Genomic DNA, 230686 nt, shown 5'->3' with positions numbered 1-230686 from the left:
GCGTCGCGATCGTGCTGAAGCGCTACGCGATCGAGATCAACGGCTGGGTCCGCGACCTCGGCCTGTCCGACGTCCTGGGCAACCCGTGGCTGCGCACGACCAGCCCGGAGCAGCTGAAGACCGACGGCGTCGGCGACTTCATCACCAGCACGATCGGCGCGTACCTGCTGCCGACGCTGTCGATCATGGCGATCAGCTTCGCCGCGTACAGCCGGTTCCAGCGCGCCTCGATGCTCGAGGTGATGAACTCGGACTACGTGCGCACCGCGCGGGCCAAGGGCCTCGGCAACGGCCGGGTCATCTTCCGGCACGCGTTCCGCAACGCCCTGATCCCCGTGTCGACGCTGTTCTCGGTCAACTTCGGCTCGGTGCTCGCCGGCGCGATCATCACCGAGACGGTGTTCAACTGGCACGGTATGGGCACATTGCTGGTGGAAGCCGTCACGAAGAACGACACTCAGGTGATGATGGGTTGGCTCGTGGTGATCGCCAGCAGTGTCATCGTCGCCAACCTGATCGCCGACCTGATGTACGGCATCCTGGACCCGAGGATTCGCGTTGGCTGACTTGAACTCTCTTCTCGCGAGCGAAACCGCTGCCGCCGAAGGCACGCTGCCCCCGGACGCGCTGCCGGAACCGCGCAGCCAGGGCAAGCTGGTCCTGCGCAAGTTCCTGCACCACAAGCTGGCGATGGCGTCGACGGCCGTGCTGCTCCTGATCGTGCTGGTCAGCATCCTGATGCCGATCTTCTGGAAGCACGGCTACCAGGACAGCTCGTTCCCGTCGTTCGCCAAGCCCAACGCCGACTTCCCGCTCGGGACGACGCAGGTCGGCAAGGACATGGTGTCGCAGGTGCTGCGCGGCACGCAGTACTCGCTGCTGATCGCGCTCACGGTGTCGATCCTGGCCACCGTGATCGGCGTCGTGTTCGGCGCGGTCGCCGGCTACCTGCGCGGGTTTTCCGACTCGGCGATCTCCCGGGTGACGGACCTGTTCCTGATCATTCCGCAGATCGCCGCGGCGGCCATCCTCGCCAAGGTGTTCGGCGGTGGTTCCTGGTACATCGTCGCGCTGGTGCTGGCGGCGTTCGGCTGGATGCAGATCGCCCGGATCACCCGCGCCGAGGCGATGTCGCTGTCCCAGCGCGAGTTCGTCGACGCGGCTCGCGCCTCGGGCGCCGGAACGTTCCGGATCATCTTCAAGCACCTGGTGCCGAACATGGTCGGCAGCATCACGGTCAACGCGACCCTCGCGGTCGCGCAGGCCGTGCTGGCGGAAGCCGCGCTGTCGTTCATCGGCCTGGGTGTCCAGCTGCCGGACACCTCGCTCGGCCGCGTCATCCTGGAGAACTACGCCCAGCTGCAGACGCGGCCGGCGCTGTTCTTCGGGCCGTTCGTCGTGCTCGTGCTGATTTCACTGACGATCAACTTCATCGGTGACGGTCTTCGCGACGCCTTCGACCCGCGCCAGCGGAGAATGAAGGCCTGAACGCGCGACGCGGGGGTGACCGGTTCCGGTCGCCCCCGCGTCCGTTTTCCGCGCGGATCGCCGGACCTGGGGGTTTCGGATGAATCTCGTGCTTTACGTGCTGCGCAGGCTGGTCATCTCGATCCCGGTCCTGCTGGTGGGCACGTTCCTGTGCTTCGTCATGGTGGCCAACACCGGTGACCCGCTCGGCGAGATCCGCAGCAAACCGGGGATCAGCGCCGCGGCGATCGCCGAGACCGAGCACAAGCTCGGGCTGGACCAGAGCGTCGTCGCCCGCTACTTCAGCTGGCTGGGCCACTTCCTGACCGGCGACTGGGGCATCTCGATCGCCCAGGGCAACGCGTTCGCCCCGGTCCAGCCGAAGGTGATGGCGGCGTTCCGGGTGACGCTGGAGCTGGTGCTGACGGCGTCGGTGCTCGCGCTGTTCTTCGGTGTCCTGGTGGGCGTCCTGGCGGCGGTCAAGCAGTACTCGATCTGGGACTACCTGGCGACGACGCTGGCGTTCCTGATGTTCTCGATGCCCATCTTCTGCGTCGCGATCGTCCTCAAGGGCTACGCGATCCGCGCGAACATCTGGGTCCGCGACCTGGGCCTGTCCGACGTCCTCGGCGACCCCTGGCTGCGCACGACGAGCCCGGAAAGCCTCTCGGCGACCGGAGTGGGCGACGCGCTCGCGAAGTACGTCGGCGCGTTCCTGCTCCCGACGCTGTCGATCATGGCGATCACGTTCGCCGCGTACAGCCGTTTCCAGCGGGCGTCGATGCTGGAGGTCCTGAACGCGGACTACGTGCGTACCGCGCGCGCCAAGGGCGTCTCGAACAGCCGCGTGATCTGGCGCCACGCGTTCCGCAACGCCCTGATCCCGGTGATGACGCTGTTTTCGGTCAACTTCGGCGCCACGGTGACGGGCGCGATCATCACGGAGACGGTGTTCAACTGGCACGGCATGGGCACGCTGCTGGTGGAAGCGGTCAACAAGAACGACCCCCAGGTCCTGATGGGCTGGCTGGTGGTGATCGCGGCGAGCGTGGTGCTCGCCAACCTGGTCGCGGACCTGCTATACGGCATCCTCGACCCCCGCATCCGCGTCGGCTGATGCCCGCCTGATCACGCGTGATGCCCGCCGGATCACGCGTAAGACCCCTCCAGACACGCCGAAGGGCCCGCACCACCCGGGTGCGGGCCCTTCGGCGTGCGTACGTCAGTCGGCCACCGGGGCCAGCCTGCCGGCCTCCCAGGCCGCGCGGCGCTCGGCCTGCAGGATCGGGTCCGCGACCGGGGCCGCCGACAGCAGGCGCTTCGTGTACTCCTGCTGCGGCGAGTGCAGCACCTGGTCACGCGTGCCGACCTCGACCAGCTTGCCGTGCTGCATCACCGCGACGCGGTCGGCGAGCAGGTCGACCACCGCCAGGTCGTGGCTGATGAACAGGCAGGCGAACTGCAGCGACTGCTGCAGGTCCAGGAACAGGTCCAGCACGCGCGCCTGCACCGACACGTCCAGCGCCGAGGTCGGCTCGTCCGCGATGAGCAGCGCCGGGTCGAGCGACAGGGCCCGGGCGATCGCGACGCGCTGGCGCTGGCCGCCCGAGAGCTCGTGCGGGTAGCGGTTCATGTAGTGCCCGCCCAGCTCGACCTTGTCGAGCAGCGACCGCACCCGCGCCGACAGCTCCTTGCCGGAGAGCACCTTGTGCAGCACCATCGGCTCGGCGATCGACTCGCCGATCGTCATCTTCGGGTCCAGCGTCGACGCCGGGTCCTGGAACACGATCGAGAAGAACCGGCGAAGCGGGCGGAGCTCCTTCGCCGACATCTTCGTGATGTCCTTGCCCGCGATCGCGATCGTGCCCTCGGTCGCGCGCAGCAGGCCGACCGCGCAGCGGCCGACCGTCGACTTGCCGGAGCCCGACTCGCCCACCAGGCCGACGATCTCGCCCTTGGCGATGGTCAGCGAGACGTCGTCGACCGCGCGGTTCTTGGCCTGACCGCGGCGACCAGGGTACTCGAGTACGAGGTTCTTGATCTCCAGGGCCGGCGCGGCCTCTTCGATCACGGCCTCCAGTTCGGCGTCGGCCAGCCGGATCTCCTCGGCGATCTTGGCCGCCTCGGTGCTGTCGGACGCGATGCCGGCGTCGTCGAGCAGGCGGCGGCCCTCGGGACGCTGCCCGAGCACCGGCACCGCGGCGAGCAGCCGCCGGGTGTAGTCCTCCTTCGGTGACGCGAACAGCTCGCGCACCGGCGCCTCTTCGACGATCTCGCCCTGGTACATCACGATCACGCGGTCGGCCATGTCGGCGACGACGCCCATGTCGTGGGTGATCAGCACGATCGCGGTGTCGAGGGTGTCGCGCAGCTTGCGCAGCAGGCCCAGGATCTCGGCCTGGACCGTGACGTCGAGCGCCGTGGTCGGCTCGTCGGCGATGATGACCTTCGGGTCGCACGCGATCGCCATGGCGATGACGACGCGCTGGCGGAGGCCGCCCGAGAGCTGGTGCGGGTACTGCTTGAACCGCTGATCCGGGTTCGGGATGCCGACCATGTCGAGCAGCTCGACCGCGCGCTTGTCCGCGGCGTCCTTGGCGATGTCGAGGTGGGACCGCAGGGCCTCGCGCAGCTGCCAGCCGACCGTGTAGACCGGGTTCAGCGCCGTCATCGGCTCCTGGAAGATCATCGCGACCTGGTTGCCGCGGATCTTCTGCATGTCCTTCTCTTTGAGATCCGCCAGGTTGCGCTCGCCGAGGCGCAGCTCGCCGGCGATCCGGCTGGTCTTGGGCAGCAGGCCCAGCACCGACATCGACGTGACGGACTTGCCGGAGCCGGACTCCCCGACCACGGCGACGATCTCGCCGGGCTGCACGTCGAAACCGATGCCCTTGACGGCGTCCACGACGCCGTCCTCGGTCTGGAACGACACGCTGAGGTCGGAAATGGACAGGACCGATCCAGACACGCCGGCGACGTCCGCCGAAGTTGCTTCAGTGCTCACCAAGATGCCCTTCGTGGGGGTACAGACGGTCACGACGCGGCGGTCGCGACTCGCGCGAGGATAACCGAGGGTGTCCCCGACGAAGGTCGGAGCACGGGAATTACGCTCAACCCGTGATCTCCCCGGTATCGCGAAGGCTGCTGTTCGTCCACGCCCATCCCGACGACGAAAGCATCACCACCGGCGCCTCGATCGCACGATACGCCGCCGAAGGTGCCGACGTGACCGTGGTGACCTGCACGCTGGGTGAGGAGGGCGAGGTGATGGCCGGCCTGGGGGAGCTGGAAGGGCTGCGTGCCCACGCCGCCGACCAGCTGGGCGGGTACCGCGTCACCGAGCTGGCGGCCGCGTGCGCCGCGCTGGGGGTGTCACGGCATCGTTACCTGGGCGGCCTTGGCCGCTGGCGCGACTCGGGGATGGCGGGCACGCCGTCGGCGTCGCACCCGCGGGCGTTCACCGGGGGCTCCGCCGGCGAGCAGGCGGCGCAGCTGGCGGAGATCCTGGCCGAGGTCGAGCCCCAGGTCGTCGTCACCTACGACGCCTTCGGCGGCTACGGCCACCCCGATCACATCCGGGCCCATGACATCACGATGGCGGCGGCGTCGCGGGCCCGTTCGGTGCAGCGGGTCTTCCACACGGTCGCGCCCCGGAACGCGGTGCGGGCCGGACTGGCCGCATTGCGGGCCGGCGACCCGGTGTTCGCCGTCCCGGAAGACGACCAGCTGCCCACGACACCCGACGAAGAGATCACGACGGTCCTCGACGTCGCCGCGTACGTGCCCGCGAAGCTGGCGGCGCTGCGCGCGCACGCGACCCAGCTGGCCGTCGTCGACGGCGACGTCCCGTACTTCGCGCTGACGAACGAGATCGCCCAGCCGATCCTCGCGCAGGACTGCTTCGTGCTCGCCCACGGCCCGGCCGAAGGCGCCGGGCACGACCTGTTCGGCGGGCTGTGACCGTGGACGAGCGGCTGACGCTCGAGCAGGGGCTGCTGCTCGTGCTGCTCGCCGTCGACACGGTGCTGCTGGCCCTGCTGGAACTGTTCTTCCTGCCGCTGCGGATCGGCGTGGTCCCGCTGCCGGTGACCGTTCTTGTGGGCGCCGTCACCACGCCCTGGCTGGTGTGGACCACCGCGAAGCTGGTGCGGCCCGCGCTTTCCTGGGTACCCCTCGCGGTGTGGGTGCTCGTCGTGTTCGGGTTCGGCCTGCTGGGTCCGGGTGGGGACCTGGTGCTGATCCAGGACTGGCGGGCACTGCTGCTGCTCGGCGCGAGCGCGCTGCCGGGCGCCATGGTGCTCGGCGGCGGGCCGGGCCGGGTGGGAAGGAGACCGGGACGTGGCTGAGGCGATCTCCGACCGGCAGGTCGTGGCGGTGCTGCGGCCGTTCGTGCGCGCGTGCGGGCCGATGCTCGACGCGCTTCGCGAGTCCGATCCGTTCGGCCTGCAGGCACGGGCAGCCGACGACTTGGCGGAGGTTGAGTCCGGGCTCAAGGCGAAGCTGATCCACGGCATCACGTCGGTGAAGGTCCCGGGCACGGCGGCGTGGACGCGGATGACCGGCTACGACCGGTCGAGCTGGTGGATGAACCGCGTCGGCCGCTTCACGGCGCTGTTGACGTCCATCCCGGGTCTGGGCGGCGCACTGGCCGACCGGCTCCCGGTCCAGGACGCGCTGGGCGCGGCGTCCCAGGGGTTGCTGCTGTGCGCGATCGCCGGCGAGTACGGCGTCACGGACGTCGGCACGCGCGTGCGGCTGATCGCCTGGGTGCTGTTCGAGCGCGAAATCGACCCCGACCTCGCGGCGGGCAAGCACGCGGACCACGACGAAGCGGCGGAGGCGGACGAAGCCGCGCGGCTGACCGAGGAACTGACGGCGTCGGAGAAGAAGCACGGCAAGGCGACGGTCAAGGCGGCGGGCCGCACACTCTGGCGCCTCGGCCGCGGCCTGCTCGGCATCACGGGCGAACTGGAGAAGCGCCCGCGCGGCAACCTGTTCCACCGGGCGCTCGGCATGCTGCCGGTCGTCGGCGCGGCGGGCGACTACCTCGGGGAGCGCTCGGGCCTGCGGGTGGTCTGGAAGCGCGCGCACGTCTGGCTGACCGAGCGCCGCACCTGATCTCGTAACACGGCCCCGTCCAGCGCCGACTCTGGCCAGGCCCGGCGCACCGGCGCCGGGTCCGGCGACGGGAAGGCGAGAGCGTGACGATCTCCGACGGGCAGCTGGTGGCCGTGCTGCGGCCGTTCGTGCGGGCGTGCGGGCCGGTGCTCGGCTCACTGCGGGACGCCGATCCCTTCGGGCTGCAGGCCCGGGCGGGAACCGACCTCGCCGGCGTCGAGTCCGGGCTCAAGGCGAAGCTGATCAACGGCGTCACTTCGATGAAGGTGCCCGGCACCGAAGCATGGGCCCGGATGACCGGCTACGACCGGTCGAGCTGGTGGATGAACCGCGTCGGCCGCTTCGCCGCGCTGCTGACGGCGATCCCCGGCCTCGGTGGCGCGCTCACCGACCGGGTACCGGTGCAGGACACCGTCGGCGCCGCCTCGCAGGGACTGCTGCTGTGCGCCGTCGCGGGAGAATACGGCGTCACGGACGTCGGCACCCGCGTCCGGCTGATCGCCTCGGTGCTGTTCGGCCGGGACATCGCGCCCGCGCTCGCCGCCGGCCACGACGACGCCGCCGAGGCCGCGGCCGCCGCCCGGCTGACCGAAGACCTCACCGCCGCGGAACGCCACCACGGCAAGGCGACGATCGGCGCGGCCGCGGGCACGCTCTGGCGGCTCGGCCGGAGCCTGCGCGAACTCACCGAAGAACTCGAGAAACGGCCGCGCGGGCGGTTGCTGCACCGGGCGATCGGCAAGGTGCCGGTGGTCGGGGTGGCGGGCAACTACCTGAGCGAGCGCTCGGGGTTGCGGGACACGTGGCAGCGCGCGCACGGCTGGCTGACCGAGCACGCGCCGGCCTCGCGCTGATTTTCCCGCAAGGCGCCCGGTTCAAACCTCAGCCCCAGAAGTGGAAGACGCTGTAGCCGATCTTCGCGCCGTCCACGTAGCCGCCGAAGGCGTTGAAGATGGCGTACGCGCCGTCCCACAGCGCGTTGTTCGCCGGGCGGAACAGCCACAAGAGGGCGAACAGCAGGATCGGCGCCCACGGCCGGACGCGCGCGCCGAACTCGCGCGCCTGCGGCGGCAGGTACGGCTCGATCGCACCCCAGCCGTCGAGCCCCGGGATCGGCAGGATGTTGAGGATGAACGTCACGACCTGCAGCAGCGCCAGGTAGGAAATCGCGATCACCAGGCCGCCCGCCATCGGGACCAGCGCGACCACCAGCGCCAGCGCCGCGCCGACGGCCAGGTTGCTCAGCGGCCCGGCCAGCGACACCCACGACGACGTCCCGCGCGAGCGCAGCGCCCCGCGGTTGATCCAGACCGCGCCGCCCGGCAGCGGGATGCCGCCGATGATGAGGAAGACCAGCGGCAGGACGATCGACAGGACCGGATCGGTGTACTTCCGGACGTCCAGCGTCAGGTAACCCTTGTGGGCGACGCTGTAGTCGCCACCGCGGTAGGCGACCATCGCGTGCCCGAACTCGTGCAGTGACAGCGACGCCACCCAGCCGGCGGCGACGAAGATCACCACACCGGCGATGAGCAGCGGGTCGCGGTCGCGCACGAAAACGGTGTCGATGTCACCGAACGCGGCCATGGCGCCACCGGCGACGGTGAGCGCGAGGATGCCGAGGAAGACCGGGCTGGGGCGTACTGCTGACTTCTGCACGTGCTCCAGTCTTCCGTATGCCCGGTGTGAAGTTACCGGCGTGTCCCCTTGCGCGATCGGGCCGGAACGTCCCCCGAACTCGCTACTCCGCTTGACCTGACCGCACTACACGGGTGTAATCACAGTGATGTCATTCGCCGCCGAGAGGGGACGGCGAGTGTCGTTTCACCACCGCCAGCCTGGGGAGTGCTAGGGAGCGAGGAGGCGGACGTGCGGTTGGAAGCCGATGGGAAGGAATGGGGGCACGTCATGAGTTGGGGCGAGATCCCGGAGCAGGCTCTGGGAGATCTCACCGAGCTCATCGATGCCACCGAAGAAGAGCAGGATTGGCAGGAACGCGCCCTGTGCGCGCAGACGGACCCGGAGGCGTTCTTCCCCGAGAAGGGCGGCTCCACCCGCGAAGCCAAGCGGATCTGCCTGGGCTGCGAGGTCAAGGACGAGTGCCTTGAGTACGCGCTGGCCCACGACGAACGCTTCGGCATCTGGGGCGGTCTGTCCGAGCGGGAACGCCGGAAGCTGAAGAAACGCGCGGTGTAACGCGCGTTCGAGGGGTGGGGTGTGTTCGCGGGGAGTGCGAACCACCCGCGCGTTACGTGTCTTCTGGGGGGTGCAAACCCCAGATCCCGCCCGGGGGCACGCCCCCGGACCCCGTGCCGGGGCGGGTTCGCGTGGAACGCTCGGCTCCGGCTCCTGGTGGGCGTGAGCCGGCTTTTCCTTGCCTCACTCCGTGATGGTCGCTTTCGGAGCGGCTGTACGGCGGAATTCGTGGTGGACCACCGGTGATGCTCGCGTCGCCGGTGATTTCTCTTGGGACCGGGCGCGGCGTGGGTTCACCATCGGGTGACGGACCGGGGCCGTAGGGTGGCCGGACCGACTGCCGCCTGATCTGGAGCGTTCGTTGCCCCGCACCGCCGCGCCGCCCGCCCCGCGCACCGCGCCCGTTCTGGCCATTGTGGTCTGTCACAACGGCGAAACCTGGCTGCCGCTGGCCCTTTCCTCGCTGCGCCGCAGCACGCTCCGGCCCCGGTACGTGCTCGCCGTCGACACCGGCTCCACCGACGCCACCCCGCGGCTGCTCGCCGACGCCGCCGCCGACCCGGGCCCCGACGCTGCCCCCGTGCTCTCCGGTGTCATCACGCTTCCGGGTGACACCGGCTTCGCCGCCGCGGTCGCCGCGGCCGTCGAGCACGCCACCGAACGCTGGGGCGACGACCCGGGATCATGGCTGTGGCTGCTGCACGACGACTGCGCACCCGACCGCGACTGCCTCGAGCAGCTCTTGGACGTCGCCACGAAAACACCGTCGGCGACCCTGCTCGGCCCGCTCGGGCTCGACTGGACCGACCCGCGCCTGATCGTCGAAGCCGGCCTCTCCACCGACGCATCCGGGCACCGCCAGCAGGTCGCCGCCACCGGCGAGGACCCGGTGGAAGTGCTCGCCGTCCCCAGCGCCGGCGCGCTCGTGCGCCGCGACGCCTGGGACGCCCTCGGCGGCTTCGACCCCGCATTCCCGTTGCTGCGCGAGGATCTCGACTTCGGCTGGCGCGCCAACGCCGCCGGCGGCATCGTCCTGTCCGTACCGGCCGCCCGCGTCCGGCACGCCCGGGCCGTCACCACCGGACAGCGGACGGCGGACGCGCTCCCCGGCCCGCTGCCCGCCGCGAACCGCGCCCACGGGCTGCGCGTGTTCCTGGTGAACTGCTCGCCGTTTTCCTTCTGGCTCGGCATGATCCGGCTTCCGCTCCTGTCGGTGCTGCGCGCGCTCGCCTTCCTGCTGCTGCGCCGCACCGGCGAAGCGCGCGCCGAGTTCGCCGCGGCCGCGTACCTCCTCAGTGGACGCGGCGGATTGCGCGCCGCCCGCGACCGCCGGCGGCGGAATCCGCGGCCCGGCACGGTTCGCGGGCTCTTCACCGGACGGGCGACCCGCCTGCGCAACGCCGTCCGCGCCGGCGTCGTCGGCCTGGTGCGCCGCGGCGTCGAGAACGAAGTCGCGCTCGGCCGGGTACCCGAGACCGTCGAAACCGAGTCGGCGTGGGTGACGCCCGAAGCGCTCGACGCCCGCGAGAACCGTCCGATCGGCCCCGACGCGCTGCCCGCGGGCGCGCTGCGCGGCGTCAGCGCACGCGGGTCCGGGCTCCGCCGGCCCGGCACGCTCGTCGCCGTCACACTCCCGGAAGCCCCGGCGCCGGAGGCCGAAGACATCCTCGAAGCCGAAGAGCCGGAACCGGAACTCGTCTTCGTCGAGGTGAACCGCCGCCGGGTGCTCGCGGCCACGGTCTTCGCGCCACCGGTGGTGCTGCTCGTCGTGATGACCGCGCTCGGCCTGGTCGTCAACCGGGCCCGGCTCGGCCTCGACCTTTTCGGCGGCAAGCTGCTCCCCGTCGGCGGGCTGGGGGAGCTGTGGTCGTCGTACCTGGCGCCGTGGCACGCGATCGCGGGCGGCACCGGCGCGCCAGTGCCGGCCTCTCTACCAGTGATAGGGACGCTCGGCGCGGTGTTCGCCCCGCTCGGCGGACCGTCCGCACTGGTCGCGATCCTGCTCATCGGGGACATCCCTCTATCGGCGATAGGGGCGTATGCCGCGACGCGGAGGCTGCGCGTGCGCCGCTGGGTGCGTGCCGTCGTCGCCGCGACGTACGCGCTGCTGCCGGCCGCGACCGCCGGAGTGGCGCAGGGCCGGCTCGACGTCGTCGTGGTGCACCTGGTGCTGCCGCTGGTGGCCGCCGGCATCGCCGGGCTGCTGGTGCACGCGGACACGCGCTGGCTGCACGTGTCGTCCCTATCAGCGATAGGGGTGGCACTGCTCGGCGCGTTCTCGCCCCTCGCGCACGGGCTCGCGCTCGCGGGGCTGCTGATCGGGTTCGTCGTGCTGCCCGCGCCGACCGGGCTGGCGCGCCGGATCGCGTCGGTCGGCATCGTGGTGCTGGTGCCGCTGGCGCTGCTGCTGCCGTGGCCGACCGTGCTGCTCCGGCACCCGGAGCTGCTCGTGCAGGGTCTCGGCGGGGCGGCTCCGGCGGTCTCCGGCACGGATCTGGCCGGGCTCGACCCGGGCGGACCGGGCGCCTGGCCCATCGGCGTCGCGGTGATCGCCGCGGCGCTGGTGGCCGTGGTCGTCCGGCCGACGAAGCTCGCGGCCGGCGGGCTCGCGCTCGCGGCGCTGGGCGGCGGCGGGCTGGTGCTGGTGCGGCTGGTCACGGCACCGCCGATGCAGGGCGGCGCGCCGGCGCACGGATACGCGGGCGTGCCGCTGCTGATCGTCGGCGCGGGCCTGCTGTGGGTCGTGCTGGGGTCGTGGCAGCGCGGCGGTTCGGCCGGCGTCCCGGCGACCTGGCTGCCGCAGGCGTTCGCGGTCGCCGGGGTGGCGGTGTTCCTCGGCCTGGCGGCCGGCGCGGTGCTGGTCGGTTCGCAGGGGCCGCTGCGAGCCGGCGCGCGGCCGTCGCTGGCCCCGGAGGTCGCGGCCGAGCTGGCGGCGTCCGGCCGGTCGGTGCTCGACGTGGCCCCGGACGCCACCCGCCAGATCGGCGGCCGCCTGCCGCACTACGGGGACGACGAACTGGCCCCGACACCCGGAACCCCGGCCCGCCTGGCGGCGTGGCGCCGCGACCTGGGCCAAGGCGACGCGGCAGCGGTCCAGCGCGTCGTGTCGGCCGCGGCGGCCGCGGGCGTGGAGTACGTGGTGCTCCCGCCCGGCGTGGACCCGCAGGCGTACGTGCCGCTGGCGAAGGACCTCCTGTCGATGGCCGCCCCGACATCGGACGGCCGCGGGGTGCTCCGCCTGCTCCCGCCGGCGGGTCAGGTGATCTTGATCTCGCCGGAGCAGGCGAAAGCGGCGGTCACGGGCGGTGGCGCGCCCGGAAACGCCCCGGGCGTGGCACCGGTCCGCGCGGACCTGCCGGACGTCCGCGTCCGCGTGTCCGACGGCCCGACGGGACGCCTGCTGGTGCTGGCGGCGGAGCAGGAGGCGGGCTGGAAGGCCACGGTGGGCGGCAAGCCGGTCCCGATCGTGCCGGCGTGGGGCCACCAGGTGGCGGTTTCGGTGCCACCGGCGTCCTCGGAGGTGACGGTCGAATACCCGGGAACGGAACGCAACCTGCTCCTGCTGGCCCAGCTGGCGGCGGTGCTGTTCACCCTCCTGACGGCGGTCCCGGCCCGGCGACGGCCGTGACGATCACGGCGCAGTGGGTGCAGACCTTCTGGACGAAGCATTCGCGCGGCGGACCGGCGGCAGCACTCCGGAACGCCGTTCCGGCCGGTTTCCCGCTGCCGGCGCTGCCGTCCGGCACCGCGCACGTGGTGCGGATGCACGAGAAGACCGGGTTTTCGCCGGATTCGTCGGCGGAGAGCCTGCGCCTCCTGGCCGTGGACCTGCGCGAGGTGGACGGCCGGCTCCGGGTGCTGCCCCACGCCGGTTCCGGGCTGCCACCCCGGAAGCAGCGCCCGCCGGCGGTGAAACTCGCGCCTGGCGAATGGGTGCGCTGGCGCCTCAACCACCGCTACAGCAGCGCGCTGGGGCTCCGGGACTGGTCGTATTGGCTGGACACGTTCAACATCGCGTACGGCGAGGTGCCACCCGAGGTGTTCGCAGGCGAGCCCACGTACTTCGTCGACGAGCAGGGCCCGGTCCGCTAGGTGCGGGGCTCGGCCTACCGGAAGCCTTGCGCCAGGCCAGGCCCCCAGGCCGGTCCCGCGCCGCTCGGAAACTGTCGGTGCCGCCCGGTAACGTAAAAACCGGGGGTCCCCCCACGCGCGCGGGTTGTGCGCTTCGCAGCGAGCCTCAGCCGGGCCGAGGGAGCTACTCGCCTTCGATGACGTCCGGTTCCACGCCCAGGTATCCGGCCACCTGCTCCACCAGCACGTCGTGCACCAGCTCGGCCAGCTCCGACGGGTCCTTCGCCCGTGCCTCCAGCGGCCGCCGGTACAGCACGATCCGGGCCCGCGTCGGCAGTCCTGTGCGGTCCACTCCCGCCGGCACCAGGCGCGACAACGGCACCGCGCCGTCGTGCAGGACGCCGTCCGCCGGGGAGTGGCCGTTCTCGCGGACCTCCGGTACGTCGTCGACCGCCACGTCGAGCTTCGTCAGCTCGTGGCGCCAGCGGGCTTCGATCGGCTCCAGTGCGTCCAGCACCAGTGCGTCGAAGCGTTCCGCACGGCTCGCGGCGGCGGGCAGGGTCGCCGGATACAGCGTCCCGCGCAGGCCCCGGCCGTGCCGGTCCCGTCGCGAGCGCCGCCGCTGTCGGTAGTCACGAGCCGTCGCCACGTTCCGAAGTCTATGCGGTCGGCGCGTCCCAGCGCGTGTCGCTCCTCCAGGCTTGCGGCGACGCGCTATCGTTTCGATTCGTGCGGAGCGTACGGAAGTGTTCGCGTACTGGCTGTCTCGAGCCAGCTGTGGCCACGCTGACGTATGCGTACAGCGACTCCACCGCCGTCGTCGGCCCGCTGGCCACCGCCTCCGAGCCCCATTCGTACGACCTCTGCGAAGCGCATGCGCTGCGGCTGACCGTCCCGAAGGGCTGGGAAGTCGTCCGGCACGAAGGGGCCTTCGCCGCGCCGGATCCGTCGGCCGACGAACTCACCGCGCTGGCCGAGGCCGTGCGCGAGGCCGGCCGCCCCGGCAAACCCGCGCCTCCCGCCCCCGAGCCGGAGGGCCCGTCCGGGCGCCGCGGCCACCTGCGGGTCCTGCCCGGTCGCGCCTGAACGCGTAACCCACTCACCTCGCCGGTAGGCTTTCCGCGCGGCGCAGCGGGCGCCGGGACGACTATTCGCGGGGAGACGGCGTGCCAGACCTTTCGGGCATCGTGAAGGCCTACGACATTCGCGGCGTGGTCGGCGAGCAGCTCGACGCGGACCTCGTCCGCGACTTCGGCGCCGCGTTCGCCCTGCTCATCAAGCCGGAAGCGCCCTCGGTGGTGATCGGCCACGACATGCGCGACTCCTCGCCGGGGCTGGCGGCCGCCTTCGCCGAGGGCGTCACCTCGCAGGGCCTCGACGTGGTCAACATCGGGCTGGCCAGCACCGACCAGCTGTACTTCGCGTCCGGCTCGCTGAACCTGCCGGGCGCGATGTTCACCGCCAGCCACAACCCGGCCAAGTACAACGGCATCAAGATGTGCCGCGCGGGCGCGTCGCCGGTCGGCCAGGACACCGGGCTCGCCGAGATCCGCGACACCGTCGAGCAGGGCGTGCCCGGCTTCGAGGGGCAGCGCGGCTCCATCACCGAGCGGGACGTCCTCGCCGACTACGCCGCCTACCTGCGCAACCTCGTCGACCTGTCCGGCAGCCGGCCGCTGAAGATCGTGGTCGACGCCGGCAACGGCATGGGCGGCCACACCGTCCCGACCGTGTTCGACGGGCTGCCGATCGACGTCGTCCCGATGTACTTCGAGCTCGACGGCACCTTCCCGAACCACGAGGCCAACCCGCTCGACCCGGCCAACATCGTCGACCTACAGGCGAAGGTGCGCGAGGTCGGCGCGGACGCCGGGGTCGCCTTCGACGGCGACGCCGACCGCTGCTTCATCGTCGACGAGCGCGGCGAGCCGGTTTCGCCGAGCGCGATCACGGCGCTGGTCGCCGTCCGCGAGCTGGCCAAGGACCCGGGCGGCACGGTCATCCACAACCTGATCACGTCCAAGGGCGTGCCGGAGATCGTCGCCGAGCACGGCGGCAAGCCGGTCCGCACCCGCGTCGGGCACTCGTTCATCAAGGCCGAGATGGCCCGCACCGGCGCCATCTTCGGCGGCGAGCACTCCGCGCACTACTACTTCCGCGACTTCTGGCGCGCCGACACCGGCATGCTGGCGGCGCTGCACGTCCTCGCCGCGCTCGGCGAGCAGACCGGCCCGCTGTCCGACCTGACCAGCGCGTACTCGCGCTACGCGGCGTCCGGTGAGATCAACTCCACAGTCGACGACCAGGTCGCGAAGATGATGGCCGTCAAGGACTCCTTCGGCACCCGCTCCGGCGTCGAGCTCGACGAGCTGGACGGCCTCACCGTGCAGCTGCCGGGCGGCGCCTGGTTCAACCTGCGCCCGTCGAACACCGAACCGCTGCTCCGGCTGAACGTCGAGGCCGCGAACGCCGAGGCCGTGCAGGGGCTGGTGGACGAAGTACTCGCGATCATCCGCAGCTGACCCCATCCACGATGAAGGGCGGGCCGGGGGCCGAACTGTGTCCTGAAGGTGCCCTTCATCACACCTCCCCGCGTGGTATGGAGGAACCATGGCCATCACGCTCGACGCCCAGCTCCTCGAGATCTTGGCGTGCCCGTCGCCCGATCACGCCCCGCTCCGGCCGGGCGCGCCGGACGACCCCGAGGCCGACGCGCTGACGTGCACGGAGTGCGGCCGGGTCTACCCGGTCCGTGACGGCATCCCGGTGCTGCTCCTGGACGAAGCCACCGTGCCCGGTGACAACGGAAACTCCGATGCCGACAGTGCTTGACGACACGCTGCTCGACGACCCCGCGCGGCTGGCCGAGGCCGACAGCGCGGGGTTGCTCCGTGCCGCCGCGATGGCGGGCGCCCAGGTGCGGGCGACCGCCGAGCTCGCCGCGGAGCTGGAGCTGTCCGAGCGGCTCGACATGGGCCGCCCGCGCGCCGTCGTGCTGATCGACCGGCCGGGGGTGAGCCGCACGCTCACGCGGCTGCTGGCCGCCCTGCTGGCGCCGTCGTGCCCGGTGCCGGTGGTCGTCGCCGAGGTGGTGCCGAGCTGGATCGGCGCGCTCGACGTCGTCTTCGCGCACACCGACGACCCCGGTGATCGCGAGCTCGCCGCGTCCCTGGAGCGCGCGGCCCGCTACGGCGCTTCGGTCGTGCTTTCCGCGCCGTCGGAAGGCCCGGTTGCGGCCGCTGTGGCAGGCAAGGGCCTGCTCCTGGCGCCGCGCATCCCGGTGCCGCCGGAGCTGGCGTTCCCGCGCGGCCTGGCCGCCGGGCTGCTCACCGCGAACGCGCTGGGGCTGCTGATCTCCGACGTCCAGCTGCTGGCCGACCAGCTGGACCTGGAAGCCGAGAAGGACTACCTGGCCCGGGAGTCGTTCGCGAACCCGGCCAAGGCGCTCGCGCTGCGGGTCGCCGACCGCGTGCCGCTGCTGTGGGGGCTCGACCCGGTCGCGGTCGCCGTCGGCGAACACGCTGCGCACGCGTTCGCCGCCCACGCGGCTACCGTGTGCGACGTCGAGGACTATCGTCAGGCCCTGGCGCGCCCCGCATTGCGGCGGGCGGCGCAATCAGGCGGCGGAGAGCGTGACATCTTCGCCGATCCGGACGATCCCTCTGGTGACATCCCCACCCGGGTGCTGCTGCTCTCGGTGCGGACCGGTCCGGCCACGGACGCGGCGCGCTACCAGGCCGAGGATCTGCTGCCGGGTGCGGACGTCATCGCGCCGGCCGAGGAGATCGAGGCCGACGAAATCGTGCGGGCCGCGGTGCTGGCGCTGCGGTTCGAACTGGCGGCGGTCTATCTCGGGCTGGCGGCGGGCAGCATCGGCGGCGCGGGCCGCTTCGCGCCCGCGCCGGCGTGAGACCCGCCGAGCACCGGCCCCGGCCGGTGCCGAAGGAGTGGAGTTGAGGTGACAGTGGAGCTGCTGCGCAACGCGGTGCGGCCCTACGCCTGGGGATCGCGGACGGCGATCCCCGAGCTGCTGGGCCGTCCGGTACCCGCGCCGCACCCCGAGGCCGAGCTGTGGATGGGCGCCCACCCGGGCGACCCGTCGCACGTCATCGGCCCCGACGGGACCGAGCGGAGCCTGCTCGAGCTGGTGGACGCCGACCCGGTGACCCAGCTCGGCGAGCGGTGCGCGAAGCGCTGGGGCGGGCGGCTCCCGTTCCTGCTGAAGATCCTCGCGGCGGAGGAGCCGCTGTCGATGCAGGCGCACCCGTCGGCGGCGCAGGCCGCGGAGGGGCACGCCCGCGAGGAGCGGCTCGGCATCCCGCGCGACGCGGCGAACCGCAACTACCCGGACCCGACGGCGAAGCCGGAGCTGGTGTGCGCGCTGACGGAGTTCCACGCGCTGGCGGGGTTCCGCACCCCGGACCGGACGGTGAAGCTCCTGAAGGCCATCGAGACGCCCGGGCTGGCCAAGTACACGGGACTGCTGGAGGCCCAGCCGGACCCGTCCGGCCTGCGGGCGCTGTTCACGACGTGGATCACGCTGCCGCAGCCGTCGCTGGATTCGCTGCTGCCGGAGGTGCTCGACGCGTGCGTCCGCCACGTCCAGGAGCACGGCGAATTCGCGGTCGAGTGCCGGACGATCCTGGAACTCGGCGAGGCGCACCCGCGCGACGCGGGTGTGCTGGCGGCGTTGCTGCTGAACCGCCTGACGCTGCGCGCGGGCGAAGCGATCTACCTGCCGGCGGGCAACCTGCACCTGTACCTCCACGGGACGGCCGTGGAGATCCTGGCGAACTCGGACAACATCCTGCGGTGCGGTCTGACGCCGAAGCACGTGGACGTCCCGGAGCTGCTGCGGGTCGTGGACTTCGCGTGCGGCGAGATGCCGGTCCAGTGCGGTGAGTCCGGCGGCCGCATGGCGGTGTACCGCACGGACGCCCCGGAGTTCGAGCTGTCCCGCGTCGAGTGGGCGGCGGGCCAGCACGACGAGATTTCGGTCGACAGCGTCGGCCCCCAGATCCTGCTGTGCACCGCGGGCGACCTGCTGGTGACGGCGGACGACGGCGAGAAGGTGGAGCTGCGGCGCGGCCAGTCGGTGTGGCTCCCGGCAGCGGACCCGCCGGTGAAGATCCGCCCGGTGGGCGAAGCCCGCGCCCAGCTCTTCCGCGCAACGGCAGGCACCTGCGAGGACTGACCCGGCTCGCCCCGGCCCGGCTCGGCTCGCGTACCCGGGCGGTCGGTTGACGTACCTGGAGGGTCGGCTCGCGTACCCCGAGGGTCGCCAGGCGTGCCTGGAGGGTCGGCCGGCGCGGGTTCGTGAGCCGACCGCAACAGGTACGCGAACCGACTGTCTGCGTACGCGAGCCGACCGTCTGGGTGTGCGGGGCTGGTGTGCGCGGGGGCGGGAGTTTCTGTGTGCGTTCCGTGTGGTGGCGTCAGCCACCATCGTCACCAACGGGGGACCCTGGTGCGCTGGTGCGCGCGGCCAGTCCGCTGGGGGTGGCGCCGGTCGGATTTCGCCCGGCGCCCGTGGGCGTGAGGTGGTGCCGCGAGGGGGCGGCACCACCTCGGTGGCCACCCACCGGATGAGGGGGAGGCGGGTGGTGCGGTGAGGGGGCAGCACCACTTCGCCTCGCCAGGGTCGGCCGTCAGGCCGGTCCGGGAGGCGCGGCACGCCGGATCGGCGGTTCGGTGAGGGCCAGCAGCGCCCGGCGGAGGGCGGCCGCGCTGGCGTCGCGTGGGTCGGCCAAGCTCGCGGCCTCTGCCGCCGCCTTCTCCGCCGACTCCGGGTCTCCCGCCGCTTCGTACGCCCGGTGCAGCACCAGCCACGTCAGACCCGCCGCCGGGCGGCTGCCCAGCTCGCCGTACTCGTCGAGGCACGCTCGCAGCACCGGGATCGCCTGTGCCGCGCGGCCTTCGCCGATCCACGCCGCCGCCAACGCTCGGGTGCACGACAGCTCGCGCGGCCGCTCGTCCAGCTCCCGGGCCAGTGAGCGGGCCTCCTCGAACGCCGCCGTCGCCTCGGCCCGGGCGCCCGTTGCCGCCGAGATCGCGCCCAGGGTGCGCAACGACTTCGCCAGCGCCGACCGCGCCTTCGTGCCGCGCAACAGCGTCACCGACTCCGCGATCGCCGCCGCCGCTCCCGGGTCGTCGCCCGTCAGCAGGGACGACCACGCGTACCCGTGCAACGCCTCGCCGATCACCCGGGCGTCGCCGGTCGACCGGGCCGCCGCCAGGGCCGTCCGGTCGACTTCGCGGGCGTCGGAAACCCGGCCGAGCCGCAGCAGCGCCGCCGACTCCGCCGCCCGTACCCAGCCGAGCTCCGCCGCCGATCCGTCCACAGTGAACAGTTCACGCGCGTGGGCCGCCGTCTGCAGGGCCTCTTCCGCGCGGCCGAGGCCGATCAGGCAGTGCGCCAGGTTCGCCGACACCCACGCGTGCGTGCGGCGGTCGCCGTGCGCCTCGAGTTCCTTGGCGCATGCCCGGTAGCGGAGCGCCGCCTCCTCGTACTCGCCGCGCGCGTGCCGCAGCAGCGTCAGCGTGGCCTCGGCGACCGTCGCGACCGGCGGATCCGCGGCCGCCAGCACCGTCTCGTACGCCGCGCGCATGTCGGCGTACTGCCCGTGCAGGTACAGGTACACGCCGAGCCGGTCGAGCAGCAGCAGCGCGTCCCGCGCGCCCAGCGTGCCGATGAGCAGCACCAGATTCGCGCGCTCGGCCGCGAACCAGTCGTCCGGACGCGCGAGCAGCCGCTCCACGAGCGAAGCCGGCAACGGCTGCGCGGGCGGCTCGTGGGCCGGCGACGGCATCGGCACCGTGCGCGGCAGCCGGGCCGCCGCCGCGTCGGCCAGCGCGAGCGTCGCCGCCAGCACCGTCCGGACGCCCTCGGCGGACGACGGCTCCGGCAGCTCCGCGGCGTACAGCCGGACGAGGTCGTGCATCCGGTAGCGGCCTTCGCCGGTCGGGTCCGGTCCGCGGGCCTCCAGCAGACTCGCCTCGACGAGCTCTTCGACCGCCTCGTCGGCGTCCGGGTCGCCGACCAGGGTCGTGACCGCCCACGCCGGCAGGTCGGCGAGCTGACACCGGCCGAGCAGCCGGAACGCGCGCCGCGCGGGCGGGCGCAGGCCCTCGTAGCTCAGCGCGATGCTGCTCCGGACGGCCAGGTCGCTGACGGTCAGCTCGTCGAGCCGGCGGACCTCGTCCTCCAGCCGGTCGGCCAGCTCACCGAGCCGCAGGTGCGGCCGGATGGCCAGCCGGCTGCCCGCGATCCGCAGGGCCAGCGGCAGCCGCGCGCACGCCGTGACGATCCGCTCGGCGTCGGCGCGCTCCCGGGCCACCCGCGCCCCGGCGAGCCTGTCCAGCAGTTCGGCGGCGTCGGCGCCGGACAGCGGCCCGAGGGCCAGCCGGTGCGCGCCGGCGAGCCCGCTCAGCCGGCGACGGCTCGTCACGAGCACCGCGCAGCCCGGCGTGCCCGGCAGCAGGGCGCGGACGTGCCCGGGGTCCGCGGCGTCGTCGAGCACCACCAGCACCCGCCGGTCGGAAAGCCGGCCGCGGAACACCGCCGCGCGGGCCCGGGCGTCGTCCGGCACGGCCGGGCCCGGGACGCCCAGCGCGCGCAGCAGATCGGCCAGCACCTCCCCGATGTCACGGCCCGCCAGCGGCACGTACAGCTGGCCGTCGGGGAACTGCCCGCGCAACCGGTGTGCCGCGCGGACGGCGAGCGTGCTCTTGCCCGCGCCCGGCTCGCCGCTGAGCACCGCGACCGGGACGCCGCCGCCGGCGCCGAGCACCGCGGTCAGCTCCGCCAGTTCGGCGTCGCGGCCGGTGAAGTCGCCGATGTCCGGCGGGAGCTGGCAGACCGGCCACACCGGGGGCGGCAGCCGCGGCACCGGGTCCTCGCCGCGCAGGACGGCCGCGTGCACCCGGCGGGCCTCCGCGCCCGGTTCGACGCCGAGCTCCTCGATCAGCGTGGTCCGCAGCCGCCGGTAGACCTCCAGCGCGCTGCCCTGCTGCCCGGCCCGGTGCAGCGCGGTCATCAGCTGCGCGGCCGGCCGTTCGCGCAGCGGGTGCTCGGCGATCATGGCCTGCAGCTCGCCGGTCAGCTCCCCGTGCCGCCCGGCGGCGAGCTCGGCGTCGACGCAGTCCTCGAACACGGCCAGCCGCTCGGACTCCAGTCGGGCGACGTCGGCCTCGAGCCGCGGCACGTGCAGCCCGGCCAGCACCGGCCCCCGCCACAGCGCGAGCGCCCGCCGGTAGTGCTCCGCGGCGGCGACCGGATCCGCCGCCTGCCGCCCTTCGGCGACGGCCGCGCGGAAGCCGAGCAGGTCGAGCTCCGCCGGTTCGACCTGCAGCCGGTAGCCGAGCGGCCCGTGCTCGACCCGGAGGCCGTCGATCCGCTCGCGCAGCCGCGAGAGGTAGGTGTGCAGGTTGGAGGTGGCCGACTTGGGCGGCCCGGCCGGCCACAGCGCCTCGACGAGCACGTCGGCCGGGACGGGCCGGCCGGCGTTGAGCAGCAGCACGGCCAGCAGCGTGCGCTGCCGCTCGCCGCGCAACGCGACCCAGTGCCCGGGCGGCCCTTCGACGGCGAGCGGCCCGAGCACGCCGAAGTGAGCCATGGCCACCCTTCCCCGTGCCGGAACGGCCACCGTAGCGAAGGGGTCCGACAAAACCGGGCGGTGCGGGGCGGAACCGGGGCCGGTCCTCTAGGCTCCAAACCGGCAATTCGGGAACGTCAGCAGGGGAGCGCTCGTGTCAGCTGGAGGCGGAACCAAGGCGATCATCGCCGCGCTCGGGGCGAACGCCGGGATCGCGGCGGCGAAGTTCGTCGGCTTCCTCGTGACGGGGTCGTCGTCGATGCTGGCCGAGTCCGTGCACTCGCTGGCCGACACGACGAACCAGGGCCTGCTGCTGCTCGGCCAGAAGACGTCGAAGCGCGAAGCGGACAAGGAGCACCCCTTCGGCTACGGCCGCGACCGGTACTTCTACTCCTTCATCGTCGCGCTGATGCTCTTCACCCTCGGCGCCGCCTTCGCGATCTACGAGGGCATCCACAAGATCGGCCACCCGGAGCCGCTCGAATCGCCGATCGTGGCCGTGATCATCCTGCTCGTCGCGGTCGGCCTGGAGGGCTACAGCTTCTACACCGCCATCGGCGAGTCGAAGAAGATCAAGGGCGACGCGAGCTGGTGGGGGTTCATCCGCCAGGCCAAGGAACCCGAGCTGCCGGTGGTCCTGCTGGAGGACGCCGGCGCGCTGCTCGGCCTGGTCTTCGCGCTGCTGGGCGTCGGGCTGTCGGTCGTCACCGGCGACCCGGTCTGGGACGGCGTCGGCACCCTCGCGATCGGCGCGCTGCTGGGCGTGATCGCGATCATCCTCATCATCGAGATGAAGAGCCTGCTCATCGGCGAAGGCGCCACCGAGGGCGTGCTCGCGACGATCGTCGACGAGCTCGCCGCGGGCAAGGTCGAGCGGGTCATCCACATCCGCACCCAGTACCTGGGCCCGGACGAGCTGCTCGTCGCGGCGAAGCTGGCGATGGTGCCGGGGCTCGACACCGCCGAGCTGGCCGCGGCGATCGACGACGCCGAGGCGCGCGTCCGCGCCAAGGTGCCGGTCGCGAAGCTGATCTACCTCGAACCGGACCTCGACCGCAGCCTCGCGCGATAGCCCCGGCGTCGTTCGGCGAGCCGTCACGGACGTGACCCGATAGGGTGACCTACTGCGATACATGCAGGCCGGCCGCAGGAGGTCAACGGTGCCCGGAACGGGATTGTGGCGCACTAAATCGATCGAACAGTCCATTGCGGACACCGACGAGCCGGACACCAAGCTCCGGCGGAACCTCGGCGCGTGGGACCTCACCGTCTTCGGCGTCGCCGTCGTCATCGGTGCCGGCATCTTCACGCTGACCGCGCGCACCGCGGGTGACTACGCCGGGCCGTCGGTCTCGCTGGCCTTCGTCTTCGCGGCGATCGCCTGCGCGCTGGCCGCGCTGTGCTACGCGGAATTCGCCTCGACCGTGCCGGTCGCGGGCAGCGCGTACACGTTCTCCTACGCCACCTTCGGCGAGTTCATGGCGTGGATCATCGGCTGGGACCTGATCCTGGAGCTCGCGGTCGGCGCGGCCGCGGTGTCCAAGGGCTGGTCGGTGTACCTCGAGACGGTGCTCGGCTACCTGTTCGGCAAGGGCACCAAGACGACGTTCGACATCGGGAGCGTGACCGTCGACTGGGGCGCGCTGCTCGTCGTGGCGATCCTGACGACGCTGCTGGCCGTCGGCACGAAGCTGTCGTCGCGGGTGTCCATGGTGATCACCGGGATCAAGGTCGCCGTGGTGCTGTTCGTGATCATCCTCGGTCTCTTCTACGTCAAGGGCGCCAACTACACGCCGTACATCCCGCCGGGCGAGACCGGCGGGGCCGGCCAGACCGGCATCGACCAGTCGCTGTTCTCGCTGGTCGCGGGCGGCGCGAGCAGCTCGTTCGGCGTCTTCGGCCTGCTGGCCGGCGCTTCGCTGGTGTTCTTCGCCTTCATCGGCTTCGACATCGTCGCGACCACCGCCGAGGAGACCCGGAACCCGCAGAAGGCCGTGCCGCGCGGGATCATGGGCTCGCTGGCCATCGTGACCGTGCTGTACGTCGCCGTGTCGCTCGTGGTCGTCGGCATGACGTCCTACAAGGACCTCGCGACCAAGGCGGGCGACGGCAGCCACAAGACCCTCGCCACGGCGTTCTCCGCGAACGGCGTCGACTGGGCGGCCAACATCATCTCCTTCGGCGCGCTGGCCGGCCTGACCACCGTCGTCATGGTCCTGATGCTGGGCCAGGTCCGGATCATCTTCGCGATGTCGCGCGACGGCCTGATGCCGCGCGGCCTGGCCAAGACGGGCGAGCACGGCACGCCGAAGCGCGCGACGCTCATCGTCGGCGGCCTGGTCGCGGTCGCGGCCGGCTTCTTCCCGGCGGACAAGCTCGAAGAGATGGTCAACGTCGGCACGCTCTTCGCGTTCGTGCTCGTTTCGGCCGGGGTGCTGGTGCTGCGGCGGACGCGGCCCGACCTGCCCCGCGCGTTCAAGGTGCCGCTGGTGCCGCTGATCCCGATCCTGGCCATCCTCGCCTGCCTGTGGCTGATGCTGAACCTGACCGTGCTGACCTGGCTGCGGTTCATCGCCTGGATGGTGGTGGGCGTGGTGTTCTACTTCACCTACAGCCGGCGGCATTCGCTGCTCGGCAAGCGGCAGGCCGGCGAGCTCGACGAGTCCGTCGAGGCACCCGAAGCCTGACTTGCGGCGGAAAAGCCCCGCCGGCCTGGACACCCAGGTCGGCGGGGTTTTTTGCGGTCGGCTCCGGAAACGGGAGATTACGGCTTGATCAAGACGATCTTGCGGTTTGTGCGCAAAGGGGGACCCCGCGTGAGCGACGGGGTGACGTGCGATACCTTTCGATCCTTCGTGTGCCACTGACGGGTGAATTACAGCCGCGTGATTACCACGTGCGGTGGTGCAGCGATCCCCCGAATTTGCCGTTCCTCCCCCGTTCGGTACAGGAGACACTCAATGCGCAGACGTACCTTCCGCGGTGCAGTGGCCGTCATGGCGCTCACCACCGCCGCCCTGATGGGAACCGCCGGCGCCGCGTTCGCGTGCGTGCCCGGTGACGACCGCGCGACCGGCACGGTGGGCAACGCCACCAAGTGCACGGACATCGGTCTCGGCAAGGCCATCGACGTGAGCGACCAGCTCGAGGTCACCGGTGGCTCTTCGAAGGACCAGTACCTGACGGTCACCGGCGTGGCCAAGGGCGTCACGGTCGCCGCCATCGTCGTCAAGGGCGGCAACGAGTACAACACCTACGTGCCCGGCAAGAAGGGCCTCTCGGCCACGCCGCCGTGGGAGAAGCTGCACGCCCCGATGGTCGGCCGCGACTTCAAGAACGTCCCGCAGATCAGCCACTGGTTCGCCTGCGGCGTCAAGAAGGACACCCCGCCGGAGACCACCACGGCGCCGCCGACCAAGCCGACGAAGCCGGTCGAGACCACGAAGCCGAGCGCCCCGGCGACCTCGGACACCTCCGTCGCGCCGACCAGCTCCACCACCGCTCCGGCCGCCGTTCCGGCGGGCAACGAGTCGGGCACCGGTGGCGGCCTGGCCAACACCGGCTTCGACAACAGCTGGCTGATCTGGGTCGCCGGCCTGCTGCTGGTGGCCGGTGGCGGCCTGCTCGCGCTGCTGAAGTTCCGCCGCAAGGCTTCCGAGTGAAGCTGAGCTAGCCCACGGTCGAAGGCCCCTCGCTCCGCGCGCGAGGGGCCTTCACCGTTTCGGGGGGAAGTCCCCGAAGAGCGAGCCCTGCTCGCCCCAGGACGGCTTGCCGAGGCCGGCGGCCATCGCGACGGCGTGGTCCCATTCGGCGTCGACGACGTAGTCCTGGTGCTTGAGCACCCCCGGCGCCCACCGGTGCCGCCCGGTCGGGCCGCGCAGCGGGTCCGGCAGCCAGTGGTCGCCGCCGAGGATCAGGACGCCGTTGCCGTCGGCCGCCGCCGTCACCGGGCCGTGGCCGCCGCCGGGGAGGAACCCGACGCCGTGCAGCCGCCGGTCGGCGACCGAGTGCCGCCAGGTCGTCACGCCGCCGCCGAAGATGTCGGTGCCGCGGCACAGCGCCCGCCACCGGCCGTCGAGGTCGGTGAAGAGCCGTTCCAGCGCTTCCTGCGGCAGCAACGCCGGGAACGCGCGCTGGTAGCCCCACTGCAGCGGGGAGCCCGCGGTGAGCACGCCGACGCGCTCGAGCTCCGCCGCCGGCAGCTCGGCGGCCAGCCGGGCGGCCGCCATGAGCGTGAGCAGGCTGCCGAGGTTGTAGCCGGAGAGCACCACGCGCGTCCCGGGCTCGGCGAGGTGCTCGCGCGCCCGCGCGGCCAGTTCGGGGACGACCTTCAGCGCGTAGCACGGCGGCACCGTCGGGTGCGCCGCCCGCGGCCAGAAGCACACCAGGTCGGCCAGCGCGCCGAGGTGACGGCTGCGCTGCGGGGTGCGTGCGGCCGTGTAGACCACGCGCAGCAGGCCCACGGCCAGCGCGCCGAGCGCGCCGACGCCGATCGCGGACAGCGGCCCGAACCACCCCGGGACCAGCCCGAACCCGAACCGCAGCACCAGCAGCGCCGCGCCGCCGGCGGACATCGCCGAGGCCACCGCGAGCGCCAGGTGGTGCAGGTGCCGCCGTTCCCAGGCCGAGCGCGCCCATGCCGCCGCGGCCTGGGCTTCCTGCCGCCGGTCGTGTTCCATCAGCTCGACGATCTCCGGGACGCCGCGCCGCAACCGGCGCAGCGGGACGGCGACCGCGAAGCCGAGTACGCCGAGCACCGCGGCCAGCGCCAGTCCCGCGCCCCAGAGGACGGTGACCAGCAGGTACGTGGTGGGCACCTGCAGCAGTTCCGCGCCGGAAAGCTGCCGGAGGGCTTCGGCGAGGCCGGCTCCGAAGCCGCCGCCGAGCAGCCCGGCCAGCGCGAGCACCGGCGCGGCCGCCCAGCCGCCCATCCACGGCCGCAGCCGCTGCGGCTTGTGCTTCCAGCCGGGCCGGGCCAGCAGCGCGGCCGGGGCCAGGAACAGCGCGAACAGCACCGTGACGGCGACCAGGGCCGCGCCGAGGCCTTCGACGACGCCGTTCGTGCCCGGCAGCGGGCCGGAGCCCGGCCGCAGCCGCACGGCGGCGGCGACGACCAGCAGCGTCGCGAAGGCGAGCACGCCGGGGCGGGCGAACCGGCCGGTGTCCACGCCGGCCGCGGCCGCGACGACGGTGGCGAACACCACGGCCAGCGTGATGATCCACACGACCAGGCCGAAGCTGTCACCCGGCACGCGGAAGGGCCCGCCGAGCAGCAGCAACGCGACCGACGCCAGCGCCGCGACGGTGTGCAGGCAGCGCAGCGCCGGTGTCTCCGGGTCGGCCTGCATCCGCAGCGGCCCGCCGGTGAGGTCGCCGTCGGCGTGCACCGCCCAGGTCGCGCTCGAAATCCGGTGCAGGACGAAGATCACGGCCAGCAGCGGGACGACGCCGAGGGCGATCCGGGCGGCCGTCGTGCGGAGCACGTCGGGGACCGCGGGCAGGCAGCCCGAGCCGGGCGCGAGGCACTGCGTGGCGAACAGGTCGAGCGCGATCGCCGCGAGCTGGCCCATCAGCAGCATCGTCAGCAGCAGGGCCCCGACGCGCAGCAGGCCGCGGCAGACGGCGCCGAGGACCCGCGCGAGCCGGCTGCCCGGCGGGACCGGCGGCAGCATCCAGAACGCGACGTTGGCCAGGGAGAACGGGAACAGCAGCGCCCAGGTGGCCTTCGCGGCGCCCCCGGAGGTCATGCCGTGCCACAGGTAGCCTTCGAGGGTCCGCGGGATCGACCGGCCGAGCGCCGGCAGCACCGGTCCGGGCGCCGGGCGGCGCAGCCGGTCCGCCGGGCGGACCACCCGGCCCAGCCCGTCGCCGGCGACGTCGACGGTCGAAACGGCGTCGAGCAGGGTCTCCCCGCTGGTACCCACGAGACCGGCGACGCGGATTTCCACGACGCGGGTGTCGGGGCCGGGCATGGGCACGGTAAGGGCCTCCTAGCAGCTCTAGGGACAGTCGAGCGGACAACGGTAGTGTTCGTGTGTCATCGAGTCTTGGAGGAATCGCCACTATGACCCCCGAAAGCGTTGCCAAGCGGCACGAGACCCGCAACGGCATCGAGTTCGCCGTCGCCGACCTCGATGCCGCCGAGTTCGGCCGCAAGGAGATCCGCCTCGCCGAGCACGAGATGCCCGGACTGATGGCGCTGCGCCGCGAATACGCGGAGGTCTACCCGCTGCGCGGGGCGCGCGTCTCCGGTTCGCTGCACATGACGGTGCAGACCGCGGTGCTGATCGAGACCCTGGTGGCGCTGGGCGCGGAGGTGCGCTGGGCCTCCTGCAACATCTTCTCGACGCAGGACCACGCGGCCGCGGCGGTCGTCGTCGGCCCGCACGGCACGCCCGAGGAGCCCAAGGGCGTCCCGGTGTTCGCGTGGAAGGGCGAGTCGCTCGAGGAGTACTGGTGGTGCACCGAGCGGATGCTCACCTGGGACGGCGAGGGCCCGAACATGATCCTCGACGACGGCGGTGACGCCACGATGCTGGTGCACAAGGGCACCGAGTTCGAGAAGTCGGGTGTCGTGCCGACGCCGGACGAGAACACCTCGGACGAGTTCCGCGTGTTCCTCGAGCTGCTGCGCGCGTCGGTGGCGGCCGACACCGGCAAGTGGACCAAGATCGGCGAAGGCATCCGCGGCGTCACCGAGGAGACGACGACCGGCGTCCTGCGCCTGTACCAGCTGGCGGCGGCGGGCGAGCTGCTGTTCCCGGCGATCAACGTCAACGACGCGGTGACGAAGTCGAAGTTCGACAACCGCTACGGCATCCGCCACTCCCTGATCGACGGCATCAACCGCGGCACCGACGTCCTGATCGGCGGCAAGGTCGCGGTGGTCTGCGGCTACGGCGACGTCGGCAAGGGCGCGGCGGAGTCCCTGCGCGGCCAGGGCGCCCGCGTGATCGTGACGGAGATCGACCCGATCTGCGCCCTGCAGGCGGCGATGGACGGCTACGCGGTCCGCAAGCTCGAGAGCGTGCTGCCCGAGGCCGACATCATCATCACCACCACCGGCAACAAGGACGTCGTGCTGGTCGAGCACATGGCGAAGATGAAGCACCAGGCCATCCTGGGCAACATCGGCCACTTCGACAACGAGCTCGACATGGCGGGCCTGGCCCGCTACCCGGGCATCCGGAAGATCAACATCAAGCCGCAGGTCGACGAGTGGATCTTCCCGAACGGCAACACGATCATCGTGCTGTCCGAGGGCCGCCTGCTGAACCTGGGCAACGCGACCGGCCACCCGTCGTTCGTGATGTCGAACAGCTTCTCCAACCAGGTGATCGCGCAGATCGAGCTGTTCACCAAGCACGAGGAGTACGACAACGAGGTCTTCCGCCTCCCGAAGAAGCTGGACGAGAAGGTCGCGAAGATCCACCTCGACGCGCTCGGCGGCGAGCTGACGAAGCTGACCAAGGAACAGGCCGAGTACATCGACGTGGACGTCGAAGGCCCGTTCAAGCCGGAACACTACCGGTACTGAGTTTTCGCGTTTCCGCTGGTCAGGGCCGCCCCGAAAGTGTTCGGGGCGGCCCAGTACGCGGCGGAGAACAAAGCGGACCGCAAAAGCCGTGCCGCCGCCGAGGCAACCAGTCGCCGCACCCGGCGAAGCTCAAGTCCTGCGCCGAACACCGCGGCCACCGAGCGACCGTGTCGACCCTTCAATCACGTGTGTCGACCTCCGGATCACGTGTGTCGACCCTTCCGGCCCAGCAGTCGTCAGGTCGGCCGTGATCCGAGGGGCGACACGTGTGATTGGCGAGTCGACACGCGTGATCCGAGGGTCGACACGCTTCAGTTCCACTCGACGGCGACCCCGGCCAACCCGGGCCCGGCGTCGCTGAAGAACGCGCTGCTCACCCCGCCCATGTCGCACGCCAGTTCCTCCGCGACCACCGGCAGCGCGTCGTCCCGGGCGCGGACCTGCCGGGTGCACCGGGCCGGCAGCGCGTTGCGGTCGAACCGCAGCTGGACCAGGTAACTCGCGCACCTGTCGCGGAGCATCCGGTAGTACCCCGGCGACGCCGAGCCCGAGTCGTCGCGGACCTCGAAGCAGAACACGTGGATGTCGCCCTCGGCGAGCTTGCGGTCGAACAGCAGCTCCGTTGCCATCGTGTCCGCGTCCGGGTTGCGGCGCATCCGGCCCACGCGGCAGCCCTCGTCCGTGATCAGCTCGACGTCGTCGATGCGGCAGCCCGGGTCGCCGTTGTACACCGTCAGGTACCGGTCCGGGCCGTGGCGGCGGGCCCGTGTCACCAGGCGCGTGCGCAGGCTGACCTGGCGGTGTTCCGCGTCGAACGTGATCGTGTCGTGGACCGACAGCAGCTCGAGGTCCGCGTTGTAGTGGTTCGACGACGGGTACGCGCCCAGCTCGGCCAGCAGGTCCTCGACGATCGACCCCATGTCGCCGGAACGCAGGTCGTGGAACGACGCCGCCGGCTGGTGGCCGCGGCGGGCCAGGCGCGGGCCGATCAGCACCACCAGGGCGTCCGCCGGCAGCTGGAGGACCGATTCCAGGGCCCGGACCGCCGGCAGCGCCTTCGGCACCTCGGGCTGACGCAGGCCGCGTTGCCAGTAACTCAGCGTCGACTGTCCGATTTGGACTCCGCGCAGCGCGAGGTGGGCTCGCAGCCTGGCCAGCGAGAGGCCGCGGTAGGCGATCGCGAGCCGCAGAGCGTGGTGGAACTCGCCGGTGCGGAGGGCCTCGGTCAGCTCTTTGGGCAGTTCGGCGACCGATGCCCGGGTCGTGCGGGCGCCATCGATGATCAGTGGGAGGTTCCCGTCTTGTGCCACCGCTCGTCCCTTCACCCGACCAGTGTGTGCGCTGGGCGTGAACACCGCGGAACGTTCACGTTAGCAGCGTAGGGTGGACGTGCCGACCCCCGTTCAGGGTGGTTGGCCTCGTTGAGGTGACTGTTCCGCGTTCCGGCTGTGCCCCGGAACGGTCCGTTCCGCCGGATGGCGTTCTTGCTCCTTGTGACCGCGTTGTTCACCGTTGTGACCACCGCTGGTTCGCCCACTCCTCCACAGGAGGCCGTCTGTGCTGGTGAAGTCGAGCCAGGTCCACGCCGTACTGGCCGTGAGCCTGCTGTTGTGCCTGGTCGCCCCGGTCACCGCCGGCGCCGCGCCCGGAGTGCCGCCGACCTACCGGACCCAGATCACGATGCAGCTCCAGCAGAAGAACCAGTGGTGCTGGGCGAGCTCGGGCGCCACCATCGCCGCCTACCACGGCCTCTCGGTCAGCCAGACGCAGTTCTGTCAGCTCGCTCACAGCGAAACCGGCGCGGACTGCGCGAACCTCCCCGGCACCCTCGCCGACCCGCAGCGCGCCTTCGCGAAGCTCGGGTTCACCTCGCCCGGCCGCTACCTCGACCGGCGGATCTCCTACGCCGACGTCCGGACGCAGACCGCGGCGAACCGGCCGGTCGAGACCCGTGTCGGCTACCGCTCGGGCGGCGGCCACGCCCACGTCCTCTACGGCTACGACACCCGTGGCGACTGGGTGTTCTGGGGCGACCCCGGGCCGGCCAAGCGCTACAACTGGTCGACCTACGGGTACTACACGCACAACTCGTCGTTCACCTGGACGCACACGCTCACCGGGATCTCCCGATGAGCAGGCGGGCGCTCGTGCTCGCCGTGCTGACCGGCGCGGCGCTGCTGATGACGGCTCCGGTGTCAGGCGCGGCCCAGGCCGCCGGCATCAGCAGCGCCGACGCCGTGGCGGCCCACAACGCGGCCGCGGGGTTCCAGGACGTCCTGGTCCGCTTCTTCGCGCAGGCGCCGGGTGCCCGGGACGCGGTCTCGGTGCAGATCGCGCCGGACGCCTTCGCCGTGTACGAGCTTTCGCCGGACTTCGTCGCGGGCAAGCCCGACGCGGTCCCAGGCGACTTCGCGTACTTCGCGATTCCCGCGCGGGCTTCCGACGGCCGCACCGCGACGCTCTGGTCGGTCCGCGGCGCGGACGGTGCCTGGCAGATCGGCAACATCGCCTCGGGTGACGTCGAGAGCGAGTACGCCCGGAAGCTGCCCGCGGGCGCCCAGCTGCTGCACGAACCGCAGGTCGACGCCTGGTACGCGGTCCGTGACGGCCGCGTCACATCGCTGTCGGAAAACCAGGCTGTCACCGTCGCCGACTACCAGCGGACCGTCGGAGCCCGCTACGCCGACAAGCTCCCCGGTTCGCCCTACGCCCGCAACGGCGAGGCCGGCGGCTTCGACGCCACGTCGCAGGTGATGCCCCGCGGCGACGGCGGCCCGGCGCCGGCCGGCCACGACACCGGCTGGGTGCCGCTGCTGATCCTCGTCGGCGTGCTCGCGGTCAGCGGTGCCGGCTACGTGCTCCACCTGCGGCGGAATCCCGCCTAGACGAACCGGCGGGCTCGGCGTCGATCCCCTTCCACCGAGCCCGCCGGTCCACCACCGCTACTGTTTCCCCCGTGGGTCGACTGGTGGTGATCGAAGGGCTCGACGGCGCGGGCAAGCGCACGCTGGCCGACGGGCTGACGACGCAGCTGAGCGCGAAGGACGCGAGCGTGGCGTCGCTGGCGTTCCCGCGTTACGGCAAGAGCGTGCACGCGGACCTCGTCCGCGAGGCGCTGCACCGCGGGCACGGTGACCTCGCCGACTCGGTGTACGGCATGGCCATGCTCTACGCGCTGGACCGCAGCGGCGCGGCGGACGAGATCCGGGCGCTGCGGGACGCGCACGACGTCGTCCTGCTCGACCGGTACGTCGCCTCCAACGCCGCGTACGCGGCCGCGCGGCTGCGGCAGGACGCCACCGGCGAAGTCGTGAAGTGGGTGTGGGAGCTGGAGATCGACCGTTTCGGCCTGCCCCGCCCGGACGCGCAGCTGCTCCTGCGCGTCGCCCCGGCGGTCGCGGCCGAGCGCGCCGAACGCCGCGCGGAAACCGAAAGCGGCCGGGAGCGCGACGCCTTCGAGACCGACGACGGCCTGCAGCGGCGGTGCGCGGGCGTCTACGACGAGCTCGCCGCGTCCGGCTGGCTGGCGCCGTGGCACGTCCTGGACGGCGTCGCGGGTGTGGACCTCGAAGCGCTGGCGACGTCGCTGCTAGGCCAGTAACCGGGCCGGGTCGAACTGCGCGATCGGGTGCGCCGTCGCGCCGTCGACCACCAGGTCGGCGACGATTTCGCCGATCACCGGGGCGAACTTGAAGCCGTGGCCGGAAAAGCCGCACGCGAGCACCACCCGCTCCTCGGCCGGGTGCGGGGCGAGCACGAAGCTTTCGTCGGCCGTGTCGGTGTACATGCACGTCGCGGCCCGGAGGAACGCGCCGGGCAGCGTCGGGAGGTGCCGCTTCAGCACGGACGCGATCTCGTGGACCTCGTCGCCGGACACGGTCCGGTCGATGCCGTCGGGGGTGCACGTCCGGCCGCCGCCGTGGAAGGCGACCTTCACGCCGTCCGCGGGCGCGTTGTGCGCCGGGAAGCCGTAAAACGTATAGCCGTCGCCTTCCCAGATGTAGACGGGATGTTCGCGGAACGGCGCGATCCCGCCGGACGGCGCGAACCAGTACTGCACCTGCCGCCGGACCGTGAAGGCGACGCCGAAGCCGAGCAGCAGCTCGGCGGCCCACGCGCCGGGGCACAGCACCAGGCGGCCGGCCGTGTAGTAGCTCTGCGACGTCCCGACGCGCACCCCGCCGGCCATCGTGCTCCAGGTGAACACCTTCTCTTCGTGGTGCAGTTCGGCACCACACCGCGCGGCGAGCTGCAGGTGCGCGGCGACGGTGCCTTCGGGGGACACGAGCCCGGCGCCGGGCTCGTACAACGCGACTTCGTCCGGCGACGGCGTCATGGTCGGGAACCGGCGGCGGATCTCGTCCGCGTCGAGGAGCTCGTGCGGAATGCCGAACGCGCGGGCCGACGCCGCGCTGCCGGCGACGGTCTGCGAATCCTCCGCACCGACCATCAGCCCGCCGCAGCGGGTGAACAGCCGCCGTCCGCTGTCGCGCTCGAGGCCCGCCCACAGTTCGTGGGCCCGCAGCAGCAGCGGCACGTACTCCGGGCCTTCGTATGCCTGGCGGGTGATCCGCGAACCGCCGTGGCTCGACCCGCGGTTGTGCACCGGCGCGAACTGGTCGATGCCGAGCACCCGCTGCCCGCGCTGCGCCAGCCGGTACGCCGCGGCGCTGCCCATCCCGCCGAGCCCGACGACGATCACGTCGTAGTGCGTCATAGCACCCTTCCGCGGTTGCGTCTTCGGCAACAACGTGCGTGATGCGCGACGCAGTTGTCAAGCGCGGGCGAACTCCATGACCCAGTTGGCCTCCCAGGTCCGCCCGCCGTCGGCGGAAAACTCCTGCTCCCACCGCGGGGTGGCCGTTTCGATGCCCGTCCAGGCGTAGTGGACCTTGATCGGCGCCCCTTCGTGCAGGTCGTCGCCGTAGAAGTCGCCGCGGCCACCGTCGAAGCGGCCGGTCACCGGCGGCTGGAGGACCCCGGTCCGGCTGTTGGCCCAGTACAGCGACCACTCCTCGCGCTCGACGTCGAAGAGCCGGAGGGTGCAGCCGCGGAAACCGAGGGTGGGGAAGGCGATCTCGTCCAGGTTGCCGCCGCCCCCGAACAGCGGCCGGCAGGTCGACGTGCCGGGGAAGACGGTCCAGTCGTCGCTGCCGGTCAGCGGCTTGCCGAGCCGCCGGTTCGTCACGGTCCAGGAGCCGGTGAGGAAGTCGAAGTCGTTCATGACGGCGATCCTGGGCCACTACCGCTGACACCTTCTGTCGGTGGCTTGGGGCAGACTTCGCAGAATGCGCGCGAGCCGGCTGGTGTCCCTGCTGTTGCTGCTGCAGAACCGCGGGCGGATGAGCGCCGCGCGGCTGGCGGCGGAGCTCGGCGTGACCTCGCGGACCGTTTACCGGGACGTCGAAGCGCTCGCCGCCGCCGGTGTGCCGATCTACGCCGAAGGCGGCCCGAACGGCGGCTACCAGCTGATGGACGGCTACCGGACCCGGCTGACCGGGCTGACCGAGGGCGAGGCCGGGTCGCTGTTCCTCACCGGGCTGCCGCAGCCGGCCGCCGAGCTCGGCTTGGGCGCCCAGGTGGCCGCGGCCGAGCTCAAGCTGATGGCGGCGCTTCCGACGCCGTACCGCGACGCGTCGGTGCGGATCCGGCAGCGGTTCCACCTCGACGCGCCCGGCTGGTACCGCGAGGCGGAGCCCGTGCCGCAGCTGCTCGCGGCCGCGGAAGCGCTGTGGCAGGACCGGGTCGTCGAAATCCGGTACCGCCGCTGGTCGCCGTCGCCCGGCGTCGTGACGCGGCGGCTGCACCCGCTCGGCCTGGTCCTCAAGGCCGGCGTCTGGTACCTCGTGGCCGCCGGGCCGCAGCCGCGGACCTACCGCGTCGGCAACATCGAGGACCTCCGCGCGCTCGACGAGCACTTCACCCGGCCGGCCGGCTTCGAACTGGCGGAGTTCTGGCGCGAACACGTCGAACGGTACGAGGAAAGCGAAGCCGGCGAGACGGCTCTCGTGCGGCTTTCCCCGGCCGGAATCGCCGCGCTGCCCGACATCCTCGGCCCGCGGGCGGCGCGGCTCGCGGCACGCACGCTCGAACCCGCGGACGCGGAAGGCTGGCAGCGCGCGGAAATCCCGCTGGAAAGCGTGCCCCACGCGGCGGCCGGGCTGCTGCGGCTCGGCGCGGACGCGCAGGTGCTCGCGCCCGCGGAACTGGTGGCGCACATGGGATCCACGATCCGCGCGATGGTGCGTTTGTACCCCTAGTCCCGGAAGTACCCCAGCTGCGCGGAAAGCTCGTCCGCGGCCTCGGTCATCGGTTTCACGATCTGCTTCACGCGCTGCTTCGAAAGCCGGTACGACGGCCCGGAAGCGCTCATCGCGGCGACGACTTCCCCGCCTGGGCCGTGGATCGGCACGGCGACGGCGTGCATGCCGAGTTCGAGTTCTTCGTAGCAGGCCGCGTACCCGTCTTCGAGGATCCGGTCCAATTCGGTCAGCAGCTCGTCCGGCTCGACCGTCGTGCGCGGGGTGTACCGCTCCAGCTTCCGCTTCAGGATCCGCTTGCGCTCGGTCTCGCCCATGTGGGCCAGCAGGACCTTGCCGCTGGAGGTCGCGTGCAGCGGCGTCCGCTGGCCCGTCCAGTTCTGCGTGGTGATCGCGGCCGAGCCGCGGGCCTGGCTGATGTTGATGGCCACGCCGTCGTCGGCGATGGCGATGTTCACCGTCTCGCCCAGTTCCTCGGCCAGCGCCAGGCAGCTGGCGCGGCCCAGTTTCGCCAGGTCCATCCGGCCGGTCGCGGCACCGGCCAGCCGGACGACGCCGAACCCGATGGCGTACTTCCCGCGTTCGCCGAGCTGCTCGACCAGGCCTCTCGTCTCCAGGACGCTCAGCAGCCGCGACGCCGTCGACTTGTGGACGCCCAGCTCACCCGCGATCTCCGTGATGCCGGTTTCGCCGTTGCGCGCGAGCAGCTCCAGCACGCTGATGGCCCGGTCGACCGACTGCACCTGGCTCTGAGTTGCGTTGCCCGGGTCCTGGTTCCGCATAGCGCAACACTATCCGTTTCGCGGTCTTCCTATCGGCTGAGTGGGGGAATCTCTTGACGGGGACACCGGCCAACCCGGATTGTTGCGCAAGAGGCAGAGCGTCTCGCAGTGCGCAACATTCACGCACCGTCCCGGCATCCCGTCAGTCGTTCTCCGGAGGCCCTGATGATCCGAGCCTGCGCCGTCGCCGACCTGCCCGCGGGAGAGGCCCTCCGCCTCGACGGCCCCGCCCCGATCGCGGTGTTCCACACCGAAGACGGCTTCTTCGCCGTCGACGACACCTGCACCCACCAGGACGCTTCCCTCGCCGACGGCTGGCTCGAAGGCTGCTTCGTCGAATGCCCGCTGCACGCCTCGCAGTTCGACCTGCGCACCGGCGTGCCCACCTGCCTGCCGGCGAAGAAGCCGCTGCGGACCCACCGCGTGGTCGTGACCGACGGCGTCGTCTACGTCGACGCGCCCGTCCCGGCCGTTCCCTGAACTCTCCTCACAGGTCCGTGAGGGCTGCGCCGAGGGACTCCGAAGCCCCTCGGCGCGGCCTTCACGGACCGTCCACCGGCACCCGGATGGAGCAGGACGGGTTCGCGATCTTGATCTTTCTGGTGGTCAAACACGCGGGTCGTGCGTGCGGGCGCCGGAACTAGTGCGAATATGTGGACATGAAGGCACGTGTTCTCGTGGTCGACGACGACCCCGCCCTCGCGGAGATGCTCACCATCGTGCTCCGTGGGGAGGGGTTCGACACGGCGGTGGTCGCCGACGGCTCGCGCGCGCTGCCCGCGCTGCGTGAGCTGAAGCCCGACCTCGTCCTGCTCGACCTGATGCTGCCCGGGATGAACGGGATCGACGTCTGCAAGGCGATCCGCGGCGAGTCCGGGGTGCCGATCGTCATGCTCACCGCCAAGAGCGACACCGTGGACATCGTCCTCGGCCTGGAGTCCGGCGCGGACGACTACGTCGTCAAGCCGTTCAAGCCGAAGGAGCTGGTCGCGCGGGTCCGGGCCCGGATGCGCCGCACCGAGGCCGAGCCGGCGGAGTCGCTCACCATCGGCGACCTGGCGATCGACGTGCCGGGCCACGAGGTCACCCGCGAGGGCAAGGCCATTCCGCTGACCCCGCTGGAGTTCGACCTGCTGGTGGCGCTGGCGCGCAAGCCGCGCCAGGTGTTCACTCGCGAGGTGCTGCTCGAGCAGGTGTGGGGCTACCGCCACGCGGCCGACACGCGGCTGGTGAACGTGCACGTCCAGCGGCTGCGGTCCAAGGTGGAGAAGGACCCGGAACACCCCGAGGTGGTGTTGACCGTTCGCGGTGTCGGGTACAAGGCCGGCCCGCCGTGATGAGTCGATGACTTCCGCGACCGGAAGACGGCTCCCCGCGATCGCGCGTTCGACGGCACGCCTGGTGCGGCGTGTCGTCGTTTTCGCGCGCCGCCGGGCCGTCGCCTTCAACGAGCTGTGGAAGCACTCGCTGCAGTTCCGCGTGACGGTGTCGACGCTGGCGCTGTCCTCGGCCGTGGTCTTCGTGCTGGGCATGGTGCTGCAGAACCAGATCACCGAACGGCTGCTCGACACCAAGCGCGACGCCGCGATCGCGCAGACCCGCGCGGCCGCGGACACCGCGGCCGGTGAGCTGGTCGGCCTCGGCTCGGAGAACGACGAGGCGCTGACGAACCGGCTCGAGAACGCGCTGAAGAAGATCGCGATCACCCCGGCCAGCCACGACGCGGCCGGTTCGGCGGCGGGCACGTTCGTCCCGGTGCTCGCCAGCGGTGGCCGCAACCAGTCCGGCGATCCGTCGTCGGCCGGCCCGTTCCAGAACGTGCCGCCGCGGCTGCGCCAGTTCGTCGAAGCCGACCAGACGAGCTGGCTCGAGCACACGGTCACCGACCCCGGCGGCGCCCGCACGACGTACCTGATCGTCGGTACGCCGCTGAACACCGTGGCCAGCCCGCTGCAGCTGTACCTGCTGTTCCCGCTGACGACCGAGCAGAACACCGTCTCGACCGTGCAGAACACGCTGCTGGTCGGCGGCCTGGTGCTGCTGCTCCTGCTGGCCGGCATCACGAACCTGGTGACGCGGCAGGTGGTGCGGCCGGTCCGCCAGGCCGCGGCGGCGGCCGAGCAGTTCGCCGGGGGAGACCTCGACCAGCGGCTCGCCGTGCTCGGCGAGGACGACCTGGCGAAGCTCGCGGTGTCCTACAACGAGATGGCCGCCAGCATCCAGCGCCAGATCCGCCAGCTCGAGGAGTTCGGCGGGCTGCAGCGCCGGTTCACCTCCGACGTCTCGCACGAGCTGCGCACCCCGCTGACCACCGTCCGGATGGCCGCGGACGTGCTGCACGCGTCCCGCGAGCAGTTCCCGGCCGGCCTCGCGCGCTCGACCGAGCTGCTGGTCGACGAGCTCGACCGGTTCGAAGCGCTGCTCGGCGACCTGCTGGAGATCAGCAGGCTCGACGCCGGCGTCGAGGAGCTGTCCGCGGAGTTCATCGACGTCCGCCCGATCGCCACCCGCGCGGTCGAGCAGGTCCGGGTGATCGCCGGCAACGCAGGCAGCTCGGTCGAGCTGGTGCTGCCCGAGGACGAGGTGATCGCCGAGGTCGACGCCCGGCGCGTCGAGCGGATCCTGCGCAACCTGCTGGCCAACGCCGTCGACCACAGTGAGGGCAAGCCGGTGGTGCTGACCGTCGGGGCGGACGAAACGGCCGTCGCGATCACGGTCCGGGACCACGGTGTCGGCCTGCGGCCGGGCGAGGCGGACCTGGTGTTCAACCGGTTCTGGCGCGCCGACCCGTCGCGCAACCGCCGCACCGGCGGCACCGGGCTCGGCCTGGCGATCAGCCAGGAGGACGCGCGCCTGCACGGCGGCGAGCTCGACGCGTGGGGCGAGCCCGGCCACGGCGCCTGCTTCCGGCTGCTGCTGCCGCGCAGCCAAGACGTGCCTGTCGGCGACTCGCCGCTGGCCCTGCCGCCGCCGGACCGCTTCGCGGCCGAGGTGCCGCTCGGGATCATCGACGTCACGCCGGCGCCCGAAGCGATCTTCGCGGAACGTGAAGGAATCGGTCAGTGAAACGCGTTCTTCTCTTGGCTCTGTGTCTGATGTTGCTCGCGGGCTGCGCGAACGTTCCGCTCGAATCGCAGCCCCAGGTGGTGCCGGGCGAGCGTCAGGGGCAGAGCTCCGGTGACGTGGTGCCGGAGCCGCCGCCGGGCATCGACCCGCTGTCGCTCGTCCGCGCGTTCGTCGGGGCGACGCTCAAGCCGGGGCAGAACAACGCTGCCGCCCGCGCCTACCTGGACGAGCAGGGCCGGGCGAGCTGGCGGCCGAGCCGCAGCCTGACGATCATCCAGGACACCTTCGGCACGGTCTACGACACGAACCCGCCGCCCGACCCGAACACCCAGGTCGTCACCGTGCGCGGGGTCGACATCGGCACGCTGGACCAGAACAGCGCGTTCGTGCCGGACTACAGCTCGGCACTGCTCCAGGTGAAGGTCCGCAAGCAGGCGAACGGCCAGTGGCGGATCGTCGACCCGCCGCCGGACCTGTACGCGACCGAGTCCGACTTCAGCGAGAACTACACGCCGGTGCCGGTGAGCTTCTACTCGGAGTCGTCGAACACGTTCGTCCCCGACCGGCGGTACGTCGTCGCGAAACCGCAGTCCGGGCTGCCGAGCCGCGTGATGGACCTGCTGGTCAGCGGGCCGTCGACGAGCCTGGCCGGCGCGGTGAAAAATCTCCTCGGCGAGCCCATCGAGATCGACACGAACGTCAAGAGCCTCGACGACGGGACGCTGGTGGTGCCGCTGACCGGGCTCACCGGGGTGCCGGACGACATCCGGAACCTGATCGCCGCGCAGATCGTGCTGTCGCTGCAGTACGTCACGTCGGCGCGGATCCGCATCCTCGCCGACGGCGCCCCGCTCGTGCCGAACCACCCGGACTGGCGGCTGAACGAGCTGCCCGCGTACGGCGCGTCGCTGTCGATCGGCCAGGAGCTGCTGGGCCTGATGACGGTGGGCGGCCGCGTCCGGTCCCTCGGCGACGGCGCCCCGGTGCCGGGCCCGGCGGGCAACGGCGGGTACGACGTCGTGAGCGCCGCCCAGTCGATCGACGGCAAGCGCCTGGCGGTGGTGGAGCGCGCGGACGGCGGGGTGCGGCTGCGGATCGGCGACCTCGGCCACGACCTGGCCCTCACCACCCTCGGCGGCAGTTCCCTGACCCGCCCGACGTGGCGGCCGGCCACCGGCGAGGTGTGGACGGTGGTCGACGAGCTGACGGTGTGCCGGATGGTGCTCGACCCGAACGGCCACTGGACGGCGCTGCAGGTCAACGCGGCGGACCTGATCCAGCAGGGCGGCGTCTCGGAGCTGCGCTTTTCCCGCGACGGCGCCCGCGTGGCGGCGGTGATCAAGGGCCAGCTGTGGGTGGCTTCGGTGGTCGTCAACGGCGACTCGGTGTCCCTGCGCGAGCCGCGTCTGCTCCAGCGGCACGAGCTCGAGGACGTCGTCGACGTGGACTGGGTCGCCCAGGACGGCCTGGTGGCGGTGACGAAGTCGCCGTCCCAGCCGGTGGTCCGGGTGACGGTGGACGGCCAGCGCATGGACGCGTTCAACAGCAGCAACCTGACCCCGACGGTCCACGGCGTGACGGCGGCCCCCAGCCGTCCGATCGTGGTGGCGGACGCGAACGGCCTGTGGATGGCCTCGGTGCTCGGCGAGGTGTGGCGTCCGCAAAGCCACACGATGAAGGACGCGGATCCCTTCTATCCGGGCTGATCTTTCGCTCGTGTGGGTGACGTCAGGACGACCGAAACTGTCGGTGCCGGTCGTGACACTGTCCGTGTGCTGAAGAAACTGCTCGACCTCCTGATCCCCGGCCGCTGCGCTGCGTGCGGAGCGCGCGGGGAGCCGTGTTGTGCGCGGTGCGAAGGTGTCTGGGGCGCGGCGAGGGAAGTGGTGCGCGCGCCGACGGCGGGCCTGGTGCGGGTGTTCGCACTGGCCCGGTACCGCGGCGTGGGCCGGAAGCTGCTGATCGCGTACAAGGAGCGAGGCCGCCGCGATCTGGCGCCGTCACTGGGCAGGGCGCTGGCGGCGGCGCTGGCCGAGCTGCCGCTGGGTGCGGTGGCTGCCTCGGCTCGTGCTCCCGCATTCTGCCTGGTCCCGGCGCCGAGCCGCGCGTCGGCGGCGCGGGTGCGAGGAGGTCCCCACGTCGAGCGCCTGGCGAAGGCCGCGGCTCGCGTCCTGGCGGCCCGGGGCATCGAGGTGGCGGTGGCCCCGGCGTTGGAGCTGGCCGGAGGGGTTCGCGACGCGGTCGGCCTGAGCCGCGAGCAGCGCATGGCGAACCTCGCGGGCCGCCTGAGGTTCCGCGAGGCGGGCCGCCCACCACCGGAGATGCCGATCGTGGTGCTGGACGACGTGGTGACAACAGGAGCCACGGCGGCGGCCTGCACCCGAGCCCTGGAGGCGGCGGGCTTTACGGTCTCCGCCGTCCTGACCCTGCTCGCAGCCGGCTGAACCGGACGAGCTTCCCGAGACGGGGGGAGGAGGGACGCATACCCACCACTGTGGCCCTTGGGCGCCAGAAGCGCACGCCGGCTGATCATGGGGTCGGTGGCGGCTTGGTCTGGGCGGCCTTCTCCGCGCAGTCTGCGGCGACCACCTTGGCGAGCCGCGGTGCGGCCTGCCTTGGCTGGTTGGCTCGTTCCGGCTCGCGCATCGCGCGGCCCGACCGAGCGCGGTCCGACCCTGCTCGGGCAGCCGTGCTCCGGCTGGATCCGGTCCGGCCGAGCGCAGTCCGCGGCGGCTGGTCTGTCCTGCCAGGACAAGCGCCCGCCCGGTGGAGGTGAGCTGCTGCGGCTGCCTCGCCGTGGCCCGTTCGAGCTACCCCGCTCGCCTCGGCGCGCCCTCCGCCAGGCCCGCCGAACCAGCCCACCCAGCCGTCCGCCTCGGCGCGTGCAAAGCCCGGTCACCCAGCCCAATCACGCCCCACAAACCCACCCGAAAACCGTGGTACCGGTTCCGCCCCCACCCCACCAAACCCCATCCCCGCCCAGCTCCACCCCACAATCCACCGCCACCCGGCGCGCCCGGGTGACCTCACGTCACCTGGACGAGTGACATCCGCCGGGAACGCGAACGGACCGGTGCCCGTTGTCCGGGCATGAGGGTGCCGATCACGATCACTCGGCCGCCACACCACTCCACCGGAGTGGCGGCTGCGGGAGACGGGGCTGTCACCCTCGGCGTCCACGAGGAGACAGCAGTGCGCCGTCCGTGTGAAAGCACGGCTGCCGCGCCGCGTCCGACCAGCGGGTGTTTTCTGGTGCCTGCCCCGCGATCACTGCGCGGGGTGACGGAGTCTCATCCCCTGACATCCCCCGGCTCGGGGGCTGTTGTAACGGGCGTGAGGAAGCTAACGTGCTCCGCAATCAGCAATCCCCGCAGGCAGGGAGGTGACGAGCCCATGTCCCTGGCGCCGGAGGTGCGCTGAGTCCGCGCTCGGTCACCGGCACGAGACGTCGTGAACCGTTCCGAGTTCCTTCTCAGCCCGCGATCCGGGCTTACGTCCCCGCAATACCGGCGCCGTGTGTGAACACAACAGCTCGCAGTCATCTCAGCGAGGGAGGTCGTGTATGGACATCGTCGTTAAGGGCCGCAACGTGGAGGTGCCCGACCACTACCGGGCGCTTGTCAGCGAAAAGCTGGCCCGCCTCGAGCGCTACGACAGGAAAGTCATCCGGTACGACGTGGAACTGTTCCACGAACCCAACCGGCGCCAGGCCAAGAGCTGCCAGCGCGTCGAAATCACCGGAAAGGGGCGAGGCCCGGCCGTACGCGCTGAAGCGTGTGCCGCCGACTTCTACGCGGCGCTCGATTCCGCAGTCACGAAGCTCGAAAACCGGCTGCGGAGGACACACGACCGGAGGCGCGTTCACTACGGGCGCAGCCGCCCGGAATCGGTCGCCGAGGCGACCTCGGTACTGCCGGGTGGTGGATCCCCGGCCGCAGCCAGTCCCGCCGCGCGTACCGCGGTGTTGGACGCACCCGAAGCCGAGCCGCAGACGAACGGCTTCGCGAGTGCCGAAGAATTCCACCTGCCCCAGCAGCAGAGCTGGGCCGACGACGACCTGGGTCACCAGCCCGGCCGCGTCGTTCGCGAGAAGCAGCACACCGCCGAACCCATGACGGTGGACCAGGCTCTCTACGAGATGGAGCTGGTCGGCCACGACTTCTACCTCTTCAACGACTCCGAAGCGGGCCGGCCCAGCGTGGTCTACCGGCGGAAAGGCTTCGACTACGGCGTGATCCGGCTCGGCTGAGCCGAGCCCGAGGGAGGTCCTGACGGAGGGTCCGCACGCGCTCGCGTGCGGGCCCTCCGCATGTCAGAACCTTATTCTGGTCAGGCCGGCGCTACGGACCGCAGGCCGTCCACCTACGTGACATTCGCGCCGGCCGACGGCTGAATAAGGTTCTCAGGACGTACGGCGTGTGCACACGGCGGCCACCGTTCCCTACGATGGGGGTGGGAAGGTGGCGCCGAACACGGCCGCCACCGCGGGAGAACCTGCCCGGGACCGGCCTGGGCGCGCTCATATTCAGCTAGTGAGGTCGACCGGATGGTGCTGAACCGCCTGCTCCGCGCGGGTGAGGGCAAGATGGTGAAGCGGCTGCGCAACATCGCCGATCACATCAACACCCTCGAAGACGACGTCAAGGACCTGACCGACGCCGAGCTGCGGGCCAAGACCGAGGAGTTCCGCAAGCGGAACGGCGACGGCGAATCCCTCGACGACCTGCTCCCGGAGGCCTTCGCGGTCGCCCGGGAGGCCGCCAAGCGGGTGCTGGGCCAGCGGCACTTCGACGTCCAGCTGATGGGCGGTGCGGCCCTGCACCTCGGCCAGGTCGCCGAGATGAAGACCGGCGAGGGCAAGACGCTCACCTGCGTCCTCCCCGCCTACCTCAACGCCATCCCCGGCAAGGGCGTCCACGTCGTCACGACGAACGACTACCTGGCCAAGCGTGACTCGGAGTGGATGGGCCGCATCCACCGCTTCCTCGGTCTCGAGGTCGGCGTCATCCTTTCGGAGCAGCAGCCGGACGTGCGGCGCTCGCAGTACAACGCCGACATCACCTACGGCACGAACAACGAGTTCGGCTTCGACTACCTGCGCGACAACATGGCGTGGAGCCTCGACGACTGCGTGCAGCGCGGGCACAACTACGCCATCGTCGACGAGGTGGACTCGATCCTCATCGACGAGGCCCGGACGCCGCTGATCATCTCCGGCCCGGCCGACCAGTCGTCGCGCTGGTACGTCGAGTTCGCCCGGCTCGCGCCGCTGATGCAGGGCATCGACACGACCACGATGGGGTCGCGCGAACGGGTCGAGAAGACGAACCTGATCAACTCGAAGTACCACTACGAGGTCGACCAGCGGAAGCGGACCGTCGCCGTCACCGAGAAGGGTGTCCGGTTCGTCGAGGACCAGCTCGGCATCGACAACCTGTACGAGGCCGCGAACACCCCGCTGGTCGGGTACCTGAACAACGCGCTGAAGGTCCAGGAGCTCTTCCACCGCGACAAGGACTACATCGTCCGCAACGGCGAAGTCATGATCGTCGACGAGTTCACCGGGCGCATCCTGCACGGCCGCCGCTACAACGAGGGCATGCACCAGGCGATCGAGGCCAAGGAAAAGGTCGAGATCAAGGCCGAGAACCAGACGCTGGCGACGATCACGCTGCAGAACTACTTCCGCCTCTACGAAAAGCTGTCCGGCATGACCGGTACGGCCGAGACCGAGGCCGCGGAGTTCCACCAGACCTACAAGCTGGGTGTGGTGCCGATCCCGACGAACCGGCCGATGGTCCGCGTGGACCAGGCGGACCTGATCTACAAGACCGAGCAGGCCAAGTTCGAGGCCGTCGCCGAGGACATCGCCGAGCGGCACGAGAAGGGCCAGCCGGTCCTGGTCGGCACGACGAGCGTCGAGAAGTCCGAGCACCTGTCGAAGCTGCTGGTGAAGCTGAGCGTCCCGCACGAGGTGCTGAACGCGAAGCACCACGACCGCGAGGCGCTGATCGTCGCCCGCGCGGGTCAGAAGGGCGCCGTCACGGTCGCCACGAACATGGCCGGCCGCGGTACCGACATCGTGCTGGGCGGCAACCCCGACCTGATCGCCGACCAGGTGTTGCGCGAGCGCGGCCTGGACCCGGTCGAGCACTCCGAGGAGTACGAGGCCGCGTGGCCCGAGGTCCTGGAGCAGGTCAAGGCGGAGTCCAAGGCCGAGGCCGAGGAGGTCCGCGAGGCGGGCGGCCTGTACGTGCTGGGCACCGAGCGGCACGAGTCGCGCCGCATCGACAACCAGCTCCGCGGTCGTTCCGGCCGCCAGGGCGACCCGGGCGAGTCCCGGTTCTACCTCTCGCTCGGTGACGAGCTCATGCGCCGCTTCAACGCGACGATGGTCGAGCGCGTGATGACGACCATGCGGCTGCCCGACGACGTGCCGATCGAGCACAAGATGGTCTCCAAGGCCATCAAGAGCGCGCAGACCCAGGTCGAGCAGATCAACATGGAGCAGCGCAAGGACGTCCTCAAGTACGACGAGGTCATGAACGAGCAGCGCAAGGTGATCTACGCCGAGCGCCACCGCGTCCTCGCCGGTGAGAACCTGCGCGACCAGATCGAGGGCATGCTCGAGGACGTCGTCAACGCCTATGTGGACGGCGCGACGGCCAACGGCTACGCCGAGGACTGGGACCACGAGAAGCTGTGGTCGGCGCTGAAGCAGCTCTACCCGGTCAGCATCGAGTGGGACGACCTGGTGGAGGACGGCGACCTCGACGCCCAGGGCCTGCGCGAAGCGCTGCTGCAGGACGCCCGCAACGCCTACGACAAGCGCGAAGCGGAGATCAACGCGCTGGTCGGCCCGGAGGGCATGCGGACCCTGGAGCACCAGGTGATGCTGACGGTCCTCGACCGCAAGTGGCGCGAGCACCTGTACGAGATGGACTACCTCAAGCAGGGCATCGGCATGCGGGCGCTGGCGCAGCGCGACCCGCTGATCGAGTACCAGCGCGAGGGCTTCGACATGTTCCGCGCGATGCTGGACTCGCTGAAGGAGGAGGCCGTCGGCTTCCTGTTCAACCTGCAGGTCGAGCGCGCCGAAGCACCGCCGGCCGAGGCCGCGTCGGCGCTGCCCACGGGCGTCCCGTCCGGCAACGGTCAGGCGGCGGAGGGCCGCCACGCGCGTCCGGCACCGCCGCAGCCGCCGACGACCGACACCGAGTCCGTCCCTGCCGCGCTGCGCGGCAAGGGTCTCGGCGGCGGCGGTCAGCCGTCGGGCGTGACGCTGTCCGGCCCGGGCGAGGACGGCGAAGTCGAATCCCACGCCGAGGGCGGCTCGCAGGCCGCGGGCGGTGGCGCCGGCGGTACCCGCCGGGACCGTCGCGCCGCGCAGCGTGACGCCGCGAAGAAGGGCAAGAAAGGCCCGCGTCGCTGACACGGGTACGAAATGGGGCGCGCGGCTGGTCCGCGCGCCCCGTTTTCGTGTGCGAGACATGATTGCCACGGCGAAATCGAAAAAATTTCGCGTCAAATGCTGTTCGGGCGCGTACCCGCCGCTTCTGCCGATTGGACCGCAGGTGGCAGCCGCGCCGATGTGGACGGTGGCGCGGGCGGGAACCGCGTCGCACCGATGTGGACGATGCGACGCGGTTTCTTCTCGCGGCGGTGAGCGGGCACTGCGGGCCTGCCTCACGCCGCCCGCCGGCTCGGGTTGCCCGGCTGCTGGGGCCTCAGCAGCGCGAAGCGTTCGCATCGCCAGCCCGTCGGCGTGCGGGTGAAGCGGGCCGCCAGTGCGAACGACCGGCCGTCCGCTTCCACGCGTGCGCACGCCTCGACCACGTCCGGTGCCGGAGTGCACGTGTGGACCGTCTGCGTCCGGTGATGTGGCCGTGGCAGGCGTGGCCCGCTGAGGCCGGCGTAGACCTCCGGCGCCACCAGCGCCCGGACCTGCGCCGCCGGGCGGCGGCCGTCGTAGGTCTCCAGCAGCATGTTCAGCAGGTGGCCCACCTCGCCCGCGTCGAGCTGCCTCGGCGCCGGCCACCGGCCGCCGCGGCGGTGCTCCCGCGGGACTCCCGGATCGTCCGTCCGACGAGGTACCTCGTAGTCGGCCAGTGTCCGCAACCGATGTTCCTCGATCATTTCCTCCCCTCCCTGACTCGGCATTTCGTCGTCTGCACCGCTTAGAGGCGCGACCGGCCGAAAAGGACACCGAAATCGCACGATCCGGGCCAGAACCGCCGAAGCTGTGGATTGCGGGCGGCCGATGCGGTACGTCGACCGGCGTTTGTTGCGCACTGCGAGACACCGCGTTGCCGCCACGGCTATGGTGTGCCGGGTGCTGAAAGGGCTATTGGTCGATTTCGCCGGAGTTCTCACCGATCCCGACGCAGGCCGGTTCTACGACTACCTGGCGGCCGCGCGCGAGCGAGGCGTCCGCACCGCGCTGCTGTCCAACGCCCCCGGGGCGTCGGACGAGGTCAAGAACACGATGTTCGACTATTTCGACGCGCTGGTGTTTTCCGGCGAGGTCGGCGTGGCCAAACCGGACCCGGCGGTCTACCTGATCGCGGCCGACCGGCTCGGCCTGCCCGCGGCGCGCTGCGCGTTCGTCGACGACTCCGCGACGAACATCCGCGGCGCCGTCCAGGCGGGCATGGTCGGGGTGCAGCACCGGTCGGTCGGCGAGACACTGGCGGAACTTGCAATGCTGTTCCCGGACGGGTGAGGGTCAGCGCGCGCGGCGAACCAGCTCGAACGACAGCACCGCGGCGGCGGCCGAGACGTTCAGCGACTCGGCGTCGCCTGGCATCGGGATCGACAGCCACTCCGTGACGAGCTCGCCGACCTCCGGCCCGACTCCGGCCGTCTCGCCGCCGAGGACGAACGCGGCGCGCTGCGGCAGGTCGACGTCGAACACCGTCGTCTTCGCCGACGCGCCCAGGGCGTAGACGCCGTAACCGGCTTCGGTGAGGAGTTCCGCGGCCTCCCGCGCCGACCCGCAGCGCAGCACCGGCGCGCGGAACGCCACCCCGGCCGACGCCTTGACGACCAGCGGGTCCAGCGCCGCGACGCCGCGCCGGGGCACGACCACGCCCTCCAGCCCGGCCGCGGTCGCCGTGCGCAGGATCATGCCGACGTTGGCCGGGGTGGTGATGCCGTCCAGCAGCAGCACCCGCGACGGCGGCCGCCGGTCGGCCAGCGCGGCGGAAAGCGCGCGCATTCGCGGCGCGACGACGTCGGCGAGCACGCCCTGGTCCTGCTTGCCGTTGCCGGCGAGCACCTTGACCCGGTGGGCGCTGGCGCGCTGCACCGGCACGCCGGCGGCCTTCGCCGCGCGCTGGATTTCGGTGGCGCCGGGGCCGCGGGCGGTGTCGGCGAGGATCACCTTGTCGACCCGCAGGCCGTCGTCCGCCAGCGCCTCGAGCACCGGCTTCCGGCCGTACACGGTCAAGAAGCGGTCCTTCGGCGAGATTGTCGACTCATCACCCACACCCCGCAGTCTCGCATCATGAAAGGATCGGCTTATGCCCGACCGCCTTTCCGCGCTGGACGCCTCGTTCCTCTACGTCGAGGACCACGCGACGCCGATGCACGTCGGCGGGGTGGCGATCTTCGAGCGGCCGCGGTCGGGGTTCGGCTACGCGCAGCTGGTCGACCTCATCGGCGGGCGCCTGGCGTACCTGCCGCGCTACCGGCAGCGGGTGCTGGAGGTGCCCGGCCACCTGGCGCGCCCGGTGTGGGTGGACGACGTCGACTTCGACCTCAACTACCACGTCCGGCGTTCGGCGCTGCCCCAGCCGGGCAGCGACGAGCAGCTGTTCGACCTGGTCGCGCGGCTGATGTCGCGGCGGCTGGCGCCCGAGCGGCCGCTCTGGGAGGCGTACTTCATCGAGGGCCTGGCCGGCGACCGGGTGGCGCTGGTGACCAAGACCCACCAGTCCGTTGTGGACGGTATCGGCACGATCGACCTCGGCCAGCTCATCCTCGACGCGACGCCGGCCGAGCCCGAGCCGTTCGAGGACATCTGGACCCCGCGCCGCGAGCCGAGCCGCGCCCAGCTGGTCATGGACGCGATCAGCGAGGGTGTCCAGCGGCCGGGCGAGGTGGTGGAGAACGTCCGGTCGGCAGCGAACGACGCGTTCGCGGCGGCGGGCAAGTTCGCCGAGACGGTCGGCGGCGTGGCGTCGACGCTGCGGACGCTGGTGAGCCCGGCGCCGCCCGGGCCGCTGAACGTCCGGGTGTCGGGCGGCCGCGTATTCGCGGTGGTGCGCACCCGGCTGGAGGACTTCCGCAAGATCCGCGCGGCGCACGGCGGCACGGTCAACGATGTCGTCCTCGCGGCCATCACCGGCGCGCTGCGCGAATGGCTGCTGTCCCGCGAGGAGCCGCTGACGCCGAACACGACGATCCGCGCGCTGGTCCCGCTGGCGGTGCGCGACGCCGAGACGGCGGAGTTCTCGACGCCGGCCCTGGTCGGCAACCAGGTGGCGGCGTACCTGGTGGACCTGCCGGTCGGCGAGCCGAACCCGGTCCTGCGGCTGCAGCACATCGGCCACGCGATGGCCGAGCACCTGGACTCGGGCCGCTCGGTGGCCGCGCGCGGGCTGCTCAAGGTCGGCGGGTTCGCCCCGGCTACCCTGCACTCCCTCGGCGCACGCGCGGCGGGGTCGCTGTCCGGGCGCATCTTCAACGTCATGGTGACCAACTCACCGGGCCCCCAGGTGCCGATGTACGCGGGAGAGGCCAGACTGGTCGAGATGTTCCCGGTGATGCCGTTGATGCGCACGCAGGCGCTGGCGATCGGGGTGACGTCCTACCACGGCGGCGTCTACTTCGGACTCAACGGCGACCGCAAGGCCGCGTTCGACGTGGATCTGGTGGCCGGGATGATCGAAGAGTCCCTGGAAGAGCTGAAGGGTGCGCACTGGTGAGGGTCTATCTGCCTGCGACCATCGCGATGCTTCGCGACCTCGAGTCGTCGGGGGAGTTCCGCGCCCGCAGCGGCACGGCGTTCGCGCTGACGCCGGCGTTGCGCGAGGCGTACGTGAGCGGTTCGGACGAGGAACTGGAGTACGCGGCCCTGCTGGACGCGGCCCGGGCATCGCTGCGCCTGATCGCGGCGGAGGAGAAGGGCGAGCCGCGCCGGGTGGTGATCTCGGCGGATGTCGAAGGCGTGACGCTGCGCCCGGACCTGGACGCCCCGGTGGTCCGCATCGGCGGCCCGATCCCGCTCTCGGCGGTGGCGGCGATCCACGTGGACGCCCCGGAAGCGGCGGACGCGGTGGCGGCGGCAGCAGCGGTGATCGACGCGGCCGACCTGGGCGACCCGGACGCGGAGTTCACGTTGGGCGACGCCGAGGACCACGAGCTGGCTTGGTATGCGCCGCAGGAACTGCCGTTCTTGCTGGAGCTGCTCTGAGTTGTCCACAGGGGTGGTTGCCTGTGGACAACGGGGGTTGAGCTGCGGTTTCCGTCGGGGGTGGGCGGTAGACTGGACTTGGGGACGCCCCCCGGGATGGGCGGGGGACTGTCTGGTTGGGCTGGGGGCTGGGCCGCCGCCCCAAAGACCGTGGGGCTCGTCAGGCCGTGAACCACTCCGGTCCCGGCGAGTCGTTTCGAGAGCTCGGGAGCCGGACTTGGCGGGTGAGTTCGCCCGAGTGCTCGACGAGCGGCAGCGTGCCTATCGAGCCAACCTGTGCGGCCAGTCCGCAGCGACCACCGTGCTCAGCGAATCTCTGATGCCCCTGCCACAAGTCACCAAGCCGGTGAACAGTGCTGCCGGGGGACTCTGTTTTGTTGGGCTGGGGCCGGGCCGCCGCCAAAGACCGGGGGGCTCGTCAGGCCGTGAACCACTCCGGTCCCGGCACCGGCCGTTCACACCGCCACCCGGTCGCCTCCGTCAGCTTCGTCGAATCGACGCGCTGTGACCGTCCCATCGGCTCCGCCAGCGGGATCCGTGAGACCAGCCACTTCGGCAGCGCTCGCGCTCGGCGCACCCCCGCCGCTGCCGCCATCGCCGCGCCCAGTTCGCCCTTGCGCACCGGCGGCGCCCCCACGTTGTAGACCCCCGTCGGTGCGTTCAATGCCGCCGCTGCTGCTGCCGCCGCGTCGGATGGGTGGATGGCCGTTGTCCAGTCCTTCCGGGCGCCCATGATCATCGGGGCTCCGCGGCGGGCTGCTGCCAGGAGGGCCGCCGTCATCGGGTCCGGGCCCACCAGCATGCCGATCCGGAGGCGGATCACCGTCCGGTCCGTCAGGGCCGCCACGTTCTCGTGCGCCGTTACCGAAGAGGCCGTCACCACGCCCGGGCGCAGGGGAGCGTCCTCCGTCAGCAGGGCCGCGCCGCCGTCGGCGTACACGAACGAGATGCCCTCCTGGACCACTGTCCGGACCTCTTCGACCTGGCGGACCGCCGCCGCCAGCGCCGCGCTCCCCGAGATGCGGACCTGGTCGTTCAACGCCCACGCCGCCTTGCTCGTCATCTTCCGGGGGATGCGCGTCGCCAGGTTCACCACCGCGTCGTGGCCGCGCAACGCCGTGACCAGCGAATCGACCGAGAACAGGTCGCCGGTCACCGGCTTCGCGCCCGTTGCCTGCACCGCCGGTACCCGTTCGGCTGACCTTGCCAGGCCGCTCACCTCGTGTCCCGCGGCCAGCAGCTTCGCCACCGCCGGCGCGCCCAGCACACCCGTCGCCCCGATCACCAGCACCCGCATGTTCGTCTCCTTCCGGTTGACCACCGGACGAGACAGCGGGCGGAAACGTGACTACCCCACTTCGCCCGGGGGCGGCGGCTGGACGTCGACCGGGGTGCCCCAGTCCGAATAACGCGTGGTGATGCGCGCTTCGGAGCCCGGCAGGATCGGTGAGAGGTCGAGGACGATCTGCAGCGGCCGGTGTGCGTCGTCGAGCCACAGCTCCACCGGGAACTTGCCGCCCACCCGGGCCGCCGCGTCCGCAGGGAGGCCAGCGGGCAAGTCGGTGCCCAGGCGGGCCAGGTCGAGGTCGACGCGGTAGTGCTCCGCCGGCACGTTGCCCAGCCGGCCGTGCTCGGCGGCGACGATCGTGCCCGCCGTCCGGATCTCGCCCAGCGTGTGGGCCGGGTCGTTCTGCGCGGTCAGCTGGGTGAGGTTGCCGCCGAGAACCTGGGAGAACGGGTCCGTTCCGTCCGCCGCCACCACGATCCACGGCTTTCCCGCGCCGACCTCGTCGCGCGAGCCCTCCGGCACCTTCGCGTACAGCTTCCCGGCCACCGCCCGCAGCTCCATCGGCTCGCCGATGAAGTCGGTCGTCATCACCTGGGCCGTGTCGCCGGCGCCGAAGCGCGCCTGACCGTGGCCCTTCGACCGGACCGAGCCGACGGCGACGTCCGTGGCGAACTTCGCCGAGCCGCCGCTTTTCGTCGCCGCCGTGGCGGCGTCGGCCAGTGTCCGCGCGTCCTCGAACGCCGGTGGGCGCGGCGGATCGGAACACGCGCCGGCGAGCAGGGCGAACAGCAGCACCACGGCGGCTTTGCGCATGGCGACAACGAAAACACAGCGGCTCCCCCGAACCCGTTCGGGGGAGCCGCCGCTACTCAACGTCGTCCGGTCAGCGACCGGCCTTCTTCATCAGCTCGCCGAGGTCGACGACCTGGTCGGCCGGCGGGGCCGCCACGTCGACCTGGGTGCCCCAGTCGCTGTACTTCATCGCGAACTTCGCGTCGCCCGCCGGCGCGCCCAGCGCCTGCATCAGCGGGGCCTGGTCCATGGTCACCTGCACCGGCAGGTTGTCCTTGTTCAGCCACAGCTCGGCCGGGATCTTGATGTCCTTGCCCTTGAGCATCTCGGTGAGCTTCTCGCGGGCCGCGGCCGGCACCTGGCCGGTGAACTGATCGACGGCCTTGGCGATGTCGAGCTCCACCTTGTAGTGGTTGACCTGCTCGCCGTTCAGCTCGGTCTGGTCGGACGAGATGATCCGGCCGGTCTTGGAGACCTGGTCGAGCATCTTGCCCGGGTCGCTCTGCTCCGCCGACTGCGACAGCGCGCCGCCGAGGGCCTGCGAGACGGGGTCCGTGCCGTCGGCCGAGATCTTGGCCCACGCCTTGTCGGTGCCCATCTGCTTGCGCTCTTCGGCGGGCAGCTTGATGTACATGACCTTGTCGACCATCCGCATCTCGGTGGTCTGCCCGGCCGCGGTGCTCGTCATGGAGAACTTGGTGTCCGCGCCGTCGAACGCCATCGCGCCGGTCGCGGTGATCGACTGGCCGGCGGCCGAGCCCTCCATGGAGAACTTCGCCGACTTGGACTTCTCGGTGCCCTGCTTCGACGCCGACGCCAGCTGGATCGCGTCGGTGAACGGGGACGCGAGGCCCTTGCTGCCGCCGTCGGACTGGGACTGGCCGCCCGCGGCGGCCGGCTGGGCGGTGCCGTTGGCGGAGTTGCCGCTGCACGCGGTCAGCGTGAGCACCAGTGCAGCGCCCGCGGCGACCAGGGTGGTCTTGCGCATTGAGTTCCCCTCGGAGTCGGATCTTCCGCTCGGCATATCGCCTGATCGGGTGATTGGTTACCGATGTGACGGTGACGATCGCCGATCGGTTCCCCGTTGCCTCAGGCGTCTGTGGCGCGAGTCACATCGTGGCCGCCGCGCGAGGCCAGCAGGCGCCGCAGCGACGCGAGCCGCTCGGCGCTCGCCGTGCCTTCGGTGACGACGTCGTCGAGCGCGCAGTCCGGGTCCTCGGGTGCGCCCAGGTGCCCGCAGCCCGACGGGCACTCCTCGGCGGCGGCGGCGAACTCCTCGAAGGCGTCCACGATGTCGTCCGCGGTGACGTGGGCGAGCCCGAACGAGCGCACCCCGGGCGTGTCGATGACCCAGCCGCCGTCCGGCAGCGGCAGCGCGACCGCCGCGACGGACGTGTGCCGTCCCTTGCCGACCGCGCTCACCACGCCGGTGGCCAGTTCGGCGTCCGGCACCAGGCGGTTGACCAGCGTGGACTTGCCGACGCCGGAGTGCCCGACCAGCGCCGTCACGCGGTCCTTCAGCATCTCGGCGAGGCCCTCGGGTGCTTCGTCGAACCGGGTCACGATCGCCGGGATGTCGAGGCCCGCGTAGCCGGCCAGGAGCTCGTCCGGGCTGGCCAGGTCGGCCTTCGTCAGGCACAGGACCGGCTCGACGCCGCCCGCGTAGCAGGCGACGATGCAGCGGTCGATGAAGCCGGTGCGCGGCGGTGGATCGGCCAGCGCGGTGACGATCAGCAGCCGCTCGGCGTTGGCCACGACCAGGCGTTCGAACGGGTCGGTGTCGTCGGCCGTGCGCAGCAGGGAGCTGGTGCGGTCGTCGACGCGGACGATCCGCGCGAGGGTGTCGGGCTTGCCGGAGACGTCCCCGACGATGCCGACCCGGTCGCCGACGACCACCGGGGTCCGGCCCATCTCGCGGGCCCGCATCGCCGTGATCACCCGGCCCGGATCGGCGTCGATCGCGCAGGTCCAGCGGCCGCGGTCCTTGCCGATGACCATCGCCGTGACGGCGTCGGCGTGCTCGGGACGGCGTTTGCTGCGGGGGCGGCTGCCCTTGCCCGGACGCACGCGGACATCGGACTCGTCCAGCTTGCTCCAGTCGTTGCGCGCCAAACCCGCCGTCCTCTCGTGCACCGGTGCCCACCCGAATGATCCCACGCCGCTCGCCACGGCCCTGGCCAGCGTGTAACGATGACTCATCCCGGCAAGAGGAGGCGCCATGTGCGGCCGCTACGCCGCCACGAAGGACCCGGCGAAGCTGATCGAGGAGTTCGACGCGATCGACCTCACCGAGGGGCACGCACGCGCCGACCACAACGTGGCGCCGACGAAGAACGTCGTGACGGTCGTGCAGCGGCACCCGCGTGACGAAGACGGCCAGGTCCTCGAGGACGAGCCCGCCGAGCGCTCGCTGCGGATGATGAAATGGGGCCTGGTGCCGTTCTGGGCCAAGGACCCGTCGGTCGGCTCGCGGATGATCAACACCCGGGCGGAGACGGCGGCCGAGAAGCCGGCCTTCCGCCGGGCGCTGGTGTCGCGCCGCTGCCTGGTGCCGGCCGACGGCTGGTTCGAGTGGCGCCGCACCGGTAAGGAGAAGGAGCCGTTCTACATGACGGAGCCGGACGGGTCGTCGATCGCGTTCGGCGGGATCTGGGAGAGCTGGCGGCCGAAGGACGACGACAACGCGTCGCCGCTGATCACGTTCTCGATCATCACGACGGACGCGACCGGGCAGCTCACCGACGTCCACCACCGGATGCCGCTGATCGTGCCCCGCTCGCACTGGGACGGCTGGCTGGACCCGGACCGCGAAGACGTCACCGACCTGCTGGTCCCGACGCCGGACGACATCGTGGCGTCGCTGGAGCTGCGGCCGATCTCGACGCGAGTGAACAACGTCCGCAACAACGGGCCCGAGCTGCTGGAGCGGGTCGACCCGGCGCACGAGGGCGCCCTGTTCGACGCGCCGAAGTCATGACGGCGATCCCGATCGACACCGCCTACGGCCCGGCGCGGGTCTACCTGCACTGCGCCGAGGAGGGCGAGGCGGTGCTGATGCTCGGCCACGGCGCGGGCGGCGGCCTCGGCGCGAAGGACCTGGTGGAGGTGACGCGCGCGGCCCAGGCGGCGGGCGTGCACGTGGCACTGGTGGAGCAGCCGTACCGGGTGGCGGGCCGCCGGGCACCGGCCCCGGCGAACCAGCTGGACACGGCCTGGCTGACGGTGGCGGACGACCTGTCGGAGCGCTTCGACGGCCTCCCCTTCGTGTTCGGCGGCCGCTCGTCGGGGGCTCGGGTGGCGTGCCGGACCGCTGCCGCCGGGCAGGCGGTCGCGGTGCTGTGCCTGGCGTTCCCGGAGCACCCACCGGGCAAGCCGGAGAAGACGCGCCAGCCGGAGCTGGACGCGGTCGAGGTGCCGGTGCTGGTGGTCCAGGGCGCGCGGGACCCGTTCGGCCGGCCGGCCGCGGGACCGCACCACGAGGTGGTCGTGGTGGACGGGGACCACAACCTGTCGGCGGACCTGGAGTCGGTGTCGCGCGCGGCGACGGAGTGGCTGTCGCGGGTGCTGCGGCCGTTGGCCTGAACTCGTTGGTCCGGCCAGGTGCTACCGGTGTCCGGCCGGAATTTCCGGAGACGGCCGAACGACGTTCCCGTTATGGACAGCGATGCGGAGCGGACCGCGCACGATGACCTCTGGCGGACCCTGCAAATCGTGAGCGAGTGGATCCGCGTCGCCGACACGAAGGCCGGGGCGACCTTGGCCATCGACGGCGCGGTGCTGGCCGTTGCGGCCTCCCGGCTGCGCGGGTCACCGGCACCCGGCGTGCTCGCTCTGGTCGCGTTGTCCGGGGCCGTCGTACTGGGTTCCGTCAGTGTGCTCTTGGCCATCTGGACGGTGATCCCGCGGGCGAAACGGCTGGGTATCGATTCGATCTGTCACTACGGGACCATCGCCGCCTTCCGGTCGGCTGCCGAATACCGGGCGAACGTCATGGAGATCCTTGCTACGCCCGACAGCCTGGCCGACAACCTCACCCGGCACATCTGGACCCTCTCGCGGGTGGCCGACCGCAAGTACCGCTGCGTGACCGGGGCGATCCGGCTTCTGGCCGGGGCGATGCTGGTCGGCGCGCTCGGGTTGCTCCTGCCCTGAACCCGCAGGTCAGGGGGCGATCGCCGCCACCACGGCCCCGGTCAGCCGGATCAGGTCAGCCGGGGCCAGCTCCACCTCCAGCCCCCGGCGGCCGGCCGAGCAGAACACCGTCTCGAACCCCTCCGCCGACGCGTCGATCACCACCGGCAGCCGGCTCCGGTGGCCCAGCGGTGAGATGCCGCCCAGCACGTACCCCGTCGCCCGCTGGGCCGCCGCCGGGTCCGCCATCTTCGCCTTCTTACCGCCCGCCGCGGCCGCCAGTGCCTTCAGGTCCAGCTGGCCCGTGACCGGCACCACCCCGACCACCAGGCGGCCGTCCACCTCCGCCACCAGCGTCTTGAACACCCGTGCGCGGTCCAGGCCCAGTGCTTCCACCGCCTCCAGGCCGTACGATTCCGCTCGCGGGTCGTGGTCGTACGCGTGCAGGTCGTGCGCCACTTTCTGCTTCGAGAGCAGAGCGGTCGCCGGGGTGCCCTTGCCAGCCATGGCGGGATTCTAGGGAATGCCCGATCCCCCCGATCGGTTGTACGGGGCGTGACCACAACGCTCGCCACCACACGCTCACGCAGCAGCCGCCGCCGTCCCGAGGCACCGGCGACCCGCGGCGTGCCCGGTCCCCGCGTAAACTCGGGTCCGCCGTATGCGCGCACGCGCATCGACGCCGAGCGGGAAGGGAACGGTTTGCCGAGCACGCAGAACTCAGCGCCGGAAGAAGCGACCGAGGCCGAGCGCGCCGAGCGCTTCGAGCGGGACGCGATGCCGCTGCTCGACCAGCTGTACTCGGCCGCGATGCGGATGACCCGCAACCCCGCCGATGCCGAGGACCTGGTCCAGGAGACCTACCTGAAGGCCTACGCCGCGTTCGCTTCCTTCAAGGCGGGGACGAACCTCAAGGCGTGGATGTACCGGATCCTGACCAACACCTACATCAACGGCTACCGCAAGCGGCAGCGGCAGCCCGTGCAGGCGCCCACCGAGGAGATCACCGACTGGCAGATCGCCAAGGCGGAGAGCCACACCTCCAGCGGGCTGCGGTCGGCCGAGGTCGAGGCGATGGACAACCTGCCCGACACCGACGTCAAGGCCGCCCTGCAGAAGCTGCCCGAGGAGTTCCGGCTGGCCGTCTACCTGGCCGACGTCGAGGGCTTCGCGTACAAGGAGATCGCCGAGATCATGGACACGCCCATCGGCACCGTGATGTCCCGCCTGCACCGCGGCCGCGCCCAGCTGCGCGACCTGCTCGCCGACGTCGCGCGCGAGCGCGGCTTCATCCGGGGTGCCCAGGAGGAGGTGGCGGGGCGATGAACGACATGTGCGAAGGCGCGTCCGACAAGGTCCGCTGCGAAGAGGCGCTCGCCGACATCTACCTGCTCCTCGACCGGGAGTGCAGCCCGGAGCGCGACGCCGCGCTGCGCGCCCACATCGAGGACTGCCCGCCGTGCCTCGAGGAGTACGGCATCGACGAGCACATCAAGCAGCTGCTGGCCCGCAAGTGCGGCGGCGACCACGCCCCGGCCGAGCTGAAGAGCCGGCTGCGCGCGTCGATCCGCCAGACCGTCGCCACCCGCGGCGGCGTCACCGTGGAACGCACCGAGATCACCCTCGAGCAGCGCTCCGAGTAGCGCGCCTGAGCACGACGAAGGCCCCCGCACCTCGGTGTGGGGGCCTTCGTCATGCCGACGCCGGGAATCAGGCGTTGGGCTTCTTGCCGTGGTTCGCGCCGTTCTTCTTCCGGTCGCGACGCTTGCGGGCGCGCTTCGACATGCTCACTCCTCGTCGTCAAAGGTTCCTGGTCAAGTGTGTCATGACGCTCCGCTCTGGTTGGATGGGGTGCGTGTCCACGCTCGCCGAACTGCTCGCCGACAACACCGGCCTCCCCGGTGAGGCGGCGGACCACCTCCAGACCGTCGTCGCCGAATGGCAGCTGCTGGCCGACCTCTCCTTCGCGGACTTCCTGCTCTGGGTCCCGGTCACCGAGGAACTGCAGCCGGACGGCGGTGACTTCGTCTGCGTCGCGCACGCGCGCCCGACGACGGCGCCGACCGCGCACCCCGAGGACGTCGTCGGCACGCGGTTCACCGTCGACGAGCACCCGCAGCTGGCGAAGGCCATGCGTGAGGTGCGGATCTGCCGCGAAGAGGACCCGCACTGGTACCGCGACCTGCCGATGCGGCGCGAGGCGATCCCGGTCCGGTTCCACGACCAGGTGATCGCCGTGATGAGCCGCGAGACGAACCTGGCCGCGCCGCGCGTGCCCTCGCCGTTGGAGATCGCGTACCTGGGCAGCGCCGGCGACCTGTGCCAGATGATCGTCGACGGCACGTTCCCGCCGAACGGCACCAACGCGACCGACACCCACACCTCGCCGCGGGTCGGCGACGGCCTGATCCGCCTCGACTCCAGCGGCACGGTCGTGTTCGCCAGCCCGAACGGGTTGTCCGCGTACCACCGGATGGGGCACGAGTCCGACCTGGTCGGGACGCGCTTGGCGCCGTTGACGCGGTCGCTGATCCGCGACCCGTTCGACGCGACCGAGGTGTCGCACCGGATCATCGAGGCGCTCGACGGGAAGCCGTCGAGCCGCACGGAGGCCGATTCGCGACGCGGCGCCGTCGTGCTGTTCCGCGCGCTGCCGCTGCGGCCGGCCGGCCAGGCGGCGGGTGCGCTGGTGCTGGTCCGCGACGTCACCGAGGTGAAGCGCCGCGACCGGGCGCTGCTGTCGAAGGACGCGACGATCCGGGAGATCCACCACCGGGTGAAGAACAACCTGCAGACGGTGGCGGCGCTGCTGCGGCTGCAGTCCCGGCGGACGACGTCGGAGGAGGCGCGGCTGGCGCTGGCGGAGTCGGTGCGTCGCGTGACGTCGATCGCGCTGGTGCACGAGGCGCTGTCGATTTCCGTGGACGAGCGCGTCGACCTCGACAAGCTGCTCGACAACGTGCTGCCGATGGTCGGCGAGGTGGCGACGGCGGAGTCGCAGGTCGGGCTGTCGCGGAAGGGCTCGTTCGGGGTGGTGGTCGCGGAGATCGCGACACCGCTGGTGATGGTGCTGGCCGAGCTGGTGCAGAACGCCATCGAGCACGCGTTCCCGGCGGGCCGCTCGGGCAAGGTCGAGCTGATCGTGGAGCGCTCGGCCCGCTGGCTGGACGTCGTGATCCGCGACAACGGGCGTGGCCTGCCGGCAGGGTTCTCGCTGGAGCGGTCGGACGGCCTGGGGTTGCAGATCGTGCGGACGCTGGTGGAGTCGGAGCTGCGGGGGTCGCTTTCGCTGCGGAAGGTGCGCGCGGAGACGTCGTCGACCCGGGCGACGGGGACGGAAGCCGCGTTGCGCATCCCGCTGTCGCGCCGGCTCTGACTCGTGTCGTCTCCCCAATCACGCGTGTCGTCTTCCTGATCACGCGAGTTGACTGCTCAATCACGCGTGTGCCGGTCGGCGGTGTGATCCGAAGGTCGACTCATGTGATTGAGAGGTCGACTCGCGTGATTGGAAGGTCGACACGTTGAAGGCCCGGCACCAGGTGCGTGGTGCCGGGCCGTTCGACGTTTCGTGAGGACTTGAAGTCCCTGTGAGGTTTCGCCGCACCCGTTGCCAGGTGGTTTCGCCTCGGTTGTTAAGCTCAGACCGGGTAGGTACCACCCCAGACGGCGTGGGCACGACAAATGCCCGCCGGGTGAATTTCCTGCTCGGCCTGGGTGAATCCGGAGAAACTTAGGCGTTGGTGCGCGTGCCGATGTGCGTACGGCGGCGCTTGAGCGCGCGTCGCTCGTCCTCGCTCATGCCGCCCCACACGCCCGCGTCCTGGCCGCTGGCCAGAGCCCAGGCCAGGCAGTCGGAAGCGACGGTGCAGCGGTGGCACACGGCCTTCGCCTGCGTAACCTGCGACAGAGCCGGACCGCTGGTTCCCACCGGGAAGAACAGCTCGGGGTCCTCGTCTCGGCAGGCCGCGTCGTGGCGCCAGTCCATGTTCGTGAGCTCCTTCATATGGCGCGGAAGGACCGCGCCACAGTCGTCATGGCGGTCGTTTTTGGGTGCTTGTGAATGCTTTCACGAAGCACCGCTTTCGACAAGGGTTTCTTGGAGATCGGTGAGTCAGGTCACCCGGCCGAGCGACCCCTCTGACCTGCGGTTTCTCTCCGAAACAGCCGACCGAAGGGAAGGCTGATGCGCTGAGTGGAGCTTCTGCGTCGACGAACGGCAGATGTCACTTTGCCGCAGGCGATCAGCGGTCCCGTCGTCACACGATTACCGACAGTGCATCCGGGACGCTGAAGAATTCCACTCTGGTCCGCTGGCCGACGAGGTCGCCGTCCACCTGGAAGTTTACCGGTTCAGCTGCGTCGATGCGGATCATCGGCACGTCGTCGTGACGCACGAGACGCCGGCCGCGCTGGTTGCTCTTCGTAGCCAAAGCTTGGCGTACATGCTTGAACACGGTGGGCAATCCCAGACCGTTCAGCGCGAACAAACCCAATCCCGTCTCGAACGAGCAACCCGGATTGAGGTGCACCGCGCGCTCGCCCAAATAGCTCCACGGATCGGTGTTCGACACGAAAGCGGTCAACGCTTCGGCGGGTTCCTCGCCCGGGATGCGGATCGTCAGGGCCGGCCGGCCCAGCGGCGGCCGGAAGTACGAGCGGACGGCGGCCCGCATGTACAGGCCGGCGGTCGTCTGCTTGCCGCGGCGCTTGGCGACCCGGCCGACGACGTCGGCGTCCCAGCCGAGGCCGGCGTTGAAGGTGAACCAGTGCCCGTCGGCCAGGCCGAGCCCGACCCGGCGCGAGCGGTCGTTCTCCAGCGCGTTGAGCAGCTGGTGGGTGGCCTCGAAGGAGTCCGCGGAGATGCCGAGGGCGCGGGCGAACACGTTGGCCGAGCCGCCGGGCACGACGCCCAGTGCGGGGATCGGCCCGAGTTCGGCGGGGTTGCCGCCCGCACGGGCGGCGGAGCCCCCGGCCCGGGGCGACGCCCCGGATGTCACGGCGTCGGCCAGCAGGCCGTTGACGACCTCGTTCACCGTGCCGTCGCCGCCGTGGGCCACGACCAGGTCGATCCCGTCCCGCGCGGCCGAGCGCGCGACGGCCCTCGCGTGGCCGCGGTAGTCCGTCTCGACCACGTCGAGCTTCACCTGGCTGGCCAACGCGTGCGCCAGCACGTCCCGGCCACCGGCGGTGGTCGAGGTGGCCTGGGGATTCACCACGAGGATTGCGCGCACCACCGCAGGGTAAGTGACTTCCGGCGGTCCGAGAACCTTCCGGCGCCGCATGGTGACGGGCGCAACCCCGGGGAACAGCACCTTCGTGACCCTGTGCCGGGCGGTCCTCCTTCACGGGCGAGTGTCCGCTCGTCGTGACAAGTGCACCCGGGCCGACCGCCCGCTCATCGACGACTCCTGAATTCTCAGCGCCCGGGCGGTCCCGCGAAAACGGCCGACCGGGTGGCATACGATCAAATCAGCTCACGCACGGTGACCCGCCCTGGTGGCGTCCGCTGTGCGCCCGCAAAGGACCTCGGAAGGCCGCCGCAGTGAAGCTTTCGCCCGCACCCCGCGAGGTCCGGCTGGCCGGTGCCGTCATCGCGGTGCCGTCGCTCGCCCTGCTGGTGTTCGGGGTGGTCGTGCTGGTGAACGGCCTGCGGTCGCCGGCCCAGCCGGGCAACAACGTCTTCGTCGAGTCGGGCACGTTCATCGTCGTCGCGCTGGCGTTCCTGGCCGCGTCGGCCGGGCTGGTCCTGGGGCAGACGTGGGCGCGCTCGCCCGGGGTGGTGATCGCGCTGATCGTGATCGGGCTCGGCTGGTACCTGCTGGGCCCGTCCGGCGAGCCGCTGTGGGGCGTGCCGGTCGCGGTGCTGGGCATCGCGGCGCTGGCCCTGCTCTTCCGGCGCCCGTCGCGCGCCTGGGCCCTGGATCTGCGCGAAGGCGAGACCGAGACGGAGGCCGCCGAGCGCGGCGGGCTCGCCGGCCGTCGCGCCGAGCGCGAGGGCCACGAAGGGGACTAAGCCTGGGCGGCCAGGGCCTTCAGAGGTGCGTCGGTGAGGCGGTTGACCGTCCACTCGTCCATCGGGACCGCGCCGAGGGCCTTGTAGAACTCCGTGGCCGGGTTCCAGTCCAGCACCGACCACTCGAGCCGCGCGTAGCCGTTCGCGACGCACTCGGCGGCCAGCGCCGCCAGCAGCGCCTTGCCCAGCCCGGAACCGCGGTGGGACGACCGGACGTACAGGTCCTCCAGGTAGATGCCGTGCACGCCGCGCCAGGTCGAGAAGTTGAGGAACCAGACCGCGAAGCCGACGACCTCGCCGTCCACTTCGGCCACGTGCCCGAACAGCTTCGGCGACTCCCCGAACAGCGCCTCGTGCAGCTGCGACGGCGTCAGGTGGCACTCGTCCGGCGCGCGCTCGTACTCCGCCAGGTCGTGCGCCAGGCGGACGGCCGCCTCGACGTCGTCGGGCCGGATGCGGCGGATGCGGTCGTCGGGCACGTCAGTCCTCCGCGGGCAGCAGGTTGAGGTGTTCGATCTGGGGTTCGCCGCGCTCGTCGCCGAGGACCGCGATGCCGGCCGCGTCCAGTCCGAAGTGGACACCGGCGGTCGCGGGCAGGCCGATCCAGCGCGCGACCAGGACCCGGCTGAAGTGCCCGTGGCCCACCAGGATCACGTCGCCGGTTTCGCAGGCGCTCCGGGCGCGCTCCAGCACGCGGTCCGCGCGGGCCGAAACGTCCGAAGCGCTTTCGCCGCCGGGGCTCGGGTGCGTCCAGACCGTCCACCCCGGCACGGTTTCGCGGATCTTCGGCGTGGTGATGCCTTCGTAGTCGCCGTAGTCCCACTCGGCCAGGTCTTCGGTGACGTCGTCGACGCGCAGCCCGGCCAGCGCCGCCGTGCGCAGCGCCCGGGCGCGCGGGCTCGAGAGCACCAGTGAGGGACCGCCCACCAGGCTGCGGAGGGTGCCGCCGGCGGCACGCGCCTGGCCTTCGCCCGCCGGCGTCAGCGGGATGTCCGTGCGGCCGGTGTGCCGCCCGTTCAGCGACCATTCGGTCTGCCCGTGCCGGAGGAGGAAGAGACGGTTGGTCACGGGCCCGAATATATCCGGCGGTTTGCGCGGCGGCTGGCCGTCTGCTTAGCTACTGAACGGTAGCTTAGTTCGAGGAGACCCCCATGTCCGAGACGCCGACGTTCGCGCTGTGGCACAAGCTGGCCGGGAAGCCGGGCGGGAAACAGCTGTTCAGCGCCGCGATGTGCGTACGGGTGCCGTACTTCCGCACGGTGCTGCCCTCGGTGCGCGAGCTGCGTCCGGGGCGCTGCGAGGTGACCGCCCCGAAGTGGTGGGGTGTTTACAACCACATCCGTACCTTCCACGCGATCGCCGCCTGCAACCTCGCCGAAATCGCGATGGGCATGCTCGCCGAAGCCACCGTCCCCACGACGCACCGCTGGCTGCCGAAGGGGATGAACGTCCAGTACGTCGCGAAGGCGGAGACGGGCCTGCGCGCGGTGGCGGCCCTGCCCGAGCTGCCGGAGTTCGGCGCCGACGGCTTCGACCTCGAAGTCCCGGTGACCATTTCGGACGCGAACGGCAAGCCGGTGGTCACCGGGACGATCACCATCTGGGTGACGCCGAAGAAGCGCTAGAGCTGCTTGTACTGCACGTACGTCGTCTGGTGGAACTCGGCAGGCGACGGCAGGCCCAGCTGCCGGTCGACGAGCTTGCCGAGCGGGCCGCAGCCCTGCGTCGCCGGGAGCGCGAGACCGGGGTCCACGACACCGAAGTGGAAGGTCGGCGGGTTCCGGGAGAGCACCGTCGGCGGCACCGCCGGGTCGTCGTGGACGACGGTGTGCAGCGGCGCGGCCGCCGTGCCGATGCTGCATTCCCCGCGCAGCAACGGGTGCCGCAGCACGGCGTAGACGTCGAGCTCGCCGCGGCGCGCGTCGTTGCTCCGGAAGTCCGAATAGCCGCCGTAGCGCAGCTGCAGCGTGGTGCCGGCCAGGCCGGGCACCCGGACCGGTTCGTGCCGCAGCGCGCCGAACGCCTGCGCGTACTGGCCGTTCACCCGCCCTTCGCTGAACGTCAGCCGCATCTCCCCGAGGGGGATTTCCCGGCCGTCGATGGTCAGCTTTCCCTGCGAGACGAAGGCTTCGCAGCGCCAGGTGCCCGGGTCGGCGTTCGCGGGCGGCGCCGGGCAGTCGGTGAAGTCGAACGCCGGCAGCTCGTCGGCCGACGCGGTCCCGGCTGTCAGTGCCGATGCGGCGATCGCGGCCGCCCCCAGTGCGAGAAGTTTCATGGCGGTGAGCCTGCCCACGTTGCGGCGCCGGGACATCCGGGATCGTCCCCAGGGGAGACCCGAGTTTCGTCAGGGGCCGAGCCGGGCCAGCGCGTCGACGAACCCGTCGCCGGCGTCGGCGAAGAACTCGGCGTCCGCGGCTTCGACGTCCTTCAGCGCCTTCGCGACCAGCTCCAGACCGGCCGGGGTGACTTCGAGGCGCTTCGCGCGGGCGTCGGCCGGGTCGTCGGCGCGGGCCAGCAGGCCGCGATCGGCGAGCTTGCGGACGACCTGGCTGGTCATCATCGCGTCGGTGCCGGCCTGGTCGGCGAGCTGGCGTTGGGTGGGTGGCTCGCCCGAGCGGGTGAGCCACCACGTCGTCGTCAGCAGCACGAACTGGACGTGCGTGAGGTCGTGCGGGCCCAGCGCGGCCCGCATCGCCCGCTGCCAGGCCAGCGTCACGCGCCACAGCAGGAAGCCGGGGCTGCGCTCCGGGCCGGGCAGGCGGGACTCGGGCACGCTCATACCCGTGAGGATGCCTCAGCGAGCCTGGCCAGCGCGCGCATGGCGTCCGGGGTGTCTTCCGTGACCTGCGGGCCGAATCCCTCCGGGCCGTCGATGGTGACGCGGTAGGTGATCCGCGTGCCGCCCTCGACGTCGGTCAGCAGGTGCTCGAACCGCAGGTGCGCGTCCGGCAGGACGGTCTCGTCGGTGAAGCTCCGGCCCTCGGTGACCTCGGTGAGGGTGAACGGGATCGGCGGCATGCCGTCCATCGTCATCGTGCCGCTGGTTCCGACGGCGAAGGGACCGTCGATGACCACGGACCGGACGCCCGCGTCCCACTCCGGCCAGCGGCCGGTGTCGGCCCAGAGCGGCCAGATCGCGGCGGCGGGGGCGGTGGACGTCTCGCTGTGCTCGTACTCGTAAAGTGCCATGCGAGCAGACTATATGCGCGCTTACTAAAAGCGCAAGCGGCCTGGTGGCCGTGGCGGTGGTCAGTTCGCCGAGCGCAGCTTGTCGTAGTAGGCGACGCAGTCCGCGTACACCGGGAGCAGGCCCTGGTCGACGGCTTCGGCGAGGGTGGGCGCCGTGCGGTCCTTCTCGGACAGGACCGGCTCGATGTCCGTGGGCCAGGGCAGGCCCAGCGCCGGGTCGAGCGGCGTGATGCCGTGCTCGCCGGCCGGGTTGTACGGCTCCGAGCAGAAGTACGACATCACGGTGTCGTCCTCGAGGGCGACGAAGCCGTGGCCGAGGCCTTCCGCGAGGTACATGGCGCGGAACTCGCGCGAGTCGAGCACGACCGCGTCCCACCGGCCGAAGGTCGGCGATCCGACGCGGAGGTCGACGACGACGTCGAGCAGCGAACCCCGCGGGCAGTAGATGTACTTGGCCTGCCCGGGCGGGGTGTCGGCGAAGTGGATGCCGCGGATCGTGCCGCGCCGGGACACGCTGTGGTTCGCCTGGCCGAGCCGCAGCGGGTGACCGGCCGCCGCACGGAAGACGTCGTCCTGGAACGGGGCGACGAACAGGCCCCGGTCGTCGGGGAACGCCCGGGGGGAGAACTCGTAGGCGTCCGGGACGCGCAGCCGGCGGAATTGCATGGCGTCACCTTATCGGGCGCCTTACAAAACCGGACGGACGTCTTGGGAATTGCCGGGAAAAGGGCGCCGGTGTGACATCAACCGCACCGAGGGGTCACCCGCGGCACGGGACCTGTCACAATGACGGGACCGCCGCGTCCGCGGCCATCGCCAGACCCACGGCACCGATGGCCGACGTGACGCCTCGCCGACAGGCCGGCGCTACCGCGCTGGGCTGCCGTGCCGGGATGAGGCTCATTCGGATCAGCTCGGCGCCACGGTCGTGACGATCATGGCCAAGCCGCCGGCTTGCGCCGGGCGACGTCTGAATGAGCCTCACTTCACCACGGTTTCCCCCTGTGGACCGTGGTCCCAGCCCGCATGCCCAGGAGAAATTCCAGTGACACACGTCCGAACCGCGAGTTCCGTCATTCCCACTGGACGAATGACGGAAACGACGACAGGAAACCCCATGACCGACCCCACCGGCACTGTCGCGCCGGTCACCGACGAAGAGATCTTCACCGGGCACGAGGGCGGCAAGCTCTCGGTGGCGGCCACCCGCCCCATTTCCAGCCCGCGTGACCTTTCGATCGCGTACACCCCGGGTGTGGCGAAGGTGAGCCGCGCGATCGCCGAGGACGCGGCCAAGGCCAAGCGCTACACGTGGGCGGACCGGCTGGTCGTCGTGGTCAGCGACGGGACCGCGGTGCTCGGCCTCGGTGACATCGGCGCGAGCGCGTCGCTGCCGGTCATGGAGGGCAAGTCGGTGCTCTTCAAGACCTTCGGCGGGCTCGACTCGATCCCGCTGGTGCTGGACACCACCGACGTCGACGAGATCGTCGAGACGCTGGTGCGGCTGCGGCCGTCGTTCGGGGCGGTCAACCTGGAGGACGTCTCCGCGCCGCGGTGCTTCGAGCTGGAGGACAAGCTCAAGGAGGCGCTGGACTGCCCGGTCATGCACGACGACCAGCACGGCACGGCGATCGTGACGCTGGCCGCCCTGCGCGGCGCCAACCTGGTCCTCGACCGGGCGATCGCCGACCAGCGCGTGGTCGTCTCGGGCGCCGGCGCGGCCGGGGTGGCCTGCGCGAAGATCCTCCAGGAAGCCGGCATCGGCGACGTCACGGTGCTCGACTCCCGCGGCATCATCCACGCCGGCCGCGACGGCCTGAACCCGGTCAAGGAGCGGCTGGCCGCGACGACGAACAAGGCGGGCCTGCGCGGCGGCCTGGCGGAGGCGCTGGAGGGCGCCGACGTGTTCCTCGGCCTGTCCGGCGCGACGATCGACGAGTCGCTGCTGGGCCGGATGGCGGGCGGCGGCATCGTGTTCGCACTGTCCAACCCGGACCCGGAAGTCCACCCGGCCGCGGCCGCGCGGTACGCGTCGATCGTGGCGACCGGGCGGAGTGACTTCCCGAACCAGATCAACAACGTGCTGGCGTTCCCGGGCGTCTTCCGCGGCGCGCTCGACTCGGGCGCCCGGGCGATCACGGAGAACATGAAGCTGGCGGCGGCCGAGGCGATCGTCTCGGTGGCGATGGACGACCTGGGCCCGGACCGGATCGTCCCGTCGCCGCTCGACCCGCGCGTGGCCCCGGAGGTCGCGGCGGCGGTGGCGAAGGCCGCGGAAGCGGACGGCGTCACGGACTGACTGCCCTGCCGCAGCTTGTCGTGAGTGTTTAGACGAGTTCTAACTCGTCTAAACACTCACGAGGGCCGCGGCAGACTCAGAAGCCGAGCAGTTCGGTGAGGCGGTGGCGGGGGACGTCGACCAGGCGCAGGTCGGTGAGGTCTTCCGGGACGTCCAGCGAGACGTTCGCCAGCCGGGCGTGGGCGCGGGTCAGGACCTCGTCCTGGTGCTCCACCGCGTCCGCGACCACCACCGCGTGGCGATTGTCCGGCGTGCTCCGCAGGTACCGCAGCGCGTACTTCCCCCGGACGAGTGACGCGAGCGCCTCCTGGGACGCCTGGTCCGCCAGGTCCGGGTGCGCGTTGGGGACCAGCAGCGCCAGCCGCCGGGCGTTCGTGCCCAGCAGCGTCCGCAGCAGCCACGGGCCCGGGTCGGCCGAGAGGTCCATCGCGACCGCGTCGCTCTCGGGGCCGGAGATCGACCAGTCCACCGGCCGCGACTCCAGCGCGAGCCCGCCGGCCGTCGCGATCTCCTTGAGCTTCTCCAGCAACGCCGGTTTCGTCCCGGCTGCCTCCACCGACTGCGGCCCGTGCGTGTAGATCGCCTTGCCGCTGCGCATCTTCTTGGCCTTCGCCGTCGGCTGGCAGACGTACAGGTCCGCCGCGCTGCCGATCGCCTGCGCCCCGAAGTACCGGTTGAATCCCGGCAGGATCGCCTCGAACGTCAGCCCCAGCGTGGCCAGCGACCGCTGCACCTGCGCGCCCAGCGCCGGGTGGCGCGGGCTGTAGCCGTAGGCCAGCAGCAGCCGTCCTTCGCTCGGCTCCCGCAGCGCCTGGACACCGCGCGCGGCGAACAACCCCATGCCTTCGGGCGTGTACGGCGGGTCGCTGAAGACGAGGTCGAAACCGCCGCTCAACGCCGGCGGCAGCCCGACGCGCAGGTCCGCGTGCACCGTCCGGATCTCGCGGCCGCCCCGGTCGTCGAGGTAGGCGAGCACGCGCTCGTCCAGGTCGAGGACCGTGAGCGACGCCGACGGGCAGACCGCCCGCACGGCCAGTGACGTCAGGTCGTGGTCGCCGAGGAACAGCAGCCGCGTCGAGGCCAGGTCGTACTGCGCGTCGAGCCAGAGCGCGCGGCGCAGCACGGTCTCCGGCGTGGCCTGCACGTGGTCGAGCGCGGCCAGCGGCGACGGCACCTCGGCCACCCACTCGGCGATCTTCGGCAGCAGCTCGTGCGTCGCGACGGCTTCGTCGAGCGGGTCGGCGAAGCGGGGCGCGTGGTACTGCAGGTACGACGCCGCGACGCCCGGGGAGATCCGCAGGCGGTCGCCGCTGCGGTCCAGGTCGTCACCGAGGGCGGCGAGGACGGCCTCGACGCTGCGCCGCGGAGCCGTCGACAGCCGGACCAGCTCGCCGAGGTCGTGGTCGCCGGTGCGCAGCAGGTCGAGGACGCGGTACAGCGGGCGGACGCCGACGCCGTGCGCGGCGAGGACGTCGTCGAGGGCGTTCACGGACTCAAAGCGTAGTCACCACGTACCGGAACAGCGTGCCAACCACCGCCGTCTCGGCTACGGTCGGACGGACCGGGACATGGGGAGTGGCAGTGACCATCGAATTCCGCGACGTGACCAAGCAGTACCCGGACGGGACGGTCGCCGTCGACAAGCTGAACCTGACGGTCGAAGACGGCACGATCACCGTGTTCGTCGGCCCGTCCGGCTGCGGCAAGACGACGTCGCTGCGGATGATCAACCGGATGGTCGAGCCGACCGCCGGGCAGGTGCTGCTCGACGGCAAGGACGTCGCCGAGGGCGACCCGGCGCTGCTGCGCCGCGGCATCGGCTACGTCATCCAGCACGCCGGGCTCTTTCCACACAGGACGGTGCTGGACAACATCGCCACCGTGCCGCTGCTGTCGGGCTGGGACAAGGCGAAGGCGCGCAAGCGGGCCGCGGAACTGCTGGAGATCATCGGCCTGCCCGTCGAGCTCGGCAAGCGGTACCCGGCGCAGCTTTCGGGCGGCCAGCAGCAGCGTGTCGGCGTCGCCCGCGCGCTCGCCGCGGACTCGCCGGTGCTGCTGATGGACGAGCCGTTCTCCGCGGTCGACCCGGTGGTGCGCGAAGGCCTGCAGGACGAGCTGCTGCGGCTGCAGTCGCAGCTGGGCAAGACGATCGTGTTCGTCACGCACGACATCGACGAGGCCGTCCGGCTCGGAGACAAGGTGGCGGTGATGCGCGTCGGCGGCAAGCTCGCCCAGTACGGCACGCCCGCCGACGTCCTGCGCCACCCGGTGGACGACTTCGTCGCCTCGTTCGTCGGCCGGGACCGCGGCTACCGCGGCCTGTCCTTCCTCTCCGCCGAAGGCGTCGAGGTCAAGGAGCTGAAGCTGGTCGAGATCGGCGCCGCGGTGCCCGCCAGCGACGGCTGGCGGCTCGCGGTCAACGCCGACAAGCACCCTCGCGGCTGGCTGCCCCCGAACTCCACAGTGGACGGCCCGCTGTCCGAAGACGACCTCGTGGCCGGTGGTTCGCTCTGGATCCGCGGGACGCCGATCCGGGGCGCGCTCGACGCGGCGCTGTCGTCGCCCGCCAGCCTCGGCGTCGTCGTCGACGAGGATCACCGGGTGCTCGGCGCCGTGGTCGCGCGGCAGGTACTGGACGTGATCGAGGCGACCCCCCAGGCGTCATGAGCTTCTTCGACGAGCTCGGGCGGTACCTGAGCAGCGGGAACACGCGCGTCGAGGTCCTCGGTGACCTGGGCGACCACGTCTACCTGGCGCTGCTCCCGCTGGTGCTCGGCATCGTGCTGGCGATCGCGGCGGGCTGGCTCGGCCACCGCTGGCAGCCCGCGCGGCAGGTGCTGATGGTGGTGGCGAACCTGCTCTACACGATCCCGTCGCTCGCGCTGTTCGTCGTCATCCCCGGCCTCATCGGGTCGAAGATCCTCGACAGCGTCAACGTCGTCGTCGCACTGACCATCTACACCACGGCGCTGCTGGTCCGCCCGGTGCTCGACGCCCTCGACGCGGTCCCGCCGCCGGTGGTCGCCGCCGCGACCGCCGTCGGGTACAAGCCGGTGCGGCTGTTCTTCGCCGTCGAACTGCCGCTGTCGGTGCCGGTGCTGGCGGCCGGCGTGCGGGTGGCGTCGGTCAGCAACATCAGCCTGGTCAGCGTCGGCGCGCTGATCGGCACCGGCGGCCTCGGCGTGCTGTTCACCGACGGCTTCCAGCGCGAGTACTTCTCGCCGATCGTGGTCGGCATCGTGCTGACGCTGCTGCTGGCGCTGGTCGTCGACCTGGTGCTGGTGGGCGCGCGGAACCTGCTGACGCCGTGGACCCGGGTGGGGGCGCCGTGATCACCGATCTCTTCCGCTGGTTCGGCGACCCGGCGCACTGGTCCGGGCCCGACGGCATCCCGCAGCGCCTGCTGGAACACCTGGGCTACACGGCGTTGTCGCTGGCGATCGCGCTGGTCATCGCCGTCCCCTTGGGACTGTTCGTCGGCCACACCGGACGCGGCGGCGTCGCGCTGGTGAGCGCGGGCAACGCCATCCGCGCCCTGCCGACGCTGGGGCTCGTCACGTTCCTGTTCCTGCTCTTCACCGAAAGCGTCACCTCGACGATCATCGGGCTCGTCGTGCTGGCCGTGCCGCCGATCCTGGCCGGCACGTACGCCGGGCTGCAGGCGACCGACCACGGCGTCGTCGACGCCGCCGAAGGTGTCGGGATGACCGGCTGGCAGCGGCTGTGGAAGGTCGAGGTGCCGATCTCGCTGCCGCTCGTGCTCGGCGGCATCCGCAACGCCGTGCTCCAGCTGGTGGCGACCGCCGCGGTCGCCGCGTACGTCGGACTCGGTGGCCTGGGCCGGTTCCTGCTCGACGGACTGGCCATTTTGGACTATTCCGAAGTGATTGCGGGCGCGCTGCTGACGACGTTGCTGGCCATCGTCCTGGACCTGCTGTTCGCGCTGCTGAACCGCGCCCTGGTACCCCGGGGCGTCCGGCTCGCCGCGGCCGTGAAGAAGGTGACGGCGTGAAGCGGCTGGTCTTGCTGGCGGTTCTGGTGCTGGCCGCCGGCTGCGGGAACCCGCTGTCCGGCGGTGGCGAGGGCGGCGCGTCGGGCGACATCATCATCGGCGCGTCCGACGTCGGGGAAAGCCTGCTGCTGGCCCAGATCTACGCCGGGGCGTTGAAGAACGCCGGTGCGGTGAACGTGACCGTGCGGCCGCCGGTCGGCAGCCGCGAGGTCGTCGTCAAGGCGCTGCAGGACAAGTCGCTGTCGGTGGTGCCGGACTACAGCGGGAACCTGTTGCGGTACTTCGACAAGGACACCACGGCGACGAAACCGCAGGACGTCTACGCGCAGCTGAAGCAGAAGATCCCCGCCGGGTTCGAGGTGCTGGACCAGGCGCCGGCCGAGGACAAGGACCTGCTCGTCGTCGGCCCGCAGCTGGCGTCTTCGGGCGTGAAGACGTTCTCCGACCTGGGCCCGCGCTGCCGCGATCTCGTGTTCGGCGGCCCGGGCCAGTGGAGCAGCCGCTGGAAGGACAAGATCAAGGCGCTGTACGGCTGCGAGTTCAAGGAGATCCGCACGACCGACACCGGCGGGCCGGTGACGGTGGCGGCGCTGAAGTCCGGGGACGTGCAGGTGGCGGACCTGTTCAGCACGTCGTCGACGATCGCGGCGAACGGGTTCGTGCCGCTGGTCGACGACAAGAACATGTTCCCGGCGCAGAACATCGTGCCGCTGGTGGCCCGCGGGACGCTCTCGCCCGGCGAGGTCACGGCGCTGAACCGCGTGTCGGCGGCGCTGACCACCGAACAGCTCACGCAGCTCAACGTCGAGTTCACCGAGGAAAAGCGGAACCCTCTCGACATCGCCGAGGACTTCCTCGCCCGCAACCACCTCAAGTCCTAGGGTCGGGTAGCCGTCGACGCGACCGCAACCGGTCAACGCTCCACGGCCAGGCGGATGCCGAGGCCGATGAAGATGCCGCCGGTGGTGACCTCGATGCGGCGGCGCGCGGTGCGCTTGCGGCGCAGCCAGCCGCCGATGCGGCCGGCGAAGACGCCGACCGCGCCGTCGACCAGGAACTCGAACGCGATCATGATCGCGCCGAGGACGGCGAACTGCAGCCAGACGTTCCCGCGCGCGGGGTCGACGAACTGCGGGAGGAACGCGATGGTGAAGGTGACCATCTTGGGGTTGAGCAGGTTGGTCAGCAGGCCGCTCAGGTACGCCCGGCGGTCGGAGACACCGGCCGTCACGTCGTCGTCCGGGAGGCCGCCGCGCTTCCGGATGGCCTGCACGCCCAGGTAGATGAGGTAAGCGGCGCCGACGACCCGCACGACGGTGAAGGCGACCGGCACGGCGGCGAAGAGCGCGGCGAGCCCGGCCGCGGCGACCGCGACGTGGATCGCCTCGCTGGTGGCCACCCCGGCGGTGGCGAGCAGCCCGGCCTTCGGGCCGCCGCGCATGCCGCAGCCGAGGATGAAGAGCATGTCCGGCCCCGGCGTGACCATCGCGACGGCGGTGGTCACGAGGAAGGCCAGGAGGAGGTGCTGGTCGACCGGCATGGCCCGATCCTGACACGCCGGCCGCGCCGCACGAACTCCTTTTCCGGCCCTCAGCCGCGCAGGGCCGCCGCGACGCGGGCCGCGTCCTCGATGCCGCGCTCCGGGGGCTCCTCCGGCAGCGGCAGCAGCACCACCGAGCCGCTGCCGGCTTCGTGGAGGGAGCGGACCGCGGCCGCGCAGGTGTCCAAGTCGCCACAGATGGCCAGGCGGTCGATCCACTCCGGGCGCAGGCCGGCCGCCAGCTCGTCCACTGTGGACGTCGAATCCATCAGGACCAGCAGGTCCGCGGCGAACGGCAGGCCCTCCACCTGCACGCGCGAGCCCGGGTTCAGGGACTCCGCGACGGTCGTGCGCGCCCGCTCGCGGTCGCCGAGGGCCAGCCAGTTGTACGTCACCACCGCGTGCGGGCCCGTCGCCGCGATGCCGGCCAGCGCCGTCCGGACGAACTCGGGCGGGGACGGCTCGGCCAGGATCGTCCCGTCCGCCGAAGTCCGCCACCGCCAGGGACTTCGGGCGGCGGACACCCGCCAGCACCGGTGGCACCGTCTTCGGCGGGAACACCAGCTCGACCTCGTCGAGCTCGACGTGCCGGCCGCTCATCGAGACCCGGTCGCCCGCCAGGAGCCGGCGGACCGCCACCAGCGTTTCGTCCAGGGCCGCCAGCGGGGACTGCGGGTAGGCGCCGATCTGGCACATCCACGACGTCACGCCGTGCCCGAGGCCGCCGATCAGCCGGCCCGGGTGCAGCTCCGCGAGCGCCGCCAGCTCCATCGCCGCGATCGCCGGGTTGCGCGCCACGGCCGGCAGCACGCCGATGCCGACCTTGATCGTCGAGGTCACGGCGAGCGCCGGCGCGACCGTGGCGATGCCCGCCGCCCAGAAGCAGTCTTCGACCAGCCAGACTTCGTCGAGGCCGGCGTCTTCGGCCTGCCGCGCGAGGTCTCGCAGCTTGGCGGGCGGCTGCTCGCGGTTGATCCGGACGCCGACGGACGAGCTCGGTGCGTACATGCCAGGCTCCTGTTCAGATGCGGGAGAACGCCGGCGCGTACTCGAACGCGCCCGCCTGTGCCGGGTGGTGGCGGGTGAGCGTCCGCGCCTGGAAGTGCGGACCCCACGCCGGGTCCGGTGCCGTGATCGCCAGCGTGTCCGCGAGGACGAAACCGAATCGTGAGTAGTAGGCGGGGTTGCCGAGCAGGACGACCAGGCCGTGGCCGAGGGCGTCCGCCGCGCCGAGGACGGCGTGCATCAGCGCGGAGCCGACGCCGCGGGCCTGGTGCGCGGGCAGCACGCCGAGCGACCCCAGCCCGACGGCGGCCGTGGTGTCGTCGCCGACGCGGGCCCGGCTGCAGCAGACGTGCCCGGCGACCTCGCCGTCGTGGACGGCCACGAAGGAGAGCGTGTCGATCAGGTCGCCGTCCGCGCGGAGTTCGTCCACCAGCGGCGCCTCGACCGGGGTGACGCCGGGTTCGCGCCGGAAGGCTTCGCGGTGGACCGCGTGGATCGCGGCGCGGCCGGCCGGCGTCTCACGGCGGATCAGCATGATCGCCACCTTGCCCTGAACCGGCGGGCGGGGGCAATCGGGTTTGGGCTGCGCCCCCCAGCTGCCACGCTACCGGAGGGGTCCGACAGTTTCGGGGTGCACGACGCTTCCGGGGGCGGAACGGCGAAGGCCTCCTCGCCGGCGAACCGGGAGGAGGCCTTCGCTGTGGTCAAGCGGTCAGTCGAACGCCTTCGCGATCAGCGCCTTCTGCTCCACCTCGTGCACCTTCGACGAGCCGGCCGACGGGGCCGCCATCGGGCGGCGCGAGACGACCTGCAGGCCCGAGAGGACCTCCGGGAACTTCCGGGGCAGGTTCAGGCCGAAGAACGGCCACGCACCCTGGTTCTCCGGCTCCTCCTGGACCCACGCGACCTGCGTCGCGTTCGTGTAGCGCTCCAGGGCCGCCAGCAGCTTCTTCTTCGGCAGCGGGTAGTACTGCTCGATCCGGACGATGGCGACGTCGTCGGCTTCGCGCTTCGTCCGCTCCGCGACGAGCTCCCAGTACAGCTTCCCGGAGGTCAGCAGCACCTTGCGGATCTTCGCCGGGTCCGGCGTGACGTCGTCGATGACGGACATGAAGCGGCTTTCGCCGGTGAAGTCCGCGACCGCCGATGTCGCCGCCTTGTTGCGCAGCATCGACTTCGGCGTGAAGACGACCAGCGGGCGCTGGATGCCGTCGAGGGCGTGGCGGCGCAGCAGGTGGAAGTAGTTCGCCGGGGTGGACGGGACCGCCACCGTCATCGAGCCCTCCGCGCACAGCGAGAGGAACCGCTCGATGCGGCCGGACGTGTGGTCCGGGCCCTGGCCTTCGTGGCCGTGCGGCAGCAGCAGCACGACGTCCGAGCGCTGGCCCCACTTGGCCTCGCCGGAGGAGATGTACTCGTCGATGACGGTCTGCGCGCCGTTGACGAAGTCACCGAACTGCGCTTCCCACAACACGAGCGACTCGGGGTTGGCGACCGAGTAGCCGTACTCGAAGCCGACGGCCGCGTACTCCGACAGCGCGGAGTCGTAGATCATCACGCGGCCCTGGCCGTCGGCCAGGTTCTGCAGCGGCGAGTACTCCTGGCCGGTCTTGCGGTCGATGAACACCGAGTGCCGCTGGGTGAACGTGCCGCGGCGGGAGTCCTGGCCGGACAGCCGGACCAGGCGGCCCTCCATCGCCAGCGACCCGAACGCCAGCAGCTCGCCAAAGGCCCAGTCGATGTCGCCTTCGCGGGACATCTTGTGGCGACGCTCCATCACCGGCTTGACGCGCGGGTGCGGTGTGAAGCCGTCGGGCACCTGGACGAACGCGTCGCCGATGCGCTCGATGACCTCGCGGCCGACCGACGTCGCCACCTTGGCCGGCACTTGCTGCTCCTCCTCGACGGAGGGGCTCGCCTTGGCCGGGTGCTTCTCCAGCTCGCGGACCTCGTTGAAGACGTGCTCCAGCTGGCTCGAGAAGTCGCGCAGCGCGGCCTCGGCCTCCTCGACGGAGATGTCGCCGCGGCCGATCAGCGACTCGGTGTAGGTCTTCCGGACCGAGCGCTTGGTGTCGATGATGTCGTACATCGCCGGCTGGGTCATCGAGGGGTCGTCGCCCTCGTTGTGGCCGCGGCGGCGGTAGCAGATCAGGTCGATCACGACGTCCTTGTGGAACGCCTGCCGGTACTCGACGGCCAGCTTGGCCACCCAGTGCGCGGCCTCCGGGTCGTCGCCGTTCACGTGGAAGATCGGCGAGCCGATCATCTTCGCGACGTCGGTGGCGTACTGGCTGGAGCGCGAGTGCTCCGGCGCGGTGGTGAAGCCGACCTGGTTGTTGACGATGACGTGCACGGTGCCGCCGGTGCGGTACCCGCGCAGCAGCGACAGGTTCAGCGTCTCGGCGACGACGCCCTGGCCCGCGAAGGCCGCGTCGCCGTGCATCAGGACGGGCAGCACGGTGTAGCCCTCGCCGCCCTTGTCGAGGATGTCCTGCTTGGCGCGGACGATGCCCTCGAGGACCGGGTCGACCGTCTCGAGGTGCGACGGGTTCGCCGTCAGCGACACCTTCGTCTCGCCGTCGCCGAACATGCGGAAGTACTTGCCCTCGGCGCCGAGGTGGTACTTCACGTCACCGGAGCCGTGCGCCTGGCCCGGGTCGAGGTTGCCCTCGAACTCCTGGAAGATCTGGCTGATCGGCTTGCCGACGATGTTGGCCAGCACGTTCAGCCGGCCGCGGTGCGGCATGCCGATGACGACCTCGTCGAGCTCGTGCTCGGCGGCCTTGTCCAGCAGCGTGTCGAGCAGCGGGATCGCCGTCTCGCCGCCCTCCAGCGAGAACCGCTTCTGGCCGACGTACTTGGTCTGCAGGAACGTCTCGAACGCCTCGGCGGCGTTCAGCTTCGAGAGCACGTACTTCTGGACCGCGGGGTCCGGCTTCTCGTGCGGGATCTCGACGCGCTCCTGGATCCAGCGGCGCTCCTCGGGGTCGAGGATGTGGGTGTACTCGATGCCGACCGTCCGGCAGTAGGAGTTGCGCAGCACGCCCAGGATGTCGCGCAGCTTCATCCGCTCCTGGCCGGCGAAGCCGCCGACCGGGAACTCGCGGTCGAGGTCCCAGAGCGTCAGGCCGTGGGACAGGACGTCCAGGTCGGCGTGGCTGCGCTGGCGGTAGTTCAGCGGGTCGGTGTCGGCCATCAGGTGACCGCGCATCCGGAACGCGTCGATCAGCTCGATCACGCGGGCGGTCTTGTCGACCGGGCCGTCGGGGATGTCGGCGACCCAGCGGATCGGCTCGTACGGCAGGCGCAGGCTGGTGAAGACGTCGTCGTAGAAGCCGTCTTCACCGAGCAGCAGCTGGTGGATGCGCTTGAGGAACTCGCCGGACTCCGCACCCTGGATGATGCGGTGGTCATACGTCGAGGTCAGCGTCATGATCTTGCTGATGCCGAGGTCGACCAGGGTCTTCTCGCTGGTGCCCTCGAAGGCGGCCGGGTACTGCATGGCGCCGACGCCGATGATGGCGCCCTGGCCGGCCTGCAGCCGCGGCACCGAGTGGTTGGTGCCGATGCCGCCCGGGTTGGTCAGCGAGATCGTGGTGCCGGAGAAGTCGTCGGCGGTGAGCTTGTTGTTGCGGGCCTTCTTGACGATCTCCTCGTACGCCTGCCAGAACTGCAGGAACGACATGTCCCCGACGTTCTTGACCGAGGCCACGACGAGGTTGCGCGACCCGTCCTTGCCCTTCATGTCGATGGCGAGCCCGAAGTTGACGTGCTCCGGCGTGATCGCGAACGGCTTACCGTCGATCTGCTGGTAGTGCCGGTTCATGTTCGGGTAGTCCTTCAGCGCCCGCACCATGGCGTAGCCGATGAGGTGCGTGAAGGAGATCTTGCCGCCGCGGGTGCGCTTGAGGTGGTTGTTGATGACGATGCGGTTGTCCGCCATCAGCTTCGCTGGGACCGCGCGCACGCTGGTCGCGGTGGGGACGCTCAGCGAGGCGTCCATGTTCTTGGCGATGGCCGCCGCGGCCCCGCGGAGCTGCTTCGACTCCGGCTCTTCCTTCGCCTGCGGCTTGGCGTCGGCCTTCGGCTCGGCCTTGGCGGCCGGCTTGGGCGCCGCCTGCTTCGGGGCCGCCTTGGCCGGGGCTGCCTTCTCGGGAGCCGCCTTGGTCGGCGCCGCCTGCCGGGCCGCCGACTCCGCGTTCTGCACGGCCTTGGCCGACGGCTGCGCCGCCTGGCCGTTGGTGGCCGGCTTGGCGTCGGCCTGCTGCCGGGCGGTGTCCGCCTTGGCCTGGGCGCTCTGCGTCGGCTTGAAGTCCGCGAAGAAGTCGTGCCAGGCGGCATCGACTGAGGAAGGGTCGGCGAGGAACTGGTCGTACATCTCTTCGACCAGCCACTCATTGGGGCCGAACTGCGACGCAGGGCTGCTGCTGGACACGGCTTGGGCTCGCCTCTATCCGTCTCGATCTCGATCTTGAATCCGCTGATGCGCCTACCAGGCTAACCCCCTCGGTGACCGCGATGTGATGGAACCGGCCTGTGTGAGGCGTGGCGCACTAGGGTAACAATCACTGACTCGATCAAGATGTGCTAAGGGAACCTTAAGCACTGGACCGGGTACAGGGTTCCCGGGCTCTTCCGCCCCGGTTCGCCCGCCGGCCGGTGGCCGTTCACGGCGGCGGGTTCCACTGGGCCGATGTGGCTGGTCGAATGTCCATCGTTCTGGGACCAGGGCCTGGTGCGGCCGCTGGTCACGGAGTCCGGCGCGGTCGTGCTCCGGTGTGATTCCTGCTCGGCGGTGCCCACGCCGGCCGCCTTCGAGGAGATGGAGTGGGTCGAGCCCGGCGAGCCGGACTGGCTGGTCGGGGCCGGGATCCACGTGCGGCCGGGCACGGTCCGCTGGGCGTCCCGGCCGGACGTCGAGGCGGCCGGGATGGGCTCGCTGAAGTGGCGGGCGCTGCCTTAGCCCGTCGCACCGAGCGGGTACGGCGGTTCGTGGGGGACGAGCTTGACGGCCAGGTGGAGCTGGTCGGTGGCCAAGAGCCCGGCGATGTCCCGGATGACCGGCGTGACGTCGGTGATCCCGGTGATCCACTCGCCGGCGGGTTCGCCGCTGATCCGGATCGCCTGGAAGTTCAGCGCGGTGTGGTCGAGATCTCGCTCCGGCACCCACTCGACGTGCCCGGTGAGGGCCTGCTCGAAGCCTTCGCGGGTGAGGTCGACGGCCAGGACGCGCTCGTGCCCCGGCTTGCTCCCGTTGCCGCTGAGACAAGCCGCCAGCCGGAACGACGGCACGAGCCACGTGGTCCCGCCCGGCTCGAAGGTCTGATTCTTCAGCGCGGCGTCGGCGACGGCGGGCGAGCAGGCCAGGTAGACCCGGACGGTCGTCTCGGTCTGCGCCGCCCGGACCTGCCGGTCGGGAACCCGCTTCTCCTCGAACATGCCCGCCATGCTCCCAGCGCGGCCTGCTCGCGGCCACGGACTTTCGGCGGTCAGCCCAGGGCCCACAGCCTCGCGTAGTGGCCTTCCGCGGCCAGCAGCTCCTCGTGCGTGCCGGTCTCCACGATGCGGCCGTGGTCCAGGACCACGATGCGGTCCGCGCGGGCCGCCGTCGCGAGGCGGTGGGCGACCACGAACGTCGTGCGGCGGCGGGCCACGGTCTCCGTCGCGCGCAGGACCGCCGCCTCCGTCGACGGGTCCAGGGCCGCCGTGGCCTCGTCGAGCAGGAGGACGTCCGGGTCCACCAGCTCCGCCCTGGCCAAGGCCACCAGCTGGCGCTGGCCCGCCGACAGGGACCGGCCGCGTTCGCCCACCGGCTGCAGGAACCCCGACGGCAGGGCCGCGACGCCGTCGAGCGCGCCCACCGCCCGGACCGCGGCCTCGACCTCCGCGTCGGTCGCCGACGGGCGGCCGTAGCGGACGTTGTCGGCCACCGTGCCCGAGAACAGGTGCGCCTCCTGCGGCACCACGCCCATCCGGCGCCGCATCCCGGCCAGCTCGTATTCGCGCACGTCCGTGCCGTCGATCCGGACCTCGCCGCCGGTGACGTCGTAGTAGCGCGCCACCAGCTTCACCGCCGTCGACTTCCCGGCGCCGGTCGCGCCGACCAGCGCGATCGTCTCGCCCGCGGCGACGTCCAGCGAGAACTCCGCCAGCGCCGGGGTCTCGGCGCCGGCGTAGGAGAACTCGACCTCCTTGAACGAGACCTCGCCGCGCAGCCGCTCCGGCACCGCGACCGGGTTCTCCGCCGCCGGCACCGACGTCGGCGTCCGCAGCAGGTCGCCGATCCGGTTCAGGCCGACGCTCGCCTGCTGGTAGCCGTCGAACACCGCCGACAGCTGCTGGATCGGCGAGAAGAACTGCTGCAGGTACAGCAGGAACGCGAGCAGCACACCGGCCGACAGCGTGCCCGCCGAGACGCGGCTCGCGCCCGCCACCAGCACCGTCGTCGTCGCCAGGTCCGACAGCAGCGCCACCAGCGGGAAGTACGTCGCCACGTACCGCTGGGCCCGCAGCCGCGAGCGCCGGTAGTCGTCGCTGCGCGAAGCGAACGCCTGCGCGGAACGGTCTTCGCGCGTGTACGCCTGCGCGACGCGCAGCCCGCTGACGTTCTCCTGCATGTCCGCATTCACGACGCTGACCCGCTCGCGGGCCTCGTTGTACGCCTTCGACGCCGACCGCCGGAAGATCACCGTGGCCACCGCCAGCACCGGCACCATCGCCAGCGCGTACAGCGCCAGCCCGGCGTCGGTGAGCAGCAGCGCGCCGGTGATCCCGGCCAGCGTCAGCGCGCTGACCACCGCGGTGGCCAGCCCGGTCTGCAGGAACGTCGAGAGCGCGTCGACGTCGGTCGTCATCCGGGTCATGATCTTCCCGGACAGCTCCCGCTCGTAGTAGTCGAGCCCGAGCCGCTGCAGGTGCGCGTAGCTGCGGACGCGCAGCGCGTACAGCACCGTTTCGCCCACCCGCGACGTCAGCCGGGTCTGCGCGAACACCACCAGCCAGTCGGCCGCGATGACCGCGGCGCCGATCCCGGCGGCCAGCCAGATCACCCACTCGACGCCGGCGCGGACGCCGTGGTCGACGCCGAACTGGTACAGCCCCGGCAGCGCGATCGACGCCAGCGCGTCCGCCGCCACCAGCGCGATCACCACGGACAGCGGCCCGCGGACCGGCCGCAGCAGCCCGCCGAGCCGGAACTTCGGATCGGGTGCGGTGACGTCCACGTCGGGCAGCCGCGGCTCGTCGGTGGCGGCCGGGAGCTTGCGCACGCCCTCGATCAGCTCCGGCGTCGGCGGCACGTCCAGGCCGCCGCCCCCGCCGACGAACCCGCTGCTGTTGGTGTCCCCGCTGCGCATGCGCGCGGCTTCGGCCAGTGCGTCGACCTCGTCGCGGCCCTCGTCCCGCGGCCACAGCGACGGCGTGACGCCGTCCTGGCCGCAGTCCAGGCCCTCGCAGCGGTGCTTCTCCTCGACGTCGTCACCCGGGCCCGCCACCAGCTCGCGGAACAGCGGGCAGCGCGCCATCAGCTCGGCCTCGGTGCCGACGTCCACGACACGGCCTTCGTCCAGCACCGCGATCCGGTCGGCGAGCGCCAGTGTGGAGCGCCGGTGCGCGATGAGCAGGGTGGTCCGGCTCGCCGTGACCGACCGCAGAGTGTCGTGGATCGCCGCCTCGGTGACGGTGTCGATGGCCGACGTCGCGTCGTCGAGGACGAGGATCCGCGGGTCGGTGATCAGGGCCCTGGCCAGCCCGAGCCGCTGCCGCTGCCCGCCCGAGAGCGTCAGCCCGCGCTCGCCGACGAGCGTGTCGTAGCCGTCCGGCAGCGCCCGGATGAAGCCGTCCGCCTCCGCGGCCCTGGCCGCGGCGACGATCTCCTCCTCGTTCGCGTCCGGGCGGCCGTAGGCGATGTTGTCCCGGATCGACGAGGAGAACAGGAACGCCTCTTCGAACACGACCCCGATCGCCTGCCGCAGCTGCCGCAGCGGGACGTCACGGACGTCGAGGCCGCCGACCCGCACCGCGCCCGCGTGCACGTCGTAGAAGCGGGGCAGCAGCAGCGAGATCGTCGACTTCCCGGAGCCGGCGGTGCCGACCAGCGCGAGGGTCTCGCCCGGGTTCGCGATGACCGAAAGGCCGTCCAGCACCGGTTCGCTGCGGGTGTAACCGAAGCGGACGCCGTCGAGCTCGACACCGAGCGGCCCGGCCGGCAGCGGCCGCGCGTCCGGCGCGTCGGCGACCTCCGGCTGCGCGTCGATCAGCTCGTACACGCGCTCGGCGCCGGCGCGGGTCAGCTGGGCCTGCACGACCAGGCCCGACAGCATCCGCGCCGGGCCGATCAGGGTCGCGAGGTAGGTCGCGAAGGCGAGGAAGGTGCCGAGGGTGATCGAACCGTTCAGCGCGAGGACGCCGCCGATGCCGAGCACGGCGACCTGGCCGGCGGCCGGCAGGGCCGCGGTGGTCGCCGCCGGGACCGCGGAGAGCTTCGCCGCGCGAAGCCGCTCGCCGAACAGCTTGCGCGCGGTCCGTTCCAGCTTCGACACTTCCCGCGTCTCCTGGCCGAAGCCCTTGACCACGCGGACGCCGGTGACGGTCTCCTCCACCTGTTGCGCGACGTCCGCCGCGCGCTGCTGCGCCGACCACGTCGCCGGGAACAGGCGCTTGCGGCTGCGCGTCACGATGACGCCGACCGCGGGCGTGACGACCAGCGCGATCAGCGTCAGCACCGGCGACAGCCACAGCATCGCGCCGAACGACAGCAGCGCGAAGACCACCGAGCCGAACGACAACGGGACCTGCATCAGGATGCCGGTCACCAGCTGCAGGTCGGAGATCGCGCGCGAGGCGACCTGACCGGTGCGCAGGGCGTCCTGCTTGCCTCCGTCCAGCCGCGAAACCGCGTTGAAGACGCGTTGACGCAGGTCGTGCTGGACGTCGAGGGCGAGCTTCCCGCCCAGGTAGCGGCGCGCGAACGCGGTGCCGAACGCGACCACCTGCAGCGTCACCAGGAAGACGGCGATCCCGGGCAGCCCGCCCGTGCGCCCCGCCACCGCGTCGTCCACCGCCGTGCGGACCAGCAGCGGGCTCGCCGCCTGCACGCCGACGCCGAGCGCGGCGGCCAGCAGCGACAGCACGACGAGGGCGCGGTGCTCCCACGCCGCCGCCGACAGCCGGCGGATCCAGCCGGCGGTCTCGGCAGGTGGGAGCTCTTGACGGGAGCGGGGCGGAGCGATGGTCACGTTGTCACACTAAGCGCCACCACCGACAAAATATTTCCCTGAACGCCGTGAAGGCCACCTCGAGCAGCTCGAGGTGGCCTTCACGGACAGCAGGACTATGTGATGTCGCGCTTCTGGTTGCCCGCCCAGCCGAGGCCGAAGAAGAGCATCGTCCACGCGAAGAAGATCAGCGCCGACGCCCACCACGAGATCACGCCCGGCGCGCCCGCCGCGAGCTGCAGGCCCAGCGCCGACCAGTGGTCGACCCCGCCCGGCAGGTTGAGCGAGTTGATCCCGAACGCGTCCGCGGCGATCCCGCCCACGATCCCGTTGGCGGTCCCGTTCGGCAGGATCCCGCCCAGGATGTCGGCCGGCCCCCACAGTGCGATGACCAGCACGTTCTCCACGATCAGGAACCACACCAGGAACAGCACCACCGCCAGCGGCACGTTGCGCAGCACCGCGCCGAACCCGATGCCGAACAACGTCACCAGCACCGACGCCAGCACCGTCCCGCCGAGCGCGGCCAGCCACTGACCGGCGGACGGCCACCGGCCCGCGTCGACCGACGCCATCACCGCGATCGCCGAGACGCCGAAGCTCACCAGACCGTAGATCGCGCCCCAGGCCACATAGGTGAGCATCTTCGCGGTCAGCGCCGCGATCCGGTTCGGCGCGGTCAGGAACGTCGTGGTGATCGTCTTGCTGCGGTACTCACCCGCCAGCGCGAACACCCCGAACAAACCGGGGATGAGCTGAGCGATGTTCACCCCGTGCGCGAACGCCAGCAGCCCCACCGGCAGCTTGCTCGCGTCCAGGCCGACCGCGCCCGCCACCTCCCGGGCGTCACTGGAACCGATGAAGTCCGCGAAGTCGTTCGTGATCTTGCCCCACACGAACGTCAGCCAGAACGCCACCAGCGCCAGCGGGATCAGCAGCACCCACCACGTGTTCAGCGAGAGCGTCTTGCGGAACTCCGCCTTGACCAGATTGCCCATCACCGCTGCGGCCCTCCCCAGTACTGCTGTTGCTGCTGCGGACCCGACGGCGGGTACTGCTGCGGCGGATACCCGGGCGGCGGACCCTGGTACTGCTGCGGCGGCGGGTACCCGGCCGGCCCGCCGGCGTACTGACCCTGCGTCAGCTGGAAGAACATCCGCTCCAGATCGGCGTGCTCCTCCTGCATCCCGTACACCGCGATCCCGGCCTTCGCCGCCAGGTCACCGATCTGCTGGACACTCGACCCGGCGACCGCCACCCGGCCGTCCGGCGTCGGCGACACCTGCTGGATCCCGTTCTCCTGCAACGCCTTGACCAGCGCCGACGGATCCGCCGGCTGCACCAGCACCCGCGACTGCTGTCCCTTGCGCAGCTGCTCCAGCGGACCGTAGTACCGCGTGACACCCTGGCTGATGATCACCACCTGATCGATCAGCTGCTCCACCTCGTTCAGCAGGTGACTCGACACCAGCACCGTCCGCCGCTGCTCCCGCGCATAAGACCGCAGGAAGTTCCGCAGCCACAGAATGCCCTCCGGGTCCAGCCCGTTCGTCGGCTCGTCCAGCACCAGCACCTGCGGATCACCCAGCAACGCCGTCGCCAGCGCCAGCCGCTGCCGCATCCCGAGCGAGAACCCACCCGCCTTCCGGTCCGCGGCACTGCCCAGCCCCACCAGGCCCAGCACCTCGTCCGCCCGCCGATCCGGCACACCGATGGCCGCCGCGTACACCCGCAAGTGGTTCCGCGCCGACCGCCCCGGGTGGAACCCCTCGTTCTCCAGCACCGAGCCCACCACCCGCGCCGGATTCCCCAGCTGCGAGTGCGGCCGCCCGTTGATCGTCGCCACCCCCGACGTCGGCGTCACCAACCCGAGCAACATCCGCAACGTCGTCGTCTTACCGGCCCCGTTCGGACCCAGGAACCCCGTCACCGAACCCGGTTCGACCGTGAAGCTCAGATCCTGCACGGCGTTCACTGCACCGAACCGCTTGCTCAGGTTCTGCACCACAATCCGGCCACTGCCGTCGTGCATACCGTCCCCTAACGTTCCCCGCTGATGCGGCGTCATCCTGCCCTACCCGCCGCGCCCGCGCGCACGGAACGCCCCAACCCACCCGGAGCGACCTTCGTCACGTTCCGCTACCGGCCAGTACCGGCCCGACGCCCTGACCAGAGGTTCGTGAGCGCACCCAGATCAACAAGGTAAAGAATTCGCGCGACTTGCCCACCCGGTGGAGCAAACTCAGCCCAACCCCTCTAAGCTAGGACCCGGCGGCCCGCTCCCAGTGACCCCCAGGCTGGTTGAGCGGGTCGCCCCTTCGTCTTCGCTTCGCTTCGACTTCGTCCTGTTGCCCGGGGGGCCGAGCCCCCCGGACCCCCACGGTGCCTTCTGCTGCGGTCCCAGCGTTGTGCGGTAGGGGCTGCCGGGGGTTCGCTGGAAGTGTTTCTGTGCAGCCATCCTTTGATGGCTTGGTTTCCACGCTTTTCTGTGTGTGTCTTTCGCGGCTTCGCGCGCTCATTTGGTGTGGTGGGGTGGGTGGGGTGCTTGGTTTTTGGGGTTGCGGCAGCGAGCCCCTGCCGCTTTGCGGCAGGGGCTCGCTTTGTGGGGTGGTCTTTGGTTTTTGTTCTTTTGTTAGGACAGGACCTCTTGGAGGGGGGTGTGGGGGAGGTTGTGGGCCAGTGCTACCGGGGCGTTTGTCAAGGCTCCTGCGTGGGTGTTGAGGCCCTTTGCCAAGGCTGCGTCTGCCTTGAGGGCTGATTTCCAGCCGTTTTCTGCCAGCTGGACCGCGTATGGGAGCGTTACGTTTGTGAGGCCGTATGTTGAGGTTCGGGGGACCGCTCCCGGCATGTTGGCCACGCAGTAGAACACTGATTCGTGGACCTTGTATGTCGGGTCGTCGTGTGTTGTGGGGCGCGAGTCCGCGAAGCAGCCGCCCTGGTCGATTGCGATGTCCACCAGGACGCTTCCCGGCTTCATCCGGGCCACCAGGTCGTTCGAGACCAGTTTCGGGGCCTTTGCTCCGGGGACCAGGACCGCGCCGATCACCATGTCCGCCTGCAGCACCGACTCCTCCACCGACAGGCGGGTCGACGTCACCGTGCGGATGCGGCCGCCGAAGTCGTTGTCGATCTGGCGGAGACGGTCCACGTTCGTGTCCAGGATTTCCACGTCCGAGCCCAGGCCCAGCGCGACACGGGCCGCGTTGAGGCCCGCCACGCCGCCGCCGATCACCACCACGCGTGCGGGGTGCACGCCCGGGATGCCGCCCGGCAGCACGCCGCGGCCGCCGCTCGGCTTCATCAGCGAAAACGCGCCCACCTGGGGAGCCAAGCGGCCCGCCACCTCGGACATCGGGGCCAGCAGCGGGAGCGCGCCGGACGCCGTCTGCACCGTCTCGTACGCGATCGCCGTGGTGCCCGCGGCCAGCAGCGCGTCGGTCAGCGGGCGGTCCGCGGCGATGTGCAGGTAGGTGAACAGCACCTGATCGCGCCGGAGACGCCCGTACTCCTCGGCGATCGGCTCCTTGACCTTCAGGACGAGCTCGCCCTCGGCCCACGTCTCCTCGGCGGTGGCGAGGATCTTCGCGCCGGCCGCGACGTACTCGTCATCGGTGATGGACGAGCCCACCCCGGCGCCGGTCTCGACGAAGACGTCGTGCCCGCGGCCCACCAGCTCGTGCACCCCCGCCGGCGTCAGCGCGACCCGGTATTCGTGCTTCTTGATCTCACGGGGAACGGCGATACGCACGGTCGGCCTCCTGGGTCGGTCTGCGTCCGGATGGTGCGGTGTTGCCACTCACGGTGAGCCACCCGGACGGCGGTGTCATCGTGCTGACCGGACAATTCTTTCGACAAATTGTGGTGCTGGCCGGACAAGGCCCTTGACTTCAACTTCACTTGAAGTCGCACGCTCGGTGCATGCGTGCAGTGTGGTTGCGGGAGTTCGGTGGTCCGGAAGCGCTCGTCCCGGGGGAGGCGCCGGACCCGGTCGCCGGGGCGGGCCAGGTGGTGGTGGAGGTGGCGTTCGCGAACACCACGTTCGTGGAGACGCAGTTCCGGGCGGGCGCGCCGGGGCCGTTCCGGGCGTGGTTGCCGGTCATCCCGGGCAACGGCGTCGGCGGGGTGATCAGCGCGGTCGGCGCCGGGGTGGACCCGGGGCTGGCGGGGCAGCGCGTGGTCACGGCGACGGGCGGGTCCGGCGGGTACGCCGAGCGCGTCGCGGTGGACGCGGCGGCGGTGTTCGCGGTGCCGCCCGCGCTGGACCTCGACGCGGCGGTGGCGGTGCTCGCGGACGGCCGGACCGCGACCGGCTTGGTGCATGCCACCAGCGTGCGCCCGGGCGATCGAGTCCTGGTCGAAGCGGCGGCGGGCGGCGTCGGCGGCCTCCTGGTGCAGCTGGCGAAGGCGGCCGGCGCGACGGTGATCGGCGCGGCGGGCGGGCCGGCGAAGGTGACCCGCGTGCTGGGTGCCGACGTGGTCGTGGACTACCTGCGGCCGGACTGGACGTCGTCGATCGGCGAAGTGGACGTCGTGTTCGACGGCGTCGGCGGGGCGATCGGCACGGCGGCGTTCGGGCTGCTGCGCCCGGGCGGCCGGATGGCGGTCTACGGCCTGGCCGGCGGCTCGTGGGCCGAAGTGTCCGAAGAGGACGCCGCGGCGCGGGACGTGACGCTGGTGCGGTCGATCGGAAGCCCGGAACGGATGCGGGCGTTCACGGAGTCGGCCCTGGCGGAAGCGGCGGCGGGCCGGCTGGTGCCGGTGATCGGCCAGCGGTTCCCGCTGGAGAAGGCCGCGGACGCCCACGCGGCGATCGAGTCGCGAGCCACGGTGGGGAAGACGCTGCTGGTCGTCTGAAAAGCCGTGAAGGCCACCTCGGGGAGGTGGCCTTCACGGACTTCGCCGCGGGAGCGGTTTTCAGGCGCGGTACGCCGTCCAGGAGTTCTTCATCCGCGTGGCCTGGCCGGCGGTGAACTCGTACATGCAGCTGTCGTAGCTGTAGTCCATGAAGTTGTGGACCGGGTCCTTGCCCGTCGACGTGCAGGTGTCCTTGTTCGCCGGGCAGCCCGACGTCGCGGTCGCCTCGGCCGGGGTGTCCGACACGTAGTCACCCGAACCGGAGCAGCCGCCCTGGAACGTGTGGTAGAGCCCCATCCAGTGGCCGACCTCGTGGGTGGCCGTGTCGCCCTCGTTGAAGTTCGTCGCCGAGCGGCCCGGCAGCGACTCGTCGAGGATGACGACGCCGTCCATCTTCGGCTGCGAGCTGTAGTTCGACGGGAACGTCGCCCAGCCGAGCAGGTCGTCGCCGAGGTTGGCGGTGTAGATGTTGAGCGCGTTCTTGCCGCCCTTGCGCAGCGCGTTCTTCATGTTGCGCTCGGCCGACGTGCCGTCGGTGATGCCGGTGTACCAGGTCGAGTTGTTCGTGTAGTCGGTGCTCACGAGCGAGAAGCTGAAGCCGCTCGACGCGTAGGCGTTGTTGAGGACCGAGATCTGCTTGCTGATCGTCGACGCCGGCAGGTTGCCGGTCGAGCCGCTGGTGATCACGTGGAAGTACACCGGGATCGAGACCGCGGCGGCCTCGGCGGAGCGGGCCGTGCGCTTGCCGGCGAGCTTGCTCTGCATGTCCGCCTCGATGCGGGCCGCCTCCGCCGGGGACACCGTGTCGGCGTGGCCGTCCTTGCCGCGGTCCGCGGCGTGGGCGGGGGTGAAGCAGTCGCCGCTCGGCGCCGCGACGGCGCTCCCGGTTCCGGCGGCCGGCACGGCCAGGGCGACCAGGGAGAGCGCGGAGACCGCACCCAGCTTGAGGGCGTGTGCGAACCGCTCCGAACTGCTCATGGGTGAACTCCTCTTGCAACGACCCGGCTACCCGGGGTGGTGAAGAGAAAATGCGGCACGCGATCTTCGGAATCCACCATCTTTCGGAGGGAAAAGACACTCCGGACGTTCGGCGCGATCCATGCGGAGTAACGCATGGATCGCCAGCTGGGCCGAATGGCCCATCAGCTCCAGCGCACGGCGACGAGCTGGGTGAGCAGGGCCAGCCGGACGTCGGGGTCGTCGAGGTCCAGCGGCACGAGTTCGAGGAGCTTTCGCATCCGGTACCGCAGGGTGTTCGGGTGGATCCGTAGCTCCTGCGCCGCCGCCCTCGGGTCACCGGGGTGCCGGAGCCATGCGTACAGCGTCTCGACGTAGCCGGCCCGGCCCGTCTCGTCGTGCGCGCGCAGGGCGCTCAGCGGGCCGAGGTCGGTGACCCGCGCCGCGGCCGCCGCCGTCGCGCCGCGATGCAGCGTCAACGCCGTCCATGCCTCGTCGAACGCGATCACGCGCTCGGCGAGCAGTTCGGCGCGCAGCAGGCCGAGGGCCTCGTCGGCCTGGGCGCGCGACACCGAGAGGTCGCCGATCTCGCCGGGAGCGCCCGCTGCCGCGCGCGCGGCACCTGTGCGACGAGACGGTCCCGTCGCGACGAGAGCCTCGCGCAGTTCCGCCCAGCCGCCCGGGCCGGCGCGGTCAGGCACCACGGCGTAGAGCAGCCCGGCGAGCTCGGTCGCCACCGGGCGGCTGCCGATGCCCTGGGAGATCCGCTCGAGCATGGCCAGCCGCAGCCCCTCGGCGTCGCGCCCGTCGCCGCCGGTGACCTCGATGACGACCACGCGGTGCGGCTCGTCGGTCAGGTCGAGCTCGGCCATCGCCTTGCGCGGGTTGGCGCGGCCTTCGAGCACGGCGCGCAGCAGCTCGGCCGACGCACGCCGCTGCGCGTCGGTGTGCGCGCGGCGCCGCAGCAGGTGCAGCGCGACGACCGGGGCGGCGTCGGCGAACGCGGCCGCGCGCTCGTCGGACACCGGGCCGGCGACCACCGCCCACATCGACCCGAGCAGCTCCCCGCCCATCCGGATCGGCACGATCAGCCGCGGCAGCGTGCCGTCGCGCTGGGCCGGGACGAAGATCGTCTGCCGGCCGCGGGACAGCTCGCGGAACACCCCGCGCGACCGGAACCGCGCGAGCACGTCGTCGGGGATGCGGCGGCCCATGATCGTGGCGACGCGCGCGGGGTCGGTGAGGTCCTGGCGCGCGGAGTAGGCGAGCACGCGCGAGTTGGTGTCCTCGATGGTCACCGGCGCGTCGACGACGCTCGCGACGGCGTCGGCCAGCCGGAACAGGTCGCCGGAGCCGGGGTCGAGGTCCTCCGACTCGTCGGCGAGAGCGTCGAGGACGGTCCGCAGCAGCCAGACCAGCTGCGCCCACGACGTCGCCGCGTGCACCTGGATCAGCGCGATCCCGCTGGCCTTCGCGGCTCGTTTCACCGCCGGCTTCGCGGCCAGCGGCGGCTTGAGCAGCACGGCGGCGGCGCCCTGCCCGGCGCTCTGTTTCACCAGCTCGGCGGCGTCTTCGGGACTGGTGGTGGCGACCCCCAGCACGAGGTCCCCGGCCGCCAGGGTGACGGCCCCGCCCGGCTCGGCGATGACGACGTCGGCGACCGCGGGCGAGTCGTCGGGCACCTGCAGCGCGTGCAGCAGCGTGGGCCCCACCCGGTCGACCACGGTGCGCACCGAAACCACTCGCTCATTGTCGCCGAGGAAGCGGTTCCCCGCCCGGGCGGCTCGCCGGGGCGGGCCGCCGCCCGGGCTAGCGGGACAGCACCGCCGTCAGGACCCGCCACAGTGCGCTCGCGGGATCCTCGACCGGTTCCGGCGCCCGCCACGCGACGATCCCGTCGGGACGGACCAGTGTCGTCCCGCCCGCCGAAAGGCCGTATCGCGCGGCGAACACGGCGTCGTCGAGCACGTGGCAGCCGAGCCGGACGCCCAGCTCCGCCGCGACGTCATCCGCGGCCGGCTGCCACCGCGTGCCGTCGGCGGCGCAGAGCAGCACCCACGAGTGCCCGAGAAGGTCCACAGTGGACTCCAGGCCGGGCGCGCGGAATCCCGGCCGTCCGGTCGGGGCGTGCACGTCCTCGACGCGCTCGCCGTCGTCCGGGCCCTCCGCGAGCACCGCCGTCGAGCGGTAGCGGAACCCGAGCACGATGCCCAGCGGGTCTTCGGGCTTCGACAGTCCCGAGACGTCGAGCTCCGGGTGCATCCGCGCCTTCATGTTGTGCAGTGAGGTGTCGATGACCATCCGCGCGATCGGCCGTCGCTCGGCTTCGTAGGTGTCGAGCAGCCCTTCGCCCGCTTCGCCGCGAAGCACCGCGGCGAGCTTCCACGCGATGTCCGCGGCGTCGCCGATGGCCGTGTTGCCGCCCATCCCGCCGGTCGGCGGCGTCACCTTGGCCGCGTCGCCGATCAGGAAGACCCGCCCCGACCGGAACCGGTCGGCGAGCCGCGCGGCGATCTCCCACGAGCCGGTCCAGACGATCTCCGGTGACAGCTCGGGCAGGTCGGTCGCGGCGCGGATCATCGCGACCAGCCGCGCCGGCGGGAAGCCGGCCGGGCTTTCGCCGCGTTCCGGGTGGTAGTCCGGCGCGAAGACGTACCGGTGGGGCACGTCGGTGTTGACCAGCGCGGCGGTGAAGTCCGGGTGCTGCAGGTAGAACAGGTCGCTCACGTCGGGCAGGACGCGGTCGCCGAGGTCGGCGTCGAACACGACGCCGAGGCAGTGGCTCAGCGCGTCCGGCCCGGTGGTCCCGATGCCGAGCCGCTGCCGGATCCCGCTGCGGCCGCCGTCGGCGGCGACGACGTAGTCCGCGCGCACCACCGTCTCCTCGCCGGAGTCGCGGTGGCGCAGCGTCGCGGTGACGCCGTCGCCGTCCTGGACCAGGTCCGTCAGTTCGGTCCGGAACCGCACGCTCGCGCCCGCCTTTTCCGCGTGCGCCAGCAGGATCGGCTCGACGACGTCCTGCCCGGCCATCCCCGTGGGCAGCGTCGTCGCGGCGGAGACGTCGAACTCGCTGCCGTCGTCGACGACCCGGTGCAGCACCCGGCCGGCCAGGCTGGTCGCGACGGTGATCCGCAGGCCCTGCGAAGCGCGCGGGCTCGCCGCCCGCACCTCGCGGTCGATTCCCGCCCAGTGGAACAGCTCCATCGTGCGCCAGTTCTGCCCGGCGGCGCGCGAGTGGACCGACGTCCCGGCGCGCCGCTCGACGGTCAGCACGTCCACCCCCGCCTGCGCCAAGAACAGCGACGCGGACAACCCGCCCAGCCCGGCCCCGACGACCAGCACTTGAACCCGCTCGGTCATGACTACCTCCCTGCCTGTGAATCTCTCTGTCCAAATATCTTAGACACAGAGAGATCTCGTTGACAAGGCGATAGCTTTCCCAGGACGTGGGAGCAGTTGGGTGGGCCGTTCGGCGCAAGTAGCTTCGTCCGGGCAGCCCTTCCTGAAATCCCTTGAGCCGCAAGGAGAACCGATGAGCGCGGACGACACTTCGGCGTGGTCCTTCGAGACCAGGCAGATCCACGCGGGCGCCGCGCCGGACCCGGCCACGGGTGCCCGCGCGACGCCGATCTACCAGACGACGTCGTACGTCTTCCGCGACAGCCAGCACGGCGCCGACCTGTTCAGCCTCGCCGAGCCCGGCAACATCTACACGCGGATCATGAACCCGACCCAGGACGTTCTGGAGCAGCGGGTCGCCGCGCTGGAAGGCGGCGTCGCCGCGCTGGCGTTCGCGTCCGGCTCGGCCGCGACCACGGCGGCGATCCTGAACCTCGCCGGCGCGGGCGACCACTTCGTCTCGAGCCCGTCGCTCTACGGCGGCACCTACAACCTGTTCCACTACACGCTGCCGAAGCTCGGCATCGAGGTCACGTTCATCGACGACCAGGACGACCTCGACCAGTGGCGCGCCGCCGTCCGGCCGAACACGAAGTTCTTCTTCGGCGAGACGCTCGCCAACCCGGGCAGCAACGTCCTGGACATCCGCGCGGTCGCCGACGTCGCGCACGAAGCCGGCGTCCCGCTGCTCGTCGACAACACCATCCCGACGCCGTACCTGGTGCGCCCGATCGAGCACGGCGCCGACGTCGTCATCCACTCGGCCACGAAGTACCTCGGCGGCCACGGCACGACGATCGCCGGCGTGCTGGTCGACGGCGGCACGTTCGACTTCGGCCAGGACCCGGCGAAGTTCCCGGGCTTCAACGAGCCGGACCCGAGCTACCACGGTCTCAAGTACTGGGAGGCGCTCGGGCCGGGCGCGTTCGCGGCGAAGGCGCGCGTGCAGCTGCTGCGCGACACCGGCGCGGCGATCGCGCCGTTGAACAGCTTCCTGATCCTGCAGGGCATCGAGACGCTGTCGCTGCGCATCGAGCGGCACGTGCAGAACGCGCAGGCGCTGGCCGAGTGGCTCGAGCGGCGCGACGAGGTCGAGAAGGTCTACTACGCCGGCCTGCCGTCGAGCCCGTTCCACGCCGCGGCGCAGAAGTACCTGCCGCGCGGCGCGGGCGCGGTCCTGTCGTTCGACCTGCGCGGCGGCGTCGAAGCGGGCCGGAAGTTCGTCGACGGCACCGAGCTGCACAGCCAGCTGGTGAACCTCGGCGACGTCCGCAGCCTGATCGTGCACCCGGCCTCGACCACGCACAGCCAGCTCACCCCGGAGGAGCAGCTGGCCAGCGGCGTCACGCCCGGGCTGGTGCGGCTCGCCGTCGGGCTGGAAGGGATCGAGGACCTCAAGGCCGACCTGGAAGCCGGATTCCGGGCGGCCAAGGCGGAACTGTGACGGCTGGCCCCGTCACCGGCGCCTGGCGGGTCGGGGATCCGCCGGGCCGCCGGAAGTTCGTCACCGCCTCCGGCGCGTTCGCGCTGGAGGCCGGTGGCGTGCTGCCGGAGTTGACGATCGCTTACGAAACTTGGGGGTCACTGAACTCGGACGCGTCGAACGCGGTTCTCGTCGAGCACGCGCTGACCGGCGACAGCCACGCGGCCGGCCCCGCCGGGCCGGGACATCCCGGCGCGGGCTGGTGGGACGGGCTGATCGGCCCGGGCAAGGCGCTGGACACGAACGAGGTCTTCGTCGTGGTCCCGAACGTGCTGGGCGGCTGCCAGGGCTCGACCGGGCCGTCATCACCGGATCCGGCCGGCACGCCGTGGGGCAGCCGGTTCCCGGTGGTGACGGTGCGGGACCAGGTCGCGGCCGAGGCGTTGCTGGCCGACGCGCTGGGCGTCTCTTGCTGGGCGGCCGTCGTCGGCGGGTCGATGGGCGGGATGCGCGCGCTGGAGTGGGCGGTGTCGCTGCCCTCGCGCGTGGCGTCGCTGCTGGTGCTGGCGACGACCGCGCGGGCGTCGGCCGAGCAGATCGCGTGGGCGTCGCCGCAGCTGCACGCGATCCGCAGCGACCCGTTCTTCCACGGCGGCGACTACTACGCCGCTTCGGAAGGGCCGTTCCGGGGACTCGGCATCGCGCGGCGGATCGCGCACGTCACCTACCGCAGCGAGCCCGAGCTGGCCCAGCGGTTCGGCCGGGCCTACCAGGGCGCGGAGGACCCGCTGCGCGGCGGCCGGTTCGCCGTGGAGTCCTATTTGGACCACCACGCGGACAAGCTGGCGCGCCGCTTCGACGCGAACAGCTACCTGGTGCTGACGGAGTCGATGAACACCCACGACGTCGGCCGCGGCCGCGGCGGCGTGGCGGCGGCACTGGGCCGGGTGACGGCCCGATCGGTGATAGGGGGCGTCGACAGCGACCGGCTCTACCCGCTGTACCAGTCGGCGGAGATCGCGGCCGGCATCGCCGGGGCGCCGGAGCCGTCGGTGGTGTCGTCGCCGTACGGCCACGATTCGTTCTTGATCGAAACCGGGCAGATCACGGCACTGGTGAAACAGCTGCTGGGCTGATCGCCGGAAATCGGGCGGTTCAGGGGCCCCTAGTCGGAGACGGCCTCGGAGATCCAGGGCGCCACCGGCAGGTCGCGGTCCAGGCACTCGACCGAGAGGCGGATCGTCCAGCGCAGCGCCTGCAGGACGAGGCTGTCGACCTCGTCCGGCGCCGCGTTGGCCAGGGCGATCTCGACCTGCTCCTGGGCGGCTTCGGTGTTGCCGTGCACCTCCGCGAGCAGCGTCCGGACCGCGGTCCGCACCGGCGGGTCGGCCTGGTCGATCGAGACCTCTTCGCCGTCTTCGTCGAAGACCTGGACCTTCACCGGGGCGCTGCCGCCGTCGCCGAGGGTGGACACCATCGCGCTGCACTCGCCGAAGAGCAGCAGCATCAGGGCCTTCGTCTCGTCCGCGCGGGCCTGCGGCTCGGCGGCCGACGGGGCGACCTCGCCCAGCGCTTCGGCGTCGTCGCCGAGGCTCAGCGCGGTCAACGCACGCTGAGCCTTCTCGACGAGCCGGCGCTCCTGCTCGCTCCAATCCGGGTCCACGTGCCCCATCAAACACCAGCGACGGCCCTCGTGGGGATACCTTGATCCGCCGGTGGTCATCCCGCCGCGCGGAGGGCACCCAGCGCGAGCCGGCACAGCAGTTCGGCGAGTTCCCCATCACCGAGATGGCGGTTGTACGGGGTCGAGTTGATCAATCCGAACACGGCGTGTGCCGCCGACCGCGCCTGCAGTTCTCCCAGCTCCGGAAGCGCTTCGCGGATCACGCGCACCCATACCTCGACGTACTGCCGCTGCAGTGCGCGCACCTGCTTGCGGTCGGTGTCGGTGAGGTTCGCGAGGTTGCGCTCCTGAACGGTGATCAGGGCCGGGTGCGCGAGCGCGAAGCCGACGTGGAACGCCACGAGCCCGGCCAGCGTGTCGTCCGGATCGACGGGCCGGCTCGCCCACGCCGTGCCGCCGTCGAGCAGGTACCGGCTGATCGAGTTCAGCATCTCCCCGAGGATCGCGTCCTTGCTGCGGAAGTGCCGGTAGAGCGCGGGCCCGGAGATGCCGACGGCAGCCCCGATGTCGTCGATGCCGACGCCGTGGAAGCCGTGGTGTGCGAACAGCTCGGCGGCCGCGGACAGGATCTGTTCGCGCCTGTTCGCCTTCTCGCCGTTCACGAGCGGGGTGAAGTTGGCCGGCATCCAGCCATATTAGAGCGGCAGGTTAGCGAGCGCTAACAGCCCGCGGTGCCGTGGTCGCTCCGGAGCGACCACGCCGGTGTGCGGAACTGCCGGCGCCCGGCGGCGGGGAGCCGACGCTGCGCGGGCCGGGGCGTGCGCGTCACTCCGTCGAAAGGACCGTTAACCCGTGCTTACCGCGGTTTCATCCTTCCGGTGTGGGCCGAGTGGGTATCTACCAGTAACTAGGGGTTCCTCGTGGGGCTTCCACCTGCTGTGCTATTTGCGTCGGCCCTGTCACAAAGGAGTGACCCATGGCTGTTCCCACCCGTAAGTTCCGGCGATCCCTCCTACGGTTGAGTACGGCCCTGGGGGCCGTTGTCCTTGCTTCTCTCGGCGTCACGGGCCTCGCCCAGGCCGCCGGGACCGTCTACGCCGCGGTCGGCGACTCCTACTCCTCGGGGGTCGGAGCCGGCAGCTACGGCAGTTCCGGGAGCTGCTACCGCAGCTCGAAGGCCTATCCGCAGCTGTGGGCCAACGCCCACAGTGGAACCTCGTTCACGTTCCTGGCCTGCTCCGGTGCCCGCACCGGGGATGTCATCAACCAGGCGAACTCGATCCCCGCCTCGGCCACGCTCGTCACGGTGACCGTCGGCGGGAACGACGCCGGGTTCAGCGACGTGATCCAGACCTGCACGCTGGGCAGTGACTCCGACTGCGTGAACCGCGTCAACACGGCGAAGACCTACGTCGCCAACACGCTGCCGCCGCTGCTGACCAACACCTACAACGCGATCAAGGCCAAGGCGCCGGGTGCCCGGCTCGTGGTCCTGTCCTACCCGCGCTTCTACACCGTGCCCGGCTCCTGCTGGGTCGGGCTGAGCGACACCAAGCGCACGGCGATCAACTCGGGCGCCGACGCGCTCGCGTCGGTCATCCAGCAGCGTGCGGCGTCGGCCGGGGCGACGTTCGTCGACGTCCGGCCGTCGTTCGTCGGCCACAACATCTGCTCGTCGGCCGACGACTACCTGCACAGCCTGACCTGGCCGGTGATCGAGTCCTATCACCCGACCGTGGCCGGCCAGTCCGGCGGCTACTACGCCCCGCTGCAGGCGGCGATCGGCTGAGCGGTTCCGCAAGAGGCCACCCCGGTCCGCCGGGGTGGCCTCTTGCGCATTCCAGCGACTGGACACCCACGTTAGCGGTCGCTAACATCGAGCCGGAGGTTAACGACCGCTAACGTCGAGGGAGCCCATGGACACGCCGGCACTGGGGACTGCGGCGTCCCCGGACAGCGAGGCTTACGCCCGCAATGCGACGTCGCACGCGGAGCTGGTCGAGGACCTCCGCAAACGGTTGGCGAGCGCCCGGCTCGGCGGCCCGGAGAAGGCGCGCACGCGGCACGTCGAGCGCGGCAAGCTGCTCCCGCGTGACCGCGTCGACACGCTGCTCGACCCGGGCTCGCCGTTCCTCGAGCTCTCGCCGCTCGCGGCCAACGGCCTGTACGACGACGAAGCGCCGTCCGCCGGCATCATCACCGGCGTCGGGCGCGTCTCGGGCCGGGAATGCGTGGTCGTCGCCAACGACGCCACCGTCAAGGGCGGCACCTACTACCCCATGACGGTGAAGAAGCACCTGCGCGCCCAGGAGGTCGCGCTGCACAACAACCTGCCGTGCATCTACCTGGTGGACTCCGGCGGTGCGTTCCTGCCCAGGCAGGACGAGGTCTTCCCGGATCGTGAACACTTCGGCCGGATCTTCTACAACCAGGCGACGATGTCCGCACGCGGCATCCCGCAGATCGCGGCCGTGCTCGGCTCGTGCACCGCGGGCGGCGCGTACGTCCCGGCGATGAGCGACGAGGCCGTCATCGTCCGGAACCAGGGCACGATCTTCCTCGGCGGCCCGCCGCTGGTGAAGGCCGCGACCGGCGAGGTCGTCACGGCCGAGGAGCTCGGCGGCGGGGACGTCCACGCGCGCCAGTCCGGCGTCACCGACCACCTGGCCGACGACGACGCGCACGCGCTGCGGATCGTCCGCTCGATCGTCTCGACGCTGGGCCCGCGCGCGCCGCGGCCCTGGGACGTCGTGGCGACCGAAGCCCCCGCCGCCGACCCGGCCGAGCTGTACGGCGTCGTGCCGACGGACCCGCGCGTGCCCTACGACGTCCGCGAGGTGATCGCCCGGATCGTCGACGGCAGCCGGTTCGGCGAGTTCAAGAAGGAGTACGGCGCCACGCTGGTCACCGGCTTCGCCCGGATCCACGGCCACCCGGTCGGCATCGTCGCGAACAACGGCGTGCTGTTCGCCGAGTCGGCGATGAAGGGCGCGCACTTCATCGAGCTGTGCGACAAGCGATCGATCCCGCTGCTGTTCCTGCAGAACATCACCGGCTTCATGGTCGGGCGCGCGTACGAGGCCGGCGGCATCGCCAAGCACGGCGCGAAGATGGTCACCGCCGTGGCCTGCGCGCGGGTGCCGAAGTTAACGGTCGTTATCGGCGGCTCGTTCGGCGCCGGCAACTACTCGATGTGCGGCCGGGCCTACTCGCCGCGGTTCCTCTGGATGTGGCCGAACGCGCGGATCTCGGTGATGGGCGGCGAGCAGGCCGCGTCCGTGCTGTCGACCGTCCGCCGCGACGCCATCGAGGCCCGCGGCGGCGAATGGTCCGCCGAGGACGAAGAGGCGTTCAAGGACCCGATCCGCGAGCAGTACGAGGCGCAGGGCAGCCCGTACTACTCGACCGCGCGGCTGTGGGACGACGGCGTGATCGATCCCGCGGACACCCGCACGGTGCTCGGCCTCGCCCTCTCGGCCGCGGCGAACGCCCCGCTGGCCGAGGTCAACTACGGCGTCTTCCGGATGTGAGGGGCATGTTCGACTCAGTTTTGGTCGCGAACCGGGGCGAGATCGCGGTCCGGGTCATCCGCACGCTGCGGGCCCTCGGCATCCGCGCGGTCGCGGTGTACAGCGACGCGGACGCCGACGCCCGGCACGTCCGCGAGGCGCACACCGCGGTGCGCATCGGCCCGGCGGAGGCCGCGAAGAGCTACCTGAACATTCCCGCCATCGTCAAGGCCGCGGAATCGTCCGGCGCCCAGGCCGTGCACCCGGGCTACGGCTTCCTCGCGGAGAACGCCGAGTTCGCGCGGGCCTGCGAGGCCGCCGGGCTCGTGTTCATCGGCCCGCCGGTCGCCGCGATCGACGCCATGGGCGACAAGATCCGGGCGAAGGCGACCGTGTCGAAGGCCGGCGTCCCGGTCGTGCCCGGTGCGTCCGATGTGGACATCCCCGATGGCGGCTTCGCGGAAGCCGCCGCAAAAGTCGGCTACCCGCTGCTGCTCAAGCCGTCGGCCGGCGGTGGCGGCAAGGGCATGCGGCTGGTGCACGCGCCCGAGGAGCTGGACGCGGCGATCGAGTCCGCGCGGCGCGAAGCCAAGAGCTCCTTCGGCGACGACACACTCCTGATGGAACGGTTCGTCACCACACCGCGGCACATCGAGATCCAGGTGCTCGCCGACACGCACGGGCGCGTCCTGCACCTCGGCGAGCGGGAGTGCAGCCTGCAGCGGCGGCACCAGAAGATCATCGAGGAAGCGCCGTCGGTGCTGCTCGACGAGGCCACCCGCGAAAAGATGGGCTCGGCGGCGGCCGAGGCCGCGCGCTCGGTCGGGTACGTCGGTGCGGGCACCGTCGAGTTCATCATGTCGGCGAAGAACCCGGACGAGTTCTTCTTCATGGAGATGAACACCCGGCTGCAGGTCGAGCACCCGGTCACCGAGCTGGTCACCGGCCTCGACCTGGTCGAGTGGCAGGTCCGGGTCGCGGCGGGCGAACACCTTTCCCTCGCGCAGGAAGACGTCGTCCTCAATGGACACGCCGTGGAAGCGCGCGTGTATGCCGAAGATCCGGCGCGGGGATTCATCCCGACCGGCGGGACGGTGCTGGCGGTGCACGAGCCGGCCGGCGACGGCGTCCGCGTCGACTCGTGGATGACCCCCGGCGCGGTCATCGGCTCGAACTACGACCCCATGCTCGCCAAGGTCATCGCCTGGGGCCCGGACCGCGCGTCGGCGCTGCACCGGCTCGACCTGGCGCTGGCCGACACGGCGTTGCTGGGCGTCGGCACGAACACCGCGTTCCTGCGCGCGCTGCTGGCCGACGCCGACGTCCGCGCCGGCCGGCTCGACACCGAGCTGGTCGACCGGCGGCTGGCCGAGCTCGTTTCCCCGGACGTGCCCGCGGAGTTCTTCGTCGCGGCCGCGCTGGACCGGTTCCTGGAGCTGCAGCCGTCCGGGCCGGTCGTGGACCCGTGGGACGTGCCGGACGGCTGGCGGATGGGCGGTTCCGGCGGGGTGACGTTCCGCCTGAAGTCGGGCCCCGCCCGGGCAGTGGTCCGGGTGCAGGGCACGCCGTCCGACGCGACGGTGTTCGTCGGCGAAGACGCGCCGGTGCGGGTGTCGGCCCGGCGCGACGGCGACGTGCTCGAGATCCGGCACGCCGAGGGGTTCCACCGCTACCGCCAGGCCTGCGCGCCCGGCGGGACGGTCTGGCTGTCCCGCGACGGGCTGAGCTTTCCCTTCGGCGAGCAGGAGTTCGAGCTGGCGTCACGCGGCGAGGCCGCTGGCGCCGGCCCGGTCACCAGCCCGATGCCGGGCACGGTGCTCGTGGTGAAGGTCGCGGCGGGCGACGTCGTGAAGGCCGGGACGCCGTTGCTGGTCGTCGAGGCGATGAAGATGGAGCACACGGTCACCGCGCCGATCGACGGCGTCGTCAGCGAACTCCCCGTCCGGGCCGGCCAGCAGGTCGCGCTGGACGAAACCCTTGCCGTAGTCGCGCCCCAAGAGGAGCAGCAGTGATCGACTTCCGCCTGGACGAGGAATACGAGTCCCTCCGCAAGACCGTCGAGGACTTCGCGCACGCCGAGGTCGCGCCGGTGATCGGCGAGCTGTACGAGAAGGAAGAGTTCCCGTACGCGATCGTCGCGAAGATGGGCGAGATGGGCCTGTTCGGCCTGCCGTTCCCCGAGGAGTTCGGCGGCATGGGCGGCGACTACTTCGCGCTGTGCCTGGCGCTGGAGGAGCTGGCCCGGGTCGACTCGTCGGTCGCGATCACGCTGGAGGCGGGCGTTTCCCTCGGCGCGATGCCGATCTTCCGCTTCGGGACGCAGGACCAGAAGGAGAAGTGGCTGCCTTCGCTGTGCGAGGGGACCGCGCTGGGCGGCTTCGGCCTGACCGAGCCGGGCGGCGGCTCGGACGCGGGGGCGACGCGCACCCGGGCCTCTTTGGACGGTGACGAGTGGATCGTCAACGGCAGCAAGGCGTTCATCACGAATTCGGGCACGGACATCACCAAGCTGGTCACCGTGACGGCGGTGACGGACGTGATGGAGAACGGCCGCAAGGAGATCTCGGCGATCCTCATCCCGTCGGGCACGCCGGGCTTCGAGGTGGCGCCGAAGTACTCCAAGGTCGGCTGGAACTGCTCCGACACCCACGAGCTGTCCTTTTCGGACGTCCGCGTCCCGGCGGAGAACCTGGTCGGTGTGCGCGGCCGCGGGTACGCGCAGTTCCTGTCCATTCTGGACGAAGGCCGGGTCGCGATCGCCGCTGTGTCGGTGGGTCTGGCGCAGGGCTGCGTGGACGAGTGCCTCAAGTACGTGAAGGACCGCGTCGCGTTCGGCAGGCGGATCGGCGAATACCAGGCGATCCAGTTCAAGATCGCCGACATGGAGGTCCGCACGCACACGGCGCGCCTGGCCTACTACCAGGCGGCGTCGAAGATGCTGCGCGGCGAGCCGTTCAAGAAGGAGGCGTCGATCGCGAAGCTGGTGGCGTCCAACGCGGCCATGGACAACGCGCGCGACGCCACGCAGATCTTCGGCGGCTACGGGTTCATGAACGAGTTCCCGGTGGGCCGCTTCTACCGGGACGCGAAGATTCTGGAGATCGGCGAGGGGACGAGCGAGGTCCAGAAGATGCTGATCTCGCGCCACCTCGGCGTCGCCTGACCCGCCACGAGGGGCACCTCCGCCGGAGGTGCCCCTCGGCGGTCACTGCGGCTGCTGCTGTTTCTTGTCCTCTTCGGCCCACGCGGCTTCGGCCTGCATCTGGATGTCGGTGAGACCGCGGTCGACCTGCACGATGTCCTTGCCCGCCCAGCCGACGAAGTTCTTCGAGCTCTTCGCGTCGGAAAGCGCCTTCAGCATCGGGTAGTAGTCCGGGTGCTTGGCCTTCAGCCAGTCGTCGACGAACTTCATCTTCTTGTAGCTGTCGCCGAACTTGGTCTTCAGCCAGTCCTCGTGCTTCTTGATCGTCGAGATGTCGTGGTCGCTCAGGTGCGACTTCGGCGGCGTCGGCTTCGGCGGCTCCGGTGGCTTCGGCAGCGGCCGCGAGAAGTTGGGTGTGGTGCCGTCGCCGGGAGGCCGCGTGCTCGGTGTGGCGCCACCACCGGGACCGTCGTGCGTGACCGCGGTGCCCGGTGGGGGCAGCGGCCGCGAGAAGTTCGGGGTCGTGCCGTCGCCCGGAGGCCGGGTGCTGGGGGTGGCGCCGCCGGTGGTGGGCGGGCCGTCGTGCGTGATTGCGGTGCCCGGCGGCTTCGGCAGCGGCCGCGAGAAGTTCGGGACGCCGCCACCGTGCGGGGGCAGGTTCGACAGCTCGTGGCCCGCGCCGGAGGAGCCCGGCTTGCCCTTGACCAGCTTCGACAGCCCGGTGAGCCGGGCCAGCGTGCGGCCGGCGTAGGCGACGACCTTGGCGAGCTTCGCCATCATCGCCGCGACCTGCACCGAGACGGTCGCGACGCACTTGGTCACCCCGACGGCGATCGACGCGCCGAAGGTGGGAATGGCCAGCGCGAGCGCGATCAGCATCGTGGAGATGATGTCGCCGAGGATCGTCGTGATGATGTCGCGCAGCAGCGAGCGGACCGCGCCGATCAGGGCCCCGGTGGTCTCGACCATGTAGCCGGCGACGTCGGCCGCCTTGGCGTTGGCGTCGATCCAGCCCTTCCGGTCGTTGATCGACTTGAGGAAGCTGTCGTAGCCCTTGCCCTGCCAGTGGGTGATCGTCGCCTGGAGCGTCTTGTCGAGCTCGTCGCCGGTGTTGCGCAGGCTTTCGCCGATCTTGTGCAGCTCGTTGGCGACCTTCGTGACCTCGGACGGGTTGCCCGCGACCTGGTCGAGCGGCCACTTCAGGAACGAGACGTGCTCGATCAGCCAGCCCAGCCCCGCGGCGATGAGCTTCGCCAGCGGGTCCATCGCGAACGCGACGGTGTCGAGGACGGCGCTGATGACGTTGATGCCCAGCTCGACGCTGACGGCCGCGAGGTCGCCGCCGTGCTCGGTCTGGACCTTGCCGATCGAGTCGCCGACCTGCTTCCAGCTGTCGAAGACGCCGGCGCCGGTCGTGGAGTTCGACGCCGTGATGGGAACGGTCACTTGCCCAGCTCCGTCTCGAAGGTGCTCAAACCCTGTGCCGTGTTCGAGTCGTGGGTGGCATACGTTTCGGCCGCCTTGTTCAAGTCGGCGGCGGACTTGCCGATGTCCCCGACGAGGTTGTTGATCTCGCCGGTGATCACCGCCATCGTGACCCGCGAGGGCACGGCGAGCACCTGCGCGAGCAGGATGCCGAACGCGGCGTTGTCGAACCCGTTGGCGGCCTGCATCCGGTTCGCGGCGTCCTGCACCGCCGGCTGCGTCGTGCCCGACAGGAACTGGCTGAACTTCTGCAGCTCGGCCGGGTCGACCGAGAAACCTGCTCCGGAAACCACTGGTCCTCCTCCGTCCTACCAGGGGTTGCTTTCGCCGTCGTCCTCGTCCGGCGCGGGCCGGGGACGACGACGTGGCTGACCGTGTTGCGGGGGTGGCGGCCGGTGCGCCGGCGGCCGGTCTTCGGCTTCCTGCTCCGGCATGAAGACTTCGCTCTTGCCCGGCGGCGGCGCTCCCGCGTCCGGCTCGGGGGCCGGCAGGAACTCGTCGAGCAGCTCGCGGGCCGCCGAGTTCTCGCCGACCATGCCGCTGAAGGCGTCGGCGACCTCGGCCGAGACCTTCTGCTGCGCCCGGCCGATCAGCTGCAGCACCATGGCGGAAAGGGCTTGCGGGGGCCGTTCGTAGGCGCGGGGGCCGAACCGGAGGTCCTGCAGCACGCCGCTCGGGCCGACGGTCACCGTGATCGCCCCGTCCGGTGACTGCACGGTGGCGACGGCGGAACGCAGTTTTTCCTGCGCGGCTGCGGCTTTCGCCTGGATTTCCTCGAGTTCGACGGTGAACGCGGCCAGCGGATCACCGGCGGGTCCTGGCTGTGTCAATTTGTCCTCGTCGCGAGAGAGGTGGTGAACGGAAGAAGTCAATCAGCGTTGCCTGAACTCCGGATGACACGGACCGAGCCACCGGCTGAACGAGGTCGCCACCTCCCCCTGGACACCAATATCTATACCGGTATAGTTATCGTCATGGTCGAGATCAAAACCGAAGCCGAACTGGCGGTCATGCGCGAAGCCGGACGAGTCGTGGCGAAGACGCTGGACACGGTCAAGGAGGCCGCCGCGATCGGCGTCTCCCTGCGCGAACTGGACGAGATCGCCGCGCAGGTGATCAGCGAAGCCGGCGCCAAGCCGTCGTTCCTGCACTACCAGCCGAGGTCCGCGCCGACGCCCTACCCGGGCGTCATCTGCACCAGCGTCAACGACGTCGTCGTGCACGGCATCCCGACGGCGTACCGCATCCAGGACGGCGACCTCGTCAGCATCGACTGCGGCGCGATCGTCGACGGCTGGAACGGCGACGCCGCGATCAGCTTCGTCGTCGGTACTGCCGACCCCGCCGATCTATCACTGATAGAGGCGACCGAGCGCGCACTTGCCGCCGGCATCGCCGCCGCGCAGCCGGGCGCGAAGCTCGGCGACATCTCGTACGCGATCGGCACCGCCGGCCGCGCGTCGGGTTACGGCATGCTCGACGACCACGGCGGCCACGGCATCGGCCGCGCGATGCACGAGGACCCGCACCTGCCGAACGAGGGCCGCGCCGGCCGCGGGATGCGGCTCAAGCCGGGGCTCGCGCTCGCGATCGAGCCGATGCTCACCCGCGGCGGCGACGCATACCGGCACGCCGAGGACGGTTGGTCCTTGCTCACCGTCGACGGCAGCCGCGCCGCGCACGTCGAGCACACCATCGCCATCACCGAAGACGGCCCGCAGGTGCTCACCGTGCGGTAGACAGAGGGGATGGAGCACATCGTCATCCGGTCGGGTGATTCTGGGGACGCCGACACGCTGCTTCGCTTCTTCGACGAAGCCGTGGAATGGCTCGTGACACGCGGCAGCTCGAAGCAGTGGGGGACCGAACCGTGGAGCCGCGTCCCGCAGCGCGTAGAGCGCGTGAAGGGCATGGCCGCGGACCCCGGCCTGCGCATCGCGGTCGTCGACGGCGAGGCCGCCGGCGCCCTGATCGTCTCGGAGGAGCGCGACCCGCACGTACCGGCGGTTAACGAGCGTGAACTGTATGTCCGATTGCTGATCACGTCCCGGCGGTTCGCCGGGCGGAGCGTCGGCGGGCGCCTCGTCGAGTACGCGCTCGACGAGGCGCGTCGGCGCGGCATCGACCTCGTGCGCGTCGACTGCTGGGCCGGCGGCGACGGTGCGCTGCAGCGGTACTACGAGAGCCAGGGGTTCACGCCCACCGTGCAGTTCACCGTCGACGACTGGGTCGGTCAGGTGCTGGAGCAGCGCGTGGGGTAGCGCGCCGCGGCGGGAAGGGCGACACTGTTGACGCGGTGCCAACAGACGAAGGAGTCGCCATGGCCGAACTCGCGGGCAAGGTCGTCGTCATCACCGGCGGCGGGCAGGGGATCGGCGCGGCGACCGCGTCGGCGCTGTCCCGGCTGGGCGCGAAGGTGGTGATCGGCGACCTCGACGTCGTCCGGGCCGAAAAGACCGCGGGCGAGCTGGGTGCCGACGCGCTGCCGCTGGACGTCACCGACATCCGCGGCTTCACCGAGTTCCTCGACGAGGTCGAACGCCGCCACGGCCGGATCGACGTGCTGATCAACAACGCCGGCATCATGCCGCTGGGCGAGCTCGAGGCGGAAACCGACGCGATGACCCGGCGGCAGCTGGAGATCAACCTGCACGCCGTCATCCACGGCACGCGCGAGGCGGTGAAACGGATGCGGCCGCGGCGCAGCGGCCACATCGTCAACATCGCGTCGTTCGCGGGCAAGGCCGGCTTCCCCGGCGCGGCGACCTACTGCGCCACCAAGCACGCCGTCGTCGGGCTGTCCGAGGCGGTGCACCTGGAACTGCACGGCAGCGGCGTGCACGTCTCGTGCGTGATGCCGGCGATCGTGCGGACGGAGCTGGCGAGCGGCCTCGGCGAAGCGAAGCTGTTCAAGTCTTCGCGGCCGGAAGATGTGGCCGACGCCATCGTATCCACGCTGCGCAAGCCTCGTTTCGACGTCTACGTGCCCCGCTCGGTGGGCACTATGGGCAAGCTCACCCGGTTGCTTCCGCGTCGGTTCGGCGAAGCACTCTCGCGGGCGCTGAAGGCGGACCGGCTTTTGGCTTCAGCGGCCCATTCCCCGGCCCGCGCGGCGTACGAAGCGCGGGCTGCGGACAGCGCCCCGGGAACGGCCGCGGAGTAACTCGGACGGCCTAGCGACTGTCCGAATTGGACGTGCTTGCCGGGTGCTTGCGGACGTGGCGCTGTTGAGTCCGCCCGCTTCGCCCGGCAAGATTGCCTCCGAGTCCGTTTCCAGGAGGCGCGAGAAAATGGCTTCACCACCCGCACGGCTGGCCGCCGCGGCGTCGAACGTGGTCGGCAAGGTGCTGCACGGCGGCGTCGCCGACCTGCGCCCGATGCCGCGGGTGCTGGTCGACCAGGGCCCCAACCGCTCGCTGTACCGGATGACGCACAGCAGCCGCCCGGTGTCCGGGCCGCCGATCCTGCTGGTGCCGCCGCTGGCCGCTCCGGCGATCTGCTTCGACCTGCGTCGCGGCTGCAGCCTGATCGAGCACCTGGTCGAGGGCGGCCGCAACGCCTACCTCGTCGACTACGGCATGGTCGCGTTCTCCGACCGGCGCCTGGGCATCGAGCACTGGATCGACGAGGTGCTGCCGCGGGCGATCCGGCGCGTGAGCGCGGACGCCGGCGGCCAAGCCGTGCACTTGGTGTCGTGGTCGCTGGGCGGGATCTTTTCGCTGCTGGTGAACGCCGACCAGCCGGACCTGCCGATCGCGTCGATCACCGCGATCGGCTCGCCGGTGGACTTCACGGCGATCCCGATCGTGGCACCGTTCCGCCCGCTGGTCGACCTGACGAACGGCCACCTGCTGACCCCGATCTACCGCGCGTTCGGCGGCGCACCGTCCTATTTGGTCAGCCGCGTCTTCCGCGCGACGGGCATCAGCCGGGAGATCACGAAACCCCTGGCGATCCTGAAGAACCTCGACGACCGCGACTACCTGGCCCAGATCGAGGCGGTCGACCACTTCATGAGCAACATGTACGCCTACCCGGGGCGCACGTTCGGCCAGCTGTACCACCGGCTGTTCCGCACGAACGACCTGGCGGAGGGCAAGGTGGACCTGAACGGCCGCATCATTTCCCTGTCCTCGGTCCGCGTACCGACACTGGTGGTGGCGGGCGAGAACGACACGATCGCCCCGAGGCCGTCGGTGGAGCGCGTGGTGGAGCTGCTGGACAAGGCCCCCGAGGTCCGCTTCAAGACGGCCCCGGGCGGCCACCTGGGCGTACTGACCGGCCGCAAGGCCCGCGGCACGACGTGGCGCTACCTGGACGAGTTCCTGGACGACCAGATTTCTTGAACGCGTTGAAGGCCACCCCCGCGGGGGTGGCCTTCAACAGTGTCACTTCAGTTCTGCGCTCGTCTTCCCGAGGATCCGCCTCGCGACGATCAGCTGCTGGATCTGCTGCGTCCCCTCGAAAATGTCGAGGATCTTCGCGTCCCGCGCCCACTTCTCGAGCAGCGACTCTTCGCTGTACGCCCCGGTCAGCTCGACGCACTTGAGCGCGATCTCCACCACCGAACGCCCCGCCTTGGCCTTGGCCATCGACGCCTGCAGCGAGTTCGGCTGGCGGTTGTCCGCCATCCACGCCGATTCCAGCGTCAGCAGGTACGCCGACTCGTAGTCCGCCTCCAGCCGCAGGAACTCCGCCGCCGCCGCGTGCTGGGCGTTTGCCGGGCGGTCGTAGTCGATCGGGACGCCGGCGGACGCCAAGATCTCGCGCGTCTCGTCCAGCGCCGCGCGGGCCACGCCGATCGCCATGGCCGCCACCAGGGGACGGGTGTTGTCGAACGTCTGCATGACGCCCGCAAAACCCTTCTTCGTGTCGATCTCCGGTGTGCCCAGCAAGTTCTCGCGAGGGACGCGGCAGTTCTCGAAGCGCAGCACCGCCGTGTCGGACGCGCGGATGCCGAGCTTGTGCTCGGTGCGCACCACCTCGAAGCCCGGTGTGCCCTTCTCGACCACGAACGACTTGATCGCCGCGCGGCCCTTGGACTTGTCCAGCGTCGCCCAGACCACCACCGCGTCCGCGCGCTCGCCCGACGTTACGAAGATCTTCTCGCCGTTCAACACGTAGTGGTCGCCGTCGAGGCGGGCCGTCGTGCTGACCGCCGCCGAGTCCGAGCCGAAGCCCGGCTCGGTGATCGCCATCGCCGCCCACATGCCGGAAAAGCGCTCCAGCTGCTCGTCCGTGGCCACCGAACTGATCGCCGCGTTGCCCAGGCCCTGCCGCGGCATCGACAGCAGCAGGCCGACGTCACCCCAGCACATCTCGATCGTGCCGAGGACGACGTTCAGGTTGGCGCCGTTGCGATTTCCCTTGGCCTCCTTGTCGGAACCGGACCGGCGCACGCCCGCCGCGCCCGCGCCACCCTCGCCGGAGGAGTTGAGGCCGTCCAGCAGGGCCGCGAACATGTCGAGCTCGGCCGGGTAGGTGTGTTCCGCGCGGTCGTACTTGCGCGAGATCGGCCGGAACACCTCGGCCGCGGCCTGGTACGCCTGATTGATCAGCGCGCCGGCCTTCTTGGGAACTTCCAGGTTGATCATCGTTAACGCCTTTCCGAAGCCTAAAGAAGGACGGCGCCTTCCATGACGCCGATGGCGCGCAGGTCCCGGTACCAGCGCTCAACGGGGTGCTCCTTGACGAAGCCGTGCCCGCCGAGCAGCTGCACACCCGCGCTGCCGATCTGCATGCCCTTGTCCACGGCCAGCTTCCGGGCCAGCGCGACCTCGCGGGCGTAGGACTTGCCCTGCTCGGCCCGCGCCGCGGCGCGCAACGTCACCAGCCGCAGGCCCTCCAGCTCGATCGCGATGTCGGCGACGGAGAACGCGACCGCCTGCCGGTGGCTGATCGGCTCGCCGAACGCCGTCCGCTCGTTGACGTAGGGGACGACGTAGTCGAGGACGGCCTTCGCGGTCCCGGCGGCCAGCGCGGCCCAGCCGAGCCGCGACAGCCGGACGACCTCGGTGAAGACGTCCGCCTTCCCGCCGCCGAGCAGCGCGCCGGCCGGCAACGCCACCTTCTCCAGGTGCAGCCGGCCCGTCGCGGCGCCGCGCAGGCCCATCGCCGGCTCGGTTTCGATCGACACGCCGGCGTTCGACGACTCGACGAGGAACAGGGCCGGCCCACGGCCTTCCAGGTCGGCCGAGACGATGAACAGCTCCGCCTGCGTCGCGCGCGGGACCAGCGTCTTGACGCCGTCGAGCTGGTAGCCCTTCGGCGTGCGGCGTGCCTTCGCGGCGGGCTTGAAGGGGTCGTACAGCGCCTTCTGTTCCTGCAGGGCCAGCGCCGCGGCCGGCACGTGCTCGCCGACGAACGCCGGCAGGTAGTCGGCCTGCTGCTGCTCGTCGCCCCAGCTGACCAGCGCGGTGCTGACCGCGGAGGGGGCGAGCACGGCGACGGCCAGGCCGAGGTCGCCGTGAGCAAGCGCTTCCGCGACGAGCGCGTTGGTCACCACCGAGCGTTCCGTGCCGACGCCGCCGAGTTCCTCGGGGATGCCGACGAGGCTGATACCCAGCTCGGCGGCCCGGGCCAGCAGCCCCTCGGGCGCCTCGAGCTTGGCGTCGGCGTCCGCGGCGGCCGGGCGCAGCTGCTCGGCGGCGAACTCCGTCACCGTCTCCACGATGAGCTGCTGGTCCTCGGTCGGCGTGAGGTCGAACAGCCCGGTGTCGCCGGCCGGCGCGAGCCGGGCGGGCTTGCCCAGCTTCTGCACCGACTTGAACGACCGGGTCGCCGCGCCGGCGACGCGGAAGCCGTTGCGGGTCCCCGCGGTGACCAGGTCCTCGAGGGGCTTGCGCAGCCCGGCCCGATCGACGACCTTGCTCCCGGCCAGCCGGGTCAGCGCGGACAGGCCCCAGCCCATCGCGTCCCGTTTCCTTGGCGCAGCCATGTGGCCCTCCATCCGTTACCTACTCGCGAGTAGGTTAACCCGTGAGCCGGGTTGACGCCAGTGCGGGGTCGGTCACGTGTGCGCGGTGTGCACTTTCCTGCGCCACTCGGCGAACCGGATGCGCTCGAAAGTGATGAGCCCGAGCACCAGACCGGCCACGACGAGCAGCAGCACGGCGGCGGGCACGTGCTCCAGCAACGGCGTCGCCGCGACCAGCAGCACCCCGACGACCAGCCGCTGGACGTTCCAGCTGCCGAGGTTGCGCTTGCGCAGGGCGCTCAGCGTGATCAGGTACAGCGAAAGGCCGCCGGTCAGCGCCCAGATCGGCACGCCGTGCAGGGCTTCGCCGGGGCTGTGCTGCTCGGTGTCGGCGATGTAGAGGAAGGCCTTCTTGAGGCCGAGGGCGACCAGCACGATCCCGGCGATCAGCGGCAGGTGCAGGAAGGTGTAGGAGTCGGTGGCGAGCTTCGCGCGGTCCACCCCGGTCGCTGTGGTCAGCCGGTGCTCGGACACCCGGGCGACGACGTCGAAGTAGGTCCACCACATGCCGGCGGCCAGCGCCAGCCCGCACACCGCGCCGCCGGCGACCAGCCACGACATCGGCAGCGCCCCGATCCCGATGCCGATCGCCACGATCGACTCGCCGAGCGCGATGATCACGATGAGCCCGAACCGCTCGGCGAAGTGCGCGGGCGAGTTGAGCCGCCACCCCTCCGGTCCGGAGAGGTAGACGTTGAGGTAATCGATTCCCAACGCCACGACCCACAACCCCAGCTGCCAAGGCCCGCTCAGGAAGGCGGCGACGCCGAGCAGCACGACACTCGGCAGCAACCCGACGAACATCTTGAGCAGAACCCGCCGCAGTCCCGGGTCGTTCTTCGCCGCGCCCAGGTAGGCGACGAGGTGCAACAGCCGCACGAGCGCGTAGCAGGCAACGAACAGAGCGGGCGCGAACAACCCGCCGGGGTGGTCGACGAAGGCTTCCGGGATGGTCAGCGACACCAGGAACATCACGGCCATGGCGCCGAACATCGCCAGCCGCGCGATCCCGTGGTCGACGTGGATGGTGGTCCCGAGCCAGGCATAGGAGCACCAGCACCACCACAGGACGGCGAGCATGGCCAGCCCCTGCCCGACCCCGGCGGGGCTCAGGTGGTCGGCCATCAGCTGGGTGGTCTGGGTGATGGCGTAGACGAAGACCAGGTCGAAGAACAGCTCGATGGTCGAGACGCGGTGGTCCTCATCCGCGCTCACCAGGTGCAGGCGTCTCGTGGGCACGACGAATTATGGACGAAACAAGGTCAAGAAGGTCCGGTTTCGGCGTAACGCCCTCCGCGAACATGGCCGAGCCTGTATGGGTCTGGGACAATGAGCCACGGGACGTGGGGAGGTGGGCCGTGCATCCGGCTGCGCACCACAAGACGATCATGGCCGTCGACATCGCCGGCTACAACAACCCGAGCCGCACGATGACTCACCTGCGCGAAGTGCACGAGGGCTTCTGGGCGGTCCTCAAGGGCGGCTTCGCCGAGACGGGCATTCCCTGGGACGCCTGCTTCGTGGAGAACACCGGCGACGGCGCGATGATCCTGCTGCCGCCCGAAATCGCCAAGGCCGACCTGGTGGCGCAGCTGCCCGAGCGCATGCACGCGGACCTCCGCCGCCACAACGCCGTCCACTCCGAAGGCGCCCGGATCCAGCTTCGCCTCGCGCTGCACGCGGGCGAGGTGCAGAGCGCCAGCCACGGTTCGGTCGGCAAGGCGGTCAGCTTCACGTTCCGCGTGCTCGAAGCAGCCGAGGCGAAGGCAGCTCAGAGGACGACGGGCGCCGAACTGGCGCTCCTGGCTTCGGATGTGTTCTATCAGGACGTCGTGCTCCAGGATCCGGCGGCGGCGCCCGCCGACTACCGGCGGATTCCGGTCGAGACCAAAGAAACTTCCACGATTGCGTGGCTGCGGCTCCTCGGTGGGTCCGCCGGTGGCCGGTGGCCGGCGCGGGATGCTGTCGTACGCACGGGGACGCCGTCCGAGGCCGACCGCGCGAAGGAGCTGACGGAACTGCTGCTGGACATTCCGTCGGTCGCCGAGGAAAGCAGCCGGAGAATACTGCTGAAGCGGCTCCGGCCGGAGATCGCGACGGTCGTGGCATATCACCCGCAAACCCGGCTGCACGTCCTGGAGATCGTCAGTACCTGCCTTCGCTATCGTGGCGGGCTCGCCGAACTCGTCGCGGCGGTGCAAATGCTGGAACCCGGATCCGAGCCGGTGCAGCGATTGCTCGACCACGTGGATGACCGCCCGGAAGAGCGCGGGTCGTGACATCTTTTTGGCAACCGGCGGAAGGCCTTTTGCCGGGTAAGATCGGCGCGACTGCGGCCGATGCGCACAGGCGACGACGCCGGTTCCGTCCCGTGTGAGTGGGTAGGGGGTGTTGCGCCAGGTGCCGGGACACGTGATCGGAGAGGCAGTCGTCGACGTACTGGCCGAAGCCGGCCTGGCCGATGAGCTGGCCGTGGTGGTCAGCCTCGTGGGGAAGACGCTGGGCGTCGAGCTGGCGGTGCCCCGGCACCCGACACCGCGCAGCTCGCTGATCGAAGTCGTGTCCGCCTGCGAGCGGTACCAGGACGGGATGCAGGCGCTGGCCGGTGCCGTCGCGTTCATGCGGCCGGGGTCGCCCGAGTCCGAGCGGGTCCGGGAGCTGGTCGAGCGACCGCGGGTGCTGGACCTGCTGCCACGCGCCGACCGCGACCGGTTGCACCAGTGGCTGGCGGGGCTCGAGGTGCCCCGGCTCGGCGAGCTGGTCCACCGCGCGAGCGGGCTCGGCTCGCCGCTGCCGCCCCAAGTGCGCACCGTGTGGGAAGCCTTCACCCACTTGGCCGATTTCAACGCGGACGTCGACGGCATTCCCCCGGCGTTCGCGCTTCTCGAACTGGTCGCCCGCCGCTGTGGCGGCGAACTCGCGCGGCAGCTGACCGAGTGGAACGACTACGAGGCCAGAAGACTCCGGCTCGAGGCCCAGCTGAAAGCGCGTCGAGCCTCGATCGCCATGCCCGAGCGGGAAGGGCGGCTGCACCTGATGGTCCTGGTGGACCACGACGGGATCGACCCGGACTTGTACCAGGTTTCCCATTGGTGTCAACGCCTCCCCGGGGAATGGCCGCCGCCCCACGGCGGGACGTCGGAGGTGCGGAGCGCCGACCTCGAACGGTACGTCGACAGCCTGGTGGTGGCCGCGGAGCGGATCTGGGCCGACCACCGCGGTTCGGTCGCCCTCGAGTTCGTGCTGCCCCGGGCCCTGCTGAACCTGCCCGTGCACCTCTGGCACCGCGAGCACGAATCCGGTATGCCGAGGCCGCTTTCGATCGACTACCTCATTTCCGTCCGTTCGCTGGAGCGCATGCGTTCGAAGCACTGGCACCGCGTGTGGAACCAGCACTGGGAAGCGTTCATGGCCAACCCGTCGGCCGAGTGCGTGTACTACGAAAACGGCACCCAGGCGGCGGCGCTCGATGTGGTTCTTTCGGACCTGAAGTGGGGGCTCGTGGTCCTCGGCTCGGCTCCGCCGCTCGAAGCAGGCGGGGAGAAGGACAGCCTGACAGCGGCTTTGCGGTCGGGTATCCCCGCTGTACTATGGCACCCCGACGCGCCACTGGACGTACTTCGCGAGTTGATCACCGAGTTCGCGAAGGGGCAATCCGGTCTAGGCGATTTGCCCATGCAGGCGAAGAAATCCCGCCACGCCAGTCTTCCCGAAACCACGTTCCATCGGGATAATCCAGTGCGGGATCTGGTGGTAATGTGGGACGATCCGAGCCGTCTCGTTCTTGACCAGCCGCCAGCTTTCCCGTGGCAGCGAGGGGATATCCGGGATGACCGAGAGCGAGCGTCTTGACGGGGGAGAGACGACGCAGGTCCGTGACGCGTCCCGTCTCGCGTCGTCGGACTGGTGGGTCTACCGCGGCACCGGCCGGCCGATCCACGACCTGGAACTGACGGACATCCTGCCGCCTCCGCCGCCGTGGCGGGACTTCGACGGTGGCCCGCTGCCGGAGTCCGACGATCCTCCGCGGGACGATCACGACGTCGCCCGGCGGCTCGGGAGTGAGCACTCGCAATCGGCCCAGCGCACCGGACCCGCCGAACTCGACATGATCAATGCGGCCCTTTACCTCCGGCGGCCGCTGCTGGTGACGGGCCGCCCGGGAACGGGGAAGTCCACGCTCGCCTACCGGCTGGCCGCCGAACTGCAGCTGGGGCGCGTCCTGCGATGGCCGATCACCAGCCGGACTTCGCTGACTTCCGGGCTCTACCACTACGACGCGATCGGCCGGATCCAGGCGGCGAGCGCCCGCTTCGCCACGCTGGGCGAACGGGCCAGTCCCGCACCCGAGCCCCCGATCGGCGAGTTCCTCCGCTTGGGCGTGCTGGGAACCGCATTCCTGCCACGCCGGGTGCCGAGGGTCCTGCTGATCGACGAACTCGACAAGAGCGAAGCCGATCTTCCGAACGACTTGCTCAGCATTTTCGAAGACGGCGAGTTCCGCGTTCCCGAACTGGAGCGGATCCGCAACCAGACCCCCGAAACGACGGTGTTCACGGACGACCCGGGGGAGACGGCGCTGGTCGTCGGCGGGCGGATCCGGTGTCACGCGTTTCCGATTGTCATCATCACCAGCAATGGGGAACGAGAATTTCCGCCCGCTTTCCTGCGTCGGTGCCTGCAGCTGGAAATGCCGGACCCGGATCCGGAGCAGCTGGCCGCGATGGTCGTGGCCCACCTGCACGATTCCGAGGAGAACCGCCGCAGGCTGGGTGACGGCTTGCAGAACGAGCTGATCGAGCAGTTCGTGCGGCGCAGCGCGTCCGGTGATGACGGGCTGCCTTCCGGAAAGCTGCTGGATGCCATGTACCTGGCCACGTCCGGCGCCTATCGCGGCGACGTGACCTGGGAGCGGCTCGTGGACGCTCTGTGGCAGCGTCTGTCGGCGGTGCAATGACGTGGGCGGCCCGCCCATGTCGCCGGTTCCCGGTCCCGCCGGCGCGGGATCGCGGTTCGGCGGTGCGGGGGGCGCGCGTGCGTCCGCGGAACCCGGGCTGCCGGACGTACGCGACGTCGCCGACGCTCTGTGGTTGATCGCCGCGACGCGGACCGACGAGGCGCGGCGGCGTCCGGCGGCGCCCTACCGGCGGCCGGACATTTCGCAAGCCGGCGATACCCCGCCGGGCCCGTTGGAACTGCCGGCCCCTCCGGTACGGGCGGAGCCGGTGCCGTCGTACGAAAGCCCACGTCGGGTGGTGGCCACCGGAGTCGTCGAAGTCCCCTCGGCGGCTGATCCGGGTTCGCCGCCGCAGCCCTCTTCTGGATCGGTTCGGCCGTCCGTTATTGTTCGGGCCCTCCGCACGCTGAAGCGAAGGGTGCCGGCCTGGCATGAGCGCGTTGTCATCGTCGACGAGGCCGCCACGGCCGAGCGGGTCGCCGAGAGCGGATTCTGGTGGCCGGTGACCGAGCCCGAACTGGAACGCTGGCTGGATCTCACCGTCGTCGTCGACACCGCCCGGTCGATGACACTGTGGCGGAGCACGGTGAAGTCGTTTCGCGCCGGCCTTGAACAACTCGGTGCCTTCCGGACGATCCAGTACCGGCGGCTCGACACCCAGAGCAGCGGCCACCGTCGCGGCCGGCCCCGGCTCTACGGTGAGACGTCCTCGTCGGCGCCGAGGGATCCGTCCGAGCTGATCGACCCCACCGGCCGTCGTCTCGTCCTGGTGATCACCGACGGTGTCGGCGATCTCTGGCGGTCGGGCGGCGTTTCCGCGGTGCTGGGTGAATGGGCTTCGGTGATGCCCACGGCCGTCCTGCAGGTTCTGCCGCAACGGCTGTGGTCCCGGGGCATGGACCTGCACCGGGCCCGCTTGAACGTCCGGGTGCCGATCGCGCCGAACAGCCAGTGGAACTGGGAACTTCCGGAGTCGTGGGCGGATCCGGAGCTGACGGCGGCCAAGGCCGGCGGCGCTGTCCCGGTGCCCGTGATGGAGCTCGGCCCACGCTGGCTTCGGTGGTGGGCCCGGCTGGTGGCGGCCGAACACAAGGGCCCGGTGCCCGCGAGAGTGCTGCTGAGCGGGCCGAAGACCACACCGATCGACGGCGACGACGCCATCGTCGATCCGGACAGCGCCCGCGAACGGGTGCGCCGGTTCTTGAGCGTCGCTTCCCCGCCGGCTTACCGGCTGGCCACGATGCTCGCCGCGGTGCCGGCGAACCTTTCGGTGGCCCGGTTCGTCCAGGACGAACTGTTGCCCGAAGCGCGGCCGGAGCATCTGACGGAGGTGCTGACGAGCGGGTTGCTGCGCCCGGCCGCGGCCGTCGGGGACGAGACCACGGTGTTCGACTTCCCGGCCTCGGTCCGGCAGGTGCTGCTGAGCGGGGCCCGGCGTGCCGACACAGCGGAGGTCGTCCGCGCCACCGAAGCCCGGTTCGGCACCATCACCCGGCTGCGGGACGCCATTGACGCGCCGGACGCGACCCGTGATCCCGATTCCCGGGCGGATCCGCCGCATGACGTCGCACTCGAACGGGTGGTAATGCAGGCCCTGAGTGGCCCTTATTCTTCTCGTGCCAGCCGAATTCGCTCGAAAGAGCGAGACCATTCCGGTGAACTGTCCTCCATTGCACCCGATTCAGCGACAGCGTCGTCGACTGTTTCCGGATCAGCTGAACACATCGCCCAAAAGAGAATGCCGCCCAACGATTATGGTGAACCGGTGAGAGACACTATGGCGAAAGCGCCCGTGCCCCCTGAGGCTTCCCCGTCCGCAGTCACCACCGCCGCAGCGGAGGATGACCTGGTCCGCCGGACCCCGGAGCCGCACGAGCCTTTGCCTGCCGAGGACGGCAGCCCCCGGTTGGGGCAGCGAACGGTTTTCGGCGCGGGACACCGGGAGAGCCCGGCGGAGGACGTCCCGCTCGTCTGGGGCAGCGTTCCACCCCGCAATCCCAACTTCACCGGACGGCGTGAGCTGCTCCGGCAGCTCGCCGAGCGGGTCACCTCCGGCACCACCGCCGTCCTGCCGTCGGCCCTGCACGGGATGGGCGGCATCGGGAAGACCCAGATGGCAGTGGAGTACATCTACAGCCACCTGCGGGAATACGACGTCGTGTGGTGGATTCCGGCCACGCACCAAGGCCAGATCCGGATCGCGCTCACCGAGCTCGCCCAGGCGCTCAACCTGCCTGGCGCCGGTGAAGCGAACACCGCGATCCCGGCGGTCCGGGAGGCGCTGCGGGTTGGCCGGCCGTTCCGCCGGTGGCTCCTGGTCTTCGACTCCGCCGAGGACGTCAAAATGGTCCGCGACTTCTTCCCGACCAACGGGCCGGGGGAAATCCTGATCACTTCGCGGAACGCGGAGTGGAGCAGCGTCGCCAGGCCGCTGGAGGTCGCGGTCTTCGAGCGGTCCGAAAGCGTCGAACTGCTGCGCCGGCGCGGTCCGGAAATCGACTTGGCCGAGGCCGAGCAGCTGGCGGAACGACTGGGGGACCTTCCGCTGGCGATCGAGCAGGCCGCCGCCTGGCGCGCCGAAACCGGCATGCCGGTGCAGGAATACCTGCGCTTGTTCGACGAAAAGGTCGCCGAAATCCTCGACACGTCCACGACGTCCGACTACGAGGTGTCGGTCGCCGCGGCTTGGAACGTCGCTTTCGACGAATTGCGCACCCGGAACCCGGTGGCGCACCAGTTGCTCCAGATCTGCGCTTTCTTTGCGCCCGAGCCCATTGCGCGGTCGTTTTTCTCGGGTGTCGGCAGCATTTCGATCCTTCCGGAGATCGACACGGCGCTGCGCGACCCGATGAAGCTGGCGCGGGCCATCCGGGACATCAACCGCTACAGCCTGGCGAAGATCGACCACCGGACCAATTCGATCGTCCTGCACCGGTTGGTGCAGATCGTGCTGCGCAACCGCATGACGCCCCAGCACCAGGCGGAAATGCGGCACGGAGCCCACCTGCTGCTCGCGAACCGCGACCCGGACGACCCGACGTCGTCGGACCAGTGGCAGCGTTACCAGGAGATCTTCCCCCACATCTACCCGGCGGAGATCGTCGAATGCGACGACGCCTGGGTCCGCCAGCTCGTGATCAACCTGATGCGGTACCTCTTCCAGTTCGGTGACCACGACGAGGCGCTTCGCCTGGCGGAGCTGGCCCACGAGAACTGGTCCGAACGGGTGGGCGCCGAAGACGAGCAGACTCTGCTGGCCGCCGAGCGACGGGGTTACTACTACTGGATCACCGGCCGGTACGCCGAAGCCGCGGCAGTCAATGCGAAGGTCCTTGAAACGCGCCGGCGGCTTTCCGGCGAAAACAGCGAGGAGACGCTCGCGGCGCAGATCGCGGTGTCCGGCGACCTGGCCGCCCAGGGCGACTTCTTCGGGTCCCGCAACCTGACCGAAGAAGTCCACGTGAAGGCCCGGGCGTTGTTCGGCGACGACGATCCGGTCACGCTGCGCGCGGCGCGGATCCACTGCACGAACCTGCGCCTGACCGGCGAATACCGCGAAGCCGCGGAACTCGACGAGGCGAATTACGAGCGACAGGTCGAGATCCTCGGCTACAACCACGCCGAGACCCTCGGCTCCCGCATGGGGCTCATCATCGACCGTCGCGAAGCCGGCGATTACGTGTGGGCCCGCGACGAGAACGAAAAGCTGGCCCAACGCGTCCGCGGGCTGTTCGGCGAGGACAATGCGGAAACCCTGCGGCGGATGGCTTACCTCGCGGTCTCCCGGCGGAAGGCCGGTGACCACGATGGGGCGAAAGAACTGGCGGCCGAGGTGCTGGAACGGTTCCGCATCCGGTACAGCGAAGACAACTTCAACGTGATGGCGTGCGCGGTCGGGTACTCGATCGACCTGCGTCACGCTCAAGAACTGCGCGCTGCCAAGGAATTGGGCGAGCAGATCTTCGAACGGTACCGGCTCAAGCTGGGTGAAAATCACCCGCACACCATGGCCGCGGCCGTCGACCTGGCGGTGACCTTGCGGCTTTTCGGAAACGCCGCCGCGGCACGGGAGTTGGACGAGCGTGCGCTGGTGCAGCTGCGGGCGACGCTCGGGTACGACCACCCGAGTTCGGTGTTGTGCGGGATCAACCTGGCGAGCGACCTCTCCGCGCTCGGCGAGACCGCGGCCGCACTGGAGCTGGAAACCGACATGCTGGCGCGCGCCGAGCGCGTACTCGGCAAGGACCACCCCACCACGCTCGCGGCCGGTCTGAACCGGGCGCTCGATCTACGCGCGTCCGAGCAGACCCAGGAAGCGGAGACGCTTTACGCCGATGTCCTGTCGCGGTACCGGATGGTGCTGCGCGAGTCGCACCCGGGAACCATCGCGGCCTCCAAGGGTGTCCGCGCGGATTGCGACATCGACCCGCTGCCGCTGTAGCCGGAACAGCTGCGGACCGGTCGTGCGCCGGTCCGCAGCTTGCGGGCTGTACGTCGATCAGCTGCGGGCCGGTGGTGTGCCGGTCCGCAACCAGCCGAGCCAGTCCGCGAGCTGGTCCGGCGTTCCCGGCGTGGTGCCGTCGGCGGCCAGCCGGCGGTACACCGCGCGGACCAGCTCGGGCTGGTGCAGCAGAACGGATCCGGCCGGTCCGGTGCCGGACCGGGAAAGGGCGAGTCCGAGGCCCGTCCAGGCCGCCGGGCTGTCCGGATCGGCGAGCAGTTCCGTCCGGTACCCTTCGGCCGCTTCGGCGAATCTGCCGGACACGTAGGCGAAGTCGGCCGTGGTCGCTTCGGGCACGGTACGCCAGTTCCGCGTGAAGCCGGCTGAGTCGCCGCGGGCCAGCCGGGTCAGATCGAGGCGGGAGCGGCGCCAGAGTCCATCGGGGACCGGTGTCGGCTCGGCGTCGGGCAGGAATCCGAGCGCGGGCCGGGGTTGCCCGGCCGACCAAGCTTCGGCCAGCGTTCGAACCACCAGCGCATCGGGACGCAGGTGGCGCAGCCGCCAGCCGGCGTAGTGGTCGAGCAGAGCCGCGGAGGCCGCGGACGCCGTGGCCATCGGTACGGGTTCACGCAGCCACGGGCTGAGCCGTTCCGCGATCCGGCGGAGGAACCGCCGGCCGTCGATGGTCAGCCCGGGATCGGACCTCAGCACCCCCAGGACCTGCCACACCGCCTGCCGCCAGTAGGCGAACTCGAACTCGGCGATCTCTTGGAAGGGTTCGTCTTCCAGCCGTGCCAACGCACGCCAGAACGCGGCGACGCCGTAAAAGGCGTACACGCCGTGGAAAACCCCGGCGATGGGCCGGGGGTCGTCGCGCCAGGCGGTGTAGAATCGCTCGGCCGGATCGTCTCCGTGCAGGTGCCGGAGGTGCAGCAAACCGCTGAGGCGATTGTGCTGGAACTCGTGCACGAGCGCCGCGGCGAGTGATGCGGGATCGGCCGGCCGGGAGATGACGGCGCTGCCGAACGCTTCTCCGCTCGAAGCACTCGTGGTGCCGAACGGCTGCATCGGCCGCGGCACGAGTGAACTGAACCCGGCCGGGAACGCGTCCGCCGTGTCGGGCAGGCAGCGGACGATCAGCCGCCAGGCGTCGCCGAGGAGCTGCGTCCAGTTCGCCAGTTCGTCCACCGGAAGACGTTGGGGGAGAACCGGTTCGAACGAACTCCGGTACGGGTCGACGTCGTCGATGTGAACGGACAGCACGCGCGCGCCCGAAGTGGCCTCGACCCGGCGGACCGCCCACCAGCCCGGGCCGTCCGTCGCCAGGTCGACGGGAGGCCGGATGATGTGCCGCCCGTTGTCCACTTCCAGCCGGCCGTCGGTCCGGCGTACTTCGGCCACCATGCGATCGGGGTCGGGTCCGAAGCGGGCCATCCCGAGCCCGGGCAGCGACGCGGTGCCGGACCAGAGGGGAATGGCCACGGAGAAGCTGAGGCCGGCGCGGATGGCAGCCGCGGCGGCGAGGGCGTGCAGATGACCGAGGTGCATCCACAGCGGGCAGACCCCGGTGATCTGCCGGTGCAGCAACCGGATCGTGTAGCCCGCCCAGGTTCCGGTGTACGGGTGTCCGAGCAACAGGTCCAATGCCTCGGGAGCGGATGCCTGGGCCCGCGCCAGCAGATCCCATGCCTCCTCGGGATGGGTGAGCGGGCCGCGCAACGCCGGATCCTTGACCACGAAATCCGTTATGGCGCGCAGGAGGAGCAATCGCCTGCTGCGTTCGGCCTCCCGCAGCAGGCGGACGGCGCCGACGTCACCGGTCCCGTCGGCGATCGCGTCGAAATCCGCCGTGCCGATCCGGTGGACCGGCAGTTCGTTCGGCGTCACTCGTTCCTGGTTGGCCGGCATGGCGCCGCCGCTAGGGCTGTCCGCTGCTGTCGCGCTTGTTTTCGTAGAGCCGCGGAACGGCCGATTGTTCGACCACTTGCTGCAATGCGCGTTGCAGCTCCGGGGTGTCCATCGTGCGCAGAGCGCTGAGAGGCACGTCGCTCAGGTCCACCAAGGGTGCGTCCGGGTTCGCGTGTTCGAGAACCGTGTTCATGCCCATCCCCATCCACGAACGGAATCCGGCCGGGTCGCCGACTCCATGATGCCCGACCGGCGGCCCCGGCAGGAAGGGCGGAAGGTCGGGAAGTGATCTGCCGCCGCGGTTCAGGCGACGCCGAGGACGGTTCGGAGCAACGTCGTCAGCTCGGCCTCGAAGTTCGGCCTCGACGCCACGCGGCGCGTGCGGGCCAGGTCGTTAGCGATCGTTAACGCTGCATGGACTGTAATTTTCGCTTCGCGCGGGGGTAGCTCCGGGTGCACCGCCGACAGCAACGTCACCCACTGGGCCACGTAATCGCGTTGCACCCGCAGCAGGTCTGCCTTGTCGCGGTCCGGCATCGTCACGCGGTCCGCCGAGAACGACACCAGCAGTTCCGGCGTGTGCAGAATCGTGTGCACGTACGACGCCGCCAACCGGCGCAGCGCCGAGTGCTCATCGGATGTCTGAAGCGCGCGCTCGGCTCCCAAGGCCAGCCTGTCCGCCGCCCGGTGGCCGATCGCCACCATCAGCGCCGCCTTGCTCGGGAAGTGGCGGTAGACGCTCGGGCCCGCTATGCCCGCTGCCGCGCCGATGTCCTCCATGCTCACGTCGTGGTAGCCGCGCCGGGCGAACAACGCCGTCGCCTCCGCCAGGACCTGCTCGCGGCGCGATGGCGTGCCCAGGCTCAGCGCCGGAGTCGACGGCTCCGCGGAGGGTGCCGGGAGTGTGGCGTTCAGCACATCCCAGGCCAGCTCCACCAGCAGCGCGGCGAACCGGCGGCGTGCCACCGACGTGTGGTGGACCGACACGCTCCCGAACACTGATAGAGCGGCCCAGCAGAGCAGCTCCGCGTCCTCCGCCGGCAACTCCGGGCGCTGGACCTGCAGAGCTTTCGACCACGTCGTCAGCGCCAGCATCGACCGGCGGGCGATCTCGCGCTGGTCCTCCTTCGGGAGATGCCGTCCCTCCCAGCGCCACAGCGCCGCGATCTCGCGGCGTTCGACAGCCTGCGTCGCGAGCCGGCCGAGGAGGTCTTTCAGCTGGTCGGCGGGGGGAACCGAGTCCGACAGCGCATCCGCCGTCGCCGCTTCCAGGTCCTCGAAACCGTTCAGCACGACGTACGCCAGGATCGCCTGCTTGTCCGCGAAGTGGCGGTACAGGGCCGGCCCGGTGACGCCCGCCGCGTCCGCGATGTCCTTGATGCCGACGCCGGGGAAGCCGCGTGCGCGGAACAGCTCCGCCGCCACCGCGGCCAGCTGGGCCTTGCGGTCGCGGGGGCGCGAGCTGCGTTCGACGTCGGTCATGGTGAGTGAACGATAGCGGCTCATGGCACACAGGCAACCCATTGACACCATGGGGTTCTCCGGAGATATGTTAATGGGCATTAGCCCTACTGGCCGGTATAGTCGGTCACGGTACGAAGACGTCCCACCCGCTCGCGAGGAGTTGTTCTGTGAGTAGCGAGGCCTACATCTACGAGGCGATCCGCACGCCTCGCGGCAAGAACAAGGGCGGTGCCCTGCACGGCACCAAGCCGGTCGACCTGGTGGTCGGCCTGATCAACGAACTGAAGGTCCGCCACCCGAACCTCGACCCCGCGGTGATCGACGACATCGTGCTGGGCGTCGTCTCCCCGGTCGGCGAGCAGGGCGCCGTCATCGCGCGCACCGCCGCGCTGAACGCGGGCCTGCCGGACACCGTCGCCGGTGTGCAGCTCAACCGCTTCTGCGCCTCCGGCCTGGAGGCCACTAACACCGCCGCGCAGAAGGTCCGCTCCGGCTGGGACAACCTGGTCATTGCCGGTGGCGTCGAGTCGATGTCGCGCGTGCCGATGGGCTCCGACGGCGGCGCGTTGTTCATGGACCCGGCCACCGCCTACGACAACTACATCGTCCCGCAGGGCACCGGCGCCGACCTGATCGCGACCATCGAGGGCTTCTCCCGCGAGGACGTCGACCGCTGGGCCGTCCGCTCGCAGGACCGCGCCGAGGCGGCCTGGTCCGGCGGCTACTTCGCCAAGTCCGTCGTGCCGGTCAAGGACATCAACGGCGTCACGGTCCTGGACCACGACGAGCACCGCCGTCCCGGCTCCACGATCGAAGGCCTCGGCAAGCTCAAGCCCGCCTTCGCCGGCATCGGCGAGCTGGGCGGCTTCGACGCCGTCGCGCTGCAGAAGTACCACTCGGTCGAGAAGATCAACCACGTCCACACCGGCGGCAACTCCTCCGGCATCGTCGACGGCGCCGCGCTGGTGCTCGTCGGCTCCGAGCAGATCGGCAAGACCTTCGGGCTGACCCCGCGCGCCCGGATCGTGGCGACCGCGTCGATCGGCTCCGAGCCGACGATCATGCTCACCGGCCCGACGCCGGCAACGGAAAAGGTACTGAAGACCGCGGGCCTCAAGCCCGAGGACATCGACCTGTGGGAGCTCAACGAGGCGTTCGCCTCCGTCGTGCTCAAGTGGATCAAGGACCTGCACCTCGACGAGGAGAAGGTCAACGTCAACGGCGGCGCGATCGCCATGGGCCACCCGCTCGGCGCCACCGGCGCGATGCTGGTCGGCACCGTGGTCGACGAGCTCGAACGCCGCCAGGCGCGCCGCGCCCTGGTAACCCTGTGCATCGGCGGCGGCATGGGCGTCGCGACCATCATCGAGCGGGTGTGAGGACCACTGTGTCTAACCAAAACGTGGCTGAAAGCAAGACCATCCGCTGGGAGCAGGACTCCGACGGCATCGTCACCCTGACCCTCGACGACCCGAACCAGTCGGCGAACACGATGAACGCCGACTTCCGCGAGTCGCTCGGCGTCACGGTCGACCGTCTCGAGGCGGAGAAGGACAACATCACCGGTGTCGTCATCACGTCCGCCAAGAAGACGTTCTTCGCCGGCGGCGACCTGAACGACCTCATCCAGGCCAAGCCCGAGCACGCGGCCGAGCTGACCGAGGGCAGCTCCCTGATGAAGGGGCAGATGCGCCGCATCGAGCAGCTCGGCAAGCCGGTCGTCGCGGCGATCAACGGCGCCGCGCTCGGCGGTGGCCTCGAAATCGCGTTGGCGACGCACCACCGCATCGCCGCCGACGTCAAGGGCAGCCAGATCGGCCTGCCCGAGGTGACGCTGGGCCTGCTGCCCGGCGGCGGTGGCGTCGTGCGCACTGTCCGGTTGCTGGGTATCCAGAGCGCGCTGCTGAACGTCCTCCTGCAGGGCCAGCGGCACCGCCCGGCGAAGGCGCTCGAGCTCGGCCTCGTGCACGAGCTCGTCGGCACGGTCGAGGAGCTCGTCCCCGCCGCGAAGGCGTGGATCAAGGCGAACCCCGAAGGCGGCGTCCAGCCGTGGGACGTCAAGGGCTACAAGATCCCGGGCGGCACGCCGTCGAACCCGAGCTTCGCGGCCAACCTGCCGGCGTTCCCGGCGAACCTGCGCAAGCAGATCAAGGGCGCGAACATGCCGGCGCCGCGGGCGATCCTGGCCGCCGCGATCGAAGGCGCGCAGGTCGACTTCGACACCGCGATCCAGATCGAGACGCGCTACTTCATTCACCTCGCCACCGGCCAGGTCTCGAAGAACATGACGAAGGCGTTCTTCTTCGACCTGCAGACCATCAACTCCGGCGGCTCGCGCCCGGACGGCTTCGAGAAGTACACCGCGAAGAAGGTGGGTGTGCTCGGCGCCGGGATGATGGGCGCCGCGATCGCGTACGTCTCGGCGAAGGCCGGCATCGACGTCGTCCTCAAGGACGTCTCGCAGGAGGCGGCCGAGAAGGGCAAGGGCTACGCGGAGAAGCTCGAGCAGAAGGCGCTTTCGCGCGGCAAGACCACGCAGGAGAAGTCGGACGCGCTGCTGGCGAAGATCAAGCCGACCGCGGACCCGGCCGACTTCGCGGGCGTCGACTTCGTCATCGAGGCCGTGTTCGAGAGCGTCGAGCTGAAGCACAAGGTGTTCGGCGAGATCGAGAGCATCGTCAACGCCGACGCGGTCCTGGGCTCCAACACCTCGACGCTGCCGATCACCACCCTCGCCGAGGGCGTGCAGCGCACCGAGGACTTCATCGGGATCCACTTCTTCTCACCGGTGGACAAGATGCCGCTGGTCGAGATCATCTGCGGCGAGAAGACGTCCCCGGCGACTCTGGCGAAGGTCTTCGACTACACGCTGCAGATCAAGAAGACCCCGATCGTCGTCAACGACAGCCGCGGCTTCTTCACCTCCCGCGTGATCGGCACGTTCATCAACGAAGCCGTCGCCGCGCTGGGCGAGGGCGTCGAGCCGGCGTCGATCGAGCAGGCGGGTTCGCAGGCCGGCTACCCGGCGCCGCCGCTGCAGCTGATGGACGAGCTGACGCTGACCCTGCCTCGCAAGATCCGCAAGGAGACCCGCGAGGCGATCGAGGCCGCGGGCGGCACGTGGAAGGCGCACGCGTCGGAGACCGTGATCGACCGGATGGTCGAGGAGTTCGACCGCAAGGGCCGCTCGACGGGCGCCGGCTTCTACGAGTACGACTCGGAGGGCAAGCGCGTCGGCCTGTGGCCGGGTCTGCGCGACGCGTTCAAGTCGGGCTCGGCGGAGGTGCCGTTCGAGGACCTCAAGGAGCGGATGCTCTTCGCGGAGGCCCTGGAGACGGTCAAGTGCTTCGACGAGGGCGTGCTGACGTCGGTCGCCGACGCCAACATCGGCTCGATCTTCGGCATCGGCTTCCCGGCGTGGACGGGCGGTGTCATCCAGTACATCAACCAGTACGAGGGTGGCCTGCAGGGCTTCGTCGACCGGGCCCGTGAGCTGGCCGCCCGCTACGGCGACCATTTCGAGCCGCCGCAGTCTTTGGTGGAGAAGGCCGCCAAGGGCGAGATCTACGAATAGGCAGTAGTTCCGTGAAGGCCACCTCGGGTTCTCCGAGGTGGCCTTCACGGCTTTCAGAGCGCGACCACCACCTCGGCGTGGCTTACGTGGCCGTCCCATCGGCTCAGCGCCCGGCGCGCGTCCGCCTCCAGGACGGCGTCTTCGTAGCTCTCGCCGGCGAAGCCGCGTACGGCGTCGAGGCCGGTGAAGAACGTGATCGAGGTGAACTCGACCTCGTCGTGCTCCGGACGGCGCAGCAATCGGGCACCGCGAAAGCCAGGCACGTCACGAAGGTGCTCTGCGACTGCGGTCGCGTAGTGCCGCTCGTAGTCGTCGGCTGTCGCGGCGGGCGCCCAGCCGCGCCAGGTGCGTGCGATCATCCTCGGTTCCCCAATCCGTCGAGGGGCTCGACGGTACCCGCGGTCTCGGAGCGAAAGCTGTGTCCGAGTTCGGTGCCGAGCCCGAAGTAGTGACGGAAGTTGTAGATCAGGGGACTCCACGCTCCCGGGTCGACGTGGTCGGTGCCCGGCACGACCAGTTCCGGCGAGGCGTGCACCGCCAGCACCCGCGCTTGCACGATGTGGAAGTCCTGGGCGGTGTCCGATTGCTCTATCACTGATCGAGCCTCCAGCTGCAACGGGCACTCCGCGACCCGCGGCGGCCGCACCAGCCGCGACGGCTCCGGCGTCAGGCCCGCGGCTTCGAACTTCTCCCGCTCGTGGCGGAACATCGGCTTGGTCGCCGGCACCGGGTCGCGGCCGGTCAGGGGCGCCAGGCGCTCCACTGCCTCCCACTGAGCGGGGGCGGGAAGGTTGACCACGACGTCCGGGCGCGCGCGGAGGTTGTGCGCGGTCTGGCCGTCGGCGGCGATCCCGAGCACGACCGTCCAGCCGAGTGCCCACGCCGACGACATCGGGGCGAGGTTGGGACTGCCGTCGTCGTTCTCGGTGCTGAGCAGGACGACCGGAGTGCCGAAGTACAGGATCCGGGGCTTGATCTCCATGATCGGGAACGTAGGCGCCGGAGCGTTCGCCGCGGGCCGAAGTGTCCGGCAGCTTGTCCGCTCGTGTTCGCCTGATCGCCACTGAACGCACGTTAACCTCCGCCCATGCGCCGTCCCGTCACGGTGGCACTGGCCGCCGTCCTCCTCACCTCCGGTCTGACAACGATGTCGGCCGCCGCCGACCTCAGCCCTGCCGACTTCGTCGATCCGCTCATCGGCTCGGCCGGGGACGGCAACACCTACCCCGGAGCGACAGCGCCCTTCGGGATGCTCGCCTGGAGCCCGACCAGCACCCGCGGCGACCAGACCTCGACCGGTGCCGCCAACGGCTACCAGTACGACACCACCCGCATCCGCGGCTTCAGCCTCACCCACGTCAACGGCGCGGGCTGCAACCCCGGCGCCGCCGGCGATGTGCCGATTCTGCCCTTCACCGGCGAAGTCACCTCTTCACCGACCGCCGACACCACCGACGCTGTCTACGCCAGCAACTTCAGCCACGCCGACGAAGCCGCGACGCCGGGACGGTACCGTCTCGGCCTGCAGAACGGCGTCACGACGGACGCGGCAGCGACCGAACGTACCGCGATCGCCGCCCTGCACTACCCGAAGGACAAGCCCGCGTCCCTGCTCTTCCGCACGTCGAACTCGCTCAACGGCAGCGAAGACGCCGAGACCCACCTCGATCCGGCGAACCGCGCGGTGACCGGGTCCGTGCTCACCGGCGCCTTCTGCGGCCGCCGCGCGAACGGCGGCGTCAACAACCGCAAGTCCTACTACCGGCTGTACTTCACCGCGCGGTTCGACCAGCCCTTCGCCGGAACCGGAACGTGGAAGGACGCGACGCTCCAGCCCGGCGGTCTCGACCAGACCGGCGGCGAAGGCTACGCGACCGGCAAGGACCGCGCCGGACGCGGCTCGGGCGGCTACGTCACCTTCGCCCCCGGCTCCGACGTCACGATGCGGATCGCGATCTCCTACGTCTCCCTCGAAGGCGCCGAACGCAACCTGCGGGCCGAGCAGCCGCCGAAATCCACCGTGGACTCCATCGCCGGGAAGACCAAGAAGGCATGGAACACCGAGCTGGGCCGCGTGGACGTCGGCGGTGGCACGGCGAACCAGCGGATCGTCTTCACCACCGCGCTCTACCACAGCCTTCAGCAGCCCAATCTCGTCAGCGACGTCGACGGCCAGTACCTGGGGATGGACCGGAAACCCCACCACGTCGAACGCGGGCAGGACGCGCAGTACTCGAACTTCTCCGGCTGGGACCAGTACCGCGCCCAGGTGCAGCTGCTGGCTCTGCTGCAGCCGCGCGTGGCCGGGAATTTCGTACAGTCGCTATACAATTACGCCCGCCAGAACGACGGCGTCTGGGACCGCTGGGTGCACGTCAACGGCGCAACGCACGTCATGACCGGCGACCCGTCCGCGGCGACGGTCGCGACTTTCTACGCCATGGGCGTGCGGAACTTCGACTACCGCGGCGCGTTCGACTCGCTGTACAAGCAGGCGACCGTCCCCCGGCCGGAGGGACTGCAGGACGGCGGCTGTCCCGGCCAGTGCGTCGGCCAGCGGCCGAATCTCGCGCAGTACCTGACGTCGCACTACGCGCCTAACGACGTCTGCCACTGCTGGGGCGGCGCCGCCGAGACGCTCGAAGACGCGGTCGCCGACTCGGCAATCGGACATTTCGCAGAGCTGCTGGGCCGCAGCCGCGAAGCTGCGGAGATGCACGCCCGCGGCGCGTACTGGCGCAACGTCTTCAACCCCGCCACCGGATATACGCAGGCGCGCAACGTCGACGGCAGCTGGGTGACGCCGTTCGACCCGGCGAGCGACCGCGGCTTCGCGCAGGGCAGCGCGGCGGCCTACACCTGGATGGTCCCGCAGGACGTCTCCGGTCTCGCCGACGCCATGGGCGGCAAGGCCGCCGCGGTCGCTCGCCTCGACGGCTTCTTCCACGACTCGAGCGGGAACTGGCAGCTCAAGGGCGGCGGCCCGCTCAAGTACGACCCGACGAACGAGCCCGACATCCACGCGCCGTGGATGTACAACGAGCTCGGGCAGCCGGCGAAGACGCAGGAAACCGTCCGGCAACTGGTGAACACCGTCTACACGACCGGCCCGTCGGGCCTGCCCGGCAACGACGACCTCGGCACGATGTCCGCCTGGTACGTCTTCGCCGCGCTCGGCCTCTACCCGCGGACGCCGGGTTCGGCGGAACTGCTGCTCTCGAGCCCGCTGTTCCCCAGCGCCGTGGTCCGGCCGGCGGGCGGTGCGCCGATCCGGATCACGACATCCGGCAGTGGGAAGTACATCGCCGATGTCCGGCGGTCGGGACGGCCGCAGCAGGACTGGAAGCTCGACGCGTTCTTCCTGCGAACCGGCGGAACGCTGGCGTTCCGTCTGTCCGAGACACCGGCGGCGTGGGGGAGCTGACCGGCAATTCTCGCGGAACCCCGGGGCGGTGCGCGCCGAGGAGGGGGATGGCCGCCACACCGTGGTGGCCATCCCTGCATCACGGCTCCAGCGCGAGGTGCGGCAGCCGGCGGTCCAGCCACCGCGGCAGCCACCACGCCCGGGCGCCGAGCAGGCGCATCACCGCCGGGACGACCAGGCAGCGGATCACCAGCGCGTCGAGCAGCACCGCGACCGCGAGCCCGAGGCCGAACTGCGCCAGCATCCGCGACGGGTCGAGCAGGAACGCGCCGAACACCAGCACCATGATCGCGCCGGCCGCGGTGATCACGCCGCCGGTCGCGGCGAGCCCTTCGCGCACCGCCAACCGCGCGTCGCCAGTGCGCTGCCACTCCTCGTGCATCCGCGACACGAGGAACACCTCGTAGTCCATCGACAGCCCGAAGACGATCGCGAAGATCATCACCGGCACGAACGCCTCGATCGGGCCGGGCTGCGCGCCGAGCCAGCCGTCGCCGAACACCAGCGTCATGACGCCGAGCGAGGCGCCGATGCTCAGCAGGTTCAGCAGCGCCGCCTTGAGCGGGATGAGGACCGACCGGAACACGACCATCAGCAGCAGCGCGGACAGCCCGACGACGACCAGCACGAACAGCGGCAACCGGTCGGCGACGGCGCCCGCGAAGTCCGTCGCGGCCGCGACCGAGCCGCCGACGAGGTAGTGCCCCGGCAGTGTCGGGAGAACGTCGGTCCGCAGGTGCGTCACCAGCTCGGCGGTCGCTTCGTCCTGCGGTGACGTCGCCGGGAACGCGAGGACCGTCCGCCCCATCGGCGGCAGCGCGCGGGCGATACCCGGCGTCGACGCGAGCGTCTGCTGCAGTGCGACGGGATCGCCGTCCACCCCGATCACTGCTAGAGGGCCGGTGAAGCCCGGACCGAAGCCCTCGGCCAGCAGGTCGTATGCCTTCCGCGTGGTCGATCCGGCGGGGTCGGTGCTCGCGTCGGCGAACCCGAGCCGCATCCCGGCGGCCGGGATCGACAGCCCGACGAGGACGAGCAGACCCAGCGCGAGCGGGGTCAGCGGACGCTTTTGGACAGCGTCCGCGAGCCGGCGCCAGACCTTGCCGTGGTCGCGTTTCGCGGCGTGCCGGCGGATGCCGCGCTCGAGCCGCTTGCCGAACAGCGACAGCAGCGCGGGCAGGAGCGTCACCGACGCGAGCATCGTCATCAGGACGGTGAGCGCGACGGACAGCGCCACTCCGCGCAGCCCGCCGAGCCCGAGCGCGAGCAGGCCGAGCAGCGCGATGATCACCGTCGTCCCGGCGAACAGCACCGAACGGCCGGCGGTGTCGAGTGCCCGCCGGGTGGCCGCGTCGCGGTCGTGGCCGGCGAGGATCTCCGTGCGGTAGCGGGAGAAGATCAGCAGTGCGTAGTCCACGCCGACGCCGAACCCGACCAGCATCATCAGCGGCGAGGTGTAGCCGGCGATGTCGACGAAGTGCGAGACGACCGTGATCACCCCGAGCGTGCTGCCGACGGCGAACACCGCGGTCAGCACCGGCAGCCCGGCCGCGAGCAGCGAGCGGAACAGGAACACGAGGATGACCAGCGCGGCGAGCAGCCCGACACCTTCCGCGGGGCCGCCGCCTCCGGAGATCCGCTCGATCGGATCGCCGGCGAGCCCGACTTCGACGGGCCCGACCCGCTTCGCGGCGTCGGCGAACTTCACGATGTCGTCGTAGGGGAGGTCGGTCGAAGCCGCGTCGAAGGTGACCGTGGCGTAGCCGATCCGCCCGTCGGGCGACAGCGTCTCGAACGGGTCGGTCACCGATCGCACGTGCGGCTGCAATCGGACATCGCCCAGCATGTTCTCTATCACTGATCGATTCGCGGCGAGGCCGTCGTCGGCTTTCAGCACGATCTGCGCGCTCGCGCCGGACTGCGCTGTCGTCTTGAGCAGGTCGACGACCTGCTGGGACTCGGTGCCGGGCAGCGAGTTGTCGTCGTGGAACGCGCTGCCGGTGAGGCGGGAGGTGACCGTGACGCCGATGAGGACCAGCGCCCAGAGTGCGACGGCGAGCCACCGGTGGCGCTGCGCCCAGCCGGCCACGCGGGCCAGGCTTCCCCCGGTGGGGCGAGTGATGGTGTCCATGGCGGACAAGGATTCGCGAATCCCGCCCTGCTCCGCGTCGCGCACGGGAAGACACTTGCCGTGCTCCCGGCGGTGTCCCCTAAGGCGTTTCCCGTACCCCCGCGGGAGTACGGCTCAGGGCGTCAGCCAGCGGGGCGTCACCGCGCCCGACTCATAGGCGAGGACGACGAGCTGGGCGCGGTCCCGCGTGCCGGTCTTGGTCATGATGCGGCTGACGTGCGTCTTCGCGGTCGCCGGGCTGAGCGTCAGCTCGCGGGCGATTTCGTCGTTCGACAGCCCGGCCGCGACCAGGGACAGCACCTCGCGTTCGCGGTCGGTGAGCCGGTCGAGCGCCGGCGACGGCGCCGGGCGGGTGACGCGCGCGGCGAACTCCGCGATCAGCCGCCGGGTGATCGACGGCGCCAGCAGCGCGTCGCCGCGGGCGACCACGCGGACGGCGTGGATCAGCTCCTCGGGCTCGGTGTCCTTGACCAGGAACCCGCTCGCGCCCGCGCGCAGCGCACCGTAGACGTCTTCGTCGAGGTCGAACGTCGTGAGGATGACGACCTTTGTGTGCACGCCCGGGTCCCCGAGGAGGTGCCGGGTGGCGGCGAGGCCGTCGAGCACGGGCATGCGGATGTCCATCAGCACGACGTCCGGGTGGTGGTCGTGCGCGGCTTGCAGCGCCTCGCGCCCGTTCGCGGCCTCGGCCACGACGTCGATGTCGGCCTCACCGTCCAAAATGGACCGGAAGCCGGCGCGGACGAGCCGCTGGTCGTCGACGAGCAGGACCCGGATCATCGGCCCATCATCGCACCGGCAGCCGGGCGCGCACGCGGTAGCCGCCGCCCTCGCGCGGCGCCGCGGTCACCTCGCCGCCGAGGGCTCGCGCGCGTTCGGCCATCCCGCGGATCCCGTTGCCCGCCGGCGCCGCGCCGCCGCGGCCGTCGTCGTCGACCTGGACCGACAGCTCGTCGGCGGCGTAACCGAGCCGGACGACGACGGTCTTCGCGTCGGCGTGCTTGCTAACGTTCGTTAACGCTTCTTGCACCACCCGGAACGCCGCGTGCTCGACGTCCGGAGGCAGATCCCGGGCGACGCCGTGGATCTCGGTGCGCACAGTCAGCCCGGACGCGCCGACCGACTCGGCCAGCTCCGCGATCCGCTGGAGGCTCGGCCCGCCGGTCTGGCGGAGCATGCCGAGCGTCGCGCGCAACTCCTGGAGTGCGGTCTTGCTGGCGTCCTTGATCGCCCCGAGCGCCTCTTCCGCCTGCTCCGGGTCGCGGCGGTGCAGCGCTGCACCGGCCTGCACATTGATCAGTGATAGATGGTGGCCGAGGACGTCGTGCAACTCTCGCGCGATGCGCAGGCGTTCGTCGGTGGCGCGCGCCCGCGCCTCGGCTTCTTTGGTGCGCTCGGCCTCGGCGCGGTAGTGCGCGACGGCGCCGCCCGCGACCAGCGCAACGAACCAGCCGGTCATCAGGAAGAACGCGAAGTTGTCGACGTGCCGGCCGGTTCGCGAGCCGATCTCGCCGGCCGCGACGCCGGCCATCGCGGCCACGGCGAGCAGCGCGGCGCCGCGGATCCGCCCGGCCGCGGCTGCGTTGTAGAGCGCGTACGCGAAGGCGAGCAGGACCAGGCCGTCGGGGTCGGTCAGGGGGTAGTAGAGCGCGCAGCATACGAGCGCGAACGCGGCGACGCTCAGCGGGTACCGGCGCCGCAGGAAGAGAGCGGCGCAGCAGAGGACGGTGAGCGCCCATCCGGCTTCGGCGTGGTGAGCGGGCTTGGCGCCGTCGTTGAGGACGGCGAAGAGCGACCCGGCAAGCACCGCGGCGACGACCGCGAGCTCCGCCGCGTACCGCCGTAACCAGGACATCCGGAAAGTGTAGGAGAACAGGCGTAACAGCCGGGCGCGTTCCGCCGACTCCTGCGGCATTACTTCGTGGTGCTAAGGGAGTCGGCGTGCGGATGAAGCTCGGTGCGGTACTGGCCGCGGGTGTCCTGGTCGCGGGGTGCGGGGTCGGTTCCGTGCCGCCCAAGGACTCCGGCGGCCTCGGTGTCCTCGCTCCCACTACTTCGACGTCTTCGGTCCCGACGTCGTCTTCGGCGCCGAGCGAGACGCCGGCTCCGTCTTCGGTCCCGGCGACCTCGGAAGCGCCGGTGGTCGCCACCACCCCGGCAGCGCCGAAGACGGCCGCGGCGGAAACCAAGGCGCCGAAGACCACGGTCGTGGCCGCGCCGGCGCCCACCGGCTGCGGCGCGGACTACTACCGGAACTCGGACGGCAACTGCGTCCACCGGCCCAGCGACAACCCGTCCGGCGCAACGGCCCTCTGCAAGGACGGCACTTACAGCTACAGCCAGCACCGCTCCGGAACCTGCTCCGGCCACGGAGGCGTGCGCAGCTGGCTGTGACGAAACCGCCAGTCATGCGGAAACCCGTCACCCCGTAGGTACAGTGCATGAAGTTGCATGACGCGTACTAAATACACACTGGGGGTGTGGTGGTGTCCCGTTCCGCGCCGTCCGGCCGGGCGATCGTCGTCGTGCTCGCTTCGTGCGGGCTCGTCGCGTCGTTCATGCAGACACTGGTCGTGCCGCTGATCCCGGTCTTCCCGCGGCTGCTCCACGCCTCGGCGGCCGACGCGTCCTGGGTGGTCACCGTGACGCTGCTGGCCGCGTCCGTGATCACCCCGGTCAGCGGCCGGCTCGGCGACCTCTACGGCAAGCGGCGGATGATCCTCGTCAGCCTCGCGGTGCTCGTCGCCGGTTCGGTGGTGTCCGCGACGACGAGCGCGCTCGCGTTCCAGATCCTCGGCCGCGGGCTGCAGGGCTGCGCGATGGGCGTCATCCCGCTCGGCATCAGCATCATGCGCGACGAACTCCCGCCCGAACGCGTCGGCGGCGCGATCTCCCTGATGAGCGCGACGCTCGGCGTCGGCGGTGCCATCGGGCTGCCGGTCGCCGCCGTGGTCGCCGAGAACGCCGACTGGCACGTGCTGTTCTGGACCGCCGCCGGGCTCGGGCTGGCCTGCGCGCTGCTGATCCTCACCGTCGTGCCGGAGTCGCCGCTGCGCACGCCGGCGCCGTTCGACTACTTCGGCGCGTTCGGCCTGGCCGCCGGGCTGCTCTGCCTGCTGCTGCCGGTGGTCAAGGGCGGCACGTGGGGCTGGACCAGCGCGCCGACGCTCGGGCTGGCGGCGCTCGCCGTCGTCGTCCTGCTCGGCTGGGGTGCCTACCAGCTACGCCGCCGGGACCCGCTGGTCGACCTCCGGGTGTCGGCCCGCCGTCCGGTGCTGTTCACGAACCTGGCGTCGATCATGGTCGGCTTCGCGCTGTACGCGATGGCGTTGTCGTTCCCGCAGCTGCTGCAGGCCCCGGCGTCGACCGGCTACGGGCTGGGTCAGACGATGGTCGAATCCGGCCTCACACTGGCCCCGAACGGCCTGGTGATGATGCTGCTCTCGCCGGTTTCGGCACGGCTCATCGCCCGGTTCGGCCCGCGCCCGACGCTGATGAGCGGCGCACTGGTGATCGCCGCCGGGTACGCGTTCGCGATCGTGCTGATGGACAACGCATTCGAGCTGATCACGGCGTCGGTGATCATCGGGGCCGGCGTCGGCATCGCGTACGCGGCGATGCCCGCGCTGATCATGGGGTCGGTGCCGGTCACCGAGACGGCGTCGGCGAACGGCCTGAACTCCCTGATGCGCTCGGTCGGCACCGCGATCTCCAGCGCGGTGATGGCGGCGATGCTGGCTCAGCTGACGATCAGTGTCGGCGGACTGCCGGTGCCGTCGCTGTTCGGCTTCCGCGCCACGTTCGCGGTGGCGGCGCTGGCCGCGCTGGCGGGCGTGCTGCTCGCGGCGCTGGTCCCGAAGAAGCGGCCGGCGCCGGAGCTGATCGCCGTCTAGTTCTTGCGCGCCACCAGCGCCAGCCCGCCGCAGTCCGCGGGATTGGGGGGCATCTCCGTGGGGTCGTCCGGCCGCCACTCAGGGATGAACACGACGCCCGGATCGACGATCTCGAAGCCGTCGACCAGTGCGCGCAGCTCGTCGGCCGAGCGCGGCGTGACGGGGTTCGCGCTCTTCTCGTACATCGCGACGGCCCGGGCCGTCCCGTCACTCTGCTGCTCGTAGGTGGCCGACGACATGGCGAGGTAACTGCCGGGCGCGAGCGCGTCGCGGTAGGCGGCGATGAGCCGGGCCGGGTTGCGCTCGTCCGGGATGAAGTGCACGAACAGCGCCATCACGACCATCACCGGCTGGTCCAGGTCCAGCATCATCTCGGTGATGTCGTGTTCGAGGACGTCGTCGGGGAACTCGGCGTCGGCGTGCACCATCGCCGCGTTCTCGTTGTCGTCCAGCACGATCTCGCTGTGCGCGACGGCGACCGGCTCGTTGTCGACGTAGACGACCCGTGCGGTGGGATCGACGGCCTGCGCCACCTCGTGCACGTGCCCCACGGTCGGCATGCCGGAGCCGATGTCGAGGAACTGCCGGATGCCCTGCGCCATGCCGAAGCGGATGACCCGGCGCAGCCACTGCCGGTTGAGCCGCGCCCGCTCGCGCGCGTTCGGCTGCGCGGCCAGCACCTGCTCGGCGAACATCCGGTCGACGGCGTAGTTGAGCTGCCCGCCGAGGATGTAGTCGTACACGCGCGCGGCGTTGGGCTTGTCGAGGTCGATGCCCCGTCTGGCGTACTCGTCTTCGCTCATCGCGGCTCCCCGGAGTCAGGTGTGACGCGAGAATAGCCGGAGACGCCGGTCAGTCCACGAGGTGACTCGTGTGTGGTGGGGAAGGAGCCGTCCTTCTTCTGCCGCTCTCTCGGTGGTGGCTCGACGCGCTAGACCTTGCGCGCGACCAGGGCCAGCCCGCCCGAGCGTGCCGGCGGGTCCTCGGGCGGCTCGTCCGGCCGCCACTCCGGCGTGAACACCACCCCCGGCGGCAGGATCTCGAAGCCCTTGACCAGCGCGGCCAGCTCGTCCGGCGAGCGCAACGTCAACGGCGTCCCGCTCTTCTCGTACAGCGCCACCGATCGTTGCGTCTCCTCGCCCTGCCCCTCCCACGTCCCGGACGACAACGCGAGGTGGCTCCCCGGCGCCAGCACGTCCCGGTAGCGGCCGATCAGGCCCGCCGGGTCGCGGGAGTCGGGGATGAAGTGCACGAACGCCGCCATGATCACCATCACCGGCTCGCCGAAGTCGAGCATCGCCTCGGTGGTCGGGTGCTCCAGCACCTCGTCCGGGTACTCGGCGTCGGCCTGGACCATCGTCGCGTTGTCGTTGCCTTCGAGGACGATCTCGCTGTGCGCGACGGCGATCGGCTCGTTGTCGACGTACACCACCCGCGCCGTGGGGTCGATCGCCTGGACGACCTCGTGCACGTGCCCGACCGTCGGCATGCCGGAGCCGATGTCGAGGAACTGCCGGATGCCCTGCTCCGCGCCGAACCGCACGGCGCGGCGCAGCCACGCCCGGTTGACCAGCGCCATGTGCCGCGCGTTCGGCAGCACCCCGAGGATCTGGTCGGCGAACATCCGGTCGACGGCGTAGTTCAGCTTGCCGCCGATCATGTAGTCGTACACGCGCGCCGCGTTCGGCCGTTCGAGGTCGATCCCGCGCTTCACGTGTTCGTCGTCGTGCATCCGCCGCTCCCGGGCTGAAGGTGTGACGGGAGGATAGTCCGGTTTACAGCAGCGGCGGCACCGCGGCGTCGATCAGGTGCGGGCCGGGTTCGGCGAAGGCGCGCTGCAGCTGTTCCGCGAGTTCCTCTGCGGTAGTCGCCCGCGTCGCGGGCACACCCATGCCCTCCGCGATCTTCACGAAGTCCATGTCCGGGCGCGAGAGGTCGAGCAGGTCGTTCGCCTTTGGGCCCCCCGACGCCGCTCCGACGCGCTGCAGCTCCAGCCGCAGGATCGCGTACGCGCGGTTGTTGAGCAGCACCGTCGTGACGTTCAGGTTCTCCCGCGCCTGCGTCCACAGCGCAGAGATGGTGTACAACGCGCTGCCGTCCGATTGCAGGTTCAGGACGGGACGGTCCCGTCCCGCCACGGCCGCGCCGGTCGCGACCGGCATGCCGTAGCCGATCGCGCCGCCCGTGAGCGTGAGGACGTCGTGGCGCGGTGCGCCTGCCGTCGCTGCCGGCAGCATCAGGCCGGAGGTGTTGGCTTCGTCGGCGATGATCGCGTTCTCCGGCAGCAGCGCACCGATGACGTCGACCCAGTTCTGCGGAGTTAGCGGCCCGGTCGGCAGCGCGGGCCGGGACGGCTGCTGCAGCACCGGTTCGGTGTCCGCGGCGACGAGTTCCGCGACATCGTTCAGTGCGCGCGTGACGTCCTGCCCGACGGACGCGAGCGTGTGCACCTGCGCGCCTTCGGGCACGAGATCGCTCGGCTTGCCCGGGTAGGCGAAGAACGACACCGGCGCCTTCGTACCCGCGACGACGAGATGCTTGACCCCGTCGAGCTGGTAGGTGACCTGCTCGGCGAGGTATCCGAGCCGCTCTATCGCTGGTAGACCCGCACCGCGCTCGAGGCGGGACGGGAACGTCTCGACGAACACCTTCGCCCCGGTCGCGGCCGCGATCCGGCTGGCCGCGCGCAGGCCCTCCTCGCGGCACGCGCTCCCGCCGATGAGCAGCGCAACCGGCTCCCCGGTACCGAAAACCGCGGCGACGTCCTTGACGGTCGTCGCGTCCACCGCCTGCGGTACCCGCGGCGGAACGGGCGCGCACGTCTCGCCCCGCTCGCCCCAGGACGCGTCCGCGGGCAGGATCAGTGTCGCGATGCGGCCGGGCGCGTCCTGCGCGGCGGCAACGGCGGCGGCAGCGTCCGCGCCGACGTCCTTGGTGTGCTCCGAGCGGCGCACCCAGCCTTCCAACGAGCCCGCGACGGCTTCGATGTCCGATTCCAGCGGCGCGTCGTACTGCTTGTGGTAGGTCGCGTGGTCGCCGACGACGTTCACGATCGGCGTGTGTGCGCGTCGCGCGTTGTGCAGGTTCGCCAGGCCGTTGCCCAGGCCGGGGCCGAGGTGCAGCAGCGTCGCGGCGGGCTTGTCCGCGATCCGCGCGTACCCGTCGGCAGCGCCGGTCACGACACCTTCGAACAGCGCGAGCACACCCCGCATCTCCGGGACGGTGTCGAGCGCGGCGACGAAGTGCATCTCCGACGTGCCGGGGTTCGCGAAGCAGACCTCAACGCCGGCGTCGACCAGCGTGCGGATCAGGGACTGGGCGCCGTTCATCTCGCTCATGCGGTTCCTTCGGGGAAGAGAACGCCGGGGTTGAGGATCCCGGCGGGGTCGAAGCTCTGCTTGATCCGGCGCATCAGCTCGATCTTCGCCGGGTCTTCGAGGTCTTGGTGGTAGTGCGCCTTGGTGCGGCCGAGGCCGTGCTCGCCGGAGATCGCGCCGCCGAGTTCCATGGCGTACGCGAAGATGTCGGTGAGCAGCTGCTTCCGCTTGGCGTCGTCCTTGCAGAAGATGCCGAGGTGGACGTTGCCGTCGCCGGCGTGCCCGCAGCCGAGCGCGCCACCGCCCGCGGCCATCGCCAGCTCACGCGCCTTCGCGATGAACTGCGGCATCGCGGTCCGCGGCACGACGACGTCGATCACATCGTCGGCGTCGGCTGCCTTCGCGGTCCAGAACGCCTTCTCGCGGGCTTCGATGAGCTTGCGCGCGGCGTTGCCTTCGAGGACGTAGACGTCGGTGGCGCCCAGTTCGCCGAGCAGCTCGCCGACGGTTTCGACGTCCTCCTCGAGGCGTCCGCTGTCGCGGTTCTCCAGCGCGACCACGAGGTACGCCTCGCTGGTCTCGCGGATCTTGTCCGGGACGCCCAGCTCGAGCTTCTCGTTGTAAACGATCGCTGCCATCGTCAGGTTGTCGATGTACTCGAGGATGTGCGGCGCGAGCCCGCTGGAAAGGATTTCGGGCACGGCGGCCATCACCTGGCCGAAGTCGCCGAAGGGCGCCAGCACCGTGGCGCCGTGGGCCAGCCGCGGGTACAGCTTGACGGTGATTTCCGTGGCCAGCGCGAGGGTGCCTTCGGAGCCGATGATCAGCTGCGTGAGGTCGTAGCCGGTGGAGATCTTCGACGTCTTGCCGCCGGTCCGGATGATCTCGCCGGTCGGCAGCACGGCCTGCAAGCCGAGGACGTTGTTGCGCGTGACGCCGTACTTGACGGCGCGCATCCCGCCGGCGTTGGTCCCGACGTTCCCGCCGACGCTCGCGCTCAGCTCACCGGGATAGACGGTGTACCCGAGCCCGGCCTCGGCGGTCTTGGCGTCGAGCTCGGCGAGGGTCACGCCGGGCTGGACGACGGCAACGTGGTTCCCGGTGTCGACCTCGAGAACGGCGTTCATCCGCTCGAAGGAGATGAGGAGGCCGTCCGCCTGAGGCCGGGCTGCCCCGGAGAGCCCGCTGCCGGACCCGCGCGCGGTCACGGGGACGTTGTGCTCCGAAGCGGCTTTCAGCAGCTCCGCGACTTCTTCGGCCGTAGCCGGCTTCGCGACGTACGCCGGCTTCTGCGGCTCCGCCGTCAGAGCTTCGTCGTGCGCGTAGTCCTCAGAGATCGCGTCGCCCGTGAGCAGGTTTTTGTCCCCGACGATCTCGGCCAGCTGTGCTGCCACGTCGCCCATCGGCAGTTTCTCCTCCGCGCCGTCGCTGTGGTTACCGCAGCGTAGTACGTACCGCCGGTACGCCGCCATGAAGGTTTTTCACGTTTTTGCTGCGCAGTGTGATCACCCAGTTACGCACGCCTCGATTTAGCTCAGACTAAATCCCTGGTGGGTGACGGCATCGGCGACGAAGCTCCCGGCATGACCTCGACGTACTCCTTCGAAGACGGCTTCACCGTGCACCGCCTGGGTTTCGGTGCCATGCGCCTCACTGAGTGGGACCACGTGAAGGACGGCGCGAAGGCGGTCGCGCGGCGCGCGGCCGACCTGGGCGTGACGTTCTTCGACACTGCCGATGCCTACGACCTGGGCCTGAACGAAGAGCTGCTCGCCGACGCGCTGCACCCGTACCCGGGACTGCTCATGGCGACGAAGTGCGGGCACGCGCGCCCGAGCCGCGGCGAGTGGGTCCCGCTCGGCCGGCCCGAGTACCTCCGGCAGCAGGCGGAACTCTCGTTGAGACGACTCCGTCTCGACCGTCTCGACCTGCTGCAGCTGCACCGGATCGACCCGCAGGTGCCGCTGGCCGACCAGATCGGCGCGCTCGCCCGGCTGCGGGACGAGGGCAAGGTCGCCCGGATCGGGCTTTCGGAGGTCACCGTCGCGCAGTTGACGGAAGCGCGGGCCATCGCGCCGATCGCGAGCGTGCAGAACCGCTACAACTTGACCGACCGCGCGTCCGACGGCGTGCTGGACTACTGCGAGCGCGAAGGTATCGCGTTCGTGCCGTGGCTGCCGATCGCCCGGGGCAACCACGCGACGGCGGGCGGAGTGCTCGCCAAGATCGCTGCCGACGTCGGCGCAACACCCGCGCAGGTGTCACTCGCCTGGCTGCTGCGTCGCTCGCCGGCGGTGATCCCCATTCCCGGGACGTCGTCGATCGCGCATCTCGAGGAGAACTGCGCTGCCGCGGAAGTCACGCTTTCTGACGCCGATTGTGCGCAGCTGGACGAGCTGGGCTGACCGCGGGCCGGGCCGCGGTGTCGCCCGCGGCCCGGCCGCCGTTCAGGCTCGCGCGAACGAGAGCGTCTCGCCCTCGACGCCCCGCAACCACAGGTCCTGCGCCGCCTCGGCCATCTCCGCCAGGCCTTCCTCAATCGTGGCGAACACGTTGCCGGGGACCCAGCCGGCGTCGCCGTTGATCAGCAGGTTGTTGCGCCCGTAGAAGATCGCCAGGTCGGTCGCACCTTGGTCGCTGTGCGCCTCGCTGCCTTCGTCGTAGCCGTACGCCGGGTTGCCGATTTCCCAGGGTTCGAAGCCGAAGTACACGACGTCGCCGGGGATCGGGGTGATCGTCGGGTTCTCCCGTCCCGGCTTGGGCTCCGCGAACGGCGGCACGAGCGTGTAGACCTCATTGCGCGCGTACTTCGCGTGGTAGGCCGAACCGCTCTGCGGCAGCGCGTCCCACACCGCTTTGCAGGTGCGCGGCGCCTCGTCGTCGAGCAGCCGTGCGCGGCAGGAGACGCCGCGCTTGTCGAGGGTGATCGTGATGTACCGCGCCATTCCTCAGCTCCCGGTGACCGACGCGACGACGTCACCCCAGATGCGCAGCGCGTCGTCGACCTGCTCGGCGGTCACGACCAGCGGCGGCACCATGCGGACGACGTTCATGTACGGCCCGCAGGTGAGCAGCAGCAGGCCACTCTTCGACGCTGCCTGCTGCGCAGCCTGGGCGGTCGCTGTGTCGGGCTCGCCGTCGGCGGTGGTGAACTCCGAACCCACCAGCAACCCGAGCCCGCGCACCTCGCCGATCGACGGCGTCTTGTCCGCGATCACGCGCGCGCCTTCGAGCAGCTGACGGCCACGCTCGGCGGCGTTCTCCACCAGGTTCTCCTGCTGGATGACCTCGAGCGTAGCGATCGCCGCGGCGCACGAGACGGCGTTGCCGCCGTACGTACCGCCCTGCGAGCCCGGGAACGCCTTCGCCATCAGCTCTTGCGAAGCGGCGATGCCGGACAGCGGGAAGCCGCTCGCCAGGCCCTTCGCGATGAGGACGATGTCGGGCGAGACGTCGAAGTGGTCGTGTCCCCAAAACTTCCCGGTGCGGCCGAAGCCGGTCTGGATTTCGTCGACGACCAGGAGGATGCCGTGCCGGTCGGCGCGCTCGCGCAGGCCCGCGAGGAACTCGGTGTTCGCCGGCACGTACCCGCCCTCGCCGAGCACGGGCTCGACGAAGAACGCGGCGGTCTCGTTCGGTGCGCAGACGGTCTGGAAGAGGTAATCCAGCTCCCGCAGCGCGAACTTCGTCGCCGTCTGCTCGTCCCAGCCGTAGTGGTAAGCGTAGGGGAACGGCGCGACGTGCACGCCGGCCATCAGCGGGCCGATGCCGGCGCTGAACCGCGTCCCGGACGTCGTCATGGACGCGGCGGCGACGGTCCGGCCGTGGAAGCCGCCCTGGAAGACGATGACGTTCGGGCGCTTCGTCGCCTGCCGCGAAAGCCGCAACGCCGCTTCGACGGCTTCGCTGCCCGAGTTGGCGTAGAAGAGGGAGTCGAGCCCGCTGGGCAGGACGGCACCGAGCCGTTCGGTCAGTTCGAGCAGCGGCTTGTGCATCACCGTCGTGTACTGCCCGTGGACGAGCTTGCCGATCTGCTCCTGCGCGGCCCGCACGACGTGGGGATGGCAGTGCCCGGTGCTCGTCACGCCGATACCGGCGGTGAAGTCGAGGTGGCGTTTGCCCTCCACGTCGTAGAGGTAAACCCCTTCACCGTGGTCGACCACTACGGGCGTTGCCTGCTTGAGCAGCGGAGATAGCTGGGCCATGGCAGCGTGCTCCTAGGTCGGTCTGAGCGGGTTGTCGATTGTTGACAATATCCATAGCATGGCCCTCGGGACAACACGTGAGGAGCAGTCGGGATGAGTGCGAGCACCGAGTCCGGCGTCGTCGAGGCGGTCGGCAAGGAACTGTTCATCGGCGGCAAGTGGGTGGCCGCCGAGTCCGGGAAGACGTTCCCGGTGGTCGACCCGGCTACCGGCCGGGAGCTGTGCCAGGTCGCCGACGCCTCGCCGGTGGACGGCGTCGCCGCGCTGGACGCCGCCGTCGCAGCGCAGGCCGACTTCGCGAAGATGGCGCCGCGTGAGCGCGGTGAGATCCTGCGCCGGGCCTACGAACTGCTGATGAAGCGCCAGGAGGAACTGGCGCTGCTGATGACGCTCGAGATGGGCAAGCCGCTCGCCGAGTCGAAGGGCGAGATCGCTTACGCCGCTGAGTTCTTCCGCTGGTTCGCCGAGGAGGCGGTCCGTATCGACGGCGGCTACGCGACCGCCCCGAACGGCGCCGGCCGGTTCCTCATCACGAAGCAGCCGGTCGGGCCGACGCTGCTGATCACGCCGTGGAACTTCCCGATGGCGATGGGCACCCGCAAGATCGGCCCGGCGATCGCCGCGGGCTGCACGTCGGTGATCAAGCCCGCCGCGCAGACGCCGCTGTCGATGCTCGCGCTAGCCGGCATCCTCGCCGAAGCGGGCCTGCCCGAAGGCGTGCTCAACGTCGTCACGACCAGCGACTCCGGTGGCGTGATGGAACCGCTGATCCGCGACGGCCGCGCCCGCAAGCTCTCCTTCACCGGCTCGACCGGCGTCGGCCGCAAGCTCCTGGAGCAGTGCGCCGACAAGATCCTGCGCACGTCGATGGAGCTGGGCGGCAACGCGCCGTTCCTCGTCTTCGACGACGCGGACATGGACGCGGCCATCGACGGCGCGATGCAGGCGAAGATGCGCAACATCGGCGAGGCGTGCACCGCGGCGAACCGGTTCTACGTGCAGCGCGGCGTCGTCGAGGAGTTCGCGCGGCGCCTGACCGAGCGCATGCAGGCGCTGCCGATGGGCCGCGGCACGGAGAAGGACGTCGTGGTCGGCCCGCTGATCGACCAGAACGCCGTGGACAAGGTGACCGAGCTGGTCAAGGACGCCACCGACCGCGGCGCGAAGGTCCTCACCGGCGGCTCCGACGTCGACGGGCCGGGCCACTTCTACCAGGCCACCGTGCTCACCGACGTCCCGCAGGAGGCGCGGCTGACGCACGAGGAGATCTTCGGGCCGGTCGCCCCGATCACCCCGTTCGACACCGAGGAAGAGGCGATCGCGAAGGCGAACGACACGGAGTTCGGGCTCGTTTCCTATGTCTTCACCAGCGACCTCAAGCGCGCGCTGCGCGTCTCCGAAGCTCTCGAAGCCGGCATGATCGGGCTCAACCAAGGCATTGTTTCGAACCCGGCGGCCCCCTTCGGCGGGATCAAGCAGTCCGGGCTGGGCCGCGAGGGCGGCTCGGTCGGCATCGACGAATTCCTCGAGACCAAGTACATCGCGGTGGCCTTGTGACGGCCTACCGGTTGGCGAGCATTCCCGGCGACGGGATCGGCGTGGACGTCACGGTCGAGGCCCGCAAGGTCCTCGACCGGGCCTCCGCTCTCTTCGGTTTTTCGCTGGAGTGGACGGAGTTCGACTGGAGCTGCGAACGGTACGCCCGTGACGGTGCGATGATGCCGGACGACGGCGTCGCGCAGCTGTCGGCATTCGACGGCATCCTGCTCGGCGCCGTCGGCTTCCCCGGCGTCCCGGACCACGTTTCGCTGTGGGGCTTGCTGATTCCGCTGCGACGCGCGTTCCAGCAGTACGTCAATCTGCGCCCGGTGCGGCTGCTGCCCGGCACGGCTTCCGTGCTGGCCGGGCGGAAGGCCGAGGAGCTGGAGCTGGTCATCGTCCGGGAGAACTCCGAAGGCGAGTACTCCGCGATCGGCGGCCGGCACAACGCCGGGAGGCCGGACGAATTCGTCCTGCAGGAGTCGGTTTTCACGCGCGTCGGCGTCACGCGCATCATCCGGTACGCGTTCGAACTGGCGCGGACGCGGTCTGCCCGCGTTTGCTCGGCGACGAAATCCAACGGCCTGATCCACTCGATGCCCTTCTGGGACGAGATCTTCGCCGAGGTCGCGGCCGAGTTCCCGGACGTCCACAGTGAACAGATGCACGTGGATGCCTTGGCTGCGTGCATGGTTCAGGCGCCGGACCGGCTCGACATCATCGTGGCGTCGAACCTCTTCGGCGACATCCTCAGCGACCTCGCCGCCGCGATCACCGGTGGTCTCGGCATGGCGCCGTCCGGCAACATCAATCCATCGGGTGAATTCCCGTCGATGTTCGAGGCGGTCCACGGGAGTGCTCCGGACATCGCCGGGCAGGGCATCGCCAACCCCGTGGCGCAGATCCTGGCGGCCGCGATGCTGGTCGAGCACCTGGGTGAAACCGTTGCCGCACAAGCAATCCGGGCTGCGGTGGACCGGGTGCTCGACGATGGCCGGGTGCGCACGCCCGACCTCGGCGGCACGGATACCACAGAACGGCTCGGCGCGGCAGTGGCCGAAGCGCTGGGCTGAGTTTTTGTCGGTGCCCTCCGGCACGGTGGTCGTGAACCCACCGAGGGGGAGGAGGCACCGATGTGCCGGCTGTGTGACAACCCGGACAGACCCGGGTACCTGGAACGGCTTCGCGAAGGCGTGGCCGACCGTGGATGGCTCGTGCAGGGCGTGGAAGGCGCGGGGCCGTACCCGCCATGGGCCTACACGATCGGCCTGAGCGGGTACGACCTGCCCGAACTGGTCGTGACCGGATTGCCGGTGCGCCCGGCCGCCGGTCTGCTGAACGGCGTGGCAGCGCACGTACTGCACGCGTCGCCACCGTCGCCGGGCGAGCGCATCCCGCTGCAGGACGGCCCGCTGGTCGAGGTCGTCCCGCTCACGGAGCCGTCGGCGCACCTGGTGTTCGCGGCGGCGCTGTACGGCCCGGAAATCCGTGCGCTGCAACTGGTTCACGCGGACACCCAGGGGCGCTTCCCGTGGTCCCCGGACTACCGCGACGGCCGCGGTGGCCAGCCGGTCCTGGGAGTGCGCCATGAAGGCTGAATGCCGGTGCACCCGACCGGTCAACTGTTTCCCGGAACCCTCGCGGGCCGTTCACGTGCGCGTGACGCCCGTGCCGGTACGCGAGCCTGTCGTCCGGATGCGGGTGCCGCGCCTGAGAGCGCGCGTGGCGGCGTTCCGGTCAAGCGTTGCCCGGCACCGGTGGCGCGTGCCCGTCCGTGAGGCTGGTACCCGGCGCGAGCCGCTGAACGGCGTCCTCCATGTGCGCATCGAGAAGCGCCAGCGCCGTCTCTTCGTCGCCGTCCCGCAGCGCCTGGATGAGCTTCGTGTGCTCTTCCACGCGTTCTTCGACCCGCTGGTAGGTGCTCTGCAGCGCGGTGAGGCACATCCGCGTCTCGATGAGGAGCGTCCGGGCCATCCGGACGAGCCGCTTGCTGCCGGACGCGTTGATGAGGGCCTCGTGGAACCTGAGATCCGCGGTGGAGAGGGCGCTGGGGTCGTCCTCGCTCGCGGCGGTCGCCATCTCGACGACTGTCTGCTCGAGGAGGTCGGCGATCCGATCACGGTCTCCGCCACGCAGGGCGCGGAGCATGGCGGCGCGTTCGATCGCCGAGCGAGCTGCGTAGATGTCGTAGACGTCCCCGGGCTCGAGGTCGATCACGAACAGCCCGCGGTGCCGTTCGCTGCGGAGGAGCCCTTCCGAGACCAGGTGCTGCATTGCTTCCCGGAGTGGCCCCCGTGACACCTGGAACCGCGCGGCCAGCTCGGTTTCGCCGAGCTGGGTCCCGGGCGGGAGGGCGCCGGTCATGATCGCGTCGCGCAGCTGGCGCGCGATGACCGCGGCCGTCGACTCGCGGCTGACCGGTTCGATTTCGGGCAGCATGCCCGGTGGCAGGGCCATGTCAGGCAGCTCCGTCCGGCAGGTGCCGGAAGAGCGCGCCGAGCGAGCGGACGAGCCGGTGCTGCCCCGTCAGGCGCAGTCCCTCCCAGACCGTGACCTGGTTGGCGGTCAGCACGGGCTTCCGGAGCGCGGCCTCGACGGCGTTGATCTCGCCGAGGGTGCGCATCGCGGTGTCCGGCACGAGCACCGCTTCGGCGTCCGGGTGGTCGTGGCTCACGGCGAGCTCGACGACGGCTTCCGAGCTCATCGCGCCCACTTCCGCGGCGGTGATGATGTCGGCGCTGGCCATCGAGACGACTTCGATGCCGCCGGCCTTGAGGAACTCCACGAACAGCCGCGCGATGTCGTCCGGGTAGCTGGCGGCCACCGCGACGCGCTTGACGTCCAGAGCACGCGCGGCGTGCACGAACGCGAAGGAGGTGCTGGAGGCCGGGACCCCGGCGACGGCGGCGAGGCGGTCGGCCTGGTCGCGGGCGCCGTCCCAGCCGTAGACGAAGCTGCCGCTGGTGCACGCCCAGATGACCGCGGCGGGCTCGTGCTTGCCGAGGAGGGCGGCGCCGTCGGCGAGCCGGGCCTCGCTGCCGAGGTCCAGCAGTTCGGCGACAGCGTGCTTGTCGGTGCCGTAGATGTGCTCGACCGCCAGCCGGATGTCGCCCTCGTCGACGGCCGCGCCGCCGAGCAGCTGCTCGGCCAGCGGGTAGTCGTCTTCGGCCGCGTGGTCGGGGTAGATGAAGCCGATGGTGGTCACGGAACCTCCGGAGGGGACGCAAATTGTCGACAATCCTAGAGGGCCGGTCAAGGAAAACACTCACGACACGTCACGAAGCCACCTTCCGGGTCCGACGATGGGGAGGTTCATCCGGCGCAGGCACGCCCACATGGTCAGCTGGTTGGCCGTGAGCACCGGCTTGCCGAGCGCGGCTTCCAGGGGCTCGATCACGTCATAGGTCGGGAGATTCGTGCAGCTGACGAAGATCGCTTCGGCGTCGCCGTGGTCGGCGGCGAGGATGCGCTCGGCGATGGTCCGGTAGCTGACCTTCCAGATGCCGCCGCCCAGGCCGAGGTGGTCGCTGGCCACGGTCTCGACGTCCAGTTCGGCGAGGAAGCCGTGCAGGGCCTGGGTGAGATCGGCGTCGTACGGCGTGAGCACCGAGACGCGGTGGAGGTCGAGCTGGTGCAGCACCTCGGCCAGCGCGCCCGACGTGGTGACGGCGTCCGGCGCGCCGGCGTCGCAGATCGCCTTGGTCAGCGAACGCTCGTAGTCCACGCCGTTCACGAAGCTGCCCGACGTGCAGAGGTAAGCGACGACCTCGGGCTCGACGTGCAACACGTCACGAGTGGCGCCGGCCAGGTGGTGGCTGTCGCTGACGAGGCGGGCCATCTCCATGCTGACCGGCACCGGTTCGTACGGCGTGCGGGCGAGGTGGAGGGACACCTCCATCGGCACCCAGCGCCAGAGTTCGCGCTCCAGCGCGAGGTCGAAGGGGGCGATGACGCCGATGCCGCGTTGCGCCAGCGGGCCGTCGAACGCCAGGAAATCGAAATCCAAGGCTCAGCCTCCGGAATACGTCTGTACTTGACAGTCCGGTGCTCCGGGGTCGTTCCTCGGATTGTTGACAATCATACGAGTGACTTTTACCGTGTCAACGTGATCGCCTCGGAACACCGGGAAACTCCCGTCCTGGCAGTGCTCTGCGGCGAGTCCCGCCCACCGGACATGCGTGCAGTCGAATCCGGGGCGGTCGTGCGTTACACGGACGCGGCAGGTCTCGCCGAAGCGCTGTCCGGAGCAGACGCCCTCTTCGTCTACGACTTCCTCTCCACGGCGGTACCGGGGGCGTGGCACGCGGCCGACCGGCTGCAGTGGCTGCACATCGCCAGCGCGGGTGTCGACCCCGTGCTGTTCCCCGGGCTGCGCGAGAGCGACGTGGTCCTCACCAACTCGCGGGGGGTTTTCGACGACGCCATCGCGGAGTACGTCCTGGGCGTCGTGCTCGCCTTCGCGAAGGACTTCGCGCGTTCGTACGACCTGCAGTGCGAGGGCCGCTGGCTGCACCGCGAAAGTGAGCGGATCGCCGGTCGCGAGGTGGTGGTCGTCGGCACCGGGCCGATCGGCCGGGCCATCGCGCGGCTGCTGCGCGCGGCCGGGATGCGGGTGACCGGTGCCGGGCGCCGGGCGCGTACCGGGGATCCCGACTTCGGTGTCGTGCACGAGTCCGCCCGGCTCACCGAGGTCCTGCCGCACGCCGACTACGTCGTCGCGGTTGCGCCGCTGACCGAGCACACCAAGGGCATGTTCGACGCGCGCGCGTTCGCCGCGATGAAGCCGTCGGCGCGGTTCGTCAACGTCGGCCGGGGGGAGCTGGTGGTGACGCCCGACCTGGTCGCGGCCCTCGAGAACCGGACCATCGCCGGCGCCGCGCTCGACGTGTTCGACACCGAGCCCCTGCCGCCGGACAGCCCGCTGTGGGCCATGCCGGACGTGCTGATCTCGCCGCACATGTCCGGTGACTTCGTCGGCTGGCGGAACACGCTGGTCGAGGTGTTCACCGAAAACTTCCGCCGCTGGCGCGCTGGGGAGCCGCTGCGCAACGTCATCGACAAGACGCTGGGGTACGTGCCGTCGGGGAACCAGGGAGCCGGATGAACGACAGGATGCTGACCGCCAGCGAGCTCGTCGCCGCCTACGCCACCGGTGAACTATCACCGATAGAGGCGACGCAGAACGCACTGCAGGCCATCGAAACCCGCGACGGCGAGTGCAACGCGTACTGCCTCGTCGATGCCGAGCGTGCGCTGGAGCAAGCCAAAGCGTCAGAGGCCCGCTGGCGGGACGGGAACCCGATCGGCTGGCTCGACGGCGTGCCGTCCTCGATCAAGGACATGTTCCTCACCCAGGGCTGGCCGACCGTCCGCGGCTCGAAGAGCATCGACCCCGACCAGCCGTGGGACGTCGACAGCCCGGTCGCCGCGCGGATGCGCGAGGCGGGACTGGTGCTGCTGGGCAAGACGACCACACCGGAGATCGCGTGGAAGGGCGTCACCGACAGCCCGCTGCAGGGCATCACGCGCAACCCGGCCGATCCGTCGAAGACGGCAGGCGGGTCGAGCGGCGGCAGCGCCGCGGCCGTCGCGGCCGGGATGGGAGAGCTGTCGGTCGGCACCGACGGCGGCGGCTCGGTGCGGATCCCGGCGTCGTTCTGCGGCATCGTCGGGCTGAAGCCGACGCACGGCCGGATCCCCCTCTACCCCGCGAGCCCGTTCGGGCCGCTCTCGCACGCCGGCCCGATGGCGCGGTCGGTGGACGACACCGCGCTGCTGCTGGACGTGCTGTCGCTGCCCGACCACCGTGACCCGGCCGCGCTGGCGCCGCCGGTGGCGTCGTTCCGCGAGGCGGTCCGGCGGGACGTGCGCGGCCTGATCGCCGCGTTCTCGCCGACTCTCGGCTACGTCGACGTCGATCCGGAGGTGGCCTCGATCGTCGCGAGTGCGGTCCGCGCGCTGGGCGACGCCGGGCTGCACATCGAGGAGACCGATCCCGGGTTCGCCGACCCGAAGCCGGCGTTCGACATCCTGTGGTCCTCGGGTGCGGCGAAGCTGCTGGACTCGTTCCCGCCGGGTTCCGAAGAGCGCACCGACCCCGGCCTCCGCAGGGTCTGGGAGCTGGGCCGGAAGTGGACGGCGAGCGACTACCTCGACGCGACCGCCGAGCGCGCCGCCCTCGGCATCCGAATGGGCGAGTTCCACACGCGCTACGACGTGCTGATCACGCCGACCGTGCCGATCGCGGCGTTCGAGGCCGGGCACGACGTGCCGCCGGGCAGCGGCCTGAGCGAGTGGCCGGAGTGGACGCCGTTCACCTATCCCTTCAACATGACGCAGCAGCCGGCGATCAGCGTGCCGGCCGGGCGCACGTCGGCCGGGCTGCCGGTGGGCCTGCAGATCGTCGGACCGCGGCATTCGGACGACCTCGTGCTGGCCGTGGCGAAGCTGCTGGAGGAAGTGCGGCCCTGGGCGCCCGCCTGACCACACTTGAGGGTGAAACCCGGACCGGAGCGCGGCGGGCTGTGCCACTGTCGGCCGGGTGAACGCTCCAGGCTGGCAATACGAAAGAGCCATCCCGACGGTCGACGTGACCGGTGAGCCGACGCGGGTGATCGTCGGCCTGATCGAACAGGGCGACCGGCTGGCCGCCGCGCTGCGGGTGGACGACGGAAAAGCGGCGCTGGTCCCGCTGGAGACCGGCGGTGAGCTGCTGAAGGCGCTGCGCGAGACGCTGGAGAGCTGGTGGCGCCTCGACGGTCATCTGCCGGAGCCCCACGCGGGCCGGTGACGCAGTCAGCCGAGGCCGAGTTCGCCGAGCTGACGCCGGCCGGTCTCGGTGATCCGCAGCGCCCGGCCGTGCGGCCGGCGGCGCACCCAGCCGGCGTCGAGAAGCGCCGTCATGAGCGTGGCTCCCAGCGCCCCCGCGAGGTGGACGGTTCCGTGCGACCAGTCCAGGCACGCGCGCACCGCCGGTCCCGCACCCGTTGAATCGACGATGTCCAGCGCGGCCAGCAGCGGGTGGTCGAAGGTGCGGATCGCGCCCGTCTCACCCGGTGCCAGGTCGTCGACGACGCCGTCCTTGCGCAGCATCACGGCCAAGTCGATGCCCAGTTGCCCGGCCACGTGGCCGTAACACGCACGGGCGCGCAGCAGCGGCCCCGCCGGTGGGTCGGGCTGGAACCGTTCCGGCAGGCGCGGTGGGGCGAGCGCCGCCAATGCCTCCACGAGCTGGGCCACCTCCGGGCCGGCGAGTCGGTGCAGACGCCGCCGGCCCGCGTCGGTCACCTCGACGAGGCCCGTCTCGCGCAGACGGCGCAGGTGGGAACTCGCGGTGGACGGCGCGATCCCGGCGACCGTCGCCAAAGCCCGGGCAGTGTGTGCGTCGCCGTCCATCAGCTGCAGCAACATCGCCGCCCGCGCCGGCTCGCCGATGGCCTGGGCGACCGTCGCGATGTCGGGCTCGCCGGGCATGGCGCGAGCCTAACCGCGGAACGGTTCGCTCCGGATCGAACGGTTCCTGTGGCACTCTGCGGCCGTGACTGATCGCTACTTCGAGGACTACGTCCCGGGCGTCACCCACGACTGCGGGAGCGTCGAGGTGCCCGAGGCCGAGATCCTGGAATTCGCCCGGCGCTACGACCCGCAGGACTTCCACGTCGACGCGGCCGCGGCGGCGGACGGTCCGTTCGGCGGCCTGATCGCCAGCGGCTGGCACACCGCGAGCCTGATGATGCGGCTCTACGCGGAGCACTACCTGTCCCCGGTGTCCAGCCTGGGCAGCCCGGGCGTCGACGAGCTGCGCTGGCCACGCCCGGTGCGGCCGGGCGCCGTGCTGCGGCTGCGGGCCACCGTGACCGAGGCGCGCCGTTCCCGCTCCAAGCCCGACCGGGGGCTGGTGCGCACGCGCGTCGAGTTCACCGACGGCGGCGGCGACGTCGTGTTCAGCGCGAGCCTGCTGAACCTCATCCGGGTGAAGCCTGCCGGACCAGGCCACGGATCTGCGGATTGATCAGCGCGATCACCGTCGCGCCGACGATCAGCGCCGCGCCGCCGAGGAGCGTCGCGGACCGGCCGGCGTGCTCGGCCAGCGGGCCCGCGGCGAGCTGCCCGAGCGGCATCGCGACGAACGAGCCGAGCATGTCGTAGGAGTAGACGCGGGCGAGCTTGTCCGGCGGGATGTTCTCCTGCAGCGACACGTCCCAGGCGACGGCGAACTGCTCGATCGCGACGCCCGAGGCGAACATCGCGAACAGCAGCGGCAGCAGGTACGGCGTCTCGCCGAGGGCCAGCATCGGCAGGGCGTCGACCATGACGAGTGCGACGCCGATCGCGAGCATCCGCCGCGGTTGCCGGCGCGCGGCGACGATCCCGCCGAGCAGCGCGCCGGCGGTCTGCACGGCCAGCGCCAGCCCCCAGCCGGTGCGGCCGAACGTGTCGTCGGCGACCAGCGGGCCGATCACCAGCAGCGCACCCGCGTTCACCGCGTTGACGACCATGAACTGCAGCACCACGATCCAGACCCACGACCGCGCGCGGAACTCCCGCCAGCCCTCGGCGAGTTCGCCGAACGGCCGGCGACGGTCCGGCAACTGTTCGCTGCGTGGCAGCCGGATCCGGCGGTACGCCAGCTCGGCGGCGAGGAACAGCAGGGCGTTCCCGCCGAGTGCCCAGCCGGAGCCGGCGAAGGCGACGAGGACGCCGGCGAGCCCGGCCCCGGCGATCCGGCCGACGTTCGACAGCAGCCGGACCAGCGCGTTCGCCGGGGCGAGCAGCGGTCCGGGCACGGTCAACGACGTCAGCGAGGCGGCCGCCGGGAGTGAAATGGCCGAGACGGCACCGTTGACCAGGCTGAGTCCGGCCAGCAGCGGAACGGACGCGAATCCTCCGAGGACACTCGCGGCGATGGTGGCCTGCGTGAGCGCCGCGGCGGTTTCGGTGCCCTGCAGGATGACCGACCGCGGCAGCCGGTCGGCCAGCATCCCGCCGAACAGCACGAGCAGCACGTTGGCGAGCGACCGCGCACCGACGACGAGGCCGAGGTCCACAGCCGACCCCGTGAGATCGACGACGGCGAAGGCGAGGGCGAAGGGCGCGACGGCGTTGCCGAAGTAGGCCAACGTCCGGCCGGTGACCAGGGCACGGAACTGTGCTTCCCGCAGTGGCGCGAGGAGGGGAGTGGTCATCGGAGCGGCTCCGGTGAGCTCGGGCGAAGCGCGATGGCAAAAGTGCGGCCGGTCGGATGAGGTGCCCGGCCTGAATCGGCCAGGGGCGGCCGGGGTGTGGTGGCGTACACGCCCGAAGGCGAGCTTCGGAGCGCCCTGGGAACGGGAAGCGGCACACTCATCGGTGATCTCCGGCTGAGAGCTCGAACAGCGCCACGCTCGCGCTGACCCGGACTGTCCCCGGCGTTCTCGGTGGCTGCGCTGCCGCGTGCAGCTCCTCGCTCAGCGCCGTTGCCCGCTTCAGCATTCGCGCCCAGAGCTGCGGGTCTACCCACAGCTCCGCGTCCGTCAAAGACGCCGGGCGGTCCGCGGCCCGCTCCGCCGCCCGGCGGAGGAGCTCCGTTGCGATGGCCTTCGTCAGCAGCTGCTCCTCGCCCGGCTTGCGGCTCGTCAAGCGCCGGCCGGAGTCCGGGTGGTGGCGGTAGCGCTTGGCGCGGCCGCCGCGGATGTGGACCTCCTCGGCCACCTCCAGCAGGCCCGCGTCGTGCAGGCGGCGGATGTGGTAGCTCGTGTTCGCCTGCGTTTCGCCGAGTTCGCGCGCCGCTTCGGCTGCGCTCATCGCCGTGCCCGTCAGCAGGGACAGGATGCGCATGCGGAGCGGGTGGGCCAGGACCCGGAGGTGGTCGTGGGGCATACCGCCGAGCCTGCCACGACTGTCAAAGAGTTATTTGGGGGTGTCGTTGGCCGGGAAGATCGGTGCAATGGTCCGATGTCTGTGCTGTGCTGAACGCATGCGTATGACGATCTTGGGCCGCAGCGGCCTGGAAGTGTCGAAGATCGCCTTCGGGACCTGGCAGCTCGGCGGCGACTGGGGCGCCTTCGACGAGGACACCGCCATTGCGGCCATCCACCACGCCCGCGATCTCGGCGTGAACTTCTTCGACACCGCGCAGGCCTACGGCCGAGGACGGTCCGAGGTGCTGCTCGGGCGCGCCCTGCGCAACGTGTCCGGCGTCGTCATCGCCACCAAGGGCGGCATCAACCCGCGCGCCGCGCGGCCGCGTGACTCCCGGCGCGCGTGGCTGACCCAAGGGCTCGACTCCAGCCTGCGCAACCTGAACGTCGACCACATCGACCTCTACCAGGTGCACTGGCCCGATCCGGACACGCCTGCCGCCGAGGTCGCCGGGCTCATGCAGGAGTTCGTCGATGCCGGCAAGGTCCGGCACGTCGGCGTCTCGAACTACGACGCCGCGCAGCTCGAAGCTTTCGACGCGACACGCCCGGTCGAGACGCTGCAGCCGCCGTACCACCTGTTCCGGCGCGGCATCGAGACCGACTCGCTGCCTTACGCCCGCGAGCACGACATCGGCGTTTTCGTCTACAGCCCGCTCGGCAGCGGCCTGCTCACTGGCGCTCTTAGTCCGGACACGACCTTCGAACCCACCGACTGGCGTTCGAAGTCGAGTGCCTTCCAAGACGACAACCTGCGTCGCAACCTCCAGGTCGTCGACCGGCTCAAGGAGTTCGCTGCGCGTCGCGGTATCACCGTCAGCCAGTTGGCTATCGCATGGACGCTCGCGCGGCCCGGTGTGCACGCCGCCATCGTCGGCGCGCGGCGGTCCGCGCACATCGAGGCCGGCATTGCCGCCGCCGACATCGAACTGACATCGGATGACTTGGCCGAGATCGACCGCATCACCGTTGACGCGGTCCAGGTTGTCGGCGCTGCACCGGAGGGCATTGCCTAAAGCACGTACGTCGTGCCGTCCGGGGGCAGCAGCGCGCCTGCGGCCAGTACTGCGGCGTGCTCGGCCGATGCCGGGTCGAGCACCGGGTTCGTGTTGTTAACGTGCGTTAACGCCCAGCGTGGTCCCGGACGCGCGGCGATCCGGGGCAGGCTCGCGGTGATCGGCAGGTGCCCCATCGCGAGCTGGTCCGGGCCGCCGACGCCGGCCATCTCATCCGGCGCATAGAACGTTCCGTCCAGGAGCACGAGGTCCGCGTCGGAGACCAGCGCGTCGAACCCGGGAGGCCAGCTCCGCAGGCACGGCGCGTACACCAGCACGCCGCCCGTCGCCATGTCTTCGATCCGGTAGGCGACCACCCACGGGCCCTCCGCGCCGGCCGGGACGTACTTCGGTCGCTTGTTGCTGACCGGCAGCATGTCGACGCGCAGCCCGGGGATGTTAACGGCGGATAACCACGTCCAGTCACCGTAGCCGTCGACGATGGTGCGGAACGGAGACAGCGCGGACAGCACGGGCTCCGGTGCCCACACCGGGAGCCCGCCTGCCTCGCGCAGCATCAGCAGTCCCAAGCAGTGATCGAGTTCGGCGTCGGTCAGCAGCACTCCGCGCAGCGGGATCTCGCGCGGTCTGGGCCCGGCGCGCAACGCCGGCGTCCCGAGGATCTGGGACCGGATGTCCGGCGAGCAGTTGAGCAGGTACCAGCCGGCACCGTCCGCGCTGATCGCGACGCAGTCCTGCGAGCGCGGCACCAGTCCGGACGTGCAGAGCCGGCACGCGCAGTTCCACTGTGGGCACCCGCCGCCCGCCGCGGTGCCGAGCAGAATCACCTTCACCGGCGCATGACCAGGTCGGCGACGGGCGGCTCGGCGAGCACCAGGTCGACGACCCCGCGTTGCGGCGACCGCGAGCACACCGGGTCGGTCGCCGCGGCGTCGCCGGTCAGCAGGAACGCCTGACAGCGGCAGCCGCCGAAGTCGAGCCCGCGGCGGTCGCACGTGCGGCACGGCTCGGTCATCCACTCCTCGCCGCGGTAGGCGGTGAACGACGAGGAGCGGTACCAGATCTCGGCGAGCGGTGTCTCGCGGACGTTGGACAGCGAGAGCGTCGTGATCGCCGACGCCGCCGGGCACGGCAGCACGGTGCCGTCCGGCGCCACGGTCAGCTGCCGCGCACCCCAGCCGTACATGCACGGCTTCGGGTACGGCTCGTAGTAGTCGGCGACGACGTAGACGATCTCCATCGTGCCCCGCAGCCGCGCCACAGCCGCGCGCACCACCGGCTCGGCCGCCTCGAGCTGTGCACGGGTCGGCATCAATGCCGCGCGGTTGCGCAACGCCCAGCCGTAGTACTGGGTGTTCGCCAGCTCCAGCCGGTCCGCGCCCATCCGCTCGGCCAGCTCGATGATCCCGGCCAGCTGGTCGTGGTTGCGCCGGTGCAGCACCACGTTCAGCGACAGCGGCAATCCCGACGCCTTCACCAGTTCAGCGGCAGTAATTTTTCGGTCATGTGCCTTTGCGCCGGCCAGCAGGTCGGCTCGCTCCCGGGTCGCGCCCTGGGCCGACAGCTGGACGTGCGCCAGCCCGCGCTCGACGAGGTCGTCCAGCCGCGCCGCCGTCAGGCCGAGCCCGGACGTGACGAGGTTGACGTAACAGCCGAGCGCGCTCGCGTGCGCGACCAGCTCGGGCAGGTCCGGCCTCAGCAGGGGCTCGCCGCCGGACATGTGCACCTGCAGCACGCCCAGTTCGCGCGCCTGCGAAAGCACCGACAGCCAGTCCGCAGTGGACAGTTCGGCGTCCCGGGCGGTCAGCTCGACCGGGTTGGAACAATAAGGACAGTGCAGCGGACAGCGGTGGGTCAGCTCGGCCAGCAGGCCGAGCGGCGGCGTCACGTCCATGCGACGACCCGCCGTTCACCCAGCCGGGACAGCACGGACAGGACGTCCTGCGCGAGCACACCGGAGTAGCGCTGTGCAAGAGCCGTCGTGATTTCGGAGACGGACCGGGCGCCGTCGCACAGCTTCAGCACGGCGGCCGCGGTGGCGTTCGGCACCAGGACGCCTTCGGGGAACAGCAGTACGTGTGTCTCCCGGACGTGGTCGAAGGACAATCGGACACCGCGCCGCAGTTGCGGGACCGAGTCGGCGGTGATCACGCGGCCGCCCGCTCGATCGCGTCGAGCATCGACCACAGGACGTCGCACTTGAACGACAACGCCGCGATCGCGCGGTCCTGCTGCTCGCGCGTGACGCAGTGGCGCACCACGATGTCCAGGGTGTCCTTGCCCTCGCCGGCGACCTTGTCGATCCGGTTCGTGAAGTAGGCCAGGTCTTCGGGCGCGATCCAGGAGTAGTGCGCGAGCATGTCCGCGACGCGCCGCTGCATCAGGTGCCCGGCGAACATCTCGGTCAGTCCCGATGCGACGGCCTCCCACCACGGCTTGGTCCGCGCGAAGGTGACGTAAGCGTCCACAGCGAACCGGACGCCGGGGACGACGTGCCGCTCGTCGAGCACTTCGTCCCGGTCCAGGCCGACCGCGGTGCAGAGCCGCAGCCAGCGTTCGATCCCGCCGGTGCCGGCGCTCACGCCGTCGTGGTAGACGATCCGGTCGAGCCACTGACGGCGGATCTCCGGCAGCGGGCAGTTGCTGATGATCGCCGCGTCCTTCTGCGGCAGCACGCACTGGTAGTACCAGCGGTTGGCGGCCCAGATCCGCAGCCCGCGTTCGTCGAGTTCGCCCGCGTGCAGCCGGCGGTGGAACGGGTGCGTTCCCCAGTACCGGCCGGAAAGACCGCGCAGCTCGGCGATGAATGCGCTTTCCGGCAGTGGCTCGACCGGCATCGGTCAGTCCGCCATGCGGGCCGCGTACGCGGTGACCTCCATGGGAGTTTCGTATTCGACGAACTCGGGGGTCGTCCACTCCTCGGTCATGTCCTGCTCCTCTCTCCGGGGGCGATCGTCGCCACCCTAGGAGCGCGCGGAGCGGACTGACCAGCCAGTTCGGAAAGATTCCTTCCGATGGGGGAGCCGAGGTGTCGGTGAGCGGGCTACCTTACCGCAGCTTCGAGTTCCACCAAGGCTGTGTCGAGGTGTGTCAGGATCCGCTGCAGGTGCGGGACGCTGCGGCGGCAGCCGGTGACGCCGAAGTCGAGGTGGTCGCCGTTGCTCGTCAGGGTGATGTTCACGGCTTGGCCGTCCAGCAGCACCGAGGCCGGGTAGATGCCGTCGAGCTGGGCGCCGTTCCAGTACATCTGCTTGCGCGGGCCGGGGACGTTCGAGATCACCAGGTTGAACGGCGGCCGCGTGTTCTTGACGATGCCCGGGATCGGCGACGCGCCGAGCTGCGCCACGTTGACCGCCGATAGCAGCAGCGTCTGCAGGGGTGTCAGCTCCGAGAACAGCCGCTTGCCGTTGCGCATCGACTGGTGGATCGTGACGAGCCGCTTGCCCGCGTCCGGCAGGTCGGTGGCCAGGTTGCACAGCAGCGCGCCGATGTTGTTGCCCGCCGCCTCGCCGGGATCGTTCTGGCGGCGCAGCGACACCGGCACCATCGCGATGAGCGGCGAATCCGGCAGCGCGCGCTGTTCGATGAGGTAGTCCCGGAGCGCACCCGAGCACATCGCGAGCACGACGTCGTTGCGCGAGACTCCGGCCGCCGTCGCCACTTGCCGGACCCGGTCCAGCGACCACTTCTGCGCCGCGAACCGCCGCGCGCCGCCGATCGGCACGTTGAGCATCGTCTTCGGCGCTTGCCCCGGCAGCGTCAGAGTGTGTTCGCCGAACGCCTCGCGCGCCACCTTCAACGCGGCGGGAGCCAGGCTTGCGAGCTGGCTGGCCGCCTTGTTCGCGGTCTGCAGGAACGACCGCGGGCGCTTCGCGCGTTCTTCTCCGGGCTTGCGCCGGCTGCCCCACCACGGCGGGCAGTCCATGTCTGAGGGATCGTCCGACAGCGTGCCCTGCAGCTGGCGCAGCGCCGAAACGCCGTCCATCAGCGCGTGGTGGACCTTGGTGTAGACGGCGAACCGGCCGTCGTCGAGTCCCTCGATGAGGTGGGTCTCCCAGAGCGGCCGGTGCCGGTCGAGCAGGGTGCTGTGCCAGCGGCCGGTCAGCTCCAGCAGCTCGCGGACGCGGCCCGGCCGCGGCAGCGCCGAGTGCCGGAAGTGGTAGTCGAGCTCGAGCTCGGCGTCGTTCGCCCAAGCCACGTGACCCATCGTGTTCACCGGCCGGGCGGGGCGGCGCCGGAACACCGAGCGCATGTTGTCCGATTCCAGCAGGGAAGTACGGATGTCGCGAAGGTACTCTTCGCCGGCGCCGTCGGGCTTCTTGAACAGCTGCAGGCCGCCCACGTGCATCGGATGCTCGCGCGTTTCGACGAGGAGGAACATCGAGTCGGTCACGGGCATCATCGCCATGGGACATCACCTTCCGCGCTCGGCACGCCGACTCTACGCGCTCGGCGGCCGCGGGTGGATCACGTTCTACTCTGGCGAGTATGACCGCCCGCGGCACCGGGGAAACGTCGTTGCCACCGATGGCCGAGTGCGTCGTGATCGGTGGCGGCGTCATCGGTGTCAGCTGCGCGTTCCGGCTCGCCGAGGCCGGTGTCGACGTGCTGCTGCTCGAACGCGGCGAGCTGGGCGGCGGCTCGACGGCGAAGGCCGCGGGCGGCATCCGGTCGTCGTTCACCACCCGCGTCAACGTCGAGCTGGGACTGCGCGGGCTCGCCGCGTACAGCGCTTTCACGCGCGACTTCGGCGTCGAGATCGACTTCCGGCGCGACGGCTACCTGTACCTGCTCACCGACCCGGCGGACGTGCCCGCAATCGGACAGTGCGCGGAGCTGCAGCGCGAGTACGGCGTCCGCAGCCACCTGCTCGATCCCGCGGAAGCGAAGGATGCCCTACCACTGATAGAGACGGACGGGATCGTCGCCGCGCTGTGGTCCCCGGACGACGCAAAGGCCACACCGGACGCTGTCGTCCAGGGCTACGCGCGTGCGGCGCGAGCGTGCGGCGCGACGCTGCGCACCGGCGTCGAAGTCACCGGGATCGAACGCGACGGCGACACGCTGATCGGCGTCGTCACGACGGCGGGCTTCGTGCGGACCGGAGCAGTGGTGTGCGCCGCGGGCGCGTGGTCGGGGCGCGTCGGGGAGCTCGCCGGCCTCGCCCTTCCGGTGCGCCCTTACCGGCGGCAGGTCGTGTTCACCGGGCCGGTGCCCGGGCTGCCGGACTCGGTTCCGTTGACCATCGAGCTGCCGTCGGCGTTCTACTTCCACCGCGGGGGACCGGGCCTGGCGATGTCGTTCAGCGAGGACGACGGCTTCCCGGGCTTCGACACCCGGTACGAGCCGGGCGAGTGGCTGCCGCGCCTGGCCGAGCTGGCCGGCCGCCGGATCCCCGCCGTCCTCGACGCCGGCGTCCGCACGGCCTGGGCCGGGCTGTACGAAATGACGCCGGACCGCAACCAGATCATGGGGGAAAGCGTCCTGCTGTCGCGGTTCTTCTACGCGACCGGTTTCTCCGGCCACGGCTTTCAGATGGGGCCCGCCGCCGGCGAGCTGATCCGGGACCTCTACCTGGGGCGCGAACCGGCGGTGGACGTCGCGGAGCTGGACGTCCGGCGGTTCGACGGCGCCGATACCGCACCGGTCGAACACCACATCGTCTAGGGCCGATTGCCAGATCGTTCAACGATCTGGCAGTATCCGGGCCGTGGCTGTGAGTGGTGCTCGGGAGCTGGTGGACGCGCTGGAAGCGCTCGGAACGGAGATCGTCTTCGGGCTTCCGGGGGTGCACAACCTGCCGTTGTGGGAGGCGCTCGGCGAAACCGGCATCAAACTCGTCGGCGTCCGCCACGAACAGACGGCCGGGTACGCCGCCGACGGCTACGCCCGCGCCACCGGCAAGCTCGGCGTCGCGCTGGTCACCACCGGCCCGGGCGCGGCGAACACCCTCGGCGCGGTCGGCGAGGCCATGGCGTCCGCGGCACCGGTGCTGGTCATCGCCACCGACATCCCGTCGACGCTGCGGCGGCCCGGCGTCGTGCGCGGCGTGCTGCATGAGACCTCCGACCAGCAGGCGATGTTCGCGCCGGTGACCAAGGGCGGCTTCACCGTGCGGGCCGCCGACCAGGTCGGCACCACCGTGCACCGCGCCGCGCGCCTTGCGCTGCAGCCGCAGAGCGGCCCCGTCTACCTCGGCGTGCCGACCGACTACCTGCGCGAGACGGTCCCGCATCGACGTCCGCCCGCGCCGCACCGCAAGCCGGACGTCGACGTCCCGGACCTCGCCCGGGCCGAGGCGATGCTGTCCGACGCACGGCATCCGCTGATCTGGGCCGGCGGCGGCGCGCTGCGCTCGGGTGCGGGCGACGCGATCGGCGCGCTCGCGGAGAAGCTCGCCGCGCCGGTGATCACCACGTTCGCCGCCCGCGGGCTGCTGCCGCTCGACCACCCGTGCCTGGCGCCGAACCCGGTGCACACGCCGGAGGTCGGGGAACTGTGGGACGAAGCCGACGTCGTGCTCGCCATCGGCACCGACTTCGACGGCCTGATGACGCAGAACTGGCGGATGCCGAAACCGCCGCAGCTGATCGCGGTCAACGTCGACGCCGACGACGCCGCCAAGAACTACATACCGGACCTCACGCTCGTCGGGGACGCGCGCTCTATCGTCGATAGATTGCTGCCGAAGCAGCGGCCCGGGCTCGACGACATCACGCTGCGGCTGGCCGGCATCGGCCGCCGGGTGCGCCAGCGGATCCGGGACGAGGAGCCGCAGGCCTACGACTTCTTGTCCACTTTGGACGAGGTGCTGCCGACGGACGCGGTGCTGGTCTCCGACATGTGCGTCGCCGGGTACTGGGTCGGCGGCTTCCACAGGGTGCGCGCGCCGCGCAAGCTCGCCTACCCGATGGGCTGGGGGACCCTCGGCTACGGCTTCCCGGCGTCGCTCGGCGCGGCCGCGGCCGGCACCGGGCGCGCCATCTGCATCACCGGCGACGGCGGGTTCCTCTACGGCTGCGGCGACCTGGCGACGCTCGCGCAGGAACAGTTGCCGGTTACTGTCGTCCTGGTCGACGACGGTGGCTACGGCATGCTCCGCTACGACCAGGATCGCGAGGGCCTGCCGCACCGCGGGGTCGACTGGGACAGCCCGGACTTCGTCGGCCTGGCCCGGTCGTTCGGGGTGCACGCCGATCGGGTTTCCGGGTTCGGGCGCGCGTTCCGGCGGTTGCTCGGCGAGTTCGTCGAGTCGGACGAGCCGAACGTGCTGGTCGTGAAGGCCAAGCTGAAGCCACCGCTGAACACCTCGCCGCGGTGGTACCGGACATGAGGATCGGCGTCGACATCGGCGGCACGTTCACCGACCTCTGCGCGGTGGACGAGGCCGGGATCGTCGCCGTCGGCAAGGTTCTGACCACGCACGACGCGCCGGCTCTAGCAGTGATAGAGGGATTGACCGCGCTGCTGGCGGACGCGGGGATCGCTGCTTCCGACGTGACGCAGGTGGTCCACGGGACGACGCTGGTGACGAACGCGCTGATCGAGCGCAAGGGCTCGCGGACCGCGCTGCTCGCCACCGCCGGCTTCCGCGACGTCCTGGAGATGCGCCGCGAGCACCGGTACGAGCTGTACGACCTGCACCTGGAACTGCCCGCGCCCCTGGTGCCGCGGCACCTGCGGTTCGACGTCCCGGAGCGCATCCTCGCCGACGGGTCCGTGCACACCGGGCTCGACGAGGAGTACGTGCGGAAGCTCGGTCGCGAACTGGCGGACCGCGGGATCGAAGCGGTCGCTGTCTGCTTCCTGCACTCCTTCACCAACCCGGCGCACGAGCGGCGCGTCGCGGAGCTGCTCGCCGAGGTTGCGCCCGGTCTGCGCGTTGCGCTGTCTTCCGACGTCGTCCCGGAGATCCGCGAGTACGAGCGTGCGTCGACCACGGTAGCGAACGTTTACGTCCAGGATCTCACCGAGCGCTACCTGCGCGATCTCGAACACCGATTGAGACGGCTCGGGATCCCGCGGGCGCCGCACATCATGCTGTCCAACGGCGGTGTGGTCACCGTCGAGACCGCGGCGCGGCATCCGATCCGCATCCTGGAGTCCGGTCCGGCGGGTGGTGCGCTGGCGGCCGCGGTGCTGGGACCGCCTGACCTGCTGGCTTTCGACATGGGCGGCACGACGGCGAAACTGTGCCTGATCGCGGGCGGCGCGCCGCTGGTCACGCACCAGTTCGAGGTCGACCGCAAGTACCGGCTGCTGCCCGGCTCGGGACTGCCGGTGCAGGTGCCGGTGACCGACATGATCGAGATCGGCGTCGGGGGCGGTTCCATCGCCCGCATCGACGCACTGGGGTTGCTGACCGTCGGGCCCGACTCGGCGGGGTCCGAGCCCGGTCCGGCCTGCTACGGCCGCGGCGGCACCGAACCCACGGTCACCGACGCCGACCTCGTGCTCGGCTATCTCGACCCGGGCTACTTCCTCGGTGGCGGCATGCGCCTGGATGCCGAAGCGTCCCGATCAGTGTTAGAGAAGAAGATCGCCGGCCCGCTCGGGGTGAGCGTCGAAGAGGCCGCTTGGGGCATCCACGCCAGCGTCAACGAGGACATGGCCAACGCCGCCCGGGTGCACGCCGTCGAGCGCGGGCACGATCCGGCGAAGCTGCCGATGTACACCTTCGGCGGCGCGGGCCCGGTGCACGGCGCCGGCGTCGCGCGGGCGCTCGGGGCGCCGTCCGTTGTCGCGCCCCCGGTCGCCGGCGTGCTCAGCGCCGCCGGGTTCCTCACCGCGCCGCTTGCGTTCGACTTCGTCCGCTCGGCGCGCGCGGCCGTGCACGACCTGGAGTGGGAGCAGGTCGACGCGCTGTTCGCCGAAATGGAGGCCGAAGGCGCGGCGCTGCTGGCCGAGTCCGGAGTGGAAGAGGTGACGCACCGGCGGGTCGCCGAGATGCGCTACACCGGGCAGGGCTACGAGATCCGCGTTCCGGTCCGCGGCGGCAACTGGCCCCTATCACTGATAGAGGAGTTCACCCGCACCTACCGCGCGCTCTATCGGCGCACGGGGCCGGCGGTCGGCGTCGAGGTGCTGAACTGGCGGGTCGTCTCGAGCGGACCTGCGCCGGACGTCCCCCTGCGGCTGACTGCGGAAGCGTCTGGTGGGACCGCGCAGAAGGGCACCCGCAAGGCGTACTTCCCGTCGACTGGTGGATTTGTCGACACGGTCGTCTTCGATCGGTACCGGCTCGCGCCGGACACGCGAGTCGATGGGCCGGCCATCGTGGAAGAGCGCGAGTCCACCGTGGTCGTCCCGCCCGGCGCGCACTGCGTCGTCCGGCGCGACGGGGCTCTGGAGGTAACGGTGTGAGCGTCGACCCCATCCTCGCCGGGCTGTTCGGCAACCGGCTGCACTCCATCCTCGCCGAGCAGCAGAACGCACTGGTCAACACGGCGTTCTCCGCCGTCGTGCGGGAGTCGCTCGACCTGGCGTGTGCGGTGTTCGACTCGCGTGGCGAGATGATCGGCCAGTCCGTCGGCGGCACGCCGGGGCACATCAACGCGATGGCCACCGGCATGCACCACTTCGTCGCGGCCTACCCGCCCGAGACGCTCGAACCCGGGGACGTGCTGCTCACCAACGACCCGTGGCAGACCGCCGGGCAGATCAACGACATCACCGTGGCGACGCCGGTGTTCCGCCGCGGCCGGCTGGTCGCGTGGTTCGCGTCGTGCTGCCACGCGCCCGACATCGGCGGCCGGCTCGTCTCCGCCGAAGCTTACGAAGTCTTCGAAGAAGGACTTCGGCTGCCGATCCTCAAGTTCCTGCGCGCCGGCGAGGTCAACGCCGACCTGGAACGGCTGATCCGCGCGAACGTCCGGACGCCGGAAGAGACCATCGGCGACCTGTACGCGCAGGTCACCGGCAACGAGGTCGGCGCCGCGAGCCTGCTGCGGCTGCTGGACGAACTCGGCCTCGAAACGCTGGACGACGTCGCCGCCGAGATCATGGACCGTTCGGAGCAGGCGCTGCGGGACGCGCTGCGCGCCCTCCCCGACGGCACGTACACCAACGAGATCGCCACCGACGGCTTCGACGACGAAGAGGTCGTGCTGCGCGTCGCGGCCACTGTGGACGGTGACGGGATCCACCTCGACTTCGCGGGATCGTCACCGCAGAGCCGTCGCGGGATCAACGTCGTGCTGAACTACACGCGGGCGTACGCGTCCTTCGCGGTCAAGGCGGCGATCTCGCCTGAGGTGCCGCACAACGCCGGGTCGTTCCGGCCGGTGCGCGTCACCGCGCCCGAGGGCTCGGTGTTGAACTGCCTGCCGCCGGCGCCGGTCGCGTCCCGGCACCTGATCGGGCACTTCCTGCCGTCGCTGCTGATCGGCGCGCTGCCCGGCACGGCGATCGCGCCGGGCGCGGACGCGCTGTGGATGACCATCTGGCGCGGCCCGGGGTTCATGCTGAACGTCTTCCAGACCGGCGGCACGGGTGCGCGCCGGGACAGGGACGGCTTGAGCACGACGGGGTTCCCGAGCGGCCTGCGGTCGACGCCGACCGAGGTGATCGAAACGACGACGCCGCTGGTCCAGCACTCCCGCGAACTGCGCGTCGACTCCGGCGGGCCCGGACGGTGGCGCGGTGGCCTCGGCCAGGTGACGACGATGGCCGTCCGCGGTGATTTCCCCTGGAGTGTCAATGGGAACGTCGACCGCGTGCGCGCCGCGGCGTCCGGAGTGGACGGTGGACGGGCCGGCGCGGTCGGCCGCTTCGGCCTGTACGGCGGGGCGAACCTGCCCGCGAAGAGCCGCGTGACGCTGGCCGCGGAGTCCGTTGTGGACGTCACGTTGCCGGGTGGCGGTGGCTACGGGCCGCCGTTCGAGCGGCCTGTGGCGGCGGTGCTCGCCGACGTCGTCGAGGGATACATCTCGACGGAAGCGGCGCGCGAGGCGTACGGCGTCGAAGTGGTGTACCTGGGACAGCCGGACGCACTCGTCCGGCTACCCGAGGACTACACAGTGGACGAAAAGCGGACAGCGCAATTGAGAGCGGGGAAGTGACATGGGTCGGTTGGCCGGCAAGGTGGCGGTCGTCTTCGGCGGCGCGCGGGGCATCGGCCTCGCCACGGTGAAGGAGTTCCTCGCCGAAGGTGCGACGGTCTTCGCTTCCGACATCCGCGAGCCCGCAGAACCCATCGAGGGATACCGGCATTCCATAGTGGACGCCACGGACGAGGACGCCGTGGCGGCGTTCGTCGACGGGGTCATCGCCGAGACCGGTCGCATCGACGTGCTGTTCAACAACGTCGGCATCCACCTCGGCAAGCCCTTGGCCGACACCACGCTGGCGGAGTTCGACCACATCTTCGCGCTCAACGTCCGCGCCGCTTTCCTCGGCACCCGCGCGGTGCTGCCGCACATGATCGAGCAGAAGGCGGGCAGCATCATCACGACGTCGTCGAACGGCGGCGTGATGGGCCGTCCGGGTGACCCGGTGTACAACGCCACCAAACACGCGCTGGTCGGGCTGACGAAGTCCATCGCCGTCGCGCACGCGCACCAAGGAATCCGGGCCAACACGGTGAACCCTGGCGCGATCGACACCGACATGCTGCGCAGCACCCTCAACTCGCCGGAGGAGTTCGAGACCAAGCAGCACCAGCTGGTCGCGAGCACGCCCGCGGCGCGCGTCGGCGAGGCGTGGGAGGTCGCGAAAGCGGTGGTGTTCCTGGCGAGCGACGAGTCGCGGTTCGTGAACGGCGTCGTGCTACCGATCGACGGCGCGAAGGCCGCGGGCGCGATGCCGGGCAACCGCTACAGCCTCGATTTCGAGCTCGGCGTCAGGTAGCGCCGTGACCGTCGATGCCTCGGGGCTGGAGAGCGCGCGGCACCTGCTCGAGCGCAGCGGCACGGCCGAGCGGGTCGCGGCGATCCTGCGCCAGCACATCACCGACGGGGTCTTCGCGCCCGGCGAACGGCTGTCCGAGCCGGTGATCAGCGCGGCGCTCGGCGTCTCGCGCAACACGTTGCGCGAGTCGTTCCAGCTGCTCGCCCACGAACGGCTGGCTGTGCACGAGCTGAACCGCGGTGTGTTCGTGCGCGAGCTGACGACGGAGGACATCGCGGACCTCTACGTCGTGCGCCGCGCGACCGAATGCGGTGCACTGCGCCGCGCTGCAGAGCTGCCGAGCGTGAATCTATCAGTGATAGAGAAAGCGCTCCGCGACGGCCGGGCGGCGGCGGACGCCGAGGACTGGCCGGCGGTCGGCACCGCCAGCATCCACTTCCACCAGGCCCTCGCGGACCTGGCCGGGAGCGAACGTCTCTCCGCGACGATGCGCCAGGTGCTCGCCGAGACGCGGCTGTTCTTCGTGCTGAACGAGAACACGCGGGAGTTCTACGAACCGTTCCTCGGGTGCCACGAGAAGATCCTGCGCGACCTGCGCCGCGGCCGGTTCGACGCCGCGGAGGCCGCCCTCGACCGGTACCTGCGCGACGCCGAAGCCCGGCTGCTCGAGCTCAGCTCCGAGGGAACGCCACCGTGACCACACCCGACGAGGAGCCGACGATGCCTCCTGCCCCCGACGGATTCCGCCCGCTGGACGGGATCAAGGTCGTCGACCTCTCCCGCATCCTCGCCGGCCCGTACTGCACGCAGTACCTCGGCGAGATGGGCGCGGACGTGGTGAAGGTGGAGCCACCGGGCCACGGCGACGACACCCGCGGCTGGGGCCCGCCGTTCGTCGGCGACGAGGCCGTCTACTACCTGGCCGCGAACCGGAACAAGCGCGGGATCGTGCTCGACCTCAAGAGCGACCGCGGGCGGGACGCGCTGCGGCGGCTGGTCGCGAACGCCGACGTGCTCGTCGAGAACTTCCGGCCCGGGACCCTCGAAAACTGGGGAATCGGGTACGCCGAGTTGTCGGAGCTGAACCCCCGGCTGATCCACGTGTCGATCACCGGCTTCGGGCAGACCGGCCCGTACCGCGACCGCGCGGGGTACGACCTCGTCGCCCAGGCCCTCGGCGGCGTGATGTCGCTGACCGGCGAACCCGGCGGCGCGCCGGCGAAGGTCGGGCTGCCGGTGGCGGACCTGAACGCCGGGACGTGGGCGATCATCGGCGTCCTGATGGCGCTGCAGGCCCGGCACACCACCGGCCGCGGCCAGTACCTCGACGTGTCCCTTCTGGACAGTCAGCTGGCCTGGCACGTCTACGCCGCGGGCGCGCACTTCTACGACGCGCCGCGGCCGCGCCGGATGGGCTCGGCGCACCCGAGCATCGTCCCGTACCAGGGCTACCACGTCGCCGACGGCTGGCTGGTCATCGCGGTCGGCAGCGAAAAGCTGTGGCAAGCCTTCTGCGGGGTGCTCGGGCTGGACATCGCCGCGGACCCGCGGTTCGCGTCGAACGCCCTTCGCGCCGCGCACCGCGACGAGCTGAACGCCCTGCTCGAGCCGGTGCTCCTGACCCGCACGGCGGCGGAGTGGATGAAGGCCTTCGACGCGGCGGGCATCCCGGCGGCCCCGGTCAACGAGATCGACGACGTCTACGCGGACCCGTGGGCGGCGGCGCGCGACCAGGTGGTGCGGCTGCCGCACCCGACGGTGGGGACGTACCTGGGCACGGGCTTCCCGGTGAAGGCGTCGGACACCCCGGCGCGGCCGACGTCGGCGCCCCCGACGCTGGGCCAGCACACCGCGGAGGTCCTCGCGGAGCTGGGGTACACGCCCGAGGAGATCGCCGGCTTCCTGGACTGACCGGCCAGCCCTGCCCGGCGAACTGTGCACGACGGAGTGTTCGCATCCGGCGTCCCGCCCTGGTAGGGATGGGGGCAGGACTGAGGAGGACCGATGTCAGCACAGCACGCCCTGTGGCACCCGTTCGCCGACATGGGCGCGGTCGACGGCGACCGGATGGTCATCACCCGCGGCGAAGGCTCGTACGTCTGGGACGACGCGGGCCGCCGGTACTTCGACGCGACCGCGTCGCTCTGGTACGCGAACTTCGGTCACGGCCGCCCGGAGATCACCGAAGCCGTCGCCAAGCAGCTGCAGACGCTCGATTCGTACAACCTGTTCGGCTACAACGCGAACCAGCCGGCGCTCGAACTGGCAGACCGCGTCGCCGGGCTGGCGCCGGAACCGGGGTCGAAGGTGTTCTTCGGCTCGGGCGGCGGCGACGTGATCGACACGGCGGTGAAGCTCGCGCGCGCGTACTTCGCGCACACCGGGCGGCCGGAGAAGGTGCACGTAATCGGCCGCGCCCAGGGTTACCACGGCACGCACGGTTTCGGCACGGCCGTCGGCGGCATCCCGGCGAACGCGGCGAACTTCGGCCCGCAGCCGCCGGACTTCTCGCACGTCCCGTACGACAGCGCGGCCGCGCTGGAGGCGGAGATCCAGCGCGTCGGCGCCGCGCGCGTCGCGGCGTTCTTCTGCGAGCCGGTGATCGGCGCGGGCGGCGTGCTGCTGCCGCCGGAGGGGTACATCGAGGAGGTGGCGGCGATCTGCCGCCGCCACGAGGTGCTGTTCGTGGCGGACTGCGTGATCGCGGCGTGGGGCCGGCTCGGCACGTGGTTCGGCATCGACCGCTGGCCGGTGCAGCCGGACATGATCACGACGGCGAAGGGCATCACGGGCGGGACGATCCCGCTGGGCGCGCTGGTCGTGGCGCCGCGGGTGGCCGAGCCGTTCTTCACCGGCGCGCCGGGAGCGCCGATCTTCCGCCACGGCGCAACGTACGCGGGCCATCCGGTTGCGTGCGCGGCTGGCTTGGCGACGCTGGACATCTACGAGCGCGACGGGCTGATTCCCCGCGGCCGCGAGCTGGAGAAACCGCTGGCCGACGCGGTGTCGGGGGTGAGCGGGCACGAGCTGGTGACCGAGGTCCGGGCCGGGCTGGGCTTCCTGGCGGCAGTGGAGCTGACGGCGGCGGTCATGGACGCGGACCCGGGAGCACCGGTGAAGCTGCAGCGCGCCTGCCGGGACGAGGGCGTGATCGTGCGCAACCTAGGCCGGGGAGTGGCGGTGTCTCCGCCGCTCGTGGCGGCGGAGCCGGAGCTGGATCTGCTCGCGGTGGCCCTGCCGAAGGCGTTTGACCGCCTGGCGGCGCACCTTTGACGTTGGTGGACGGCTCTTTCCTGGTTTTCGGTGGCAGGGAAGAGCCGTTCACAACTCCGGCGTCAGGAGATGCAGAACTCGTTGCCCTCCGGGTCGGCCATCGTCACCCAGCTGTGCGGCCCCTGCCGTCCCCGCCAGAGGTACGTCGCCCCGCGCGACTTCAGCTTCTCCAGCGTCGCCTCGACGTTCTCCGCACCGACCCACACGTCCAGGTGGACCCGGTTCTTGACCGTCTTCGCCTCCGGAACCTCCTGGAAGAGGATCCGGCGCGGTGGTCCCTCGGGTGACGAGTCCGGGTGACGGATCCCCGCTCCCGACTTCCAGACCAGGGCCCCGCGGTAGGTCCTGGTCTCCTCTTCCGTCGCGTACCCCTTCGCGATCATCTCGCGGACGAAGTCCTCGTCCGTCGGTTCCACGGACCAGCCGAGCGTCTCGGCCCACCAGTCGGCGAGCACGTGCGGGTCGGCCGAATCCACCACTACCTGGAAGTCATGCGCCATACCGGCACGTTAACGACCGAGTCCGACATTTTCCGGAGCATCGGGTCCTCGGGCACCACCGTGAAGCGCCACTTGTCCACGCCGCCGCCCATGATTTCGGCGTACCGGCGGGCGCCGTCGGCGTTGGCGAAACGCACCTGCTGGCCGTTCGTCAGGTGGGTGATCTTGACCGCCACAACAACCTCCCGAAGTTTGTGGGCCGGCCCGCGGAGCTTCCCCCTCCGGGACCGGCAGGCACAGTAGAACACATGTTCGACCGCCCGCGCCACTCTCTCCCCCAACTAGGGGAGCAACCGGAGAAATCGCAGGTCAGAGCGGTCGGATCATGGCGACGCGCGGCCAGGTGTCCAGGCCGCGGGCCGCCTCCGCACGGCGGATCGAGCGCAGCCCGGGGCCGATTTCCGCCTCCGGGACGACCCGGAACCGCAGCCGCTCGTAGTACGGCGCGTTCCACGGCACCGCCGCGAACGTCGTCAGCGTCAACGCCTGCAGTCCGCGCGCGGCAGCCCACTCGGCGAGCGTCTCGATCAGCGCGCTGCCCAGCCCGCGCCGCGCGTGCGCGGGCCGGACCGAGACCTGCTCGATGTGCGCGCACCCGTCGACGACGTCCGCGACGAGGTAGGCCACCGGCCGGTCGGCGGCGTCCACGCTCACCCACGCGCGACCGGCAGACTGGTACACCGCCAGCTCCGCCACCGAGCCGGGGTCGTCGTCGGCGATCGCGTCCATGCCGACGTCGCGGAACAGTGCGCCGGCCTCGCGTTCGACGTCGATCAACGCGGGCAGGTCGCCGGGACGCGCCAGCCGGATCATGCTGGCAGTTGTACGCGCCCGTGCGGGATTCTCACAGGGAATAAGACGAGATCGCCCGCTGGATGCGGATCGCGTACTCCTGCAGGGCGGTGATCGCCGTGTGCCGGGCTTCCTCGGTGATCCGGGCGGCCGGACCGGCCAGGCTCAGCACCGTGGGCCGCCTGCCGATCGTCTGCACCGGCACCGAACACGCCCAGACGCCTTCGTCGAGTTCGCCGGAACTGACCGAATACCGGTTCTCCAGCGCGCGCTTCAGCTCGTCGCGCACCGCCGTGCCACGCTGCTCGACGATCGACGGCAGCCGCCGGTCGCGCTCGATCTCGGGCAGCAGCGCGAGCAGCATCTTGCCGGACGCGCCGACGCCGAGCGGCAGCGAATGGCCCGGCTCGAACGTGAACCGCATGGCGCGGTCGCACTCGACGCGGTCCGCGCACACGGCGGAGTCGCCGAACTGCTGGAACAGCATCACCGTCTCGCCGAGTTCCCGCGCCGCCTCCTCCATCGCCGGCCGCGCCAGCCGCACCATGTCGTTCGCCAGCTGCGCGGCCCGCGCCAGCGGCATCACCTGGCTGGTCAGGTGGTAGTGCCCGGCCCGGCCTTCCTCCAGCAGCTGCAGCTCCTTGAGCAGGGCCACGTAGCGGTAGGTCGTCGCCACCGGGCTGCCGATCGTCGCCGCGAGCTCCGCGACGCTGGCCTCCCACCGGCGCTCCGAAAAGGCCAGCAGCAGCTGGAGGACCTTGCGGGAACTGCTGGCACCGGGCGTGCGGCGCGGGGAAGTGGTGGCGGAACCGTCGACGCTACTGACGGCAGGCGTCATCATGACCTCTCGGTGAGACAAAAACGACTTCGCTATCACACGGGGTGAATAAGTTAGCACGTAGTGTGAAACGAAAGCCAGGTATTGCCGGCGGCGGCCCCGGAAAAGAACCGCCGCCGGCCCACCCGCGTCACATCGTGAGGAACTCGCCCGGTTTCGTCACCACCGGTGACTCGACGTAAAGCCCGCGGTACTCGTCCTGAATGCCGGAGTTGTGCACCTGCAGCGCCAGCGGGCCGACGCGCCCGGCGGTCTTGTCGGTGAACCGCAGCACTTCGACGCCCTTGCAGGTGATGGCCGAGCCGGTGAGCGGGCAGCACGCCATCCGCGCCACGCCGGTGACCGCGTCGCCGATCAGCTCGCACTGCGCCCACTTCTTGATGTCGATGGTCGTGTGCGGCAACTGCTGGAACAGTTTCCCGCCGCCGTCGTTGTGCCCCGGCCGGTAGTCCCAGTGCCCGCCGTTCGGCGGCTGGAACTGGATGGCGCTCAGCGCGTCGCGGATCGGGTCGGTGGTACCCCAGATCAGCACGGTCGGTTTGTGGTTGCCCTTGACCTGCCGGACATTGAATATCCACCGAAACGTGCCGACCTGCTGTTTGTTGTAGTACAACCAGCCGCGCGCGGTGCCGTTGCCGTGGATGACGCCGTTTTTCGCCGACCACAGGCCGGCTTTCGACGACGTCCACGCGCTCAGGTCCGTGCCGCCGAACATCGAAACCAGATTCGGGTCGCCGTACGGGTTGTCCGCGGCGGCCGCGGCCGGTGCCATGGCCGCCGCCACGACGATCCCCGCGGCCACCATGCCGAAGAGCCTGCGAAACATTCTGCCGTCCTCTCGTGAACGCGAACTGCGGTCGAGGGTTTCGGACGGCGAAATGCACGCTACGAGCCGCAGCGGTGAAGCGTCAACCGCGGTCCCGGTCACCGGTGAGGAACGGCGTCAGCAGACCGGGGAGAGCCCGGTCGGCGAGCGCCAGCCCGTCGGCCTCGCCGACGTCGAGCACCCGGTACTTGCCCTTGCCCGCGGCGACCGGCGCGATCAGCGTGACCAGCCCGGCCCGGCGCTGGAAGTACGAGCGTTCGACGACGATCCCGGTCAGGCCGTCGCAGCGGACGGCCGCGGTGCCGCGGTCCAGCGAACCCGACCGCGTCACCAGGTAACGGCCGGTGAACGCGTGGCCGAGGCCGCGGTAGCGGTCCCAGCCGACGAGCGCGGCGAACGGCACCAGCACGAGCGCCACCTGCCACGGCCAGTCCGGCAGCGCGCCGAGCCACGCCAGGCCGTAGAGCGCCGCGGCGAGCAGCAGCACGCCGAGGACGGCCCGGGAGAGCCGGCGGTACAGCGCCCGGCGCGGGTGCCGCACCAGCGGCGTCGCGACCGGGTCTTCACGCAGCACCTCGGCGACGACCTCGTGCGCGCGCGCCACCGGCGCCGGCGGCAGCAGCAGGCCGCCGCCCTTGTCCGCGCCTTTGCCTTCCCGCAGCCCGCCGGCGATGGCGACGCAACGGGCGCCGCCGGCCAGCCGCAGCGGCAGCGGCTCCCGGATTTCGGCGCCGCGCAGGCGGTCTTCCTCGATCGACACCGACCGCGTGGTGATCAGCCCGCGCCGGATGTGCAGCGTGCCGGCGGGCTCGCGGGTGAGCCGGAAGTTCCAGAACGACAGCACGTACCCGCCGATCGACAGCAGCGAGACGAGCACCAGCAGCCCGACGGCGGCGAGCAGCACGCTCACCCACGCCGGCGTCTCGGCGAAGTGCCCGACGACCGCCTGGACCAGCGAGAACTGGATCGGGTCGAAGTGCAGTTCGTGCGCGAAGTGGTAGACGGTGCCGACGGCCGCACCGACCACGGCCAGCCCCGACAGCGTGAACGGCGCGTACCGCAGCCACCGCTTGTCGACCGCGGCGATCAGCTGCTCCGGCGGCGCGTCGGCGGCCTCCGTCGTCACGGCTTCGGCCTTGCGGTGCAGCAGGAGCGTCCGCAGCCGCTGGGCCTCGGCGATCGTGACGGCGTCGAGGACGAGCTCGTCCTTGCCCGGTCCCTTGCCGTGCGAGTGCCGCCCGGTGCCGATCCGCGCCGCGGCCAGCGAAAACAGCCGGTGCTTCGGCTCGGACGTGACATCGACCGTGCGGATCCGGTCGCGCGGGATGGCCCGGTGCTTGCGCTGCAGCAGCCCGGTGCGCCACTCGACCTGCGACTCGGTGATCCGGTAGCGCGAGGTCAGCACGTGCGAGACCCCGGTGAACACGGCGATCGCGGTGAACACGAGACCGATCCACTGCCACGGTTCGCCGTGGCCGAACAGCAGCGCGCCCAGCAGCACCGGCAGCGACTTCACCAGGTCCAGCACCGGCCGGATGAGCAGCATGCGCCGGTCGAGGTGGTGCCACGGCGCGTCCTGCGTGCCCTCGGCCGGCGGGGTCACGACCGTTTCCGTGCTGCTCACGTCGCGTCCCCGCGAACGGCCTGGGTCGTCTTCGTCAGCTCGTCGGCCAGCGCGAGCGCGCGGTCGTGCGCCAGGCCCGCGATGCGCAGCGGGCCCGCCGCGGATGCCGTCGTCACGGTGATCTTCGCCAGCCCGAACAGCTGCTCGAAGGGGTCGCGCTCGATGTCGACGGTCTGGATCCGCGACACCGGCGCGATCCGCCACTCCTGCTTCAGCCAGCCGGACTGGGTGTAGACGGCTTCGCCGGTGACCTCCCAGCGGTGCACGCGGTAGCGCCACTGCGGCATCACGATGAGGTGCAGCGGACCGAGGACGCAGGAGAGCACCAGCGTCACGGTCAGGAACGACGGCGCGTCGTCGCTGGTCACCACGATGAGCGTCTGCACGCCGATCAGGATGATCCAGACGATCGAGGCGGTGACCGTCCAGTAGCCGATGGCCCGGCGGCTGACCCGGTGCGCGGGCGGCCGCAGCTCGGGCGCCGTGTTCGTGGTGTGTTCGCTCACCGCTCAAGCGTGCCCGATCGGGGCCTTGCGCGCCCACGACACTTGTCACGATGGCGATCCGAACCGGCCTCGAACGCGTGGCGTTACGATCGGCGACACCGTCGGCGGAATGGAATCCCTCCCGGGGTGTGTTGTGCTTGACGGACAGCCATGACAACCGGGGCTTCGCCCCGGGCCGGGGGCTCCGCCACCCGGACCCCCGAAAGAACACATGGGAGACCAGGAGGATCCGGTGGGACTCGATCCCGACGACCTGTACGAGGTGGACTCGGACGTCCCCGACCTGACCGGGGCGGTGCTGCTGCACCACTTCGAAGGGTTCATGGACGCCGGCTCGGCGGGCCGTCTGCTGGCCGAGCACCTGCTGGGCGGCGAGCACCGGGTGATCGCCCGCTTCGACGTCGACCGGCTCATCGACTACCGCTCGCGGCGGCCGACGATGACCTACGCGGTCGACCACTGGGAGGACTACGACGCGCCCGAGCTGGTGGTGCACCTGCTGCACGACACCGACGGCACGCCGTTCCTGATGCTGTCCGGCCCGGAGCCCGACCACGACTGGGAGCGGTTCTGCGCGGCGGTCCGGAACCTGGTCGAGCGCTGGGGCGTCCGGCTGACCGCCGGGTTCCACGGCATCCCGATGGGGGCGCCGCACACGCGCCCGCTCGGCGTCACCGCGCACGCGACCCGCAAGGACCTGATCGGCGAGAACCAGCCGCTGCCGAACCGGCTGCAGGTGCCGGGCAGCCTCGCCGCGCTGCTGGAGTACCGGCTCGGCGAGTGGGGCCACGACGCCATCGGCTTCGCCGCGCACGTGCCGCACTACCTGGCACAGTCGACGTACCCGGCCGCGTCGCTGATCGTGCTCGACGCGCTGAGCCGTTCGACCGGCCTGAGCCTGGCCGAGGGCGAGCTGCGCGCGGCCGCGGAGCTGGCCGACGCCGAGATCAACCGGCAGGTCGCGGAGTCCGACGAGATCGCCGACGTGGTGCGCGCCCTCGAGCGCCAGTACGACACGTTCATCGAGGCGTCCGAGCGGGGCAGCCTGCTCGCGGAGTCCGTCGAACACATGCCGACGGCGGAGGAGCTCGGCTCGCAGTTCGAGCGTTTCCTCGCGGAGCAGAACGGCGGAGACGGTCCCGATCGGTGATAGAGCGCTACGACGAGATCGGCGTCGGCTACGCACTCGGGCGGCGGACTGATCCGCGCTGGCTCGCGGCGGTGCTCGACGCGCTGGGCGACGCGGATCCGGTGCTCGACGTCGGCTCCGGGACGGGCTCGTACCAGCCGCCCGGCCGGCGCGTTGTCGCGGTCGAGCCGTCGGCGGAGATGATCCGGCAGCGTCCGCGCGGTGCTGCACCGGTCGTGCGCGCGACTGCGGAGGCGCTGCCGTTCTCTCTATCAGTGTTCGAGGCTGCGCTCGCTGTGCTGACCGTGCACCACTGGACTGACTGGCGTCGCGGCCTCGACGAGCTGCGCCGCGTGTCTCGCCGTCAGGTCGTGCTGGCTTACGACACTGCGCTGCACAACGACTTCTGGTTCGTGCGGGAGTACGTGCCGGAGGTCGCCGAGCTGGAACGGTCCCGTCCTTCCGCGCCCGAGATCGCGGAGTACCTCGGCGCGTCTTCGGTGCTCGCACTGCCGGTGCCGTGGGACTTCACCGACGGCGTCTTCCCGGCGTACTGGCGGCGGCCGGAGGCCTACCTCGACCCGGCGGTGCGCCGGTCGTGCTCGGCGCTCGCGCAGACGTCACCGGCGGCGGTGGATCGGGGCATCGCGCGCCTGCGGGCGGACCTGGACTCCGGTCGCTGGCACGCCGAGCACGCCGAGCTGCTGGACCTGCCGGAGTGGGACGCGGGGTTCCGGCTCATCGTCGCCTGAACGGCCCGGGTGCAGTCCCGGGCTGCGGACGATCGCCCGCGACGACCTGCAGGGCTTCCTCGAAACTCACGCTAGCCGTGGCAGCCCTCTTCGTTGAGCGGCCCGATCGACGGCAGGAGCAGCCCGCACAGGTAGCCGTCGATGAACCGGCCGCTCCCGGCGATGTTCGTGCCCAGCCGGACCAGCGGCGCTAGGCCGCGGATGCCGGCGGCGAGGGCGTCCTGGTTGCGCTGCAGCATCGACGTCAGCCGGTCGAGCTGGGTGAGGACCGGCCCGATCTGTGCCTCGTTGTCGCCGATCAGGCCGGACAGCTCGGTGGCGAGCTGCCGCGAGCCGTCGAGCAGCGTGCTGATCGCGGTCTCGCGGTTGCTCACCTCGCCGAGCAGCTGGTTCCCGTCGTTCAGCAGCCGTCGCACGGTGGCGTCGCGGTCGACGAGCGTCTGCGAGACGACCCGGGTGTTGCCCAGCAGTGTGGCGAGCCGGCTGTCGCGTGACGCGAGCGTGTCCGACAGCCGGGACAGCCCGGTGAGCGCGGCGCGGACACTGCGCGGTGTGTTCGCCAGCGTCGCCGACAGCGTGTCGAAGCTCTTCGCCAGCTGAGCCGTGTCGATGTGGTCCACAGTGGACGAAAGCTTGCCGAACGCCGCGAGGATGTCGTAGGGCACCGTGGTGCGGGACCGGGGGATCGGCGTTCCCGGGTCGAGAGTGTCCGTGCCTTGCGGGTCGAGGGCGAGGTACTGCTGGCCCAGCACGGTCTTCAACCGGATCGACGCGCTCGTCGCATCACCCAGCCAGGCCCCCTTGGCCTTGAACGACACGAGCACGTGGTCGCCGCGCAGCTGCACGTCCGAGACGTGCCCGACTTCGACGCCGGCGATGCGGACGTCGTTGCCGTCGGAGAGCCCGGCCGCCTCGGTGAACTCCGCCGAGTAGGTGGTGCCGTCCCCTATCACTGGTAGGGACCGCGCGTTCAATGCGGTGACAACGCCGAGCGTCAGCACGGCCAGCCCGGCGAGCGCCGTCCTGACCGGGGCGTCAGCGGCAGCCCGACGTGTTGACATGGCGTCGAGAGTGACGCCGGTTACGTCGGGCCGCCAGCCGGATCCCCCGATGAGACGAAGATCGGCCGCCTCACGCGGCGGTGAGCGCGGGGTACTCGCGGTATTCCAGCGCATTCGCCGCCCGGTCGGTCATCCTGAGGAAGATGCTGCCGAACACGCGCGTGTTCAGCATCCGGTAGGCGCGGTTGCGGCTGCGGATCTTCGCCGCCGTGCGCGGCGCGAGGAAGTTGCCGGAGCCCTTGCCGTTCCGCTGCCCGACCGTCGCGGGCTTGCGCAGCCGCTGCTCGTACTTCGCGAACGCCGTCACGTGGTCGCCGCCGGCCGCCGCGAGTTCCCCGGCCAGCACCTGCGCGCCCATCATCGCCAGCCCGGTGCCGGAACCGCCGGGCCCGGCGCACCAGGCGGCGTCCCCGAGCAGCACGACCCGCCCTCTCGACCAGTGATCGAGATGGATCTGGCTGATCGAGTCGACGTACAGGTCGTCGGCCGCCGGGAGTGCGTCGAGCAGCTTCGGCGTCTCCCACCCGGTGCCGGCGAACAGCTGCGCGAGCAGCGCGCGCTGCTCGCCGGGCGTGCGGCGGTGGAACTCGACGCCGTCGGCGGCGAAGACGAGGTTGACGTGCAGGCGGTCCGGCAGCCGGTGGCTGCCCACGCTGAGGCCGCGGCCGGGCTCGTTGTACATGATGCTGGTGTGGTCGAGCCCGAGGTGGTTGGGCGCGGTGTAGCCGGCGATGCCGAAGCCCAGGTCGTGCCGGAAGTCCTGCTCCGGGCCGAACGCGGCGGCCCGCACCCCGGAGTGCACGCCGTCGGCCCCGACGACCAGGTCGAACTTCCGCGCTTCCCCGCGGGCGAAGGTGACTTCGACGCCGTCGGCGGTTTCGGTGAGGCTCGTGACGCGGTCGCCGAAGACGTACTCGGTGTGGCCCACGGTGTGCTCGTAGAGGATCCGCGCGAGATCGCCGCGCAGGATTTCGACCTCGCCGCTCCAGGCGGCGCCGGGCACGGTCAGCGCGGGACGGCCGTCGAGGCCGAGCACGGTCTGGTCGCCCATCGCCGTCTCGTACCGGCGCACCTCGTCGAGGACGCCCATCGCGGCCAGCAGCTTCACCTGCTCGCCGCGGAAGTCGACGGCCTGCCCGCCGGGTCGCGGCGCGGGCGCGGACTCGACGACGGTCACGCGGTGGCCACCGCGGTGCAGCCAGTGGGCCGCGGACGGGCCGGCGATGCCGGCCCCGGAAACGAGCACGGTCTTGGCGGTCATCGGGAGTTCCTCTCGGGTCGGTGGTGACGACCCCGAGACTGCGCACGGCCGCTGACGGTCCCCGCACCATCCGCTGACGGTTCGGCCGGTGCGGGACGGTTGCAGTCGCTAACATGACGCGGTGGACCGCTCCGCCGAAGGCCGGATCCAGGAGGACGGCGAGGAGATCGTCGAGGCGCGCATCCTGGCCGCCGCCGCGCAGCTCATCGCCGAAGAGGGCTTCGGCAGGCTGAAGATCGGCGGCGTCTGCGCCCGCTCCGGCTACGCGCGGTCGGTGGTCTTCCAGCACTTCGGCGACAAGGACGGGCTCGGGCGGCGGCTCGTCGAGCACGCCGTCGAAGAGTTCACGAACGTTTACAGCGAGGCCGTCGCGGCCCGGACCGGCGCGGCCACCGCGACGCCGATGGACATGCTGCGCGCGCTGCTCGACATCATCTTCGAGCTGATCCGCACGATGCCGACGCTCAACCAGGCGTTCCTGGTCCTCTGGGGCGACGCCGCGGCCGAGTACTCCGGCCTGCGCGGCGCGCTGACCGAGGCCGACCGCCGGTTCCGGTTCGCCATCGCGCAGACCGTGGCCAGCGGGGTCGCGGACGGGTCCATCACCGGCGTCCACGACCCCGACTCGTACGCCTCGGCGTTGCTCGCCCAGCTGCGCGGCATCTCGATGGAGGCGCTGATCGACCCCGACGGCGTCGACCTGCGTGGCCTGCGCGCCGAGCTGGAACGCAGCGTCGACCGGCTGTCCGCGGGCTTCCGCGGTTTGCCCTAAAGGGCGTAGACGATGCTCCGCAGCACGATCACGCCGACGAAGACCAGCGTGAAGGCCAGATCGAGCGAGAGCCCGCCGATCCGCACCGGCCGCACGACCCGCCGGACCGGCCCGATCACCGGCTCGGTCGCGGCGTAGGCCAGGCCACGGGCGCGCCGCGCCCACGGCGGGGTGGCGGTCACCATCCCGACCCAGTCCAGCACCATCCGCGCGATCAACACGAGCAGGTACAGGCTGAGCGCGAAGCCCAGCAGCGTCCCTAGAGCACCCATGGTCCCTCCGTTCTCCCTACCCGGAGAACGCGCGGGTGGCGCGGGGAGTGCCAGTTCTGTCCGGTTCACAGCATTTCAACAGGTTCGCCACGCCGCGCGTGAGCCGGTTCACCCGGCCGGCCGGCCCGCGCGCGGCGTGGCTCAGTGGTCCAGCGGCTCAGCCGAAGGTGACGACGAGCCGGCCGTCCGAGGCGAAGGACCACTTCATCGTCCCGGCGTACGCCGAGCAGCGGGAGCCGTTCTTGCCGGTCCAGAACTGGTCGGAGCTGTCGACGCTGCCGACGGTCTTGTCGTTCGACCCGCCACTGGCGAAGCGGCACGACGTGTCGTTGCGGAACACCGAGGTCCCGGCGTCGAAGGAGAAATTGCGTTCGGCGTTGTCGATGCCGACGTTGTCGGAAACGGTGATCGTCCCGGGGTTGCTGTTGTAGGTGAACCCGTGGTGGCCGTTGCGGTAGGCGATGTCGCGCCGGACGATGTGGTTGACCGCGATCTTGTCGCCGCCGAGCTTGTAGCCGTTGCGGTCGCCGTTCTTGTTGACGGTGCCGTTGGTGAGCGTGCCGTTGGCGTAGGAGAGGGAGTCCTCGATGGTCACCGGGCCGATCGGGCCGGTGTCGGTCTTGGTGTAGAGGTCCCAGCCGTCGTCGATGTTGTTGTGGGAGACGTCGTAGCGGAAGACGTTGCCGGGGCCGGCGGTGAGTTTCGCGGCGAAGCCGTCGGCGTCTTCGCCGTCGGAGTCGGCGTTGTCGTGCGATTCGGAGCTGACGACGAGGTTGTTCGACGGCCACTGGTCCTTCGGCGTGCTCGACGCGATCCGCGAGATCTGCAGCCCGGAGTCGTGGTTGAAGCGGGTCACGACCCGTTCGATGACGTTGTTGCTGCCGCCGACGAAGATCCCGTTGTCCCCGGCGCGTTCGACGACGATGCCGGCGACCCGCCAGTACGACCCGTTGAGGGCGAGCCCGCGGTTGGCCGGGTCCTCCGGCATGGCGGAGAAGTTCAGCACGGGCGTCTCTCCGGGATAGGCCGACAGTGTCTTGCGGGCGTCGGCCGTGCCGCTGTTGGCGGGGGCGATGGTGATTGTCTGGGCGTAGGAGTAGGTGCCGCCGCGCAGCGAAATGGTGCCGCCGGCAGTGATCCGGCTGAGGGCCGAGGGCAGGGTGGTGGGGTCCGCTTGCGTACCGGCGGCGGAATCCTTGCCGCCGGGCGCCACGTAGAGGGTGTTCCCGGCGGCCGTGGCCGGCGGCGCCAGCGCGGCCGCGGCGATCAGTGCGGCAGTGGCTGTAAGCGCTTTCTTGATGCTTCCGTACGAACTCATGAGCGCCTCCTTGCGAGCAAGAATCGACCCCGAATCCGAGAGCGCTCCCAGTGTTGGCGGGGAACGGGATCTTCGGTTAAGCGACGGTAGCATCGGGCGCGCTGGACGCGAGTGGGCCAAGCGGGTCTTCTGCGCTGAAAACGCTTTCATTGTTGGGCCGGCGGGCATATCGGTCCGGTCGGCATCTCGTTCCCGTTCCGCGGCCGCCGGGGCAGGACGGCCGCATGTCGGCTCCACCGCAGCCGACCGGCCGCGGCTACGCGGCGAACGCACTCGTGCCCCACGGACGGCCGAGTCCGCGTCCGGCTCGGTCGGATATCCGTCCGAGCATCGTTTCGGACCTTCGCACGATGGCCTATCGGTCATCGAAGGTGGCGGTGATGAGGCCGCCAAGCGAGTGCTCGGCACCTCGCTGGGGTGAGCGCGCAGCCGCCGGATCCGGCCGCAGTCCGCCGGGCAAGACGCGAATCGGCCCCTCCCGCGGTACCTCGGCGAGTGGTTGGTCTCGACGATGGACTCGTAGAGCGGGCTCCTTGCGCGGACGCGGACCACTGGCGGCGTTACCGGCGACCGATCTCAGCGTAGACGCTGGAGGTGCACCGCTGGCGGACCGGCAGCGGATCTGTCGGTGATCGGGCGGTTGATCGCGATTCGGGCGAGGCCGCTCAACCGCCACCGGCTGCAACGAGAAGTTCGACCAGCGGCAGTCGTCGGGGTTCACGCTCGCGTTCGTCCCCGGGCTGGCCGACACGGTCCTCAGGCGGATACCGTGCGCATCCGTGCGCTAACCACCGACACAGCTGGCGACCGGCTACGAGGACCGCTTCGGCCAGAGGGGAATAGCCGGGGATGCCGGCCGAGGTGAGAAGCCACAGACCCGGCGGTAAGGCAGTGGTGTCCTTGCCGCGGGCTGATTGCTATCCAATGTTGCCGCTCACGGGAGACGTCTCTTGCGGCGCGCGCGTACTGTCGGCTAGCTGTATTGCCCTGTGAGGTGGGGGACGCGGCTGGTGGGTGGTTTGCCGGCGAGTGCGGTGTGGCCGCGGTGGTGATGGTAGGTGTGCAGCCATCCGGGCAGGGCTTCGCGGCGTTCGGTTTCCGACCGGTAGGGCTGGGCGTAGGCCCGTTCGTCGAGCAGGGTGCGGTTGAACCGCCCGACCGGCATGGCGTTGACCACCGACGGCCCTTCGCGGAAGCGCGGGAAGCACCTCGGCGGCTTGAACATCGTCGAGGCCGAGTCTGGATGTGGCCGCGCAGGAGGGCCTCCGACACGGGTACAAGCAGGCCGCATAGGTTCTCGGCACCCTCAGCCCACCGGTGTACCCGGCGATCTGCACGCCGTTGCACCCGACGCTGTGCGGAGTCGCCGGATGAACGCCACCCCTCGACCCTGCGAGACAATCCGCTTGGTGCGTGAAACCGCACCAACTCAGACGTGTTTTCGCAGGCCACCGGCTCACGACACGAGGAAACCGGATCAGTGAGCCAAGTCGGGTCAGGCGGTCCGCGACCTTGCGGGGCGGGTCGACCGACGCCGGCCGCAAGCGAGATGTCCGAGTAGATCGGGCTGTGCGGCATCCACGCCAAGCTGGCCCGCTCGGGGCCAGCGCCAGATCATCTCGCCCCTATCCGGCCCCAATGATGCACGCAGCGGCAGGTCGATGCAGTTGCCCACGAAGGTGGCGCAGCACCCCGTGCACCGCGCCCGCTCACCAGTGGCTCAGGTCGATCTTACCATTGGGGGTTATCGGAAGGTCGGTGACGACCCTGATGCGGGGTGGAATCGCGCCGATGGGCAACAGGCCGGCAAGGTGTGCCCTCAACTGCTGGGAGGTGATCTGCGTACCCTCAGCCACCACTGCCGTGGCCGCCAAAGTCGGTTCCCCGTGGTCCTGCGACTTTTCTTGGGATGTTGCCACGACCACGGCGTCCAGCACTCCCGGGAAGCGGCGGACAACTTCCTCCACCTCCTGTAGCTCCACGCGCAGGCCTCTGATCTTGACCTGTCTGTCGTTGCGGCCGACGTACAGCAGCTGACCGGATTCCGAAAGACATGCAAGATCGCCACTGGAGATTTTGGTCCCGATGGGGTTGATCTGTACGCCATCGATGTAGCCGAGGGCCAAGTGTGGAGAAAACAGGGTAATGACACCAGGTTCGCCGTTGGCGGCTTCGGAACCATCCGGTTTAGTCAACTCTATCTGGTAGCCGGGTGCTGGTACCCCAAGGGGTACGGTTCCGACAGCTGAATCGATGTCCGTTTGTTCGAGAGTGTTGTGCATAGCTACTTGCGGTGTCTCCGTCATGCCGTACACCCCGGTGAAGCGTGCCGAAGGAGCGGCGCTGCGGAACACCCGTATGTCGTTCCACCGCACCGACTCGCCACCTAAGATCACGCGCCGCATTCGAGGCAAGTGCGCTCGATTGTGGGCTAAGACCCGGCGTGCCATGCTCGGAGTCAAACTCGTCACAGTGATGGCTTCATGGGCTAGCCAGGCAGCAAGGTCTTTCGCTCGCGCCCAGGTCAGTGCGTCTGGGATGTGTATGCTTGCGCCGATCGAGAGCGGCACGAAGATATCCCTGAGGAGAGGGTCATGCGTGAGTCCCGACAACATGCTGAAGCGGTCGTTGCTTGATAGCTCGAAATGCGGTGTGCTCCAGCGCACGTAGTGCACGACCGGCGCGTGCTCTCCCACTATTCCTTTAGGTGTTCCAGTAGTTCCTGATGTGAAAGCAATATATGCGCTGGTTCCGGTAGGGAGAATACTGGTTGCACTCTTCCTGGCTGCCCCGACGGACGCGGTGTGTACTCGAGGAGCTTGTAGAGACAGGTCGGGGCCCCCGGCGATCACCGCAGCAGTCGGCCTTGCGACTCGAGCCATCTCATGCAGTCGTTTTCTGGGGTACGACTGATCCAAGATCGCGAAACATCCACCAGCGAGGAGTATTCCCAGCATTCCAACGACTAGTTCCGGGTCACGTTTGGTCAGGAGCAGCACGCGCGAGTTTGGAGTAACGCCTGCCTTCGCCAACGCGTATGCTACGGCCTGGGCCCGGCCCAGCAGGCAACCGTAGCTCATGGCACCCTGAGGTGAGGAGATCGCAATGCGGTGAGGCATGTCCTCGGCCAGGGCCACGAACCGGGCGTAGATGGGCTCCAGTTGAGTTTCGACCCCCGCTTCAGTCATGGAAGCACGATGGCGGGTGATCCGAGCGAGTGTCAATGTGTGAGGCTCCTGGGGGATTTTTCCTTCTGGCGGCGAACGGAAGCTCGACTGAGGTTTCGATGATCGGTGTGCACGACACCGGCGCGGTTGCTGCGCTGGGAAGCTCTGTGTTCAGGGTGGCGTTCCATCGGTGTGACGGCGCAGGCGAACAGGTTGTTCGAGCTGTCAAGCCCTGGGTTTATCCGTCGATGTGGGATCGCCAGGCGACGCATCTTTGCCGTTGGCCATCGGGATTATTCTCTCATGCACCGGCAACGGGCGGAAACTGCGGTCCTTCAACAAGACCTGCCGCTCCTCGGCGCCCTGAAAGGGCGCAACGGAACGGGTGTGCGCCTTTCACGGGGCCGGCGATGAGGAGCATCGCGCGCCCAACGGTGCAGCTTGGTCCGGATATTCAGCACCCGACGCCCAGCCCCATGCAAGGCATGCTCGAGTTCGTCGGTGTTCACCGGCGAAATTCCCTCCTGACATCCCAGTACTTCCCTGCGGACATGTCACTCCCGCGCAGTACGGGTCTTTGCGCGGTCACGTGCTCCTCGGCCGGACACGAGCCGCTCCAACCCGCCAGCCGGACCGGATGCCCGGATCAGGTGGTCGGAACACGAGGCGGTCCCACATCCGCCAGGTGATCGATCGGTCAGGGAGGCGCCCAGCTCCACTCCGGCAGCATCGCAATGCCTACGCCACAGCCATCCGGTGCGGTCACCTATCGCTGCCAGCGATAGGTGACCGCGGAAACGAAGCCCTGCCACTAGAGAACCTCGAGCACGGCATACCGGACCATTCACCCGGTTGGAGCCGGCTTCGTGGTTACGGAGCGTCAACCACGGGTTTGCTCACACTCGATCTTTTGAGTTTGCTCGACAAGCCCGCGCCGCCTTGCGGTTCTGGCACGACCAGCCTTCGTCGGGGCTGCTTGCCACTTTCACCTCGACCGCAATACGCGTCGCCCGCTCCCGCGACTCATCCGGGTACTTCCGCGGTGCCGCCGTGGCTCTGAAACCTTCGGGTGTTCGACGTCTCCATCAAACCCGGAGCGGACAGCAGCTACTCCCGACCTCCGTCTGCGGGCCGCCGATCATTGGGTCTCACGACGTACCACCGCGCTCCACGCAGATTCCGGATCGATCTCGGCAGGGTCGCCGGCCAGTCCTTCGCCCAGCTCTGGACCGGAACCCCGGTTGCCGCGCCTGACCTGCGAATTCAGTGGCGTTGAGTGATCAGGTATTCACACATCTGCCGTGCCGTGCGATGCTCAGATCAGCGCACGGCACTGGGAGCGCAGCCGCCGACGGTACACCGGGCAACCGCTCATCGACGAACTCGGGGGTGCTGGCGCGAACATCGATGGATGACTGGTGCTCTTGCCCGCGAGGGCAGCCGAGTGCCGGTCTGGATGCCTTGCGGGACCGACCGGGGGCACACCTGCGAGTGTGAGTAGGGGTTGGGGAATGAACAGTCGGGCACACATGGATTCCGTGACAACAGACGGTGACGCCGCAGATGACTATTCCGCTGCGGTTCTGGGACGCATCGGCGAGGCGGTGGCAGAGGTACCAATCGCGTCGCTGCTGCCTGCTGATTCGCCGAGGGCGGCCGGCGAGGACTCCGCGCACGTGCGAGCGCTTGCTGAGTCGGAGGTAGATTTGCCGCCGATTGTCGTGCATCGCCCAACCATGCGGGTCATTGACGGGATGCATCGAGTACGCGCCGCCGAGCTGAGAGGCGCTCAGACGATCGAGGCGCGGTTCTTCGCCGGCACCCCTGACGATGCGTTCATCCTCGCGGTCAGGTCGAACATCGTCCATGGGCTGCCCCTTGCGCTCGCCGATCGCAAGGCCGCTGCGTGGCGCATCCTCCACGCCCACCGCGAGTGGTCGGACCGGGCGATCGCCGCACTCACTGGGCTCGCGCACAAGACTGTCGGAGCTCTCCGGCGGCGGTCGAGTGGGGAAAATCCCCAGTCGACGGCCAGGGTCGGCCGGGACGGCCGAGTGCGCCCGATCAGTAGTGTTGAGGGTCGCCGACGGGCCAGCGCCCTGCTCGCCAAGAATCCGGACTCCTCGACTCAGGAGATCGCTCGTGCCGCCGGTATTTCTACCACGACAGTGAAGGACGTGCGTAAGCGCTTGCGACAGGGTGAGAATCCTGTTCCGGAGAAGCAGCGCTCTGACGCGATCCAGATTGTCCGTCGCCAACCCGTCGGGCTCGCCCAGGAGTGGGATCGAACGGCGGCGCTGCGGCAATTGCGGGCGGATCCCTCGCTGCGGTTCACAGAGTCAGGTCGGATGGTGCTGAGGTCATTGGACGCGCACAACGGCGACCGGGAGAAATGGGACAGCCTCGCGGATAGTGTTCCGCAGCATTGCATCGGCCTGATTGTCGAGCTCGTCGTCGGGTGCGTAGCGGACTGGCAGCGGTTTGTCGACCGGCTGGAGCGGCGCGCGCAGGACTGGGACACAGTGGCGCAGTGAAGCGCGCCCGGAACCCTGTGATTGCAGTGGATCCCGAACGCAGCTTCAGCTCGGTGGGCGTTCCCGCCGACCTTCGGTAAGAAGTGTGCCAGGGATCTAGAACTCGTCGCAGATCGAGCTATATTGGGATAACTGGTTAGTCAGGCCGTTGTACGTGTGCACCGAATTCCTGTGCGCCGCGACGAACGAGACGCGCTGATCGCAAGTGAGGGTGCCGAAGCTGCGGCTACCAGAAAATCTGGCATTAAGGAAGGGATACTCATGTCCGCACTGATGCCGTTCATCGATGTGGGAGGGTCGCTGGTGGCGGCTGCCGAGGGTGCCGTGATCGCGTCCAATTCCCTTGTCGAACGCCGGGAGATCAATATCTGGGGGAGCCGCAGGCCCGTCCAAGCTGACATGTACCAAGTCGACGAGGCACACGATGGGCACGAGATCCTCGGGGTCAGGGGGCATACAGTGGTCTCCCGGCTAAGTGTGCGAACAGCTATCGAGGAAGGGCAGCTCGCCGCAGTACGCGAACGCCTGCGTGGCCTGCCACATGACTGGTACGAGGTCTTCCACGCGGACCACCCCGTGAACCGAGGTTGCCACTTCCCTGATCCCTGGGGAGAGGTGACGAAATTGCTGCTCACGCTCGAGGACCAGGTGCCCGGTTTGACGAAGCCGCCGGCCAACCACAACAAGGTGTCTTCCCGCCGTGTTGACAAGTTCGCGCTGAACGAGATGCACATCGACGGTTTCGACGGCATGCGCGTGACCGATGGCAGGCGAACGCTGATCTGGCGGTACTTCTTCAATCTCTCGGACGGAGATGTCCGGTGGGTTGCGGTAGTCCCCTTCGACCCCGATGAGCTGGACGAACTGGTGCCGGTCGAGCGCACGGTCGATCGTTTCGAGCAGGTCTACGCCGCCGTGGACCGCCGGATACCGATCCTGCTCGTACCCACACCGCCCCGCGTCGGCGGACAGCTCCACGCCCTGCGCCTGCCCACAACCCACCTCCTGCACAGCGAGTACGGGAAAGCGGGCGACCTGCTGGCCATCGTCAACTCTTTGACCTGACCCGTGACAACCTCCGAAGGCACACCATAGCGGGAGGCGAAAATCGTGGTCGGCCATATCCTGATCATGGGCGGGAACTACTACTGGCAGCCCGCCCTGAAGCGGTTGCGCCCCGAGGCGCACACCTCGGTTCTCTGCTCTGTTGGCACGCTCGCCCTGACACGCGAATTGGAGGATCCCACCGAGGTTCTGGCTCTGCGCTCGAACGCCCCGGTCGAGGACTGGGTGGCGGCCGCGCGGTCGCTGCATGAGCGACGGCCGGTTGATGTCTTGGCGTCACTCAATGACATCGATCAGGACAAAGCGGCGGCCGTCGCCGAAGCCCTGAACCTACCCGGACCTTCGGCGGAGACGGTGCGCTGGGCGCGGCACAAGGATGCGATGCGAGAAAGACTCGCCGCCCGGGGGGTCGAGAACGTGCCGTACCGATTGGTCGGCTCGCTCGCCGAGCTGGAGGATTTCTTCCGATCGGCCGGCGGCCCGATAGTCGTGAAACCCAGCGCTGGGCGAGGCAGTCACGCCATTTCGATCGCCTCTTCGACTGCGGAACTCAGCCGGGCTTTCGAGCGGGCACGGAGCTGGAACTTCGGGGCGCTCGCTCCCATCGCCGACCCGATGGCTGAGCGTTTTGTGCCCGGACCCGAATTCAGCGTCGAGGCGATCACCCACCGCGGTCACCACTACATCGTCGCCATCACCGAGAAGTCCAAGGACGAGCTGACCAAAGTGGAGCTCGGCCATACAATTCCCGCTGCGCTCGACGAGCTGACCGAGTCGGCCATCACCCGGCATACCCGAGCGGTCCTCGACTCGCTCGACGTGACGAGCGGACTCACCCACACCGAGATCATCGTAAGCCCCGACGGGCCGGTCACCGTGGAGACCCATCTCCGCAGGGGTGGCGACCAGATTGAGGAACTGGTGCGCGATGCCACCGGCGTCGACCTGCCAGAGCTGTTCCTCCGGCAGCTTGTCGGCGAAGACGTCGGCATGCGCCCTGAGCTGATCCGTTGCCGGGAGCGGCCAATCTACCGGGCAGCAGCGGCAATCCGTTACCTGGCTACCCATGCGTCGGGAACGCTTGCGGGCGTCGAAGGACTCGAAGCAGCTAGTGTGCGACCGCACGTGGTAGAAGTTCGGCAATTGCACCCCGAGGGGGCTCGCGTGCCGGGCCTGACGGGTTCCGATTCTCGCCTCGCCTGGGTACGGGTGCTTGCCGATACTCCCGGGAACGCCGCGAGGCTTGCCGAGGATGTTGTGAACGGACTTCAGATTCACTTGATCGAGGACGGCGCATCTCCTCGGAAGGATGGTGGGACCACTTAGCTCATGGTGAGAAAGGTCGTTCCGATGCGTCTTTCCGTCGTCCAGCGCGTTCTACGCTGACGCACACAGCGCAGCGCAGAACGAGACTGGGTCCTTGCGGAAGCAAGGCGGACAGAGCGGGTCGGCCGGAGACCTTGTGGGCGCGGCCGTATCCCCTCACCCTGCTCGGCAACCGCTGTGGGCCAACCGCGGCAGCACGGTGTCGGCGGCCGCGGTGCCCGGGACGGTGACGGTCTGCTCGCCGAGTGCGGTCATGACCGCCCCGACCGGTTTCTCGCCGATGCGGGGCGCGTGGGCCTTCGCGATCGCGGTCAGTATGCGGCGGCCGGCCTTGGCGATGCCGGTCGGGCCGCCGCAGCGGGAGAGGATCTCCAGCACCGCGGGATGGGTGGTCTTGGGGCCGATGGCGTGTTCGAGGGCGGGGTGGATGCCGGTGCGCAGGCCGCGGATGCGGGTGGCTTCGCGGGCCAGGTCGTCGTCGAACCGGACCAGCACCTCCAGCTCGGCCAGAGCCTCGTCCCCGACATCCACGGGGCGCAGGGTGTGGGGCAGGGAGCGGGCGGCGTCCCGAAATCCACGTGGCTGCCGAACTCGGCTTCCAGCGACTCGACGAGATCGACCGAAAGCATCGAGTTTCCTCACCAAATCGAAGAAACCTTTGCTTCCGGGGCACGGGTCGCCATCCAAATCAAGAAAACGGGTTCACCGGTGGCCGGCCACACACTCGATGCGATCCGGTTCGACACCTCCGCGCTCGCCGAACCGGTTTGTGTCCGCGGCCGGTTCACTCATGTCCTAACCCCCACCGTCTCCGCCGGAGGCAAGCGGCTACAGGGCTTCTGACTGCGAACGATACGTGCACATCCGTCTCGCATACGGCATGCGCTTCGGTTTCGATAGTAGTCGGGCCAGTCAGGCTTCGCAGCGAACGAACGAGTGGTAGCCGACGGCTCGCGATCGTCGGGCGGGCTAAAGCCCACGGTATTGCACTCACGCCAATCGTCCACCGGAACCCCCGGTCACGACAACACAGTCGGACCCCGCGCGACGCAGCGAGATGCATATGGCTTCTATGAGCCGCGAATTTTGGTTATGGTGTCGGACATGAGCACGACGGGGGATTTACAGGGTGGCGCTCACTACGCGATACCGCCTGAGCGTGAACGGAAGAGTGCAGCGATCGGTCCCGAGCTCACGGCATGCGAGTTCGTCGCGTCCCACGATCTCATCGCACTGATGGCCTCGATTCGACCGTTATCGACCGCAGTCACCTGCAATAACCGGAATATCAGCTACGCCGAGCTGGTCGAGCGCGCAAGCCTGTTGTCCGAGACGCTCGTCCGCAATGGAATCCGGACCGGCGACAGAGTCGCGCTGCTTTTTGAACCGTCGACAGACATGGTCGCCGCCGTTCTCGGTGTCCTCGGCGCGGGAGCAGCATACATACCGATCGACCGGTCGTTACCTCCAGCCAGGATCGACGTCATCCTGGCCGATGCGCAGCCGGCGGCGTTGCTGACGGCCGGCGACGTGACCCCAGCGGGAAGCTTCGCCCTTCCGGTGATCCGGGTCGACGACCTGTCCGGCCGCGAAAGCGACACCCCGGCTTCTTTTCCCGGCCGCACCGGCCCGTCAGACCCGGCGTACTTGATCTACACCTCGGGCAGCACGGGCACCCCGAAAGGTGTGCTCGTCAACCACGGCAACCTCACGGCGTCCCTGCGCGCCCGCCACCAGGTCTACCCGGGCGGGCCGGTATTCCTTCTGGTGTCTCCCATTGCCTTCGACTCTTCGATCGCCGGTTTGCTGGGCACACTCGAAGCCGGCGGTAGGCTCGTGGTCGCCACCGCCGAAGAGATGCGAGATCCGGCCGAACTGATCGGGCTGATCGCGAAGCATCATGTGACCCGGGTGCTCTGTGTACCAACGCTCTATGACGTCGTCCTCAAAGCTGCCGCACGGGCCGGCACGGAGCTGCTGCAGTCGCTCGAAGTAGTTGTCGTGGCCGGCGAACCGCTGCCGGACGAACTCGTCTCCGCCCACTTCGCGGCGCTGCCCAGAACCGGCCTCGTGAACGAGTACGGGCCGACCGAAGCAACGGTGTGGGCGACTTACCAATGGTTTACGAAACCGGAGCCGGTGACCATCGGAAAGCCCATCCCCGGCGTCCGGGTCTACCTCGTCGACGACGACCTCTGCCAGGTCGTCCGTGGGGAGACAGGCGAGTTATGCGTAGGCGGTCCGACCGTGGCACAAGGCTATTTCAACGCGCCGGAACTCACCTCCGCATCCTTTCTCCCTGATCCGTTCTCCGACGAACCGGGGGCCCGGCTGTACCGGACCGGGGATCTCGCTCGCCTCACCGGCGACGATCGGCTGGAGTTCCTGGGCCGCGTGGACGAGCAGGTCAAGATCCATGGACACCGGGTCGATCCCGGAGGTGTCGAAATCGCCTTGCGTGGCTTCGCCGACGTCGGGGACGCCGCCGTGCTCCCCAACTCGGACAGGTCCGGGCTGATCGCCGTCATCTCACCGGCCACCCTCGACACGAATGCTGTTCGCCGCTACGCGCGCAACCACCTTTCCCCTGCGGAGATCCCGCAGCAGATCTACCCGGTCGCCGAGGTGCCGCGCGGCTCCAACGGCAAGGTGGACCGCGCCGCGATAGCGTCCATAGTCGCCGAACGCGGTGGGGTCCGGCACGTCGCCGGCGCCCATGGCCAGCAGGTCGACCCGCGCGTCGTCGCCGCGTGGTCCGAGGTGCTGAACCTGGCGACCGTTCCGTCGGACGTCAACTTCTACGATCTCGGCGCGAACTCCCTGAGCGTGCTCCGGCTGCAGGAGGCGTTGGAAGCGCACTGCGGTGTGCGGCCCTCTATCAGCACCCTTTACCAGCAGTCGACCGTTGCTGCCCAGAGCGCGCTCGTAAGCAAAGCGGGATCCGAGGATTCCGAGTTCGGCGAAGACAACTTGCTCGCGGCCCAGGTGGCGAGAGCCGCCCGGCTTCGCAGGCAGCGCCGCAGGGAGGGCGCCCAGTGATCGACGCCTCCGGCACCCGGTCGCCCTGGTTGCAGTGCGTGTCGTCCGTCGCCAACCCCGAAGGCCGGCTCATCTGCTTCGCGCACGCGGGCGGGTCTGCCGCGTTCTTCGAGGGTTGGGAGAGCCGGCTCCCCGGCATCGAGGTCCACGCCGTCCAATACCCGGGGCGCGCGACAAGGATCGACGAACCGCCGTCGGAGAATCTTGTCGCGGTCGCGTGCGCGACGGCCGAAGCGCTACTGACCCTGCCCGGCGATGTTCCGCTAGCGCTGTTCGGGCACAGCCTCGGCGCCGCGGTCGCGCTCGAAACCGCGCGCGCGCTCCACCGGCATGGCGGAGTGCGCGTCAGTCACCTGTTCGCCTCGGGTTCGAGAAACGCCCCGCTGCCTGCACCGGCCGAAGATGTCGATCCCGATCTGGACCAGCTGTTCGACGAGCTCGTCACTATGGGGGGGACAGACGCCGAAATGGCTGCCGACCCGGTTTTCCGCGAGGTCACGTCGCCCTATCTGCTTGCCGACGCGCGGATGTTCCGCACCTACCGGATGCCGGCCACCCCAATCCTGGCTTGCCCGGTCACCACGATCGCCGGCACCGAGGACAGCCACGCCGACCTGCGCCCGTGGAACGAGCTCACCACGGCCGGCGTCCAGGAGATCGACGTCGCCGGCGATCACTTCTACCTCACCGATGACCCGCCGCTCCGCTACATCGCCAGTGCGCTCTCCCAGCGTGCCGGTGACCGCCTACTCCGGAGGCATCTTTGAACGACCGACAGGGCACCGTCGAAATGTCCAAGCAGGACAACCAGCACGTGTGGTACCCGTGGTCCCCGAACGAGGCAGCGTCCGCCCGGATCACCGCCGACCGCGCCTCGGGTTACCAGCTGTGGGACATCTCCGGCAAGGAGTTCATCGACGCGTCGTCGATGAACCTCACCTGCGGCTACGGGCACCCCGAAGTCGTCGCCGCGGCCACCGAACAGATGACGAAGCTGCATAGTGTCGACATTTCCCAGATGAACCACACACTCGTCGGCGCGCTCGCGGAGCGGCTGGCAGGGTTCCTGCCCGACGGTCTGAGTCGCACCTTCTTCACCAACAGCGGGTCCGAGGGGCTGGAAGCGAGTCTTTTCATCGCGTCGTGCTACTGGGCGCACACTTCGGAACCGCGCTCGAGGGTCGTGACATTCGCCCGCGGCTACCACGGCTCGACGGTTCTCGCGCGCAGCCTCTCCGGGCTGCCGCCGACCGCGCACGGCATGAACCAGCCCTTCCCGGTGACGCGGATCGACCTGCCGGTGTCCGATCGCGAGGCCCGGCTCCCGGAGTCCGTGCCGGCCATTCTCGCTCGCTTCGACGAGGCGATCGGCGACCGGGCGGACGATCTACCCATCGCCGTCGTCGCCGAGCCGTTCTTGAACGTGGGCGGCGGCGTCGTGCTCGCGCCTGGTCTGTTGCGGGGCCTGCGTACCCTGTGCGACGAACGACGCGTTCTGCTGATCCTCGACGAGGTCTTCACCGGGGTCGGGAGGACCGGGCGGATGTTCGGATTCGACCACGACGGCATCACTCCCGACATCGTCATCACGAGCAAGGGCCTTTCCGGGGGCTACGCGCCCATCACCGCGGTCACCGCGCAGGAGCAGATCTACGCGACCTTCGTCGACGACCCCATCATGGGTGGAATCCGATACGGCCACACCACCAGCGGCCACGCTGTCGCATGCGCCGTGGCGTCGGCGGTCCTGGATGTCGTCCGCCGGGACGACCTGACCGCCAACGCCCAGGCGAGGGGCGCGCAACTGGTGGATCTTCTGCAGCAGATCGCCGGGGCGCCCGAGGTCGTGGACGTCCGCGGGACCGGGCTCGCCGCGGCCGTCCAGATGTCGACGACCGAGGCGGCCGAAGCTCTGGTGAAGCGCGCGAGCGAGCACGGTCTGCTGGTCCACAATCAGGGTCCCGCCGTCCTTGTGGTGCCCCCGCTCGTGGTGGACGAGGAAGGCGTCGACGCTATCGGCGCCCGGCTCGCGGCAGCCACCCAGGGAGGAAGCTGTTGACGAACTCGCCGGCGAAACTACGGGACTCCGGCACGGTCGCCGCGTCGGCCCGGATCCAGGCCGCCATCACCGACACTCGCTCCGGCACCGAGCTTTCCGCCGGCACCATCCGCGCGCTCATCGACGACTTCGTCGCCGGGCACACGGCTGATCATCAGATGGCGGCCTGGCTTGCCACCGTGGCGTGCCGCGGGCTGAGTCCTGACGAGACATTCGCTCTCACCGACGCGTACGTCCAAGGTGGCGAGCGGCTGAGGTTTCCCCGGGGCGGCCGGGTCGTCGTGGACAAGCACAGCACCGGCGGTGTAGCGGACACCGTCAGCCTGGTCGTGGTGCCGGTGGTCGCTGCTTGCGGGGTCGCAGTCGTCAAGATGAGTGGCGGCGGGCTGGGCTTCGCCGGCGGAACCCTCGACAAGCTTGCTTCCATCAAGGGGCTCCGGCTTGATCTCGGGCCCGCCGAGGTCCACGAGATGATCGATCGGGTGGGCATGTGCATCACCGGGCAGAATGCCTCACTCGCCCCCGGCGACGGTGCCACTTACGCCCTCCGGGACATCACCGCCACCGTTGAAAGCATTCCGCTCATCGCGGCCAGCATCATGAGCAAGAAGGTCGCCGTTGGGGCCGACGGGCTGGTGCTCGACGTCAAGACCGGGCCGGGCGCGCTCATCCCGGACGTCGACCGCGCGATCGAGCTCGCCGAAACCATGATCGGGCTGGCCGGGCGATTCGGCCTGCGCTGCCGGGTGGTGGTCACCGACATGAGTGAACCGCTGGGCAGCCTAGTGGGCAACGCCCTGGAAGTCCGCGAGGCGATCGCACTGCTCAACGGGGCCTCGGTGAGCAGGCTGTCAGAAGTGTGCCGGACGGTCGCTCGGCTCATGCTGCAAAGCGCAGATCCGAACCTCACCGGCGAAGCGGCCGAGATCGCCGTCACCCAGGCGCTGACCAGCGGAGCCGCGTTCCGCCACCTGCGTGAATGGGTGAAGGCCCAGGGCGGCGACGTGCGGATGGTCGATGAGCCCGACCGCCTGCCCAGCGCTCTACACCGCACGACCGTCACGGCTCGCCGATCGGGCTGGGTGCACGAGGTCGATCCGCGGCGAGTCGGTATGGCCGCCGTCCACACAGGAGCCGGCAGGCTCACGCACAACGCAGAACTCGATTACGGTGCCGGAGTCGAGCTTCTCCGCCGTGTCGGCGACCGCGTCGACGCCGGTGATCCGGTTGCGGTCTTGCACGCTGCCACGGAGAACCCGAAGCACGCCGTCCGACTGCTCGCCGATGCGTTCACCGTCGGCGAAGAACCGTGCGCTCCCGCCCCGGTCATCCACCGAGTTCTGGCCAATACCGGCCGAGATTAGGAGGGGAAAGGTGTGAGGGGATGACCACTGTCAACGTCAAGCTGCTGCACGACGCCGCCGAGCGTGTCAACACCGATTTTCGGACCGTTCCGACGTCTCCGGTGCGGATCGATGATCTTTCACGCATATCACCATCGGATCTAATGGAAATCCGACAGCGATACGTCGGCAACGGCTTCGGCGTGATCGAGCTGGCCAACGACGAACCGACACCGGACGCCCTCACCAGACTGGGCGAGGCTCTCGGGCTGAGTGAGCCGTTCATCCCTCCGCTTTACCGGACGGGCGGCAAGGAACCGGAGGCCGTCTCGCGCATCTCCGCAGCGCGCAACGCTGGTACGTCCGACGCCGATCATCCTTCATTCGGCAGCACGGCGGGTCAGTCGCTGCACACCGACGGAACACTGCAGGACATCGGTCTCGTCAAGGCATCCCTTCTGCTTTGCGAAACCGCCGCCGCCGAGGGCGGGGACACGATCCTGTTCAACACGTCGGCGGCCATTGCGGCGCTGCTCAACGAGGACCCAGCAGCGGTACTGGCGCTGGCGACACCAGGCACGCTGGTACGCAGGGCCACGATCAATGGGTCGGTCGAGGCGAATCACGGCTCACTGTGCGCGGTGCTCAACGGATCGCTGGTCTGCCGTTACAGCGTGACCGCGACCGACAGCTGGGCCTACCCCGACGACGTCGACCGCGCCGCTCTCGACCGGGGAATCGCGTGGCTCACCGCGCACAGTCGCAAGGGCAACGAGTTCTTCCTGCAGTTCAAGCTGGCCCCAGGACATGCGATCGTCTTCGACAACACACGCGTCTCGCACGGCCGTACGCCCTATCGCGACTCCGGCGAGAGCCATCGCAACCTGTATCGGGCGCTATTCCTCGAGCATCCCCAGGAGATCCGTGCGACCGTGGGCGGAGAGTTGCCGTGACGACAGAACGTACACGGGTTGGGCGCCCCACGCCCTTTGACCCCGCACTCGTCGATGCTCTGGCGGAAATCCTCAGCCGCCGGCCGAGTTCGTTCACCCCGGACATGATCAAGGCAGACCGCGCACGCATCGAGGCCGCCAGCCTGTCCGACGATGCGCTCGCGTGTGACGGCGCGTTCACGGTCACCCACACCATGGCGAGCGGCTCCAGCGGAACGCCGGACATACCGCTGGTGGTCTGCCGTCCCACTGCCACCACCGCCCCCCACGGCGTGATCCTGCACATCCACGGCGGCGGCATGGTGGCCGGAACGCACCACAGCGTCGAGATCATCGGAGACCTCGAACGGGCCGAAGCACTCGGCCTCGCCGTGGTAGGTGTTGGATACCGGCTTGCGCCCGAACACCCTCACCCCGCTCCCGTCGAGGACTGCTACACCGCCCTGCGCTGGGTGACCGCCCAGTCCGTGGAACTTGGCTTTCCGGCCGGCCAGGTGGTCGTCAGCGGGCCGAGCGCGGGTGGCGGCCTGGCCGCCGGCCTGGCTTTGCTGGCGAGAGATCGGCACGGTCCGCCGATCCTCGGCCAGATGCTCATCTGCCCGATGCTGGACGACAGCTGCGACAGCGCCTCGTCACGGCAGTTTGACGGCCGCGGGATCTGGGACCGGACCTCCAACATCACCGGCTGGGACGCATTGCTTGGTGACCAGCGTCGCACCGCGCCGACGAGCCCGTACGCGGCCGCGCTGCGCGCCTCCGACTTGACCGGTCTTCCCCCGGCCTACATCGACGTCGGGTCCGCCGAAGCGCTGCGAGACGAAGCTGTCGCGTACGCTGACCGGATCTGGTCCGCTGGTGGCCGGGCCGAACTGCATGTCTGGTCCGGTGCCTTCCACAGCTTCGACGAATGGGTGCCGCAGGCCACGATCTCGAGGACAGCCAAGCGCGCACGGCTCGACTGGCTACGGCGCCTGCTCGCAGAAGGGCGTCAGGGTTGACCGGCCGGAGCAGGGCCGCCCACGGCATCATCTCCACAGCCGAACAGTTCGTGCCCGTCCCACGGCGGGCCCCGTGGGGCGGGGCAGCCGGATCTCGGCTCCGCCACCGGTGGCGCGCCTAGTACTGCAACGGCAGTTGGTGGTGTTGTGGTAGATCATCGCCGTGGTTCCGCTCCAACCCTGCCACCAGCCCGGACACATACTCCCGCGCCCGGGCCCGCGGTTCCGACCGCGCGAAGCGGCCACCGATCTGCTCATGCACCCGATCCAGCTGCCCCATCACCACCTCGACCACTGGCCCGGGCATTCGCCGCGAAAGGGCCGTTCAGCTGGGTCACCGCCGATGAGGCCTATGGGCAGGTCAACTACCTGCGGCTATGGCTGGAAGCCCACGACGTCGCCCATGTGCCGGCCACCAGAGTCAACGACACCCTGGTCGCCACCGGGTGGCACCGAAGCCCGAGTCGACGTGCTCCGAGATCGCCTACTACGTCTGCTACGGACCCCGCCGCTCGGCATTGCTGGATCTGGCCTGGATCGCCGGGACTCGCTGGCGGATCGAAGAGTGTTTCCAGCAGGCCAAGAACGAAGCCGGACTCGATCAGCGCCGCTGTAGGAGAGCCGACTGTCGCCTATCCGTGCAGCATTCCCATACGTAGGATGACAACCTGGTCGACCAGCCAGTGAGGAGTGAGCTCCATGCGCACCACCCCGAACCGCATCAAGTCGTCGACGTTGAGCGGCATTGCGCCTCGGCCAACCTCGTGTCCGAGGTATCTGAACGCCGTTCGAGCAACTCTACATTCGTGAAGCGGTTGTCGGCTGCATGAACGATCCACGTCCGCCTGAAAGGCCGATGCGGACGGCAGTGCACGAACGCAAAACGACAAGCCACGCCGAAGTCCTAGGTTGAAGAGGAGAATTATGGATTCACGTGAACGATCGGTCTCCGTCGATATGACGAACCGGAATAGCATCGAAGAATACCTCGCCTCTATCTGGCGGCAGTTGTTCTCACTGGACCACGTGAACTATCTGGACAATTTCTTCGAACTGGGCGGGGACTCCGTTATTGCCCTGGAGTTGGTGGCGACGCTCAATGATGTGCTCGACGTGGAAATCGACATCTCCGTAATATACGAGCGGCCAACTATTTCCGAGCTGAGTGACTACATCGCCTCCGGTCCGGAATAGGCCACGCAGACCGTTGATCGTCCGCATTGCGATTGCGACGAAGGCACAGCTCGAGCGTGGACCGCACAGTCCGGGACCGAACCTTCATGTCACCCTTGGGCGGCCCGGGCCAGTCGGTTGACATCAACGGCGCTAGTGAAAGGTACCCGCAACGTGAATGTGGTGGATCTCATTGCACGCCGCGCCGAAATAAGTGCTGGGCGGCCCGCCGTGGTCTCGGAGCACGAGACACTCTCTTACTCCGAGCTCGGCGAGCGCTCAAACAGACTGGCACATCATCTGAACGCTCTCGGCGTGTCGAACGAATCGCCAGTGGGTGTTTGCCTTTCACGGGGTTCTGATGCCGTGGTGGCAATTCTCGGCGTCCTGAAGTCGGGCGGTGTATGCGTACCCCTTGATCCGGGATATCCCGCCGATCGACTGCAGTTCATTTTGCAGGACACGAAGGCAAGTCTCCTCATAACCGAGCATGACTTGGAAAACCGCTTCGAAGGCTGCGACACGCGGCGCGCAGTTCTTGATTGGTCGTCACCAGGCCTGGCCGACGCCTCAGCTGAACTGCCCCGGGTTGCAATCGAAAACTGCGATCTCGCGTACATTTTGTATACTTCCGGCTCCACCGGCATGCCCAAGGGCGTAGAAATCGAACATCAAGCCTTGTACGACGTTGCGCTCAAGACTGCAAAGCTCCTGGAGCTGACCGAAGATGATGCACTCTTCCAATACGCATCGTTGTCATTTGCATCCTCGCTGGGTCAGGTGCTAGCACCACTGGTAGCTGGAGCACGCGTTGTCCTGAAGGGTCGGCACTACACCGCCACGCAACTCGTCAGCTACATCAGTCGGACCGGTGTCAGTGTCCTCTGGCTGACCCCCTCTACGATCAGATATCTGACCCAAGACGAGCGTGCATCGATCGGCCACCTTGGCCCTCCACTGCGCTTGCTGCGTAGCGGCGGCGAGTCACTGAGTCGCTCCCTGCTGGAAACCTGGTTCGCTCAAAGTTCTGTTCCCCTGCTGAACTGCTACGGGCCAACGGAGGGGGTGCAAGACATTACCGCATGCGTAATCACTGAGACTCCGGAAGTGATCTCGATAGGCAAGCCGATTTTCCAAGCCGAAGTCTTTATTCTTGATGAATCCGAAAATCCGGTGGAGCCGGGAGGCGTTGGGCAGCTATTTTTCGGTACTCCAGGGATGGCGCGAGGCTATCTCGGCCGGCCGGAATTGACGGAACGAAGCTTCGTCTGGAGGGAGGTCGGGGGGCGGCAGAAGAGACTCTACCGATCAGGCGACCTGGCACGTGAGCTTCCAGATGGATCCTTCGAATTCATTGGCAGACGCGACGCGCAGTTCAAATTCCGCGGCTATAGAGTCGAGCCTGCCGAGATCGAAAGTCGTTTGACTCAGCACCCTGATGTGACAGCGGCCGTCGTTGCCCTCTCGGGCGAGGAGTCAGGGCAAGATGAATTGGTCGCTTTCTTCGTCGCTCGCGACGGCAAGACGTTGGATTTCAAAACACTTTGGCGGTGGTGTGCGCAGAAAATACCCATGCAGATCATGCCAACGAAGTATATTCACGTCAACAAGATTCCACTGACGGTAAACGGAAAAGTCGACAAGGCCGCCCTTGTGCAAGTTTTCAAGAGCTTCAAAGACGACTCATTCCGACGGCGTGAGTCGCATGTCACGGTTCGAGATAGTGATAATCAATGATGGGTGAAAGCAGTTCATTGTGGCTGAGGTTATCTGACCCAAATAGGCGTCGACGCGCGGCTCTCCCCGGCCCGTGGATGCGGCGTGGGTGCGCTGCTTCGGCGAGAAGGCGCCCGCGTGGTGGTGAAAATCCGGAACGACTCGCTGACACGAAGGAGTTCGATGCGCAGCCGCATAGGAGTTGCTGTTGTGGGCTACGGAAATGTTGCCCGTCAGCATTCCGAAATTCTTGTGCGAGAAGGCCACCGACTGGTGTGGGTTGTCGGCCGGCGGCCAGAGCCAACGAGGCAATTCGCCGCTGACTTCGGCGCCGGACGCCACGGCACGCGTTTCGCCGAAGCACTGGAGGATCCCGACGTAGACGCAGTCATGCTGTGTACCCCGAACCACTTGCATGCCGAACAGGCGCGTCTGTGTCTGCTCGCGGGGAAACACGTATTCGTCGAGATTCCTCTCGCAATGAGCTATAGCGAGGCTGTCGAGCTCCGAGACCTGGCCACGTCCACCGGTATGACTCTGATGGTAGGACACAGCCATCGGCAGCAATCTGCGTTGCGGCACCTTCGGCAGCGCGTCGCCTCCGGTGAAATCGCCTTCAGTCATGTGATGGCCCGGTACTTCCTCTTGCGCCGTGACAACGTCGGGTCCAGCGGTTACGTGCGCTCGTGGACCGACAGTCTGGTGTGGCATCACCTGGGGCACTCGACTGACATCGCGCTGTGGTTGCTTGGCGTAGAGGCCGTTGACGGACTGCGGGTGGCATCACTCGCTGCGGAGCCCGATCCTCAACGGGGAACCGTTATGGACGTGACCCTGGTGGTGAGGACGGCGTCGAACCAACTGGCAACGATAGCGGGTTCGTACAACAACGACTCGGGCCAAGTGTACGACTACCTACTCAGCGGAGAGGGGAGCAGCTACGGCGTGGCCAACGGGGTAGTCCGCCGTGGCAGCGAGATCGTTTTCGACGAACGGCGCGATCTGAACGGCGACGACGAAGACCGGCTGCTCCACGACCGCGAGTTCTTCACTTCCGTGTATGAAGGCCGTCCCGCCGCGGTGGGAGCAGACGCTGTGCTGCCGGCAATGTGGGTCTTGCAGCAGGTCGACAAGGCTTGCGTGCGCTGACCTTTCGTCAGCCGAGGCCTCTTGCGGCCCAGTTGTCAGACACTACTACATCGCGCGGATGCGGCAACCGGGACTCGGCAGCCGGCCACCTTGGGACGGGACTCGGGTGTTGGCGCGCTGAACCACCTGTCGACGGGCTGGATCAGAATGAGATGGTGATGCCCCCGTCAACCATGAGCACGTCTCCGGTGACGAACGAAGACGCGTCCGAACACAACCATGCCACGCATGCCGCGACCTCGTCCGCCCTGGCGATACGGCCAAGTGGGATGGCCTCGGCCGCACCCCTGGCGCGTTCGGCAGCCTCGTCATCCGGTTCGTACCGTTCGGTCATGCTCGGCGCAACGGCGTTGACCCGCACCCCGAACGCGGCTCCCTCCACCGCCGCGGTCTTGGTCAGGCCTACCACGGCGTGTTTAGCGGCGACGTAAGCACACATCCCTGGCACCGCTCGTACTCCGAGCGCGCCGATGTTGTTGACGATCGCGCCGTGGCCCTGCGCCACCATGTGCTTCATTTCGTACTTGAGGGTGAGCCAGGTCGTCCGCAGGTTCGCGTCCAGGATCTCGTCCCAGCTGTCGACATCGAAATCGGCGACGGTGCCGGACCTCCCCAGTGTCCCGCCCGCGTTGTTCACCGCGACGTCGATCGAGCCGCATCGGTCGACGACGCTTTGGATCGCGTCCCGCGTTGCGTCGGCGTGCCGGCCGTCGAACCTCACGAGAAACGCGTCGCCGCCGGCTTCCCGTAGCGCGTCGACGGTCGCTTGGCCGCCTTCGGCGCGTCGTGAGCAGACAGCAACGGTCATGCCCTGTGAAGCAAGTGCCATCGCCACCTCCCGGCCTATGGCTGAGCTCCCGCCGGTCACAAGCGCAGTCTTGCTGTGCATATCGGGATCCTTTACGTAGAGGGGATCAGATCGTGAGGGCGAGCATCGCGTCGTTGATGTGGTCGATGAGCGACTCCACGCCGGAGAGCTCGAGCCGCTCGGAGTCGAAGTCACAGGCCAACCAGAGCTGGTCGTCCGGGCCTCCTCTGACAACCAGCTGAAAGGTCCCCAGCTCAGCCTGGTACTGCCTGATTCCGAGGTCGCGCTCGTCCGCCTTCGCCCAGGGGATGAAGTTGAAAAGAACTTGAGGATGGCTCAACGTACGTTTCGCCGGGTCTGGCTCACCGCACAACTGCATCGAGTACTCCCACGGCGTGGTGTACCACGGAAGAACGTCGAGCCAGGAGGCGGTGGCGGCTTCCAGGGCCTTGTGCGGGTCGGCAAGGGCATTGTGCCTGACCCGCACTGGAAGGATGTCCGCGATTGCTCCGAGGGTGCGGCGGTTCTCTGGACGTCTGCCGACGACGTTGGTGCGTAGGACCGTGTCGGTAACCGAGCCGGCTCGAGCGATGCCGCACACAATGGCGGCCAGTAAAAGGATGAAGGGCGAGGACCTGAGCCTGCCCGAGGTCGCGCGGAGTGTGCGCAGAGGCACAGGCAGGACCGACAAAATCGAGGTCGTGGTGCCGCTCAACCGGCCACCCGTTCGTCGCGCGAAGGGAAAGGCGGGGGGTGTGTCAGGAGTGATGCCTTCCAGGTAACGGCGCCAGAAGGTGTTTGCTTCGTTGTCCTGACGGTATGCGTTTTCCGGGAAGGTTGCCCGCTGCCACGAGAGCCACTCTGGGTATCCGCCTCCGGCGAGTTGGCAGACGGCCTTCGACCCCAGGAGTACGTCACGGAACAGGCGTGCGCTCGTCCCGTCGCTGATGTGGTAGTCGAAGCTGGTGGAAAGAGTACGCACCACCTTTCCCTGTTCGTCCGGGTGACGCGTAAGCATCGCGTGCCAGAGCGGAGTCCCTGACTGCCGCTGAAAAGACTGCGGTAGTCCGGGAAGCTGGGAAAAGCTGTCGGCTTCGTTCTGCTCCCATGGCGCATCGATGCCCGGCGCAAATTCGAGGTGACCGTCCGGGCGGTCCTCGAGATACGTGATCTGCAGCGAATGTTCGCAGGCAATAAGTTCGTCGAGCCGAGATCGCAACACCTCGTCGGACATTTCATCAGGAACTCGGAAGCGAACTTCTCGGGCGTCCAGTTCGTCCGGGCCTTCACCGTCTCGCTGGAGAAGCGTTGAAGTCCAGCGTTGCTGCCAGGACAACCCGTCACGTATTCCGGGGATTCGTTTCATCATACGCTCTTCCTCTCACCGCTGGTAGCTGCCAGCGTGTTGTACCGCACGCCCATGGACGTCAGCCGTAGTAAGTGATGCGGCAGAGCTGCCATGTACTCGCGTTTTCGGCCACCTCCGGACCAGCACCGCTCAGCGATGGCCGTCAACCGGGGGAATGCCCGCCAGTCGACCAGAGACGGCCGCGGAAGGTACTCAGCCCAAAGCATTCCTTGGCTGCCGAGAACACGACCCTCGGCACCCGCCGGAACGGGTTCGTAGTCATAGACCTGGCTCAGTGGCAGGGGCCCGTCGATGGCTGTGGGTTCCCTCGGCGAATCCGTCTCGGCTCGGTCGAGATAGACGAACTGCTCCGGCACCGCGACTACCTCATGTCCGCGCGCCAGCGCATAACCCACCCGGGCCGCGCTCTGCCACGCGAAGATGAGCGCTTCGCGTGGGAGACCAACCTCAAGCTGGTCGTCCCAGGCGGCGAACTTTCGGCCGTGTTCCTGCAGATGCCGGCCCATCGTCGTGATCCACCAGCTCGCGAGGGCCGCGGCGCCGTTCAATCCCTCATCGTTGACACGCTGCCGAGCCTCGGTGCTAGACCGCCACTCGTCGAGGGGAATCTCGTCGCCCCCGAGGTGGATGTAGTCGAAGGGGAACACGTCGACGAGTTCGTCGAGGACATGACGCATGAAGTCCAGCGTCGTATCTCGCGTATTGAGGATATGCGGCGAGATACCCCACGCCGCCCGGACCTTGAGCTGCACATCCGGACGGTTACCCAAGCCTGGGTAGGCGCTGACCGCCGCTTGCATATGACCAGGCAGATCCAGTTCAGGCATGACCTGAACGCCCCGAGCCGCCGCGTAGGACACCAGGATCCGCAGTTCCTTTTGGGTGTAGTAGCCACCGTGACGCGTGCCGTCAAAGCGGCCCTCGTCGAGATGGCCGGACGAACTCTCCGCACGAAACCCCCCGATCTCCGCAAGTCGAGGGTACCGGGAGACCTCGAAACGCCAACCCTGGTCGTCGGTCAGATGCAGGTGCAGGACATTGAACTTGTGCATTGCCAATCGGTCGACCATGCCGAGCAGGAAGGACAACGGCTGGTACCACCTGGCCACATCTACGAGAACCCCTCGCCACGGCAATCGGGGCACATCGGTCACGGCCACGCCCGGAAGGGTCCGCGGTGCGGAGCCGGCGGGCACTGCCGTGCAGGAAGCCAGCTGACGCAGCGTCTGCAGGGCCCACACGTGTCCCTGTTCGGTCTGAGCGTGAATGGAGACGTTCTGACCGTTGATACGTAGCCGGTATCCTTCGTCGCCGAGCTCAGGTTCGTCGATCAGACTGAAGCGCAGTGTCGCGGCTTCGGCTGCCATATCGTCGGCACGCCCGGTCGATGGAGACAACAACTCCTCCGCAAGTCGTGTCACTGCCGGTGAAGCCAACACCTGGGCGCCCGGGCCCAATACGCAGCCCTGAGATGTCGGCACGACTTGGGAGGGGGTAGGAATGATGTGTATGGCAGTCCTGGGTTGGTCGGTCAACTATGAGCCCTTTCCTAGGGGAACGGTGCGGGCGGTCGAGTGCCCCTCCCTCAGGTTCTGCCACGAAGACCCGGGCATCGGTGGTGACATCCTTCCGGGCGTCCCGACGCAGTGCGATCCCAACACTGACCACGGCCTTGGCCGTTCGCTCCTCTCACACCAGGCCGGACATTGGCCTTCGGTCACTTCCGTCCATCCGGCCGGCTCACCTTGGAGGGCGAGCCCTTTTCCGGGGCCAAGGACGGCGGGTCGCGGACGAAGGGGGCGGCAATGAGTTCCGGGTTCTTCGAAAGATCCCGCATAAAACGGCGGTCATTGTCGTCCGGACAGAGGGGATCAGATCCACGGGGTCACGGGATGATATGGACTCCTCCTCGGGGAGCTCCGCTCCGACCGCTACCCGCCGCTGAACCCGGCGCAAACTGCCAGTTCGAGTATGCGAGTCCGCCAGTTCGCTCACGGTCGACACACTACCCAAGGCGTCGCGAGCCGTCAGTACCCAGCTGTGTTCGAGGCCTCTTCGGTGCTGGCCGAGGATGGTCGCGCGAAGTCATAAGACCGCTGTTCGCGTCACTGATTCCTAGGTGGAATCGGCGGAGCCGTGCCAAGGTTCACGGAGAATCGACACGCGGGGTAACGCCGTTGCGTCAAACCCCCAGCCGCGCGGTCAAGTGACTCGTCGGCGAGGCCACCGCGCTCTGTCGTTGCCGAGGACGGTGGCCAGAATACGGTCGGCTTGGGAGATGCTCGTCCTTGGCGCCCGCGCCTCGCGCGCGAAGTCGCCAGCCACCCCGGCGTTCGGGCCGAAGCTTGCGGTCAGTCCCGGACGTCACGGGGCAGCGCCGACTATGCGCGGGATGTCATATACGCGTTCGACGAGACCAAGGCTCGAGCATGGATGGACAAGTGGCGGCTGTCGCCGGCAACCGCGTGATGGAGGTATCGATTGAAGCGCTGTTCGCCGCCGATTGGCTTCGATCAGCGGCGGGTGGAAAAACAAAGCAGGCTCGCGTTCCAGCTGAGTCTGAGGTGGAGTTGCCAGCGATTACCTTGTATCGTAGAATCATACGTTTATAGTTGGATGTTCAACTGCGCGCGCCGCGCAGTTGAGCCGTATGAACGAAGCCGATGTGCAGCTCTGTGACGGCAGTGAGAAAGCTGCAGCAGTTGCGTTGTCCACATGCCTACCTCACAAGACCGCCGGTGCCGGTGCGATCCGTCGACGGTCAAGTGGGGAAGTTCCCCAGTTGACGTTCAGCTGCGTCGTGCGACGCAGCCTCGGCGAGGTCGGCAGCAGTTGCACCAGGGATCCTCGCCACTCAGGAAACATCACCTTCGTCACCGCGCGCGGCAGGTCCGTGCAGGCTTGCCCGGCCGGCGCCATGCTGGCACTGGACTCGACCTCGCTTCGGTGAACGCGCCCGACTATGTGCGGCGGCGGCCCGATCCCGCGCATGCCGTCACTGCGCACTGGACGAACCTTCTCGGCCGAAGACACTGCCAATCCTGCGTCCCTCCGCCACCAGTCTCGAGCGTGACCGTTCAGCTGCCGAAGCCGCCTTGGCCTTGACCAACCACAACGGGCGCACCGAATACGTCAACCACGAGATCAAGATACTCAAGCGTCAGCCACACAGTTTTTCGGCTGCCACGGTAAGATGAGGATCATGAAGTTCAGCGTCTGCATACCCTACAGGGCAAGGATCGACAACCTTCGCATTGCGCTGGAAGGCTTGGAAAATCAGGACCTTCACCGCGACGACTTCGAGGTTTGCATCGGCGCTATGGAGTACTGCCCCGATTTCGTGACCCTGTGTGCCGAATTCGAGGACGCCCTTGACATCGTGTCGGTTCTCTCCTCGCGCGAGTTCCACATACCCCGAGCTCGTAACCTCGCCATGCGGAGCGCGGGCGGGGATGTCATCGTCCAGATGGATGCCGACACACTGCTGCACCCCCGAGCGCTCAGCACTCTGTACGACCGTCATTTCTCGCTCGGTCAGCAGCAGTGTGTCGTCGGGCAGGTCGTCGGCTACGGCAATAATCAGGACGGCGACGTTGACCAAGTCGAGCAGCGCCCCTACCGTGAGCACCTGCGCGAGCTTCAGACCATGGTCTCGTCGGAATCCTGGCCCAGCGATCCTCGCTTCGGGTACGACCACAACATTCCTTGGGCATTCGTGTGGACCGGCCTCGTCGCACTCCCTCGGTCGGCCGTTGTCGAGCTGGACCTGTATTTCGACGAGGACTTTCAGGGGTGGGGCGTCGATGATCTGGAGTGGGGCTTCAGAATCAGCGCCTCGGGGCTTCCCATCAACCTGCAGGCCGACGTTTTCGCCCTGCATCTCCCACACGCCCGCGACGCCGCTGCCAACGAGCGCACCGAGTTGGCCAACTACCGTCGCTTTATACGCAAGTGGCCTCGCCGGGATGTCGAACTATCCATGACAGTTGGTGATGTATGTGCCAACAAAATATGGTTCGCTTACCTTGCCGAACTGAAGCGCGCAAGCCAAGCTCACACCATCGCTGCTGCCCGCGGGAAAATGGGCACACGGTCAGCATTGCTGCTCGGCATTCCCGTGGACGAGCAGGAGTTACCCACCAGGCTCGCCGATCGGGCTCGCATCGGGTCGGGGGACTGGCAGTTGTGGCCGCTCACGGGAACTGCCCTGCCGCTGGAGGACGAGGAGATAGACGTTTGCCTGCTGGACTCGAGCATACACCGGCTCTCGCGGAAGACTCGCGAGTCCGTACTCAACGAAGCCCATCGCGTAGCCAAGACCGTCCAGGAACTGGCCTTCCTCGATGACAGCGCTTACCTCTGATGCCGAGCTTCTCACCATTGCGGTCAGTGCTGCCCGTCGCGGCGTTGCCGCCATCCGGGAGCGCCTCTTACCCACGCTGTTACCGCACCATAAGCAGCCCACCGATGTGTTGACCGAGGCAGATCTGGCCAGCGATAGGGCCATCACGTCCTACCTGCGTGGCCACCGCCCCCACGACGCCCTCCTGTCCGAGGAGCAGGCAATCCGGGACCCCATCGGCCGGGGCGGCTACCGCTGGCTCATCGACCCCCTCGATGGATCGGTCAACTATGCCAACGCCATCCCTCATTACTGCGTCAGTGTCGCGGCTCAGCGTCACGACGACAATGCCTGGCACACCGTGGTTGCCGCAGTGCTGGACGTCGTGCGCCGTGAGGAATTCACCGCCGCACTCGGCCATGGTGCCCACCTCAACGGGCGGCTCATCACGCCCAGCACCACCAACGTCATGGCCGCAGCACTAGTTGCCACCGAGTACTCCTACGACCGCGCCCACCGCGCCCACCAGATCCAGCAATTGGCCTTCCTGCTAGGTCAGGCCCGCGACGTGCGCAGTACCGGCAGTTCGGCACTCGACCTGTGTTGGACTGCCTGCGGCCGTCTCGACGCTTTCGTCGAAGACGACCTCGAACTCTGGGACTGGGCAGCCGCTGCACTCGTCGTGACCGAGGCCGGCGGACACGCCACACCCGTCGGCAGCGGCGTGGCGGCCTCGGGTAACGCGCTCCACCCCGCGCTGCTTGAGTGTTTATCGCGCTGATTACGCTCTCAGGGAAGCGAGCGCCGCGTACGCGCCGCCCCGAAATTGTTGCGCCAGAAACGAAGGCAGGGTCCTGCGCACACTCCGCGCGGGACACGGTCGCGCTGGTTGCACTGATTCCTGGCGGACGGCTCGACCGTTCCTGGGCCGCGCCGCCATCGACACCTCGGTGTGAGTCGATCCCTTCCATGAACCGCGGCGTCCTGGCTCGCTTCGAGCCTGGCGAGACCCGACCTGAGGGAACGTTTGCTCTATGAGTACCCGTGCGCGTACTCGACGGCGCCCTGCTCACTGGGCCGGGCGGGCATGGCTCCCCTCGCGTCAACGCCCACGTGAGAGTGCTCCGGAGCCGGGATGTTGACCACGGCCGGGCTGCCGGTTGTCCGCGCCGAGCCAGTAAGCCGCCTCAGCGGGTGGCGCTTTGGATCGGCAGACGTTCGACGTCGCGGTGACCGGTGCGCTCACGGGAATCCCGGCCAGTGGCTATTCTTCAAGCCGTGGTGGTGCTCCAGCTGTTAGTCTGGACGTGACGCAGTATCGAGGGTCTTATGCGTTGGCGTCGGGCACTGTACGAAGTGATGTAGCCGGCGAAAGGTGATCAAGATGATGGTCCTGAAGAATCTATTGGCTCCTCTTCGCAGGTTGAAGGACGAGGCAAGGTGGCGTAAGAAGCAACGAGAGTTGCGACGCCGCGACCCGCATCTGTACAAGTAATCGACGGTTGGCTTCGACATGGTGATTTGGGGGATTTCGGCACTGTCACACGACGCTGCGCTGGCGGTACTGGATGGAAACCGGGTCCTGTTCGCCGCGCACGCCGAGCGATATTCTCGCCGGAAGAACGACAGCGAACTGCACCCCCGGCTCGTCGAGGAGGCGCTGGAGTTCGGGGACCCCTCGGCCATCGTCTGGTACGAGCGCCCGCTGCTGAAGAAGACGCGGCACCTCTATGCGGGGCAGTACCGGGAGACCTTCGACCGGAAGGATCTGCCGCGCCGTTACCTGAGCGGCTTCGACATCCCGGACGGCTACGCCTTCCATGCGGTCGGCCACCATGATTCCCATGCCGCGGCGGGGTTTCTGACCAGCGGCTTTGATAGCGCATGCGTGGTGACCGTCGACGCAATCGGCGAATGGGAGTGTGCCACTGTGCGGGCCTACGGCCCATCGGGGCACCGGGTTCTCCGCCGTCGTCACTACCCTCACAGCATCGGCCTCCTGTACAGCGCTTTCACCCGTCGCTGCGGCTTCAAGCCAAACGAGGAGGAGTACATCCTCATGGGTCTCGCCGCACTGGGTGAACCACGCCATGCGAAACAGATCCGGGACGAGTTCATCGAATACGGCGACGGTGACTACCGACTCAAAGTCAACGTCCACCGAGGGATCGGAAACTGGTTGCCGGAGGCGTCGGAAGAGGATCTTGCGGCCAGCATTCAAGCGGTCACCGAGGAAGTGCTGCTGGACATTGCGCGATGGTCGCGCCGAGCGTCGGGGGCGCAAAATCTCGTACTCATGGGCGGCGTCGCACTCAACTGCGTCGCGAATGCTCGAATTGCCAGGGAAGCGGGTTTCGAGGAAGTCTTCATCTTTCCTAATCCAGGCGACGCGGGATCTAGCATCGGGGCGGCGGCAGCTCATCTCGGAACGAAGATCGACTGGGGTGGGCCATACCTCGGAACGGCGATCGATCGGCCTTACCGGCAACGGGACATCGTCGGCGCACTCGAGGCGGGAAAGGTGATCGGTATCGCCAACGGACGCGCCGAATTCGGACCGCGTGCCCTGGGCAATCGTTCGCTGGTGTGTGATCCGCGCGGCAATGACGTCAAGGACAAGGTCAACGGAATCAAAGGCAGGGAACCGTTCCGCCCGTTCGCTCCGGCTGTTCTGGAGGAGCTGGCGCATGAATACTTCCACCTTCCGGTCCGCCGGTCACCTTACATGCAGTTCACGGCCGCGTGCCGGTTCCCGGAGGCATTCCCGGCCATCACCCACCATGACGGGACGAGCCGGGTGCAGACGGTGTCGCGCTCGGACAACCCGCACTTCTACGACATGATAAAAGAATTCTACAGGCGGACGGGGTGCCCGATGGTTCTCAACACGAGCCTGAACGTGAAGGGAGAACCGTTGGTGAACACCGTGGACGACGCTAACCGCTTCGCCGCACTCAACGGCGTGGACGTGTTCTGATGGCAATCCCGGACATTAGGCTGCTCGTGGCCAACGGCTGCAGCATGACCTACGGGGACGAACTTGGCGAACGCCTCGAAACCGGCTGGGCGGCATTGGTGGCGCGCCGTCTGGAAGCCGAACTCGTCAACCTGGGCGCATGCGCCGGAAGCAACCAGCGGACGGTTCGGCTGACAGTCGAGAAACTGGGAGGACTGGTCGGCGAGCGCGGCCTGCGGCCGGACCAGGTATTGGTCCTTTCCATGTGGTCGCGAATGAACCGGTTCGAGATCTTCGGTGGGGAGCGCGACCTGCACGGCGGTCTGCCGGAGAACGTCGCTGATCCCGGGTGGATTCGCATCCACCCCACATACATCCCGCGCCGGGACGCCCGCTCGATTGCCTGGTACAAGCATCTGCAGAACGCCACCGGCGATCGGTTGACCTTCCTGCTGCTGTGGACGTTGTTCGATTCCTGGCTAGCCGAGAAGGGCTACCACTATGGATTCCTGTGGGCCTTCGACCCCGAACCCGAGCTGGCGATGGAAGGCGCCGCCTACCTCGCGAATCTGAAGGGGGCCCGGGTCATCGGCGGGGATCGGCTTCCGCTCGGCGGACCTTCGTTGTTTTCCATCGGTCAGGAGCTGGACGATCTGGGGCCGGATCGGCACCCGCTCGAACGGTCCCAGGCCCGTTACGTGGATGACCACCTGTGGCCGTGGCTACGGGAAGTGCTTCTGGCTCAACCGGACGAGCGCTACGGCGCGAGCAGGGAGGCGGATGATGGTCGCGTTGACCTTGACCGATGAGCAGCGCCGGCGGATGGACGAGGACGGCTACATTGTCATCCCAGACGCGCTGTCGCAGGAAGAATGTGACCAGTTCAGCAGGTTGCTCGACACGTTGTGGTTCAGCGAGGGGCTCTTCCGCACGCACGACTTCGACGAGAACGTCCAGTTCGTTCCGAACCTGCTCCAGTACTCGTCGAGCTTCGAACGGTGCGTGTCGGACGCCAGGGTTCTCGACGCCGTGCAAGTCGCGCTCGGGGCGAGATTCCGGCTCAACAGGTTGCAGTCCCGGCGAGTGGACCCCGGTGGTGGCCACCAGCCGCTGCACGACCTCGAGCGGTCCAGGGGAGGACCGTACTTCAAAGCCAACGTGATCTGGTGCCTTGACGAGTTCACGCCGGATAACGGGTCGACCCGCGTGATCGCGGGAAGTCATCGCTCGGGTGAGCCGTTCCTGTCCCGCTGCACGGACCCCGACCTGCCGCACCCGGACGAGCAGCGGGTACTCGCCAGTCGCGGCTCGGCGATCGTGCACAACTCTCATCTGCTGCACGGAGGCACCAAGAACGAGTCGTCGGCGCCCAGGCGAAGCATCCACACCGCGTACGCGACGCTATCCACGGAACCACACTGGAGTTTCGACGACCTCCCGCCGGAGATCCGCGGCCAGCTGAGTTCGCAGACGCTTGCCCTCCTGTATCCGGACGATGAGAGCCGGCGCGAGCGGTTCCCGGTCGCGCTCGGGAGCTGCGGGGTGAACGTCACCGATCTCGGCGAGTCGATCCGTTTCTACGAAGCCGCATTGGGCTTCGAAGTCGTGCGTGCCGAGACGGATGGTGAGTACCCATACGCCCTGATGGGCCGCGCGGGGACGGTGCTTTTGACCTTGTGGCAGCAAGCCGGGAGCCGGTTCGACCGGTCCGTGGCCGGCTTGCATCATCTGTCGTTCGAAGTTCCAAGCGTCGACGACTTGACGTCGGTCGAGGCCGCGTTGCGCGAGACCGGAGTCGTGGTCCGCGACGAGAGCGTCCCGGGTGCGGCGGCCGAGACCGGGCAGGTGTTCTTCGAAGACCCGGACGGGATCCGCTTGGAGGTCTACACCGAGGACGTCCGGGCCCGACGTCGGGACTCCGGCCGAGGGCTGCCACGATGTGCGTTGCTGAGCGAACCAACCGACGAGGAGTCCTGAACCGTGTCCGCAGACCAGGCTGCAGCTGTTGAAGTCGATGTCGCGCTGGTGAAACAGCTCTTGGCCGACCAGTATCCGCAGTGGGAGGCACTGACCGTGACGCCGGTGGACTCCGGCGGCACGGACAACGCGATCTTTCGGCTCGGCGACTCGATGTCCGTGCGGATGCCGAAGGTGGAGTGGTCGGTGGGGCAGGTCGACAAGGAGCAACGCTGGCTTCCATACCTGGCGCCACGGTTGACGTTGCCCATTCCGGAACCGGTGGCCATGGGGTTCCCCGGGCGGGGTTACCCGTGGCGGTGGTCGATCTACGGCTGGCTCGAGGGCGACGTAGCCAAGGCTGACGAGGTGGGCTCGTCGGTCGCCCTGGCGCAGGATCTCGCGCTCTTCGTCCGAGAGCTCCATGCTGTCGACGCGACGGGCGGGCCCGAGCCTGGCCCCCACAACTTCGACCGTGGGCTTCCACTGGCCGGTCTCGACCAGGAAACCAGCGAGGCCATTGCCGACCTGGAGGCGATCGGGGGACTCGCTGACGTGGACAGGATTCGCGAGGTCTGGGCGTCGTCGTTGGCGTTGCCGAAGTGGGAACACGCGCCAGTGTGGGTGCACGGCGATCTGCAGGCGGGGAACATCTTGCTGCGGGACGGCCGGCTCGCAGCCGTGCTCGACTTCGGCGGCCTGGGTGTCGGTGACCCGGCGTGCGACCTGCTCGTGGGCTGGAATCTGTTCAGCGGTGCGGCTCGCCAGGCGTATTTCGACGGCGTCGGTGCCGACGACGCCACGTGGGCCCGGGGCCGCGCATGGGCGTTCGCCGTCGCCGTCATCCAGCTTCCGTATTATCACACTCGTAGGCCGCGCATCGCGGCGAACGCGACGCACGTGATCGGCCAGGTGCTGGAGAGCATCGACTCGGAGTGACTTGCACACCGGGTTCGCTTATCCGCCGCGGATCTCGCGGACGATGGCGACCTGCGCGTGCAAGGTCCTTGCGGACAGCATCCGCCGGACCGGCAGCCGAATGTCGAACTCGGTGTTCGCCCGGCGGATGAGCCTGCTGATGAGCAGCGAATCCCCACCCAGGGCGAAGAAGTCGGCCGTGTCGGACAGGTCATCCAGTCCCAGGATCTCCGACCAGATCTGCCGCATGGCGGTCGCCGCGTCGACTTCGTGGTGGTGACCGGTCTCCTCGGGCGGACCGGCCGCTACGGGCGGGACAAATGCTGTGTTTTTCCCGCCGGGCATCGTCTCCGGTGCGACTCGCACCGGCCCGAAGAATGGATAGGGCGGCAGGTGCAGCCGGCGCGCCCGCGATGGGGGAGCGACCGGGACAGGGTGACCCAGTGTCCACATGGTCCCGAGGCCGGACAAGACCGCGTTCCCCTCGGCACCAGCCCTCCGGCCCAGCGTAGCGGTCGTGAATCCGACGCCTTCGGCGAACGCCGACAGCGAGCAGCCAGGGCCGACTTCCACCGTCGTCGCGGCCGGGAATTCCAGGTGCAGTGCTTGCAGCGCCTGATCGAACAGGACTGGGAGACGTGCCTGGTCCGCCAGCATCTGCGCGGCGGGCGCGGCGCCGGCGGGCAGCATCGCACCGCTGACGCTGAGCGCCACCGGAATGGCCGCCTCGCCGAGAGACATCGTGTCAGCCACCTTCGCCAGAGTGCGGACGGCTGGTTCGATCAGCCGGGAGTGGAATGCGCGCGTGGTGCGCAACGTGCGTACGGGAACGGTGTCACCCACCTGGCCTCGTAGCGCAGCCACGGCAGCTGCCGACCCCGAGAGCACGCAGCTGTCGGGGCCGTTCACCGCCGACAGCTCCAGCTCGAGGTGCCATCGTTCGACGAGTGCGGCTGCTTGGTCGGCCGGTCCGGCGAACGCCGCCATGGCTCCCTCGGAACACTCCTGCATGGCCTCACCACGGCGGCTCACGAAGTTTGCGGCATCGGTCAAGGAGAGGACACCGGCGATGTGCAGTGCGCTCAGCTCACCCAAGCTGTGTCCGCATACTGCTGCGGGGGCGACTCCGAGATCGATCAGACTCCGCGCGGCCGCCACCTGCAGTGCGAAGATCGACGGCTGTGCCAGCGCGGTCTGGTCGATCTCGTCCGGCGGAAAGTCGGTGTCGAACAGCGCCTGCATGATCCTGGTGGCATCACGCGGGGGGAAGGTGTTCAGGACGTCGTCAAGGTGCTCACCGAAACCGGGAAGAGCAGCGTCGTACGGTATCGCCATGCCCGCTCGTTGCGTTCCCTGACCGGGGAAGACGAAGATGGCCGGGTCGGGGCGGTCGCGGCGAAGTCGCCGCTGAACCCGTTGATGGGGTCGGCGCAGCCGTTCGGCGACCTCGGAGCTGGACCGTCCGGTCACCGCCAGCCGCTCGCCGAGGTGCGTTCGCCCGGCCGCGAGAGTGGCGCAGGCCTCGGCCAGGTCCGGCTGCTCACGGTCAAGGTGATCGGCTAGCTGCCCGGCGAGCCGGTCCAATGTCGCGGTGTCCGCGGCGGACACGAGGACGAGCTGATCGCGCGGTTCGGCGCCAGGGGGCCGGTTTCCACGGTTGTCGCGGAACTGTTCGATGACGATGTGGGCGTTGGTTCCGCCGATGCCGAAGGCACTCACGCCCGCGCGCCGCGGCGCGGTTCCGGCATCGAGCGGGGTGGCCTCGGTTGGCAGCCACAGTGGCGAATTCTCGATGTCCAACAGGGGATTGAGCGCAGTGAAGCCGGCCACCGGCGGCACGACACCGTCGCGCACGACGAGGATGGCTCGAATCAGCCCGGCGAGGCCCGCGGCCGCGTCGAGATGGCCGATGCTGGCCTTCAGCGCACCAACCGCCACCGCCGCGTGACGGGCGCCCGCGGCCCGGTAGGCGTTGGACGCGGCCGTCCACTCGATGGGGTCGCCCAATGGCGTTCCGGTGCCGTGGCTCTCCAGGTAGCCGACGGAGTCGCCGCCGACGTCGGCGAGGGTCAACGCCGAGCGGATGGCGGCTTCTTGGCTGGCGGGCGAAGGGACGTAGAAGCCAGCCTTGGCGTTGCCGTCATTGTTGACAGCTGAGCCGAGAATGACTCCGTGCGGCGGCGCATCGGCGTCGTTGACGTCCTCCAGCCGGCGGAGCACGACGCAGGCGACTCCCGAACCCGGAACTACCCCGTCGGCGTCTTTGTCGAACGGTCGGCAGCTGCCCGTCGGCGACAGCACGCCGCCGGGCAGGTGGAGGTAGCCGGCCTGGGGGTAGCCGAATCCCGCGGCGACCACGATCGCCTGGTCGCAGTCCCGGTTCAGCAGCGCTTGCACGGCAAGGTGTGTGCTCACCAAGGACGAGGAACATGCTGTCTGCACTGCGAGGGCAGGCCCCGTGAGACCCAGCTTGTAGGCGATCCGTGCGGCCGCGAAGTCAGGGTCGCTGCCGTGGATCAGGTCGTCCACCAGGTCGGGATCCATGTCCGGTGTGTGCCGCATCGCGGCTCTGAGGTAGCCGCTGCCGGTCATGGAGGCGAACACGCCGGTGGTTGCTGCCGGGTGGCGGGGAGCGATTCCCGCGTCCTCGAGGGCGTTCCAGGAGACCTCGAGCATGAGGCGGTGCTGGGGGTCGATCAGTTCCGCCTCACGGGGACTGATTCCGAAGAAGTCGTGGTCGAAGCGAGCCCACCGGCCCAGGTGGCCGTGGAGAGGAACGTAGTCGGCGTCGGCGACGATCCGTTCCGGTACGCCAACGGCGAGAAGGTGCTCCCGGGTGTATCGCCGGGTGTGCACGGCACCGGCCAGCTGTGTTCGCCACCACGCGGACAATCCGCCGGAATAGTCGTCGATGCCTGGCAGGTAAGCCGCCATTCCGGTGACGGCGATGTCGAGTGACTGGTCCCGCTCGGACAAGCGCTGGTTTCCCCTCTGCGGTGTATTCGGTGAACTGGTCGTCTTGGCAGACGGGTTTGACTCTGCGCACCCACCAGGATCCCCACGATCATCGTTGTCCGAACTGCTGATTGCGTCAACTGACAACGAAGATGGGAAACCCGAAGGCACCGGTTTCGGCTAGAGTGGCGAGCGGGCACCCATGCCGTGGGCTCGTGGCACGCGAATTGAGTGGGGGGTATGTGCTGTGTTTCCGAATGCCGCTTGGACCCGTGGGGAACGGGCAGAGCCGGGGCGCGGTGGTATTCATGCGGCGGTGACCCGTGTCGCTCGTATGGCGCCCGGGCGCACTGCGCTCGTCGACGGAGAACGCCGGGTTTCGTACGGCGAGCTGGACGCGCTGTCCGAGGTCGCGAGCGGTCATCTGCACGAACTCGGCGTCCGCCCGGGTGAATTCGTCCCCATCGTGCTCCCGCGCGGAGCGGACCTCGTGATCGCGGTGCTGGCCGTGCTCAAGCGCGGCGGTGTGTATTCGCTGCTGCCGCCGGACTGGCCGAAGTCCCGGCAGGAACTCGTGCTGCAGCAGCTCAACGGCCGCGCTGTCATTGCCGGACCCGCGGCCACGGAAGAGTTCGCCTGGCCTGTGCTGACCCCGGAAGACCTGGCTCGACCAGCCGCGCATCCACCGGTCGTCCGGGTCGAAGGCAGCGATCCTTGTTGTGTTTTCTTCACTTCGGGAACCACTGGTCTACCGCGGGGGGCCGTGTCCCCGCATCGGGCCACGGCGAGGCTTTTCGGTCGGAATTCCTTCATCCCGCCCGACCGGCACATCGTGATCCCGCTGGCCGCCGCTCTCCCGTGGGACGCCTTCTCCCTCGAGTTGTGGGCTGGGCTGGGCTCGGGAGGTACTTGTGTGATTGTGGAGGAGCCGTTCCTCACGCCTGATGTGCTGCGCGAGGGAATCTCACGGCACGGCGTGAACACTGCGTGGGCGACCAGTAGTCTCTTCACCATGATCGTCGAGGAGGACCTCGACGCGATGGCGGGACTCGACCTCGTGCTCACGGGTGGCGAACGTTTGTCGGTTCCTCATGTGGAGCGTTTCCTGCGTCGTTGGCCGGATACGACCCTGATCAACGGATACGGTCCCGTGGAGAGCACGGTATTCGCTACCACGCATCGAGTCATCATCGAGGACTGCCGTCGCCCGGGCGGTATCCCCTTGGGCCGGCCCGTTCCCGGCACAGAGGTCTTCGTCCTCGACGGTGATCGTGAATGCGCGGTCGGGGACTCCGGTGAAATCTGCATCGCCGGTGCCGGCCTGGCTTCATCTTATCTGGCGGATTCCGAGCTCACGGCTGAGAAATTCAGGACCATCGAGCTGCGTAGCGAGATGGCTCGCGTCTTCCGTACGGGTGATTTCGGGAGGTGGGCGACGGACTCGGTTCTCGAGTACCTCGGACGCCGCGACCGGCAGCTCAAGATAGCCGGTGTCCGCGTGGAGCCGGCGGATATCGAGCGGAAGATCGAAAAAGAGCTCGATTCCGTGGCTTCCTGCCGCGTGGTGGGTGAGCCGGGGAAGGCGGGCCGGCCGGCCCGGCTCCTCGCGTTCTGCCGCCCCAGGCGCGACGGCGACCCGTTGCGGGAAGCCATCGGCGTGCTACGGGGACGGCTTGCTCCGTTCGAGGTGCCGGCCGTGGTGAAGAGCGTGGCAGCGTTTCCGCTCACGGGGCGCGGCAAACTCGACGAGCGGGCGCTGCTGTCGGAGCTCGACGAGCCCAGGACGCGTACGCCGCAGATATTCCCAGATCACCGGGGACCGGAGGATCTCGAGTCTCTGGTATCGCGCATCGTGGCAGAGGTGCTCGAACGGTCGCCGGTGGCGTCGGACTGTTCGCTGTTCGAGCTTGGGCTGACGTCGCTGTCCGCCGCTCGAGTCTGTGCCAGGGTGGGGACGCGCCTGGGGATGTCCGTGCCGATGACGGTCTTGCTCGACCACCCGGATGTGGGCTCGTTCGCCGCGGCGTTGCGCAGGCTTGAACCCGGCCAGGGCGAGGGGACCTTGCCGCCGCCGGGCGAATCAGCGGTCACGCGGCTATCGCCGATGCAGACCGTGCTGCTGACTCGGGACGCGGTCGAGCCGCGCAACCGCACGAACCACTGCCTGGTCGTATGGCGGGTGCGGGGTGCGGTCGACCTCGACCGGCTCGAACGAGCCGTCGGCGCCGTGCACGCTGCGCACCGGTCGCTGCGTGCTGCGTTCGTGCTCGACCCTCGGCCAGGGATGCATGTGACCGACATTCCCGCACCGCCCGTCGAGGTGCTGGGCGACTGCGAGGACGAGCAGTCGGCCCTGGACGCACTCCGGAAGCTGCTCGGTCAGCCACTGGAGCCAGCGGGAGCCGACGTGTGGCGTGTCGCGGCCGTCCGGTTCGCAGACCGGAACTGGATCCTGGGTGTCGTGGTGCACCACGTTGCATTCGACGGGTGGTCGGAGGGCGTGCTGGCCGACGACCTTTCCGAGGCTTACGCCAATGGGACGGAACCGACGGTCGAGCCGGCCGGGCCGGAACCGGTTCGTGCTCGGCACGGAGTCGGCGATGCGCACGATCGGACGGTGGCGGATCTCCTCGCTGAGGCGGTGTCCGAGCTGCGAGGGGTTCCGGAGCTACGTTGGCCGGAGTCGGGCGCCGGTCCGGCGGGCGAGCCAGGTCACCAGGTGAAGACACTGTCCGCTTGGCACGTTTCGCAGATCGACGACGTCGCTCGGAGGCATGCGGTGACCCGGTTCGTGGTACTCCTGGCGGGGTGGGCGCGGGCGATGGTCGATCTGACCGGACAGGATGACTTCGCCGTTGGAGTCCCGATGGTGGATCGGAGGCTGCCAGAGCTCGAGAAGATGATCGGGTGCTACATCACCATGCTGCCGTTGCGGTTTCGCGGTGTGGCGCTGCACGGCGGGAGTGAAGGAATTCGGGCAGTGGCAGGGCTGGTGCGCGCGGCCATGGCGCGTTCGCAGGTTCCCTTCCCGAGGCTCGCCGAGCAATTGCACAGTGTCGGCTCCCGCCGTCCACCCGTCTTCCAGACTCTGTTCGCACTTCAGGACAACCCGGAACCCCGGCTCGACATCGCCGGTGCCCAGGTGGATTTCCTGCGGCAGTCCTACCTCGACCTCCCCTTGGAATTGCATGTCGAACTCTGGCCGTCGCAGAACGGCGACCTGGTAGTGTCGGCCTCGTATCGGCGAGAGGCCGTGTCCAGTGCCACCGCGAGCGGGTTCGTGGATCGCATGACCGATGTGCTCGCCCGCGTCGGGAGTTGGGCTTGAACGATCTCGATATTCCCTTCGACCACCTCACCCGGCCGACGTCGCACGCTTCGGGGGTCGTACACGACGTGTGGCGGTGGATGAGGACACATGAATCCGTGCACTGGCATGAACCGGGTGAGTTTCCCGGCTTCTGGTCGCTGACGCGGTACGCTGATATCCGAACGGTCTACCAGGAACCAGCGACGTTCAGCTCCGCCGCGGGAGTGCTGTTGCGGCCTGCGACGTCCGGGAACGACCCGGGAAGCGGCCTGACTTTGGCGTTGACCGACCCGCCACGCCACCGGTATCTCCGGGCCGCGATCGCCGACCGGTTCGGCGAACGGTGCGCCCGCGTGCTCGGCGACGAGATGCGCGCAGAGGTCGCGGCGGTGGTCCACCGCGCGACCGAGCTGGGCACGTGTGACGTAGTGGAAGACGTCGGCGCGCGGCTGTCGACCTTCACCATCGCCCGGTTGATGGGCGTTCCCGAAGCCGACCGGGAGGTGTTCCTCAAGTGGACAGTCGAGGCGTTCACTACCGGCCGGTCCTTGACCACGCACCGGAAGCTCATGGACTATCTGGCCAAACTGATGTACGACCGGATGGTCACCGATGCCGACGATCTCATGGGGAGGCTGGTCAACCGATCCATCGAAGGTGAGCTCCTGTCCGAGACGGAGGTACTCCTCAATTGCGAGAACTTGATCGGCGCCGCGGAGAACGCCGGCCTGTCGATCGCTGGAGGCATCGTGGCGCTGGCACGGCATCCCGACGAATGGCGCCGCCTTCAACAGCGACGCGTGCACATTCCGGATGCGGTCGAGGAGATCCTGCGCTGGACCAGCAGCGCTACTCACAGCATGCGGACCGCCGTGCGCGATGCCGAGATCGGAGGCCGCAGGATCAAGGTCGGTGACCGAGTGGTCCTGTGGCTGCCGTCCGCGAATCGTGACGACGGTAAGTTCGACGCTCCCGAGACCTTCGACCTCGGCAGGCGACCCAACCAGCATCTGGCGCTCGGCGCCGGACCGCACGTGTGCATCGGCGGCACCATGGCACGCCACCAGATGCGGATGCTCTTCACCGAACTCCTCGATTCGGTCAGAGGGATCGAGCTCGCCGGACCGGTCCGGCCCATCCGCTCGATCACCGTAGGGGGCGCCGCCCACGCACCTGTGCGGTGGGTATTGCACTGATCCGGTCGGCTCACCACGAGGTGCGCAGTCAGACTTCCATGAGCATCCCACGGTCGCGAACCAAGACCTGCTCGACGCTCTCCGCCGAGGTTGGGTCGACGTGTCCGGTACTCACCTGCTGGGACCCTGGCCCTTCGGCTATCGCCGGGGCTCGATGCGTCTGCCCCTGTTTCCGGTAATGCCAGTCAGCCGGTTGCGGGAGAAGGAGGGTTGCGAGACTCTCCGTCCGGTGTCAACCGCAATCCGGGCGAGCTGCCGTAGTCCGGTTTGGGGTATGTATCCGTACCCGGTGAACGGTGGGTGATCAGGTCCTGCCTGGCCTTCCCGTATATCGCATGCTGGCCAGATGGGCGTCGTGATAGTGTGACGTCGGAGGCCGGTAGATCGACAGCTATCGAAGTCGACGCGGAGGGAAACGCCTGTTGGTCCCCATAAATTTGGGAATTCTCGCGCACGTCGACGCTGGCAAGACCAGCCTGACCGAACGGTTGCTGTTCGAGTCCGGGGCCACTGAATTACTCGGCCGTGTCGATAGCGGCACCACGCGCACCGACTCGATGTCACTCGAACGGCAGCGCGGTATCACCATTCGCGCGGCGGTTACGGCAATCAGGCTGGGCAGCACGGACATCAATCTCATCGACACCCCCGGGCACTCCGATTTCATCGCCGAGGTCGAGCGGGCGTTGGGGGTGCTGGACGCGGCCGTCCTGGTGTTATCCGCGGTCGAGGGTGTCCAGCCGCAGACCGTCGTCCTGTGGCGGGCGCTGCAGCGGGTCGGGATCCCCACCATCCTGTTCATCAACAAGGTCGACCGTGATGGCGCCGACCCGCATCGGGTGGTTGAACAGGTGCGGCAGCGACTAAGTGCCAACCTGGTTGTGCACGCGGACATCCGGCGCGCCGGAACGGTCGACGCCGAGGTCGAATTCGTCCCGGTCGTCACGGACTCGACCATGGAAGCCGTCGTGGAGACCGATGCGCATCTCCTCGCTCGCTGGGTGAACGGGCACATGGCGCCGGTTCACGAGCTACTCGCCGTGCTGCGTGCCAGAGTCGCGGATTCGGCACTGTTTCCCGTCGTCTTCGGTTCGGCGATCACCGGTACCGGGATGGACGTGCTGAAGTGGGTTCTCGCTGAGCTTCTTCCCGCAGCGGATCCGGTGGACGGCGAGAGCTCCGGCGTCGTCTTCGCGATCGATCATGATGTACGCGGCCGGAAGACCTGGGTGCGGATGTGGTCCGGCGAACTGCGCGTTCGCGACCGGCTGGCGCTAGGTGAGAAGGGTGGGGGACGGGTCACGCAGATCGTGGTCCCGACGCCGACGGGAAATGAGGAACGTTCGCGGGTCAGATCGGGCGATATTGCCGCACTGCGCGGCCTTGAAGCCAGAATCGGTGATTCGTTCGGCAAGCCACCGGAACGGAGTACGCCGAAACTGCTGCCGCCGACGCTTCAAGCGTTGGTCACCGCCACTGACCCGGCTCAAAGAGGCGTGCTGTTCGCCGCTTTGAGCGAGCTCGCCGACGAGGATCCGCTGATCGGGCTCGACCTGGACGAGGACAAGGGCGAGGCCACCGTCCGTATACACGGTGAAGTGCAGAAAGAAGTGATCGGCGCGCTCCTCGATGAGCGATTCGGAGTCAAGGCGTGTTTCGAAGACACGTCCGTCATGTGTGTCGAGACGGTCGTCGGTTCCGCCCGCGCCGCTGAGCGGATCCATGTCGACGGCAATCCTTACCTGGCCACCATCGGCCTCGAGCTGGAGGCCGATCCAAGCATCGACGGCGTGGAGTTCTTGCCGGGAACCCAGCGCGGACACTTGCCGGCATCGTTCATCGTCGCTTGCGAATCAGGCGTTCGGTCGGCGCTCACCCAGGGACTGTACGGATGGCCGGTGACGGGTTGCCGGGTCACCTTGACCGAGTCCGACTACGCCCCACGTCAGAGTCATGCGCACCAGAAGTTCAACAAGGCTATGTCGAGTGTCGGTGCCGACTTCCGCAATCTGGCACCGGTGGTGACATTGGCTTGCCTGCAAGCTGCTCGTACGCGTGTCTGTGAACCGATCGAGAATTTCGAACTCGAGGTTCCGAGCTCGTCACTCAACACGGTGATCAGCACGATTGGGCGGCTGGGTGCAGTGTTGACCAGAACGATCGAGGATGGCCGGTACCACCGGATCAACGGCTTCCTGGCGTCGGCGAAGATCGCCGAGACCGTTCGCACGTTGCCGAACATCACCGGTGGGGAAGGTATTCTTAGTTCCCGCGTCGACCACTACGAGCCGGTAACGGGGGCGGCCATGCCCCTGCGCACGCGAGTCGGCCCGGACCCCCGAGATCGCGAGGCTTGGTTCCGGGCCATGCCGCGCTAACCGATTCCGGTCAGATGGCAGGCCCGAAACCAAGGTTCCCGATATTGTCAGCCGGTGGCGAGCCGGTGAGCGAGGTGGTCGACTTCATCCTGGCTGATGGCGCCCTGGTATGCCCACACGCCACCGATCGATCCCGGCCACTGATCGACGAACTCGTCGCGGAACCATGCCTGTCCGACGTGCAGGCCGTGGTCGCCGTTCCACTTCGGCCAATTGTCTGGCAATGGGGTCTCGCCCTTGTCGTTACGGTTCGGCACGTGGATACGCGCGACGCCCGCCTCGAGGTCGTATACGCCCACGATCAGTACCCAGTCGTCGAGTTCACTTCGGGTGAGCTCGATCGACGAATACGCGTGCACCCAATCGACGGGTCCGTCGTCGGACCCGTCGATCGGGGCGACCGTGAAGTTCCAGTGCAGATGGAAATCTCCTGTTCCCTCGCCGCCATACTCAATGTTGCGTACGCCGAGGTAGAATGGGCTGTGGTAAGAGCCGCTCTGCGCGATGGCAGTGAGTGCGAACCAACCAGGGGGAAGGATACCGTCAGGTGGGCAGAGGTCGCTGTCGAGCCGTACCCAAGCGGCGATGCTGAAGCTTTCGTCCGTCACCACGGCCGGTTTGGCCGTCACCATGTCGAAACCGGCGCCGTCGCCTTTGACGCCTTGTGAGCCGGCCGTAGGGCCTGCCACCCAGACCGGATCCGAATCGGCGACAAGGTTGTTGCCATTGCCCGACTCATCTGCTATGACGCGGCCAGATCCCTCAGAAAAGGGCCACGCCCCGACCAGCCGAGGAACGCTTTTCGTGTCCGTGGTCATCCTTGTCCTTCCGTTCGGTCAGGTGAGATGCACCATTGAGTCTATGTTACGTGGATGCACCACCCAGTACGGAAGAGTCGCGCCAAAAATTGTCGTTTCAGTTACCATGAATGTCTGTGTCGCAGACGGCTGGCGTGGGCCAAGACGGAAGAGGAGGGGTCAATGGGGACAGGCAACACTGGACTGGAGCTCGCTCAGCTCGATCGCCTCGAAGCCGAGGGGTACCTGGTCATTCCTGATGTTCTGACCGCTCAGGAGTGCGAGGAGCTGGCGTCTGAGATGGAGTTGGCCTGGAAGACGCATGGGCTTGAGCGGCAGAGCTCGGACATGCCCGGCGTCCGGTTCATCAATAACGCGCTTGCGTACTCTGCCGCTTTGCAGAAGCCTGTGCTCGCACCGGCGATCCTGAGTGCGGTCCGCGCTGTGATCGGTGACCGGGTCCTGCTCAACCTGGTCAACAGTCGGACACCGGGTCCCCAAGCGAAGGGGCAACCGCTCCACGATCTCAGCCGTCGCCGAGGTCGGCCATTCTTCAAGTGCAGCGCGATCTGGTGTCTCGACGAGTTCACCGAGGAGAACGGGGCGACGCGAGTCTTGCCGGGGTCTCATCTCGACGACACCGAAGCCCTGCGGCACATGGGTGATCCCTTTGCCGTGCACCCTCACGAGGTGATCGTGGAAGCGCCCAAAGGGGCGGTCATCTTCCACAACTCGCATCTGATCCACAGCGGTCGCGCCAACAGGTCCGCACGCGATCGGCGGAGCATCCACGCTGCATACACGCCTCCGTCCGAGGAGACTCACTATGACTGGACCGCGCTTCCCGACGATATCGTCGCCGCGTTAACCGACGACATGCTGGACGTACTCGGCCTGCGAAACGCGTATCTGGAGATTCGCTGACCGAAGCGCGCGAACGTCGGTGGCGGCGGATGTCGAAGATCAGCTGGCCCGGTGCCAACTTCATCTTGCTCGCTTGTTGAACGGAGTTTCGGTAGATGGCCGAAAAGGACTTGCTGAAGGATCGCCCCTTCTTGATGCTGCTGTTGGGGCGTTTCCTCGCTATCATGGCGTCGGTAGCGGCGCCGTCGGCTGTCGCGTTCGGTGTGCTGGCCTCGCCTGGGGGAACCCCGACGAGGCTGTCGATCGTCATGGCTTGCGAGTCGGTGCCGATGCTCGCGTTCATGCTGGCCGGCGGCGTCGTCGCCGACCGGTACCGGAGAAACCGGGTCATCGTGGTAGGTCTCGCTTTGTCGGCGTCGTCCTTCACGATGATCGGCATCATCCTGGTCAGTGGCTGGCTTCCCTGGTGGGCATCGGGAATCTGTGCCGCTGCAGCCGGGATTGGCTTGTCCATCATGAATCCCGCGTTGGCAGGGATTGTTCCCCAGTTGGTCGCAGCCAAGGATCTGCACGCTGCGAACAACTTGATCGGACTGGTACGCAACACAGCGCGTATTCTGGGGGTGATGGTTGCCGGGGTTCTTGTCGCGGCCGTGGGCGGTGGTCGGACCTTGATAGCGTGTGGTGCGGCGTTCGTGATCGCTGCGGTGCCATTCGCGTTGCTGAGCATTCGTGTTCCTCGTGGGGGACCGCGTGAGGCGAACAGTTTCGTGAGGGACCTGCGCGACGGCTGGAAAGAGTTCACGAAGCGTGAGTGGTTGTGGGTTGTGGTGTTGCAGTCCTCGCTCCACTTCATGGCGTACGAGGCCGCTGTGGGGGTTATCGGTCCGGCGCTGGCGAATGCGGAACTCGGCGGCGCGAAGCCGTGGTCATGGATTGTTGCTTGTGAATCCGCAGGTATGTTCGCCGGCGTTCTCGTTGCCATGAAGTGGAAGCCGCGGCGGACGATCCTGGCTGGAGTGCTGGCCACTGCTCTGACAATGCCCACTCCGTTCATCCTTCTCGGGGTGGGCGCACCAGTCGTGATGGTCATGGGTGCGATGGTGCTGAACGGCATGGGTATGAGCATGATCGCGGTGCTGTGGGCAACCACGGTGCAGGTCAAGGTGCCGTCACACGCATTGTCGCGAGTTAGTGCCTATGACGCGCTCGGTTCTAATTTGATGGCCCCGGCTGGTCTGCTTCTCGCAGGACCGGCCATTGCGGTGCTGGGGACGCGGGGGGCCATTCTGGCAAGCGGTGGGATGCTTCTTGTCGTCACGCTCTTCTCGCTTCTCTCACGTGACGTCAGGGTGGTGCGCGTGGAGCCTAATGAAAAAACCGAGCAGGAAGTTCGTGCCACGGTCAGTGTGGATGCGGAGCGTGACGATTGACCGCTGAGGCGAAAATTGGTGCCCGCGGTGCGGAAGGCGCACCGCGGGCGGATCACTGAACGCCTCGGCTACCAGGCGACCGCAGACCGGCTCAACCGCGACCCCGTCACCAGTCCCGTCGACCCGAAGCGCGCCGTCGGCCACTGGATTCCTCGAACGTGCGCGACGTCCTCACCAATCCGAAGCACACCGGGCACATGGTGCGGATCTGGTCCGCGCAACCGGTTCACGAAGCTCTCGTCACGTTGGAAGATTGGCTGCAGGCGCAAGAATTCAGCCAACACCGCTTCGGGTCTCGCAGCGCCAGCAACACCAGCGTATGAACGGCAAGACCCGTCGTGGGTACGCCTGCCATGTGTGCGCCGAAGAAGGGTTACGTCCCGGAGGGGGACCCGGAATGGCAGCAGCGCATCGATGCCTTGCGCCGCGAGATCGACGACGCCCCGCGCATGATCAAGAACTTCGTCCGCAGCTTGGCTCTGTTCGACAGGCCGACGAAGGACCTCGTCGACGAAGTCAACGAGGAACTCGACGGGCTTCACAAACGTAAAGCCCAGCTCGCTGAAGTCGAAGAGGAGAACCAGCAGACGGCCAACCCCGACCTGCTTGATGCCCTGCCGGCGGAGAGGTCCGGGTGGAGGAGCTACCGGAGGATGTCGCCCGGCAGCTGTTCGAAGCCCTCCGGCTCGAACTCCGCTACAGCAAGAGCACCAACCGGATCAAGTGCACGGTCACCCTGCTCGGACCGACCGTCCCGGCAGCGCGCCAGGCTGCTCACGAAGCGGCCATCTTGCCGTTCGACCGGGACGGTCGGCGCGGCCAGCGCGACCGTGAAAACAAGAAAGGGGAGGATGTCATGTCCGACATCTCTCCCGTTCCCATCCTTGCGGTGCCCTCGGCAGGATTCGAACCTGCGACACCTGCCTCCGGAGGGCTGGACACCGTTGCATCAAGCAGAACGCCTTGACCTGCGAATACGAGGC

Annotated in this window: 199 protein-coding genes and 6 pseudogenes (1 of these 205 cut by a window edge); 114 read left to right on the top strand and 91 right to left on the bottom strand. The window is 69.7% G+C overall.

The genetic code is table 11. The features are described 5' to 3' along the window. From AB0M93_RS20110 to AB0M93_RS20100, 3 genes are all read left to right on the top strand, one after another. Positions 1-566 carry the 3' portion of an ABC transporter permease gene (locus tag AB0M93_RS20110; RefSeq protein WP_364275507.1) on the top strand. Its footprint begins 451 nt before the window's first position, so the window shows 566 of its 1017 coding nt (coding positions 452-1017); its start codon lies off the left edge, out of view; its stop codon occupies positions 564-566. Further along, positions 559-1488 carry an ABC transporter permease gene (locus AB0M93_RS20105; RefSeq protein ID WP_364275505.1) on the top strand — a complete coding sequence of 310 codons (930 nt, stop codon included), beginning with the start codon at positions 559-561 and terminating at the stop codon, positions 1486-1488. The genes AB0M93_RS20110 and AB0M93_RS20105 overlap by 8 nt, the downstream gene beginning before the upstream one ends. A 79-nt stretch (positions 1489-1567) precedes the next feature. Further along, a complete protein-coding gene (locus tag AB0M93_RS20100) occupies positions 1568-2584 on the top strand; it encodes an ABC transporter permease (RefSeq protein ID WP_364275503.1) in 1017 nt (338 codons plus the stop codon). 105 nt (positions 2585-2689) lie between these two features. On the opposite strand, the gene AB0M93_RS20095 is transcribed toward AB0M93_RS20100, so the two are convergent. Continuing rightward, the gene (locus AB0M93_RS20095) at positions 2690-4471 is read right to left on the bottom strand and encodes an ABC transporter ATP-binding protein (RefSeq protein ID WP_364275501.1); all 1782 of its coding nucleotides are present in this window, start codon (positions 4469-4471) and stop codon (positions 2690-2692) included. Positions 4472-4584: 113 nt separating this feature from the next. Here AB0M93_RS20095 and mshB point away from each other — a divergent pair, with 113 nt between their 5' ends. The 4 genes from mshB (at position 4585) to AB0M93_RS20075 (ending at position 7439) form a co-directional block, all read left to right on the top strand. Continuing rightward, positions 4585-5427 (top strand): N-acetyl-1-D-myo-inositol-2-amino-2-deoxy-alpha-D-glucopyranoside deacetylase, encoded by an 843-nt coding sequence (gene mshB, locus AB0M93_RS20090; RefSeq protein ID WP_364275499.1) that lies wholly within the window; start codon positions 4585-4587, stop codon positions 5425-5427. Continuing rightward, positions 5424-5813 (top strand): hypothetical protein, encoded by a 390-nt coding sequence (locus tag AB0M93_RS20085; protein ID WP_364275497.1) that lies wholly within the window; start codon positions 5424-5426, stop codon positions 5811-5813. The genes mshB and AB0M93_RS20085 overlap by 4 nt, the downstream gene beginning before the upstream one ends. Next, positions 5806-6585, top strand: a complete 780-nt coding sequence (locus AB0M93_RS20080) for a hypothetical protein (RefSeq protein WP_364275495.1) — start codon at positions 5806-5808, stop codon at positions 6583-6585. Before AB0M93_RS20085 ends, AB0M93_RS20080 begins: the two co-directional genes overlap by 8 nt. A gap of 83 nt (positions 6586-6668) precedes the next feature. After that, positions 6669-7439 (top strand): hypothetical protein, encoded by a 771-nt coding sequence (locus tag AB0M93_RS20075; RefSeq protein WP_364275494.1) that lies wholly within the window; start codon positions 6669-6671, stop codon positions 7437-7439. 28 nt (positions 7440-7467) lie between these two features. Here AB0M93_RS20075 and AB0M93_RS20070 read toward each other — a convergent pair whose 3' ends face one another. After that, positions 7468-8172, bottom strand: coding sequence for a site-2 protease family protein (locus tag AB0M93_RS20070; protein WP_364275804.1), 705 nt, complete (start codon positions 8170-8172; stop codon positions 7468-7470). A 321-nt stretch (positions 8173-8493) separates the two neighbouring features. Between AB0M93_RS20070 and AB0M93_RS20065 the strand changes: the two genes are divergently transcribed. The 3 genes from AB0M93_RS20065 (at position 8494) to AB0M93_RS20055 (ending at position 12873) form a co-directional block, all read left to right on the top strand. Continuing rightward, positions 8494-8781 carry a WhiB family transcriptional regulator gene (locus AB0M93_RS20065; RefSeq protein ID WP_161790928.1) on the top strand — a complete coding sequence of 96 codons (288 nt, stop codon included), beginning with the start codon at positions 8494-8496 and terminating at the stop codon, positions 8779-8781. A gap of 361 nt (positions 8782-9142) precedes the next feature. Next, entirely contained in the window at positions 9143-12409 is a 3267-nt protein-coding gene (locus AB0M93_RS20060) for a glycosyltransferase family 2 protein (RefSeq protein WP_364275492.1), read from the top strand. Then, positions 12406-12873, top strand: a complete 468-nt coding sequence (locus AB0M93_RS20055; protein ID WP_364275490.1) for a hypothetical protein — start codon at positions 12406-12408, stop codon at positions 12871-12873. The genes AB0M93_RS20060 and AB0M93_RS20055 overlap by 4 nt, the downstream gene beginning before the upstream one ends. A gap of 163 nt (positions 12874-13036) precedes the next feature. On the opposite strand, the gene AB0M93_RS20050 is transcribed toward AB0M93_RS20055, so the two are convergent. After that, positions 13037-13501: a metallopeptidase family protein gene (locus AB0M93_RS20050; RefSeq protein ID WP_004559274.1), complete on the bottom strand. Its 465-nt coding sequence runs from the start codon at positions 13499-13501 to the stop codon at positions 13037-13039. An 80-nt stretch (positions 13502-13581) separates the two neighbouring features. On the opposite strand from AB0M93_RS20050, the gene AB0M93_RS20045 reads away from it, so the two are divergent. From AB0M93_RS20045 to manA, 5 genes are all read left to right on the top strand, one after another. Further along, positions 13582-13938 carry a DUF3499 domain-containing protein gene (locus AB0M93_RS20045; protein ID WP_285986112.1) on the top strand — a complete coding sequence of 119 codons (357 nt, stop codon included), beginning with the start codon at positions 13582-13584 and terminating at the stop codon, positions 13936-13938. Between the two features lie 80 nt (positions 13939-14018). Continuing rightward, positions 14019-15374 (top strand): phosphomannomutase/phosphoglucomutase, encoded by a 1356-nt coding sequence (locus tag AB0M93_RS20040; protein WP_364275488.1) that lies wholly within the window; start codon positions 14019-14021, stop codon positions 15372-15374. 88 nt (positions 15375-15462) lie between these two features. Continuing rightward, positions 15463-15684 (top strand): Trm112 family protein, encoded by a 222-nt coding sequence (locus tag AB0M93_RS20035; RefSeq protein WP_086853192.1) that lies wholly within the window; start codon positions 15463-15465, stop codon positions 15682-15684. After that, entirely contained in the window at positions 15668-16762 is a 1095-nt protein-coding gene (locus AB0M93_RS20030) for a hypothetical protein (protein ID WP_364275486.1), read from the top strand. The genes AB0M93_RS20035 and AB0M93_RS20030 overlap by 17 nt, the downstream gene beginning before the upstream one ends. 54 nt (positions 16763-16816) lie before the next feature. After that, positions 16817-18046 carry a mannose-6-phosphate isomerase, class I gene (gene manA / locus AB0M93_RS20025; RefSeq protein WP_364275802.1) on the top strand — a complete coding sequence of 410 codons (1230 nt, stop codon included), beginning with the start codon at positions 16817-16819 and terminating at the stop codon, positions 18044-18046. Between the two features lie 454 nt (positions 18047-18500). Here manA and AB0M93_RS20020 read toward each other — a convergent pair whose 3' ends face one another. Then, entirely contained in the window at positions 18501-21467 is a 2967-nt protein-coding gene (locus AB0M93_RS20020) for a BTAD domain-containing putative transcriptional regulator (RefSeq protein WP_364275484.1), read from the bottom strand. Between the two features lie 133 nt (positions 21468-21600). On the opposite strand from AB0M93_RS20020, the gene AB0M93_RS20015 reads away from it, so the two are divergent. The 3 genes from AB0M93_RS20015 (at position 21601) to AB0M93_RS20005 (ending at position 25108) form a co-directional block, all read left to right on the top strand. Then, positions 21601-22518 carry a cation diffusion facilitator family transporter gene (locus AB0M93_RS20015; protein WP_364275482.1) on the top strand — a complete coding sequence of 306 codons (918 nt, stop codon included), beginning with the start codon at positions 21601-21603 and terminating at the stop codon, positions 22516-22518. A gap of 88 nt (positions 22519-22606) precedes the next feature. Continuing rightward, positions 22607-24133, top strand: a complete 1527-nt coding sequence (locus tag AB0M93_RS20010) for an amino acid permease (protein ID WP_364275480.1) — start codon at positions 22607-22609, stop codon at positions 24131-24133. Between the two features lie 273 nt (positions 24134-24406). Beyond that, positions 24407-25108 carry an LPXTG cell wall anchor domain-containing protein gene (locus AB0M93_RS20005; RefSeq protein WP_364275478.1) on the top strand — a complete coding sequence of 234 codons (702 nt, stop codon included), beginning with the start codon at positions 24407-24409 and terminating at the stop codon, positions 25106-25108. Positions 25109-25159: 51 nt separating this feature from the next. Here the strand turns inward: AB0M93_RS20005 and AB0M93_RS20000 are convergent, their stop codons facing one another. Continuing rightward, positions 25160-27418, bottom strand: coding sequence for a hypothetical protein (locus AB0M93_RS20000; protein WP_364275477.1), 2259 nt, complete (start codon positions 27416-27418; stop codon positions 25160-25162). 92 nt (positions 27419-27510) lie between these two features. Here AB0M93_RS20000 and ahcY point away from each other — a divergent pair, with 92 nt between their 5' ends. After that, entirely contained in the window at positions 27511-28983 is a 1473-nt protein-coding gene (gene ahcY / locus AB0M93_RS19995) for an adenosylhomocysteinase (RefSeq protein WP_364275475.1), read from the top strand. A gap of 311 nt (positions 28984-29294) precedes the next feature. On the opposite strand, the gene AB0M93_RS19990 is transcribed toward ahcY, so the two are convergent. Continuing rightward, on the bottom strand, positions 29295-30293 hold the full coding sequence (locus AB0M93_RS19990; protein WP_364275474.1) for a hypothetical protein: 999 nt from the start codon (positions 30291-30293) through the stop codon (positions 29295-29297). Positions 30294-30540: 247 nt separating this feature from the next. Between AB0M93_RS19990 and AB0M93_RS19985 the strand changes: the two genes are divergently transcribed. From AB0M93_RS19985 to AB0M93_RS19975, 3 genes are all read left to right on the top strand, one after another. After that, positions 30541-31116 (top strand): papain-like cysteine protease family protein, encoded by a 576-nt coding sequence (locus AB0M93_RS19985; protein ID WP_364275473.1) that lies wholly within the window; start codon positions 30541-30543, stop codon positions 31114-31116. Next, positions 31113-31868: a hypothetical protein gene (locus AB0M93_RS19980; RefSeq protein WP_364275471.1), complete on the top strand. Its 756-nt coding sequence runs from the start codon at positions 31113-31115 to the stop codon at positions 31866-31868. Before AB0M93_RS19985 ends, AB0M93_RS19980 begins: the two co-directional genes overlap by 4 nt. A gap of 83 nt (positions 31869-31951) precedes the next feature. Then, positions 31952-32584 carry a dTMP kinase gene (locus AB0M93_RS19975; RefSeq protein WP_364275800.1) on the top strand — a complete coding sequence of 211 codons (633 nt, stop codon included), beginning with the start codon at positions 31952-31954 and terminating at the stop codon, positions 32582-32584. Here AB0M93_RS19975 and solA read toward each other — a convergent pair. Together solA and AB0M93_RS19965 are read right to left on the bottom strand one after the other, a co-directional pair. Next, complete coding sequence (solA, locus tag AB0M93_RS19970) at positions 32573-33700, bottom strand: N-methyl-L-tryptophan oxidase (RefSeq protein WP_364275469.1); 1128 nt, start codon at positions 33698-33700, stop codon at positions 32573-32575. The two genes, AB0M93_RS19975 and solA, sit on opposite strands and share 12 nt — an antisense overlap. Positions 33701-33757: 57 nt before the next feature. Then, the gene (locus tag AB0M93_RS19965; RefSeq protein ID WP_364275467.1) at positions 33758-34207 is read right to left on the bottom strand and encodes a hypothetical protein; all 450 of its coding nucleotides are present in this window, start codon (positions 34205-34207) and stop codon (positions 33758-33760) included. A 64-nt stretch (positions 34208-34271) separates the two neighbouring features. Here AB0M93_RS19965 and AB0M93_RS19960 point away from each other — a divergent pair, with 64 nt between their 5' ends. Further along, complete coding sequence (locus AB0M93_RS19960) at positions 34272-35243, top strand: WYL domain-containing protein (RefSeq protein ID WP_364275465.1); 972 nt, start codon at positions 34272-34274, stop codon at positions 35241-35243. On the opposite strand, the gene AB0M93_RS19955 is transcribed toward AB0M93_RS19960, so the two are convergent. Further along, entirely contained in the window at positions 35240-36025 is a 786-nt protein-coding gene (locus tag AB0M93_RS19955) for an IclR family transcriptional regulator (RefSeq protein ID WP_364275463.1), read from the bottom strand. The two genes, AB0M93_RS19960 and AB0M93_RS19955, sit on opposite strands and share 4 nt — an antisense overlap. A gap of 165 nt (positions 36026-36190) precedes the next feature. Here AB0M93_RS19955 and AB0M93_RS19950 point away from each other — a divergent pair, with 165 nt between their 5' ends. The 7 genes from AB0M93_RS19950 (at position 36191) to secA (ending at position 46523) form a co-directional block, all read left to right on the top strand. After that, on the top strand, positions 36191-36505 hold the full coding sequence (locus tag AB0M93_RS19950) for a bifunctional 3-phenylpropionate/cinnamic acid dioxygenase ferredoxin subunit (RefSeq protein ID WP_364275461.1): 315 nt from the start codon (positions 36191-36193) through the stop codon (positions 36503-36505). A 179-nt stretch (positions 36506-36684) separates the two neighbouring features. Next, positions 36685-37362 carry an MtrAB system response regulator MtrA gene (gene mtrA / locus AB0M93_RS19945; RefSeq protein WP_003085616.1) on the top strand — a complete coding sequence of 226 codons (678 nt, stop codon included), beginning with the start codon at positions 36685-36687 and terminating at the stop codon, positions 37360-37362. 7 nt (positions 37363-37369) lie between these two features. Then, entirely contained in the window at positions 37370-39091 is a 1722-nt protein-coding gene (gene mtrB, locus AB0M93_RS19940; protein ID WP_364275459.1) for an MtrAB system histidine kinase MtrB, read from the top strand. A gap of 29 nt (positions 39092-39120) precedes the next feature. Beyond that, positions 39121-40797 carry an LpqB family beta-propeller domain-containing protein gene (locus AB0M93_RS19935; protein ID WP_364275457.1) on the top strand — a complete coding sequence of 559 codons (1677 nt, stop codon included), beginning with the start codon at positions 39121-39123 and terminating at the stop codon, positions 40795-40797. A gap of 66 nt (positions 40798-40863) precedes the next feature. Further along, complete coding sequence (locus tag AB0M93_RS19930) at positions 40864-41535, top strand: ComF family protein (RefSeq protein WP_364275455.1); 672 nt, start codon at positions 40864-40866, stop codon at positions 41533-41535. Between the two features lie 1118 nt (positions 41536-42653). Then, a complete protein-coding gene (raiA, locus tag AB0M93_RS19925; protein WP_364275453.1) occupies positions 42654-43340 on the top strand; it encodes a ribosome-associated translation inhibitor RaiA in 687 nt (228 codons plus the stop codon). Positions 43341-43637: 297 nt separating this feature from the next. Then, the gene (gene secA, locus AB0M93_RS19920; RefSeq protein ID WP_364275451.1) at positions 43638-46523 is read left to right on the top strand and encodes a preprotein translocase subunit SecA; all 2886 of its coding nucleotides are present in this window, start codon (positions 43638-43640) and stop codon (positions 46521-46523) included. Positions 46524-46777: 254 nt separating this feature from the next. On the opposite strand, the gene AB0M93_RS19915 is transcribed toward secA, so the two are convergent. Continuing rightward, a complete protein-coding gene (locus AB0M93_RS19915) occupies positions 46778-47227 on the bottom strand; it encodes an Rv3235 family protein (RefSeq protein ID WP_364275449.1) in 450 nt (149 codons plus the stop codon). Between the two features lie 211 nt (positions 47228-47438). On the opposite strand from AB0M93_RS19915, the gene AB0M93_RS19910 reads away from it, so the two are divergent. Continuing rightward, positions 47439-47813 carry an HAD-IA family hydrolase gene (locus tag AB0M93_RS19910; RefSeq protein ID WP_364275798.1) on the top strand — a complete coding sequence of 125 codons (375 nt, stop codon included), beginning with the start codon at positions 47439-47441 and terminating at the stop codon, positions 47811-47813. Positions 47814-47816: 3 nt separating this feature from the next. On the opposite strand, the gene AB0M93_RS19905 is transcribed toward AB0M93_RS19910, so the two are convergent. Next, a complete protein-coding gene (locus tag AB0M93_RS19905; RefSeq protein WP_364275447.1) occupies positions 47817-48578 on the bottom strand; it encodes an RNA methyltransferase in 762 nt (253 codons plus the stop codon). Positions 48579-48612: 34 nt separating this feature from the next. Here AB0M93_RS19905 and AB0M93_RS19900 point away from each other — a divergent pair, with 34 nt between their 5' ends. Together AB0M93_RS19900 and AB0M93_RS19895 are read left to right on the top strand one after the other, a co-directional pair. Next, positions 48613-50019, top strand: a complete 1407-nt coding sequence (locus AB0M93_RS19900; RefSeq protein WP_364275445.1) for a wax ester/triacylglycerol synthase family O-acyltransferase — start codon at positions 48613-48615, stop codon at positions 50017-50019. Further along, the gene (locus tag AB0M93_RS19895; protein WP_364275443.1) at positions 50016-50507 is read left to right on the top strand and encodes a hypothetical protein; all 492 of its coding nucleotides are present in this window, start codon (positions 50016-50018) and stop codon (positions 50505-50507) included. The genes AB0M93_RS19900 and AB0M93_RS19895 overlap by 4 nt, the downstream gene beginning before the upstream one ends. Before the next feature lie 418 nt (positions 50508-50925). Here AB0M93_RS19895 and AB0M93_RS19890 read toward each other — a convergent pair whose 3' ends face one another. The 4 genes from AB0M93_RS19890 to rsgA all read right to left on the bottom strand — a co-directional run bounded on the left by AB0M93_RS19890 (position 50926) and on the right by rsgA (position 54699). After that, positions 50926-51804, bottom strand: a complete 879-nt coding sequence (locus AB0M93_RS19890; RefSeq protein ID WP_364275441.1) for an NAD(P)-dependent oxidoreductase — start codon at positions 51802-51804, stop codon at positions 50926-50928. Positions 51805-51855: 51 nt separating this feature from the next. Next, on the bottom strand, positions 51856-52608 hold the full coding sequence (locus AB0M93_RS19885; RefSeq protein WP_364275439.1) for a hypothetical protein: 753 nt from the start codon (positions 52606-52608) through the stop codon (positions 51856-51858). Between the two features lie 70 nt (positions 52609-52678). Further along, on the bottom strand, positions 52679-53575 hold the full coding sequence (locus tag AB0M93_RS19880; RefSeq protein WP_364275437.1) for a hypothetical protein: 897 nt from the start codon (positions 53573-53575) through the stop codon (positions 52679-52681). Between the two features lie 101 nt (positions 53576-53676). Next, the gene (gene rsgA, locus AB0M93_RS19875) at positions 53677-54699 is read right to left on the bottom strand and encodes a ribosome small subunit-dependent GTPase A (protein WP_364275796.1); all 1023 of its coding nucleotides are present in this window, start codon (positions 54697-54699) and stop codon (positions 53677-53679) included. A gap of 106 nt (positions 54700-54805) precedes the next feature. Between rsgA and AB0M93_RS19870 the strand changes: the two genes are divergently transcribed. The 3 genes from AB0M93_RS19870 to AB0M93_RS19860 all read left to right on the top strand — a co-directional run bounded on the left by AB0M93_RS19870 (position 54806) and on the right by AB0M93_RS19860 (position 56739). Next, the gene (locus tag AB0M93_RS19870; protein ID WP_364275434.1) at positions 54806-55564 is read left to right on the top strand and encodes an SOS response-associated peptidase; all 759 of its coding nucleotides are present in this window, start codon (positions 54806-54808) and stop codon (positions 55562-55564) included. Then, positions 55561-56169 carry an alpha/beta family hydrolase gene (locus tag AB0M93_RS19865; protein ID WP_364275432.1) on the top strand — a complete coding sequence of 203 codons (609 nt, stop codon included), beginning with the start codon at positions 55561-55563 and terminating at the stop codon, positions 56167-56169. Before AB0M93_RS19870 ends, AB0M93_RS19865 begins: the two co-directional genes overlap by 4 nt. A gap of 129 nt (positions 56170-56298) precedes the next feature. Then, a complete protein-coding gene (locus tag AB0M93_RS19860; RefSeq protein ID WP_364275430.1) occupies positions 56299-56739 on the top strand; it encodes a Pycsar system effector family protein in 441 nt (146 codons plus the stop codon). 9 nt (positions 56740-56748) lie between these two features. On the opposite strand, the gene ybaK is transcribed toward AB0M93_RS19860, so the two are convergent. Continuing rightward, positions 56749-57225 (bottom strand): Cys-tRNA(Pro) deacylase, encoded by a 477-nt coding sequence (gene ybaK / locus AB0M93_RS19855; protein WP_364275428.1) that lies wholly within the window; start codon positions 57223-57225, stop codon positions 56749-56751. A 195-nt stretch (positions 57226-57420) separates the two neighbouring features. Between ybaK and AB0M93_RS19850 the strand changes: the two genes are divergently transcribed. The 3 genes from AB0M93_RS19850 to AB0M93_RS19840 all read left to right on the top strand — a co-directional run bounded on the left by AB0M93_RS19850 (position 57421) and on the right by AB0M93_RS19840 (position 60094). Then, positions 57421-58044: a sigma-70 family RNA polymerase sigma factor gene (locus AB0M93_RS19850; protein ID WP_364275426.1), complete on the top strand. Its 624-nt coding sequence runs from the start codon at positions 57421-57423 to the stop codon at positions 58042-58044. Next, complete coding sequence (gene rsrA / locus AB0M93_RS19845) at positions 58041-58361, top strand: mycothiol system anti-sigma-R factor (RefSeq protein ID WP_003059781.1); 321 nt, start codon at positions 58041-58043, stop codon at positions 58359-58361. The genes AB0M93_RS19850 and rsrA overlap by 4 nt, the downstream gene beginning before the upstream one ends. 212 nt (positions 58362-58573) lie before the next feature. Then, complete coding sequence (locus tag AB0M93_RS19840; protein WP_364275424.1) at positions 58574-60094, top strand: histidine kinase N-terminal domain-containing protein; 1521 nt, start codon at positions 58574-58576, stop codon at positions 60092-60094. A 354-nt stretch (positions 60095-60448) separates the two neighbouring features. On the opposite strand, the gene AB0M93_RS19835 is transcribed toward AB0M93_RS19840, so the two are convergent. Continuing rightward, complete coding sequence (locus AB0M93_RS19835; RefSeq protein ID WP_003059797.1) at positions 60449-60703, bottom strand: WhiB family transcriptional regulator; 255 nt, start codon at positions 60701-60703, stop codon at positions 60449-60451. A 271-nt stretch (positions 60704-60974) separates the two neighbouring features. After that, complete coding sequence (locus AB0M93_RS19830) at positions 60975-61949, bottom strand: diacylglycerol kinase family protein (protein WP_364275422.1); 975 nt, start codon at positions 61947-61949, stop codon at positions 60975-60977. 311 nt (positions 61950-62260) lie between these two features. Between AB0M93_RS19830 and AB0M93_RS19825 the strand changes: the two genes are divergently transcribed. Next, positions 62261-62731 carry a hypothetical protein gene (locus AB0M93_RS19825; RefSeq protein ID WP_364275420.1) on the top strand — a complete coding sequence of 157 codons (471 nt, stop codon included), beginning with the start codon at positions 62261-62263 and terminating at the stop codon, positions 62729-62731. Here the strand turns inward: AB0M93_RS19825 and AB0M93_RS19820 are convergent. Together AB0M93_RS19820 and AB0M93_RS19815 are read right to left on the bottom strand one after the other, a co-directional pair. Next, entirely contained in the window at positions 62728-63210 is a 483-nt protein-coding gene (locus tag AB0M93_RS19820) for a GNAT family N-acetyltransferase (protein WP_364275418.1), read from the bottom strand. The two genes, AB0M93_RS19825 and AB0M93_RS19820, sit on opposite strands and share 4 nt — an antisense overlap. Before the next feature lies 1 nt (position 63211). Beyond that, positions 63212-63799: an acid phosphatase gene (locus AB0M93_RS19815; protein ID WP_364275416.1), complete on the bottom strand. Its 588-nt coding sequence runs from the start codon at positions 63797-63799 to the stop codon at positions 63212-63214. 83 nt (positions 63800-63882) lie between these two features. On the opposite strand from AB0M93_RS19815, the gene AB0M93_RS19810 reads away from it, so the two are divergent. Then, on the top strand, positions 63883-64356 hold the full coding sequence (locus tag AB0M93_RS19810) for a hotdog fold domain-containing protein (RefSeq protein ID WP_364275414.1): 474 nt from the start codon (positions 63883-63885) through the stop codon (positions 64354-64356). Here AB0M93_RS19810 and AB0M93_RS19805 read toward each other — a convergent pair. The 4 genes from AB0M93_RS19805 to rfbC all read right to left on the bottom strand — a co-directional run bounded on the left by AB0M93_RS19805 (position 64353) and on the right by rfbC (position 66586). After that, complete coding sequence (locus AB0M93_RS19805; protein WP_364275412.1) at positions 64353-65006, bottom strand: hypothetical protein; 654 nt, start codon at positions 65004-65006, stop codon at positions 64353-64355. The genes AB0M93_RS19810 and AB0M93_RS19805 overlap by 4 nt on opposite strands. Positions 65007-65075: 69 nt before the next feature. Beyond that, on the bottom strand, positions 65076-65510 hold the full coding sequence (locus AB0M93_RS19800; RefSeq protein ID WP_364275410.1) for a MarR family transcriptional regulator: 435 nt from the start codon (positions 65508-65510) through the stop codon (positions 65076-65078). Continuing rightward, complete coding sequence (locus AB0M93_RS19795; protein ID WP_364275408.1) at positions 65507-65920, bottom strand: SRPBCC family protein; 414 nt, start codon at positions 65918-65920, stop codon at positions 65507-65509. The genes AB0M93_RS19800 and AB0M93_RS19795 overlap by 4 nt, the downstream gene beginning before the upstream one ends. A gap of 60 nt (positions 65921-65980) precedes the next feature. After that, a complete protein-coding gene (gene rfbC, locus AB0M93_RS19790) occupies positions 65981-66586 on the bottom strand; it encodes a dTDP-4-dehydrorhamnose 3,5-epimerase (protein ID WP_364275406.1) in 606 nt (201 codons plus the stop codon). Between the two features lie 451 nt (positions 66587-67037). Between rfbC and AB0M93_RS19785 the strand changes: the two genes are divergently transcribed. Further along, entirely contained in the window at positions 67038-68219 is a 1182-nt protein-coding gene (locus tag AB0M93_RS19785; RefSeq protein WP_364275404.1) for an NADP-dependent malic enzyme, read from the top strand. A gap of 76 nt (positions 68220-68295) precedes the next feature. On the opposite strand, the gene AB0M93_RS19780 is transcribed toward AB0M93_RS19785, so the two are convergent. Next, complete coding sequence (locus AB0M93_RS19780) at positions 68296-69708, bottom strand: bis-aminopropyl spermidine synthase family protein (protein WP_364275402.1); 1413 nt, start codon at positions 69706-69708, stop codon at positions 68296-68298. A 92-nt stretch (positions 69709-69800) separates the two neighbouring features. Between AB0M93_RS19780 and AB0M93_RS19775 the strand changes: the two genes are divergently transcribed. From AB0M93_RS19775 to AB0M93_RS19760, 4 genes are read left to right on the top strand one after another with little or no spacing between them, the layout of a single operon-like run. Next, positions 69801-70886 (top strand): ATP-binding cassette domain-containing protein, encoded by a 1086-nt coding sequence (locus AB0M93_RS19775; protein WP_364275400.1) that lies wholly within the window; start codon positions 69801-69803, stop codon positions 70884-70886. Beyond that, on the top strand, positions 70883-71551 hold the full coding sequence (locus AB0M93_RS19770; protein WP_364275399.1) for an ABC transporter permease subunit: 669 nt from the start codon (positions 70883-70885) through the stop codon (positions 71549-71551). The genes AB0M93_RS19775 and AB0M93_RS19770 overlap by 4 nt, the downstream gene beginning before the upstream one ends. Next, positions 71548-72231, top strand: a complete 684-nt coding sequence (locus AB0M93_RS19765) for an ABC transporter permease subunit (protein WP_364275397.1) — start codon at positions 71548-71550, stop codon at positions 72229-72231. The genes AB0M93_RS19770 and AB0M93_RS19765 overlap by 4 nt, the downstream gene beginning before the upstream one ends. Continuing rightward, positions 72228-73112: an ABC transporter substrate-binding protein gene (locus AB0M93_RS19760; protein ID WP_364275395.1), complete on the top strand. Its 885-nt coding sequence runs from the start codon at positions 72228-72230 to the stop codon at positions 73110-73112. The genes AB0M93_RS19765 and AB0M93_RS19760 overlap by 4 nt, the downstream gene beginning before the upstream one ends. 32 nt (positions 73113-73144) lie before the next feature. Here AB0M93_RS19760 and AB0M93_RS19755 read toward each other — a convergent pair whose 3' ends face one another. The 4 genes and pseudogenes from AB0M93_RS19755 to AB0M93_RS19740 all read right to left on the bottom strand — a co-directional run bounded on the left by AB0M93_RS19755 (position 73145) and on the right by AB0M93_RS19740 (position 79211). Further along, positions 73145-73771: a LysE family translocator gene (locus tag AB0M93_RS19755; RefSeq protein ID WP_364275393.1), complete on the bottom strand. Its 627-nt coding sequence runs from the start codon at positions 73769-73771 to the stop codon at positions 73145-73147. A gap of 50 nt (positions 73772-73821) precedes the next feature. Then, positions 73822-74779, bottom strand: a pseudogene (locus tag AB0M93_RS19750) (LLM class flavin-dependent oxidoreductase). 13 nt (positions 74780-74792) lie between these two features. Next, positions 74793-75311, bottom strand: a complete 519-nt coding sequence (locus AB0M93_RS19745; RefSeq protein WP_364275391.1) for an N-acetyltransferase — start codon at positions 75309-75311, stop codon at positions 74793-74795. A gap of 177 nt (positions 75312-75488) precedes the next feature. After that, the gene (locus AB0M93_RS19740; RefSeq protein WP_364275389.1) at positions 75489-79211 is read right to left on the bottom strand and encodes a multifunctional oxoglutarate decarboxylase/oxoglutarate dehydrogenase thiamine pyrophosphate-binding subunit/dihydrolipoyllysine-residue succinyltransferase subunit; all 3723 of its coding nucleotides are present in this window, start codon (positions 79209-79211) and stop codon (positions 75489-75491) included. A 258-nt stretch (positions 79212-79469) separates the two neighbouring features. Between AB0M93_RS19740 and AB0M93_RS19735 the strand changes: the two genes are divergently transcribed. Continuing rightward, the gene (locus AB0M93_RS19735) at positions 79470-79739 is read left to right on the top strand and encodes a hypothetical protein (RefSeq protein ID WP_364275388.1); all 270 of its coding nucleotides are present in this window, start codon (positions 79470-79472) and stop codon (positions 79737-79739) included. Here the strand turns inward: AB0M93_RS19735 and AB0M93_RS19730 are convergent. From AB0M93_RS19730 to ald, 5 genes are all read right to left on the bottom strand, one after another. After that, positions 79736-80215, bottom strand: a complete 480-nt coding sequence (locus AB0M93_RS19730) for a DUF4291 family protein (RefSeq protein WP_364275386.1) — start codon at positions 80213-80215, stop codon at positions 79736-79738. The genes AB0M93_RS19735 and AB0M93_RS19730 overlap by 4 nt on opposite strands. Before the next feature lie 50 nt (positions 80216-80265). Then, on the bottom strand, positions 80266-84012 hold the full coding sequence (locus AB0M93_RS19725) for an ABC transporter ATP-binding protein (protein ID WP_364275384.1): 3747 nt from the start codon (positions 84010-84012) through the stop codon (positions 80266-80268). A 95-nt stretch (positions 84013-84107) separates the two neighbouring features. Then, on the bottom strand, positions 84108-84989 hold the full coding sequence (locus AB0M93_RS19720) for an ABC transporter permease subunit (protein WP_003059863.1): 882 nt from the start codon (positions 84987-84989) through the stop codon (positions 84108-84110). After that, positions 84989-86023 carry an ABC transporter ATP-binding protein gene (locus AB0M93_RS19715; RefSeq protein ID WP_364275382.1) on the bottom strand — a complete coding sequence of 345 codons (1035 nt, stop codon included), beginning with the start codon at positions 86021-86023 and terminating at the stop codon, positions 84989-84991. Before AB0M93_RS19715 ends, AB0M93_RS19720 begins: the two co-directional genes overlap by 1 nt. 600 nt (positions 86024-86623) lie before the next feature. Continuing rightward, the gene (ald, locus tag AB0M93_RS19710) at positions 86624-87739 is read right to left on the bottom strand and encodes an alanine dehydrogenase (RefSeq protein ID WP_364275380.1); all 1116 of its coding nucleotides are present in this window, start codon (positions 87737-87739) and stop codon (positions 86624-86626) included. A gap of 170 nt (positions 87740-87909) precedes the next feature. On the opposite strand from ald, the gene AB0M93_RS19705 reads away from it, so the two are divergent. Beyond that, on the top strand, positions 87910-88845 hold the full coding sequence (locus AB0M93_RS19705) for a zinc-binding dehydrogenase (RefSeq protein WP_364275378.1): 936 nt from the start codon (positions 87910-87912) through the stop codon (positions 88843-88845). A gap of 60 nt (positions 88846-88905) precedes the next feature. On the opposite strand, the gene AB0M93_RS19700 is transcribed toward AB0M93_RS19705, so the two are convergent. The 3 genes from AB0M93_RS19700 to rdmE form a co-directional block, all read right to left on the bottom strand. Next, positions 88906-89823, bottom strand: coding sequence for a zinc metalloprotease (locus tag AB0M93_RS19700; RefSeq protein ID WP_364275376.1), 918 nt, complete (start codon positions 89821-89823; stop codon positions 88906-88908). 164 nt (positions 89824-89987) lie between these two features. Then, positions 89988-91544: a helix-turn-helix domain-containing protein gene (locus AB0M93_RS19695; protein ID WP_364275374.1), complete on the bottom strand. Its 1557-nt coding sequence runs from the start codon at positions 91542-91544 to the stop codon at positions 89988-89990. 67 nt (positions 91545-91611) lie between these two features. Then, a complete protein-coding gene (gene rdmE, locus AB0M93_RS19690) occupies positions 91612-93162 on the bottom strand; it encodes an aklavinone 12-hydroxylase RdmE (RefSeq protein WP_364275372.1) in 1551 nt (516 codons plus the stop codon). A gap of 172 nt (positions 93163-93334) precedes the next feature. On the opposite strand from rdmE, the gene AB0M93_RS19685 reads away from it, so the two are divergent. Together AB0M93_RS19685 and AB0M93_RS19680 are read left to right on the top strand one after the other, a co-directional pair. Continuing rightward, positions 93335-94645 (top strand): bifunctional o-acetylhomoserine/o-acetylserine sulfhydrylase, encoded by a 1311-nt coding sequence (locus tag AB0M93_RS19685; protein ID WP_364275370.1) that lies wholly within the window; start codon positions 93335-93337, stop codon positions 94643-94645. After that, positions 94642-95760: a homoserine O-acetyltransferase gene (locus AB0M93_RS19680; protein ID WP_364275368.1), complete on the top strand. Its 1119-nt coding sequence runs from the start codon at positions 94642-94644 to the stop codon at positions 95758-95760. The genes AB0M93_RS19685 and AB0M93_RS19680 overlap by 4 nt, the downstream gene beginning before the upstream one ends. 29 nt (positions 95761-95789) lie before the next feature. Here AB0M93_RS19680 and AB0M93_RS19675 read toward each other — a convergent pair whose 3' ends face one another. Then, positions 95790-96296 (bottom strand): hypothetical protein, encoded by a 507-nt coding sequence (locus tag AB0M93_RS19675; RefSeq protein WP_013229665.1) that lies wholly within the window; start codon positions 96294-96296, stop codon positions 95790-95792. 47 nt (positions 96297-96343) lie between these two features. Then, positions 96344-96934 (bottom strand): TetR/AcrR family transcriptional regulator, encoded by a 591-nt coding sequence (locus AB0M93_RS19670; RefSeq protein ID WP_364275366.1) that lies wholly within the window; start codon positions 96932-96934, stop codon positions 96344-96346. A 332-nt stretch (positions 96935-97266) separates the two neighbouring features. Between AB0M93_RS19670 and AB0M93_RS19665 the strand changes: the two genes are divergently transcribed. From AB0M93_RS19665 to AB0M93_RS19650, 4 genes are all read left to right on the top strand, one after another. Then, a complete protein-coding gene (locus AB0M93_RS19665; protein WP_364275364.1) occupies positions 97267-98037 on the top strand; it encodes an SGNH/GDSL hydrolase family protein in 771 nt (256 codons plus the stop codon). A gap of 127 nt (positions 98038-98164) precedes the next feature. Then, a complete protein-coding gene (locus AB0M93_RS19660; RefSeq protein WP_364275362.1) occupies positions 98165-99778 on the top strand; it encodes a carboxyl transferase domain-containing protein in 1614 nt (537 codons plus the stop codon). Between the two features lie 5 nt (positions 99779-99783). Continuing rightward, a complete protein-coding gene (locus AB0M93_RS19655) occupies positions 99784-101769 on the top strand; it encodes an acetyl-CoA carboxylase biotin carboxylase subunit (RefSeq protein WP_364275360.1) in 1986 nt (661 codons plus the stop codon). Beyond that, a complete protein-coding gene (locus tag AB0M93_RS19650) occupies positions 101766-102920 on the top strand; it encodes an acyl-CoA dehydrogenase family protein (RefSeq protein ID WP_364275359.1) in 1155 nt (384 codons plus the stop codon). The genes AB0M93_RS19655 and AB0M93_RS19650 overlap by 4 nt, the downstream gene beginning before the upstream one ends. Before the next feature lie 42 nt (positions 102921-102962). Here AB0M93_RS19650 and AB0M93_RS19645 read toward each other — a convergent pair whose 3' ends face one another. Genes AB0M93_RS19645 through AB0M93_RS19635 form a run of 3 tightly spaced genes read right to left on the bottom strand, consistent with a single transcriptional unit; the run spans position 102963 to position 105214 of the window. After that, positions 102963-104345: a hypothetical protein gene (locus AB0M93_RS19645; protein ID WP_364275357.1), complete on the bottom strand. Its 1383-nt coding sequence runs from the start codon at positions 104343-104345 to the stop codon at positions 102963-102965. Further along, positions 104342-104677 carry a hypothetical protein gene (locus AB0M93_RS19640; RefSeq protein ID WP_364275355.1) on the bottom strand — a complete coding sequence of 112 codons (336 nt, stop codon included), beginning with the start codon at positions 104675-104677 and terminating at the stop codon, positions 104342-104344. The genes AB0M93_RS19645 and AB0M93_RS19640 overlap by 4 nt, the downstream gene beginning before the upstream one ends. A 15-nt stretch (positions 104678-104692) precedes the next feature. Continuing rightward, positions 104693-105214 carry a YbaB/EbfC family nucleoid-associated protein gene (locus tag AB0M93_RS19635; protein WP_364275353.1) on the bottom strand — a complete coding sequence of 174 codons (522 nt, stop codon included), beginning with the start codon at positions 105212-105214 and terminating at the stop codon, positions 104693-104695. A 144-nt stretch (positions 105215-105358) separates the two neighbouring features. On the opposite strand from AB0M93_RS19635, the gene map reads away from it, so the two are divergent. The 4 genes from map (at position 105359) to AB0M93_RS19615 (ending at position 108730) form a co-directional block, all read left to right on the top strand. Next, positions 105359-106123, top strand: a complete 765-nt coding sequence (gene map / locus AB0M93_RS19630; RefSeq protein WP_364275351.1) for a type I methionyl aminopeptidase — start codon at positions 105359-105361, stop codon at positions 106121-106123. 9 nt (positions 106124-106132) lie between these two features. Beyond that, positions 106133-106645 (top strand): GNAT family N-acetyltransferase, encoded by a 513-nt coding sequence (locus AB0M93_RS19625; RefSeq protein WP_364275350.1) that lies wholly within the window; start codon positions 106133-106135, stop codon positions 106643-106645. 59 nt (positions 106646-106704) lie between these two features. After that, on the top strand, positions 106705-107547 hold the full coding sequence (locus AB0M93_RS19620) for an SDR family oxidoreductase (protein ID WP_364275348.1): 843 nt from the start codon (positions 106705-106707) through the stop codon (positions 107545-107547). Positions 107548-107674: 127 nt separating this feature from the next. Further along, positions 107675-108730, top strand: coding sequence for an alpha/beta hydrolase (locus tag AB0M93_RS19615; protein ID WP_364275346.1), 1056 nt, complete (start codon positions 107675-107677; stop codon positions 108728-108730). 42 nt (positions 108731-108772) lie between these two features. Here AB0M93_RS19615 and AB0M93_RS19610 read toward each other — a convergent pair whose 3' ends face one another. The 3 genes from AB0M93_RS19610 to AB0M93_RS19600 form a co-directional block, all read right to left on the bottom strand. Then, positions 108773-109978 carry an acyl-CoA dehydrogenase family protein gene (locus AB0M93_RS19610; RefSeq protein WP_364275344.1) on the bottom strand — a complete coding sequence of 402 codons (1206 nt, stop codon included), beginning with the start codon at positions 109976-109978 and terminating at the stop codon, positions 108773-108775. Between the two features lie 20 nt (positions 109979-109998). Beyond that, entirely contained in the window at positions 109999-111294 is a 1296-nt protein-coding gene (locus tag AB0M93_RS19605; protein ID WP_364275794.1) for an acyl-CoA dehydrogenase family protein, read from the bottom strand. A gap of 99 nt (positions 111295-111393) precedes the next feature. After that, positions 111394-112599 (bottom strand): low temperature requirement protein A, encoded by a 1206-nt coding sequence (locus AB0M93_RS19600; protein ID WP_364275342.1) that lies wholly within the window; start codon positions 112597-112599, stop codon positions 111394-111396. Positions 112600-112748: 149 nt separating this feature from the next. Here AB0M93_RS19600 and AB0M93_RS19595 point away from each other — a divergent pair, with 149 nt between their 5' ends. From AB0M93_RS19595 to fxsT, 4 genes are all read left to right on the top strand, one after another. Then, entirely contained in the window at positions 112749-113639 is an 891-nt protein-coding gene (locus AB0M93_RS19595) for a hypothetical protein (protein WP_364275340.1), read from the top strand. Between the two features lie 121 nt (positions 113640-113760). Then, positions 113761-115212, top strand: a complete 1452-nt coding sequence (locus AB0M93_RS19590; protein WP_364275338.1) for a hypothetical protein — start codon at positions 113761-113763, stop codon at positions 115210-115212. Further along, on the top strand, positions 115190-116317 hold the full coding sequence (locus AB0M93_RS19585) for a MoxR family ATPase (RefSeq protein WP_364275792.1): 1128 nt from the start codon (positions 115190-115192) through the stop codon (positions 116315-116317). Before AB0M93_RS19590 ends, AB0M93_RS19585 begins: the two co-directional genes overlap by 23 nt. A 16-nt stretch (positions 116318-116333) precedes the next feature. Beyond that, the gene (fxsT, locus tag AB0M93_RS19580; RefSeq protein WP_364275790.1) at positions 116334-120758 is read left to right on the top strand and encodes an FxSxx-COOH system tetratricopeptide repeat protein; all 4425 of its coding nucleotides are present in this window, start codon (positions 116334-116336) and stop codon (positions 120756-120758) included. 57 nt (positions 120759-120815) lie between these two features. Here the strand turns inward: fxsT and AB0M93_RS19575 are convergent, their stop codons facing one another. From AB0M93_RS19575 to AB0M93_RS19565, 3 genes are all read right to left on the bottom strand, one after another. Then, complete coding sequence (locus AB0M93_RS19575; RefSeq protein ID WP_364275336.1) at positions 120816-122666, bottom strand: HEXXH motif domain-containing protein; 1851 nt, start codon at positions 122664-122666, stop codon at positions 120816-120818. A 10-nt stretch (positions 122667-122676) separates the two neighbouring features. Then, positions 122677-122859 (bottom strand): hypothetical protein, encoded by a 183-nt coding sequence (locus tag AB0M93_RS19570; protein WP_364275335.1) that lies wholly within the window; start codon positions 122857-122859, stop codon positions 122677-122679. 110 nt (positions 122860-122969) lie between these two features. Then, positions 122970-124148 carry a TetR/AcrR family transcriptional regulator gene (locus AB0M93_RS19565; protein WP_364275333.1) on the bottom strand — a complete coding sequence of 393 codons (1179 nt, stop codon included), beginning with the start codon at positions 124146-124148 and terminating at the stop codon, positions 122970-122972. A 149-nt stretch (positions 124149-124297) separates the two neighbouring features. Between AB0M93_RS19565 and AB0M93_RS19560 the strand changes: the two genes are divergently transcribed. Beyond that, positions 124298-125509, top strand: a complete 1212-nt coding sequence (locus AB0M93_RS19560) for an acetyl-CoA C-acetyltransferase (protein ID WP_364275331.1) — start codon at positions 124298-124300, stop codon at positions 125507-125509. A 23-nt stretch (positions 125510-125532) separates the two neighbouring features. Next, positions 125533-127704: a 3-hydroxyacyl-CoA dehydrogenase NAD-binding domain-containing protein gene (locus AB0M93_RS19555; protein WP_364275329.1), complete on the top strand. Its 2172-nt coding sequence runs from the start codon at positions 125533-125535 to the stop codon at positions 127702-127704. Positions 127705-127757: 53 nt separating this feature from the next. Here the strand turns inward: AB0M93_RS19555 and AB0M93_RS19550 are convergent, their stop codons facing one another. Beyond that, a complete protein-coding gene (locus AB0M93_RS19550) occupies positions 127758-128063 on the bottom strand; it encodes an antibiotic biosynthesis monooxygenase (protein ID WP_364275327.1) in 306 nt (101 codons plus the stop codon). Further along, the gene (locus AB0M93_RS19545) at positions 128060-128686 is read right to left on the bottom strand and encodes a flavin reductase family protein (protein ID WP_364275326.1); all 627 of its coding nucleotides are present in this window, start codon (positions 128684-128686) and stop codon (positions 128060-128062) included. Before AB0M93_RS19545 ends, AB0M93_RS19550 begins: the two co-directional genes overlap by 4 nt. A gap of 105 nt (positions 128687-128791) precedes the next feature. Between AB0M93_RS19545 and AB0M93_RS19540 the strand changes: the two genes are divergently transcribed. Beyond that, positions 128792-131128 (top strand): GH92 family glycosyl hydrolase, encoded by a 2337-nt coding sequence (locus tag AB0M93_RS19540; protein ID WP_364275324.1) that lies wholly within the window; start codon positions 128792-128794, stop codon positions 131126-131128. Between the two features lie 79 nt (positions 131129-131207). On the opposite strand, the gene AB0M93_RS19535 is transcribed toward AB0M93_RS19540, so the two are convergent. The 3 genes from AB0M93_RS19535 to AB0M93_RS19525 form a co-directional block, all read right to left on the bottom strand. Continuing rightward, complete coding sequence (locus AB0M93_RS19535; RefSeq protein ID WP_364275322.1) at positions 131208-133259, bottom strand: MMPL family transporter; 2052 nt, start codon at positions 133257-133259, stop codon at positions 131208-131210. Positions 133260-133373: 114 nt separating this feature from the next. After that, complete coding sequence (locus AB0M93_RS19530) at positions 133374-134039, bottom strand: response regulator transcription factor (RefSeq protein WP_364275320.1); 666 nt, start codon at positions 134037-134039, stop codon at positions 133374-133376. A gap of 7 nt (positions 134040-134046) precedes the next feature. Next, the gene (locus AB0M93_RS19525) at positions 134047-135114 is read right to left on the bottom strand and encodes a sensor histidine kinase (RefSeq protein WP_364275318.1); all 1068 of its coding nucleotides are present in this window, start codon (positions 135112-135114) and stop codon (positions 134047-134049) included. Between the two features lie 92 nt (positions 135115-135206). Between AB0M93_RS19525 and AB0M93_RS19520 the strand changes: the two genes are divergently transcribed. Beyond that, the gene (locus tag AB0M93_RS19520) at positions 135207-135653 is read left to right on the top strand and encodes a DUF3761 domain-containing protein (protein WP_364275788.1); all 447 of its coding nucleotides are present in this window, start codon (positions 135207-135209) and stop codon (positions 135651-135653) included. A gap of 86 nt (positions 135654-135739) precedes the next feature. Next, positions 135740-137152, top strand: a complete 1413-nt coding sequence (locus AB0M93_RS19515; RefSeq protein WP_364275316.1) for an MFS transporter — start codon at positions 135740-135742, stop codon at positions 137150-137152. Here the strand turns inward: AB0M93_RS19515 and AB0M93_RS19510 are convergent. The 4 genes from AB0M93_RS19510 to AB0M93_RS19495 form a co-directional block, all read right to left on the bottom strand. Continuing rightward, positions 137149-137955 (bottom strand): SAM-dependent methyltransferase, encoded by an 807-nt coding sequence (locus AB0M93_RS19510; RefSeq protein ID WP_364275315.1) that lies wholly within the window; start codon positions 137953-137955, stop codon positions 137149-137151. The two genes, AB0M93_RS19515 and AB0M93_RS19510, sit on opposite strands and share 4 nt — an antisense overlap. Before the next feature lie 128 nt (positions 137956-138083). Continuing rightward, positions 138084-138884: an SAM-dependent methyltransferase gene (locus tag AB0M93_RS19505; RefSeq protein ID WP_364275313.1), complete on the bottom strand. Its 801-nt coding sequence runs from the start codon at positions 138882-138884 to the stop codon at positions 138084-138086. A 43-nt stretch (positions 138885-138927) separates the two neighbouring features. Further along, on the bottom strand, positions 138928-140481 hold the full coding sequence (locus AB0M93_RS19500; protein ID WP_364275786.1) for an acetolactate synthase large subunit: 1554 nt from the start codon (positions 140479-140481) through the stop codon (positions 138928-138930). 5 nt (positions 140482-140486) lie between these two features. Further along, entirely contained in the window at positions 140487-141872 is a 1386-nt protein-coding gene (locus AB0M93_RS19495; RefSeq protein ID WP_364275311.1) for an FAD-binding oxidoreductase, read from the bottom strand. A 180-nt stretch (positions 141873-142052) separates the two neighbouring features. Between AB0M93_RS19495 and AB0M93_RS19490 the strand changes: the two genes are divergently transcribed. After that, complete coding sequence (locus tag AB0M93_RS19490; RefSeq protein ID WP_364275784.1) at positions 142053-142874, top strand: aldo/keto reductase; 822 nt, start codon at positions 142053-142055, stop codon at positions 142872-142874. A 42-nt stretch (positions 142875-142916) separates the two neighbouring features. Here AB0M93_RS19490 and AB0M93_RS19485 read toward each other — a convergent pair whose 3' ends face one another. Together AB0M93_RS19485 and AB0M93_RS19480 are read right to left on the bottom strand one after the other, a co-directional pair. After that, positions 142917-143414, bottom strand: a complete 498-nt coding sequence (locus AB0M93_RS19485) for a DUF3830 family protein (RefSeq protein WP_364275309.1) — start codon at positions 143412-143414, stop codon at positions 142917-142919. 3 nt (positions 143415-143417) lie between these two features. After that, the gene (locus AB0M93_RS19480; protein WP_364275307.1) at positions 143418-144674 is read right to left on the bottom strand and encodes an aminotransferase class III-fold pyridoxal phosphate-dependent enzyme; all 1257 of its coding nucleotides are present in this window, start codon (positions 144672-144674) and stop codon (positions 143418-143420) included. A 93-nt stretch (positions 144675-144767) separates the two neighbouring features. Between AB0M93_RS19480 and AB0M93_RS19475 the strand changes: the two genes are divergently transcribed. The 3 genes from AB0M93_RS19475 to AB0M93_RS19465 are packed head-to-tail and all read left to right on the top strand — an operon-like array spanning position 144768 to position 147811. Then, entirely contained in the window at positions 144768-146231 is a 1464-nt protein-coding gene (locus tag AB0M93_RS19475; RefSeq protein WP_364275305.1) for an NAD-dependent succinate-semialdehyde dehydrogenase, read from the top strand. Next, positions 146228-147286 (top strand): tartrate dehydrogenase, encoded by a 1059-nt coding sequence (locus AB0M93_RS19470; protein ID WP_364275303.1) that lies wholly within the window; start codon positions 146228-146230, stop codon positions 147284-147286. Before AB0M93_RS19475 ends, AB0M93_RS19470 begins: the two co-directional genes overlap by 4 nt. Positions 147287-147346: 60 nt before the next feature. After that, entirely contained in the window at positions 147347-147811 is a 465-nt protein-coding gene (locus tag AB0M93_RS19465) for a DUF4262 domain-containing protein (protein WP_364275301.1), read from the top strand. 139 nt (positions 147812-147950) lie between these two features. On the opposite strand, the gene AB0M93_RS19460 is transcribed toward AB0M93_RS19465, so the two are convergent. Genes AB0M93_RS19460 through AB0M93_RS19450 form a run of 3 tightly spaced genes read right to left on the bottom strand, consistent with a single transcriptional unit; the run spans position 147951 to position 150219 of the window. After that, positions 147951-148670 carry a GntR family transcriptional regulator gene (locus tag AB0M93_RS19460; RefSeq protein WP_364275299.1) on the bottom strand — a complete coding sequence of 240 codons (720 nt, stop codon included), beginning with the start codon at positions 148668-148670 and terminating at the stop codon, positions 147951-147953. 1 nt (position 148671) lies between these two features. Then, complete coding sequence (locus AB0M93_RS19455; protein ID WP_364275297.1) at positions 148672-149418, bottom strand: maleate cis-trans isomerase; 747 nt, start codon at positions 149416-149418, stop codon at positions 148672-148674. A 60-nt stretch (positions 149419-149478) separates the two neighbouring features. Then, the gene (locus tag AB0M93_RS19450) at positions 149479-150219 is read right to left on the bottom strand and encodes an Asp/Glu/hydantoin racemase (protein ID WP_364275295.1); all 741 of its coding nucleotides are present in this window, start codon (positions 150217-150219) and stop codon (positions 149479-149481) included. A gap of 99 nt (positions 150220-150318) precedes the next feature. Between AB0M93_RS19450 and AB0M93_RS19445 the strand changes: the two genes are divergently transcribed. From AB0M93_RS19445 to AB0M93_RS19435, 3 genes are read left to right on the top strand one after another with little or no spacing between them, the layout of a single operon-like run. Next, the gene (locus AB0M93_RS19445) at positions 150319-151317 is read left to right on the top strand and encodes a D-2-hydroxyacid dehydrogenase (RefSeq protein WP_364275293.1); all 999 of its coding nucleotides are present in this window, start codon (positions 150319-150321) and stop codon (positions 151315-151317) included. Beyond that, entirely contained in the window at positions 151314-152696 is a 1383-nt protein-coding gene (locus tag AB0M93_RS19440; protein WP_364275291.1) for an amidase, read from the top strand. Before AB0M93_RS19445 ends, AB0M93_RS19440 begins: the two co-directional genes overlap by 4 nt. 58 nt (positions 152697-152754) lie before the next feature. After that, a complete protein-coding gene (locus AB0M93_RS19435) occupies positions 152755-153003 on the top strand; it encodes a hypothetical protein (protein WP_364275290.1) in 249 nt (82 codons plus the stop codon). A 5-nt stretch (positions 153004-153008) separates the two neighbouring features. On the opposite strand, the gene AB0M93_RS19430 is transcribed toward AB0M93_RS19435, so the two are convergent. Further along, positions 153009-153686, bottom strand: a complete 678-nt coding sequence (locus AB0M93_RS19430; RefSeq protein WP_364275288.1) for a helix-turn-helix transcriptional regulator — start codon at positions 153684-153686, stop codon at positions 153009-153011. A gap of 64 nt (positions 153687-153750) precedes the next feature. Between AB0M93_RS19430 and AB0M93_RS19425 the strand changes: the two genes are divergently transcribed. Continuing rightward, positions 153751-154224, top strand: coding sequence for a MaoC family dehydratase (locus tag AB0M93_RS19425; RefSeq protein ID WP_364275286.1), 474 nt, complete (start codon positions 153751-153753; stop codon positions 154222-154224). Here AB0M93_RS19425 and AB0M93_RS19420 read toward each other — a convergent pair. Together AB0M93_RS19420 and AB0M93_RS19415 are read right to left on the bottom strand one after the other, a co-directional pair. Next, complete coding sequence (locus tag AB0M93_RS19420; protein WP_364275284.1) at positions 154178-155398, bottom strand: MFS transporter; 1221 nt, start codon at positions 155396-155398, stop codon at positions 154178-154180. The two genes, AB0M93_RS19425 and AB0M93_RS19420, sit on opposite strands and share 47 nt — an antisense overlap. Positions 155399-155555: 157 nt before the next feature. Beyond that, positions 155556-156071: a helix-turn-helix domain-containing protein gene (locus tag AB0M93_RS19415; protein ID WP_364275282.1), complete on the bottom strand. Its 516-nt coding sequence runs from the start codon at positions 156069-156071 to the stop codon at positions 155556-155558. A gap of 103 nt (positions 156072-156174) precedes the next feature. Here AB0M93_RS19415 and AB0M93_RS19410 point away from each other — a divergent pair, with 103 nt between their 5' ends. Continuing rightward, entirely contained in the window at positions 156175-157128 is a 954-nt protein-coding gene (locus tag AB0M93_RS19410; RefSeq protein ID WP_364275782.1) for an aldo/keto reductase, read from the top strand. Here AB0M93_RS19410 and pqqB read toward each other — a convergent pair. The 6 genes from pqqB to AB0M93_RS19380 all read right to left on the bottom strand — a co-directional run bounded on the left by pqqB (position 157125) and on the right by AB0M93_RS19380 (position 161536). After that, positions 157125-157961 carry a pyrroloquinoline quinone biosynthesis protein PqqB gene (pqqB, locus tag AB0M93_RS19405; RefSeq protein ID WP_364275280.1) on the bottom strand — a complete coding sequence of 279 codons (837 nt, stop codon included), beginning with the start codon at positions 157959-157961 and terminating at the stop codon, positions 157125-157127. The genes AB0M93_RS19410 and pqqB overlap by 4 nt on opposite strands. Then, entirely contained in the window at positions 157958-159022 is a 1065-nt protein-coding gene (gene pqqE, locus AB0M93_RS19400; protein ID WP_364275278.1) for a pyrroloquinoline quinone biosynthesis protein PqqE, read from the bottom strand. The genes pqqB and pqqE overlap by 4 nt, the downstream gene beginning before the upstream one ends. After that, positions 159013-159279, bottom strand: a complete 267-nt coding sequence (gene pqqD, locus AB0M93_RS19395; protein WP_364275276.1) for a pyrroloquinoline quinone biosynthesis peptide chaperone PqqD — start codon at positions 159277-159279, stop codon at positions 159013-159015. The genes pqqE and pqqD overlap by 10 nt, the downstream gene beginning before the upstream one ends. Then, positions 159276-159965 carry a pyrroloquinoline-quinone synthase PqqC gene (pqqC, locus tag AB0M93_RS19390; RefSeq protein WP_364275274.1) on the bottom strand — a complete coding sequence of 230 codons (690 nt, stop codon included), beginning with the start codon at positions 159963-159965 and terminating at the stop codon, positions 159276-159278. The genes pqqD and pqqC overlap by 4 nt, the downstream gene beginning before the upstream one ends. Positions 159966-159968: 3 nt before the next feature. Further along, positions 159969-160055, bottom strand: a complete 87-nt coding sequence (gene pqqA, locus AB0M93_RS19385; protein ID WP_033261286.1) for a pyrroloquinoline quinone precursor peptide PqqA — start codon at positions 160053-160055, stop codon at positions 159969-159971. 116 nt (positions 160056-160171) lie between these two features. Further along, the gene (locus AB0M93_RS19380) at positions 160172-161536 is read right to left on the bottom strand and encodes a wax ester/triacylglycerol synthase family O-acyltransferase (RefSeq protein WP_364275272.1); all 1365 of its coding nucleotides are present in this window, start codon (positions 161534-161536) and stop codon (positions 160172-160174) included. A gap of 80 nt (positions 161537-161616) precedes the next feature. Here AB0M93_RS19380 and AB0M93_RS19375 point away from each other — a divergent pair, with 80 nt between their 5' ends. From AB0M93_RS19375 to AB0M93_RS19340, 8 genes are all read left to right on the top strand, one after another. Then, entirely contained in the window at positions 161617-162795 is a 1179-nt protein-coding gene (locus tag AB0M93_RS19375; RefSeq protein ID WP_364275270.1) for an FAD-binding oxidoreductase, read from the top strand. Positions 162796-162838: 43 nt separating this feature from the next. Then, a complete protein-coding gene (locus AB0M93_RS19370; protein WP_364275268.1) occupies positions 162839-164461 on the top strand; it encodes a thiamine pyrophosphate-binding protein in 1623 nt (540 codons plus the stop codon). Continuing rightward, positions 164458-166491, top strand: coding sequence for a hydantoinase/oxoprolinase family protein (locus AB0M93_RS19365; protein WP_364275266.1), 2034 nt, complete (start codon positions 164458-164460; stop codon positions 166489-166491). The genes AB0M93_RS19370 and AB0M93_RS19365 overlap by 4 nt, the downstream gene beginning before the upstream one ends. Next, positions 166488-168188, top strand: a complete 1701-nt coding sequence (locus AB0M93_RS19360; RefSeq protein WP_364275265.1) for a hydantoinase B/oxoprolinase family protein — start codon at positions 166488-166490, stop codon at positions 168186-168188. Before AB0M93_RS19365 ends, AB0M93_RS19360 begins: the two co-directional genes overlap by 4 nt. A gap of 1 nt (position 168189) precedes the next feature. After that, positions 168190-168975 (top strand): SDR family oxidoreductase, encoded by a 786-nt coding sequence (locus tag AB0M93_RS19355; protein WP_364275263.1) that lies wholly within the window; start codon positions 168190-168192, stop codon positions 168973-168975. A gap of 4 nt (positions 168976-168979) precedes the next feature. Continuing rightward, positions 168980-169672: a GntR family transcriptional regulator gene (locus tag AB0M93_RS19350; protein WP_364275261.1), complete on the top strand. Its 693-nt coding sequence runs from the start codon at positions 168980-168982 to the stop codon at positions 169670-169672. 23 nt (positions 169673-169695) lie between these two features. After that, positions 169696-170886, top strand: coding sequence for a CoA transferase (locus AB0M93_RS19345; RefSeq protein WP_364275259.1), 1191 nt, complete (start codon positions 169696-169698; stop codon positions 170884-170886). A 93-nt stretch (positions 170887-170979) separates the two neighbouring features. Continuing rightward, the gene (locus AB0M93_RS19340; RefSeq protein WP_364275257.1) at positions 170980-172248 is read left to right on the top strand and encodes an aspartate aminotransferase family protein; all 1269 of its coding nucleotides are present in this window, start codon (positions 170980-170982) and stop codon (positions 172246-172248) included. 62 nt (positions 172249-172310) lie between these two features. Here AB0M93_RS19340 and AB0M93_RS19335 read toward each other — a convergent pair whose 3' ends face one another. The 7 genes from AB0M93_RS19335 to AB0M93_RS19305 form a co-directional block, all read right to left on the bottom strand. Next, positions 172311-172727: a VOC family protein gene (locus AB0M93_RS19335; RefSeq protein ID WP_364275779.1), complete on the bottom strand. Its 417-nt coding sequence runs from the start codon at positions 172725-172727 to the stop codon at positions 172311-172313. Next, positions 172727-172924, bottom strand: a complete 198-nt coding sequence (locus AB0M93_RS19330) for a hypothetical protein (protein WP_004561810.1) — start codon at positions 172922-172924, stop codon at positions 172727-172729. The genes AB0M93_RS19335 and AB0M93_RS19330 overlap by 1 nt, the downstream gene beginning before the upstream one ends. 133 nt (positions 172925-173057) lie before the next feature. Further along, positions 173058-173561 carry a GNAT family N-acetyltransferase gene (locus tag AB0M93_RS19325; protein ID WP_364275255.1) on the bottom strand — a complete coding sequence of 168 codons (504 nt, stop codon included), beginning with the start codon at positions 173559-173561 and terminating at the stop codon, positions 173058-173060. Positions 173562-173592: 31 nt separating this feature from the next. Continuing rightward, positions 173593-174378 carry an IclR family transcriptional regulator gene (locus AB0M93_RS19320; protein WP_364275777.1) on the bottom strand — a complete coding sequence of 262 codons (786 nt, stop codon included), beginning with the start codon at positions 174376-174378 and terminating at the stop codon, positions 173593-173595. A 130-nt stretch (positions 174379-174508) separates the two neighbouring features. Next, positions 174509-175204: a family 16 glycoside hydrolase gene (locus tag AB0M93_RS19315; RefSeq protein WP_364275253.1), complete on the bottom strand. Its 696-nt coding sequence runs from the start codon at positions 175202-175204 to the stop codon at positions 174509-174511. Between the two features lie 82 nt (positions 175205-175286). Continuing rightward, on the bottom strand, positions 175287-176750 hold the full coding sequence (locus AB0M93_RS19310) for a PH domain-containing protein (protein ID WP_364275775.1): 1464 nt from the start codon (positions 176748-176750) through the stop codon (positions 175287-175289). 74 nt (positions 176751-176824) lie between these two features. Next, complete coding sequence (locus AB0M93_RS19305; RefSeq protein ID WP_364275251.1) at positions 176825-177334, bottom strand: PH domain-containing protein; 510 nt, start codon at positions 177332-177334, stop codon at positions 176825-176827. 232 nt (positions 177335-177566) lie between these two features. On the opposite strand from AB0M93_RS19305, the gene AB0M93_RS19300 reads away from it, so the two are divergent. Both AB0M93_RS19300 and AB0M93_RS19295 read left to right on the top strand, forming a co-directional pair. Next, positions 177567-178484, top strand: coding sequence for a PAC2 family protein (locus AB0M93_RS19300; RefSeq protein WP_364275249.1), 918 nt, complete (start codon positions 177567-177569; stop codon positions 178482-178484). Then, positions 178484-179215, top strand: a complete 732-nt coding sequence (locus AB0M93_RS19295) for a methyltransferase domain-containing protein (RefSeq protein WP_364275773.1) — start codon at positions 178484-178486, stop codon at positions 179213-179215. Before AB0M93_RS19300 ends, AB0M93_RS19295 begins: the two co-directional genes overlap by 1 nt. 71 nt (positions 179216-179286) lie before the next feature. Here the strand turns inward: AB0M93_RS19295 and AB0M93_RS19290 are convergent, their stop codons facing one another. Together AB0M93_RS19290 and AB0M93_RS19285 are read right to left on the bottom strand one after the other, a co-directional pair. Further along, positions 179287-180276: an MCE family protein gene (locus AB0M93_RS19290; RefSeq protein ID WP_364275247.1), complete on the bottom strand. Its 990-nt coding sequence runs from the start codon at positions 180274-180276 to the stop codon at positions 179287-179289. 70 nt (positions 180277-180346) lie between these two features. Continuing rightward, entirely contained in the window at positions 180347-181537 is a 1191-nt protein-coding gene (locus AB0M93_RS19285; protein WP_364275245.1) for an FAD-dependent monooxygenase, read from the bottom strand. 121 nt (positions 181538-181658) lie between these two features. Between AB0M93_RS19285 and AB0M93_RS19280 the strand changes: the two genes are divergently transcribed. Continuing rightward, positions 181659-182309 carry a TetR family transcriptional regulator C-terminal domain-containing protein gene (locus AB0M93_RS19280; RefSeq protein ID WP_364275243.1) on the top strand — a complete coding sequence of 217 codons (651 nt, stop codon included), beginning with the start codon at positions 181659-181661 and terminating at the stop codon, positions 182307-182309. Here the strand turns inward: AB0M93_RS19280 and AB0M93_RS19275 are convergent. The 4 genes and pseudogenes from AB0M93_RS19275 to AB0M93_RS19260 form a co-directional block, all read right to left on the bottom strand. Beyond that, positions 182306-182581, bottom strand: a complete 276-nt coding sequence (locus AB0M93_RS19275) for a YggT family protein (protein ID WP_364275241.1) — start codon at positions 182579-182581, stop codon at positions 182306-182308. The genes AB0M93_RS19280 and AB0M93_RS19275 overlap by 4 nt on opposite strands. A 157-nt stretch (positions 182582-182738) precedes the next feature. After that, the gene (locus AB0M93_RS19270) at positions 182739-183899 is read right to left on the bottom strand and encodes a right-handed parallel beta-helix repeat-containing protein (RefSeq protein ID WP_364275239.1); all 1161 of its coding nucleotides are present in this window, start codon (positions 183897-183899) and stop codon (positions 182739-182741) included. 973 nt (positions 183900-184872) lie between these two features. Continuing rightward, positions 184873-185058, bottom strand: a pseudogene (locus tag AB0M93_RS19265) (integrase core domain-containing protein); the annotation flags it as partial. 550 nt (positions 185059-185608) lie between these two features. Next, positions 185609-187087: an AMP-binding protein gene (locus tag AB0M93_RS19260; protein WP_364275237.1), complete on the bottom strand. Its 1479-nt coding sequence runs from the start codon at positions 187085-187087 to the stop codon at positions 185609-185611. A 1508-nt stretch (positions 187088-188595) separates the two neighbouring features. Here AB0M93_RS19260 and AB0M93_RS19255 point away from each other — a divergent pair. The 3 genes from AB0M93_RS19255 (at position 188596) to AB0M93_RS19245 (ending at position 191991) form a co-directional block, all read left to right on the top strand. Then, complete coding sequence (locus AB0M93_RS19255; RefSeq protein WP_364275234.1) at positions 188596-189600, top strand: ParB N-terminal domain-containing protein; 1005 nt, start codon at positions 188596-188598, stop codon at positions 189598-189600. 261 nt (positions 189601-189861) lie between these two features. Beyond that, a complete protein-coding gene (locus AB0M93_RS19250; protein WP_364275232.1) occupies positions 189862-190665 on the top strand; it encodes a hypothetical protein in 804 nt (267 codons plus the stop codon). A gap of 45 nt (positions 190666-190710) precedes the next feature. Beyond that, entirely contained in the window at positions 190711-191991 is a 1281-nt protein-coding gene (locus AB0M93_RS19245) for an ATP-grasp domain-containing protein (RefSeq protein WP_364275230.1), read from the top strand. A gap of 174 nt (positions 191992-192165) precedes the next feature. On the opposite strand, the pseudogene AB0M93_RS19240 reads toward AB0M93_RS19245, so the two are convergent. Further along, a pseudogene (locus AB0M93_RS19240) lies at positions 192166-192558 on the bottom strand (IS110 family transposase); the annotation flags it as partial. 537 nt (positions 192559-193095) lie between these two features. On the opposite strand from AB0M93_RS19240, the gene AB0M93_RS19235 reads away from it, so the two are divergent. The 6 genes from AB0M93_RS19235 to AB0M93_RS19210 are packed head-to-tail and all read left to right on the top strand — an operon-like array spanning position 193096 to position 200383. Next, positions 193096-195030 (top strand): non-ribosomal peptide synthetase, encoded by a 1935-nt coding sequence (locus tag AB0M93_RS19235; protein ID WP_364275228.1) that lies wholly within the window; start codon positions 193096-193098, stop codon positions 195028-195030. Then, complete coding sequence (locus AB0M93_RS19230) at positions 195027-195797, top strand: alpha/beta fold hydrolase (protein ID WP_364275226.1); 771 nt, start codon at positions 195027-195029, stop codon at positions 195795-195797. Before AB0M93_RS19235 ends, AB0M93_RS19230 begins: the two co-directional genes overlap by 4 nt. Before the next feature lie 47 nt (positions 195798-195844). After that, positions 195845-197089, top strand: a complete 1245-nt coding sequence (locus AB0M93_RS19225) for an aminotransferase class III-fold pyridoxal phosphate-dependent enzyme (protein WP_364275224.1) — start codon at positions 195845-195847, stop codon at positions 197087-197089. Beyond that, the gene (locus AB0M93_RS19220) at positions 197086-198453 is read left to right on the top strand and encodes a thymidine phosphorylase (protein ID WP_364275222.1); all 1368 of its coding nucleotides are present in this window, start codon (positions 197086-197088) and stop codon (positions 198451-198453) included. The genes AB0M93_RS19225 and AB0M93_RS19220 overlap by 4 nt, the downstream gene beginning before the upstream one ends. 20 nt (positions 198454-198473) lie before the next feature. Continuing rightward, positions 198474-199385, top strand: coding sequence for a TauD/TfdA family dioxygenase (locus tag AB0M93_RS19215; RefSeq protein WP_364275220.1), 912 nt, complete (start codon positions 198474-198476; stop codon positions 199383-199385). Further along, the gene (locus tag AB0M93_RS19210; RefSeq protein ID WP_364275218.1) at positions 199382-200383 is read left to right on the top strand and encodes an alpha/beta hydrolase; all 1002 of its coding nucleotides are present in this window, start codon (positions 199382-199384) and stop codon (positions 200381-200383) included. The genes AB0M93_RS19215 and AB0M93_RS19210 overlap by 4 nt, the downstream gene beginning before the upstream one ends. A gap of 160 nt (positions 200384-200543) precedes the next feature. Here AB0M93_RS19210 and AB0M93_RS19205 read toward each other — a convergent pair. Further along, positions 200544-200690: pseudogene (locus tag AB0M93_RS19205) on the bottom strand (IS701 family transposase); the annotation flags it as partial. Between AB0M93_RS19205 and AB0M93_RS19200 the strand changes: the two are divergent. The 5 genes and pseudogenes from AB0M93_RS19200 to AB0M93_RS19180 form a co-directional block, all read left to right on the top strand. Next, positions 200678-201000, top strand: a pseudogene (locus tag AB0M93_RS19200) (IS701 family transposase); the annotation flags it as partial. The pseudogenes AB0M93_RS19205 and AB0M93_RS19200 overlap by 13 nt on opposite strands. Positions 201001-201307: 307 nt before the next feature. Continuing rightward, complete coding sequence (locus AB0M93_RS19195) at positions 201308-201577, top strand: phosphopantetheine-binding protein (protein ID WP_364275216.1); 270 nt, start codon at positions 201308-201310, stop codon at positions 201575-201577. Positions 201578-201739: 162 nt separating this feature from the next. Then, complete coding sequence (locus AB0M93_RS19190; protein ID WP_364275214.1) at positions 201740-203293, top strand: amino acid adenylation domain-containing protein; 1554 nt, start codon at positions 201740-201742, stop codon at positions 203291-203293. Between the two features lie 162 nt (positions 203294-203455). Beyond that, positions 203456-203764 (top strand): annotated as a pseudogene (locus AB0M93_RS19185) (Gfo/Idh/MocA family oxidoreductase); the annotation flags it as partial. Positions 203765-203899: 135 nt separating this feature from the next. Continuing rightward, positions 203900-204421, top strand: coding sequence for a hypothetical protein (locus AB0M93_RS19180; RefSeq protein WP_364275771.1), 522 nt, complete (start codon positions 203900-203902; stop codon positions 204419-204421). Positions 204422-204563: 142 nt separating this feature from the next. Here the strand turns inward: AB0M93_RS19180 and AB0M93_RS19175 are convergent, their stop codons facing one another. The 3 genes from AB0M93_RS19175 to AB0M93_RS19165 are packed head-to-tail and all read right to left on the bottom strand — an operon-like array spanning position 204564 to position 208133. Then, positions 204564-205310 (bottom strand): SDR family NAD(P)-dependent oxidoreductase, encoded by a 747-nt coding sequence (locus AB0M93_RS19175; RefSeq protein ID WP_364275212.1) that lies wholly within the window; start codon positions 205308-205310, stop codon positions 204564-204566. A 25-nt stretch (positions 205311-205335) separates the two neighbouring features. Beyond that, positions 205336-206598, bottom strand: a complete 1263-nt coding sequence (locus AB0M93_RS19170; protein ID WP_364275210.1) for a hypothetical protein — start codon at positions 206596-206598, stop codon at positions 205336-205338. Continuing rightward, positions 206595-208133 (bottom strand): beta-N-acetylhexosaminidase, encoded by a 1539-nt coding sequence (locus tag AB0M93_RS19165; RefSeq protein ID WP_364275208.1) that lies wholly within the window; start codon positions 208131-208133, stop codon positions 206595-206597. The genes AB0M93_RS19170 and AB0M93_RS19165 overlap by 4 nt, the downstream gene beginning before the upstream one ends. A gap of 1667 nt (positions 208134-209800) precedes the next feature. On the opposite strand from AB0M93_RS19165, the gene AB0M93_RS19160 reads away from it, so the two are divergent. From AB0M93_RS19160 to AB0M93_RS19135, 6 genes are all read left to right on the top strand, one after another. Beyond that, positions 209801-210961 carry a glycosyltransferase family A protein gene (locus AB0M93_RS19160; RefSeq protein WP_364275206.1) on the top strand — a complete coding sequence of 387 codons (1161 nt, stop codon included), beginning with the start codon at positions 209801-209803 and terminating at the stop codon, positions 210959-210961. After that, complete coding sequence (locus AB0M93_RS19155; protein ID WP_364275204.1) at positions 210942-211721, top strand: inositol monophosphatase family protein; 780 nt, start codon at positions 210942-210944, stop codon at positions 211719-211721. The genes AB0M93_RS19160 and AB0M93_RS19155 overlap by 20 nt, the downstream gene beginning before the upstream one ends. A 732-nt stretch (positions 211722-212453) precedes the next feature. Beyond that, positions 212454-213917 (top strand): carbamoyltransferase C-terminal domain-containing protein, encoded by a 1464-nt coding sequence (locus AB0M93_RS19150; protein ID WP_364275203.1) that lies wholly within the window; start codon positions 212454-212456, stop codon positions 213915-213917. Then, entirely contained in the window at positions 213917-214705 is a 789-nt protein-coding gene (locus AB0M93_RS19145; protein ID WP_364275201.1) for a DUF6071 family protein, read from the top strand. Before AB0M93_RS19150 ends, AB0M93_RS19145 begins: the two co-directional genes overlap by 1 nt. Next, entirely contained in the window at positions 214680-215873 is a 1194-nt protein-coding gene (locus AB0M93_RS19140; protein WP_364275199.1) for a phytanoyl-CoA dioxygenase family protein, read from the top strand. Before AB0M93_RS19145 ends, AB0M93_RS19140 begins: the two co-directional genes overlap by 26 nt. A gap of 3 nt (positions 215874-215876) precedes the next feature. Further along, complete coding sequence (locus tag AB0M93_RS19135) at positions 215877-216791, top strand: aminoglycoside phosphotransferase family protein (RefSeq protein ID WP_364275197.1); 915 nt, start codon at positions 215877-215879, stop codon at positions 216789-216791. Between the two features lie 18 nt (positions 216792-216809). On the opposite strand, the gene AB0M93_RS19130 is transcribed toward AB0M93_RS19135, so the two are convergent. After that, the gene (locus AB0M93_RS19130) at positions 216810-219746 is read right to left on the bottom strand and encodes a type I polyketide synthase (protein WP_364275196.1); all 2937 of its coding nucleotides are present in this window, start codon (positions 219744-219746) and stop codon (positions 216810-216812) included. A 295-nt stretch (positions 219747-220041) separates the two neighbouring features. On the opposite strand from AB0M93_RS19130, the gene AB0M93_RS19125 reads away from it, so the two are divergent. The 3 genes from AB0M93_RS19125 to AB0M93_RS19115 all read left to right on the top strand — a co-directional run bounded on the left by AB0M93_RS19125 (position 220042) and on the right by AB0M93_RS19115 (position 226609). After that, on the top strand, positions 220042-223053 hold the full coding sequence (locus AB0M93_RS19125; RefSeq protein WP_364275194.1) for an AMP-binding protein: 3012 nt from the start codon (positions 220042-220044) through the stop codon (positions 223051-223053). Beyond that, positions 223050-224231, top strand: a complete 1182-nt coding sequence (locus AB0M93_RS19120; RefSeq protein WP_364275192.1) for a cytochrome P450 — start codon at positions 223050-223052, stop codon at positions 224229-224231. The genes AB0M93_RS19125 and AB0M93_RS19120 overlap by 4 nt, the downstream gene beginning before the upstream one ends. Positions 224232-224653: 422 nt before the next feature. After that, entirely contained in the window at positions 224654-226609 is a 1956-nt protein-coding gene (locus tag AB0M93_RS19115; protein ID WP_364275190.1) for a translation factor GTPase family protein, read from the top strand. A gap of 47 nt (positions 226610-226656) precedes the next feature. Here AB0M93_RS19115 and AB0M93_RS19110 read toward each other — a convergent pair whose 3' ends face one another. Beyond that, positions 226657-227427, bottom strand: a complete 771-nt coding sequence (locus AB0M93_RS19110; protein ID WP_364275188.1) for a LamG-like jellyroll fold domain-containing protein — start codon at positions 227425-227427, stop codon at positions 226657-226659. A 162-nt stretch (positions 227428-227589) separates the two neighbouring features. Between AB0M93_RS19110 and AB0M93_RS19105 the strand changes: the two genes are divergently transcribed. From AB0M93_RS19105 to AB0M93_RS19090, 4 genes are all read left to right on the top strand, one after another. Beyond that, on the top strand, positions 227590-228330 hold the full coding sequence (locus tag AB0M93_RS19105; RefSeq protein WP_364275186.1) for a phytanoyl-CoA dioxygenase family protein: 741 nt from the start codon (positions 227590-227592) through the stop codon (positions 228328-228330). Between the two features lie 95 nt (positions 228331-228425). Then, the gene (locus tag AB0M93_RS19100; RefSeq protein WP_364275184.1) at positions 228426-229703 is read left to right on the top strand and encodes an MFS transporter; all 1278 of its coding nucleotides are present in this window, start codon (positions 228426-228428) and stop codon (positions 229701-229703) included. Positions 229704-229861: 158 nt separating this feature from the next. Beyond that, a complete protein-coding gene (locus AB0M93_RS19095; protein ID WP_364275182.1) occupies positions 229862-230026 on the top strand; it encodes a hypothetical protein in 165 nt (54 codons plus the stop codon). Between the two features lie 311 nt (positions 230027-230337). After that, a complete protein-coding gene (locus AB0M93_RS19090; RefSeq protein WP_364275180.1) occupies positions 230338-230670 on the top strand; it encodes a hypothetical protein in 333 nt (110 codons plus the stop codon). Positions 230671-230686: the final 16 nt, after the last annotated feature.

Origin of the sequence: Amycolatopsis sp. NPDC051102, assembly GCF_040682815.1 — a bacterium.
In the GTDB taxonomy this organism is placed as follows: domain Bacteria; phylum Actinomycetota; class Actinomycetes; order Mycobacteriales; family Pseudonocardiaceae; genus Amycolatopsis.
The sequence above is the reverse complement of the archived record's forward strand: the minus strand, read 5'-3'. Positions and strand labels throughout refer to the sequence as shown.

Bases quoted from the DNA above. Each gene is read 5' to 3' on its own strand.
- AB0M93_RS19870 (WP_364275434.1), top strand. From the start codon at position 54,806: ATGTGCGGCCGCTACGCCGCCACGAAGGACCCGGCGAAGCTGATCGAG.
- AB0M93_RS19675 (WP_013229665.1), bottom strand. From the start codon at position 96,296: ATGGGGCACGTGGACCCGGATTGGAGCGAGCAGGAGCGCCGGCTCGTC.
- AB0M93_RS19180 (WP_364275771.1), top strand. From the start codon at position 203,900: ATGGCCCGGTACTTCCTCTTGCGCCGTGACAACGTCGGGTCCAGCGGT.
- AB0M93_RS19255 (WP_364275234.1), top strand. From the start codon at position 188,596: ATGGATTCCGTGACAACAGACGGTGACGCCGCAGATGACTATTCCGCT.
- AB0M93_RS19915 (WP_364275449.1), bottom strand. From the start codon at position 47,227: ATGATCGAGGAACATCGGTTGCGGACACTGGCCGACTACGAGGTACCT.
- AB0M93_RS19250 (WP_364275232.1), top strand. From the start codon at position 189,862: ATGTCCGCACTGATGCCGTTCATCGATGTGGGAGGGTCGCTGGTGGCG.
- rdmE (WP_364275372.1), bottom strand. From the start codon at position 93,162: ATGACCGAGCGGGTTCAAGTGCTGGTCGTCGGGGCCGGGCTGGGCGGG.
- rfbC (WP_364275406.1), bottom strand. From the start codon at position 66,586: ATGCAATTCCGCCGGCTGCGCGTCCCGGACGCCTACGAGTTCTCCCCC.
- AB0M93_RS19355 (WP_364275263.1), top strand. From the start codon at position 168,190: ATGGGTCGGTTGGCCGGCAAGGTGGCGGTCGTCTTCGGCGGCGCGCGG.
- secA (WP_364275451.1), top strand. From the start codon at position 43,638: ATGGTGCTGAACCGCCTGCTCCGCGCGGGTGAGGGCAAGATGGTGAAG.
- AB0M93_RS19105 (WP_364275186.1), top strand. From the start codon at position 227,590: ATGGGGACAGGCAACACTGGACTGGAGCTCGCTCAGCTCGATCGCCTC.
- AB0M93_RS19785 (WP_364275404.1), top strand. From the start codon at position 67,038: ATGACCGACCCCACCGGCACTGTCGCGCCGGTCACCGACGAAGAGATC.
- AB0M93_RS20020 (WP_364275484.1), bottom strand. From the start codon at position 21,467: ATGGCTCACTTCGGCGTGCTCGGGCCGCTCGCCGTCGAAGGGCCGCCC.
- AB0M93_RS19460 (WP_364275299.1), bottom strand. From the start codon at position 148,670: ATGGCCCTGCCACCGGGCATGCTGCCCGAAATCGAACCGGTCAGCCGC.
- AB0M93_RS19880 (WP_364275437.1), bottom strand. From the start codon at position 53,575: ATGCGCAAGACCACCCTGGTCGCCGCGGGCGCTGCACTGGTGCTCACG.
- rsrA (WP_003059781.1), top strand. From the start codon at position 58,041: ATGAACGACATGTGCGAAGGCGCGTCCGACAAGGTCCGCTGCGAAGAG.
- AB0M93_RS19375 (WP_364275270.1), top strand. From the start codon at position 161,617: ATGACCGCCCGCGGCACCGGGGAAACGTCGTTGCCACCGATGGCCGAG.
- AB0M93_RS19290 (WP_364275247.1), bottom strand. From the start codon at position 180,276: ATGTCAACACGTCGGGCTGCCGCTGACGCCCCGGTCAGGACGGCGCTC.
- AB0M93_RS19935 (WP_364275457.1), top strand. From the start codon at position 39,121: ATGTTGCTCGCGGGCTGCGCGAACGTTCCGCTCGAATCGCAGCCCCAG.
- AB0M93_RS19340 (WP_364275257.1), top strand. From the start codon at position 170,980: ATGTCAGCACAGCACGCCCTGTGGCACCCGTTCGCCGACATGGGCGCG.
- AB0M93_RS20070 (WP_364275804.1), bottom strand. From the start codon at position 8,172: ATGGCCGCGTTCGGTGACATCGACACCGTTTTCGTGCGCGACCGCGAC.
- AB0M93_RS19215 (WP_364275220.1), top strand. From the start codon at position 198,474: ATGACCACTGTCAACGTCAAGCTGCTGCACGACGCCGCCGAGCGTGTC.
- AB0M93_RS19525 (WP_364275318.1), bottom strand. From the start codon at position 135,114: ATGTCCTGGTTACGGCGGTACGCGGCGGAGCTCGCGGTCGTCGCCGCG.
- AB0M93_RS19475 (WP_364275305.1), top strand. From the start codon at position 144,768: ATGAGTGCGAGCACCGAGTCCGGCGTCGTCGAGGCGGTCGGCAAGGAA.
- AB0M93_RS19770 (WP_364275399.1), top strand. From the start codon at position 70,883: ATGAGCTTCTTCGACGAGCTCGGGCGGTACCTGAGCAGCGGGAACACG.
- AB0M93_RS19805 (WP_364275412.1), bottom strand. From the start codon at position 65,006: ATGAAACTTCTCGCACTGGGGGCGGCCGCGATCGCCGCATCGGCACTG.
- AB0M93_RS19965 (WP_364275467.1), bottom strand. From the start codon at position 34,207: ATGAACGACTTCGACTTCCTCACCGGCTCCTGGACCGTGACGAACCGG.
- AB0M93_RS19415 (WP_364275282.1), bottom strand. From the start codon at position 156,071: ATGCCCCACGACCACCTCCGGGTCCTGGCCCACCCGCTCCGCATGCGC.
- AB0M93_RS19670 (WP_364275366.1), bottom strand. From the start codon at position 96,934: ATGCCGGCCAACTTCACCCCGCTCGTGAACGGCGAGAAGGCGAACAGG.
- AB0M93_RS19520 (WP_364275788.1), top strand. From the start codon at position 135,207: ATGAAGCTCGGTGCGGTACTGGCCGCGGGTGTCCTGGTCGCGGGGTGC.
- AB0M93_RS19980 (WP_364275471.1), top strand. From the start codon at position 31,113: ATGAGCAGGCGGGCGCTCGTGCTCGCCGTGCTGACCGGCGCGGCGCTG.
- AB0M93_RS19810 (WP_364275414.1), top strand. From the start codon at position 63,883: ATGTCCGAGACGCCGACGTTCGCGCTGTGGCACAAGCTGGCCGGGAAG.
- AB0M93_RS19505 (WP_364275313.1), bottom strand. From the start codon at position 138,884: ATGCACGACGACGAACACGTGAAGCGCGGGATCGACCTCGAACGGCCG.
- AB0M93_RS19955 (WP_364275463.1), bottom strand. From the start codon at position 36,025: ATGCGGAACCAGGACCCGGGCAACGCAACTCAGAGCCAGGTGCAGTCG.
- AB0M93_RS19705 (WP_364275378.1), top strand. From the start codon at position 87,910: ATGCGTGCAGTGTGGTTGCGGGAGTTCGGTGGTCCGGAAGCGCTCGTC.
- map (WP_364275351.1), top strand. From the start codon at position 105,359: ATGGTCGAGATCAAAACCGAAGCCGAACTGGCGGTCATGCGCGAAGCC.
- AB0M93_RS19195 (WP_364275216.1), top strand. From the start codon at position 201,308: ATGGATTCACGTGAACGATCGGTCTCCGTCGATATGACGAACCGGAAT.
- AB0M93_RS19610 (WP_364275344.1), bottom strand. From the start codon at position 109,978: ATGATCAACCTGGAAGTTCCCAAGAAGGCCGGCGCGCTGATCAATCAG.
- AB0M93_RS19615 (WP_364275346.1), top strand. From the start codon at position 107,675: ATGGCTTCACCACCCGCACGGCTGGCCGCCGCGGCGTCGAACGTGGTC.
- AB0M93_RS19660 (WP_364275362.1), top strand. From the start codon at position 98,165: ATGGACACGCCGGCACTGGGGACTGCGGCGTCCCCGGACAGCGAGGCT.
- pqqA (WP_033261286.1), bottom strand. From the start codon at position 160,055: ATGACCGAGGAGTGGACGACCCCCGAGTTCGTCGAATACGAAACTCCC.
- AB0M93_RS19625 (WP_364275350.1), top strand. From the start codon at position 106,133: ATGGAGCACATCGTCATCCGGTCGGGTGATTCTGGGGACGCCGACACG.
- AB0M93_RS19960 (WP_364275465.1), top strand. From the start codon at position 34,272: ATGCGCGCGAGCCGGCTGGTGTCCCTGCTGTTGCTGCTGCAGAACCGC.
- AB0M93_RS19950 (WP_364275461.1), top strand. From the start codon at position 36,191: ATGATCCGAGCCTGCGCCGTCGCCGACCTGCCCGCGGGAGAGGCCCTC.
- AB0M93_RS19170 (WP_364275210.1), bottom strand. From the start codon at position 206,598: ATGATGAAACGAATCCCCGGAATACGTGACGGGTTGTCCTGGCAGCAA.
- AB0M93_RS19465 (WP_364275301.1), top strand. From the start codon at position 147,347: ATGTGCCGGCTGTGTGACAACCCGGACAGACCCGGGTACCTGGAACGG.
- AB0M93_RS19730 (WP_364275386.1), bottom strand. From the start codon at position 80,215: ATGTTCGAGGAGAAGCGGGTTCCCGACCGGCAGGTCCGGGCGGCGCAG.
- AB0M93_RS19285 (WP_364275245.1), bottom strand. From the start codon at position 181,537: ATGACCGCCAAGACCGTGCTCGTTTCCGGGGCCGGCATCGCCGGCCCG.
- AB0M93_RS20030 (WP_364275486.1), top strand. From the start codon at position 15,668: ATGCCGACAGTGCTTGACGACACGCTGCTCGACGACCCCGCGCGGCTG.
- AB0M93_RS19570 (WP_364275335.1), bottom strand. From the start codon at position 122,859: ATGAACACGGTTCTCGAACACGCGAACCCGGACGCACCCTTGGTGGAC.
- AB0M93_RS19235 (WP_364275228.1), top strand. From the start codon at position 193,096: ATGAGCACGACGGGGGATTTACAGGGTGGCGCTCACTACGCGATACCG.
- AB0M93_RS19620 (WP_364275348.1), top strand. From the start codon at position 106,705: ATGGCCGAACTCGCGGGCAAGGTCGTCGTCATCACCGGCGGCGGGCAG.
- AB0M93_RS19795 (WP_364275408.1), bottom strand. From the start codon at position 65,920: ATGGCACTTTACGAGTACGAGCACAGCGAGACGTCCACCGCCCCCGCC.
- ybaK (WP_364275428.1), bottom strand. From the start codon at position 57,225: ATGGCTGGCAAGGGCACCCCGGCGACCGCTCTGCTCTCGAAGCAGAAA.
- AB0M93_RS20000 (WP_364275477.1), bottom strand. From the start codon at position 27,418: ATGCCCGGCCCCGACACCCGCGTCGTGGAAATCCGCGTCGCCGGTCTC.
- AB0M93_RS19510 (WP_364275315.1), bottom strand. From the start codon at position 137,955: ATGAGCGAAGACGAGTACGCCAGACGGGGCATCGACCTCGACAAGCCC.
- AB0M93_RS19160 (WP_364275206.1), top strand. From the start codon at position 209,801: ATGAAGTTCAGCGTCTGCATACCCTACAGGGCAAGGATCGACAACCTT.
- AB0M93_RS19800 (WP_364275410.1), bottom strand. From the start codon at position 65,510: ATGAGCGTGCCCGAGTCCCGCCTGCCCGGCCCGGAGCGCAGCCCCGGC.
- AB0M93_RS20065 (WP_161790928.1), top strand. From the start codon at position 8,494: ATGAGTTGGGGCGAGATCCCGGAGCAGGCTCTGGGAGATCTCACCGAG.
- AB0M93_RS19835 (WP_003059797.1), bottom strand. From the start codon at position 60,703: ATGGACTGGCGCCACGACGCGGCCTGCCGAGACGAGGACCCCGAGCTG.
- AB0M93_RS19735 (WP_364275388.1), top strand. From the start codon at position 79,470: ATGTGGCTGGTCGAATGTCCATCGTTCTGGGACCAGGGCCTGGTGCGG.
- AB0M93_RS19175 (WP_364275212.1), bottom strand. From the start codon at position 205,310: ATGCACAGCAAGACTGCGCTTGTGACCGGCGGGAGCTCAGCCATAGGC.
- raiA (WP_364275453.1), top strand. From the start codon at position 42,654: ATGGACATCGTCGTTAAGGGCCGCAACGTGGAGGTGCCCGACCACTAC.
- AB0M93_RS19535 (WP_364275322.1), bottom strand. From the start codon at position 133,259: ATGGACACCATCACTCGCCCCACCGGGGGAAGCCTGGCCCGCGTGGCC.
- AB0M93_RS19605 (WP_364275794.1), bottom strand. From the start codon at position 111,294: ATGGGCTGGGGCCTGTCCGCGCTGACCCGGCTGGCCGGGAGCAAGGTC.
- pqqE (WP_364275278.1), bottom strand. From the start codon at position 159,022: ATGGACGTGACGCCGCCGCTCGGCCTGCTGGCCGAGCTGACCCACCGC.
- AB0M93_RS19495 (WP_364275311.1), bottom strand. From the start codon at position 141,872: ATGGGCGACGTGGCAGCACAGCTGGCCGAGATCGTCGGGGACAAAAAC.
- AB0M93_RS19140 (WP_364275199.1), top strand. From the start codon at position 214,680: ATGGTCGCGTTGACCTTGACCGATGAGCAGCGCCGGCGGATGGACGAG.
- AB0M93_RS19480 (WP_364275307.1), bottom strand. From the start codon at position 144,674: ATGGCCCAGCTATCTCCGCTGCTCAAGCAGGCAACGCCCGTAGTGGTC.
- AB0M93_RS19595 (WP_364275340.1), top strand. From the start codon at position 112,749: ATGGCCGTCGACATCGCCGGCTACAACAACCCGAGCCGCACGATGACT.
- AB0M93_RS19345 (WP_364275259.1), top strand. From the start codon at position 169,696: ATGCCTCCTGCCCCCGACGGATTCCGCCCGCTGGACGGGATCAAGGTC.
- AB0M93_RS19890 (WP_364275441.1), bottom strand. From the start codon at position 51,804: ATGCGGGTGCTGGTGATCGGGGCGACGGGTGTGCTGGGCGCGCCGGCG.
- AB0M93_RS19900 (WP_364275445.1), top strand. From the start codon at position 48,613: ATGCCCGACCGCCTTTCCGCGCTGGACGCCTCGTTCCTCTACGTCGAG.
- solA (WP_364275469.1), bottom strand. From the start codon at position 33,700: ATGACGCACTACGACGTGATCGTCGTCGGGCTCGGCGGGATGGGCAGC.
- AB0M93_RS19655 (WP_364275360.1), top strand. From the start codon at position 99,784: ATGTTCGACTCAGTTTTGGTCGCGAACCGGGGCGAGATCGCGGTCCGG.
- AB0M93_RS20005 (WP_364275478.1), top strand. From the start codon at position 24,407: ATGCGCAGACGTACCTTCCGCGGTGCAGTGGCCGTCATGGCGCTCACC.
- AB0M93_RS19320 (WP_364275777.1), bottom strand. From the start codon at position 174,378: ATGACGCCTGCCGTCAGTAGCGTCGACGGTTCCGCCACCACTTCCCCG.
- AB0M93_RS19865 (WP_364275432.1), top strand. From the start codon at position 55,561: ATGACGGCGATCCCGATCGACACCGCCTACGGCCCGGCGCGGGTCTAC.
- AB0M93_RS19275 (WP_364275241.1), bottom strand. From the start codon at position 182,581: ATGGGTGCTCTAGGGACGCTGCTGGGCTTCGCGCTCAGCCTGTACCTG.
- AB0M93_RS19700 (WP_364275376.1), bottom strand. From the start codon at position 89,823: ATGAGCAGTTCGGAGCGGTTCGCACACGCCCTCAAGCTGGGTGCGGTC.
- AB0M93_RS19325 (WP_364275255.1), bottom strand. From the start codon at position 173,561: ATGATCCGGCTGGCGCGTCCCGGCGACCTGCCCGCGTTGATCGACGTC.
- AB0M93_RS19500 (WP_364275786.1), bottom strand. From the start codon at position 140,481: ATGAACGGCGCCCAGTCCCTGATCCGCACGCTGGTCGACGCCGGCGTT.
- AB0M93_RS19260 (WP_364275237.1), bottom strand. From the start codon at position 187,087: ATGACTGAAGCGGGGGTCGAAACTCAACTGGAGCCCATCTACGCCCGG.
- AB0M93_RS19310 (WP_364275775.1), bottom strand. From the start codon at position 176,750: ATGCTGCTCATCCGGCCGGTGCTGGACCTGGTGAAGTCGCTGCCGGTG.
- AB0M93_RS19745 (WP_364275391.1), bottom strand. From the start codon at position 75,311: ATGCTGATCCGCCGTGAGACGCCGGCCGGCCGCGCCGCGATCCACGCG.
- AB0M93_RS19685 (WP_364275370.1), top strand. From the start codon at position 93,335: ATGAGCGCGGACGACACTTCGGCGTGGTCCTTCGAGACCAGGCAGATC.
- AB0M93_RS19530 (WP_364275320.1), bottom strand. From the start codon at position 134,039: ATGATCCGGGTCCTGCTCGTCGACGACCAGCGGCTCGTCCGCGCCGGC.
- pqqC (WP_364275274.1), bottom strand. From the start codon at position 159,965: ATGCCGGTCGAGCCACTGCCGGAAAGCGCATTCATCGCCGAGCTGCGC.
- AB0M93_RS19545 (WP_364275326.1), bottom strand. From the start codon at position 128,686: ATGGAGATCAAGCCCCGGATCCTGTACTTCGGCACTCCGGTCGTCCTG.
- AB0M93_RS19100 (WP_364275184.1), top strand. From the start codon at position 228,426: ATGGCCGAAAAGGACTTGCTGAAGGATCGCCCCTTCTTGATGCTGCTG.
- AB0M93_RS19540 (WP_364275324.1), top strand. From the start codon at position 128,792: ATGCGCCGTCCCGTCACGGTGGCACTGGCCGCCGTCCTCCTCACCTCC.
- AB0M93_RS19485 (WP_364275309.1), bottom strand. From the start codon at position 143,414: ATGGCGCGGTACATCACGATCACCCTCGACAAGCGCGGCGTCTCCTGC.
- AB0M93_RS19565 (WP_364275333.1), bottom strand. From the start codon at position 124,148: ATGACCGACGTCGAACGCAGCTCGCGCCCCCGCGACCGCAAGGCCCAG.
- AB0M93_RS19720 (WP_003059863.1), bottom strand. From the start codon at position 84,989: ATGGGCAATCTGGTCAAGGCGGAGTTCCGCAAGACGCTCTCGCTGAAC.
- AB0M93_RS19150 (WP_364275203.1), top strand. From the start codon at position 212,454: ATGGTGATTTGGGGGATTTCGGCACTGTCACACGACGCTGCGCTGGCG.
- AB0M93_RS20100 (WP_364275503.1), top strand. From the start codon at position 1,568: ATGAATCTCGTGCTTTACGTGCTGCGCAGGCTGGTCATCTCGATCCCG.
- mtrB (WP_364275459.1), top strand. From the start codon at position 37,370: ATGACTTCCGCGACCGGAAGACGGCTCCCCGCGATCGCGCGTTCGACG.
- AB0M93_RS20035 (WP_086853192.1), top strand. From the start codon at position 15,463: ATGGCCATCACGCTCGACGCCCAGCTCCTCGAGATCTTGGCGTGCCCG.
- AB0M93_RS19885 (WP_364275439.1), bottom strand. From the start codon at position 52,608: ATGCGCAAAGCCGCCGTGGTGCTGCTGTTCGCCCTGCTCGCCGGCGCG.
- AB0M93_RS19380 (WP_364275272.1), bottom strand. From the start codon at position 161,536: ATGGCGATGATGCCCGTGACCGACTCGATGTTCCTCCTCGTCGAAACG.
- mtrA (WP_003085616.1), top strand. From the start codon at position 36,685: ATGAAGGCACGTGTTCTCGTGGTCGACGACGACCCCGCCCTCGCGGAG.
- AB0M93_RS19550 (WP_364275327.1), bottom strand. From the start codon at position 128,063: ATGATCGCACGCACCTGGCGCGGCTGGGCGCCCGCCGCGACAGCCGAC.
- AB0M93_RS19315 (WP_364275253.1), bottom strand. From the start codon at position 175,204: ATGTTTCGCAGGCTCTTCGGCATGGTGGCCGCGGGGATCGTCGTGGCG.
- ahcY (WP_364275475.1), top strand. From the start codon at position 27,511: ATGACCCCCGAAAGCGTTGCCAAGCGGCACGAGACCCGCAACGGCATC.
- AB0M93_RS19410 (WP_364275782.1), top strand. From the start codon at position 156,175: ATGACGATCTTGGGCCGCAGCGGCCTGGAAGTGTCGAAGATCGCCTTC.
- AB0M93_RS19270 (WP_364275239.1), bottom strand. From the start codon at position 183,899: ATGAGTTCGTACGGAAGCATCAAGAAAGCGCTTACAGCCACTGCCGCA.
- AB0M93_RS19365 (WP_364275266.1), top strand. From the start codon at position 164,458: ATGAGGATCGGCGTCGACATCGGCGGCACGTTCACCGACCTCTGCGCG.
- AB0M93_RS19575 (WP_364275336.1), bottom strand. From the start codon at position 122,666: ATGCCGGCCAACCAGGAACGAGTGACGCCGAACGAACTGCCGGTCCAC.
- AB0M93_RS19430 (WP_364275288.1), bottom strand. From the start codon at position 153,686: ATGCCCGGCGAGCCCGACATCGCGACGGTCGCCCAGGCCATCGGCGAG.
- fxsT (WP_364275790.1), top strand. From the start codon at position 116,334: ATGTCGCCGGTTCCCGGTCCCGCCGGCGCGGGATCGCGGTTCGGCGGT.
- AB0M93_RS19585 (WP_364275792.1), top strand. From the start codon at position 115,190: ATGACCGAGAGCGAGCGTCTTGACGGGGGAGAGACGACGCAGGTCCGT.
- AB0M93_RS19440 (WP_364275291.1), top strand. From the start codon at position 151,314: ATGAACGACAGGATGCTGACCGCCAGCGAGCTCGTCGCCGCCTACGCC.
- AB0M93_RS19420 (WP_364275284.1), bottom strand. From the start codon at position 155,398: ATGACCACTCCCCTCCTCGCGCCACTGCGGGAAGCACAGTTCCGTGCC.
- AB0M93_RS19715 (WP_364275382.1), bottom strand. From the start codon at position 86,023: ATGCACGACGGCAGTGGCCGGATTGTGGTGCAGAACCTGAGCAAGCGG.
- AB0M93_RS19145 (WP_364275201.1), top strand. From the start codon at position 213,917: ATGGCAATCCCGGACATTAGGCTGCTCGTGGCCAACGGCTGCAGCATG.
- AB0M93_RS19155 (WP_364275204.1), top strand. From the start codon at position 210,942: ATGACAGCGCTTACCTCTGATGCCGAGCTTCTCACCATTGCGGTCAGT.
- AB0M93_RS19110 (WP_364275188.1), bottom strand. From the start codon at position 227,427: ATGACCACGGACACGAAAAGCGTTCCTCGGCTGGTCGGGGCGTGGCCC.
- AB0M93_RS19490 (WP_364275784.1), top strand. From the start codon at position 142,053: ATGACCTCGACGTACTCCTTCGAAGACGGCTTCACCGTGCACCGCCTG.
- AB0M93_RS19755 (WP_364275393.1), bottom strand. From the start codon at position 73,771: ATGCCGGTCGACCAGCACCTCCTCCTGGCCTTCCTCGTGACCACCGCC.